Source organism: Salinimonas profundi (genome assembly GCF_014750655.1).
Classification (GTDB): Bacteria; Pseudomonadota; Gammaproteobacteria; order Enterobacterales; family Alteromonadaceae; genus Alteromonas; species Alteromonas profundi_A.
Genome location: NZ_JABBXD010000002.1, coordinates 474,978 through 637,313, shown reverse-complemented (window position 1 = coordinate 637,313; position 162,336 = coordinate 474,978). Strand labels below are relative to the sequence as shown.

At 47.9% G+C, this 162,336-nt stretch carries 151 protein-coding genes and 1 tRNA gene (1 of these 152 cut by a window edge); 83 read left to right on the top strand and 69 right to left on the bottom strand.

All coding sequences use genetic code 11. The features are described 5' to 3' along the window. Positions 1-185: 185 nt before the first annotated feature. Both HHX48_RS07325 and HHX48_RS07320 read left to right on the top strand, forming a co-directional pair. The gene (locus HHX48_RS07325; protein ID WP_191023649.1) at positions 186-365 is read left to right on the top strand and encodes a hypothetical protein; all 180 of its coding nucleotides are present in this window, start codon (positions 186-188) and stop codon (positions 363-365) included. Positions 366-515: 150 nt separating this feature from the next. Beyond that, a complete protein-coding gene (locus HHX48_RS07320; protein ID WP_191023647.1) occupies positions 516-1,073 on the top strand; it encodes a recombinase family protein in 558 nt (185 codons plus the stop codon). Positions 1,074-1,139: 66 nt separating this feature from the next. On the opposite strand, the gene HHX48_RS07315 is transcribed toward HHX48_RS07320, so the two are convergent. The 6 genes from HHX48_RS07315 to HHX48_RS07290 form a co-directional block, all read right to left on the bottom strand. Continuing rightward, positions 1,140-2,345 carry a hypothetical protein gene (locus HHX48_RS07315; protein WP_191023645.1) on the bottom strand — a complete coding sequence of 402 codons (1,206 nt, stop codon included), beginning with the start codon at positions 2,343-2,345 and terminating at the stop codon, positions 1,140-1,142. A 239-nt stretch (positions 2,346-2,584) separates the two neighbouring features. Then, the gene (locus HHX48_RS07310) at positions 2,585-3,313 is read right to left on the bottom strand and encodes a SapC family protein (protein WP_191023643.1); all 729 of its coding nucleotides are present in this window, start codon (positions 3,311-3,313) and stop codon (positions 2,585-2,587) included. Between the two features lie 153 nt (positions 3,314-3,466). Continuing rightward, the gene (locus HHX48_RS07305; protein ID WP_191023641.1) at positions 3,467-4,861 is read right to left on the bottom strand and encodes an O-antigen ligase family protein; all 1,395 of its coding nucleotides are present in this window, start codon (positions 4,859-4,861) and stop codon (positions 3,467-3,469) included. Then, positions 4,845-5,597, bottom strand: coding sequence for a hypothetical protein (locus tag HHX48_RS07300; RefSeq protein WP_191023639.1), 753 nt, complete (start codon positions 5,595-5,597; stop codon positions 4,845-4,847). Before HHX48_RS07300 ends, HHX48_RS07305 begins: the two co-directional genes overlap by 17 nt. Positions 5,598-5,697: 100 nt before the next feature. Continuing rightward, complete coding sequence (locus HHX48_RS07295) at positions 5,698-8,535, bottom strand: hybrid sensor histidine kinase/response regulator (protein WP_191023637.1); 2,838 nt, start codon at positions 8,533-8,535, stop codon at positions 5,698-5,700. 3 nt (positions 8,536-8,538) lie between these two features. Beyond that, the gene (locus tag HHX48_RS07290) at positions 8,539-9,729 is read right to left on the bottom strand and encodes an ABC transporter substrate-binding protein (RefSeq protein ID WP_191023635.1); all 1,191 of its coding nucleotides are present in this window, start codon (positions 9,727-9,729) and stop codon (positions 8,539-8,541) included. A 182-nt stretch (positions 9,730-9,911) separates the two neighbouring features. Between HHX48_RS07290 and HHX48_RS07285 the strand changes: the two genes are divergently transcribed. Both HHX48_RS07285 and HHX48_RS07280 read left to right on the top strand, forming a co-directional pair. Then, positions 9,912-10,406: a 3'-5' exonuclease gene (locus HHX48_RS07285; protein WP_191023633.1), complete on the top strand. Its 495-nt coding sequence runs from the start codon at positions 9,912-9,914 to the stop codon at positions 10,404-10,406. A gap of 33 nt (positions 10,407-10,439) precedes the next feature. Next, the gene (locus HHX48_RS07280; protein WP_223858098.1) at positions 10,440-11,147 is read left to right on the top strand and encodes an aspartate/glutamate racemase family protein; all 708 of its coding nucleotides are present in this window, start codon (positions 10,440-10,442) and stop codon (positions 11,145-11,147) included. Positions 11,148-11,167: 20 nt separating this feature from the next. Here HHX48_RS07280 and HHX48_RS07275 read toward each other — a convergent pair whose 3' ends face one another. Then, positions 11,168-11,668: a hypothetical protein gene (locus tag HHX48_RS07275; protein WP_191023630.1), complete on the bottom strand. Its 501-nt coding sequence runs from the start codon at positions 11,666-11,668 to the stop codon at positions 11,168-11,170. A 282-nt stretch (positions 11,669-11,950) separates the two neighbouring features. Next, on the bottom strand, positions 11,951-13,096 hold the full coding sequence (gene metK, locus HHX48_RS07270) for a methionine adenosyltransferase (protein ID WP_191023628.1): 1,146 nt from the start codon (positions 13,094-13,096) through the stop codon (positions 11,951-11,953). Positions 13,097-13,400: 304 nt separating this feature from the next. On the opposite strand from metK, the gene tkt reads away from it, so the two are divergent. From tkt to HHX48_RS19040, 5 genes are all read left to right on the top strand, one after another. Further along, positions 13,401-15,395, top strand: coding sequence for a transketolase (gene tkt / locus HHX48_RS07265; RefSeq protein WP_191023626.1), 1,995 nt, complete (start codon positions 13,401-13,403; stop codon positions 15,393-15,395). A gap of 12 nt (positions 15,396-15,407) precedes the next feature. Next, positions 15,408-16,427, top strand: a complete 1,020-nt coding sequence (epd, locus tag HHX48_RS07260; protein WP_191023625.1) for an erythrose-4-phosphate dehydrogenase — start codon at positions 15,408-15,410, stop codon at positions 16,425-16,427. A gap of 52 nt (positions 16,428-16,479) precedes the next feature. After that, entirely contained in the window at positions 16,480-17,655 is a 1,176-nt protein-coding gene (locus HHX48_RS07255) for a phosphoglycerate kinase (protein ID WP_191023624.1), read from the top strand. Between the two features lie 112 nt (positions 17,656-17,767). Beyond that, positions 17,768-18,667, top strand: coding sequence for a fructose bisphosphate aldolase (locus HHX48_RS07250; RefSeq protein ID WP_191023623.1), 900 nt, complete (start codon positions 17,768-17,770; stop codon positions 18,665-18,667). A 291-nt stretch (positions 18,668-18,958) separates the two neighbouring features. Then, entirely contained in the window at positions 18,959-20,158 is a 1,200-nt protein-coding gene (locus tag HHX48_RS19040; RefSeq protein WP_191023622.1) for a GGDEF domain-containing protein, read from the top strand. On the opposite strand, the gene ppx is transcribed toward HHX48_RS19040, so the two are convergent. The 3 genes from ppx to HHX48_RS07230 form a co-directional block, all read right to left on the bottom strand. After that, positions 20,119-21,648 carry an exopolyphosphatase gene (gene ppx / locus HHX48_RS07240; RefSeq protein WP_191023621.1) on the bottom strand — a complete coding sequence of 510 codons (1,530 nt, stop codon included), beginning with the start codon at positions 21,646-21,648 and terminating at the stop codon, positions 20,119-20,121. The two genes, HHX48_RS19040 and ppx, sit on opposite strands and share 40 nt — an antisense overlap. Positions 21,649-21,656: 8 nt before the next feature. Then, positions 21,657-23,723, bottom strand: a complete 2,067-nt coding sequence (gene ppk1, locus HHX48_RS07235) for a polyphosphate kinase 1 (protein WP_191023620.1) — start codon at positions 23,721-23,723, stop codon at positions 21,657-21,659. Between the two features lie 76 nt (positions 23,724-23,799). After that, positions 23,800-24,306: a glycine cleavage system protein R gene (locus HHX48_RS07230; protein ID WP_191023619.1), complete on the bottom strand. Its 507-nt coding sequence runs from the start codon at positions 24,304-24,306 to the stop codon at positions 23,800-23,802. Positions 24,307-24,499: 193 nt separating this feature from the next. Here HHX48_RS07230 and HHX48_RS07225 point away from each other — a divergent pair, with 193 nt between their 5' ends. From HHX48_RS07225 to HHX48_RS07205, 5 genes are all read left to right on the top strand, one after another. Then, positions 24,500-26,608, top strand: a complete 2,109-nt coding sequence (locus tag HHX48_RS07225) for an ABC transporter permease subunit (RefSeq protein WP_191023617.1) — start codon at positions 24,500-24,502, stop codon at positions 26,606-26,608. Then, positions 26,601-28,169, top strand: coding sequence for a phosphate ABC transporter permease PstA (pstA, locus tag HHX48_RS07220; RefSeq protein WP_191023615.1), 1,569 nt, complete (start codon positions 26,601-26,603; stop codon positions 28,167-28,169). Before HHX48_RS07225 ends, pstA begins: the two co-directional genes overlap by 8 nt. Before the next feature lie 2 nt (positions 28,170-28,171). Further along, positions 28,172-28,978 carry a phosphate ABC transporter ATP-binding protein PstB gene (pstB, locus tag HHX48_RS07215; RefSeq protein WP_191023613.1) on the top strand — a complete coding sequence of 269 codons (807 nt, stop codon included), beginning with the start codon at positions 28,172-28,174 and terminating at the stop codon, positions 28,976-28,978. An 11-nt stretch (positions 28,979-28,989) separates the two neighbouring features. Further along, positions 28,990-29,706, top strand: coding sequence for a phosphate signaling complex protein PhoU (gene phoU / locus HHX48_RS07210; protein ID WP_139757200.1), 717 nt, complete (start codon positions 28,990-28,992; stop codon positions 29,704-29,706). Between the two features lie 285 nt (positions 29,707-29,991). Continuing rightward, the gene (locus HHX48_RS07205; protein ID WP_191023610.1) at positions 29,992-31,263 is read left to right on the top strand and encodes an inorganic phosphate transporter; all 1,272 of its coding nucleotides are present in this window, start codon (positions 29,992-29,994) and stop codon (positions 31,261-31,263) included. Between the two features lie 65 nt (positions 31,264-31,328). On the opposite strand, the gene HHX48_RS07200 is transcribed toward HHX48_RS07205, so the two are convergent. Beyond that, entirely contained in the window at positions 31,329-32,303 is a 975-nt protein-coding gene (locus HHX48_RS07200) for a universal stress protein (RefSeq protein ID WP_191023608.1), read from the bottom strand. A gap of 230 nt (positions 32,304-32,533) precedes the next feature. On the opposite strand from HHX48_RS07200, the gene HHX48_RS07195 reads away from it, so the two are divergent. Continuing rightward, positions 32,534-33,442, top strand: a complete 909-nt coding sequence (locus HHX48_RS07195) for a hydrogen peroxide-inducible genes activator (protein WP_191023606.1) — start codon at positions 32,534-32,536, stop codon at positions 33,440-33,442. 171 nt (positions 33,443-33,613) lie between these two features. On the opposite strand, the gene HHX48_RS07190 is transcribed toward HHX48_RS07195, so the two are convergent. After that, positions 33,614-35,071 carry an undecaprenyl-phosphate glucose phosphotransferase gene (locus HHX48_RS07190; protein ID WP_223858096.1) on the bottom strand — a complete coding sequence of 486 codons (1,458 nt, stop codon included), beginning with the start codon at positions 35,069-35,071 and terminating at the stop codon, positions 33,614-33,616. 559 nt (positions 35,072-35,630) lie between these two features. Between HHX48_RS07190 and HHX48_RS07185 the strand changes: the two genes are divergently transcribed. Genes HHX48_RS07185 through HHX48_RS07170 form a run of 4 tightly spaced genes read left to right on the top strand, consistent with a single transcriptional unit; the run spans position 35,631 to position 40,398 of the window. Then, positions 35,631-36,854 carry an outer membrane beta-barrel protein gene (locus HHX48_RS07185; RefSeq protein WP_191023604.1) on the top strand — a complete coding sequence of 408 codons (1,224 nt, stop codon included), beginning with the start codon at positions 35,631-35,633 and terminating at the stop codon, positions 36,852-36,854. Beyond that, positions 36,854-37,399 carry a polysaccharide biosynthesis/export family protein gene (locus HHX48_RS07180; RefSeq protein WP_191023602.1) on the top strand — a complete coding sequence of 182 codons (546 nt, stop codon included), beginning with the start codon at positions 36,854-36,856 and terminating at the stop codon, positions 37,397-37,399. Before HHX48_RS07185 ends, HHX48_RS07180 begins: the two co-directional genes overlap by 1 nt. 40 nt (positions 37,400-37,439) lie before the next feature. Next, positions 37,440-39,656 (top strand): GumC family protein, encoded by a 2,217-nt coding sequence (locus tag HHX48_RS07175; RefSeq protein WP_191023600.1) that lies wholly within the window; start codon positions 37,440-37,442, stop codon positions 39,654-39,656. 19 nt (positions 39,657-39,675) lie between these two features. Next, positions 39,676-40,398, top strand: coding sequence for a tyrosine-protein phosphatase (locus tag HHX48_RS07170; protein ID WP_191023598.1), 723 nt, complete (start codon positions 39,676-39,678; stop codon positions 40,396-40,398). Between the two features lie 24 nt (positions 40,399-40,422). On the opposite strand, the gene HHX48_RS07165 is transcribed toward HHX48_RS07170, so the two are convergent. After that, positions 40,423-40,812 carry a 3-phosphoshikimate 1-carboxyvinyltransferase gene (locus HHX48_RS07165; protein WP_191023596.1) on the bottom strand — a complete coding sequence of 130 codons (390 nt, stop codon included), beginning with the start codon at positions 40,810-40,812 and terminating at the stop codon, positions 40,423-40,425. A gap of 1 nt (position 40,813) precedes the next feature. Further along, positions 40,814-42,175: a hypothetical protein gene (locus HHX48_RS07160; RefSeq protein ID WP_191023594.1), complete on the bottom strand. Its 1,362-nt coding sequence runs from the start codon at positions 42,173-42,175 to the stop codon at positions 40,814-40,816. A gap of 770 nt (positions 42,176-42,945) precedes the next feature. On the opposite strand from HHX48_RS07160, the gene HHX48_RS07155 reads away from it, so the two are divergent. From HHX48_RS07155 to HHX48_RS07140, 4 genes are read left to right on the top strand one after another with little or no spacing between them, the layout of a single operon-like run. Then, a complete protein-coding gene (locus HHX48_RS07155; protein ID WP_191023592.1) occupies positions 42,946-44,112 on the top strand; it encodes a glycosyltransferase in 1,167 nt (388 codons plus the stop codon). Next, complete coding sequence (locus HHX48_RS07150; protein ID WP_191023590.1) at positions 44,096-45,418, top strand: O-antigen ligase family protein; 1,323 nt, start codon at positions 44,096-44,098, stop codon at positions 45,416-45,418. The genes HHX48_RS07155 and HHX48_RS07150 overlap by 17 nt, the downstream gene beginning before the upstream one ends. A gap of 34 nt (positions 45,419-45,452) precedes the next feature. Continuing rightward, positions 45,453-46,580 carry a glycosyltransferase family 4 protein gene (locus tag HHX48_RS07145; protein ID WP_191023588.1) on the top strand — a complete coding sequence of 376 codons (1,128 nt, stop codon included), beginning with the start codon at positions 45,453-45,455 and terminating at the stop codon, positions 46,578-46,580. Beyond that, positions 46,580-47,563, top strand: coding sequence for a glycosyltransferase family protein (locus tag HHX48_RS07140; protein WP_191023586.1), 984 nt, complete (start codon positions 46,580-46,582; stop codon positions 47,561-47,563). The genes HHX48_RS07145 and HHX48_RS07140 overlap by 1 nt, the downstream gene beginning before the upstream one ends. Positions 47,564-47,607: 44 nt before the next feature. Here the strand turns inward: HHX48_RS07140 and HHX48_RS07135 are convergent, their stop codons facing one another. Continuing rightward, positions 47,608-48,393: a sulfotransferase family 2 domain-containing protein gene (locus tag HHX48_RS07135; protein WP_191023584.1), complete on the bottom strand. Its 786-nt coding sequence runs from the start codon at positions 48,391-48,393 to the stop codon at positions 47,608-47,610. Positions 48,394-48,482: 89 nt separating this feature from the next. Here HHX48_RS07135 and HHX48_RS07130 point away from each other — a divergent pair, with 89 nt between their 5' ends. The 3 genes from HHX48_RS07130 to HHX48_RS07120 are packed head-to-tail and all read left to right on the top strand — an operon-like array spanning position 48,483 to position 51,008. Then, the gene (locus tag HHX48_RS07130) at positions 48,483-49,343 is read left to right on the top strand and encodes a glycosyltransferase family 2 protein (RefSeq protein ID WP_191023582.1); all 861 of its coding nucleotides are present in this window, start codon (positions 48,483-48,485) and stop codon (positions 49,341-49,343) included. Between the two features lie 18 nt (positions 49,344-49,361). Then, complete coding sequence (locus HHX48_RS07125; protein ID WP_191023580.1) at positions 49,362-50,150, top strand: Stf0 family sulfotransferase; 789 nt, start codon at positions 49,362-49,364, stop codon at positions 50,148-50,150. Between the two features lie 54 nt (positions 50,151-50,204). Next, the gene (locus HHX48_RS07120; RefSeq protein ID WP_191023578.1) at positions 50,205-51,008 is read left to right on the top strand and encodes a polysaccharide pyruvyl transferase family protein; all 804 of its coding nucleotides are present in this window, start codon (positions 50,205-50,207) and stop codon (positions 51,006-51,008) included. 44 nt (positions 51,009-51,052) lie between these two features. Here the strand turns inward: HHX48_RS07120 and HHX48_RS07115 are convergent, their stop codons facing one another. The 7 genes from HHX48_RS07115 to HHX48_RS07085 form a co-directional block, all read right to left on the bottom strand. Next, on the bottom strand, positions 51,053-51,628 hold the full coding sequence (locus HHX48_RS07115) for a DUF1989 domain-containing protein (RefSeq protein WP_223858094.1): 576 nt from the start codon (positions 51,626-51,628) through the stop codon (positions 51,053-51,055). Beyond that, complete coding sequence (gntA, locus tag HHX48_RS07110) at positions 51,621-52,301, bottom strand: guanitoxin biosynthesis heme-dependent pre-guanitoxin N-hydroxylase GntA (protein ID WP_191023576.1); 681 nt, start codon at positions 52,299-52,301, stop codon at positions 51,621-51,623. Before gntA ends, HHX48_RS07115 begins: the two co-directional genes overlap by 8 nt. A gap of 407 nt (positions 52,302-52,708) precedes the next feature. After that, positions 52,709-54,202 (bottom strand): lipopolysaccharide biosynthesis protein, encoded by a 1,494-nt coding sequence (locus HHX48_RS07105; protein ID WP_191023574.1) that lies wholly within the window; start codon positions 54,200-54,202, stop codon positions 52,709-52,711. 57 nt (positions 54,203-54,259) lie between these two features. Continuing rightward, on the bottom strand, positions 54,260-56,314 hold the full coding sequence (locus HHX48_RS07100) for a right-handed parallel beta-helix repeat-containing protein (protein ID WP_191023572.1): 2,055 nt from the start codon (positions 56,312-56,314) through the stop codon (positions 54,260-54,262). A 202-nt stretch (positions 56,315-56,516) separates the two neighbouring features. Further along, complete coding sequence (locus HHX48_RS07095; RefSeq protein ID WP_191023570.1) at positions 56,517-57,041, bottom strand: protein-tyrosine phosphatase family protein; 525 nt, start codon at positions 57,039-57,041, stop codon at positions 56,517-56,519. A gap of 14 nt (positions 57,042-57,055) precedes the next feature. Continuing rightward, on the bottom strand, positions 57,056-57,691 hold the full coding sequence (trhA, locus tag HHX48_RS07090; protein WP_191023568.1) for a PAQR family membrane homeostasis protein TrhA: 636 nt from the start codon (positions 57,689-57,691) through the stop codon (positions 57,056-57,058). 83 nt (positions 57,692-57,774) lie between these two features. Continuing rightward, entirely contained in the window at positions 57,775-58,227 is a 453-nt protein-coding gene (locus HHX48_RS07085) for a MarR family winged helix-turn-helix transcriptional regulator (protein WP_191023566.1), read from the bottom strand. 102 nt (positions 58,228-58,329) lie between these two features. On the opposite strand from HHX48_RS07085, the gene HHX48_RS07080 reads away from it, so the two are divergent. After that, complete coding sequence (locus HHX48_RS07080; protein WP_191023564.1) at positions 58,330-58,758, top strand: organic hydroperoxide resistance protein; 429 nt, start codon at positions 58,330-58,332, stop codon at positions 58,756-58,758. A 13-nt stretch (positions 58,759-58,771) separates the two neighbouring features. Here HHX48_RS07080 and HHX48_RS07075 read toward each other — a convergent pair whose 3' ends face one another. From HHX48_RS07075 to HHX48_RS07060, 4 genes are all read right to left on the bottom strand, one after another. Beyond that, positions 58,772-59,368, bottom strand: coding sequence for a YigZ family protein (locus tag HHX48_RS07075; RefSeq protein WP_191023562.1), 597 nt, complete (start codon positions 59,366-59,368; stop codon positions 58,772-58,774). A gap of 51 nt (positions 59,369-59,419) precedes the next feature. Continuing rightward, positions 59,420-60,127, bottom strand: coding sequence for a DUF4886 domain-containing protein (locus HHX48_RS07070; protein WP_191023560.1), 708 nt, complete (start codon positions 60,125-60,127; stop codon positions 59,420-59,422). A gap of 96 nt (positions 60,128-60,223) precedes the next feature. Then, the gene (gene katG / locus HHX48_RS07065) at positions 60,224-62,449 is read right to left on the bottom strand and encodes a catalase/peroxidase HPI (RefSeq protein WP_191023558.1); all 2,226 of its coding nucleotides are present in this window, start codon (positions 62,447-62,449) and stop codon (positions 60,224-60,226) included. A 152-nt stretch (positions 62,450-62,601) separates the two neighbouring features. After that, on the bottom strand, positions 62,602-63,240 hold the full coding sequence (locus HHX48_RS07060) for a tetratricopeptide repeat protein (protein ID WP_191023555.1): 639 nt from the start codon (positions 63,238-63,240) through the stop codon (positions 62,602-62,604). 710 nt (positions 63,241-63,950) lie between these two features. On the opposite strand from HHX48_RS07060, the gene HHX48_RS07055 reads away from it, so the two are divergent. After that, the gene (locus tag HHX48_RS07055) at positions 63,951-64,130 is read left to right on the top strand and encodes a hypothetical protein (protein WP_191023553.1); all 180 of its coding nucleotides are present in this window, start codon (positions 63,951-63,953) and stop codon (positions 64,128-64,130) included. A 52-nt stretch (positions 64,131-64,182) separates the two neighbouring features. Further along, a complete protein-coding gene (locus HHX48_RS07050; RefSeq protein ID WP_191023551.1) occupies positions 64,183-64,410 on the top strand; it encodes a hypothetical protein in 228 nt (75 codons plus the stop codon). A 37-nt stretch (positions 64,411-64,447) separates the two neighbouring features. Here HHX48_RS07050 and HHX48_RS07045 read toward each other — a convergent pair whose 3' ends face one another. Next, positions 64,448-66,037, bottom strand: a complete 1,590-nt coding sequence (locus HHX48_RS07045; protein WP_191023715.1) for an ABC-F family ATPase — start codon at positions 66,035-66,037, stop codon at positions 64,448-64,450. Between the two features lie 223 nt (positions 66,038-66,260). On the opposite strand from HHX48_RS07045, the gene HHX48_RS07040 reads away from it, so the two are divergent. The 5 genes from HHX48_RS07040 (at position 66,261) to HHX48_RS07020 (ending at position 71,420) form a co-directional block, all read left to right on the top strand. Further along, complete coding sequence (locus HHX48_RS07040; protein WP_191023550.1) at positions 66,261-66,512, top strand: hypothetical protein; 252 nt, start codon at positions 66,261-66,263, stop codon at positions 66,510-66,512. 26 nt (positions 66,513-66,538) lie between these two features. Next, positions 66,539-67,633, top strand: a complete 1,095-nt coding sequence (locus tag HHX48_RS07035) for a threonine aldolase family protein (RefSeq protein WP_191023548.1) — start codon at positions 66,539-66,541, stop codon at positions 67,631-67,633. A gap of 142 nt (positions 67,634-67,775) precedes the next feature. Beyond that, positions 67,776-69,095, top strand: a complete 1,320-nt coding sequence (locus HHX48_RS07030; RefSeq protein ID WP_191023546.1) for a glycoside hydrolase family 2 TIM barrel-domain containing protein — start codon at positions 67,776-67,778, stop codon at positions 69,093-69,095. 156 nt (positions 69,096-69,251) lie between these two features. Then, on the top strand, positions 69,252-69,920 hold the full coding sequence (locus HHX48_RS07025; protein WP_191023544.1) for a glutathione S-transferase family protein: 669 nt from the start codon (positions 69,252-69,254) through the stop codon (positions 69,918-69,920). Positions 69,921-70,103: 183 nt separating this feature from the next. Further along, a complete protein-coding gene (locus HHX48_RS07020; protein WP_191023542.1) occupies positions 70,104-71,420 on the top strand; it encodes a M24 family metallopeptidase in 1,317 nt (438 codons plus the stop codon). Between the two features lie 43 nt (positions 71,421-71,463). Here HHX48_RS07020 and HHX48_RS07015 read toward each other — a convergent pair whose 3' ends face one another. The 3 genes from HHX48_RS07015 to HHX48_RS07005 form a co-directional block, all read right to left on the bottom strand. After that, positions 71,464-71,673 (bottom strand): hypothetical protein, encoded by a 210-nt coding sequence (locus HHX48_RS07015; protein ID WP_191023540.1) that lies wholly within the window; start codon positions 71,671-71,673, stop codon positions 71,464-71,466. Positions 71,674-71,725: 52 nt separating this feature from the next. After that, positions 71,726-71,863, bottom strand: a complete 138-nt coding sequence (locus tag HHX48_RS07010; RefSeq protein ID WP_191023538.1) for a hypothetical protein — start codon at positions 71,861-71,863, stop codon at positions 71,726-71,728. Between the two features lie 131 nt (positions 71,864-71,994). Beyond that, positions 71,995-73,170, bottom strand: a complete 1,176-nt coding sequence (locus HHX48_RS07005) for a DUF418 domain-containing protein (RefSeq protein ID WP_191023536.1) — start codon at positions 73,168-73,170, stop codon at positions 71,995-71,997. A 406-nt stretch (positions 73,171-73,576) separates the two neighbouring features. On the opposite strand from HHX48_RS07005, the gene HHX48_RS07000 reads away from it, so the two are divergent. The 4 genes from HHX48_RS07000 (at position 73,577) to HHX48_RS06985 (ending at position 78,015) form a co-directional block, all read left to right on the top strand. Beyond that, positions 73,577-73,984: a DUF6990 domain-containing protein gene (locus HHX48_RS07000; protein ID WP_397541069.1), complete on the top strand. Its 408-nt coding sequence runs from the start codon at positions 73,577-73,579 to the stop codon at positions 73,982-73,984. 297 nt (positions 73,985-74,281) lie between these two features. Continuing rightward, positions 74,282-76,414 carry a methyl-accepting chemotaxis protein gene (locus tag HHX48_RS06995; protein ID WP_191023532.1) on the top strand — a complete coding sequence of 711 codons (2,133 nt, stop codon included), beginning with the start codon at positions 74,282-74,284 and terminating at the stop codon, positions 76,412-76,414. 187 nt (positions 76,415-76,601) lie between these two features. Then, complete coding sequence (locus HHX48_RS06990; RefSeq protein ID WP_191023530.1) at positions 76,602-77,159, top strand: sugar O-acetyltransferase; 558 nt, start codon at positions 76,602-76,604, stop codon at positions 77,157-77,159. Between the two features lie 127 nt (positions 77,160-77,286). Continuing rightward, positions 77,287-78,015 (top strand): hypothetical protein, encoded by a 729-nt coding sequence (locus tag HHX48_RS06985; RefSeq protein ID WP_191023528.1) that lies wholly within the window; start codon positions 77,287-77,289, stop codon positions 78,013-78,015. A gap of 702 nt (positions 78,016-78,717) precedes the next feature. Here HHX48_RS06985 and HHX48_RS06980 read toward each other — a convergent pair. After that, the gene (locus HHX48_RS06980) at positions 78,718-79,854 is read right to left on the bottom strand and encodes an AI-2E family transporter (RefSeq protein WP_191023526.1); all 1,137 of its coding nucleotides are present in this window, start codon (positions 79,852-79,854) and stop codon (positions 78,718-78,720) included. 334 nt (positions 79,855-80,188) lie between these two features. After that, positions 80,189-80,265: transfer RNA gene (locus HHX48_RS06975), tRNA-Ile, on the bottom strand. A 252-nt stretch (positions 80,266-80,517) separates the two neighbouring features. On the opposite strand from HHX48_RS06975, the gene HHX48_RS06970 reads away from it, so the two are divergent. The 11 genes from HHX48_RS06970 to HHX48_RS06920 all read left to right on the top strand — a co-directional run bounded on the left by HHX48_RS06970 (position 80,518) and on the right by HHX48_RS06920 (position 89,312). Next, positions 80,518-81,339, top strand: coding sequence for an MbnP family protein (locus HHX48_RS06970; RefSeq protein WP_191023524.1), 822 nt, complete (start codon positions 80,518-80,520; stop codon positions 81,337-81,339). A gap of 97 nt (positions 81,340-81,436) precedes the next feature. Continuing rightward, a complete protein-coding gene (locus HHX48_RS06965; protein WP_191023522.1) occupies positions 81,437-81,766 on the top strand; it encodes a hypothetical protein in 330 nt (109 codons plus the stop codon). Between the two features lie 344 nt (positions 81,767-82,110). Beyond that, positions 82,111-82,401, top strand: a complete 291-nt coding sequence (locus tag HHX48_RS06960) for a DUF3718 domain-containing protein (RefSeq protein ID WP_191023520.1) — start codon at positions 82,111-82,113, stop codon at positions 82,399-82,401. Between the two features lie 2 nt (positions 82,402-82,403). Next, the gene (locus HHX48_RS06955; protein ID WP_191023518.1) at positions 82,404-83,294 is read left to right on the top strand and encodes a LytR/AlgR family response regulator transcription factor; all 891 of its coding nucleotides are present in this window, start codon (positions 82,404-82,406) and stop codon (positions 83,292-83,294) included. Positions 83,295-83,371: 77 nt separating this feature from the next. Next, positions 83,372-83,761: a CidA/LrgA family protein gene (locus tag HHX48_RS06950; protein WP_191023516.1), complete on the top strand. Its 390-nt coding sequence runs from the start codon at positions 83,372-83,374 to the stop codon at positions 83,759-83,761. After that, positions 83,754-84,488: an LrgB family protein gene (locus HHX48_RS06945; RefSeq protein WP_223858092.1), complete on the top strand. Its 735-nt coding sequence runs from the start codon at positions 83,754-83,756 to the stop codon at positions 84,486-84,488. The genes HHX48_RS06950 and HHX48_RS06945 overlap by 8 nt, the downstream gene beginning before the upstream one ends. 143 nt (positions 84,489-84,631) lie before the next feature. Continuing rightward, positions 84,632-85,627 (top strand): response regulator, encoded by a 996-nt coding sequence (locus HHX48_RS06940; RefSeq protein ID WP_191023711.1) that lies wholly within the window; start codon positions 84,632-84,634, stop codon positions 85,625-85,627. Then, on the top strand, positions 85,627-86,118 hold the full coding sequence (locus HHX48_RS06935) for a PAS domain-containing protein (protein WP_191023514.1): 492 nt from the start codon (positions 85,627-85,629) through the stop codon (positions 86,116-86,118). The genes HHX48_RS06940 and HHX48_RS06935 overlap by 1 nt, the downstream gene beginning before the upstream one ends. Before the next feature lie 29 nt (positions 86,119-86,147). Continuing rightward, the gene (locus tag HHX48_RS06930; protein WP_191023512.1) at positions 86,148-87,881 is read left to right on the top strand and encodes an Lcl C-terminal domain-containing protein; all 1,734 of its coding nucleotides are present in this window, start codon (positions 86,148-86,150) and stop codon (positions 87,879-87,881) included. Then, on the top strand, positions 87,881-88,390 hold the full coding sequence (locus HHX48_RS06925; protein WP_191023510.1) for an Lcl C-terminal domain-containing protein: 510 nt from the start codon (positions 87,881-87,883) through the stop codon (positions 88,388-88,390). Before HHX48_RS06930 ends, HHX48_RS06925 begins: the two co-directional genes overlap by 1 nt. Positions 88,391-88,493: 103 nt before the next feature. Continuing rightward, a complete protein-coding gene (locus tag HHX48_RS06920; RefSeq protein ID WP_223858090.1) occupies positions 88,494-89,312 on the top strand; it encodes a DUF2884 family protein in 819 nt (272 codons plus the stop codon). Here HHX48_RS06920 and hemW read toward each other — a convergent pair. The 4 genes from hemW to HHX48_RS06900 form a co-directional block, all read right to left on the bottom strand. Next, the gene (hemW, locus tag HHX48_RS06915) at positions 89,309-90,448 is read right to left on the bottom strand and encodes a radical SAM family heme chaperone HemW (RefSeq protein ID WP_191023508.1); all 1,140 of its coding nucleotides are present in this window, start codon (positions 90,446-90,448) and stop codon (positions 89,309-89,311) included. The genes HHX48_RS06920 and hemW overlap by 4 nt on opposite strands. Next, positions 90,441-91,043, bottom strand: coding sequence for an RdgB/HAM1 family non-canonical purine NTP pyrophosphatase (gene rdgB, locus HHX48_RS06910; RefSeq protein WP_191023506.1), 603 nt, complete (start codon positions 91,041-91,043; stop codon positions 90,441-90,443). The genes hemW and rdgB overlap by 8 nt, the downstream gene beginning before the upstream one ends. Positions 91,044-91,056: 13 nt before the next feature. Then, positions 91,057-92,271, bottom strand: a complete 1,215-nt coding sequence (gene srmB / locus HHX48_RS06905) for an ATP-dependent RNA helicase SrmB (RefSeq protein ID WP_191023504.1) — start codon at positions 92,269-92,271, stop codon at positions 91,057-91,059. A gap of 71 nt (positions 92,272-92,342) precedes the next feature. Next, entirely contained in the window at positions 92,343-93,440 is a 1,098-nt protein-coding gene (locus tag HHX48_RS06900) for a CCA tRNA nucleotidyltransferase (RefSeq protein ID WP_191023501.1), read from the bottom strand. 137 nt (positions 93,441-93,577) lie between these two features. On the opposite strand from HHX48_RS06900, the gene HHX48_RS06895 reads away from it, so the two are divergent. Both HHX48_RS06895 and HHX48_RS06890 read left to right on the top strand, forming a co-directional pair. Further along, positions 93,578-94,489, top strand: a complete 912-nt coding sequence (locus HHX48_RS06895) for an ExeA family protein (RefSeq protein ID WP_191023499.1) — start codon at positions 93,578-93,580, stop codon at positions 94,487-94,489. Then, on the top strand, positions 94,482-95,609 hold the full coding sequence (locus HHX48_RS06890) for a general secretion pathway protein GspB (RefSeq protein WP_191023497.1): 1,128 nt from the start codon (positions 94,482-94,484) through the stop codon (positions 95,607-95,609). Before HHX48_RS06895 ends, HHX48_RS06890 begins: the two co-directional genes overlap by 8 nt. 3 nt (positions 95,610-95,612) lie before the next feature. Here HHX48_RS06890 and HHX48_RS06885 read toward each other — a convergent pair whose 3' ends face one another. The 9 genes from HHX48_RS06885 to mutS form a co-directional block, all read right to left on the bottom strand. Next, positions 95,613-96,797 (bottom strand): HD-GYP domain-containing protein, encoded by a 1,185-nt coding sequence (locus HHX48_RS06885; RefSeq protein WP_191023495.1) that lies wholly within the window; start codon positions 96,795-96,797, stop codon positions 95,613-95,615. A 166-nt stretch (positions 96,798-96,963) separates the two neighbouring features. After that, a complete protein-coding gene (gene leuD, locus HHX48_RS06880) occupies positions 96,964-97,572 on the bottom strand; it encodes a 3-isopropylmalate dehydratase small subunit (protein WP_191023493.1) in 609 nt (202 codons plus the stop codon). After that, the gene (gene leuC, locus HHX48_RS06875) at positions 97,569-98,972 is read right to left on the bottom strand and encodes a 3-isopropylmalate dehydratase large subunit (RefSeq protein ID WP_191023492.1); all 1,404 of its coding nucleotides are present in this window, start codon (positions 98,970-98,972) and stop codon (positions 97,569-97,571) included. The genes leuD and leuC overlap by 4 nt, the downstream gene beginning before the upstream one ends. Before the next feature lie 3 nt (positions 98,973-98,975). Beyond that, positions 98,976-100,070, bottom strand: a complete 1,095-nt coding sequence (leuB, locus tag HHX48_RS06870; protein WP_191023490.1) for a 3-isopropylmalate dehydrogenase — start codon at positions 100,068-100,070, stop codon at positions 98,976-98,978. Beyond that, the gene (gene leuA / locus HHX48_RS06865; protein ID WP_191023488.1) at positions 100,071-101,630 is read right to left on the bottom strand and encodes a 2-isopropylmalate synthase; all 1,560 of its coding nucleotides are present in this window, start codon (positions 101,628-101,630) and stop codon (positions 100,071-100,073) included. A 274-nt stretch (positions 101,631-101,904) separates the two neighbouring features. Then, a complete protein-coding gene (locus HHX48_RS06860; RefSeq protein ID WP_191023486.1) occupies positions 101,905-102,579 on the bottom strand; it encodes a hypothetical protein in 675 nt (224 codons plus the stop codon). An 81-nt stretch (positions 102,580-102,660) separates the two neighbouring features. Further along, on the bottom strand, positions 102,661-103,953 hold the full coding sequence (eno, locus tag HHX48_RS06855) for a phosphopyruvate hydratase (protein ID WP_191023484.1): 1,293 nt from the start codon (positions 103,951-103,953) through the stop codon (positions 102,661-102,663). Positions 103,954-104,011: 58 nt separating this feature from the next. Further along, a complete protein-coding gene (locus HHX48_RS06850; RefSeq protein WP_191023482.1) occupies positions 104,012-105,643 on the bottom strand; it encodes a CTP synthase in 1,632 nt (543 codons plus the stop codon). A 175-nt stretch (positions 105,644-105,818) separates the two neighbouring features. Further along, positions 105,819-108,362 carry a DNA mismatch repair protein MutS gene (mutS, locus tag HHX48_RS06845; RefSeq protein ID WP_191023707.1) on the bottom strand — a complete coding sequence of 848 codons (2,544 nt, stop codon included), beginning with the start codon at positions 108,360-108,362 and terminating at the stop codon, positions 105,819-105,821. Between the two features lie 136 nt (positions 108,363-108,498). On the opposite strand from mutS, the gene HHX48_RS06840 reads away from it, so the two are divergent. Then, a complete protein-coding gene (locus HHX48_RS06840) occupies positions 108,499-109,020 on the top strand; it encodes a CinA family protein (protein ID WP_191023480.1) in 522 nt (173 codons plus the stop codon). 155 nt (positions 109,021-109,175) lie between these two features. Further along, positions 109,176-110,210, top strand: coding sequence for a recombinase RecA (gene recA, locus HHX48_RS06835; RefSeq protein ID WP_191023478.1), 1,035 nt, complete (start codon positions 109,176-109,178; stop codon positions 110,208-110,210). Between the two features lie 343 nt (positions 110,211-110,553). Here recA and HHX48_RS06830 read toward each other — a convergent pair whose 3' ends face one another. Further along, on the bottom strand, positions 110,554-110,859 hold the full coding sequence (locus HHX48_RS06830; protein WP_191023476.1) for an EscU/YscU/HrcU family type III secretion system export apparatus switch protein: 306 nt from the start codon (positions 110,857-110,859) through the stop codon (positions 110,554-110,556). Beyond that, positions 110,856-112,793: a flagellar hook-length control protein FliK gene (gene fliK, locus HHX48_RS06825; RefSeq protein ID WP_191023474.1), complete on the bottom strand. Its 1,938-nt coding sequence runs from the start codon at positions 112,791-112,793 to the stop codon at positions 110,856-110,858. The genes HHX48_RS06830 and fliK overlap by 4 nt, the downstream gene beginning before the upstream one ends. Before the next feature lie 131 nt (positions 112,794-112,924). Between fliK and ccmA the strand changes: the two genes are divergently transcribed. The 10 genes from ccmA to HHX48_RS06775 are packed head-to-tail and all read left to right on the top strand — an operon-like array spanning position 112,925 to position 120,697. Then, positions 112,925-113,512 (top strand): cytochrome c biogenesis heme-transporting ATPase CcmA, encoded by a 588-nt coding sequence (gene ccmA, locus HHX48_RS06820; RefSeq protein ID WP_397541065.1) that lies wholly within the window; start codon positions 112,925-112,927, stop codon positions 113,510-113,512. Beyond that, positions 113,509-114,177, top strand: coding sequence for a heme exporter protein CcmB (ccmB, locus tag HHX48_RS06815; RefSeq protein WP_191023470.1), 669 nt, complete (start codon positions 113,509-113,511; stop codon positions 114,175-114,177). The genes ccmA and ccmB overlap by 4 nt, the downstream gene beginning before the upstream one ends. Then, positions 114,177-114,935 (top strand): heme ABC transporter permease, encoded by a 759-nt coding sequence (locus tag HHX48_RS06810; RefSeq protein ID WP_191023468.1) that lies wholly within the window; start codon positions 114,177-114,179, stop codon positions 114,933-114,935. Before ccmB ends, HHX48_RS06810 begins: the two co-directional genes overlap by 1 nt. Continuing rightward, positions 114,925-115,137, top strand: coding sequence for a heme exporter protein CcmD (gene ccmD, locus HHX48_RS06805; protein ID WP_191023466.1), 213 nt, complete (start codon positions 114,925-114,927; stop codon positions 115,135-115,137). Before HHX48_RS06810 ends, ccmD begins: the two co-directional genes overlap by 11 nt. Positions 115,138-115,152: 15 nt before the next feature. Continuing rightward, a complete protein-coding gene (ccmE, locus tag HHX48_RS06800; RefSeq protein WP_191023464.1) occupies positions 115,153-115,620 on the top strand; it encodes a cytochrome c maturation protein CcmE in 468 nt (155 codons plus the stop codon). Further along, positions 115,617-117,611, top strand: a complete 1,995-nt coding sequence (locus tag HHX48_RS06795; protein ID WP_191023462.1) for a heme lyase CcmF/NrfE family subunit — start codon at positions 115,617-115,619, stop codon at positions 117,609-117,611. The genes ccmE and HHX48_RS06795 overlap by 4 nt, the downstream gene beginning before the upstream one ends. Further along, complete coding sequence (locus HHX48_RS06790; RefSeq protein WP_191023460.1) at positions 117,608-118,213, top strand: redoxin family protein; 606 nt, start codon at positions 117,608-117,610, stop codon at positions 118,211-118,213. The genes HHX48_RS06795 and HHX48_RS06790 overlap by 4 nt, the downstream gene beginning before the upstream one ends. After that, on the top strand, positions 118,210-118,653 hold the full coding sequence (locus HHX48_RS06785) for a cytochrome c-type biogenesis protein CcmH (protein ID WP_397541064.1): 444 nt from the start codon (positions 118,210-118,212) through the stop codon (positions 118,651-118,653). Before HHX48_RS06790 ends, HHX48_RS06785 begins: the two co-directional genes overlap by 4 nt. Further along, entirely contained in the window at positions 118,650-119,894 is a 1,245-nt protein-coding gene (gene ccmI / locus HHX48_RS06780) for a c-type cytochrome biogenesis protein CcmI (RefSeq protein WP_191023458.1), read from the top strand. The genes HHX48_RS06785 and ccmI overlap by 4 nt, the downstream gene beginning before the upstream one ends. Beyond that, positions 119,894-120,697, top strand: a complete 804-nt coding sequence (locus HHX48_RS06775) for an MlaA family lipoprotein (RefSeq protein WP_317983485.1) — start codon at positions 119,894-119,896, stop codon at positions 120,695-120,697. The genes ccmI and HHX48_RS06775 overlap by 1 nt, the downstream gene beginning before the upstream one ends. A gap of 87 nt (positions 120,698-120,784) precedes the next feature. Here the strand turns inward: HHX48_RS06775 and galE are convergent, their stop codons facing one another. The 8 genes from galE to HHX48_RS06735 all read right to left on the bottom strand — a co-directional run bounded on the left by galE (position 120,785) and on the right by HHX48_RS06735 (position 128,737). Beyond that, on the bottom strand, positions 120,785-121,804 hold the full coding sequence (galE, locus tag HHX48_RS06770) for a UDP-glucose 4-epimerase GalE (protein WP_191023457.1): 1,020 nt from the start codon (positions 121,802-121,804) through the stop codon (positions 120,785-120,787). A 2-nt stretch (positions 121,805-121,806) separates the two neighbouring features. Continuing rightward, positions 121,807-122,115 carry a DUF6170 family protein gene (locus HHX48_RS06765; protein WP_191023455.1) on the bottom strand — a complete coding sequence of 103 codons (309 nt, stop codon included), beginning with the start codon at positions 122,113-122,115 and terminating at the stop codon, positions 121,807-121,809. 88 nt (positions 122,116-122,203) lie between these two features. Continuing rightward, positions 122,204-123,730, bottom strand: a complete 1,527-nt coding sequence (locus tag HHX48_RS06760) for a peptide MFS transporter (protein ID WP_191023453.1) — start codon at positions 123,728-123,730, stop codon at positions 122,204-122,206. A 200-nt stretch (positions 123,731-123,930) separates the two neighbouring features. Further along, positions 123,931-125,049 (bottom strand): capsule biosynthesis protein, encoded by a 1,119-nt coding sequence (locus HHX48_RS06755; protein WP_191023451.1) that lies wholly within the window; start codon positions 125,047-125,049, stop codon positions 123,931-123,933. A gap of 3 nt (positions 125,050-125,052) precedes the next feature. Next, positions 125,053-125,721, bottom strand: coding sequence for an ABC transporter ATP-binding protein (locus HHX48_RS06750; protein WP_191023450.1), 669 nt, complete (start codon positions 125,719-125,721; stop codon positions 125,053-125,055). Beyond that, complete coding sequence (locus HHX48_RS06745; protein WP_191023448.1) at positions 125,718-126,497, bottom strand: ABC transporter permease; 780 nt, start codon at positions 126,495-126,497, stop codon at positions 125,718-125,720. Before HHX48_RS06745 ends, HHX48_RS06750 begins: the two co-directional genes overlap by 4 nt. A gap of 1 nt (position 126,498) precedes the next feature. Continuing rightward, positions 126,499-128,331 (bottom strand): polysaccharide biosynthesis/export family protein, encoded by a 1,833-nt coding sequence (locus HHX48_RS06740; RefSeq protein ID WP_191023446.1) that lies wholly within the window; start codon positions 128,329-128,331, stop codon positions 126,499-126,501. 19 nt (positions 128,332-128,350) lie between these two features. Next, the gene (locus HHX48_RS06735) at positions 128,351-128,737 is read right to left on the bottom strand and encodes a hypothetical protein (protein ID WP_191023444.1); all 387 of its coding nucleotides are present in this window, start codon (positions 128,735-128,737) and stop codon (positions 128,351-128,353) included. Between the two features lie 343 nt (positions 128,738-129,080). On the opposite strand from HHX48_RS06735, the gene wecA reads away from it, so the two are divergent. From wecA to galU, 5 genes are all read left to right on the top strand, one after another. Beyond that, complete coding sequence (gene wecA, locus HHX48_RS06730) at positions 129,081-130,139, top strand: UDP-N-acetylglucosamine--undecaprenyl-phosphate N-acetylglucosaminephosphotransferase (RefSeq protein ID WP_191023442.1); 1,059 nt, start codon at positions 129,081-129,083, stop codon at positions 130,137-130,139. A gap of 149 nt (positions 130,140-130,288) precedes the next feature. Continuing rightward, positions 130,289-131,113, top strand: coding sequence for a glycosyltransferase (locus HHX48_RS06725; protein ID WP_191023701.1), 825 nt, complete (start codon positions 130,289-130,291; stop codon positions 131,111-131,113). Next, complete coding sequence (locus HHX48_RS06720) at positions 131,110-131,970, top strand: glycosyltransferase family 2 protein (protein ID WP_191023440.1); 861 nt, start codon at positions 131,110-131,112, stop codon at positions 131,968-131,970. The genes HHX48_RS06725 and HHX48_RS06720 overlap by 4 nt, the downstream gene beginning before the upstream one ends. A gap of 108 nt (positions 131,971-132,078) precedes the next feature. Then, positions 132,079-133,422, top strand: a complete 1,344-nt coding sequence (locus HHX48_RS06715) for a UDP-glucose dehydrogenase family protein (protein ID WP_191023438.1) — start codon at positions 132,079-132,081, stop codon at positions 133,420-133,422. Between the two features lie 2 nt (positions 133,423-133,424). Beyond that, the gene (gene galU / locus HHX48_RS06710; protein WP_191023436.1) at positions 133,425-134,318 is read left to right on the top strand and encodes a UTP--glucose-1-phosphate uridylyltransferase GalU; all 894 of its coding nucleotides are present in this window, start codon (positions 133,425-133,427) and stop codon (positions 134,316-134,318) included. Between the two features lie 38 nt (positions 134,319-134,356). On the opposite strand, the gene HHX48_RS06705 is transcribed toward galU, so the two are convergent. The 7 genes from HHX48_RS06705 to queF form a co-directional block, all read right to left on the bottom strand. After that, positions 134,357-134,686 (bottom strand): ComEA family DNA-binding protein, encoded by a 330-nt coding sequence (locus HHX48_RS06705; RefSeq protein WP_317983484.1) that lies wholly within the window; start codon positions 134,684-134,686, stop codon positions 134,357-134,359. A 163-nt stretch (positions 134,687-134,849) separates the two neighbouring features. Next, the gene (locus HHX48_RS06700) at positions 134,850-135,860 is read right to left on the bottom strand and encodes an isocitrate dehydrogenase (RefSeq protein ID WP_191023434.1); all 1,011 of its coding nucleotides are present in this window, start codon (positions 135,858-135,860) and stop codon (positions 134,850-134,852) included. A gap of 213 nt (positions 135,861-136,073) precedes the next feature. Beyond that, the gene (locus HHX48_RS06695; RefSeq protein ID WP_191023432.1) at positions 136,074-137,726 is read right to left on the bottom strand and encodes an HDOD domain-containing protein; all 1,653 of its coding nucleotides are present in this window, start codon (positions 137,724-137,726) and stop codon (positions 136,074-136,076) included. A gap of 8 nt (positions 137,727-137,734) precedes the next feature. After that, a complete protein-coding gene (locus HHX48_RS06690) occupies positions 137,735-138,109 on the bottom strand; it encodes a DUF3192 domain-containing protein (protein ID WP_191023430.1) in 375 nt (124 codons plus the stop codon). Positions 138,110-138,197: 88 nt separating this feature from the next. Continuing rightward, on the bottom strand, positions 138,198-139,556 hold the full coding sequence (gene ppnN / locus HHX48_RS06685) for a nucleotide 5'-monophosphate nucleosidase PpnN (RefSeq protein WP_191023428.1): 1,359 nt from the start codon (positions 139,554-139,556) through the stop codon (positions 138,198-138,200). Beyond that, positions 139,556-141,079 carry a GGDEF domain-containing protein gene (locus HHX48_RS06680; RefSeq protein WP_191023426.1) on the bottom strand — a complete coding sequence of 508 codons (1,524 nt, stop codon included), beginning with the start codon at positions 141,077-141,079 and terminating at the stop codon, positions 139,556-139,558. Before HHX48_RS06680 ends, ppnN begins: the two co-directional genes overlap by 1 nt. A 71-nt stretch (positions 141,080-141,150) precedes the next feature. Then, on the bottom strand, positions 141,151-141,990 hold the full coding sequence (gene queF, locus HHX48_RS06675) for an NADPH-dependent 7-cyano-7-deazaguanine reductase QueF (RefSeq protein ID WP_191023424.1): 840 nt from the start codon (positions 141,988-141,990) through the stop codon (positions 141,151-141,153). A 90-nt stretch (positions 141,991-142,080) separates the two neighbouring features. On the opposite strand from queF, the gene syd reads away from it, so the two are divergent. Next, entirely contained in the window at positions 142,081-142,632 is a 552-nt protein-coding gene (gene syd / locus HHX48_RS06670; RefSeq protein ID WP_191023422.1) for a SecY-interacting protein, read from the top strand. Here syd and HHX48_RS06665 read toward each other — a convergent pair. Next, positions 142,629-142,904 carry a hypothetical protein gene (locus tag HHX48_RS06665; protein ID WP_191023420.1) on the bottom strand — a complete coding sequence of 92 codons (276 nt, stop codon included), beginning with the start codon at positions 142,902-142,904 and terminating at the stop codon, positions 142,629-142,631. The genes syd and HHX48_RS06665 overlap by 4 nt on opposite strands. A gap of 221 nt (positions 142,905-143,125) precedes the next feature. Between HHX48_RS06665 and HHX48_RS06660 the strand changes: the two genes are divergently transcribed. Together HHX48_RS06660 and HHX48_RS06655 are read left to right on the top strand one after the other, a co-directional pair. Beyond that, complete coding sequence (locus tag HHX48_RS06660; protein ID WP_191023418.1) at positions 143,126-143,485, top strand: DUF3192 domain-containing protein; 360 nt, start codon at positions 143,126-143,128, stop codon at positions 143,483-143,485. 115 nt (positions 143,486-143,600) lie between these two features. Then, positions 143,601-144,251, top strand: a complete 651-nt coding sequence (locus HHX48_RS06655; RefSeq protein WP_191023416.1) for a GNAT family N-acetyltransferase — start codon at positions 143,601-143,603, stop codon at positions 144,249-144,251. A 744-nt stretch (positions 144,252-144,995) separates the two neighbouring features. Here HHX48_RS06655 and HHX48_RS06650 read toward each other — a convergent pair. Together HHX48_RS06650 and HHX48_RS06645 are read right to left on the bottom strand one after the other, a co-directional pair. Next, positions 144,996-145,298 (bottom strand): DUF3301 domain-containing protein, encoded by a 303-nt coding sequence (locus HHX48_RS06650; RefSeq protein WP_191023414.1) that lies wholly within the window; start codon positions 145,296-145,298, stop codon positions 144,996-144,998. Positions 145,299-145,302: 4 nt separating this feature from the next. After that, complete coding sequence (locus tag HHX48_RS06645; RefSeq protein WP_191023412.1) at positions 145,303-146,349, bottom strand: DUF3549 family protein; 1,047 nt, start codon at positions 146,347-146,349, stop codon at positions 145,303-145,305. Positions 146,350-146,462: 113 nt separating this feature from the next. Here HHX48_RS06645 and HHX48_RS06640 point away from each other — a divergent pair, with 113 nt between their 5' ends. From HHX48_RS06640 to HHX48_RS06630, 3 genes are read left to right on the top strand one after another with little or no spacing between them, the layout of a single operon-like run. After that, a complete protein-coding gene (locus HHX48_RS06640; RefSeq protein ID WP_191023410.1) occupies positions 146,463-146,783 on the top strand; it encodes a YqcC family protein in 321 nt (106 codons plus the stop codon). Continuing rightward, on the top strand, positions 146,776-147,525 hold the full coding sequence (locus HHX48_RS06635; RefSeq protein ID WP_191023697.1) for a pseudouridine synthase: 750 nt from the start codon (positions 146,776-146,778) through the stop codon (positions 147,523-147,525). The genes HHX48_RS06640 and HHX48_RS06635 overlap by 8 nt, the downstream gene beginning before the upstream one ends. Before the next feature lie 18 nt (positions 147,526-147,543). Then, positions 147,544-147,993, top strand: a complete 450-nt coding sequence (locus tag HHX48_RS06630; RefSeq protein WP_191023408.1) for a flavodoxin — start codon at positions 147,544-147,546, stop codon at positions 147,991-147,993. An 83-nt stretch (positions 147,994-148,076) separates the two neighbouring features. Here HHX48_RS06630 and dapD read toward each other — a convergent pair whose 3' ends face one another. From dapD to map, 3 genes are all read right to left on the bottom strand, one after another. Further along, complete coding sequence (dapD, locus tag HHX48_RS06625) at positions 148,077-148,901, bottom strand: 2,3,4,5-tetrahydropyridine-2,6-dicarboxylate N-succinyltransferase (protein ID WP_191023406.1); 825 nt, start codon at positions 148,899-148,901, stop codon at positions 148,077-148,079. Continuing rightward, positions 148,898-151,546 carry a [protein-PII] uridylyltransferase gene (gene glnD, locus HHX48_RS06620; protein WP_191023404.1) on the bottom strand — a complete coding sequence of 883 codons (2,649 nt, stop codon included), beginning with the start codon at positions 151,544-151,546 and terminating at the stop codon, positions 148,898-148,900. Before glnD ends, dapD begins: the two co-directional genes overlap by 4 nt. A gap of 149 nt (positions 151,547-151,695) precedes the next feature. Then, a complete protein-coding gene (gene map, locus HHX48_RS06615) occupies positions 151,696-152,490 on the bottom strand; it encodes a type I methionyl aminopeptidase (protein WP_191023402.1) in 795 nt (264 codons plus the stop codon). Between the two features lie 348 nt (positions 152,491-152,838). On the opposite strand from map, the gene rpsB reads away from it, so the two are divergent. From rpsB to bamA, 9 genes are all read left to right on the top strand, one after another. Then, positions 152,839-153,570 (top strand): 30S ribosomal protein S2, encoded by a 732-nt coding sequence (gene rpsB, locus HHX48_RS06610; protein ID WP_191023400.1) that lies wholly within the window; start codon positions 152,839-152,841, stop codon positions 153,568-153,570. 116 nt (positions 153,571-153,686) lie between these two features. Further along, positions 153,687-154,559: a translation elongation factor Ts gene (gene tsf, locus HHX48_RS06605; RefSeq protein WP_191023398.1), complete on the top strand. Its 873-nt coding sequence runs from the start codon at positions 153,687-153,689 to the stop codon at positions 154,557-154,559. Between the two features lie 233 nt (positions 154,560-154,792). Further along, the gene (gene pyrH / locus HHX48_RS06600; RefSeq protein WP_139757060.1) at positions 154,793-155,530 is read left to right on the top strand and encodes a UMP kinase; all 738 of its coding nucleotides are present in this window, start codon (positions 154,793-154,795) and stop codon (positions 155,528-155,530) included. Between the two features lie 22 nt (positions 155,531-155,552). Beyond that, entirely contained in the window at positions 155,553-156,110 is a 558-nt protein-coding gene (frr, locus tag HHX48_RS06595; protein WP_191023396.1) for a ribosome recycling factor, read from the top strand. A gap of 8 nt (positions 156,111-156,118) precedes the next feature. Further along, positions 156,119-156,889 carry a polyprenyl diphosphate synthase gene (gene uppS, locus HHX48_RS06590; RefSeq protein ID WP_191023394.1) on the top strand — a complete coding sequence of 257 codons (771 nt, stop codon included), beginning with the start codon at positions 156,119-156,121 and terminating at the stop codon, positions 156,887-156,889. 54 nt (positions 156,890-156,943) lie between these two features. After that, the gene (locus tag HHX48_RS06585; protein ID WP_191023392.1) at positions 156,944-157,807 is read left to right on the top strand and encodes a phosphatidate cytidylyltransferase; all 864 of its coding nucleotides are present in this window, start codon (positions 156,944-156,946) and stop codon (positions 157,805-157,807) included. Further along, entirely contained in the window at positions 157,807-158,988 is a 1,182-nt protein-coding gene (ispC, locus tag HHX48_RS06580) for a 1-deoxy-D-xylulose-5-phosphate reductoisomerase (RefSeq protein WP_191023390.1), read from the top strand. Before HHX48_RS06585 ends, ispC begins: the two co-directional genes overlap by 1 nt. Then, positions 158,988-160,340, top strand: a complete 1,353-nt coding sequence (gene rseP / locus HHX48_RS06575) for a sigma E protease regulator RseP (protein WP_191023388.1) — start codon at positions 158,988-158,990, stop codon at positions 160,338-160,340. The genes ispC and rseP overlap by 1 nt, the downstream gene beginning before the upstream one ends. A gap of 64 nt (positions 160,341-160,404) precedes the next feature. After that, positions 160,405-162,336, top strand: partial view of an outer membrane protein assembly factor BamA gene (bamA, locus tag HHX48_RS06570; RefSeq protein ID WP_191023386.1) — the 5' portion only. The gene runs 549 nt beyond the window's last position; only the first 1,932 of its 2,481 coding nucleotides appear in the window; its start codon is at positions 160,405-160,407; its stop codon lies off the right edge, out of view.

Here is a 162,336-nt window from a genome sequence, read left to right as displayed (position 1 = left end):
TGGGTGTTCTCCTTTGTGGAAGAACACCATGCAGTAGCTATGTCAGGTTTTGAATGTGGGGATTACCGGACGCTTACAATAAACCTAGTTTAAGTCTAATTAAACCTGCCTTTTAGTACAGTTAATCTAGGTTTAATTAGGTATTAGTATACCCATCATCGTCAGATGACAAGTGGATAAAGCAAATGGAAGATGTACCTGCCTTAAGCATAGAAAAAGTAACTATGGAGCAGGCAGAGGTATTATTGTCAAACCTATTAGCTCTCGCCGATAGAGAGGAGGAGAAATTCCTGATTCCCTTCTTCGGTATAGTCGTAACATTGGAAGCTATAAAAAATTTACTAGCATCAAAAGGGTTTCAATAGGCATCTTTTTTTATTCCTAACAGGACATCTTAGTCATATGTACGAAATATATATCTGTTAATCGTACATGTCCTAAATTAAAATTTGTATATTTAGTACATGTGAGCGATACTCTGTCCGAATATCTTAAATTTCGTACAGGGTAGGTAAATGGAATACATCGGATATGCAAGAGTATCAACAGTAGGGCAAGACTTAGATAATCAGATCGCAGCATTAAGAGATGCTAAGTGTAATAAGATCTTTCACGGTAAACAGTCTGGGGCTTCAGAACAGAATGAACAGAAGCTGAAGGAGCTGGTGGATTATGTAAGGGATGGTGATATTGTTGTTGTTACTAAACTAGATAGGTTAGGGCGTAGTCTTAAAGCAATATTGGAAACCATTCAATCGCTTAAAGATAAAGGGGCAACCTTTAAAACCCTAGATGGGTCAATTGATACTACAAATGATTCTCCGTTCGCTACAGCACAGCTTTCCCTTATTGGTGTCTTTGCTCAACTTGAAAGAGATCTCATCGCACAGCGTACTACAGAGGGCAGAATAGCTGCTCAGTGTAAGGGAGTTAAGTTTGGTAGAAAATCAGCCCTTACTGAACATCAAAGGAAGGCAGTAAAGGCTGCAATTGAAGATGGACAAAGTATATCCAGTCTAGCTAGAAAGTTCGAAGTAAGTCGCCAGACTATTATGAGGGTAAGAAGCTCTTGATATTTTAAATTTATAAGCATCTTTCATCTATACAACTCTGTCTGCTTAACACTTACACACTAAATTTTAATGTTTTCTTTTAATTTCTGAAACGTCAGCGTTCGGTATGAGAGTGAAGGATTGATCTTTGTTTCTTATAATTACATATTTTTCAGTTGATTTTATTAGGTCGTAATACTTATTGTTGGATTTTCTTTTTATCTCAAAGCGAGAGTTACTGCTTTCCCTTACTATTCTTTTTATTTCGTATTGAGTCTTATTGTAAGTTGCAGATATAAATAAAATTAGAGTTAAGAATAGCATGTACGCTCTTCTTGGTTTCTCGAAGAAGTGAAACGGTGCTTTTTTCAAAAAGTATATTACAACTAATGTTATATTCAAAGGGAGTAATGTATCTAATGCGGTTTGAGCTTTTTCTAAGTCATGAAATAAAAGAAGCAGCGCACTACTATTTAAAAATATAATTACACTCGCAACAAGGCTTAACTCATTTTTTTGTTTGTCGCTTGTAAGTCCGAATGTTTCTTCTTTGATTTCGTTAGTTATCAGATTTTTTAACATCAAAATTATAAATATAGCTGATATTAAAAGTGAAAAGAATAAATAAATTATAAATGTAAAGCTGCTATATATATAATCTGACGGAGTTAATATGCCTTCGATAGGCAGATTTAGTGAGGAGAATAGTTCTTTATTGTAGTATAGGCTTGATGCGAGAATTAAAATAGTTGATACAGAGCTTACTAATGCTAAGTTTACTTTAGGTAACTTAATATTGCCATAGCGACTTATAGCTTCTTCTCTTACCTTTGTATCCCTGTGTTTTTTTATTTTTTTATTAATTCTTTTTTTTGTCTCTTTGCTACTTTCTCTTAAAGGTAGAGTCTGGTCCTTTTTCTTAGCTATCGATTTTGACTTCCTGTACTTCTTTAATAGGTATCTAATGGAGAAGATTGGTGTTCTTCCACCTAAGTCATTTAAGAGATATTGATAAAACGTTTTTTCTTTACATGCAATAAGAGAGTATATATACCCGTCAGATTTTAGCCAAGAAACAAGAGAGCTAGATTTAAAGTCAAGATTTTCTGTTTCTTCATTTCCTAGTTCTTTGTCAATAAAGTTAAATGCTTCGAGGCCTCTGGAATAATTTATATCAAAGTCGCTTTCTTTATCAAAGACTATGAGAGCCATGTAGTAGCAATAAAGGATGCAGTTTTGACGAGCTTCTTTTGCTATATTCTTATATTTCCTGTTGAATAATTTAATTAACATTTCCATATGCAGTTGAAATATTTTTGAGCTAATCCCAATAAAAGGTATTTTACTTAAATCAAGTAAGGTGGAGAAGACAGTTTACTTAGTAGTGAAAGAATGTATAGGTGTTACACAGATTGTCACACTCAGTTCTTGTAGAGAGCATACATGAAGCGGTAAGATTGAGCCATAGGATCAAACAACCCGGCTTACCGGCCGACTCCCACTCATTTTAATAAGCGGCAGTGCCGCTTATTTTACCCACCTTTGTTTTCAGAGAGTGTTTTGTTCTTGCGCTCAATCAGTGAATAGATATGCGCATGTGACGCCAGCATGGTATAGGCTGGCGCCAGAAACCCGCGCTCATGCAAAATCGCAACAGTTTCACCATACAGCCCCGCCAGTCGGTCCTCATCAATGGTATAAATGCCTTCTACCTTTTTCGATGAGCCATCAATAAAGGCAATATCCAGCGCGATAGGCGTTAATAACTCAAGCTCAACCAGTGCCTTGATAAACGCTTTGGTCTGCTGCTCACCTTCTAATAATAGTGCCAGCAATTCCTGCTTATCAGCCATGAGTGGCGTGGGTTTTCCATCTTCATTAAACAGGGGTTCGCCCTCACTGTCGCTGACCACATCGCTTTGGGTGTCCACGCACACCAGGTGATGATCACCGTCTTCATCGTGTTGCTGGCCGATATAAAAAGGGCGACGCTGAATTTGGGCAGGAATATACAGCCCTTCCCAGCGGCCATCGCGCCAATACAGATTTTCACCTTTTTCAAAACCCATCAGTGCGGAACACACAAACTGCCCTGAGTCAGGATCTTTGGTAAAGACGATTGGGTATTGCACAATCAAATCACTGAATTCACTGAGCACTACTGAGATAGTTTGATTCTGACTACCCGTCTGCGCCACTTTGTCCGTTATGACCTTAAGGTTCTGGTGCTGATGAGGATTGAGTGCAACAAAGTGTGACATCTTACTCTCCTGTTAAGCCTGATTTCTCTGGGCAAAAATAGAAATGATTGAATATGGGCTTACATACGGGCAAACGGGTACTTAATGTTCAAGTGATGGTGAAAAAAGTGTTAATTGTCACATGCCTGGGTGCAGTTCAGGGAGCAGGACGTATTACGCGCGGGTAGTGAAAGCCTGCTCGCTAAGAGACTGACTGGACAGTCGCCAGCCGATACTCAGTAGCAAAATAAAGGTAACAGGAAGGATAAACACACCGGCATTCACATCAAATGTGGCCTGAAAGAGGTATGCAAGTATGGCGGTTTGAGTGCCAATAAGCAGGCCAGCGTCGGATGCACATAATGACGTGCGCATCAGCGTAAAGCACATGAGTGCCAGTGGCATGGCTAACAAGATAAAACCAATCACACCCTGGGTAGCCAATGTTTCCAGATAATCATTGTGCGCACGTTTAGACATTTGGGAGTTCCCCAGCAATAACGGCTTGTACTGATGTTGTACGTACGGGTAGGTACCAGGGCCGGTACCCATCACAGGATAATCTGAAAAAACGTCAATGGCAGTCTGGCGCAGCATCGCGCGACCATTATCTTCCATTTTCTGACTGGTAAATCGATCGTAAATAGAAGATTGCGTAAAGCCAGCGCCTAGCACGGCCAGCGCTAACGCCGCTGATATCAATATTTTTTTGCTGAGAAGTCGTGTTGCCAGAAAGCGGTTTCTGGCGATAAGCAGTGACATCGTTACGAAGGAGGATAATATTATCGCCAGAAGCGCACCGCGTGAGCTGGTATTTAGCAACGTGACAATTAACAAAATAAACGCAACGACAAGCCAGGCTGTCCGTGCGGATAACCATCGCCCCGTAGCACGTCGCTGGCAGATAACGGTGTCTGCGATCAATCCTGCGACAACACAAATTGCCATAACCAGATACATCGCATACTGATTTTTATAACTGAACGTGCCTCTGATCCCTTCGTGCCAACTGAAATCCCACGGTGGAATAGCCGAAACCAGTTCAAATTCACCGCCGGTAATATAATTCACCTGGGAATAAATGGCGGTGGTTGCTGCACCCGTTACCAAAACCAGCGCCAGTTGGCGTAACTTCTTAATACTATTAAACAGCGTTATTACAATAATAAACAACGCAACCAGTGCCCCATACTTTAACAGCTCAATCAGAGAAGCTTGTCGGTACACCGATAAGTAACCGGCACTGGCCTTATCTACCTGAGTATGCCAATCGAACGTTGCCGGGCTGATGAACTGAATCACCCCCGCAGGAAGCGGGATGAGGTACAGCGTGCAGTAAGCCAGCCACAGGGCAAACAGACAGATAACAGGCATCGCCTGATTTAGTGAAACCAGGGGGATATGGCGCGAGGTCAGGATGAACAATAAAACAATGAATATACCTGCTGCAGTAAACAGCTGCTCCCACGCTTGCTCGGCACCGTGCAGCCACGGCGCTATAATAAGCAGAGCGTAGAGAAAAAATCGCGCAAGAGTATCAACAGGATGTTGGTTACTGGTAAGTGGCATTTGCCGCTTCGGCCTCCAGCATACGTAACTTCGCGGACGTTTCCTTATTAGGCGAGCAGCAGCTAAAAGGCGCTGCAATTTTGTAGCGGCGCATCGCCGATAACATTTGTTCTCTGGTTTCAGGTTCACGTAAGGCGCTGGTCATCAGCTTTTCGCCACTTTCTTTAAGCTTTGGAGGAAGTGTATACCAGCGCTTAATCAGAATGGGCCCCACTAACTGCTGCACATTTTTTTCGTATGGCGCAAGTTGTAGTAAGGTCGACATCGCCGCAAACGTATCCTTATCACTTTGGGATAAATAATCATCTAAAAACACCTGTAATGCCAACGCCTCGAAATGGCTGGGCTGCATCAGACGAGCGTCAGATATCGCTTTGCGGGCGGCTTCAAAATAAACGTCACTGGTTTCTGTTTGCGCGCGAACAATATAAAGCTTTGCCAGCGCTATTTTCACTGAAGCATCATCAAGCAGCGCAATATCCACACTTTCCAAATTTTTTTGTACCGATTGCAATTCACCGGCATCAGGTAAACTTTCGCCACTAAACCAGGATTCAACCTGCGCAGCAGAACGTGAGGCGGTAAAATAAGCTGTACCCGATTGCAAACAGATAAACCCCATTACCACAGCTATCAAAAGTGCGGCAATACGCAGAATATGCTCACTATTTGCCAGTTGTACCGCCTGTCGCTGGCCGGTCTTGACGGTCTGTTTGTCGGATGAGGAAGATGTCATGATCAGATTGGTTACCCGGATACATCATAAATAATATTCACATTACTAAGTGAAAGTTTAAGCGAATAGTGTGCCAGTAAAAGAAGTTTGTTCAGATTTCTCAGGCTGATATACGTCCCAACACCCTGGCCAGATCCTCAGCGGTAAACGGTTTGGAAATATAATCGGTCATGCCTGCTTCAAAACAGGCTTCTTTATCGCCTTTCATGGCGTTAGCGGTAAGCGCGATAACCGGCACAGTCTGATGTGTCTGACCGGCCTCTCCAGCGCGAATGCGCCGGGTGGCCTCGTAGCCATCCATTACAGGCATCTGACAATCCATCAGAACCAGATCAAATGGCGTTTTCACGTGTCTAAGCGCAGCCAACGCTGCTTCACCGGTTTCTGCCATCATCAGTTTATGGTTTTTTAAATTTTCTTTGGCAATGATTTGATTAATTTTATTATCTTCCACCAACAGAATGCGCAGCGACTGTGGTACTGAATCAATGGGGGCGGCGGCAGAATCGATTGCTTCAGCGGCCGGTAGCTCGTTAGCTGGCAAAAGATGAATCGTGAACTGGAACGTACTCCCCGTGCCCTTTTGACTATCGACCTCAATATCACCACCAAGTAACTGACATAGCTGGCGGGTGATGGCCAATCCCAGGCCGGTCCCACCGAACCGACGGGTGGTTGTGCTATCTTCCTGAGTGAATACTTCAAAAATCGATTCACATTTGTCTTTATCAATACCAATCCCTGAATCCGTTACACGCCCGGTCAGCGTGAGCTGGTGTTGGTTTTTATCTAACAGGAACTGCAATTTAATATGACCGCTTTCGGTAAACTTAACGGCATTGCTTAAAAGGTTACCCAGAATTTGACGCAAACGCACAGGGTCACCACAGACCATGGTTGCATCATTAAATGCTGTAGTGGTATGGAGGGTAACAGATTTTTTTTCACACTCTGGCTCATACTGCGCAGTTATTGTTTTAATAAGCAGAGGCAAATTGAAGTTAATACGTTCAATGTTCAGCTGACCCGCCTCAATCTTTGAAAAGTCGAGGATATCATCAACAATATGCTGAAGGTTTTGCAGGCTTTGGCGCGCCAGCGACAAATAGTACTGCTGCCTTTCGTCCAGCGGGGTGTTATCAATAAGCTGTAATGTACCAGAAACCCCGTGCAATGGCGTTCTGACTTCATGACTCATACTCGCCAGGAAGCTGGACTTCAAACGGGCTGACTCTTCAGCTTTGGCTTTTGCGTCGATCAGATAACGACGGGTTTGCTCCTGCTCAGTGATATCCTGACAAAACGCAACATAGTGGGTGACCGTTTTGTTGTATCTGACCGGCGTCAGTATCAGACGGGTGTGAAAAACACTGCCGTTTTGTTTATGCAGTACAATAGTTTCATCTACCGATTCGCCTGACTGTATCTGGGTATTGATGATTTCAATTTTTTGCAGCTCAGTCTGTTGTCCGGTAAGCGTGACCAGCGGTTTGCCTTTTACATCGTCCAGGGCGTAACCGGTGAGACGGGTGAAATACTCATTGACGTAGATAATGGAAAGGCGGCTTTCTGTAAACTCGGCTATACCGATGGCCACCGTAGCACTTTGCATCGCATGGCTCATCAGCCTGTTCATGCTTTCAAGCTTGCGTCTTTCTGTGACATTGTTACCAATCAGAATGCTGCCGATAATATTCTTATTCTGATCGCTAAACGGCAACAGCTCCCACTTTATCGTGACTTCCTGATGATATTTATTTACATACGACTTATCGATAGTACTGCTGCTTTCGCTGACCTCATTTTTTAAGCTGCTCAGCATGCGGTGATCGAAACCGAGCGTATGGGCACTATCGCTGTAGGGACGGTTGGCCATCAGGACATTGTCATTATTATCCAGAACGACCAGTAACTCCTCCAGAGAATCAATAACATTGGCAAACTGCCGGTTAGAAAGCGATATTGAAAGCAGGTTATCTTTCAACTCATCAAATGCATCACGGATAAGCGCGAGCTCGGCGGCTTCGTCGGGAGGCGCCACTGAGCGCGATGGCGTTTGGTTATACATGCTTTCAGCAATAGAGTTATGCAGTGACGAGAGGGTTTCTCCGGCAAGACTTGCCGAACGTCTGACGGCATAAACACTGATCAACACCGTGGCAATAATACAGCACAATAGCAATGACAATAACCAGAACAGCGATTGATAAACGGTGCTCAGCGGAGCCAGACTGTGTACGTTAAGGGTATTCCAATGCAGAGTCTGGCTGATCCAGTTAGCAAACTGACTATCGGAAAATGACTGACCGCGGGCAACCACTGTATCGTCACTGCTGTACAACACGACATTGTCGTTATCAGTGATTATCTGTACCGCTGTATTTTCCCGGGGATAAATCAAATCCTCAATGCGATCAACATATAACACCAGCGCCCCTTCGACACTGTCACCCAGCCTGACGGGGACCGCCAGCATCACGCCATCAGCAGTGACTTCTACTGTCTTTGAGCCCGCTTCGAGTGTGCGTGACTGCCACTGCTGCACAAAATCATCAGGCAGCGCAGAATTCCAGTTTTTTGTAATAATCGGCTGCGCGGCAAAATCATATAGTGCAAGCCTGAAGGCGTCGGAACGGGTTAGTCGTAATGTACGAAAGAAAAGCGGCAGATAGGTATCACGCTGCTCATAATCAATAAAGCTGTTCACGATGATGTCATTGTCTGCAACGCTTTGTAACAGGCGCAGCGCATCCTGCAAGCTGATTTGAATGTCATCCTGAAGAATTTTTGCGTGGTGCATTTGCCGGTCAGCAACCTGCTCCTGTGCGAAATACAACACGGCACCACAAATCAAAATGCTTACAACAAACAAGGCAGCAAGCAGCCGGGGAAAAAGAACCCGCTGAAGTTTTCCGGCCAGAGAGACGGGGTGTGACATCAGCTATCTCGTATAGGGAATAAGATTTCCCATGTTATCAAAACGTGACATAAAGTAATCATCCGACCATAGTGCATCATGTCGCGTGGAACTAAAAGCCGGACTATAGCGTTTTACTGCGCCCTGAATAGCAGGCAGGTTTTCCAGTGCATCGCGCACAACGTCAGTATTTTTACACTCAGCGCTCTTTACCGCGGTGGCCAGCAAGTGTACTAAATCGTAGGCATGGGCCAGGCCCACCACAGCCGGAACAGACTCAGGAGAAATAGCATTATCGTATCGGTTTTTGTACTGCGTGAATAAAGATTGCGCCTCAGGGTTGGATTGATGCAAAAAGCTGAATGTCTGAATTACACTGATATCCATTGTCGCCAGGACAGGAAGTGAAAGCATTGATACAAAGTCCCCGCCAGCCAGGCCCCAATGGGCAATAATTGGCATTGGCCCGGGAAATTGTTTTTTAACGGCGCGTGCGACTACCGCCGATTCTGGAGCATTAGCCACCAGAATAATAGCTTGTGCGTTGGTGTCAGCAATGGCGCCAGCATCCTGAGCAAATGTTGACTGCTGCCAGTTTATCCAGGTCACTTTAACAATGTCGATATCCAGTTTTGCGGCCGCCTCATGCAGTGAATCATGATTGGAGCGCCCCCAGCCTGTTCGCTCCAGCACTAATGCTACACGATGGAGTCCGCGGGATTTGGCATGCTGAAGTAATACACTGGCTGCCTCGCTGTCACGAATCGACACCCTGAAAACATTGTTGGGGGCATAGCCGTTATCAACAACTGGCGTGCCCGCCGCCCACGCGCCCAGATAAAGCAGATTATGCTTGTGTATTGCATCGAGCTGGGCCATAGCGACTGGCGTGTGTACACCGCCGATGACGGCTAGCAGATTTTCCGTCTCAGCCAATTGATTAATATTTGCGATACCACGGCCTGGATTGCCCCTGTGGTCAGAGCGAACCAGCTTGAGCGGATGGCCCAACAATCCGCCTTGTTCATTAATATTTTCCACCGCCAACCGGGCGCCACGATAAATCGCTTCACCGCCTTCTGCGGCTACAGTGCTGAAATCTGCGTCGACGGCGATAACCAGTGGTGCGTTTGATGGCGTCGCTGACTGCACCGATCCCACTACATAAAAAGACAGTAATAAGCAGATGAGAAACAAATAATTACGGACAGCCATCAATATAAATCTTTCAGACAAATAAGTTAGGTAGTAGAAGCATAGCGTCTTATTTGTGCGAGGCAATTATACTTATGGTGTGAATTTTTTTTAATATAACACTTTGATGCTTGAGATCTTAATGTCCGATCACGCCGCAGTGTGTGAATTTTTCAGTGAAAGCGCCAGGAGAATACGCACATATGTCGCAGTTACCCCCGACAATTATCGATATAGAGGCATCCGGATTTGGTGCGAAAAGCTATCCGGTTGAGGTAGGCGTCATTCGTGCGGACGGTGAGCGCTTCTGCAGTTTAATTAAACCCGCTGACGACTGGCATCACTGGGATGAGCAGGCACAGCAGCTTCACGGTATCAGTCGGGACGATCTATATACCTATGGTCAGGCGGCCACTGAGGTTTGTCAAAAGCTTAACGATTTTATTGATACGCCGATCGTATACTGTGATGGTTGGGTGGTAGACTATCCCTGGCTGATTAAGTTGTTTGATGCTGCAGGCGTGTCGATGAACTTCAGAGTATCGTCACTGGATTTTTTGCTCAAAGAGCAGCAAATGGATGTATGGGACAAAGTAAAAGAGCAACTGCTGACACAGTTCAATGACCGGCGTCATCGCGCCAGCTCTGATGCTGAGCTTATTCAGCTGACGTATATGCAGTCATTAAGTCATCGTTAACCCAAGGTTTTGACAACATCATCCATGACAGCAATGAAGCAACAACGTGTAGGGATAATTGGCGGGATGAGCTGGGAGTCCACCCTGCTTTACTATAAAAAAGCCAACCAGCAGATCGCTACGCGGCTGGGCGGTATGCACAGTGCTGACTTACTGATTCATAGCCTTGATTTTGCAAGTATTTGCGACTGGCAGCATCGCGGGCAGTGGGACAAGCTGGATAGGCTCATGGCTGATACCGCCTGTCGGCTGGAAGCTGCCGGCGCCTCAGCTGTCGCTATTGCCACCAATACCATGCATCGCTGTGCACCCGCGGTTACCTCAGCCATTTCTGTTCCTCTTATTAATCTGATATCAAATACTGCCAGTGCCTGCATAAACGCAAAGCATAAGCATGTTGGCCTGCTGGGGACCCGCTTTACAATGGAAGCGGATTTTTATCGTGGCGAATTGCAGAACAGGGGGCTAACGGTAACGGTGCCGGCAAAAAATGAGCGCGAGGACATTCACAGAATCATTTACGATGAGCTTTGTCAGGGGCAAGTTACCTCTATGGCAAAACAGCGCTTTTTAGCGATTATGCATTCGCTGGCCGCACAGGGAGTGACAGGATTCATCCTTGGCTGCACCGAAATTGGTTTGCTTATAAACAGTGATGATGTGCCTTTCAGGCTGTTTGATACCACCGATATTCACGTCGAGGCAATTGTCGGGCATTTAATCTCTTCATCAGGCAGTTAGAAACAAACGGCGGGTAAAGATTAAAAATGATACTTTACGCCCAGCTCAATACTTGAGATATCCAGCTCACCGACTGCGCGATACTCATATTCAACCGCCATATTGAAGCGGTTAGCATCACCCAGTTCCCAACCCAGACTTGCCGCCACACCGGCATTATCGGGGATGTAAACCTGTTGAACGGACTGGTAGTTTTGATTGTTACTGGTTTGCAGTGCAGCGAAAACACGCTGTGATTTTGCTGTAGGTAGCGCACGTCTTGCCAGTAGTCTTATTGAGTCTACTGGCCGATATGTTTCAATCGCGTCAATCCACAGGGGGTGATAAGGCATTTCGCGCTCGTATTTCAGCCCGAATGACCAGTTCGGCAAGCGATAATTTCTGTAGTATACATCCGCCTGATATTCCTGCTTCACAATATCTACCTGCGAAGATAACGGCTTGAAATTAAAGCCTTCTTCAGCAATAGCCGATGTACTTAAAGCGCTTGCTAGAGCAAATAAAAGATATTTACCTTTCATAAAGCGACATCCGAACGTTGAGTAAATGCCCTGACCGCATAATACGGCGTGTCTTTTTATAATAATGTGATACCCCAGATTCGCGAGGAAGTGGCGGTATATATTTTTATCATTTAGTACAAATTTCCTACGTTGAAATTTATTTAAGTGATCGTTTTTTCATCACTTTAAAGTTTAACAATTGAACAGTGCAGTGACAACGGGGGGCAGGGGGAAGGATAAAGAGGTGGTTGATGTGCAAACAAAAATACCGGCTCAGAATGCTGAGCCGGCAGCGTAATATTACAGGGCTGCTTTGAGTGCCTCTGCTTTATCTGTATTTTCCCAGGGAAAAGCATCACGACCGAAATGACCGTAAGCAGCAGTCTGACGAAAAATAGGGCGCTCTAAGTCCAGCATCTTAATAAGACCATAAGGGCGTAAGTCAAAATGCTCGCGCACCAGCGCCACCAGCGTCTGTTCATCCACTTTACCGGTACCGAAGGTTTCAATGCTGATGGATGTCGGCTCGGCGACACCTATGGCATAGGAGATTTGAATCTCGCACCGATCCGCCAGTCCCGCAGCCACAATATTTTTGGCTACGTAGCGTCCGGCATAGGCGGCAGAGCGGTCAACTTTGGACGGATCTTTACCTGAGAAAGCACCGCCGCCGTGACGCGCCATGCCGCCGTAAGTATCTACAATAATTTTGCGCCCCGTCAGGCCGCAGTCACCCATTGGTCCACCGATGACAAAACGGCCGGTGGGATTAATGTGAAAGCGGGTACGGTCAGTAAGCCACTGCTCTGGCAGCACTGGTTTGATGATTTCTTCCATCACCGCTTCGCGAACCTGTTCAGTGGTGACGCTATCGCAATGCTGGGTGGACAATACCACCGCATCAACGCCGACAGGTTGATTATTTTCGTAAACAAAGGTCACCTGACTTTTGGCATCCGGACGCAGAAAATCCAGTTTTCCTGACTTACGTACCTCGGCCTGTTTTTGTACTAATCGGTGTGCGTAGGTAATTGGCGCAGGCATTAGAACGTCAGTTTCGTTACTGGCATAACCAAACATCAGACCCTGATCACCGGCTCCCTGTTCTTCCGGAGCAGCGCGATCTACACCCTGATTAATATCCGGGGATTGCTTACCTATCGCATTGAGTATGGCACACGAGTCAGCATCGAAGCCCATATCAGAATGTGTATAGCCAATATCTTTGACGGTCTGACGGGTCAGTTCTTCAATATCAACCCATGCTGAGGTGGTAATTTCACCACCCACCAGTACCATGCCGGTTTTTACATAAGTTTCGCAGGCAACCCGCGCACGCGGATCCTGCTCTAAGATTGCATCTAGAACGGCATCAGAGATTTGATCTGCAATTTTATCCGGGTGGCCTTCTGAGACCGATTCGGAGGTAAATAACTGCGTTGCCATAACGTCTCCGTAAAATGTGACACTTTAAAGGTGTGGATTGTACGCGATTCAGTATAAATTACCAGTCTCTACTTCTGGACGTCTAAAAGTCCATTTGTTACGTTTGGTTGACATCTGTGATGTTTTTTATTCAATCGCTTATCAAATTTGCATAAACCAGCCTGCCTTAACGAAACACATTGCAGTGGGCAGGTGGTTAGGTAAAAATAGTTTTACTGTTAAAACAGCGGTCACAACATTTCTGTGAGCTAAAAAATACTGCTTACGTATGTTTTTGTCCGTAGGAACAAAATCAGGAGATAACATGCCCACTCGTCGAGAACTCGCCAATGCTGTTCGTGCCCTTAGTATGGACGCGGTACAAAAAGCTAAATCAGGCCACCCCGGTGCGCCTATGGGAATGGCCGATATTGCGCAGGTTCTGTGGTGTGATTACATGTCGCACAATCCTACTAATCCACAATGGGCAAACCGCGACCGGTTTGTGCTGTCAAATGGTCATGGCTCAATGCTGCTGTACTCACTGCTGCATCTTACCGGCTATGATCTGCCAATCGAAGAATTGAAAAACTTCCGCCAGTTGCATTCAAAAACACCGGGCCATCCTGAATATGGCTATACACCGGGCGTTGAAACCACTACCGGTCCGCTGGGCCAGGGTCTGAGTAATGCTGTTGGTATGGCGCTGGCGGAAAAAGTACTTGCCGCTCAGTTTAACCGCGACAACCACGCCATTGTTGATCACCACACGTATACCTTTTTAGGCGATGGCTGTCTGATGGAAGGTATCTCACATGAAAGCTGTTCGCTGGCAGGCACACTCGGCCTGGGTAAGCTGATTGCCTTTTATGATGACAACGGTATCTCTATTGACGGAGAAGTTGAGGGATGGTTTACCGATGACACAGCGGCTCGCTTTAAGTCCTACAACTGGCAGGTGATTGAGCACGTTGACGGTCACGATGCTGATCAGGTCAGAAAAGCTATAGAAGAGGCGCAGGCCAATACAACGCAGCCAACACTGATTATCTGTAAAACCATTATCGGTTTTGGCTCGCCAAACAAACAAGGTAAAGAAAGCTCACACGGTGCAGCGCTGGGTGAAGATGAAATTGAACTTACCCGTAAGGAGCTGGGCTGGACTGCTCCAGCCTTTGAAGTGCCGTCAGATGTCTATGCTGAATGGGATGCCAAGGAGCGCGGACAAAAAGCCCAATCTGACTGGGAAGCCGCCTTTGCAGACTATAAGAAAGCGTACCCTGAGCTGGCCGCCGAGTTTGAACGTCGTGTGGCGAATAAAGCGCCGGAAAATTTTGTTGAAGTTGCAGATGAATACATTGCTAAGTTACAGGCAAACCCTGAAACCGTGGCAACCCGTAAGGCCTCTCAGGCAACGCTGAATGCTTACGGCCCGGTACTGCCTGAACTGCTGGGTGGTTCAGCCGATTTGGCAGCATCTAACCTGACGCTATGGGATGACAGTAAAGGCGTGGAAACCGGTGATGCCAGCGGTAACTATATTTACTACGGGGTACGCGAATTTGCCATGTCGGCCATGATGAATGGTATTAGTCTGCACGGCGGCTTTAAAGCCTATGGTGCCACGTTCCTGATGTTCATGGAGTATGCCCGTAATGCCGTACGCATGGCCGCTTTGATGAAGTCGCCGGGCATTTTTGTTTATACGCACGATTCCATCGGACTGGGCGAAGATGGCCCGACACACCAGCCTGTCGAGCAAATGGTGGCATTACGTTCTACACCGAATCTGGATAACTGGCGTCCATGTGACCAGGTCGAGTCAGCGGTCGCCTGGAAGCAGGCAATACTGCGTGAAGACGGCCCCACAACGCTGGTCTTTACCCGTCAGGGCGTACCGCAACAGGAACGTACCGCTGAGCAGGTCAAGCTGATTGAAAAAGGCGGCTACATTCTGAAAGATTGTGAAGGTACGCCGGATGTCATTCTGATTGGTACGGGCTCTGAAGTTCAACTTGCTGTTGAGGCTGCGCAAACGCTGTCTGAGCAGGGAACCAAAGTACGCGTTGTGTCGATGCCATCTACCGATGTATTTGACAGTCAGTCTGCCGAATACCGCGAAAGTGTATTACCAGCTGCGGTCAGTCGTCGGGTAGCGGTAGAGGCCCTGTCAAAAGACAGCTGGTATAAATATGTGGGTTATACCGGTGCAATTGTTGGCATGGACACCTTTGGCGAGTCTGCGCCGGCAGGTGATTTATTTGCGCACTTCAATATCACGACTGACGCAGTGGTCGATGCTGCTAAATCGCTGCTGTAGGCCGAACGGTTAATGGTAAGAGTTGCCATCAACGGCTTTGGCCGCATTGGACGCAATGTGTTACGCGCCCTGTATGAAACAGGGCGCAATCAACACATACGTGTTGTTGCAATTAATGAGATAGCCAAGCCAGAGGGCGTGGCGCATTTGTTAAAATATGATACCGCCCACGGGCGGTTTCCTTTTGATGTGGCATTGAAAAATACAACGTTACAGGTGGCAGGCGATAGCATCGCGCTTACCGCTTGTGAGAATATTGATAACTTGCCATGGAAAGAGCTGGCGGTAGACATTGTACTTGAATGTACCGGCGTGTACGCCGATCGCGAAGCCGGCCAAAAGCATATTGCAGCCGGTGCAGGTAAGGTACTTTTTTCGCAGCCCGGCAGTAATGATTTAGATAACACCATCATTTTTGGTAGTAATGAAGATACATTATTGCCAGAGCATCGTCTGGTGTCGAACGGATCATGTACGACAAATTGTATCGTGCCGGTCATTCAGGTGCTTGATAAGCACTTCGGTGTACAAAGCGGCACCATCACAACCATTCATTCTTCCATGCACGACCAGATGGTCATTGATGCTTATCATGATGACTTGCGCAGAACCCGTGCTGCCAGTCAGTCGATTATTCCGGTAGATACGCGCCTTGCCCGCGGCATCGAGCGAATTTTGCCAAAGTTTGCCGGTAAATTCGAAGCCATTGCGGTTCGTGTGCCCACTATCAACGTCACCGCAATGGATTTAAGCGTCACACTGGCGCAAGATGTGTGTATTGATCAGGTGAATGCTGTATTTAAACAGGCCAGGCAAGGTCGCTTGTCCGGTATTTTGGATTACACCGAAGAACCGCTGGTTTCGGTAGATTTTAATCACGATCCGCACTCTTGTATTGTTGATGGAACACAAACGCGTGTCAGTCACGGACAGTTAACCAAGACATTGGTCTGGTGTGACAATGAGTGGGGATTCGCTAATCGTATGATTGATACTGCTCAGGCGATGTATCATGCGGGTAGTGCAGGATAAATTTTTGTTTGCTGTGACCAAAACAGCACTCTAACGCTATTAGGGAGACGTTATGGCTATACCAACTATGCAGGATTTCTCGTTGCAGGGGCAGCGGGTGTTAATCCGTCAGGATCTCAATGTGCCGGTAAAAAACGGCGCGGTGACCTCTGATGCACGAATTAAGGCATCAATGCCGACTATTCAGAAGGCGCTGGACGCCGGCGCGGCGGTGATGGTGATGTCGCATCTGGGACGTCCCACCGAAGGTGAGCCTGAATCTGAATTCTCGCTTCAGCCGGTCGTCGATTATCTGAATGACGCGCTTGATGTTGAAGTAAGACTGGTTAAAGACTATCTCGACGGTGTGGATGTTCAGCCGGGTGAGTTGGTTATTCTTGAAAATGTCCGGTTTAACAAGGGCGAGAAAAAAGATGACGACACGCTGGCGAAGCAGTATGCGTCATTGTGCGATATCTTCGTGATGGACGCATTTGGCACCGCGCACAGAGCCCAGGCCTCTACCCATGGTGTGGCAAAGTTTGCCCCTAAAGCCTGTGCCGGGCCGCTTCTGGCAGCAGAACTTGATGCGTTGGGCAAGGCTCTGGACAACCCCAAACGCCCGATGGTGGCTATCGTCGGCGGCTCTAAAGTGTCAACTAAACTGACGGTACTCAAGTCGCTGGCAGAAAAAGTGGACCAGCTTATTGTAGGTGGCGGTATTGCAAATACTTTCATTGCGGCAAACGGACACAATGTCGGCAAGTCGCTGGTGGAAATGGATTTGGTCGATGAAGCTAAATCATTGATAAAAGATGCACAGAGCAACGGCGGTGATATCCCGGTGCCGACAGATGTCGTCGTCGGAAAGCAGTTTTCTGAGGATGAACCTGCGCATCTGAAAACCGTTGCGGAAGTGGCTGATGATGACATGATCTTTGATATTGGTCCGGAGTCCACAGATGCATTAAAAGTTATTCTTAAAAATGCGGGTACGATTGTCTGGAACGGTCCGGTTGGCGTGTTTGAGTTTGACCAGTTCGGTGCCGGAACGAAAGGTATCGCAGAAGCGATCGCCCAAAGTGATGCGTTTTCAATTGCCGGTGGTGGCGATACGCTGGCAGCAGTAGATAAATATGAAATCGCTGATAAAATATCTTACATCTCAACCGGTGGTGGAGCCTTTCTGGAGTTTCTAGAGGGTAAAACATTACCGGCAGTCGCTGTTTTAGAAGAAAAAAATCAATAAATAAAACAACGACACACAGAGATTCTGTGTTCGGCGGACAGTGACGTTCGCCGATAAAAACTATAAACCCTACACCTGCTCTTTACAGCAGTCACAATAAGGAGTGTTGCTCATGGCATCACAAGCACAGCACGCTATGCTGGATAAAATTAAAACAGCTGATGGTTTTATCGCGGCATTGGATCAAAGTGGCGGTAGTACGCCCAAAGCACTTCGTCTATATGGGATTGAAGAATCCCAGTACAGTAATGATGACGAAATGTTTGATATGGTGCATCAGATGCGTACGCGCATTATCACGAGCCAGCCTTTTAACGGCGATCGCGTTCTGGGCGCAATTCTTTTCGAAAACACGCTGGATCGTGAGATAGAGGGTAAGTCGAGTGCGCGTTATCTGTGGGAAGAAAAGCAGGTTGTGCCTTTCCTCAAAGTCGACAAAGGTCTGAATGACGAAAAAGACGGTGTTCAGACAATGAAACCTATGCCTGAACTGGTTTCATTGTTGGAAAAAGCCACCGCTCAAAATGTATTTGGTACCAAGATGCGCTCAGTGATCAAACTGGGCAATGAAGCGGGTATCAAAGAAGTGGTTAAACAGCAGTTCGAGGTAGGTCGTCAAATCATCGCCGCAGGCCTTGTTCCTATCATTGAGCCTGAAGTGGACATCAATAGTGCTGAAAAATCACAGGCTGAAACCATCCTGAAAAAGGAGATTCTAACGCAGCTGGATGCGCTGGGCGATGGTGAATATGTCATGCTGAAACTGACATTACCTGATGAAGCAAATTTTTATCAAGACCTGATTAATCACCCCAAAGTGATTAAAGTAGTCGCACTTTCCGGTGGTTACAGCCGTGAAGACGCTAATAAAAAGCTGGCTGAAAATACAGGTATGATCGCGAGTTTCTCCCGTGCTCTGACAGAAGGAATCAGCGCACAGCAGTCACAGGAAGAATTTGAAAAGTCGCTGGATGACGCTATCGAGTCGATTTATCAGGCGTCTAAACGTTAATACCCGCTAGCGTAAAGGCCGACAGGCTTTCATAAACAATCATGCGCCCGGTTTTATTGCCGGGCGTTTTTATTTTACACACCAGTGTTTGGCGTCTTCCAGCGAAGACGTTTGTATTGACGCATATTCAGGTGCTTGAGCCTGCTTACCAGCCGCTTTCATCTACGACTAATTAACAATTATTAAAAAAATTAAAGGGGTCTACACTCAGTTTATCTTATACGCTATGACTTCGTTTTTGCTGTAAGGGCATTAATGGTGTGACTCGGGCTGATAACGGATAAAGATGACGTGGAAGAGGCAATTTTAATTACAATACTGACCGCAATGGTGGGTGCCTTTGCGCTTATCGGTATTGTATTTTCTTATGCTTTGCCTTCACCCTCACAACCAGATAAAGCCAGCGCGGCATATTACGCCCGCTTATTTTTATTTTTTCTGTGGCTGGGGTTTGTATTTTTATGTCTGCGTGCGCTGGAGATGCAAGCACTGCATGTTGCAGGCTGCAATATCAGTTTCACGCTTGCCGCCTATATGGTGTATTTCACGGTTGTAAAGCGGCATGGAAATCAACCGCGCCCGTCGCATATGGCATGGATTATTGGTCACCTCGTTACTGTCCAGCTACTCTCTGTACTGGCCTTTTGGCTGGCAACACCCTTCTGGTTTTCAGACACCTTACTGGCCATCAGTGTGTTTATTCCGCAGGTCCTGGCATTGCGTGCCAAATACCGTTCAATGGACCGGCGCAACCCCGGCGATCGCGTACTGTGTCATTTGCTGTGGGTTAATATTGTTGTGTGTATGATCAGTATTCCGGTATACCTGCTGGATGCGGTCACATCGGGCGCGCAGCAAATGTTGTTGGCAATGAATGTGGTGGTGATTCTAATGCTTAATGTCATGTTGGGATTTGCGGCGTCTGTTATTCACTCGCTGGTCGTCAGACTGCGAAAACAAATCTATCAGGATCCGCTTACCAAATGTCACAACCGACACTACCTGCAGGATTATGCGTCAACATTTGTCGACACTATGCAGGTACATCGTGAAAAAGTATGTGTTCTGGTTACCGATGTCGACCATTTTAAAAGCATAAATGATCGCTATGGTCATCTCACCGGTGACAATGCACTTAATCATTTTACGTATCAACTGCAGCAAGAACTGCGTGACAGTGATGTATTGATTCGCTGGGGCGGGGAAGAGTTTCTGGTGGTATTGCCCGGCTGCACTATTGAAGATGCCGCCAAACTTGCTGAACGGCTTAGACAGCGCGTTGCTCTGCAACCCCTGGTCATCGATACCCATTCGATCGCCCTGACAGCGTCTTTTGGTCTTGCCGATGTCGCCAGAGACTGCGATTTGTTTGCCGCTATTGATCGCGCGGATTCAGCGCTTTACGACGCAAAATCTTCGGGCCGTGATAAGGTTGTTGTGTTTGATCCCAACTATCGAACAGACAAAACCATGTCGATGGCTTTCCAGTAGTCCTGTTCCTGTTCCAGATCAGCCGAAAGAATAGGGCGCTGTGAGAGCCAGTATTCGGGAAAAACCAGGGCGAGGGAGGACTTGGTCACCTCAACATCAAAATCCGGTAAAAACATTTGCTGACGTTTAATATTCAGTAGAGCAGATAAACGCAGCAGCCCGATGAGGCGGCGCACGCTTTTAACATCGTATTGGTTAAACTCGGGAATTTCAGCGGTTTTGATTTTTTTGCGATAAAAACGAACCAGTGTTGCCAGAAGTTGTTGCTGTTCCTGCGTAAAGCCCGGCATATCGACGTTAGCCAGGATGTAAGCAGAGTGACGTTGCACGCCGTGAGAGTTAATCTGTAGACCGACTTCATGCAACGTGGCCGCCCAGCTGAGCATACTGCGAAAATCACGGTGCTTTAATTTCCACACCTTGGCGCAGCGTTCAAACAGGTAGCGTGAGGTGCCCAGTACCATGTTGGCTTGTGCCGTATCAATATCGTAGCGTGTCGCCAGACTGGCAGCAGTACGACTGCGAATATCAGCATTATGCAGCTCATCTTCCATCTGATATAACACGCCTTCCCGTAGCGCCGCGGATGAATAGTGTAACCCTTTAATCTTCAGCGCTTTAAACGCACCAAGTAATATCGCCAGTCCACCGGCAATGACATTGCGCCGGTCCTCACTGATTTCCGGCATCGTGAGATTATCGATATGGCCTGCCTCGACGAATGCTTTAACCAGTGACTTCAGGCTTTTTGCGGTAACCGGAACATCATGGCCATTCGTACGCTCACGCTGGGCCAGGCTATACAGCGTTTTGATGGTGCCGGAGGTACCGATGCAACCATCCCAGCCCAGCTTTAATAATCGGGTTTGAATTGGTTCCAGTTCTTGCTGCGCGGCCGTAATGGCTTTATTGAACGCACTTTGAGTCAGCGCGCCGTCTTTGAAAAATCGCTCGGTAAATGAGACACAGCCCATTTGCAGGCTGGCACATACGGCAGGGGTGAACGCCTCGCCGATGACAAATTCTGTTGAGCCGCCACCAATATCAATGACAAGACGGCGACCCTCATTGTGACTGGTGTGTGCCACACCAGAATAAATAAGCCGAGCCTCTTCCTCGCCGGTGATGATTTCGATGGGATAGGGAAATACCGCCATCGCTTTACGAATAAACGTACGGGAATTTCTGGCCCGTCGTAATGTGTGGGTGGCGACTACCCTGACCGAATCTGGTTCAAAGCCTTTCAGGCTTTCTGCAATCACCTGAAGTGTGGCCAGTCCCCGGTCAATCGCTTCATCACTTAATGTGCCATCATCACTGAGTCCACTGGCCAGTCTGACTTTTTGCTTCACCCGGTGAAGAATTTGTACTGACCCGGCATTAATGCGGGCCACCACCAGATGAAAACTGTTGGAACCGATATCCAGGGCGGCGACTTTACTCACTTCCCGGCTCTCAACATTCACCAGTGCAGACTCTTGTTGCGTCATCTAACTACTCACTGTTCCAGCTTCTTCAGATAATCGTAAATCTCTATCTGAGAGCGTAATTTTTTACGGTTACCCCGACGCACGTAATGGTTACGCTGATCTTTATCAATTTGCCGGGCTTTTAGTGTATCGCGAAACTGCAACTCAATAATATCAACAATACGCTGCTGCAGGCGTTTATCATAAATCGGACAACCCACCTCAATCCGATTATCCATATTGCGCGTCATCCAGTCGGCTGATGATATGAATACTTTTCGTTCATCCCCTTCGCCAAAAATCATTACCCTGGGATGCTCCAAAAAGCGATCAACAATAGAGATTAACGTAATATTATCGCTGATTCCTTTTAAACCGGGTACCAGAGAACACATTCCTCTCACCAGTCCGCGAATTTTCACACCCGCCTGGCTGGCGCGATATAAGTCATCTATAAGTTCCTTGTCGACCAGGTTGTTGAGTTTGAAGGTAATCTGGGCGTTCCGGCCTTCTTTCAGGTGCTGAATTTCCTGGCGGATGAGCGACTGGATTTTTGTCCGCGCATTCAAAGGTGAGATCTGTAAATGCTGAAACTTATATCGCCGATAAGGGTATTGAATCAAATCAAACACATTCACTGCTTCTTCCGCCAGTTCCTGATTACGGGTAAAGAGGCTGAAGTCGGTATATATTTTTGCGGTTTTCTCGTTAAAGTTACCGGTACCAAAATGCGCATAGTGAACCAGCGAGCCGCGCTCTTCCCGTGATACCAGACAAAGCTTGCTATGAATCTTCAGTGTAGGAACACCTAACACCACCCGAATCCCGGCATCCGTCATCCGCTTGGACCATTCAATATTAGCTTCTTCATCAAAGCGAGCCCGTAACTCCACCACCACCGTCACTTTTTTACCATTGTCCACGGCGTCAATCAGCGAGTTAACAATCCGTGAATTACTGGCCACCCGGTAAATATTAATGCGTATAGACTTTACGCTGGGGTCAAAGGCAGCCTGTCGAACAAATTCGGTAAAGTGCAAAAAGCGGTGATAAGGGTAATACAGCAATATGTCATGCGCTGTTATCGCATCGAACACCGTGTTAAAGCGGGAAAACTCAGAGGTATCAATGGCTGGTAGTGTCTGATGTTCAAGGTACTCACGACCAACATTGGGAAAGCCAATAAAATCTTTGAAATTACGATAGTGTCCCGCCGCATGCATGGTATCCAGTGATGTGATCTTCAGGCGTTTACGTAAATCCTTGACCATATCTGAAGGCATCTGATTGTCATGAATTACCCGGACAGGCTCAGCAATCAGTCGCTGTTTCATGCTCTCAGACATTTTTTCGACATAGCTTTCGTCAATTTCATCGTTAATTGAGTACTCGCTGTCGCGGGTCATTTTAAACGAGTAGGCTTCCAGCGAGTCATATTTTACAAAGCCGCGAAAAATATCTTCCAGACACAGCTGGATAATATCGTCGAGCAGCACAATATGCTTTTTCTTGCGACTTTTTTGTGGCGGTATCTGTACAAACCGCGACATCTCCTGGGTGGGCACTTGTAAGGCGGCGTAACGGGTGTTGCGGTCTTTACGACGGATAGCCACATACAAATACACCGCCGTGCCGTTAAGACGACTAAGCAGATCCGTTTTTTTGTCTATTAGGATAGGCGCGATATGGCGCAGGATTTTGTTGACGAAAAAATTGCGCACCCAGGTGCGCTGATAATCGTCCAGATCGTTCTTGCGTAAAATAAAAATATTGTAGCGAGCAAGTGTCTTCACCACATCTTTATGGATTTGGTTAAACTTCTCGGACAGTGACACCACTTTTTTCTGGATTTGCTCCATCAGCGCTGTTTTTTCCAGGGCTTCCTGCTCATTGCCGTCGTTTTGGGCGATGGTGATCTGGCGTTTTACATCTGCAGCACGAACCCGATAAAACTCATCCAGATTATTGGAGTAAATGCCCAGAAAGCGAATTCTTTCCACCGCCGGGTTGTTTTCGTCTGCAGCTTCCTGCAGGACCCGCTCATTAAATGCCAGCCAGCTCAGTTCTTTTGAGTAATAAAGCGTCTGCGATTCCATGTTGCTCTTCTGTTATTTGGTAAAAATGGGCCAAGCATGTCAGCTTTCCGTGACATGCCAGTGACACACCAAAGACTTACATCTGGGTAGAAATATCGACAACAAGATCATTGGCCAGCGCTTCTAGAGCTGACTGCAGACGGACCTCATCAAAATCTTCCGGCACCCGGACAACCGCTTTTGCTTTGAACATGAGACTGCCCCAGTTGGGCGCACTTTCACACCCTGAATCAAACGTAACGATGTTTAGATTGAACTGGTTAAGCGTAGAGGTCAGTTCCTGAACGATGCCCGGTTTATCATTACCCATTACCTCAACAGTCAGGGTATCGGATAAGCTATCCTGCGCGTTTTTCAGCGACACCGCCTGTACCGACAAATCTGCGATACCGTTAAGTGAGGCGACCAGTTCTTCATGTCGGTTTTCAGGCACCTGCACCTCGACAAACCCGGTAAACATGCCGGCCATGTGTGCAAAGCTACTGCTTTGCCAGTTACCACCATGCTGATATACATTTTTCGCAATGGTATCAACGATCCCTGCTTTGTCTTTTCCCATGATTGAAATCACGACTGGTTGCATAAACACTCCTGTTAATAACAGTGGGCAGGTATCCTGTTCGGACGCCTGACAGGTTGCGGTTGCTGACAGACAACTTTCACTTGATAATAGTAGCTAAAATACCACATCATGGGCGGCTAACCACCGTAATTTGCATCTTAAAAGTGCCGTTAACAGCATGAATTCCACGATAAAAATTAAAACCAGGCAACGCATGCGCAAAGATAAACGGATGCGAATTATGGTCACCGCATTTGGCGGCCTGGTGCTGCTGACGATGCTGATTCTGATTACCCATCTTATCAGCCAGGCACTACCTCTGGCGTTAACCCCCAAAATCTCTCATAAAATGACGTACAAAGCGGCTGCCGACACGCGTTTTATCGGTAGCGGCGATCTTGGTGAAGGTCAGCCTGCAATGCTCAGCACATCACAATGTGCCGTCACACTTGCATTGCCAGAGAAACAAAGTCTGAAAACGTCCAGAACCTTTCATCACCCCTGCGAGCACGAAGCGACCGTGGTGAACCTGGCCGGAGAACATTACCTGGTAACGGTTTCAGCCTCTGGACTGTTACGTGTGTCAGGCCTGAGAGGATTGAATAATCCAACACCGAAAAGCGCGTCGATTGAAAGCAGCAGCACAGGGCCTGACATGGGCTTTTCTTTCGCGTTGAATAAGGCTCGCTGGCAGAACCGTAAGAGCTGGGATGTTCAGTTATCTGAACGCTGGATCGTTGCCACTATTACTACCGATACGCATCAGTATGTTCGCTGGATTGACCAGAGCGATCCGACACGCGTATTTGATCAGGCATTCGACAAGGCGCAGCCAATACTGGTGCTGCCGAATGTCGGTCAACTGGTCACTCTGTCAAAAGAAAACTTGTCATTTTATGATGTTGAAGGCGTGATGCTGCGCACCGCAGCCATGCCACAGGACCTTGTGTGGTGGCAAAGTATCGCTAAAAACCGGACGTTTTTTACCGCATCAGAGCAGGGCAAAGTGACCCGCTGGGTGCTGTACAATGACGGTGGCACGTTAGCCTTTACGCCAACTTACGCGTTTTTTATTGATTCAGTTCCAATCGCTATTGCCGCGCATCCAAGCAGTAACGCGCTGGCAATGATTATTGAAAGTAAGCAATTACTTCTTTTTAATCGCTTGACTGGCGAGCAGGTATCGCAAATCCGAATGCCAGTGTCCGCTTCCGGAATCAGCTGGTACGCCGACCGTCTGTACCTGTTTTCAACTGAAACGCTGGCACGTTATCAGATTGATTATCTGTCGGGCGTCACAACCTGGGAATCGTTGTTCAGTCCCCAGCAATATGAAGGGTATGCCGAGCCCCGGCATGTGTGGCAAACATCTAGTGCGTCTGACTTTCAGGAGCAGAAGTACAGCCTGTCACCCTTGCTCATCGGTAGTCTGAAAGCCTCATTACTGGCGTTACTGGTTGCTATCCCGCTGTCGGTTGGCGCCGCTGTTTACACCGGCTTTTTTGCCCGCAGCCGGCTACGGCAGCTGGTGAAGCCAGGCATAGAAATGCTTGAGGCAATACCCTCCGTGTTAATCGGGTTTATTGCTGCAATCTGGCTCTCCCCACTGGCGACAAATATGTTGTTTGCGATTGCCTTTTTTCTGGTCACTGTGCCCTTTGTTCTTGTTATCGCAGCCTTGGCACAACAGTACCTTGCCCATCGCACAGGCGACTGGCCGCCGGGACTGGAACTACTGGTGGCAATTATCGCCATTCTTATTCTTGGTTATGCCAGTATGGTGTGGGCACCACCCTGGATTCTGAATCTTTTGGGTGAAACGCATATTGCGGCATTAACCACCCAAACGCAGAGCCCGGTGGGCAAGACTGCCGTAGTGGTGGCTATCGCCCTGGGTATTGCCATTTCTCCGAGCATTTACACGTTGACTGAAGATGCGATAGCCGGTGTGCCTGCCGATCTTAAACAGGCGTCTTTTGCATTAGGCGCCACCCGTTTGCAGACATTGCGACGTGTGGTACTGCATGTGGCAACACCGGGCATTTTGGCGGCTACGATGTTCGGGTTTGGGCGCGCCTTTGGTGAAACAATGATTGTGCTAATGGTAACCGGTAATACGCCCATCGCTTCCTGGGATCTGTTAGAAGGGTTACGGGCACTCACCGCCAACCTGACAATAGAATTGCCGGAAGCAGACGTAGGAAGTACTCACTATCAGATTTTATTTTTTACCGCATGTATACTTTTTGGCTTTACGTTCCTGGTAAATACTGTGGCAGAGTTGCTAAGGCAACGCTTACGCAGGCACTTACGCTATGAATAAAAGCAGACGTTTGTTTAGTCAGGGGCAGCGACAAGCCCTGTTTATTGGTGCCGGTGCTTTTTTTACCGGCCTGCTGCTACTGGCTATGATCAGTATCGTATTGCTGATAGCCGCCCGAGGTGGTGGGTATTTCTGGCCCCAGGATGTGCACCGGGTTAGCTTTTTATCGAGTGTTGATGATCAGCCTAAAACGGTTTTTGCGCAGATTCAGAGTGAATATATGCAGGACGGTCAGAAAATGCGCTGGCTGCAGTTATCTGATGCCCAGTCGCCCTATGGTCGCCAGATCTTACTTGAGAGTAACAGAACACTTTCTTTAGCGCGTGCACCCGAAGCTGCCCGCGTAGCGCTAAAAGATGGCCGCGTAGTATTAGCCGAACCGGTCAGTGTTGAGTCTCCTGAAAGTACCAGCATAGCGGTAGCGCGTATCGACGCTGTACGAGAAAACGTGGCGCAGATTGACGCGCGTATCACTGCTATTCGGGATGATGCGCTATCGCAGATTCATCTTCAGTTAACTGAGTTAGATCAGCGAAAGGTCAGCAAAAATGCGCCGGCGCGCAAAAAGCTCAACAAAGCATTTGACCGGTGGCATTCACAGGTTCTTGAGCTTGAACGTCAGCGGGATAGCTACCGGCTGAATCTTCAATTGGCGCAGGGCGACGACATCTCCATCCCGTTGATGGACGTTTACAGTCTTGAGCATACCGGGCAACTAACGGCTGTGGGCAAGCTGGGTGTGGCGCTCAATCGGGTGGGCCGCTTTTTAACCGAATCGCCCAAACAGGCCAATACTGCAGGGGGCGTATTTCCGGCGCTGTTCGGCACGGTGCTGATGGTGTTTTTAATGACCATCATCGTGACCCCGTTCGGGGTACTGGCGGCCGTGTACCTCAATGAATATGCGCCGGATAACGCCATGACTTCGATTATTCGGATTTGCGTCAGTAACATGGCAGGCGTGCCATCGATTGTCTATGGCGTCTTTGGTCTGGGTTTTTTCATCTATGGGGTAGGCGGGTCGCTGGATCAGCTTTTTTTTGAGCAATCACTGCCTGCGCCGACCATGGGGACTCCCGGTGTTTTCTGGGCAGCCCTGACTATGGCTATTCTTACACTGCCTGTGGTCATCGTAGCCACGGAGGAAGGTCTTCGCAATGTACCTCAGGGACTGAAAGCAGGTAGCTATGCATTGGGTGCCACTAAAGCTGAAACGGTGTGGCATACGATTTTGCCAATGGCCTCGCCGGGCATCATGACCGGGGTGATTCTGGCCATTGCCCGTGCTGCCGGTGAAGTCGCGCCACTCATGTTGGTCGGTGCGGTCAAATTTGCCCCGAACCTGCCGGTAGACGCAGAATTTCCGTATCTTCATCTGGAACGCCAGTTTATGCATCTGGGCGTGTTAATATACGATGGTGCTTTTCATAGTCAGACTGATGCAAAAAGTGCCTCAATGATGTTCGCCGCCTGCCTGCTGCTGCTGGTGGTCGTATTTATCCTAAACATTCTGGCTATTTTGCTACGGGCCAGGCTGCGTCGACGTTACGAAAGAAGGTAGGCATGCTTAAGCTATTTGATCACGAGCACCTTGATTTAGACAATCTCAGTGATGACCTGACAGCTATACGGGTGGAAGATTTGAGCCTGCAATTTGGTAATAAGCATGTGCTTGAAAATATTTCCATGCGTATTCCAAAACACCGCGTCACCGCGCTTATTGGACAAAGCGGTTGTGGTAAATCCACACTCATCAGCAGCTTTAACCGCATGAATGATCTCAACCCTCAGTGCCGGTATCAGGGACAGATTTATATCGGTGACAGAGATATTAATAATAAAAAACAAAATGTCTCTGAGCTTCGCACGCAGGTAGGCATGGTATTTCAGCGCCCGAATCCTTTTCCTATGAGTATTTATGAGAATGTGTGCTACGGATTAAAACTCCAGGGAATTAAAGTGCGTCGTCAGCTGGATGATGCTGTAGAGCGGGCGCTTAAAGATGCTGCGTTATGGAAAGAGGTTAAAGATCGTTTGTTTGAGTCTGCCTCTGTGCTGTCCGGTGGCCAGCAGCAACGTCTCGTGATTGCGCGGGCACTGGCGCTGAAACCCGATATCCTGCTACTTGATGAACCGACGTCAGCGCTGGATCCGCTGACCACATTATTTATCGAAGAGTTGATTGCTGAACTAAAACACCGGTGTACCATCATTATTGTCACACATAATATGCAACAGGCAGCGCGGGTGTCCGATTACACGGCGTTTTTACATCAGGGCCGGCTTATCGAGTACAGTGATAGTGACACCTTATTTACCACGCCTGAACAAAAGCAGACGGAAGATTACATCACCGGCCGTTATGGCTAGGAGCATCAGCAATGAGACAAATCGCCTTTAACACACACATATCCGGTAAATTTAATACCGAGCTTGAGGATTTACGAAATTCCGTACTGACGATGGGTGGTGAAGTCGAGCAACAGCTGATTGATACATTAAAAGCAATTCGTCTCAATCACAGTGGGCTGGCGGAAAAAGTCGCCCTTAACGACCTGCGCATCAACTCGATGGAAATTCAGATCGACAAGGAGTGCATGCGCATAATTGCCAAACGCCATCCCACCGCATCAGATTTACGGCTGGTTATGATTATCTCTAAGGCCATTACCGATATTGAGCGTATGGGCGACGAAATTGAACGGATGGCCAGATTGGTCACGAAGCAAAAAATTCCGAATTCGGAAAGTGTAAAGAGCAGCATGCTGTCAATCGGTGAAAAGGTGGTTGCGATGATGCGGGGCACTTTTGACGCATTCGCCAGGCAGGACGATAACTCTGCGCTGGAAGTCTATGATCAGGATAATCGTATCGATAGTGAATATAAGCGGTTGCTGGCGTATATCGTCAAAGAGATGGAAAGCAGTAATGAGTCCATGCAGGACTGGCTGGAAATACTATGGGCTCTGCGTTCATTAGAGCGGGTAGGAGACCGGTGTAAAAATATCTGTGAGTACGTTGTCACCCTGACCCGTGGTGAAGATATTCGCCATACCCCGCTGGAGAACCTCAGTCAGACGTTGGAAAATCTTGAGTAAAGCGTCGGCGAGATGTCATAAAACTGAAACAATTGCGTCTAAAATCGACAACTGGCGACACTTTTATCTCAAATTTACGATTAACCAGTTTTTAGACTATGGCAAAACGAATGATTACGTTATCATGCGCGCTGCCAAAACGAGATCAGTTTAAATATTGACCTATGCTGAGAAACGAAAATAACTCGCACGATAGCAATTTCGCCTGCCTGAGAAGGCAAACAATTTTCATCCTGCGCCACGAACAGTCTGGCGTCAGCCATAAATAATCAGGAGCACTTGCCTGTGGAACTTCTGCAAAATTATGGAACGACCCTAATCCTGCTGGCTGCCGCTGTAGGATTTATCATGGCGTGGGGAATAGGCGCCAACGACGTGGCAAACGCCATGGGAACCTCTGTTGGCTCTAAAGCGTTAACCATCAAGCAAGCCATCATCATTGCGATGATCTTTGAATTCGCCGGGGCATATCTGGCGGGTGGTGAAGTTACCTCGACCATACGAAAAGGAATTATTGATTCGGCGTTCTTTGTAGATAAGCCGGATTATCTGGTATTGGGCATGATTGCCTCCCTCTTCGCAGCCGGTATCTGGCTTGCGCTGGCATCATGGCTGGGCTGGCCTGTTTCAACCACGCATTCAATTATTGGCGCAATCATCGGCTTTACAGCGACGGGCGTCAGTATGGATGCCGTATCGTGGGGAAAAGTTGGCGGTATTGTAGGCAGCTGGGTAGTGACCCCTGCTATCTCCGGCATTATTGCCTATCTGATATTCATGAGTGCACAAAAGCTGATCTTCAGCACAGATAAACCGCTTGAAAACGCAAAGCGTTATGTACCGTTTTATATGGCGCTGGCTGGTTTTGTCATGTCACTGGTTACCATCAAAAAAGGCCTCAAGCACGTTGGTATGGAGCTATCTACGCTCAACGGCTATTTGCTGGCCATTGGCATTGGTATTCTTTTGGCTGTGCTGGGTAAAATGTGGATCAAGAGAGTGCATTACAGTGAATCTCACGATGCCGATCTGCAAACCGCTAACGTTGAAAAAGTGTTTGCGATTTTGATGGTCGTTACCGCGTGTTGTATGGCGTTTGCCCACGGCTCAAACGATGTGGCGAATGCGATTGGTCCATTGGCTGCGGTTGTCAGCGTGGTAAGTTCAGGTGGCGAAATCAATTCCAGCTCTACATTGGCACCCTGGATCCTGCCACTTGGCGGTCTGGGTATTGTGGCTGGTCTGGCACTGTTCGGACACCGGGTTATCAAAACCATCGGGCAGGGCATTACACACCTTACCCCAAGTCGCGGTTTTGCTGCGGAGCTTGCAGCTGCATGTACCGTCGTTATTGCATCAGGCACTGGTTTACCTATCTCTACTACGCAGACGCTGGTAGGTGCTGTATTAGGGGTTGGTATGGCCCGAGGTGTATCAGCACTGAACCTGGGTATCGTGCGTAACATCGTGGTGTCCTGGGTAATTACCTTACCTGCAGGTGCCATCTTATCGGTTATCTTTTTCTACTTACTTAAAGGGATTTTCAACGTTCCCTAAAGGTAGCGAAAATAAGAAAAAAGCCCCGCCTTGCGGGGCTTTTTTTGTGGTATTAAATCAGAGAGTTATTCATTTACGGGTGAGATAAATCCTTCAGGTTTAATCCCAAGCACTGCGCAATCTAACTGACTAATCGTTTCTTCGGCGGTGCCACCCATAATGAAGCCCGGAACGCCGATGCGAGCCACTGTACCCATCACTACCGCCTTTGCACCCAGAGAGCGCGCTGTAATGGCAATATCACGACGCGGATAGCCATGGATGATATGACGTTGTGGTGCCAGATATTCCAGTGCGCCTTCATCAAGTTCTTCGTCCAGATTTGAAAGAAGACGTTCAAGTTCAGCATCGCGCTCAGCGTAGATGTCCTGTAAATCGCTGGTAAGATTATTCTCATCCACCGAAATAAAGCCACCTCGCGCAATATTCTCCGGAACCGCATCATACACATGCACAATATGTAGCTGGGCAAACTCCATCAGCGCCACCTGAGAGGCATACCGCAGAATATCCATGTTCAGCTTTTTGCGGACAGAAACTTCATGCTCAGGGTAATGGTAGTTTAAATCCAGACAAGCAACGATGGTATCGTACTGACGACTGTTACCACGATGTACAACCCACACAGGACAGGGACACTTTCTTAGCAGGTTCATATCTTCGCTGCCGAACAAGCGCTCCAGAAAATCGGCTTCAGAAAGCTTTATTACCAGGTCAAAACCAGACTCAACAATGTATTTCAGAAAATCATTGTTGCTGTCGCCAACCCGGACGTCGGTTTCCAGTGGATATTTTTCCTGCCAGGTTTGTGCCTTTTCTTTTAGCCACACCTGCGCCGACGATTCGATACTGGTCTGTGTCTCCAGATAAGCGAACGATTGCATCACCATTTTAGCGTTAGGTGGCAAGGCATCCAGTTTGAGTACCACTGTCAATTTGGCCTGATGCCGCTTCGCGACGTGAACAGCCTGAGCAACAACCTCATCCTGTTTATGGGTGTCATTTAACACGCAGGCTATGTTGGTAAAATGTCCCTTCATAACATCCTCAAGACGAAACCTTTGAAATGAAACTACAAATTATTGATACGGCTTTTTAAAACCATTTAGACTTATTATAAGCTTTATTCGGGCAAAAATCGGGCTGTAAACATGAATAAATGATGAAGCCCTTACGTTGACGTCACGGCCACGGCAAATCTTATTGGATTTACCTTTCGGTAATACTTATGCTAGATTGAAACTATCATTTCTAATCTAAAAGTTGACTTATGAAGTGGCCGAACTTAAAGCATCTGCACTATTTAGTGACATTGCATCAGGAACAGCATTTTCACCGGGCAGCGCATCGTTGCAATGTGAGCCAGTCGACGCTCAGCACGGCAATACAAAATCTTGAAGAGCACTTCGGCTCACAACTGCTTGAACGAGAACATAAAACATTTGTGTTTACCTCACTGGGGCTGGACGTTGTAGAGCGAAGCAAACTAATACTCCAGGAAGCCGGTGAGTTAGTCGAATATGCGCAGAATGCGGGGAACTGGCAAAGCGGTAAGCTCAAACTGGGCGTGATTCCCACAATTGCGCCATTTCTGTTTGAAGGCCTTATCGGTGCATTCAATGCATTTTTGCCGGAAATTGGTCTTGAGCTACAGGAAGACACCACTGACAACCTGCTCCAGCAACTGAGTGACGGAGAGCTCGATTTGCTGGTGTTAGCGCTGCCAATGGAAACCCCGGGGTGCAAGCAAATGGTACTGGGACATGATCCGTTTCATCTGGTCGCCCATGAAGAGCTTAGTAAAACGCTACCGAATCCGCTGGATATTTCGTCATTGCCTAAGAAAAGCATATTTTTGCTACAGCAAGAGCATTGCATGACCGGACATGCCGTCAGTGCTTGTGGACTGCAGCATCAGGAACAAGTAAGTAGCCTGGCAGCCAGTAGCCTGTACACACTGGTACAGCTGGCAAACAGCAAACTGGGATATACATTTTTGCCAGAATTGGCGATTAATCAGAATATTCTCAAAAATACGTCGCTAACGGCAATGCCGGCCGAGGATGATGCATTTAGGGAAATCGGACTGGTATGGCGCTCTGGCACGACCAGAATGCGTTTATTCCGCCGCATCGGGGAGATCCTGGCGCCGCTGTTGCCCCAGCCAACGCTTAACTGAGCTACTCATTCTATTTTAGTAGCTCTAAAGGCGTAATTGTCGTTTATTTCCAACAAAGCAAAAGAAGCGCCTGGCATAGTGACACTATAACTTGGTATCAATCGTGAAACTTTGTCCCGGTGATCGAGAGGATGCCACGTACAAAAAAGGCCCGATAGACGGGCCTTTTTTTTAATAGACGTTGTTCCCGGAGAAACCGCCGACAACGGTCTTCAAAATAATCTTTAAATCAAACCATACAGACCAGCGGTGCATGTAATCAAGATCGTATTCTACCCGCTTGGCCATCTTGTTAACGGTTTCTGTTTCACCACGAAGACCATTAACCTGGGCCCAGCCTGTAATACCCGGACGTATTTTATGGCGTAGCATATAACCGGTAATAAGTTTTCGATACTGTTCATTGTGCGCAACTGCGTGAGGACGGGGGCCAACAATCGACATCCTACCCTGCAACACATTTATAAACTGTGGTAACTCATCCAGAGATGTCTTTCTCAAAAATGCGCCCAGCTTTGTTACACGCGGGTCGTTCTTCGTTGCCTGTTTCACTTCCGGGCCGTTATCTTGGGTCGACATTGACCGGAATTTATAAACAGTAATTTCTTTACCATCGAGGCCGTAACGCTTTTGCTTGAAGATAGCCGGACCAGGCGACGTCAGTTTAACCGCGGCAGCAATACACAGCATTGGAATGGCTAAAAACGCCAGAATAATACTGCTGACAACGACATCTTCAATACGTTTTAACACATCGTTGGCACCCTGGAAGGGCGTATCATAGATACTCAATGCCTGCACATTACCCACTGTCTGCCAGCGAGAGTTCAGCAGTGAATACATAAAGAAATTAGGAATCAGATAAACGTTGGCAGTGGTGTCACTGCATTTTTCAAGAATGTTCTTAATCCTGCCTTCTGCAGCAGTCGGCAGCGCAATATAAATATAGTCAACCTGATGAAGCCGGGCTAATTCAATCGCATCATCAATACTGCCTTTAATATCATGCTTTTGCTCAGCAGTTAATCGATCAGACGGACGGTCGTCATACATGCCTTTGAACTGAATACCCAAATGCTCGTTAGCAGCCATTTGCTGTGCCATGTCATAGCCAACTTCTGTTGCGCCAACAATGATGGCTGAACGTGTATTCATACCACTGCGACGAACCTTGAACAGAAACTGTCGCATGATGCCGCGCCATACCGTTAATGCCACAAACGAGGTCGCAAACCAGAACATCACCATCGAAGGAGAAAGTGTCACACTGTGGGAGAATAAAAAGCCCAGTGTCAGTGTCACAACGAAACTTAACAACCATGTGCCCGCCGCACTCTTAAGCATCGAGCTGGTGCGGCTGCTGCGCCAGGAACGGTAAAGGTCTAATGCCTCGGCCGCCAGTTGAAACGACACCACATTAATGAACAGTAAAATCATGCCCGTGGTGGTTAGCGTCAGTTCATAATAAAACACGGCAGCGTAAAAACAGACGGTAATCAGCGACAGATCGATCAGTCGATAGACCGTAGAAAAACTGCTCTGATAATGACCGGTAATACCACTTCTTCTCTCATCACGAGAATTACTGTTGCTATTTAGCGCCTGACTTTGCAGTAAGTTGAATTTCATAATTCATTCGCTCCGATAAGTGGTAAACCAGGAAAAACGAAGGCTCGACCGAATTCACACATCTTAAACTTCATTGAATACAAGATAACTGCCTTAACTAAATGCACAAAGTGTTCCAAATTTAAGTGAATGATTTTCACTAGATTGCCGCGTGCTAAAAATTAAAAACTGTAAATTTATTACAACATTTATAGCCTTTATTTCCGATCCTACTAAAAAGGAATGAAGTATCAGGATGCTTCATAGACAGCAGTGACGGAATAATTAGTTACAGACCTGGTTCTGTTCGTGACCACTTCCGAAGCATTTTTTTCGGCGTTTTTACTGATGGCACAGAATTCGCTTGTGACCACTCGATATCTTCATTTAGTGAAGTAAGCGTAATGAAGCCTGCTCCAATATTACCCGTGCAGGCACGTCAGGCTTTGTGCACCAAAGGCAACCAGGCGCTGAGTTTACAGAACAGCGCTGGCGACGAAGGATGATTTTACGCTTAAGGTTTTGGCGGCCAATGCATTGAAGCATTCGCCCCATTCAAAATATTTTAACCGGAGAGAACATGATAAAGCAGGCTTCCAGTGCGCTCGCACTGTCTTTGATTGCTGTTAGTATTAGTCACGCTCAGGAAGCGGGCAGGTACAAAATGGGCAGCGTCGACCTCATCCCTGTTCTGAATACGGATTTTCTGCATATTGATAATGTTACTTACGCCAGTGAGCAGGACGCGGAAATCACCAGTTGGGTCGGAGTCGTTTCACCTGAGTTGCGTGCTGTAACGGAGCTGAACGGCAATGAGATTGAATTAGGCTATCGCCTCGAGCGCGGTGAGTATTTCTCCAGTGCAGCGGATAACTACACTGATCACTTTTTGCATGCCGATGGCGACTTTGTGTTTTCTGAACGTAGCCGCTTTACAGCCAGAGCAAATTTTGAAGACGGTCACGATGATCGTGGCCGGGTTTACTCAAACGGGTTCGGCAACGCGCTCAGCGAGCCTGACACGTATAAAAACGCAAACCTCGATGGTGTGCTGTCATATGGCGGACTGTCATCAACAGGCCGGGTAGAGGTTTCAGCAGGCTACGAGGTGATGAATTACGATGACAGGCCTGAGGTGTTGGGCTTTCGCGACACCAACTTTTTGCGCTATCGTGACCGCGATTACTTCAGATATGGCGCCGCATTCTATTATCGTGTCGCACCCAGCACTAACCTCGTACTTGACGCAAACCGTCAGGAAATTACGTACGATGAGCAGCAGCAGGCCCAACAATCTCTGGACTCTATAGAAAACACAGTGTTAGCAGGGGTAACCTGGCAAACGAATAACTACACGCGCAGTTTCGCTAAAATCGGTTACACGCAGAAAAAGTTTGATGCTGTCGGGCGTGAGGACTTTTCCGGCGTGGCCTGGGAAGTCGGAATGGCCTATAAGCCAATGAGTTACTCGCAGATAAAATTTGCAACAAGTGCCGATACCCGGGAAACCAATAGTGAAGCCGACTATATTCGCAGCCGCGACTACAGTGTCAGTTGGGAGCATTCATGGCTTGAGCGCTTTTCTACCACTGCCCGGGTCGCGTTTGCCACGGATGATTATGAGGGACAGGCCTCCGACCTTCGCGAAGATGAAACGACAAAAATAACACTTGGCGCCGACTACGATTTCCGTCGCTGGCTACAATTAGGTGTTTTTTATCAAATAAATGAACGAGATAGTAACCGTGAGACTATAGATTATGATCGCGACGTAATCGGTCTGACCGCGAAGGTAACTTTATAATGGAGAAAAGCGTGAGGTATGTGCTGACTATCGTGTTGTTGTTGTTTGTTTGTAACGCAGTGGCACAAGAGGGCAACGTGAACATGAGTCAATACCGGCTGGGTGTCGGCGACAAAATCCTTATTAAGGTTTTTGGTCAAACTGACTTATCTATGGAAACCCGAATCCCCGATGTTGGCAAAATCAATTATCCGTTTCTGGGCGACCTGAAGCTGGTTGGCCTCACGCTTTCTGAAGTTGAAAGTCTGATCTACGATGGGCTGGAAGGTGATTACCTGGTAAACCCTTCCATCGCGGTATCCATTGTTGAATACCGCCCGTTTTTTATCGACGGTGAAGTGAAAAGCCCCGGGGGGTATCCCTACCAGCCAGGTTTGTCCGTCAATAAGGCTGCTGCGTTGGCCGGCGGCTATACCGAACGGGCCTCGCGCTCCGATATCCAGATAATTCGCGAAAAAGATGGGCAACAACGCACCATTGAAGTGGATGTTGGTCACCTGATCCGACCCGGCGATATTATTACCGTACCACAGCGCTTCTTCTGATGAAGCGTGTCAGTTATAGCCAGATTTCGAAGGAAAATCTATGTCTAGTAAAGTGAGGGATCAGCTACAAGCCAATATCCTCGATGATGAAACCATCGATTTTGCGCATTATTGGCAAGTATTTAAGCGTTACGCTGGTCGAATCATTCTGCTTGCCGTGTTGTTCACCGTATTGGTGGCGCTGATAGTCATGAAGATGACGCCGATTTATTCAGCCACAGCCAGCCTGTTAATTGAGTCGCAACCGGCTAATCTGATGTCTATCGAGGAGATCTACAAGTCAGATACTACCCGAAAAGACTATATGCAGACCCAGTATGAAATTATCCAGTCGCGTCAGGTTGCCTCACGCGCGGTGGACGAACTGGACTTGTCTAATGATCCGGTTTTCATGCCATCGTCATCGGGCGGATTTGATATCGTCAAAGATGTGAAGCAATGGATAAAATCAAAGCTTACATTCTTACCGGAAAAGAAAAAGAAAACGCTGACACAAACCCAGCGCGCAGAAAAGCGCCGTCAGGCCGCCATCAACAAATTGATGAATTCAATTTCGGTGAATCTGGTCAATAATACCCAGGTCATTGAGATTACCGCGGTGAGCGAATCGCCTGAGCTGGCTGCACGAATTGCAAATGCAATGGGTGATGTGTACGTCGAGAACTATCTGCAGGCTAAGGTTGATATGACCACCAAGGCGACGTCATTTCTGACCGAAAGTATGGAAGGTCTGAAAGATAAGCTGGAAGAAGCTGAGCGAAAACTGACAGATTTTTACGAAGAAAATCAGCTGGTCAACCTGAGTAACGGTGTGGTCGGTCTGGCAGCTGAAGAACTGGAACAGCTGAGCGACCAATTGTTAGACGCTCAGTCTACGTTAAAGCAGAACCGGACTATCTACGAGCAAACTCAGCGTAACGGCGCGGACATCAACGCGCTGTCAAGGTTGCCTGAAGTATTGAATCATCCCAGCATTCAAAGCGTGCGTCGTCAGCAGGCAGAGGCGCAGAGCAGGGTGAGTGAGCTCAGCAAGGTATTCGGGCCCAAACATCCTAAAATGGTTGCTGCTCAGGCTGAGCTAACCTCAGTGCGGGATACGTTGCAGACGCAAATCCGCGATTTGATTTCCAGCATCACGACACAATACCGGGCCTCTCAGGAACGTGTTGCTAACTTACAGGAAGAAGTGAGTCAGGCTAAATCTGAATATCGCAAGTTATCAGGCCTTGAGAATCAGCGTCGTGCTCTACAGCGCGAGGTTGATATTAATCAGCAGCTTTATAACTCCATGTTTACCCGTCTTAAGGAGACGAGCGAAATAGGCGGTTTTGAGTCGGCAAATGCGCGAATTCTGGATCCAGCCGTGGCGCCGAATAACCCATCCAAACCAAATCGTACCCTGTTAATCGGTGCGGCATTTGTCATCAGCTTCGGATTCGGCGTGTTCCTGGCCTTTGTGCTGGAAGCGCTCAACAGTGGTGTGCGTTCCGTCGAAGATGTGGAGAAGAAGCTCGGACAGCGTATGCTTGGACTTATTCCACTTATTCCTCAAAAGCGTAAAGAGTCGATGCCGCTGCGCGCATTTTTCGACAATAAGTATCATCAGTTCAGTGAGGCTGTGCGCACCTTGAGAACCAGTCTGTCCCTGACCAATCTGGAGAAGCAAAACCAGGCGATTCTGGTGACCTCCAGTGTGCCTAAAGAAGGTAAGTCCACTGTTTCAACTAATCTTGCCTTTGCACTGGGACAGCTGGACAAAACCATTCTTATTGATGCCGACCTGCGTCGGCCGTCCATCGGCAAGCGCTTTAATGTGCCTAATTATCAGCCTGGCTTATCAAACCTGACAATGAAAACTCACTCGCTGGATGAGTGTCTGGTGCATGATGAGCAGTCTGGTATCGATCTGATTTGTGCCGGCAGTATTCCATCTAATCCGCAGGAACTGCTGGCCGGTGAAGGATTTAATGCACTTATCACCTATCTTAAGAAGCATTACAAGTATGTGGTGGTGGATACCGCGCCGACGCAGGCTGTCAGTGATGCGATGGTGGTGTCGAAAGCCTGTGACTCAGTCATTTATGTAGTAAGGGCTGACAGCACCAGTGAGAAGATGATCCAAAATGGTCTGGGCCGCTTCCTGCAGGTTGGACACCGCGTGGATGGTGTTGTGCTTAATCAGGTTGACTTGCGACGCTCGGATGTTTCTGAGCGATACGGCGGTTTTTATGACCAGTACGGCTATAATGCTAACTAAATCTTAAGTGGGTGATGCTATGATCGATGTACACAGCCATATCATTCCCGGCATAGATGATGGTGCCAGAACAATGGAAATGGCCCTGGATATGGCCAGACAAACCGTTGATGCTGGTGTCACGCATTTAATCTGTACGCCGCACATGCACTGGGGCACGTTCGACAATACCAAACCGATTATTAAGCAAGGTTTTGATGCATTAGTCGAAGAAGTCGATAAGGCTGGCATTCAGCTGGATTTATCGTGGGCAGGTGAGATCCGCATCAATGAGATGGTGCCCATCTGGTTTAAAGAGGACAAGCTGCCCTATCTGGGCAGCCTGGACAATAAACAGGTATTACTGCTTGAAATGCCGCATAGTAATATGCCAGCCGGGCTGGATCAGCTTTTTCGCTGGCTTCGCAATGCCGGTGTTCAGCCATTGGTGCCGCACCCTGAGCGAAACAGAGATATCTGGAAGCAGCCACAAAAGATTCAGTGGCTCAGAAATCAGGGGTGCCTGTTGCAGGTTACTGCCGGGGCGTTTACTGGCCGGTTTGGTGACCATGTGCAACAAATCGCCGAGTCTATGCTAAAAAACAATCAAATCGATCTGGTCGCATCCGATACCCATGATACTAAACGCAGGCCAAACGAGATGGGTGACGCCTACAGACGGGTATCTGATCTACACTCCGTTGAAAAAGCTGAACAGTTGTTTGTGCACACACCGCGCAACATTGTGATGAGTGAGGCATAGCCTGGTTGCGATTCGCTGACGGTGTCAGCGCCAGATACCCAGTGAAAAGGCGTCGAAAAGGTCAATCCCCAGGGCCGACTTCAATACGTACAAACAGGTGAGCCCCAGCATCACTGACACGGTCAGAAAAATACAAATCATCAGCGCCAGCCAGGTTTTACTGATGGTTTGCTGCAAACGGGAAGGTTGGCGTCGATTACGACCAGCTAAAAACACAAGATAATATCTGTGTTGCCATAGCTTAATCGTGACACGCCAGTCTACCTTGTGAGTTTTCCAGCGCGTCGTACCAATGCTTTGTGCTAAGCCTTCAAGTTGATCTTCAGTAAAGCTGTCAGCAACGTCCTGTGGCATTTTTGCTAACAGCCGTTGCACAGCCGGTGATTGCGCACCGGAATGCTTAATCTTGTACACATCATGCCTTTTGATATTTACGACACTGCAAGCATACCAGTGAAACGGCCATCAGCACAGTGACGTATGCCATCACTGCCGGGGTTTGTAATGTTGTCGATACCATTGAAAGGTAGGCTGTGCCGGCAAGGACGCCAGTACAGCTTAGTGCAGTAGCTCGAAATACAAGATGGCGGCGGCGCGCCATCGCCATGATTGCACTAAATAGGCTGGTCAGGAATATTGCGACAAATACAAGGCTGGCAGGAACGCCGAATTCAGCCAGAAATTGCGTCACATCAGTTTCACCCACCGGTAGCACCCCAGAAACCGGCAACGGGAGATCCTCTGCGTCAATATCCTTTGCGGTGCCCGGTCCGGCGCCCAGTAAAAGGTGATCTTCAACGCCGGGGGTTGCAGGCGCCCATTGTTGGTCCTCCAGCGTGACCAGGGGGGGCTCATCAAGTGTCAGCGCTCGGTCGGCCAAATACGAAGCGGCCAGTATCATCAACAAATTCGCGCACAGCAGACTTAGCATAAAAGTACTGAACAGCTTGGGGCGTGGTGAAAACAGGATGAAACCTGCGACCACTGCGAACACAGTGGCAATGACGGTTGCCCAGATAACTTCAGCCTGAGCGGTCATTACCAGGCCGCCATACAGTAAGAGTGCTGCAATACGTAGCACGGCCTTTCGCCCAAAAAAATAGTTCACAATGCGCCGGATACGCTGACGCAAATTGCCGGTGGCAGATGGCTTGATGCGGATAATCAATAATCCCAGTACCGCGCATAAAGCAATTAACAGCAAATGTCCGTAAGCGATACAACGCAGTAGCGTACCACTTGCCCCGCTTTTGACGGGCAGGTCCAGAATGAGGCTGGTGTCCAGGGCCATGAAAATCGGCAGTGCGGCATACAGGGTTTGAAACAATCCCACGGCCAGCAGACACCGAAGCAGTATTTTCAGGCGTCGGGCTGAGCGAAACAACAACAGGGCCAGTGTAAATAAGGCGCTGTAGGTAACGACTCTTAACAGCGATATCAGCGTGTCCGTCGTGCTGTATGTCAGGGCTAACCAGTCGTTATACGCGCTGAATGCGAGAAAGGTACGCTGGGGACGGATGAAGTCAATCAAGCTCTCCGGTAAGGGGATCAGTAACAGCACATGCCAGATAATAAGAGTTAGCCAGCCAGCAAAGATTAGCCGATTCTGGCGAATCACAGGTAATGCCGTTGAAGCGAACTGGCGAATATACAAGGCAGTCAACGCCACCACGAACAGACACATTGCCAGCCATCCTGATGTGGTTGCGGAGCCCAGTGGAAGAGGCAGCCAAAAAAGAACCAACAAAAATACGGCCAGGTAATAACGACCCGGCATATGCAATGTCAGTGCTGCAAATAGGTGTGTTCTCGCCGTAATAGTTCTGACTCCCCGTTATTTTTGGCGATATATCCGGCTCGGTTGCCTCTGGCCCGTTAACTGAATATGCGTATGACTCGATGCGCCTGACGCGACACTGAGACTATGCCTGTATAGTACAGGCTCAATACTCTTTCAGTGTATACAAAGCGTTACCACGCTTGCTATAGGCAACGATTCCATAAGCAAAGATCCCGCCAGATTTCGTGGTTGCTGAGGATAGTCACATTCAAAATTGAGGTAGCGCCGGCTACTCGTGAGGTTTGCAACGGAAACAGCCTCTTGCCTCGGGCCTGTGTGAGTATAATATCAACAGAACTCTATGAAAAAGAAAGAAAATTACACACTGATTGAAAATGTTGCCTGATTGCTACAGTAAGTACGACTTAAGCATGGGCTTAAACACGCCTTCAACAGTATTGATTACCGACAGAGGCTGGCGAGTCACAAGGAGGGCGCAGAAAGGGAGAGTCTCCGTGCTGATTTTAAGACATTTATAAATTCATTAAGGGTTTGCGTGATTTCATGTAGCGCGAATTCGCCAGTTGGCATAAAAGATGAATTCATTAGCTCAATTATCACCAGCGCGATAAACACCACCCTTACGTACTCTGTACATTTGTGCCGCCTGAAAATTAAGAAGCGCCGCTGTAGGTAGTGATGAAACGCATACGGCAATCAAAACCGGCTTCGTATGCGTTTAAAGGTATTAGCTTGAGGAATCCACAATGAACCGACACAACAGCATCGCTTTTATTATCAATTCCCTTGAGGGCGGTGGTGCCGAGCGGGTAATGTGTAATCTGCTGAGCATTATGGAGTCGTTTTTCACGCAGCATCAGATTGATGTGTATCTTATTCTGCTTGATGCCGTACCGGAAGCGCATCAGTGCCCTGCCTACGTTAATAAAATTACGCTTAAAACCGATGGCAATCTGTTACAGGGCTATCGCCAGCTTAAACCGTTACTCAGGCAGTTATCTCCTTCGCTCAGTCTGAGCTTTCTAACCCGCAGTAATATGCTCAATGTTGTTTTGTCTCATCAGCTGGGCTATCAGGCAGTTATCAGCGAACGGGTCAACACCAGTAGCCACTTCCCGGGCGGACTGAAAGACACTATCAGCAAAGCAATGGTCAAAGCGACGTATCCGAAGGCGCATCGGGTTATGGCGGTTTCTGAAGGTGTAAAAGCCGACCTTATTCAGAATTTCAATGTCAAAGAAGACCGTGTGCAGACGGTATATAATCCTTATGATATCGAGGCGATTCATAAGCGCGCGGATGAGTCGGTAACTGATTTGCCCCAAAACGCATACATCATTGGCACCGGACGTCTTGTTAAAAATAAAAACTTCAGTCTTCTGATTGATGCCTATGCCAAAAGTGATGTGCCGGAAGACCTGGTCATTCTTGGTCAGGGCGACCAGGAAGGCGCGCTGAAAGAACAGGTTGCCAGACTCGGGTTAAACGAGCGGGTCCACTTTCTGGGGTTCAAGTCTAATCCTTATCCCTATATCAAACAGGCTCGGTATTTTGTTTCAACCTCCAATGCAGAAGGGTTTCCGAATGCTATTGTCGAGGCGATGTGTCTGGGCAAGGCCGTGGTTGCGACTAACTGTGAATCTGGTCCTGCCGAGATTCTATCAGGCGAGTACCCGCTTCACATTACGCAGTTTACACCCTCGAAATATGGATGCCTATGTCCGGTGAACGATGCTACTGCGGTTGCCAATGCCATGGATTTTCTTAACGCACCCACCGAACTGGCACGCTATTCGGCGAAAAGCACTGAGCGTGCGCAGGCTTTCAGTAACGAAATTTTCCGCCAAAAAATGATGGCCTGTTTAGAGTTAACCCCGGGCGCCGAGGATACAGCTTATGTTCCTGCTGGTTAAGCTGGTATTTGGCCTGATCAGTGGCTATCTGGTGTATCGCGCGATTTCACGGCGATGCAATAAGTATCTTGCGTTTGCAGTTGTTGCACTGTGGCTGCGGTTTTTCCTGTCGGCATTTCATGACATCACCTACGAACCGCTGATTGCCGGCTTCTCCATCAACGCGCTTTCCTCCATCGGTATTGCCGGTATGGGCTTGTTACTGTTGCCACGCAATTTTCTGACCCTGCAAAAGCTTGGGCTCATCTATCTGTTTTTTGCCAGTATCTTGCTAAGTGGTGTGCTCAATGGCGCTATGGTAGGACTTATTAATGTCATGGTGAAATGGATGTTCTTTCTTACCGTCACTGGTGCTATTTTCATGGCGGTTCGTAAAGTAGGCAAAGATGAGGTGCTCCGAAAGCTTTTGGTCGCTTTCTTTTTACCCGTCAGCCTACAGATCATGTCGATTCTTTTAGGCGAGGCAAAGGCCACAGAATCTGATGGCTCTACCAGTTATATCGGCGGTTACAACCATGAAGCCGCCTTTTCCATGATTATTGCCAGCTTTACGCTGGTGGTAGGGCTTATCTCCGCAGGCTATATCCGGTTCAGGACATTGTTATTCGGACTGGGCTGCATTTTGCTGGTTATTGCCAATTACCGTACTTCTGTATTGGCGATTCTGCCATTGGCTGCGATATTTGCATTTAATACAATGGAGGCTCGCGTCGCTCCACGTTACAAACCGGTATTCCTGATCGCCGCGTTTTTTGGGATGGGCCTGGCATTTTTACTGCTGTCTTATGCTATGCAGGACCGATTCGCCGATGTCTTCGTGTTTCTGGGGTCGCTGGACGAGCTCATGAAAGCCCCACAGTATTATTCAGAGGCTGAGAAAGATATCTTCTCGGCACGGGTCTATATATGGAGTCAGTATATTTACACCTACTGGCAGGGCGACTGGATCCATCAGCTTGTCGGGTGGGGGCCGGAATCCTGGAGCGGGCGTTTTCCCAAATATGCTCATAACACCTATGTATCCTTTCTGTTTGAATACGGTGCGTTCGGGCTGCTGTGCTTCCTGTTGGCTGTCGGCGCCTTTTTAAAACAGTCTTTGCGTATCAAGAATCGACGTTATTCGATGATGCTTTTCTCATCCATGGTGGGATTTCTGATCATGTGCTTTGCCACCATGCCATTATGGAATATCGAAGGGCTCATTTTGTACGCTATTTTGATTGGCAATACGCTGGCACCGGTACGCCTGCTCAACGCGGAAGAAACTCACGTTCCTGCCTTTTTAAATCGATTTGTAAAAGTATAACTGGCTGCATTGGTAGCTGTTACTGGAGAGAAATATGAAGCTTTGTGCTGTTGGACTTCGCGGTATCCCGAATGTCATGGGAGGGATAGAGTCACACTGTCAGCAGTTGTATCCACGAATGGTTAAAGAGGGGGCAGATATTACTGTTATTTGTCGCTCACCTTATGTGGATAGTCGCAATAAGGAGTTTGAAGGCGTCAAGCTTCGCAGTGTCTGGACACTTAAGCACAAATTTTTCGAAACCTTTTTGCATACCTTTCTTGCCATTATTTACGCCAGATTTGTGGTAAAGCCGGATGTGCTGCATCTGCACGCCATCGGTCCGGCCCTGTTTACACCGTTAGCCCGGTTATTGGGAATGAAGGTGCTGGTCACCCATCATGGCGCTGATTATGACAGACAAAAATGGAACGCGTTTGCCAAAAACCTGTTAAAAACCGGCGAGTCACTGGGAATTCGTTTTGCCAACAAAACCTTAGTGGTAGGCAAGTCGCTTACTGCTCGGCTGCAGCAGGCATATCCGCGTCATGCCGACAAAATTTGTTATGTGCCAAACGGCGCATTGACCGGTGTTGATGCTAATTTGTCTGCTGACAAACTGCCAGGGGATCTGGATGTAGAACCGGGTCAGTACATATTGACCGTAGGCAGGCTGGTACCGGAAAAAGGATTTCATGATCTGGTTGAGGCATATCGCAAAAGTCATTCTGACCTGAAGCTGGTGGTGGTGGGCAGTGCCGACCATGAGGATGATTATTCGCGGGCATTACTGGAGCAGGCGTCGGGGAACATCATGATTGCCGGACGCCGGAGCGGTGATGCGCTACATGCTCTGTATAAATTTGCACGGGTGTTCTGCCTGCCTTCTTATCATGAGGGGCTACCCATTGTTGCCCTTGAGGCCATTGCAGCCGGTACGCAGGTGGTGATTAGTGATATTACGCCCAATACGGATATCGGCTTGCCCGATGACTGTTATTTTCGGGTAGGGGATACAGATCACCTTGCAAACAAGTTCAACACACTTGAGTCACTGAATCTGCAGATAGATCAGGCACGCTTTCTTGAAACCTTTAACTGGGACAATATTGCCGTGGAAACTTATGACGTTGTAAGGGGTTTAGTCGGAACATCTGGCGTGACACCGCGAAGGGCGAACTAATGAGCACGTACCGATGGCTATATCTTTATCCGTTTGAACATAACAACGGTTTTATTGCGCGCACCAAAGCGGTTTATGCCAAGCAAGGTTTTCAGATTGAACCACTCAAAGCATTATTTTCAAAAGATAATTTCAGTAAACGAGAAAAAAATACGGTGGTGCTTAACTGGTACGAAGACCAGCCTTTCAGAAAGGGTTTAAAAGGCTCTCGCCGTTTGCTGTTTATCGTCAGTTTTTTCATCAGTATCTTAGCAATGCGTTTTTTCAGCCACCGTATCATTTGGCTAAGACATAATTTTAAACCGCACAACCTGCCACGGGAAACCACATTGTTCCGCGTCACGGTCTGGCTACTTGATAAGGTTGCGCACCAGACGGTGACACTCGAACCGGTAAGGGGCATACCCGGGCAGGTCGTCCGTCATCCGTTGTATCAACCGGATGCGGGACTAAAGACTGTTATCGAGCAGACCCGAGGGCGGGCGCGGCCAATCAATTATCTCTATTTTGGCGTCATCAAACCCTATAAACGGTTAGATGCGCTGCTCAGGGCATGGCCAGCATCTGAATCATTAACCATTATGGGCAAGTGCGCTGATGAAGAACATACCAGTTTGCTCAATCAGATAATTCGCGAACGCAATCTGGATGTGCCCTGGCACAATGCTTTCATCGAACAGGATGATTTGGAAGAGGCGGTAGCAAGTGCTCGGTATGTGATTATTCCTCACGAGGATGGGGCGATGATCTCTTCCGGTACCTTCTATATGGCCCTTAGCCTTGGGGCGAATGTGTTATGTTTTGATTCGGAGTTTGGCCGTGCAAAGGCAGCTGAGTTCGAATTTGTACAGGTTTTGGATGCACAGCACCTTGACACCCAGTTACCAGCGCTTAGCTACACGAGCGCTGATACCGTGATTGAACAGGCAATGCAGAAATACGGCGACCAGGAAGTTCAGCTTTCCTGGCGAAAAGTGCTGTAGATTGTAGCAGGCTGTCTCGCTGACGGCCTGCCTGATCCGCCTGATTATGCGGCAGGTTTTATGGCCTTTAACTGCTGATAAATCTGCAAGTCAATGTCACAAAGCCGGGCGATCTGATTCATAACCTGATCGTTTGCTGTAATATCAGAGGATGCATTCTGGTTCGGGCTTTTATTCTTGCTGTCGATATTAATTTTTGTATCAAAACGCTGATTAAACTGATTTATCCAAGACGGCATATCATCCAGTGTACCGGCTACAGCAAATCGTCTTAAATTGGCAACAGCTGCATCGATGGCGGCTTCCGGATTGGCCAGTATTTGCTGACTGTCATTTATTCCTGAGAAATATCTGGCATAAGTGAGTCCGGCACTAATCCCCTTTTCTGATTCAATATATTGCTCAATATCCTGATCGTGCTTGAGCCATTCTGACTCTTTGTATCGGTTATAAACAAATTCAGAAATAAAACGGTCCACCGGATCGCGCAGTATCGTAAGAAAGTGCCACTTCTGGGAATATTTACTGACTACGGATGGGCGCGCTATGCAGTGTCCGTTAGTGTAGAGCATATTAGGCGAGTCCAGATGCGAGATTAACTGGCACTCTCTGGCAGTCATCATATCAATATCCAGAAGATCAGCGCTGACCCTGCTACTTTTAAGATCTATATGAGCTGCAAACTTAGTGGCTTTAAGGACGCTGGGATAGACCGACGCATAAATCGCCTTGGATAATGATACGCCTGCGCACTTAGGCACATGGCAGAAAAATATCTTCGGATACCTCGATAAATACTTTTCCGATTGCTGCTTCAAAATTTCTTGCACGATTCTTGCTCCTGTTCATGTACATCAAAGAAATTCTTTGGAATTTCCTAAACCGTCTACGCATTATATTTTTACTTCACAGGGAATCTATGAGCTATACAGTCAGCGTTGTCATTACCACTTTTAATCGACCGAATGAACTGAAAGAAGCGCTGGATGGCGTTTATGCTCAAATTGTTAAGCCACTGGAAGTCATTGTGGTAAATGATGCATCTTCCTTGCCATATGAACAGGTAATTGAAGCATTTTCTCATCACGACAATTTTATCTACAAACCCCTCGACACGTCATCTGGTGCAAATAAGGCGCGCAATATCGGTGTTGATACCGCTCGTGGAGATATTATCGCATTTCTGGATGATGATGATATCTGGATGCCAGATTACCTGTTGGAACATGTTCGTGCTTACGAGGAAGGTGCTGATGCCGTAGTAAGCGGTTATCAGAATCTGGGTAAAGAAGAAGAGGTGTTTGTTCAGCCCGACGACGTGGTTCAGGCTGACATTCTGCGTACAGGCAATCAGTATTGTGGGATGAGCGGATTCAGTATACGTCGTGAACTGGCCATTAGTGAACGGTTTGACGAGTCGCTGCCGAACGGGCAGGACTGGGACATGTATGTCAGGCTGCTGCAAAAAAACTATAAACTTGTGAACATTCCACGGGCCATATTCATGTATCGCTTTATGAATATGGATGGCATTGGCGCAAAGGTTGCCAAAATGACACCCGAGCAGGCCATCGTCAGGTTACGCTCTGCAGATAAACATCGGGCGTTTTTGGGCGAAGAGAATTACCGTAAGCGCGTCGCCGCGCAGCTTCTTGTGTACCTGCCACTCAAGCAACAAAAAGCCCGCTGGATAATGCAGTCGATAAAATTAGCAGGTCTGCGTGTGACGATGGAGCATATCGCCGCCGTATCTCTTAAAAAAGTGCGTCAGCGCGTTTAACCAAGCAAAGAGCCAAACATGGAATTGTACGAAGATCAGTTTGCCGATGAGCACGATTATCCCAATCAGACAGAAACCCGAAAAACACTGATCATAGCCTCTACGGTGCGATCAGGCAGTCATATGCTGGGGCATGCGCTACACGAAACCGGCGCATTCGGGTTTCCGCTGGAATATGCAAATACCAAAAACCTGAATCAGTGGAAGCTAAAGTTCGGTATTTCTGATACCGCAGAAGTGATGCGAAAACTGATGCAGCGCCGGACGTCACCCAACGGTGTATTTGGGATCAAACTACATTACTGCCATCTCGAAACGCTGGGTGGCTTCAGCGGTATCAGCGCGTTATTTCCCAATCCGCACTTTGTGTTGCTGACCCGCCAGGATGTGATGTCGCAGGCGGTTTCGCTGGCGGTAGCAAAGCAGACAGGGGCGTGGATCTCAAAGCAGGAAAAACAAAAACAGCCTGAATACCGTTTTGAGGATATTGATAACGGTCTGCGCAGAATTTTGTTTGAAAACAGTTCCTGGAAATACACATTAAGTGCCAATGGCGCCAAATACATGGATTTGAATTTCAACGACGTGAAAAGTAATACCGCAAATACAATTTTGCGTATTGCGGACTTGATGGAAACAGAGGTCGATAGTCACCGCATTCCGACAGCGCCTGTTACCAAAAAACAAAGCGATACCATCAACAAGGCATGGACGGAGAAATTTATCCGTGAGTTTAATGTTGATGACGAATTGTTGCGATTCAACAAAGAAAGCATTATTCGCCGTTTAAAAAAGCGGTTTTTATAACGCGCTTAACGAAGCGTAGAGACGCCACCAGATATAAGTAACAAAGGACAACAGATGTTTTATAAATGGGCCGAAAAACAAAAGTATGCCAAAGAGAAGTCGCTAATTTTCTGGTGGCAGTCGAAAAAAGATCCGCGGCCGAATATCGGCGACTTTGTTGCCTACGATCTGGTTAACAGAATCATCGCAATGAAAGGTAAGATGATTACGCACAAACTCAGCCACGATAACAAGCTGGTCAGCGTGGGATCCGTACTGCATTTCGCCAATACCAATGACACTATCTGGGGTACCGGCCTGAACAAAAAGATGGACGACAAGGTCAATCGTTTCAAGCAGCTTGATGTCCGGGCAGTCAGAGGCCCGCTTACTCGTGAATATCTGATGAACCGTGGTATTGATGTGCCTAAAATTTTTGGCGATCCAGCTATTTTACTGCCTTATTTTTACCCTAAGTCGCTGATGCAGAAAGGCGAAGCCAGAGAGTACATTGTTATTAATCATATGAACGATGATATGTCTCATTATGAGGGACATGAGGATGCGCTGGTGACACCTATGCAATATCCGGGGTCGTTCATAGAGTCCATTGTTAATAGCAAACGCGTCATCTCAAGCTCATTGCACGGGGTGATCATTGCCGAAGCGTACGGCATACCGGCGGTATTTCTGGACTCAAACAGCGGCGAGTCTATGTTTAAGTACGAAGATTATTATCAGGGGACCGGAAGAAAGGACATCCCCAAGGTAAGCTCCGTTGAAGAAGGCCTGCAAGCCGATATTCCCAGACCCCCTGATTTTACTCCCATTGCCAGAAAGCTTTATCAGGCATTTCCTTTCGATTTGTGGGGTGTCTAAGCCACAAAAACAGAAAAGGGTGCTGATAGCACCCTTTTTATTTCCTATAAAATTTCGTAGCAAATAGGTTTATAACTGAAATTATTCGATTCGCCGGCAGAGCACGCAGTCAGACCAACAATCATATCCATCTTAGCTTCGAAAACAGTGTAGTCGCCGGCTTTACTTTTGGGCGGTAAAACTGACAACTTCCCCTTTTCATCAATGGCCACATTCATAAACGTATTGAAAGTCGTATTGATTAGATGCTCAGGGATGCCGTAGGCAGAAAATGCTTTCGCCAGATTTCCGTGACAGCCCGGTACAGGCTCCTCGTCAGGGTAAAAATGGCGGAAAGTCGCCTTACTACACGGGGTGAGCAGAAAGTCATGGTCCTCGACGGTATCTTCAACGATTTCAAACATTTCATGGCTGTCATTAGAATATAACTTTGAGCCTTTGCCAAAATTTACGCTTTCGTTGTAGTCCAGAGAACGTCCTGATGATAAATACTCATTGTGATTACTGCTGTTAAACGCATACAAATCAGCGACCTGCTCGCCTTCAGGATCGATCACTTTCAATTTTTGTCCTGCTTTTAACTCAAAGGCGGTGCCACTTCGCGGTGCGATTTTATCCATTATTACGTTGCTCCTGATTCGTGTGAAACGGGCATTGCCAGTTTTCTTCTAACTGACGCCCACTATATTGCTTTGCTTCAGAATCACTACCATGATTATCCAGCATCGGATTATCGCCGCCACTGAAAACCGAATCTCTTTTGCGGATATGATCACGAAAGCTTTCAAACTTTCCTTCGCTACGCAACTGATCAAATTGCTGGTGAAGATTAAAGACGATAGCGGGAGAGTCGTAGCGCCGACTTTTGCGGCGACTTGCCGGGTTTAGACAGACAATGAAAAAAGCATGACCGCCCAGACTAAAGCTAAAATCAGCGTGGTCGGGATTATTACTTACGTGACTGTCCCAGTTATGTAATTGGCTATCAATGTCATAAAGCTGCTGTAGCTTGTCCCATAGCAAGCGCTCGTAGTGTCGCTCACCGTGATCCCAGGGGCCCTCGAACGTACAGACAAGCGAAGAGAACATGTCACTTTGAATGTTGAAGCTTGCGATGAAGCGATATAGCGCGTCGAGTATATCCAGATTATCCGAACTGTCCTGTAGAGGACCAAAGTGATGAAGGTGAATTTGATCTTTGTGTAGGGCTGTTTTAGCACCGATGCAGGGAAAACCTTTTTGTGCAATAAATGCTTTGAGGTTTTCTTCCTGCTGAGGAAGATAAGTTTGCATAATGTCGTCTCTGGTAACGCCAGTAAGAAAGAAGAGTGAGATACAACATTAGACTGGAAATATGCTTATTAGACCGGTGCCCGCATTGCGATTCCGGCAAACTGTGTACGGCGAAGAATAAGAACGCACTGATAAGCAAAGGCAAGTGCACATAAGGTTTCCATTGTCTGTCTCCATGGACTGGCAATTCTAAAATATATACACTGATTAAGCAGCTATTGTGCCAGTATTTATATTTGTTTATGACGCTGAAATTTAAGGGTTTTTGTTGATTTTCTATGTGAGAGGAACACAGTTTTTGAAAATGTGCGTGGGCAACGTGAAGGCATTACCCGAAAATTGACGGCTTCATTTGTCAAAGATGAACCGCCCGGGAGTGTGGGCGGTTTATCGTGAGTCATCGAAAATCAGGGCTCTACTGTTCCGGTTGTATCGGTGGGTGGTTTCTTTTTAATCGTCTTCTGCTTTTTTGAGCGCTTAAGCTCTGCCATCACTTTGAAGCTTTTGCGGCGAAAGAAAAGCAGCAATATTATCGTGTAGATAGCCGCGCCAGTGGCTACTAATGCGGCAATATTGATAAATATATTATCCAGACCATAGATATTGAATCGCTCAAGGTACAAGACAACACCATACATAATCACCGACGCCATAGAAAACATCCACGTATTGGCAAGCGCATCTTTAATTCCAATACCAAGATGCTTTTTAACCAGTGCAAACTTCAGGAATAAGGTGATGTAATTGGCGACTACCAAAGCGATGATTACGCCGTACAACCCCCATGGCACAGCCATCAGAGGCAGAGCCATATTCACCACCAGGTTGATCATGTTTAGTTTAAAAGCCTGATGCGGCATGCCACGGGAAATTAAAAGATTAGGCAGATAGTAAGCCATCACCTGAGTGGGAGCCATGATTGCCAGAATAGAGAGCAGATATGCGCTGGTTGTCCACTTATCCCCAAACACCAGCTCTACGAAGGGGTGGGCGATGGCACCCACACCAAAATAGACCGGAGAGACGAAGATTGCGGTCATGCCCACCATACGCCCAAAGGTCTGACTGAGATTATCGGTGCTTACCCGCGACAGGCCAGCAAGGGCAATTCGATTCAGCGGCTGGAACGTCAGGTTGTTGATAACCGAAAAACCCTGTCTGGCGACAGAGGCAAACGCAAACGTCGATGCACCCAGGAAAAACGCAATAATTATATTCGACGCTTTTTGCGAGAAAAAGTTAACAAACGACATCGCAATTAACGGCTTGGCAAATGTGATAATTTCCGGCAGATGTGATTTGTCGGTGACTTTCTCGGGTTTGAAATCAGAGCGCACACAAGTCAGAATTGTCGAGACCACGGCCTGAACGATTTTGCCGAAGATGATAGCCCATGCGCCATAACCGTCCAGTGCGGTGACAACTGAAACCACGCCGCCTATTAGAACTCCGACGGTATCGTATACCGCCAGCTTCTTGTTTTCGAAGTCACGTTCCAGTTTCGCTTTGTGTACCAGCCTGAAACCATTGGCAATCGGCACGATAGCCAGGGCCGCAATAAGCTGCGCAGCAAGTTCAGAATAGGTGTACCAGGCAATAGGCACAGCCACCACAAAGATAAGGCTGGCAATAGCCGCAGAAACCCCCATCAGTACCCAGAATGAGAGGCTGGCGAACTGATTATCCCAGTGTTTACGTTGAATGAGGTTCTGGCTGATGCCTACGGTGACAAATAGATTACAAAACTCAACGACCATCAAACAGATGGCAACAAGCCCGAATTCCTCAACTTCAAGGATTCGGGCCATAATAGCGTAGACGACGAAGTTAACAATCTGGGCAAAGCCATTGGCTGACAGATTGAAGAACGCGCCCGCTAAAGATTTAGCTTTTAATGACATGTACTGCGTTACTTTCCATGTTTAAAATATGTGCCGAAGACAAGCACAAAGCCTGCCTTAATTTATCAGCCCGTTGATATACGCGCCCTGTTGAGCGTTTTTCAGACTAAAATTGGGAATGTAATACGCATCATTGGCAGGAAACATAGCCTGGTCTTCACTATTGACCCAGCTTTCTGCATTTTTTGTATTCACCTCAGAAGGATACGCATAAGGCACGGCGATGGTTCCTTCCACTTTGGGCTCGCCCTTTTTTGTATTGAAAAAATAGTTGTTCACGTACCGGGTTTGTTCGAACTGCCTGGGATCATATACATTCAGTCCTACCATATTGGCGTCTTTCTGTGTGATGACGATATTATTCTGGGCGTGGGTATAAAATGTATTGTCTTCCTGAAAACGCGATGCGGCGATACCGTTTCGACCTACGGTGATAAGGTTGTGGTAAATATGGCTCTTGCCAAACGCACCAGCGAACAACCCACCCAGCTTAACAGCGGCCCATTGCTTGCCTGTTTGATCGCCCAGGTCGTGAATGTAATTGTTGAAGATAAACGACGGTCCGACCCGTGTCGGGATGGCGCTGACACCCGTATAGCTATGCGCAATGTCGTTATTGTAAACCAGCACGTTATACTGACCACCGTCTATCTCAATACTGTCATCATTGGCATATCTGAGCGTATTACCATAAATTGCCGAGTCTCTGACAAAACCCCCTAAAGGCTCACCATTTTTACGGCCTTCTATGACATCATTGAAGCGGTGCTCTGGCTTACCCTCAAATATATTGTTTCTTAGGATCACCTGACCCTTGTACGCAGGGTTGGGATGATTGGCATGTGCAAAAAAGGCATTTGGTCCTTTGGGGTGGCCATATCGCCAGTCGTTAGCCAACGCATTGGGGTCATGAATATGACAGTTTTCAACCGTGACGACACCACTTTGGCGAAGATAGATGGCAGAGTCATAGTTAATGGGCTGTGCATCCTCTAATTCATAAGCAACACCATTTTTAAGAATGTTAGCTGAGCGACCCCAATCAGAAATATCACACTCGTTTATCCAAATATGATGCGCTTTTTCTGCAAAAACACTATGGGTTCTGCCGCCTTTAACGACGATATTCTCAAAATAAATATAACTGTTATTCCCAATATCGATCGCATGCTTATTGCCGTCAGGGGCAACAATGGGAAGATTGGGATCACCCACAATCTTAGCCCAGGCACCCGGTTTGCCTTCTATGCCTAACGCTTCCAGATCCAGCGTCCCGCCGTTATAAATATCAGCAAGTTGGTAAACCTTGTCGGGATCGACAGGTGGTGTTTCAGCGCGGGTTGCCGTCTGGCGCATCAGTGTTTGCGAACTTCCGTCCGCCTGTTCCAGTCTGATTTTCAGCTCATAAGCCGTATCCGGCTGCAGATAGACTAACGGGCCGGTAAGGTGTGCGGTCACCGGCTCCCATTGCAGATCGTTTGCGCGCTGCCAGTCGCCGTTCGACGCATTGGCGCGGCGAAAATATACAGATGCTTTGGTATCTGCGGTCTGCCCGGCAATACTGACACTGAGCGATTCCATTAATGGCTCAATGGCGATACCTGCGCTATCGAAGGCCTCATCTGCATATAATTGGCTGGTAAGCACACCGGTAGAAGACGCCCAGGATTTAACCTGGTTTTCAGATAATGTGCTTTCAGCTAACAGGGCATGATAGAGCGCGTAGCGGTCAGCCGGAAAAAGTAGCATTGCAGCACGCACTAATTTCTGTGCATCACCTGTCTTCTGCTGCACCAGCGTTGTCGTGGCATCATACAACGAGCCTGTGTCCTTTAAAGCGGCAAGGATTTCAGCCGCGGCCGATGTTTCATCCGCCTGCAATTTTTGTAGCATGCGTTTGTATTGTTTGTCGTTTTTTAACGACACTACCAGTGCTTCAATGTCGCTGAGCGACATCTGCTGGGTTATCTGCTCTAGCGCTGCAGTGCCTGGTTGACCAGCCACAAATGCCTGTTGTGTTGATGTTGCTGCAAAGGTGGATGCAGCCGGGGTGGCAAGGAGTGATAAACCGATAATCAGGCGTGACAACCGTTTCGCGCGATGTAACAACATAAGCCGATACCTATAAACTGAAGCGAAAAAATGCTGCGCGTAAATGCCGCAGGAATGAAATATTAAGATACGCACAATGCCAGTGACGTCGGTGTTAAAAACGACTGCAGACTATTCTGGCAAAACATGCGTTAGGCTAGGTAAAGCAAATACTATGCAAAAGCGCGACTGGCCAATGCGTAACATGGCTGGATTGGCGATATCAGGCCTGATATTTTACTGATGTACCTAAGTCAGCAGCCCAGTATAAATCTTCACGGGCAATACGGTTGGCGCCGTCCGCAGAGAAAGAGTGCATGGCCGGGTAAGCGCTGGAGGAGGGCATTTTAAGGTGGTGGCAAAGAGCATAAAACATCAATCGACAGCGGTAACGTGATTTATCGCAATGCAGGTAAACACTGCCACCCTGTGTAAGAATTTGTCGTAATTCTGCAAGATATTTTTGCAACATAGCGACTTCTGCTTTTGAGCTGTCACGTATTTTTTCTATCGGTAGCCACACCCAACGCGTATCGAATAACTCACAGAGAGCTTTTATAGCATCGGCCTGCTCATCCGAAGTTTGCACAGTAGCGATGTGGGAAACCCCTTCGGCTTTCAGTGTTTGCATTAATGCATCATCAGGTCGTGGACCAAGACAAATCCGGCCTACACTGGTTTGAAACCAGCGCAGTGTGTTTGCAGCATTCGTGCTTTGTGTATCCTGAGAGAGTTCAGGCTGCTCCATACCGCGTTAACCCTTCAAACAACATAGTAATAAATGGAAAAATAATGACAGCTACAGCCGCCGATCACAAACATGTGCCAGATGGCGTGGGTATATTTTACCTTTTTTGCGACATAGAAGATAACCCCAATACTAAAGCAGAGGCCACCAGCAACAATAAGCCATAGACCTGCACCGGGAAGTGCCAAATACAGGGGGTAAATAATGCCTAACGCTATCCAGCCCAGCAGTAAATATGTGGCTACCGAGATCCGGGGAAACCGGTGTTGAGCAATCAGCTTAAACATCACGCCACCCAGCGCCAGTATCCAGACCAGCGCAGTCATCGTTATGCCCAGCCAGCCGCCAACAGAAACAAGCAAAAGCGGTGTATAGGTGCCGGCAATAAGCAGGTAGATGGCGCTGTGATCAAACAGCTTCAGCCAGCCTTTGGCACGCTGATGAGCAATTGCATGATATAGCGTAGAGCTCAAAAACATCAGAATGAGTGTCGTGCCATAGATAGCAGATACAGTGATGGCCAGGGGATCCTGGGCGCGCAGCAGTATAAATACCAGGCCTACAACAGCGGCGACAAGGCCGATACCGTGACTAAGGCTGTTTATCCATTCTTCTTTTGCTGAGTAAGCCGGGGAGGGTACTGACGACATTTAACAGGCACCTTTTAGCGTACAAGTGTTCACTGAATAATATACGCTATTGGATTACAATTCGATGAGTTGGACAGCAAAATTTATTTATCAGCGGAACACAGTGTTTCATCCAGCTCACTGGTAAGTTTATCCAGCAAGCCGACCAGCATTCTGGCCTCCTCATCGGTGATATTTTGTAAGTTACAGCGCATCTGATGAGGGATCGACACTGCCTCATCTTTTTTTTCTCTGCCAAACGGCGTCAGTGTCACGATACGACTGCGGCGATCGTTGTCGTTGAATGTGAAGGTAATGAAACCTTTTTTCTCAAGTTTTTTCAAAATCAGGCTCATTGCACCGCTGTCAACACGGGTATGCTCAACCAGTCTGGAAATGGTTACGGCGTCTTCTTCCCATAAACTCAGCAGGACAACATATTGTGGATAAGTTACATCCAGCTTGCTCAGCAATGGACGGTAAGCGCGATTAAATGCGTTGGACAATGTATAAAACCGATGACACAACTGATTTTTCAACGCGAGTGGATTATTCATATTTCACCTCGATGAATATTTTGCATACAAAATACTTGAACAGCAAGCCACAATTCGCTATTTTAATTTGCATGCAAACTAAATTCACAGCAGGAGATAATCATGCATAAGTTAGACAGTGTAATATACACAGGTACAGCGACCGCGACAGGAGGAAGAGACGGTACCGCTGAATCAAGCGATGGTCGTCTGAAAACAGACTTATCAGTACCTAAGGCGCTGGGCGGTGATGATGGTGCTGGCACAAACCCTGAGCAACTGTTTGCCGCTGGCTATTCTGCATGCTTTATCGGTGCACTGAAACATGTTGCCGGGGCGCAGAAGATCAAGCTGGATGATAAAATTTCGGTTAAAGGCGATGTGGCCATCGGTCCTATCGAAAAAGGCTTTGCTATTGCAGTAACACTGACCATCGATTTGGGCGATATGCCGAAAGCCGATGCTGAAAAGCTGGTAGAACAGGCCCATGAAGTGTGCCCTTACTCAAATGCTACTCGCGGTAATATTGAAGTAGATCTTAAGCTGGCGTAAGCGTTGCGCTGACTTAGTCAGCGCGAACAGTAAATCCCATACTACCAGCCAGCGAGGATAGTTCGTGAATGCTTTCATCCGGCAATGAAAGTTCAATCATCACATGCTGCTGGTAGTCTGTTTGTAAAATTTCTCCGTGGTGTTGCTCAACAAAGTGACGCACAAACTGCTCATGCCGAAAGTCGGTTTCCACCATCAATTTGGTTTGTTTAACTAATTGCCGGGTGGGTAGCGATTCCAGCGTCATTTGCGCAGAAGCTGAATAGGCTCTGACCAGCCCACCGGCACCTAACTTGATCCCGCCGAAATAGCGCACCACGACAATAACAATGTCACCAACATTATTATGCTGCAACACGTTTAAAATCGGCTTTCCCGCCGTACCACTGGGCTCGCCATCATCGTTCATTGCTACACTGACAGGCGCAGCGGGGGGGCCGAGTAAATAGGCCCAGCAATGATGTCTGGCATCCGGATACTGCTGCCTTAGTAACGCAAGAAAATCCATAGCTTGCTCACGGCTGGATGCCGCAGCTGCATAACCAATGAACTGGCTTTTTTTTACTTCATACCGCGTATGATGAGTTGATTCTGGAATTAGGTAAGGCATAGCGGCTAATTATACCGTTCAACAGCGCTGGACGCACGTAAGGTTAGGCAATCATTTTTCACGAAATGCGTAGACCGTATCCTGCGCTACAGTTTGTAAGAATGCAGCCATGTCAGCCGGTAAGCCTGCACGATACTGACTTTGCGAGGCAGGCTGGTCAAACAACCATTGATAAACCACACATGCTGCCAGATAAGTTCCGGCCAGGTTGGGATGCTTATTATCACTGTACAGGTTGAGCGTGGGACGGCGGGCAAGTGCCAGCGCAAACGCCGGGCCTGCAGGTATGGCGTCACTGTTCAGATGGCGGCTTGCTTTCATATAGGCGTTTTTTAGCTTCTCAAACATGGCGGGTCTACCCCGGTAGGCCCAGGTAATCAAAAGATGCGTTTTGGCACCTTTTTCAGATGCCATTGTTTTGAGGGCTTTCGCAGCATCTACAAATCGTTGGTAATCAGTTAAAGGCTCATTGCTGTAACCCTGAATGATCACGTGATCCCATTCCAGCATGTCGATAATGTCGGGCGTATTTCGCTGAGCCAGGTGCCCTTTGAGGGTCTCACCGCCAAATGCATTACGAAACGCCAGAGGGTTTGAACTTTGCTTTGCATAGCGCGCAAGCTGACTGACGTGGTGATCGATGCCACCGTTAAAAAAGGTAAAGCTGTTTCCAATAAATAAAAGTTTTTCGGTTTTCTCAGAAGCCTGTGCACATACCGATAGTGTGAAAAACAACAGGAAGACAAGTAGATGGCGCATAATGATGATATCCGTATAAACAGTTTCTTACTGTAACCAAATACCTACCAAAGAAAAAGCCGCTCAAAAGAGCGGCCTTTATATGCTTATGACCTGTTACGATTTAAGGTCAAAACGGTCGTTGGTCATGACCTTTGTCCACGCATTGACAAAATCATCAACAAACTTTTGCTTCGCATTATCTGAAGCGTAAACCTCAGCTATTGCACGCAGCTCTGAGTTTGACCCGAAAATCAGATCCACCGGTGTTGCTGTCCATTTTTGCTCGCCGGACTTACGATCCTTACCAACATAAAGGGTTTCATCGTCCGACGACTTTTCCCACTGTGTTGACATATCCAGCAGGTTTACAAAAAACGCATTGTTAAGCTGTCCGGGAGTCGTGGTCAGTACACCATGCTGCACCTCGCCATGATTTGCATTTAAGCTGCGCATGCCGCCAAGCAGTACTGTCATTTCCGGCACCGTTAGTGACAACAGGTCAGCGCGTTCTACCATCATTTCAGCCGGTGATTTCCATGCGTCGTCAGAATAATAATTTCTGAATGCATCAGCTTTAGGCTCAAGATATGCAAACGATTCCTGATCGGTCATTGCGGCTGTTGCATCAGCGCGCCCTGGCTTGAATGGCACAGTTACATCATAACCGGCATCTTTCGCCGCTTTTTCAACGGCCGCAGCACCTGCCAGAACAATCGTGTCAGCCAGTGAAATCTGCGTGCCAGATGCCTTGTCATTGAAGTTCTTCTGAACCTTTTCCAGCTCGGCCAGCACCTTGCTCAGCTCATCCGGGTTATTGACCGGCCAGCTGTTTTGAGGTGCCAGTCTTACCCGTGCACCGTTGGCGCCACCGCGCATGTCGGTATCACGGTAACTGGCAGCAGATGCCCAGGCTGTTCTTACCAGCTCCGGAACCGTCAGGCCGGTATCCAGAATTTGCTGTTTAAGCTGAGAAATCTGCGAATCATTGACCAGCGTATAATCGACATCAGGGATAGGGTCCTGCCACTTAAGTACTTCATCAGGAACCTCATCGCCCAGATAGCGTGCACGGGGACCCAAGTCGCGATGGTTTAGCTTAAACCACGCCTTAGCAAAGGCTTTCTCAAACTCTTCAGGGTTGTCTTTAAAGCGCAGCGCAATTTTTCTGAACGCCGGATCCTCTTTTATGGCCAGGTCAGTGGTAAACATAATTGGCGCATGGCGCTTAGCTTTGTCGTGCGCATCAGGCACCATGTTCGCAGCAGATTCAGATTTAGGGATCCACTGTGTGGCACCTGCCGGGCTCTTGGTTTGTTTCCATTCAAACCCAAAAAGGTTTTCCAGATAGTTGGTTGTCCACTTGGTAGGGGTAACTGTCCAGGCGCCTTCAAGGCCACTGGTCATGGTATCTTCTGCATTACCTTTACCGCATTTATTCTTCCAGCCGAATCCTTGCTCTTCAACACCAGCGGCGGCAGGTTCTTTGTCCAGACAATCTGCCTTTTTAGCACCGTGGGCCTTACCAAAAGTATGACCGCCAGCAATCAGCGCAACGATTTCTTCATCATCCATTGCCATTCTTCCAAACGACATACGGATATCATTGGCTGCCGCTATCGGGTCGGGCTTGCCGTGCGGACCTTCCGGATTGACATAAATCAGCCCCATTTCAACTGCTGCGAGTGGACCTTTAAGCTTACCTTTTTTATCACGACGCTCGTCGGTTAAAAATTTGCTTTCCGGCCCCCAGTACACCAGATCAGGCTCCCAGTCATCAACACGGCCGCCGGCATACCCGAAGGTTTTAAAGCCCATGTCTTCAAGAGCCACGTTTCCGGTTAGCGCCATCAGGTCGGCCCAGGAAATACTGCGACCGTATTTTTGCTTGATCGGCCACAAAAGGCGTCGGGCTTTATCGAGGTTAGCGTTATCCGGCCAGCTATTGAGCGGATCAAAACGTTGCTGGCCACCGCCGGCACCGCCGCGACCATCATGAACCCGATAGGTACCTGCAGCGTGCCAGGCCATTCGAATGAAAAACGGACCATAATGGCCGTAGTCTGCGGGCCACCAGTCCTGAGATTCGGTCAGTACAGCGCGTATATCCTTTTTCACCGCTTGCAAATCGAGCTGATTAAAGGCTTCCGCGTAATTAAAATCTTCACCGTAGGGATTGGATTCAGGGCCATGGGCGCGGAGCGGCCCAAGGTTAAGTTGCTCGGGCCACCAAAAGGCATTACTTTTTACTTCCTTAGACTGCATTTGCTGTTCGGTGGCTATTGCTACCGGTGAAAGGGCAATAGAGACCGCGGCGGCCACGGTCAATGCGCGCTTTAACATAGTTTTATCCTCTTTATGCTACTTCATTAACATGTTTATGCTTATTAAGCATCGTAGAAAAAGCAGGAAAAAGGAAATAAGGAAATTAGATTATGTTAATCGGATTTTTAGAGAAAAATCAGAGAAGTGGAAAGCGAGCACTTGGAGCATGATCAACGCTTCTCTTTTATTTCTTTAAGTAACGCATCTATAGCCTGGCGTCGACCTTTATCAGCAAGGGGGCGCTCAGTACGGGGAGGAGCCTGTTGCGCTTTTGTCAGATAGTCGTAGGCGCGGCTGTATTCACCCTCGTCCACCAGAAACTCAGCATAAAAATAGTTAGCATCCATTCCTTCCGGACTCACTTTTAGCGCTCGCTTAAACAGCGACTCTGCCTCATCATCGTCACCAAAGCTGACCGGCCAGCCCGGGACTTTATGGTACAGGGCACCAAGACTAAATAGCGCTGCACCATCGAGTACCGCCGGATCAATCGCTATAGCTTTCTCAAAATTTTCTTTTGCATCCTCAGCATAATCAAGCGCACCAAGACCGCCCTTAGCCCGCGCCGCACTGGCTTGTGATATACCCAGCCAGGTCAGTGCAGCAGCGTCATCCGGGGATGCTGACACAAGCTCGCGAGCGTTTTCAACCAGAGACTCGAATTGGGTAAGCTGCTGGTCGGCATCATCGGTCTGATAGTTGATTGCTGCCCAGGTATGTTGGACGTCTAAAAGCGTTGGTGACTGAGCAAGCGCAGAAACCGAAAAGGACATTGCGGCCGTAAGCACCGCTGTTCGTAAAAGTTGCATAAATACTCCGTAGTTGTAACTGCAAATTATACGTCAATTACATCAACGGCTTAACCATCTTTTGACAGATATCTGCACGTTAGTACAGGTGAAGTTAACCTTTCATATTAATAGAATAATGAGGTGTCAACGCAGTTTGCGAATGGTCAGTTCGTAATATTGTGGTTCCTGGCATTTCTTCTTCAGCCTGCTTAATTAAGCGGGCTTTTTTCATTATCCCCAGGCGCGAATTCATTTGATAAAACGATACTTTGGCCAGTATTTCTATGGCACTAACTCAATACAATGACTGTGTCTGACCAAAGCAGAGATTCAAAATTAAGCCAATATTTTTAACGCTGGAAGAAGCTTAAGCTTGAAAGAGATGAGCATGGCTGAAATCGAAAGTGTAGCTGGCGGCGGTGTTGCAGAGTGGGATGAAACCCACACTATTGTTTAGGTGGAGTTATGCTAAAAAAAGTAGGTTTTTCAATATCGATATCAGTCATTTGTACAATACTTCTGATGTTCCTAGGGGTCATAGCACCTTCACACGTTTTAATAACATCAGTGCTTATGTCGTTCGCATGTTTGTTTTACGGCGTCGTTATTAACAAAGCAACTGTCCTTTGTGTAGTTAAATAGCGCTTGTGCATCACGGGTAAGCCGATTCCTTATTTAAAGCGCGGGTACGCTTTCAACCAAAAACGTAAATTATGTGAGAAATCGTGGTGTCTAAAACTGCAGCTTTCGATATTACCGTCATCTTATCTGCACTAACCTGTCTTTTCGTCGCAGTGTTAGACAGGGTAAAGGCAGGCGTTGCTATCTCATCAAACCCCTGGTTTATCAGTGCGATGGTAATTATCTTTTTAGGTTACCTGATAAGAAAAAAGCAGATTGAATGGTGATTTGTCTGCTGGCTGGTGGACAAAAAATTAAAGAAGCCAGGCTAACCTGGAGATGAAAATAATACAGTTGTCGTTATTTAAAAAAGTACTGCTAGGCAGCGTATTAGTATTCACATTTTGCGTGTTACTAAACCAGTTAATTATTTTAGGCGCTTTTATTGTTTCAATAACGCCAACAACGATTCGACAGTCACTGAGCAACGGGAAAGAGCGTCGTTACCGGTATATCGACTATCTGGCTGGTGGCTGCTCACTCACCCCACGGTACTCTTTCCCCTGATTTTTTTATTCTTTTTCAAATCAGCTAACGGCTTAATTTAAGCCGCCGAATGCGCCAGAAACTCCTCGTAGGTACCTTCAAAGTTATTAAGCTTTTTATCTTTTATCTCAATAACCTGTGTTGCCAGCGACGAGACAAACTCGCGGTCGTGACTGACAAATATGACGGTGCCATCAAAATTCAACAGAGCGTGGTTGAGTGCCTCAATAGATTCCATGTCCAGGTGGTTGGTGGGCTCATCCATCACCAGTACATTGATATCCTGCAACATGAGCTTGCCAAATAACAGGCGATTCTTTTCACCACCTGAGCACACATTGACCTTTTTGTTAAAATCATCGGATGAAAATAACAAGCGTCCCAGCATACCTTTGACCTGTAAGTCATCATGCTTTGGACCTCGCCACTGTGACATCCACTCAAACAATGTCAGGTCACTGGAAAAGTCTTTGGTGCTATCCTGAGGGATGTAACCTACGGACGCATTTTCTGCCCATTTCACTACACCTTCGTTCGCTTCAAGGTCATCAATAAGACATTTAAGTAATGTGGTTTTGCCGGCGCCGTTTTCGCCAATGATAGCAAGCCGAGAGCCAGCTTCCAGTAGCAGATTACCATTATTGAAAAGCGGCAGATCTTTATATCCGTGACCCAGCTCCTCCAGCGTTATCGCAAGACGGTGCAGTTTTTTATGCTGCTTAAACTGGATGAAGGGTTTACGGCGGCTCGACGCCTTGATGTCGGCCAGTTCTATTTTTTCCAGTCGACGAGCACGGGAAGTGGCTTGTTTTGCCTTTGAAGCGTTTGCAGAAAAGCGCGCCACAAAGCTTTGCAGTTCCTCTATCTCGGCCGACTTTTTGGCATTTTCCTGATGTAATTGCTCCTGGGCTAATGCAGCTGCCTCGGCAAATGCATCATAGTTGCCCGGGTAAATTCGCAGCTCGCCATAGTCGATATCGGCCATGTGAGTACACACAGAGTTCAGAAAGTGTCTGTCATGCGAGATAATGATCATGGTGGATTTACGTTTGGTTAGCTCTTCTGCCAGCCAGTGAATGGTATATATGTCGAGGTTGTTCGTCGGCTCGTCGAGTAGCAAAATATCAGGATCGGCGAACAACGCTTGCGCCAGCAGTACACGCACTTTTTTACCAGGTGCCACTTCCTTCATTAAACCGAAATGATACGTTTCCTCTATGCCTGCGGCACTAAGAATATCACCCGCTCTGGCCTCTGCGGTATACCCATCCATCTCGGCAAAGCGAGTCTCAAGATCAGCTACGCGCATACCGTCTTCTTCGCTCATCTCTGGCTTACTATAAATTTCATCCCGTTCCTGTTTAACGTCCCACAGTTCGCGATCACCCATAATGACCGTATCCACTACGCTCATTTCTTCAAAAGCAAACTGGTCCTGGCTCAGCACGCCTAACTTTGTTCCCGGTGCCATTGACACATTACCTGCTGAAGGTGTCAGCTTGCCGCTTAAAATTTTCATTAGCGTGGACTTACCGCAGCCATTGGCGCCGATTAGGCCATAGCGGTTTCCATTACCAAATTTAGCGGAGATGTTTTCAAATAATGGCTCAGAGCCAAACTGCATTGTGATATTGGCGGTAGTAATCAAATCAGGTGTCCAGCGGGTAAATAGAATGAAGAATAGATGGCTTCGCTTTGGAAGCTGCGGGCGCGCAATATAAAGAATCATGGCCACAGTGTCGAGGAAATTTTGACCTTTTTGCATATTGACCGGCGCATAGTGGTCGGTAAAGGCAGGCTGTTTGGCAGGGTGGTAATACGATGACGCAATGCTTACCATGAACATATGATTGTATTGGCAGGCAGGGGCGATGGCGAAACCCAATAAAAAAGGTCCTCGGCGCACTGTTCAAATATCCTGTTTACAGTGTAAAGCACCGATATTTAAGTACCGCAAGGGCGGTAAAGGCGCGCTGGTAAAGTGTTTTACCGAACGTATTGTTGAAGACTATACCAACACCGCCTGCATATGCCCGGGCTGCGGTCAGCAATTTGCGCGCGAAACCATGATTCGGGGCGCTCCTGCGCTGAAAATCGTCGGCGGCAAAGTGCATATGAAGTAGAGTAAAGTACATGTTCAGGACAAAATATGCCGGTAACCGCACAACAGAAAAAACGTTATTCGCAGCTATTACAAAAATGTGATGCTGTTATTCACCGCAGCCATCAGGCAAGCATCAAAGAAGAATTGCAGCGTCTGAGTGACTACGTACACCCAGATGACGCCCGGGATAGTTATGGCTATGGCGGTGTAGTGCATCAGTTTGAAACTCAACTCGCTGAATTGTTCAGCAAACCTGCTGCACTGTTTCTACCTACCGGCACCCTGGCACAAAATGTCGCTGTGAAGTGTTACAGCGAAACTGTCAACCGGCAATCTGTTGCGCTACATCCCACCTCGCATCTGATACTTCACGAACATAATGCAATTGAAACGTTGTGGCACTTGAAGGTAAAAATGGCAGGGCAGCCTGATATCATTCTTCGGGCAGAAGATATTACTCACCTGGATGCTACTGACATTTGTGCGCTTATCATCGAAACCCCCATGCGTGAGCTGGGCGGCGTCATGCCTGACTGGGACACGCTGGTTGCTATCCGGCAGTGGTGTGATGAAAATCAGGTGGCAATGCATATGGACGGGGCCCGGATCTGGCAAACCACTTCGTTTTACCAGCGTAGCCTGCAACAGATTGCCGGGATTTTCGATAGCGTCTATGTCAGCTTTTATAAAGACTTAAACGGTATTGCAGGTGCTGCATTACTGGGTGAAACATCTCTTATCGAGGATGCCCGAATTTGGGCAAGAAGGGCGGGTGGAAATCCTATTACGTTATACCCTGAGGTCCTTGCAGCGCAGTACGGGCTGGAAAGGCTCACAGATAAGATGCCCGAATTCATCAGCTATACGAAAACGCTGGCACAGGAATTGGTAAGTGCTGGCTTTACGACTGTCCCCGGCGCCGTGCAGGCCGCCATGTTTCATCTGAAACTAAACGAAGGCAGTCAGGTTCTTGCCGACAAAATTCTGGACTATGCGGCGCGTACCGGCGTCATGGTGTTGCCACTACCGCGTAGCGGCACTGAACGGTATTGTATTAGTGAAATCAGCATTGGTGATCAGGCTGTCAAACATCCGCCCGGTTTCTGGGTTGAACATCTCATAGCTTGTATAGCTAATTAATACTGCACAGCAGATAGTCGGGCAAAGCATCTGAGCATAGCTTTACGTCGTATCAGCTCATGTTTATGAAATGTTAAAAAGGTGAATCTTTTTCAGATACATGAAATGATAGCGCTTACAAAACGTAAGTCTAAGGAATGAAATGTTGAATTCTAAAATGTTGCTGGCAGGCGTTTGCGCGCTGTTAATAGCAGGGTGTACACATCCAGACGCGGTAGCGCAATCTGAAACATCAGCGCCGACTCAGTCCGTCATCAAAACCTCGTTAGCTCAAACAGATAATGGCTACACAATACTAAGAGACGGCGACCCCTATTTCATCAAAGGGGCCGGTGGCCGAACCCGTTTGGCGCTTCTTGCCGATAGCGGCGCAAATTCATTGCGTACCTGGGATACGGATAATGCAAAAGCGATTCTGGATGAGGCGCACAAACACGGCCTTTCCGTTATGCTGGGGTTGCGATTAGGTCATGAACGACACGGCTTTGATTATGGCGATAAAGACGCTGTTGCCAAGCAAAAAGCAGCGGTGCGCGAGCAGGTTTTAAAATATAAAGATCACCCGGCATTGCTCGCCTGGGGGATTGGCAATGAAGTCGATCTGTTTTATACCAACAAAGATGTGTGGTTTGCGGTACAGGATATTGCCGCCATGATAAAAGAGCTGGATCCTAACCATCTTATTACGACCGTTACAGCTGGCATTGATAAGGAAAAGCTGGAGCTGGTTTTAACCCGCGTACCGGATATTGATTATCTGAGTATCAACATCTACGGCGGTCTGGAGTCGTTGCCTCAGGATCTGTTGGATATGGGGTATGATGGCCCTTATGTGGTGACTGAGTGGGGCCCGACCGGTCACTGGCAGGTAGACCGTACCGACTGGGATGTACCCATTGAGCAGACCAGCACCCAAAAAGCCGCTTCCTACCGGAGCCGGTATGCAGGCGGCATCAAAGACGCACCAGGCCGTGCGCTGGGCTCCTATGCATTTTTATGGGGACAGAAGCAGGAAACAACCCCGACCTGGTATGGCGTATTTACTGAAGCCGGCTACCCCAATGAAGTGGTGGATTCGCTGTACTATAACTGGAATGGTGAGTGGCCTGAGGTAAGAGCACCGTCAATTCTGAACTTTACGATTAACGGTAAACAAGCCGTTGATAGTATCCATGTTCAGGCCGGTGAATCGATGACGGCCGAACTGAAACTGAAAGAACATCAGGATGATGGCACAACTATTCGCTGGGAAGTATTACCAGAAAGTACGGATATCAAGGCCGGTGGCGATCCGGAAGCCAGACCTAAACCGGTGGAAGGGTTGTTTGTAAAAGATAATGATGGAACGCTTACCCTTACAGCACCCACCACACCGGGCGGATATCGTTTATTTGCTTATGCGCTCAGCGGCAGTGGAAAAGTCGCTACTGCAAATATCCCGTTTTTCGTGGATGGGAAGTAGTTTGTAAAAGCAATTAAGAAAGGGTGAGTGGCCAGTATTGCCACTCACTATGCCAGCGATATTGATTAAGCGCTTTTTCGATTCAGCCCGTTTAGCAGATTAATACTGTATCAGCTAATCCTCGCGTTTTCAGTGGGATCAGAATCGAGCAAGTGTATGAGCCAATCAAAAGATATTCACCTCTATACTGCTTCCACCATGAATGGCTGGAAGCCTGTCGTATTTTTGGAAGAAGCGGGAATTGAATACGATGTAACCCACATCGATTTTTCACAGAAAGAACAAAAATCGGAAGACTATCTTAAGCTCAATCCCAACGGAAGAATTCCCACTATTGTGGATCGCTCGAACAATGACTTTGTGGTATTCGAGTCAGGCGCGATCCTTTGGTATCTGGCTGAAAAATACGACAGGTTTTTACCTCAGAGCGCTGAGGGCCGTTCAGAAACCCTGCAATGGCTGATGTTTCAGATGGCCGGCGTTGGGCCGATGATGGGGCAAGCCATGTATTTTCAACGCATCGCCGCTAAAAATGGTAATGAGGATCCGTTCGCCATTAAGCGCTACGTTGATGAAAGCCGGCGTTTACTGGAAGTTCTGAATACCCGCCTGACTGCGCGAACCTATTTAGTCGACGAGCAATACACTATTGCTGACATGGCTACCTACACCTGGGCCCGAGCTTATTACTGGGCAAAGGTAAGCGTGGCCGGTTTGCCTCACTTACAAAAATGGTTTGAGCGTATTGATGCTCGCCCGGCTACGCAAAGGGCGCTGGAAATTCCGGAACCATACTGGGCATTTTTCGAAAAAAGGAGATGTTAAAAGCCAGGAAGACCAGAATGCAGCAAGGTTCAAAGATAATGATTAGCGGACAGTGTAAGTCGCAACCGGTTTGATGGCTTAACAGATCATTACTTCAGCAGCGAAACCTTTGAGGTTGGTTTCAATTCGTGCCTATTATAAGCACTACCCATTGAAGCCCTTGGTAAGAAGGTATCACCTGCTATGCGAAGTATCCTGACGTCTTTGTTATTGTTTCTTTCATTGCCCGTGCTGGCTACAGAAATTGCCAGCATGAAAGAGCGGGCACAAATCGTTGATAACATATTAGAGCAGCGGTTTGATAATGTTTTGCCTCATCTTATGAACCGGACGGGTATCGACATGTGGGTAATCATGTCGCGTGAATACAACGAAGACCCGGTATTAAAAACCATGCTGCCTTCCACCTGGCTCTCTGCACGCAGGCATACCATGCTGGTTATTTATAATCCCGGCAAGAATCAACCACTGGAAAAACTGGCAGTAGCACGATACGCGATGGGCGACACGTTCGAAAAGGCGTGGGATAAAGACGCACAGCCTGACCAATGGGCGGCACTGGCAGAGATTATTAAATCTCGTGATCCTGACCGAATCGGTATCAATGTTTCAAAGTCATTTGCGCTGGCAGATGGTATGAGTAGTACCGAAAAAGCACAGTTCATGGCGGCCCTGCCTGACAAGCTGCATTCACGTGTCGTATCTGCAGAAAAGCTGGCCATCGCGTGGCTGGAGACACGCAGTGAGCTGGAAATGACCTATTACCCTCAATTAGCTGAAATTGGTCATCAACTTATTGCCAAAGCTTTTTCTAATGCAGTGGTTACGCCAGGTGAAACGCGTACAGATGATGTCGTTTGGTGGCTGCGGGACCAAAGTAAAGCCATGGGGCTTAAAAACTGGTTTCATCCTACCGTGTCGATTCAGCGCGCTGGGAAGGGGCAGGATGAACGTGACTTCAGTCAACGGCCTGAGGAAAATGTCATACGGCCCGGTGACTTGTTACACGTTGATTTTGGCATTACCTACCTACGATTAAATACAGATCAGCAACAACACGCGTACGTATTAAGACCTGGCGAAACAGAGCCACCGGCAGGGCTGGTAAAGGCGCTTGGCGTGGGGAACCAGCTTCAGAACATACTCACCGACAACTTTAAGCTGGGCAGAAGTGGAAACGAGGTCCTGCGTAAATCCAGACAACAGGCGGTTCAGGCCGGCATTTCACCGTCTATTTATACGCACCCTCTGGGTTTTCACGGCCACGCTGCCGGTCCTACCATTGGTATGTGGGATGCGCAGGAAGGTCTGCCCGTGGTAGGAGACTACCCGCTCTATCCAAATACGGCGTATTCCATCGAACTCAACGCCACTACTTACGTGCCTGAATGGGATAAAAAGATTCGCATCATGTTAGAAGAAGATGCATTTTTTGACGGTAAACAGGTTCGTTATCTGGATGGCAGACAGCGAAAGTTTCACCTTATATCGTCTGACTAACCAGGCGTAATTTAGCGTAGCGGAATGCCTAGCCGGTAAACCGTTATTTGCATTCATAACCTTTTGTAGACACGGCGCTAACCCTACCTTTGCCACAATGTGCCAATGCAAGCTTGGCATTGTTTTGCACCTGTTGCGCGGTAGCCGACAGGGGCGCATCGGTACTGGAAGCATGCTCCTTCGTTACGTTGGATGAGCATGCGGTCAGCATCGAAACGCACAGGCAAGCTAATAGTTTTTTGGTGCTGATCATCGCTTTATCCTCACTGAAAAGTCAGGCTGACACATCCATGTCAGCCTGTAATTTATTTACACTCAAAACCGGACGTAGACACGCTTTTTACGTTACCGGCACCACACGTATCTACCGCTATTTTGGCGTTTTCTTTTACTGAATTGCCGCCCGTTACCTTGCTCAGGTGTTCTTGTTTTAGTGTTTCCATACTTAATTTCCTTTTAATCATCGTTGTACCAGTTGCTAATGCCTCGGACTAACTACAAGACTAAATGGTTTAGAAAAAAAGCGAACTGTACAAAATAACCGTTTTCCCAGATACGTGATTTGTCATTATCGCTATTTTGCTGTTTCAGATTCACAGTGGGCGTTTTCACTGACTTTCTGGATATAGCCTTGTCTATAACGTTTTCGCCACACGAACTCGAAGGGGCCGTGAGAGAAATTTTTCACAATAGCGCGCGCAAGATAGATCTGAAAAATGGTAAAGAGCAGAGCGAAGGCCATCAGGTCTATTCGGGTTATGTACAGCTCAAAGTCGGGCCACACCGCCGGCAGTAACAGGCGAAATAACAGCGCCATGCTGATAGATTGAATGAGATAGAGTGACAAGGCTACCTGCCCGCAATAACAGAGGGCTCTGAACAAACGACTGTCATTATTGGCGTGTTTAATTAAAAAGTCGGCATAAAGTGGTGAGATGAAAATAGCGCACAAACCAAAAAGCGCCGAGGATATTTCTTCATCAACGCCAGGAAGTGAGAAACGCAGAGCGATACAAACAAGCGTGGTTATTATCGCGCCAGCTAGAAGCTTTTGTTGTGTACTTTTACCAAAGCCTGTAGAGAAAAAACGTGTTCGATACAGCCATGCTCCCAGCCCCATTAACCCAAGCACCAACCACAGTGTGTTAAGAAAAGAAAGCAACAGCATGCCCAACGCAATGCCACTTTGAACGGCCACCTGGATAAGATACCCGTCCTGCCAGATTGATAGCATGTCCGTATATTCCTGGGAACCTCGCGTAATCGGTTCCGTATTCCCAAAAAGTAGAGTGAGCAGGTTAACTATCACCATCAGGAGCGCGCCTAAAATAATGAGGAAGCGGCTTTTTTTAAACAGGCTTTCATTGTCCAGGTGCAAATAGTTTATAAACATAATGCCGGAGATTGCATACAGCATGAGTATGTCGCCGCCAAAAATAAATACAGCGTGAGCCAAGCCAAAAACGAATAACCAGTTCAATCTGGTCTGTAAGAATGTTTTTACCCGAACCGATTGCCTCTGCCCATTTTCGTAAAGTATGGCCATACCCGCCCCAAACAAAATGCAAAACAGGGTTCGGAATTTCCCGTCGGCAAAGATAAGCTGAACAAGAGAGATTATGCTGTCACTCACCAATGCATTATCAAATGGCACATACCCAGTGAGGATGTTCATATGATGTGCAATGTTCATAAAAAGAATACCGAGAACGGCGAAACCACGAATAGCATCGAGCGACTGTATACGCATGCAAATCCTTTTTGTGCGCAGTGTAAGCGGGCTTATAAGACTACAATGTTTAACCGAAAAGGGATATGCAAGATTGCTGGTGGCAGTGTAATAGCGCATCTTTTTTTACCCAGCCTGGGTCGCAGCCAGCTCGGCATTACCAGTAATGATAACAGATTCTGAATAGATACAGGTTATTGTGAGCTTTCATTTAATATAATGCAGGTTCAGGAGAATAAAATATGAAAAAAGCAGAAATGATAAAGTTTTACAAAGAGCGCTTTCCCGCACGGAATGCCGGTGGAGGGGGCTGTTTTTTACATTCAAAGATGATGAGGAGGGCTATCTCAAAGTTGATCTAGCTATTGGCTGTCCTCCAGACAATCAAAACGTAGGTGCATCAGCAGTGATGAATCCTCGCTAGTTTATTGATATCGCTAAACAGATATTTGGAAGGATGGGTGGATATATGTTTACCACGGGTAATGGGAATAACCGTATCTGTCCTGACGAGCCTTTAAATGAAACGCATTTAGACGCAATCACACAGCAAACTTTCGATTGGTTTTATGATTGTTTGAGCGAAGAAAAAATGGTGCCGCTGTTAAAACGTCATTATGAAATATACGAGCGCCCCGGTGGTTGGCAGTTTATCCATATCGTCTGCTGCGTAGTAAAAGGGGATGTTGAAAGGCTGCAATCTTACCTGGATGCATTCAAAGCTGGTGACAGGATGGAATTTATCCCGCTTATCAAGCAGGAATTTTTTGAAAAAGCTATCCCCATTGCCAAAGCGTATCGCGCTGGAACACTGACACTCCCTGTGCAGTTTTAAAAAAATTCGTTATACCTCCCCGTGGCAACATCAATGAAAATGCTACCACCAATTTATAACATCAGGATTTTACGAGCATTATTCTCATTGCTTTCACGCCTCTAAATTCCCCGCGATGATAATCGTCATACGCAATGCTTTTTTATTATAAGCGCGATGTTCAGAGAGCCCTATGCGTGCCGATACCGGGAAGATGTGAACGCCGTTACCTTTTGGTAGGCACACGTTTCGCCTGTTGGATTTCTGCAAGGTCCTGTTGTCCGTCAGCCTGTATATTTGCCGTTGTTGTGGTTACTCATGAAAAAAAATTCGTCACTCGCCTTCAAGCTCATCGTTGTGGTAGGTCTATTATTTGTTCTGCTGGCAGCTTTGTTTATTACTGTCAGTTATGTGCTGTTAAATGAGGCTGAGCGTGACATCAATGCACATGTAAGCGAGCAGTTTAAAGCACAGATCGCGTCAACAGTTTCCGCCAAAGCTGCGCGCTATGCCGCCCAGACGCAGGCGATGATTGACGCTGCTCACCAGCTTCCCAATACGCTGGCTGCGCAACTGGCTGCCAGTATAGAGGCCAGCGACGATCAGTCAATTTCGCGCGATCAGGCACAGCGCGCTGTTAAAAGCATACTGGCTACCGGGGTAACCTCAAGTATGTATGCACAGTTTGAGACCAACCTTTTTGATGGTCGGGCCGCGGACTATCGCGCCGGGCAAAGTCATTCGGTTCCGGGTACCGGCAGCTTCGAGGTGTACTTTATCCGTAATGCTGATGGCAGCGTCAGCCAGGTGCCAATCGATGATGCCAGCATGAAACACGACTCGACACTGGATGAGTTTGGCTTTCGCGCCGCAGAATGGTATCTGTGCAATCAGGAGCAAATGAAACCGTGTATCTCTAATCCTTATCAATACGAAATACGGGAGGGATACTCAGAGCTGATGACCAGCCTAACTGTACCTGTGATTGCCAACGACCGCTTTCGCGGTGTGGTGGGTGTCGATCTGAACCTGCCTGTTTTGCAACAGCGAGCCGATGCGCTGAAAGCATCGCTGTACGATGGGCAGGCCGAAGTCTATCTGGTCAGTCAAAACGGCATGACGGTCGCGGCCACTAATGCAGCTGATAAGCTGGCACGACCGTTTAGTGAGGTGTTTGCTCGCGATCAAAGTGAACAGATTCTGGCCGTTTCCGGCCAACCTGAATCTGTACTGATTGACGGTATGATGTATGTTACCCGTCCGGTAAATTTAACTTTATCCGATGCACAGTGGCAGTTAGTGGTCGGCGTTGACGTAAGCGCTGCCCTGGAGCCTGTTCGCACCGTCAATGAGCTCATATCCTCAGCTATCGATGCATTGTTAAGTACACAGTTAATGGTGGCATTGCTGGCTACGCTGGCAGCGGTTGCGCTGATTTACGTGTTTACCCGCAGTATAATCGAGCCGGTCAGGCAGGTTGCTGAACGCATGGAGGAACTGGCGGGCCAGGGTGGTGACCTCACTCAAGATATCCATATCAACTCGCACAAAGAACTGATTCAGCTGAGCCAGGCTTTTAACCTGTTTAAAGAAAAAGTGCGGGATCTGTTGGAGCAGGCCAAGGGATCGTGCGACCAGGTGCTTAGTCATAGCGAAAAAACCCAGTCTCATGCAAAACATACGAATGATCAGATTCAGGTTCAGCAATCAGAGATTGATAGTGTCGTTACCGCCATAACTGAAATGTCGCAAACTGCTCAGGATGTAGCGCGCACTGCGGCTGAAGCGGCAGATAATGCTGACAACGCTAATGATTCGGTTAAACACACTGAAGAAGAAATTGCCCGCTCGACAAAGACGGTGGCCGCGTTGTCTGAAGAAATGCATACAGCCTCCACCGCCGTTATTGCAGTGGTAGAACGCAGCGCAGACATTAAAAAGATATTGGATGTGATAGACGCTATTGCTGAGCAAACCAATTTACTGGCACTAAATGCCGCCATTGAGGCTGCGCGGGCCGGGGATAATGGTCGCGGGTTTAGCGTAGTTGCTGATGAGGTTCGTTCACTGGCTTCGAAAACTGCCGATTCTGTCGGCGAGATAGGCAAGGTCATAACCGGGTTACAGTCTGAGGTAGACAAAACCGTGGCGATTATCAAACGCGGTAATGACAAAGCAGAAGACGCGTCAAAAAGCTCACAGTCAGCGCTTCAAAAAATGCAGCTCACCGTGACGCAAATTGATGAAATTAGCCAGCGGATGACACAAATGGCGGCGGCTGCAGAAGAGCAAAGCCAGGTCAGCGAAGAGCTTAATCGCAATATGGTTGTAATCGGCAATGCCAGTTCCGAGGTTGCTAATCATTCTCATGCCTCAGAGCAAAGCTCCGTGCAAATTTTCAGCTCGGTGAGAACGTTGAGCCAATTACTGGATAAACTCAAAACGCGCTGAGAATGCGTTATTTGGGCGGCGGGTCTGCCGCCCTTTGATACTTTTCGACAGGATTATCATTGATTGCGACCAAAGTGACTTAATTGGCCTGCCGCATGAAGACTTTCAGGCTAAATAATGTGATTCTGGGTTATATAAATTAAACGCCACCTTCAAAAATCAAGCGCAGAAAATCTGGAAAAACACTATGACAGCACACGACAAAATGATAGCCGGTGAAAAGTATTGGATAAACGATCCTGATCTTGTAGAGATGCGCTATAAAACACGTGATCTGGTTGATAAAATCAACGCGCTGGGGCCGCGCGAAGTGAAGGCGCGCGAGGAATTACTCAATGAATTATTCGGGCAATGTGGTGAAGATATTCATATAGAAAAACCTGTACGCATCGACTATGGGCACAATATTCACCTGGGCAGTCACATTTTCATTAACTTCAACTGGACTGTGCTGGATTGCTGTAAGGTGACGATAGGTAATAACGTATTTATCGGACCCAATACATCATTTTATACAGCGCATCATCCAATCGACCCTGAACAGCGCGCACAACATATCGGTTTTGCAGAGCCAATCACAATTGGTAATGATGTCTGGATAGGGGGCGATGTCACCATCCTGCCCGGCGTGGTGATAGGCGACAGGTGCGTTATTGGCGCAGGCAGTGTGGTAACCAGAAGTATTGAGCCTGATACGGTTGCCGTGGGCAATCCCTGTCGACCCCAAAGACGTATTCATGACTAACCAGCGGTGATCATTAAGGCAGCAGGCCTGATTTTCGTCAGCCACAGGCTTTGCGTAATTCTTCTCAGATCAATATGCACAGTTCGACTGTAACAATTTAAAAAACGGCTGAACGATGAGCTGATTGATGAAGGGCATTTTCCAGATAATCGCTTGCACAATTTTGTTTGCGAGCGTAAGTGCCAGAGCTGATTATGCGAAGGGCTGTGACGATCCCGAATATCTGCAATTCATGCAAACAAGGTACGCCAGTTTCGAAGCGAAAAATCGGCGCCTGCTTGATGAAACCTGGCAGAATTACCAAAGAAGTCTGGCCTCGGGCGACAACGCTTTTCAGATAATAAGCGATTTAAGTCAGCATTTAAGATACAGCGCGCAGTTTGAACCTGTTTCTGAGGTTAAAGCCAAAATTGAAAAGGTTTTCAGTCATGTTGATGCTCTTAGTGTCAATCAACAAATTGCCGGGGATGTTTTTGACAGTTTTGGCAGTGAAAAGCACGCTGTAGGTATCGCTCAGGCCTGGCTGGCTTATCGGCAGGGCGAGCAGCAACGCGCATTCGAATTTCTTTTAAAATCAATTGAATCCGGTAGCTCGGCAGTGCTAAATAGCTTCGGTCCGGATTTTAGCTTCGTCAGGCAACTCTATCGCGATGGGCATACTGCGCCCGTCATTACCTATATCAACAAAACCAGGCAATTCTGGACAGGAACACGGCCTGACAATCTGCGCTATGTGTGGCTTCAAATGATAAAGGCAGGCTGTCCGGTGCAATTCGATTTTTACGATACCATCAAGGTAAAAGAGCTTGGGCTTAGCGTAAGGGATGTTAATCAGCGTGAAGCAGCTGACTATTGATCAGCGGCCCTCACTCGTCAAAGTGTCGTGCGTATTTGGCCGTAATACAGCTTTGTTTATGCAGGCGTACCACCGATGCCCTCCCTCCTGAAGCTGTCGCAAGCGGATTGGGAAACGCTATTTCATCAACATACATAAAATCGGCGTAAGCGAAGTTAACTAACTGTTCGTTCAGTTGCACGCCGTAAATAGTGTTTGCTACAAATGGTTCTGCAATAGGCGGAACCACGCTACAAGTTATTCGTGCCACTCTAAATAAATTATTAGTGTTGAGGGTTCGTTTGGAGTGCTCTTCTTAGCAGTCGGGTGATGAAACATGAAAAAGATATATTATAAATTTATCGCGTCACTTTTAGCGTTTTCTACACTAATGTTTGGCGTTTGGGCATTCATAGCAGGAATAGACAATGCTAGAGAGATGTTGTTTGTAATCACAGTTTTTGCAGCTTGTCTCTCTGTAAAAGGCACTATTCACGATACCTGCTTATACTGCAAAGACAATGGCCGCAATTGCATAGAGTAATCAGATAACCTAGTCCTAAAAAATGTCGAAATTTGCGACTGTCTGAGATCGCATTTGGCTACATCTGCATGTCTGAGTCGAGTGGTGGCAACTTCAAAAATAATTAACAGTTAAGTCAAACAACAAGCCGCCCAATAAGCAGGCGTCGAAGACCATCTATAGGTGAAAGCGACAACAGGCTACTTTGTTTCTATTAGTTTCACCCAATGCGATAATGCGCCCAGGTTCTTCAGGATAATTTTAAAGCTCATTAAAATGGGTACCGCTAGCAACACTCCGACTATTCCCCACAACCAGCCAGCTATCGATAACCAGAGTATGATGATAAGTGGGTTCAGTTGCATACTTCTGCCCAACACCGCTGGCGTAATTAACTGAGATTCAAGAATATTGATTCCAAGAAATACTGCGGCAGGCAGGAATGCTGTGCTGACAAGTCCGAACTGCACCATTCCTGCCACAAGCAGTATGCTGCAACTTGCTAATCCTCCCAGATAGGGGACAAAGTTCATCAGCGCAACCAATGCGCCCCACAATATCGCGTCGTCTATTTCAAGGTAAGTGAACACAACGGCTGTCGCGGTACCCAGTAGCGCGTTTATGATGCTAATGGTTACGATGTAGGCCGATAGCTCCCTTTGAATATGGTGCACAAGCACCAATGCGCGCCGCTTGTTCGTTACGATGGGAAAGTCGCGGATAAATACCTTAAATAAGCCCGGACCAAAGACCAGCAAAAAGAAGATAAAAATAAGGCAGGCAAAGATTTGGGCAAGCAAAAGGGGCGCGTTACTTAATACGGAAATTGCCATTTCAATGCTATTTTGCTTTAACTTGTCTGATACCGTGTTTTGCTCTTCCGGTGGCGGCTCAACTTGTTCAGCTTCGTCCTCTTCATCATCACCAAACCAGTCGAAGAATGAATCACTTTCTTCTTTCTTTGGCTCTGCAACCGGCTGGTCTGTTTCCTCTACCAGGCTATCGCTAATCTCATCAATTTCCTGTGTAATCTCTGCAGCCATCTTTGGCAGAGCCTGCATCCAACGTTCTGCCGGTTCGGCTAACTGCAATCCTAAAAATGTAAACGGGGTTAGCAGCAGCACCATCAACGCTGCCGCTGAGATTGTTCGTGGGATATAAATTTTTCGGGCAATCGCTACCAGCGGGCTTAGCAACAGAGCGACAAAAGCCGAGAAAAAAAGCGGTATGAGCAGAGATTTTGCGAGGTACAGCGTATAGATGACGGCCAGCAACAAAAGTATTTTCAGTACTTTTGTCTGCGGGCCTCCCTTTGAACCCGATGTCGAAACTGTCATGTGCTTTTTATTTTCCCGGTACTCGCTTTTCCGTTTCCACCCACCTCGGTGCTGCCTGAATGGCGTTTTCGTTGTGGGGATTAATTATGATTATACGCGCAGGAATTTTGGAAGTTCATTGCATAGTCAGTTACTTAAAACCTTACGCTACGTTTTATAGAAAGCAAAGTTGATAGCTTTTTGTCGCCAATGGGTTTGTTTTTATCAGCGATGTTAAGGCGTTTTACGGATACAACGAAGAAAGTGTCAGGCTTGAGGAAAAAGCACCGTATTCATAATACTGCTAAGCTATGCTGGAAAAGCAAACAAATGATCAGAAAACGAAGAGGAAAAATGGTGGCCCCACCCTGACTTGAACAGGGGACCTGCCGATTATGAGTCGGATGCTCTAACCAACTGAGCTATGGGGCCTGAGGAGATTCTGGTCGCGCGCGATTGCACCCATCCAGTGCCGCGAAGTATAAGCAGTTTTTTTTTGCTTGTCACCCGCTCAGGGCGGAATTTTATTGTTCGGGCGACTAACTGCTCATTTAATCATCAATCTCTAACAACCTGAAAGCAGGTTTGTTTTATCTACAAACACTGGTGAACGGGAAGGCTTTGCGCCGTTGACAGGTTAAAGATAAACTGCCAGGCAGAGTTAATTATTCAGCTGCAGGTTTTATGAAGCAATTGGTCGGGTTCGGCGCGCTTGTGCTTTCAACGCTTATCATTTCTGGCTGCGGGTTTTTCAGCCCCTCCAAATCGCCGGGCGACATACCTGTGCGATTTTCAGATTTACAGCCAACGGATAATTGCAGTCATCAGATTAAGCTTGATAATAAGTACTGGGATGTCGACTATCTGGCGATGTATCTTTCCGAGCCCAGAGTCAGAATCGATGGTCGCTGGCAGGCCCTTTCCTTTATTCCCAACGATCACCAGTCGCGTACAGTCTCGTTATTAGCGTTCTCCGATAGCTGTGAGACGCAAAAGCAGCCGGTTACTATTCAACTTGATGCCAACGAAAAGCTATTGCAAAGAGCATCATCTATTCGTTTCACCCTGGGCCTGCCATTTAGTGAAAATCACCTGCTGGAAGATAATGCCGCGCCGCCAGTTAACCATACTGCTATGTTTCAGTCTTTGCGTGTCGGGCATTCGTTTATGCGTATTGAATTGAAACAACGTCGTGATCCGTCTGCGCTGTGGTCGTTTATGCTGGCAAGCGGTCAGTGTGATGCGCCAACCGACGATGAAGCACCGACCTCGTGTGCAAAGCCTAACAGAGTGACAGTGGACCTGCCGTTAAAGGCCAATGTAGAGGACTTGCGATTATCGGCTTCTTTAAGAGAAATTGTGTTTCGCGCAATGCAGCGCGAGAAGACATCGTGCAACCTTGGGGATGATTCATCACAGGAATGCACAAAAGTACTGCGTAATTTAACCAGCCGTCAGTGGATAAGATGGGACGCTCCGCATCAGGAGTATCTGAAACAAAACTGATTATTTAATGATTGGGATAAGTGCAACGCCCTGGTTTCTTTGCTATCTTTGGATTTTTATACAACTAACCTGATTGCCAGCTTGTGCGGAGAAAAGAATGACAGAAAAGCCCTTTCTGGTAAGCGGTCGTAATACAATAATTCACAAGGTTAGAAAGTACGACTTGCTTATAATGAATGGTGACGAGAAGCCACCAATTTTAGTGACCTTTCGCGGTTTGAAAGAATACGAAGGCAAAGTGCCCGAAAATAAGCGCGACGCAAAAATGATGGACATGGAACTGGTAGATATCACCACTGGTGAAGTGTTCGGCGACGAGAAAACATTGTTGTTCATCCAAACCCTGAACGGAAAAGAATACAAAGTTGACTACAGTAAGGTCGGTACTCCTTCTTTTATAAAAATTCATCAGGACAGCTTTTTCTGATGTAAGCGGTCTGGGAAGTCAGGATTGTACTTCCCACCTTTCTTACTTTGTTTCATTACACATTTAACACAACCTGCAGCCCTGCCTGTACATTTCAGTCACTCAAATTTCAGTGGCTGTTACAAAGTATTTCATCGGTGCGATAAACAGCGCAGTGCTCCGACCGTTCATCCCCGAATTTTTTATTTTTATCGCACAATCTCAAATACTGTCGGTTGAACGAAACCTGCATAACCTTCTTCGAATTGTTCACTACTTTAACAGTACGCCCGGCGCGGTGTCGGGTTATCTGGAGAAGAGCGATGAAAAACGTAAAATCATGGGCAAGATCAGCAGCGACTATAATGTCAGTATGTGTAGTTGCAGGTGGTGTTTCATTCAGTGCTAATGCCAGCTATCCAAAACACCTTGAAACGGACCTGGTAAAAATCTGTACTGCTATCAAAGACAATAAATCGTTTCAGTTACACATGGCGATAAAGAAAAGCGGGCTGACTTACCGCGCAGTAGAAAAAGGGCTGGTTTGCGACGGCACGGATATCCATACCTTCGCGCAGGTGAATAACGCCGACGCTACTGGCGCATTGCTTGCCCGCAGACTAAAATTTGACCGTACCCTAACGGCTTCTCGTTAATTATGAAAACATCTTTGTCAGTGTGGGAGCAAAAGCTTGTTTCGTACCAACAAGTTATTGCTTCTGCTGGCCCTGGTGAGGCAGCGCTTTCTGATTATCCTTGCCAATCGGCGTCAACGCAGCTTATGGTTTTTGTATTACTGCGTTACGAAAGCGTAGCGGCTCAACTTTGTGAATTGTTGGCGTATCATCCTGATATAGAACAGGTGCAAACTGTAACTGATAAGCCGGCCATTCTGGCTGAACATCTTGCTGCAATTTGTTTTTGTGACTCCGGGAATGCGAGCAGTTTATCGACGCGATTTAAGGGCGCCGGACGACAGCTGGTGGTGATAGGGCGCAGTAATGCTGATGCGCTCAAAGCATTTGAAGCCGGCGCGGCCGCGTTTATTCAGCTTCCTTTACAGGAGCAGCGTGTGTTGTATGTTATCAGTGATCTTGCAACACGTATGCAGGAGCTTATCCAACAACAGCGTGTCACGCACTTACTGGACAGAATGATAAAAAAGCTGAATATTGCACCCGATGAGGCCGCTGCCTGGATCGCCTCGCGCATGTCCTCGCGTACACAACAACGGGTAACATTTCGAAGTGACAATGCCTGGTGTAGTCTGGCCTGTGATGACATCAACTGGGTTCAGGCCGCCGGCGACTATATGTGCATTTATACCGCTGGCGAGAACTATGTGGTCAGAACGACACTGGCAGACCTGAGCCGCAAGCTGAGCAGTAATACCTTTCAACATGTGAATCGTTCAGAGCTGGTCAACCGGCACTTTGTCAAAATGGTTGAGCAGTGCGCCAACCGCGTTGCCTACCTGGTTTTAAATGATGGTACCCGGCTAAAGATCAGCCGCCGTCACTTCGCGGCTTTTTGGCAGCATAATCAATAAAATCCCTTCGCTTGGACTGGCGCCGGCATTTCACCTTCAGTAGGATGTGAGCATCACTATCCGCTAGCAAGGACATTATGCCCGCCTTTTTAGTTAATGCCTGCAGGCAATGTTTCGGCCTGTTGATGCTATTTGTCTTCTACATTCTTGGTGAAGTGATTGTACAGTCGGCCAGCTTGCCCTTACCCGGCGCATTGGTTGGGTTGCTGCTGTTGCTGTTCATGCTGCTATTTTTAAAACGCACGCCGGCGACCATTGCCAGTGGTGCCAGGCCGCTACTTTCTCACATGACCGTGCTTTTCGTTCCCGCTGTATGTGCCGTCATGCTGATGTGGCAGGATATTGAGCCATACCTGATGAGTATCTCTGCTGCCATTTTTATCAGTACAGCCCTAAGTCTGGGCGCGACAGCCTGGGTGGCGGTCCGGATATTTTTAGCAGCCAAAGGAAGTCAGCATCATGATTGATATTCTGACTCAGGAAATAAACGGCTTGTGGATGGTGCTTAAGGATTCCGCCACATTGCCGGGTGTTGTGTGGTTATCTGTCACCCTGACGATTTATGCGTTAGCCATAAAAATAAACCGGCTGGCTGGGAATAATCCGCTGCTGCATCCGCTGGTGATTACCGCAGTAGGCGTCATGCTGTTAGCGGTGGTCACGGGCACGGCAATTGATGATTACCAGCAACATGCTGGCTTGCTGCACTGGTTACTTGGCCCTGCCACGGTGGCGCTGGCGCTGCCCATGTACGCGCAATGGCAGAAGGTCCGTGAACTGGGCTGGCAGCTGGTGCTGGCGATCGCGGTTGGCGGCATTATTGCGCCGGTGCTCGCCTGGTTATGCTTGTTTGTGGTCGATGCGCCATTGGCCCTTCAAATGACCATGCTGGCCAAATCGATCACCACACCCCTTGCCATGGAGACCAGCCGAGTCATCGGGGGGGTCCCTGAGTTGGCTGCAGTGTTTGTGATTATCACAGGTATTGCCGGTGCGATTGCCGCGCCACTGAGCTTTCGTCTGTTTCAGGTTGCCGATCGCCAGGCCCAGGGTATTGCGTTAGGATCTGTGGCACACGCTGTGGGAACCGCCAAAGCATTGAGTATGGGTGAAGACGTCGCGGCAATGGCCAGTCTGGGGTTGTGTCTGAACGGGATTATGACGGCCATTGTTTTGCCACTGGTTTTTAGTTAATTAGCAATTTAACCTTATGTCCTATAGACAACCTGCCGATAAGAGCTAAGGTTTAAGACTCTTGGTTTTTTAGCAGACCTATGCAGAGAAAATGCGTTCGCCGTATCTGTGCAGGTCAGGATATCGGAAGGGATAAAGCGCAGATGTTTTCAGTAGTAGTGTGTGACGACTCTCTGGTTGCGCGAAAGCAGGTGGCAAAAAGCTTGCCCCAGGACTGGCAGGTTTCCGTTCATTTTGCCAAACATGGGGGGGAAGCCCTCGCACTGATTCGACAGGGCAAAGGTCACTTGTTACTGCTTGACCTGAATATGCCCATTGTAGATGGCTATGAGACATTAACCGCCATTCGCGAGGAGCAACTTTCTGTTACCACCATTGTTGTTTCTGGTGACATACAGCCGGAAGCGCATGAGCGGGTCACGGCGATGGGCGCCACAGATTTTATTCAAAAGCCGGTCAATCCGGACATCCTGAAAAAAACGCTTATCGCGAATCGTATTCTGACTGAAGATGGCGAAACCCACCCTCAAAGTGCCTCGCTTGACCCGGCAATCCGCGACTGCTATCAGGAGATCACCAATATTGCAATGGGTCGGGCCGGAGATCATCTCGCGCGTATCATGAATGTTTTCGTACATTTGCCTATTCCCAACGTAAACCTCATCGAAGTCTCCGAGCTTCATATGATGCTTTCTGACATTGATAGTCATGAAGAGGTCAGTGCAGTCTGTCAGGGGTTTTTAGGGCCGGGCGTACGGGGGGAGGCATTGTGCATCCTGAGCGATTCAAGTTTTGAGGATGTTGCTCGCATTTTAAATGTGCAGGGGGAGGTGGACGATAGAATCCAGCTTGAGCTGCTGATGGATGCGGCCAGTATATTGATAGGTACGTGCCTGACCGGACTGGCAGAGCAACTGGATATCAATTTTAGTCAGGGTCACCCTGTTGTTCTGGGCCAGCATCGTGCTATCACCGACATTATCACTGCCAACAGCCTGAAGTGGCGCAGAACGCTGGCTATTGAGCTCAGCTATGGTCTTGAAGGCTACAACGTGCGCTGCGATCTTATTTTGCTGTTCACCGAAGACTCAATGGATACGATGAATGCCAAACTCGCCCATCTGCTGGAGGATATGTAATGTCTGAATCGTTAGAAGAATTACAGGCCTTTCACTGGATGATGGATATCCTGCAAACCGTGGATGTAGGTATTGTGGTGTTAGATCGTGAATTCAAAGTGAAAGTGTGGAACGGCTTCATGGAAAGTCACAGTGGCCTGCTACCCAGTGAAGTACGCGAAAAAACGCTGTTTGCCCTGTTTCCGGATATCACCGAATCGTGGTTTGCCCAGAAGGCGCGACCGGTCTTTGAGCTTAAAACCCGCGCGTTTATGACCTGGGAACAGCGCCCATATTTATTTAAGTTTCCCAACTACCGGCCGATTACAGGTAATGAACAGTACATGTATCAGAACATCACGCTGTCACCATTAGTTTCGGCCAACGGCCGCGTCGAAAATATCAGCATGATGATTTACGATGTGACCGACATTGCCGCTGGTAAAAAGCAGCTTGAGGCCATTCAGGTGGCGCAGAGTGAAGCGCTGGAACGACAGCAGGATATGTTCTGATACCTCGCTTATCCGGGAATACAGATGTTATGAAGTGGTGTGTTAAGCAAAGCCCAGGTATAAAAGCGTACCGGCGTCTTTTCGGCGTAGTGGCACTCAGTTTTTTGACAAGTGCCTGTGGGGGCGGGGGCGGCTCTGATAGCAGTGATACCTCAGCCGCTCAGACGCAGATTCTGGTTAATGCCGGGGCCGACGTACAGGCACCGGAGCAAAGCACGATTACCGTGAGTGCACAGACGCAGGATGCTGAACAGGCACTCACCTACCAGTGGTCAGCCAGCCCGTCTCTGGAAATTATTCAGGAAGATGAGAGCTCAGGCGAAGCGACAGTCACGCTGCCCGTACTCAAAGAACAGGCAACCTATACGCTTACCGTAAAGGTGACGGCAGAAAACGGTGGGACGGGTTCAGATACGTTGGTCATTACCGGGTTGCCTGAAAACAGCGAGCCACTTGCCGTGATTGATGTGAGACCGGCCGCCGATGATAATGACCGTTATGGGGCAGGGGTATCGCTTACTCTGAATGGTGCCAACAGTACCGATGCTGATGCGCAGGACCCGCAGGATCCCATCAGTGAGTGGCAGTGGGCACAGACAGAAGGGGTGGATGTAACAGGCGGTCTGGCAATGAATAAACCTCAACTGACCATTACCACGCCCATCGCATCTTCAGAACAGACGTTAGGCTTTAGTCTTACGGTCACCGATTACGAGGGCGCAACCCATACAGAATCACTGCAACTTGTGGTCAAAGCTGACTCAGATACCGCCCCGACTGTCAGCGCGGGCTATAATCAGGCCATTTTCAGTGGTGAGCCTATTGTCCTTGAGGGGGCCGCAGACTCAACGGTACCCGATGCGTTTCCGTTCAGCATTACCTGGGAGTCCTCAGGACTGGCGGGAATAACCGTTGAAGAGCCTGATGCGTTATCCACTTTCGCGGTGGCACCGGATGTTGACAGTGAAACCAGTGTTACCTTTGTTCTGAATGTCACTGATGCCAACGGTAATCTGTCCAGTGATACCATCAACGTGAAAGTGCGTCCGATGCCTGTTGCGCGTCTGAATGATACCGGCGTCACAGCGCAGGCGACTACTGACGTGGTTGTACAGACCCAGCAAAATGCGTTCGCCGGTCAGGATGGCCAGCGCGGGGCTGATGTGGTGGCGCGTGAGGGCCTGCTGGAAAAGGCCGGCGCGGGCGATGCAGGATTTGATTTTACCAAGGTCAACGATAACGGCGACGAGCAGGATGATAATGCCTCTGACTGGTCGTGCGTCAGAGATAACACCACCGGTTTAGTCTGGGAGGTTAAAAGTACACAGGGCGGGCTGCATGACGCCCAGCATACCTATGGCTGGTATCAGGAAGAAAATAACGGCGGCGTAAATGGTGCACTGAATCCGGCTGCAGCCAGTTGTTCGATTACAAACTGCAATACGAATGCACTGATTGGTGAGGTAAACCGCGAAGGTCTGTGTGGTTTTTATGACTGGCGCCTGCCTACCCATCAGGAGCTGATGAGTTTGCTGCACTTTGGTAAAGATAATACGCAGATGGTTGATGAGGTTTATTTCCCCAACACCGGGAGTATGACTGAAGCGCCGCTATGGTACTGGACATCACGCCCGGGTGCTGATGGCGTGACCAACGATGCGGCTCAAAACGCCGTCGCCATAGACTTTGCATCCGGTGTGGATAATTTTCTTAAAAAGGATCGTGCTATTCGTGTTCGTCTGGTCAGAGCGGGGAGAAACTAATGAAAGCCATCGCATTACTTGCTGCAATAATAATCAGCCCCGCCGCGCTGGCACAAATTTGCTTATCACAGGTGTCTGAAAGCACCCCCACCGACGATTTTATCGAAGTGGCTCAGGATGAGGTGTGGGATACGCAGACAAACCTGGTCTGGAAACGCTGTGCACAGGGCCAGACATGGGATGGTACTACCTGTAGCGGCGATGCTCAGCCTATGTCTTGGCAGGAAGCATTGCAATCTGCCCAGCAGCAGGACGATCAGGATCAGCAGGGCTGGCGGGTGCCAAATATCAAAGAGCTGGCATCGGTCACCGAGCGCCAGTGTGTACGCCCGGCGATTAACGAAACGGTTTTTCCGGCGACCCCGCAAGATGACTTCTGGACATCGACGCCTTCTGTCAGTAATCCGGATGGAGCCTGGGTGGTCGCGTTCTTTAACTCCAGCCACTCAGTAAAACGAAAAGACCGTTTTGTGTATGTTCGCCTGGTGCGCACTTACACCGGTTCATAGTCAGATAACACCCCTTTACGTTACCAGATTGCGTTCAACCTGAAATTATGCAGGTTGGACTCAACCCGCCTTTTTATTTATAGTTCTGCCGTCCAGAATAATAATGATGAAAATGCAGAGACTCTCCAACACCGTTTACGCGGGTATACTCTTTTTTCTGTGCTGCTCACAGGCAGTCGCAGATGAATTCACGTGTGATATCGATTTTGCGTATGGCCTTGTGGTAAACGATGAGCAGATAAGGGTGATGGAGAAGTCCCGCACTATTCTGCAAATCAACGATCGGGAGCAGTTATTTGTGGGCGGGCGCTGGGTCGTCCTCGATGAAGAGCATACAAACTGGCTTAAGGAGTATGCCGAGGGACTGCATTATGTAGTACCGCAAATGATCGTGCTGGCTACCGAAGGGGTGGACCTTGCGGTAGATACCATCGACCATGTGTATCAGGGGCTGGTAGGTACTGATCACGATAGCTACGAGCGTCTGCAGTCTGCGATGCTTCGGGTGAAAGAAAGAGTCAAAGAAAAGTTCCGCCATGCCAGTGATCACTATTTTATCGGGCCAGGATCGCTGGAGAGTGTGGACGAATTTGTTGATACAGAAATTGAAGCGCAGCTTGAGGGCGGCATTTCAACCTCGGTTGGCGGCATTTTATCAGCAATCAGTGGCATAAATTCCAACAACACGGATATCGACAGTGAGCGTGTCGCACGCTTATCCCGTCAACTTGAAGCTGTTGAGCTGCAATTAGGCAGGGAGATGGCGCCTAAGGCGCTCACACTGCGCAATAAAGCGCACTGGTTCTGTAATAAGCTCAAAGCGCTCAATACGCTGGAAGAGCAATTACGTCGTGATGTTCCCGAGATGGCAAGCTTTGACATTATTACCAATGAGCATCCTCACCGGCATATTGACGATTAAACAAACGCAGAAAGCAGACTGTTAAGATAGCGCCTGCCTTTGTCTGTGACCTGCCAGTAATCATCATCTGCAGTGAGCAGCTTTTGATCCCGCGCTTGCGCCAGACTGGCTTGTTGTACCGTCGTTAATGCTGTGCCGGTAAAGTCAGTGAATGCCTGTTTCGGGCATGGCTCCACCAGGCGAAAACGATTCATGAAAAATTCAAACGCTACATCTTCGCTTTTTACTGTTGTTTCCTGGTCAAGGTAGGGGCGAGCCATTTCCATATAGCCTCTGGGATGCTTAACTTTAACCGTGCGATATATGATATTGGCTGCGGTATCGGTAATTTTGCCATGTGCACCGCAACCAATGCCCAGGTAATCACCAAAGCGCCAGTAATTCAAATTATGCTGACATTCAAAGCCGGGCTGACAATAGCCGGAAATCTCATATTGATGATATCCGGCATCTTTAAGCAGCGCATGACCATGGGTCTGAATATCCCACAGAATATCATCATCAGGAAGCACGGGCGGTTTTGAGTAAAACGGCGTATTGGGCTCTATGGTAAGCTGATACCAGGATAAGTGAGCCGGATTTTGCGCGATAGCCTGCGTCAGGTCGCTTAAGGCATTATCCAGCGACTGATCGGGCAAACCGTGCATCAGGTCGACATTAAAGCTGTTGAGACCGGCATCGTGCGCCTGACAAATGGCAGACATCGCCTGCTCACTGTCGTGGATACGCCCCAGTGCAGATAAGTGCTGCGCCTGAAGACTCTGAATGCCGATAGAAATGCGATTTACGCCGGCCTGGACATAGCCACTGAAGCGGTCAGCCTCAAGTGTACCGGGGTTTGCTTCCAGTGTAATTTCAGCGTCAGGCGACAGATTTACCCGTTGTTTGACGCCATCCAGTAGCCTGGCGATGGCCGCCTCACTAAACAGACTCGGCGTGCCACCTCCAATAAAGATACTGGTGACTTCACGGGTGCCTATACGCTGTGCGTCCACCGCTAAATCATCCAGCAGATGCGCAATATACTCTGCTTCTGGCAGCGTGTTCTTCAAACCGTGAGAATTAAAGTCACAGTAAGGACATTTCTGTACACACCAGGGAATATGGATGTATAGGCCCAGGGGCGGATTACGCAAAGGTTTGCCTCATTTGTTGGATCAGAAAAGCCATAGCCTGACCGCGATGACTGATACTGTTTTTGGTTTTACTGTCTAGTTCGGCAGCGGTACATTCCTGAGAGGGTACGTGAAATACCGGGTCATACCCGAACCCGCCGTGGCCACAAACCTGTTGTGTGATGAGGCCATGCCAGTGGCCCTGGCTAATCAACGGGACAGGATCGTCTGCGTGACGCATAAAGACCAGCGTGCACATGAAATGCGCTCTGCGATCGGCCTCGTTGTGCATGCGGGAGAGCAGCAGTTCAACATTCTGTGCATCGGTGGCGTTCTCGCCTGCAAAACGCGCAGAATAGATACCCGGGGCACCGCCTAAGGCATTGACGACCAGTCCGGAATCATCCGCAATAGCAGGCAAGCCGGTTTCACGAGAAGCATGTCGCGCTTTAATGATCGCATTTTCAACAAACGTGGTGCCGGTTTCAGGCACATCACCAACGCCTAACTCTTTTTGGGGAACCACCTGTACTTCGTACTCAGCAAACAGTTTGGCAAACTCTTTTACCTTACCGCTGTTGCCTGATGCTAAGACTATTTTGTCGGGAAAGGACATAGGATTCTCGCTGTTACTTTTTGCCTTTGGTTTTTTTCTTTACTGCCGATTTTTTCGCCTTCTTTTTCTTCACAGGCGCTTTAGGGGTTTTGTGTTTCGGGCGAAGACTATCAATGACCCTGGGCTTCATTGGCTCATCGGTAAACCTGCCTACGCGCGCGACCATCTCAATATCATGGGCTTCAACCAGAGAAATCGCAGTACCTTTCGCGCCTGCACGTCCGGTGCGGCCAATACGGTGCACATAGATGTCAGCCTTACGCGGCATGTCATAATTAATGACATGAGATACATTCGGCACATCAATACCGCGTGCTGCCACGTCAGTCGCCAGTAACACGGGAACCTCACCGCTTTTAAACCGCGCCAGTGCCGCATTTCGCTTATCCTGCGGCATTTCACCCTGCAGCCAGCAGACCATGAGACCTTCTGCTGCGAGAAAGTCTTTTAAGGCCTGCAACCGATCGCGAGTCTTAACAAATACGATGGCATTGCTGATATCGTTTTTCAGAATGTGTGACAACAGCGCCTGTTTATGCGCAAGGTCATCGGCCAGGTGATACCACTGATGAATTTTGGCTTTTTCCTTACGTGAAGGCTGCGCCTCAAGTACCGCAGGGTCGTTAAGAATATTAGTCGCAAACTCTCTGACGCCCTTACCGGCCAGGGTCGCCGAAAACAGCATGTTTTGCTTACGCCAGCGTGCTTCTGCGGCAATTTGATTCACAATGCTGGCAAAGCCCATATCCAGCATCCGGTCTGCTTCATCCAGAATCAGGCATTCAATGTCGCGACAGTCAGCCGTTTCCTTTTCAATATGTTCAAACAGGCGACCTGGCGTAGCGACCAGAATATCCAGATTCTGGCTCAGCGTTTCTTTGTCAGTGCCGTAATTGATACCACCGGTGATAACGCCGCATACCAAATCGGTTTTTGCGGTGATAGCGCAGGCCTGCTCATAGACCTGGATCGCCAGTTCACGGGTGGGGGTTAAAATCAGCACCCGGGTGGCGCCAGGCTCCTGACGAGGATAATCGAGCAAAAACTGACAGGCGGGAAGCAAAAATGCAGCGGTTTTACCGGTACCGGTCGGCGCGCTGGCAAGAATATCCCTGCTGTCCATGGCCTCGGGAATTACCAGAGACTGAATCGATGTTGGTCTGGAAAACCCCATGTCAGCAACAGCGTGACACAAGGCATCGTCAAGCTCTAAGTCCTGAAATGTCATAGAAGTGTTATCAATAGGCATGAATGGCGGTAGTGTAACATGACACGCTTTCAGGCAATAACATTCAGATCCTAAAAATCCAGCTTTTCTCTGACGGTATTCAGGCGCGCCTGGTTTAATGCTGCTTTTATTTCCGGACCTTTAAAACCCTGTGCGATAATATGCTGCACATCGACACGTTGCGCAGCAGCAAGGGGCCTCTCAATTGATTCAGGCTGCCAGGCGTATTGCTCATTGCGTGCTTTTAACTGGCAAATCTGAAGTAACAGGGCAAAGCGTTCCGGTCTGCGCCATACATCACATTGATTAAAAATGGTCAGTAGCGCTTCAGCATCAGACACGTGAAGTAACTTATCGGCATAGCCTGCTGCCAGCAGGGCGAGTGCGCTGACGTCGTTCGGGCATTTCAGGGCGGTGGTAAGCGCTTTGACGTCCTGATGGCTTAAATAACTCATCAGGGCGGCAAACCGACAGGGCAGTGACATGTTCTGTCCGGCAGACGAGGTAAGTATGGTGCTGTAAGCGTGTTTAAATGGCGCAAGCGGCGCAAACCAGTCGCTAAGCGCACTGGCCTGTTCAAGGGTGGTGAAAAATACTGCCGGGTCACGCTCCATGAGGGCGCGGCGGGTTTCCTGCCATACGCGCTCAGCGGTTAATTCTTTGAGCATGTCACTGTGAGCCATTTCACGCATCAGCGTCATGGTTTCGTCTGCGACAGAAAACCCGAGATAGTGATAGCGCGCTGCAAAACGTGCTACACGCAGTACCCGCAGTGGGTCTTCAGAGAATGCAGCAGAGACATGACGTAAGCGTTTTTGCGCAAGATCGCGCTGACCGTTAAAAGGGTCGATGATTTCCCCGTTTTCATCCTGTGCCATCGCGTTGATGGTCAAATCCCGGCGCAGTAAATCCTCTTCCAGCGTGACATTGGGACCGGCATCACATACAAAGCCGGTATAGCCCTGTCCCGACTTACGTTCAAGCCGTGCCAGCGCATATTCTTCTTTGGTTTTTGGGTGCAGAAAAACCGGAAAGTCCTTACCAACCTGCGTAAAGCCTTTATCAAGCAATGTTTCAGGACGGGCACCGGTAACGACCCAGTCACGCTCGGTCACTGGCCGGTTCAGCATCTTGTCGCGCACAGCGCCGCCTACAAGGTATATTTTCATATCTCGAATTCGCTGATTGGATGATGACAGCATTATGCCTGAATACAGATTCAAATGCTTTTCACTGCGAAGATTTTGACATATCGCAAGGGGCTGGTTAGTTTAAAGATTGTCACGTTTTATAAATAAGAATCTTCATGTATCTGAATTACTTCGGCTTGAACGATAACCCGTTCTCGATTGCGCCGAATCCGGACTATCTCTATATGAGCCCGCGCCACAAAGAAGCGCTGGCGCATCTGACTTTCGGTCTGCGCGAAAGCGGCGGATTTGTCATGCTCACCGGCGAGGTGGGCACCGGTAAAACGACGGTGTCACGCAAGTTATTGCAGCAGCTGCCAGACAATACACAGGTTGCCATGATTCTTAATCCGACGTTATCGGCCATCGAGCTACTGGCAACAGTTTGTGATGAGCTGGGTATCAGTTATGACCCGGATAAAGCCAGCCTGAAATATTTCACCGACCAGATACTAAGCCGTTTGGCGCGTAATCATCAGTCGGGCATGAATACGGTATTGCTTATTGATGAAGCGCAGCACCTGATGCCAGAGGTGCTTGAGCAGCTTCGGTTATTAACCAATCTTGAGACTAACCGTGAAAAACTACTGAAAGTGGTTTTGATTGGTCAGCCGGAACTGCAAGAATTATTAAAGCGTAATGAGCTACGTCAATTAGCCCAGCGCATTACCGCACGCTATCACCTGCTACCCCTCACAGCACCCGAGGTGAGTGCATATATGGCCCATCGACTGGATGTCGCGCAGGGCGATATCAGTATTTTCAGTCCGGCAGCAGTCCGCACAGTCCATCGCATTACAGCGGGTATTCCCCGTGTTATTAATCTGCTGTGCGACAGAGCACTGACACTTTCATTTACCAAACAGCATGCCGTCGTGAAAAAATCGGTTCTGCTGGCTGCCGGTGAACAAATTCTTGGCGAAGACGTGGTTTCCCAGCGTCTGCGCGGTCAGCAAACCTTATGGATGATGGTGGTACTTATCGTCTCAGTGGCACTGGGTTTCATGGCCGGGAGGTGGTATGTCTAAGCTGGTAGGCATCGAAGCATTACGACCGGGAATGGTGATCACGCGGATCACACGACAAAATGGCCCGGTAAACATCAGAAAGTCTGGGCTGGTTTCCAGTCAGGCGATGGTAGAAGGCTTGGCTGAGATGGGCGTTCAGGAAGTGGAGATTGATCCTGAACAAACGGTGGAGATTGATGCGCGGCTTAATCAGCGCACGCATACTCAGCAATTACTCCGTGGCGATCATGATAAGCGCTCCGGCGTGGATAAAAATCTCACCGAACAGTTCAACCGAAGTTTATTCCTGCCCAGCGTACAGAGCTTACCCGGTGCCTGGCGCCGCTCTTCAAAGTTGATAGGCGCTTATCTTTTGCTGACTCTGTTAGGGGGGCTGATCGGTTTTGCCGGCGGTACCAGTCATATCTGGTGGCCACGTTTGATGCAGGATACGGCTGAAACAGTATCAGGCAGCGCACCGTCAGCAGACAAAACGCCGCCTGAGATTACCCGGGATACACCGGTAGCAAAAGATGCAACAGTTGCTAAGCAGAACAATGACACTGGCTCAGTGCCTGATGAAGACGCGACCACAGCACCTGAAAGTTCACAGACTGAGACACAGGCACAGCAGCAAGCGCAAAACGCGCCGCCGGTTGAAGATGGGGTGGACAATACCGTAGCCAATGAGCAAAACAATGATGAAGCTGCGCTGACCAATCAACAGGCAACCGAAGCTACCGACGATTATGAGGGCACTGTGCTTAATCAGCCTGACGTGCCTACACAGGGGCAGGTATCACAGGAGCTGTTGGATAAATTCAACAAAGCCATAGAAGATTTGGACAGTGATGAGGCCAGCGCCGAGCAACCTGCCGAGACACCGGTTACGGTCAGTCAGGATATCCAGCGCGTGGACCAGCTTCCGGTCAGAATGTTGACCCGCTTGCCGACCATGAAATTCAGTGCGCATATGTACGCATCTAATCCTGCCGATCGCTGGGTCAGGGTGAATGGAAATCAATTAGGTGAGGGCGACTGGATTGCAGATAAGGTGCAAATTGTCGCCATCCAGGGACAGCGTGTGGTGCTGGAATTTGAAAACGAACGTTTCACCATGGCAGCACTTACCGACTGGTAAGTGCTAGTCTGGCATCTGGTGAACAAATACGTCGCGAAAAAATTTAGGCAGGTTGATATTAAAGTCGTCCGGCCGCACGCCGCCGACGATTTCATCACTCGATGAGGATAAATCAACTCGCTTTATTTCACTGTAGTGACCGCCATTTACGCTGTAGAACACCATCACTACCGGTTTTAACATATCAGACGCATTGTTTTTAACGACAATGCCCAGTTTGCCACTGGCTAACTGGACCAGTGAACCCACCGGATGCACACCAATAAGCGTAACAAATTGCTTAACCAGGCTCTGATCCAGCCCCGGGTTTTTGGTCAGGCGCTTTAGCGCCACTGCCGGGGTGACAGACGGTTGATGCGGCCGGTTAGAGATCATGGCGTCATAGGTATCTACAATCGCGGCCATTCTGGCGAACTCGGAAATCTCTTCGCCCTGTAACTGCGCGGGGTAACCACTGCCGTCCACACGTTCATGATGCTGGGCTACAATGGTCAATGTTAAATCTGAAATATCTGCGTATTGTTCAACCAGCGCAAGTCCCTGTTCAACGTGAGATTCTACGACGGCTTTATCGTCTGCAGACAAAGGCGCATTTTGCTGACGCAACTCAGGCGGAAGCAGTGACATACCAATGTCCATCAACAAGGTGCCCATACAGATTGTGTCGATAGTATCCCGGTCAAATCCGCGCTCAGCAGCAAAGACGGCCATCAGAATGCTGCAGTTGATAGCATGCTCAAGGGTATATTCATCAGCATTTTTGATCATCGTCAGACAGGAAATGGCATCCTGATTATCAAAAACACTATCGATAATGCTCTGAGACAGCGAGTCTGCATCTTTAAGATCGTTAGCCGCGCCACTTTTCAAAGATTTCACCAGGCTGCTTTGCAGGCTGACCGCTTTTTGATAAAGCGCGTCCGCATGGACAATGGCCTGTGGTGTGGCAGTTGGCTTTTCAGGCTTAGTAGCCGGCGGCGTAGTGTCGCTGGCTATTGCTTCGGCGGGTAAAGTGCTGCGACTCAGATCAACGTCGATGCGGCGAATACCACGTTCACGCAATTGTTCAATAACGGCATCAGTTTTTACCAGCCCGCCAGAACGAACACGAATTTTTCCGGTTTGCTCTGTCACCTGGCTGACAAACATGCCTGGTTTTAACTCATCAATGGAAAGGTTTTTATGCATACATGCTCCTTTCACGCTCCTGTACAACATATCTCAAGATGTGAGGATGTGGATTAGCCGACATTCGATCTGATTACGGCGAAAGGGCAAAGTATACCCGCTTTGGAAACCGTACTGCAGAAACGAAAAACGGCGCGTAAAGCGCCGCCGGTTATTATAGTCGAAATCACAGCCACTGCGGCTGACTTTGTTCATATTTTTCAATGGCAGCCTGTTTTTCAAGCGTTTGCCCGATAGCATCCAGTCCTTTTAACAGATTATGCTTGTGATGTTCAGCAATCTCGAATTGCCATCTGGTGTCGCCCGCCGAGACCGTCTGTGCCTCAAGATCGATCGTTATCAATGTTTGTGGCGCTTGCTCAACCTGCTTAAACAGCGTGTCAATGGCTGGCTTTTCCAGGGTGACCGGTAATAACTGATTATTGATGCAGTTGCCATAAAAAATATCAGCAAAGCTGGTGGCAATAATCGCACGAAAGCCAAAGTCGGCCAGCGCCCAGGGCGCATGTTCACGGCTTGAGCCGCATCCGAAGTTTTCCCGGGTCAATAAAATACTGGCACCATGATAGTTTGCATTGTTAAGTACAAAATCAGGATTGGGTTGTTGCTCATGTAAATCCAGATATCGCCAGTCATGAAAAAGGTGCTTACCGTAGCCGGTGCGCGTCACGCCGGTCAGAAACTGCTTTGGAATGATTTGGTCGGTATCGACATTGGCCTGGTCGAGCGGGCAGGCGGTACCGCTGTGTGTAGTAAAACCTTGCTGTGAACTCATTGCTGCTCTCCAAACTCTCTGACGTCGGTAAAACGGCCCCGTAGTGCGGCAGCGGCAGCCATCGCCGGGCTGACCAGATGAGTGCGTGCACCACGGCCCTGTCTGCCTTCAAAGTTCCGGTTACTGGTAGAGGCGCACCGGTCCTGCGCGCCCAGAATATCATCGTTCATTCCCAGGCACATCGAGCAGCCCGGAAGACGCCACTCAAAGCCTGATTCGATAAAAATCTTATCAAGGCCTTCGGCCTCAGCCTGACGTTTAACCGCGGCAGAGCCCGGCACCACGATTGCCGTAACGCTTTTGTCTACTTTGCCGTGACGCGCGATGCTGGCTGCTGCGCGTAAATCTTCAATTCTGCCGTTGGTACATGAACCAATAAATACATGGCTGACGGCAACCGCATCCAGCGTTGCACCGGCCTGTAGCCCCATATATGCTAATGCTTTACGGGTGCTTTCCTGCGCTACGGCGTCGGTAAATGCGTCAGGTCCGGGAATGGGGTCACTCACCCCGATAACCTGGCCTGGATTCGTTCCCCAGGTAACCTGTGGCTGAATGTCATCAGCGTGCAGGCTGACAACCGCGTCAAAGTGCGCATCCGGGTCAGAGTGTAGTGAGCGCCAGTGTTCACAGGCGGCGTCAAAATCAGCATCCGGTGCATACTCGCGTCCTTTCAGGTAATCAAACGTGATTTGGTCAGGCGCAATCATGCCAGCCTTGGCACCCGCCTCGATACTCATGTTACAAATCGTCATGCGCGATTCCATCGACAGCGAATCAATAGCACTGCCCGCATACTCAATAACGTACCCGGTAGCACCGGCGTGGCCAATTTTGCCAATGATCGCAAGCACGATATCTTTAGCCGTGATGCCCTGACTTAATGTGCCATCGACCTGAATCAGCATGCTCTTCGCTTTGCTTTGTTTCAGCGTTTGAGTCGCTAGAACATGTTCTACCTGAGAGGTACCAATGCCAAATGCCAGTGCACCGAAGGCGCCGTGCGTTGCAGTATGTGAGTCACCACACACTACCGTCATTCCCGGCTGAATCAGTCCTAATTCCGGTCCCATCACGTGCACAATGCCCTGCTTCTGATGGCCCACCGGAAACAGCCGGATACCGTGCTCCTCACAGTTTTTTTGCAGGGTCTGCAATTGAAGCGCGTTTTGCGGACCGCAGGCATCCAGAGCCAGGGAGCGGGTGGAAATGCTGTGATCCATGGTGGCAATGGTGCGGTCTGGTCGTCTGACTTTGCGCTGCTTTTCTTCCAGCCCCGCAAAAGCCTGCGGTGAGGTCACTTCATGAATAAGGTGGCGATCGATATACAGCAGGCTGTCACCCTCGATGGTATCGATAACGTGCGCATCGAAAACTTTGTCATATAATGTTCTGGCCATCACTTACGCCTTTTGTTCGGTAATTAAGCGGGCGATCGCACCACCCACATCGCTGGTGGAGGCTGCCTTCTTGTCGCTGTCGACAAGCTCAGCGGTCAGAATACCCTGTTCAAGCACCTGGTAAACTGCGTTTTCAACGGCCTCAGCGGCGCTATCCAGGTTCAGGCTGTAGCGCAGCATCATGGCGGCAGAGAGTATCTGCGCGATAGGGTTAGCCAGGTTTTTACCTGCAATGTCCGGTGCTGATCCGCCGGCCGGTTCGTACAGGCCGAATCCTTCTTCGTTAATGCTGGCTGAGGGAAGCAGGCCCATCGAGCCGGTCATCATGGCGCATTCATCTGAAATAATATCGCCAAACAGATTGGAACAAAGCATGACATCGAACTGCGCCGGATTTTTCATTACCTGCATGGTGGCATTATCAATATAAATATGTTCCAACGACACATCCGGGTAGTCAGCGGCAACCTCTTCGGTGATTTCACGCCATAACCGGCTGGTAGTCAGCACGTTCGCCTTATCCACCGAGGTCATCTTTTTATTACGCTTTTGTGCTGCCTGAAATGCTGAATGCGCAATTCTTCTGATTTCTCTTTTTGAATAGCGCATGGTATCAAACGCATATTCATCTTCTCCCTCACCATCACGACCTTTGGGCTGGCCAAAGTAAATGCCACTGGTCAGTTCGCGCACCACCAGGATATCCACACCGCTTTTGGCAATATCTTCGCGCAGTGGTGACAAGTGCGCCAATTCCGGATAAATGCGGGCTGGTCTGAGGTTGCTGAATAAATCAAAGTGGCTTCGCAGAGTAAGTAGTGCGGCACGTTCAGGGCGCTTTTCCGGAGGTAGCGTATCCCATTTAGGCCCACCGATAGAGCCAAATAATATGGCATCGGCCTGTTCACAGCCCTGCAATGTTTTCGCCGGAAGCGCTTCACCCTCAGTATCAATCGCATAGCCACCCACCGGGTAATCAGTGCGATGGATATTTACTTCGAATCGTTGCTCAACAGCATCAAGGACTTTATTGGCCTGCTCCATGACTTCCGGGCCAATTCCGTCGCCGGCTAAGACGGCAATAGAAAATTGCTTCATTTACACTCCTGCTACCTGTTCCTGTTGGCTTTTATGATGATCAATCTGATCAGCAATATGGGTATTATTTAACACATAAATTAGCGCGTTTACGCCCGCCTCAACAATGTCAGTGGCAAGGCCTATACCATGAAATCGACGACCTTTGTATTCAGCGATGACACTTACCTGGGCCAGAGCATCCGCCCCTTCACCCTTTGAATCCAGGGTGAAATCAACGATGTCGATGTCCGGATTGCCCAGAATGTTCATAATTGCCTCGTACGCGGCATCAACCGGACCGTTTCCTGTTGCCGCCCGGGTGACTTCCTGATCGCCGACGGCAAGTTTCACCGTGGCACTGGGAATAATTTCACGACCGCTGTTTGCCTGTAAGTACAGCAGCTTATAGTAAGCAGCTTCATGCTTTTGTTGATCGAAGAACAGCAGCGCTTCCAGGTCATAATCGTAGACTGTGCCTTTGGCATCAGCCAGCTTCAAAAATGCGGTGTAGACTGCTTCCAGATCATAGTCACTGGTTTTATAGCCCAGCTCGGTTAAGCGGTGTTTGATAACGTGACGCCCTGAACGGGATGTCAGGTTCAGGTTATTTTTATTAATGCCGACACTTTCAGGTGTCATGATTTCGTAGGTGTTCTGCGCTTTTAGCACGCCATCCTGATGAATGCCTGATGAATGACTAAAAGCATTAGCGCCGACAATGGCTTTATTCGCCTGCACCGGCATGTTACACAACTGACTGACCAGCTTGGAGGTTCTGGAGATCTCGGTGGTATTGATGCCGGTGGTCAGCCCCAGCATGTCCTTGCGGGTTTGCAGAATCATGGCAATTTCTTCCAAAGAGCAATTTCCCGCACGCTCTCCGATACCGTTTACGGTGCACTCAACTTGTCTGGCACCGGCTTCTACAGCGGCCAGAGAGTTAGCAACGGCCAGACCAAGATCATTATGGCAGTGCACACTGATAATCGCTTTATCGATATTCGGTACACGGTTAAACAATTGATTAATGATGCCGCCAAACTCGGTGGGGGTGGTATAGCCCACCGTGTCAGGAATATTGACCGTGGTAGCGCCCGCGCTGATCGCAGCCTCTACCATTCTGCACAAATAGTCGATGTGTGTTCTGCCGGCATCTTCACAGGAAAATTCGACATCATCGGTGGCATTGCGGGCCAGCTTTACTGCCGCCACTGCCATATCGACCACTTCGTCCTGAGACTTTCTTAATTTTGCGCCTACATGAATATCGGAGGTGGCAATAAACGTATGAATGCGAAAATGCTCGGCTACACTCAACGCCTTTGCACATGCCTCTATATCAGCAGGAACGGCACGGGCCAGGCCGCACACTGTTGCATTTTTCACTTCCCGGGCAATGCTTCTGACAGATTCAAAATCGCCCGGTGACGACACCGGAAACCCTGCTTCAATGATATCTATGCCAAGACGCTCCAGAGCCAGCGCGATCCGAAGCTTTTCTTTGCCACTCAGGCTTGCCGGCAACGCTTGCTCACCGTCGCGAAGTGTCGTATCAAAGATTTTTACCTGATTCGTCATAGCACTGTCTCGCCTGTTAATTTAACCCAAAAAAAAACCCGCGCCTGTGGCACGGGTTTTTGTAGAATTCGCTGGTCGCTATCTACCCGTGCAGTCTTGCTGCCATAAGGAGTAGAAGAGTAATAAGACGTTGCATAATCATAATGTAACGGTATTGCCTGACCAGAATGTGTCCATCAATGTAACCAGTGAGCGGCGGTAGGTCAACCTTTGTTTACATCTCTTTTTTATTATTTCCAAGCAAGTCTTGAACGAGGTTGATTTTCATGGTTGGTCAGTCCAGTTGGAACTTAACCGGGTAACGAAAATGCTTCCAATCGAGGCTCGACGCCAGCAACAATTCACGCAATGATAACGTTCTTGGGCTGACTTTACCGCGCAGGTTCCAGCGATGGCCGCAACAGGCTGCCGAGACAGTGGCTTTTGTAGGCTTAAGCAGAGTCAGACGGGCATATTGGGAGCGAGATGCCTGCGCTTCGCCATTAAAAGAAAACCAGCGATATTTGTTGACATGCACTTGCTCCTGTTCAGAATCTATTCTGTCGATGGAGTCCAGCTCAATATGGCTTGCATCATAGTGCTCTACCAGTACACAAGCTACCAGGCCCGGCGCTGCATAACGTTGTAACCATTGGTGGGTAGCGTCCCCGGTTATTTTGTCCGCGGGACATTTGCCAGGCTGCTTTGCCAGCCAGGCGGCATTGTGACTGTCCAGTTTCAGCGGGGAAATTTGACGCGCCATAAAGTGTGCAGCATGCCGGATGTGGTGGGGCAGGCCACGAATTCGTTGTTGAATTAAAGACTTGTCGTCAGGCAAAGACGTCGCCAGCGTCATCAGTTCACGCTCATAAAGCGCGGTACATAGCTCGGCAAAGTGTGCAGGCGTTGTGTCCAGCTCGTTACGCTGAACGAAAAAATTTGTCTGATTCGGGTCCAAGCCTGATGCCATCGGTAAGCCGGTTATGATTAGTGGTTGCCATAACCTAACAGGAAGTTGGGCCGGTCGCTACTGCGCCGGCCCCAAAAAGCCTTACTGGCCTTTTATTTCAGAGCGGCCGCGATACGTAGCTGCGCTACCCAGTGCTTCTTCGATACGAAGCAGCTGGTTGTATTTTGCTACTCGGTCTGAACGGCACAGTGAGCCGGTTTTGATCTGACCTGCTGCAGTGCCTACAGCCAAATCAGCAATAGTGGCATCTTCAGTTTCACCGGAGCGGTGTGAAATTACCGCGGTGAATCCGGCATCTTTAGCCATTTTGATAGCGTTTAATGTCTCGGTCAGTGAGCCAATCTGATTAAACTTGATCAAAATTGAGTTGCCGATGTTGTTCTCAATACCACGCTGAAGGATCTTGGTGTTGGTAACAAATAAATCATCACCCACGAGCTGAACTTTGCTGCCAATTTTGTTTGTCAGACTCGCCCAACCATCCCAGTCACTTTCATCAAGGCCGTCTTCAATAGAGACAATAGGATACTGATTTGTCAAATCTGCCAGGTAATCGCCAAAGCCTTCGGCATCGAAGCTCTTGTCTTCACCGGACAGCACATATTGGCCATCTTTGTAAAATTCAGAGGCTGCACAATCTAATGCCAGCGTGACATCTTCATTCATTTTGTAGCCGGCTTTCTCAACCGCTTCAACGATAACCGCCAGGGCTTCAGCATTTGAGCTCAGATTCGGTGCAAATCCACCTTCATCACCAACCGCGGTATTCAAACCTTTGGCAGACAGAACTTTTTTCAGGTTATGGAAAATTTCTGCACCCATGCGAAGCGCTTCTTTAAAGCTTGATGCGCCTACCGGTTGTACCATAAATTCCTGAATGTCGACGTTATTGTCAGCATGCTCACCACCATTGATGATGTTCATCATTGGGACAGGCATTGAATATTCGCCCGGCGTGCCATTTAAATCAGCAATGTGTTCGTAAAGCGCAACGCCTTTTTCTTCGGCAGCGGCTTTGGCGACGGCCAGTGATACGGCCAGAATGGCGTTGGCACCCAGATTTTCTTTATTTTCTGTGCCATCCAGCTCAAGCATCAGTTCGTCAATTTCTTTTTGAACCAGTGGATCTTTGCCTGTTAGCGCAGGGGCGATAGTGTCATTGATTGCAGCAACCGCTTTGGTTACGCCTTTACCCATATAACGAGATTTATCGCCGTCGCGCAGCTCAAGTGCTTCGCGGGAGCCGGTAGAGGCACCAGAGGGTGCGGCAGCACGGCCCATTACACCGCTGTCTAAATAAACATCTGCTTCTACCGTGGGGTTACCGCGAGAATCCAGGATTTCGCGTCCAATAATGCGACTAATCTTCGCCATGATATTTCCTCAACGTTGTCGGTGTGCGCATGTTGCTATGGCACACCGTAATTAGAAATTAATGATTTTCTTTTTGGTATTTGCCAGCAGCCGCTACGAATCCCTTGAAAAGTGGGTGTCCGTCACGGGGCGTAGAAGTGAATTCCGGGTGAAACTGGCCAGCTACGAACCACGGATGGTCAGGGATTTCGATAACTTCTACAAGTCGTTTGTCAGTGGACAAACCACTGACTTTAAGTCCGGCCTGCTCGATTTTGTCCCGCAGATTATTGTTCACTTCGTAACGGTGTCTGTGACGTTCATAGATCGTTTCACTACCGTACAGATCATAAACCTTGGTATTGGGTATAAGATGACAAAGCTGACTGCCCAGGCGCATGGTACCGCCCAAATCGGATTCTTCGGTACGAATTTCAGTGCTGCCATCGGCATCGAGCCACTCTGTTATCAGGCCCACAACAGGGAATGGCGTGTCCTGATTAAATTCAGTGCTGTTTGCGTTTTCCATGCCGGCAACATTGCGCGCAAACTCAATAAGCGCAACCTGCATGCCCAGACAAATACCCAGATAAGGGACTTTGTTCTCACGGGCATATTTTGCCGCAGCAATTTTACCTTCGATACCGCGCTCGCCAAAACCACCGGGCACCAGAATCGCATCAAGCGGCTCTAATATCTGAACGCCCTTAGTTTCAACATCCTGAGAATCAATATGATGGATATTCACGGTTAGGCGGTTTTTCAGACCGGCATGCTTGAGGGCTTCATTCACTGACTTATATGCATCGGGCAGTTCAACGTACTTACCGATCATACCGATATTTACTTCACCGGTGGGGTTGGACTCGGCATAAAGTACCTGCTCCCATTCGGTCAGGTCAGCCTCTTTACAATCCAGTTTAAAACGGTCAACGACCAACTGATCCATACCCTGAGCTTTCAGTGCGGCCGGGATGCGATAAATGCTGTCGACATCTTTGAGCGAGATAACGGCTTTGTCTGCGACATTGGTAAACAACGCAATTTTAGAGCGCTCTGTTGCGGGTAATGCGCCAACGGAGCGACATACAAGGATATCCGGCTGAATACCGATAGAGCGTAGCTCTTTTACTGAGTGCTGAGTCGGCTTGGTTTTGACCTCGCCGGAGGCCGGCATGTAAGGGACCAGTGTCAGGTGCATAAACATCGCGCGTTCACGACCTACTTCCGTGCCTAACTGACGGATGGCCTCCAGAAACGGTTGTGATTCGATATCACCCACAGTACCGCCCACTTCAACAATGGCGACGTCATGCCCTTCCGCCCCTTCAATAACACGGCGTTTGATTTCGTTGGTGATGTGAGGGATAACCTGAATGGTTGCGCCCAGATAATCACCGCGTCGCTCACGACGAAGTACTTCTTCATACACCCGTCCGGTGGTGAAGTTGTTCCGTTTGGTCATGCGAGTACGAATAAAACGCTCGTAGTGACCTAAATCCAGATCGGTTTCCGCTCCGTCATCGGTAACAAAAACCTCACCGTGCTGAATCGGGCTCATTGTTCCTGGATCAACGTTGATGTACGGATCCAGTTTTAGCATTGTGACGGTAAGACCACGCGCTTCCAGGATAGCTGCCAGTGACGCGGCAGCAATACCTTTACCTAGCGATGATACAACACCACCTGTGACGAAAATATAGTTTGTCATGCGAAACCTAAGGCGTTGGATTGTATGGGTAATGAGTGTTTGCGGCGCAAATCCACAACACTTGGACGGCGCAATAGTATACCCAAAGAGTGGCTGGCAAACAATCAGTTTGCCAGCGTCAGCGGCGCTTTATTTAAATGAAACAAGCACAAAGCATTGATACTGCCTTGCAGGATCAATTGTCCTGCAGGCGTTTTAGCGTATAGATCAAATCAAGGGCCTGGCGAGGAGACAGATCGTCAGGATTAATGGCAGCCATTGCCTCGTCCAGTTTGCCGGGTTGGGCTGGTGGCGGCAAGTCCAGAGATGCCTGCACCGTCTTTGATTCAGACTGCGTTTGCGATGTGATATCGGCGCTGCTTTCAAGCTCATGCAGTTTGGATTTTGCAGCCTGGATGACCTGCCTGGGCACGCCTGCAAGCATAGCAACCTGCAAGCCGTAACTTTGGCTCGCTGCACCCTGTTCTACAGCGTGCATGAAGCGAATGGTTTCTTCATGCTCAATGGCGTCGAGGTGAACATTCACTACGCCGCTAAGATGTTCAGGGAGCTGCGTCAGCTCAAAATAGTGAGTGGCAAAAAGTGTGTAGGCATGCTGCTGGCTGGCAAGATGGTGCGCACACGCCCAGGCCAGTGACAGACCATCGTAGGTACTGGTACCGCGACCTATCTCGTCCATCAGCACCAGTGAATGCTCCGTGGCATTGTGCAGAATATTCGCTGTTTCGGTCATCTCTACCATAAAGGTGGATCGGCCGGACGCTAAATCATCAGATGCCCCAATGCGGGTGAAAATGCGGTCAACCTTGCCGATGACAGCATTGCGCGCCGGTACAAAACTGCCGATATAAGCCATAAGTACAATCAGAGCTGTCTGGCGCATGTAGGTTGATTTACCGCCCATATTCGGACCAGTGATGATCAGCATCTTGTGTTCATCATCCATTTGCAGCGGATTGGCAATAAACGGATCGCTCATGACATTCTCTACCACCGGATGACGGCCTTCCTGATAGGTAAGCTGTCGCTCATCGGTCAGGCTGGGGCGATGCAGATCAAGTGCTTCAGCACGTTCGGCCAGCGACTGGATAACATCAAGCTTCGCCAGCGCAGCAGCTGAATTAATCAATGCATTAAGCACCGGGTGGAAATGATCAAACAAGGCCTCATACAATTGTTTTTCCAGTGCCAGTGCACGACTTTGACTGGTAAGGACCTTATCTTCGTGTTCCTTAAGCTCTGGTGTGATGTAGCGCTCTGTATTTTTAAGCGTTTGTCTGCGGATATAGTCAGCAGGAGCCTGGGCGCTCTGTGCGCGGCTGATTTCGATAAAGAAACCGTGCACTTTATTGTAACCAACCTTTAGTGTGCTGATGCCGGTGCGTTCCCGCTCACGGGTTTCCAGTGCCTGAAGATAGTTGGTGGCGCCCTGGGATAAATCCCTCAACTCGTCCAGCTCTTCACTGTATCCCGGGGCAATCACCCCACCATCACGCAGTACTACGGGGGGATTATCGATGATTGCTCTGTTAAGCAGATCCTGAAGTTGAGGGTAGGTACCAATTTTATCACTTAAGGTATGCAGAAGCGGTGTATTAAATGGCGCCAGAGAGTCGCATAGCGCCGGTAGTGCGTTAAACGCATTACGTAGCCGTGCGAAATCGCGCGGCCGGGCTGAACGCAGTGCCAGACGCGCCATAATCCGCTCAATATCGCCAATTTGTTTTAGCTGATCAGCAATGTCATGGCCTGGTGCATCAAGCAGCGCGGCAATTGCATCCTGACGTGCGTTCAACTCATGTCTGTCGGTGATTGGCGAGTGTAAAAAACGCTGCAGCATGCGACTGCCCATAGCGGTAGCGGTGGTATCCAGTACACTGAACAGCGTATGTTCCTGGTTGCCGCCCATATTTTGTGTGATTTCAAGGTTGCGACGGGTGGCCGCATCCAGCTGCACGCGGGTTTCCTGCACATCTTTTTGAATAGCATTGATATGGGGCAGGGCAGTTCGCTGGGTATCCTTCACATACTGTAATACACAACCAGCGCTACTTAACCCCTGGTGCATGTCTTCAACACCAAAACCGGTCAGCGCGCGCGTATTGAACTGGTTATTCAGCTGTTCAACTGCGGTATCGTAGTCAAATTCCCACTCCGGGCGTCGACGGATGCCTTTGCGCTTTTCGATAAGCGCTATACCACTAAAGCCCTCCGGGTAAAGTAGCTCTGCCGGATTAACCCGCTGTAATTCAGCCAGTAAAGCCTCATCGCCTGTACATTCTGCAACTACAAACCTGCCACTGCTGACATCCAGAGTTGCCAGCCCGTACCGGTCGGTGGTGCCGCTGACCGCTGCCAGCACATTATCACGACGCTCTTCAAGCAATGCTTCATCAGTAACCGTGCCGGGCGTAACGATACGTTGTACCTTTCTTTCCACCGGGCCTTTGCTGGTCGCCGGGTCGCCTACCTGCTCGCAAATAGCCACGGATTCGCCCATTTTGACGAGTCGGGCCAGATAACTTTCAACAGCGTGGTAGGGAACGCCAGCCATCGGAATAGGATCGCCTCCGGATTTACCCCTAGCGGTCAGCGAAATATCCAGTAATTGTGCTGCACGTTTGGCATCATCATAGAACAATTCATAAAAATCGCCCATACGATAAAACAGAAGAATAGTGGGGTGCTGCGCCTTTATGTTCAGGTACTGGCGCATCATTGGCGTATGTGATTCCAAAAGTGCCTCGATGTATCGTTAACTTACGGTACCACTATTAAAGGCCAGTCAGAATGATGTGCTGCTGTCCGGGAAATGGTACACTGCGAAGAATAAAATTTTGCTACGTATTATTGATATGAGTCAGGCTTTTTCAACCGTTTCTGTGGCCGCGCAAAGCCAGCAGATGATAACACGAATCGGGCAGCTGTTAACTGACAACAAGCTGAGCATCAGCTGCGCTGAATCCTGCACAGGGGGCGGGTTAGCCTTTGCATTTACATCGGTAGCCGGCAGTTCGAACTGGTTTGAACAATCTTTTGTTACTTATTCTAACGATGCTAAGCAATCACTGTTGAATGTTGATCCCGATATTCTGACATCCTGCGGCGCGGTATCGCGTGAGTGTGTCGAAGCCATGGCTGTCGGCACTGCGCAGCGCGCTAACGCGCCACTTGCCATCAGTGTCAGTGGTATTGCTGGCCCTGGCGGGGGCAGCGACGATAAGCCAGTAGGCACAGTGTGGTTTGGTTTTTATTTGCAGGGCAAAACCGTTTCCAGCAAGCAGCATTTTTCCGGAGACCGGGATAGTGTGCGCGCAGCGGCGGTTAATTTTGCACTGCAATATCTGCACGATTGGCTAGTTGAAAACTACGCATAGACTTTGTAGCGTAAATAAAATCCAACGGGCACTTGAAACTGTATGGTTATACAGTATAAGATGCCTGCCATTAATTATTCATAGCGTGGTAGCGCAATTGCAAATTTTGCCTCTTGCGACGAAAAGGCCACTGCTACACTTCAGAGGAAGTTTTTGTGGACGATAATAAATCTAAAGCGCTTTCTGCGGCCGTTGGTCAGATTGAAAAGCAGTTTGGCAAAGGCGCAATCATGCGTTTGGGTGACAATCAGGCAATGGATATTGAGGCGGTTTCTACGGGATCGCTGAGCATTGATATCGCGCTGGGTATAGGCGGTTTACCCTGTGGCCGTGTTGTTGAAATTTACGGTCCGGAGTCATCGGGTAAAACGACGCTGACACTGCAGGTAATTGCTGAGGCACAGAAAAAAGGTAAAACCTGTGCTTTCGTTGATGCTGAACATGCACTGGATCCGGTCTATGCTGAAAAACTGGGTGTAAATATCGATGATCTGCTGGTATCACAGCCGGATACCGGTGAGCAGGCGCTGGAAATCTGCGACATGCTGGTACGCTCAGGTGCGGTGGATGTGGTTATTGTTGACTCGGTTGCTGCATTGACACCAAAAGCAGAAATTGAAGGCGAGATGGGAGATTCACACGTTGGTTTGCAAGCACGTCTGATGTCGCAAGCGCTGCGTAAGCTGACAGCCAATATCAAGCGTTCAAATACACTGTGTATTTTCATCAACCAGATCCGTATGAAAATTGGTGTAATGTTCGGGAATCCGGAAACCACAACCGGTGGTAACGCACTGAAGTTTTACTCTTCTGTTCGTCTGGATATTCGCCGGATTGGTGCGGTTAAAGAGGGCGACGAAGTCGTCGGTAATGAAACCCGCGTTAAAGTGGTTAAAAATAAGGTTGCTCCGCCGTTTAAGCAAGCGGAATTTATGATTCGCTATGGAGAAGGCATCAGTAAAGAAGCTGAGTTGATTGACCTTGGCGTTAAGCAGAAACTGGTAGATAAAGCCGGGGCCTGGTATAGCTACAAAGGCGATCGTATTGGTCAGGGTAAAGCGAATGTCATTAATTTCCTGAAAGAAAATAAGGATATTGCTAATGAAATTGAGCAAAAAATCCGGGAAGAGCTGCTAAGCAAAACGCCGAAAGTTGAAGCCACCGAAGGTGAGTCAGAAGACACCTTGTAAGCATAGCAAACGGCTGTCGGTCTGTTATAAAGATATAATCGTCGAGTAGCCGCTAAATATTTTATGACGATAAACCGCTGTCTGCATGTGCCGATGGCGGTTTTTTTATGTGTATTGATAAAAGGTGCAGAAAAATAAACGCATGACGCGTGTGATTGAATGTTGAAATGAGAAGTTGCAAGCGCAGTGTGAAAAGCTTAAGAGGCGCGCAACAGAGCGCTGCCCAGACACTCGCTCTGTATGGGAGTCAGATAAAAAAGCTCCGTCACCAAATCTTACCCGTTTTCAGCGTGCAAAACGGCCGGTGTCAGTAGCGTACAGCAGGAACCGATAAACCGGATTACTACACCCGGTGGGGAATACCAGGCTGCTCCCAATTATCAGGTACCTTGCCCTGTAACACGTAAGAATATGCAATGAACTCAGCAATCGTAAAATAAAGCGCTTCGGGAATATCCTGCCCTAAATCGAGCTGACCCAGCACTTCCATTAATGCGGGATCCTCATGAATCAGTATTCCATTGTCCTGTGCCAGAGCAAGAATTTGCTCAGCAATATCACCATGGCCCTTTGCTATCACTTTGGGCGCAGCTTTGCTATTGCCAGCGTCGTATTTCAGTCCTACGACCGATTTAAATGATTTCTTCATGCGGTAACCTCGAAAACCTGATAGGGAGATTGTTGAAGGCTGTCGGGAATCTTACCTTGCTGCGCATGCGCAGTTTCAACAATAAGTCCGGAAGCTGAGAAGCGATTTATCAGCATGGGAAGGGTTTGCCTGATTTTGTCTAAAAGTACCGGTGTTGAAGCATATAAATTCAGGTTGACGGTTTCGCCTGAAATTTTTGTTTTTGCCAGTACTTCTCCACTGTCTCCAGCTTCAAGTTTCATCGTGAGTGACCAGGTCTTTGCCGACCATCCGTCCGTGGAGTCGTTATCATCATCGGTTTCACGCTTGATTAAAATTTCCGGTGGCTTGGAGCAATACTCACTGCGAAATGGCAGACAGAAATACAAGTGATCGTTGCCCTGACTACGACTTTCAAGATTACTGAGAAACGCAGACTGATGATTGGCAAGCAATGTTTTAAGTGGATTCAGCAGGCCAGCTTGTTTGTCCAGCGAAGCAAGCTCGCTGGCAAAGCGCTGATAAGCTGCGCCAGTGCTGGCAGTGTTTTTAGGCTCTCCTGGTTCCGACAGCATGTGTGAATACGCTGCAGAAGATACATTTGACTGTGAAAGTGATGCACGCCCTGACAGTACTAACTGGAAAAGTGAGACCAAAGCACTGTTGAAGCTATTTGAAGGCGACGGTTGTGCAATCAGCGGCGGTGATATCGGTTGCAAAATTGCTTGTGCAAACTGACTAATCTGGCTTTGATTGGGTAGGTTAAGGCGCTGTTGAGCAATCCCGATACCGTTTCTGTTACTCTTCCCATCTGTCGGGCCGGTCTGGCTGTTGGCAGAGCAAAAACTTAGCTGTTCAAGCATGGTTTTCATAAGCGGCTTGCTTTCAACCGACACAGAAGCCTGACGTAGTATCGTCAATAACTCTTTAAGAGCCTGGTTTGTGGAGCCGGTATGTTGCAACAATTTTTGTGCAAGCTGTTTTATGCTTTCGGTAGTCAGCGCCGATTTATCCGTCGATTCTGATCTGACAGGCTCCACTGGATGGCTGTTGAAAACAGGCAGCGTAAGCGCAAAGAGGTTTCGCTTATCGGCTGTCTCGGTAACGGAGCTAATAATACTGACCGGCAACTTTACGCGGGCAAGGGGTTTTAACTGCTCTATCGTTATCAAGATATCGCTTCCTCTGGCCTGAACAAGTAGCGGTGATGCCTTCATCACAGGGTCGGGTAACGATGATTTGATGATGTCCAGCAACGGCGTCGGGGATTGCACCAACTGAATGCCTGAAGGCAAATTCTTTTTTATCAGTGCCGCTGATAACAATGATTGGTGTTGTTTGGAAATATTTAACGGCACTGGCGAGCCTGAAGGAGCGGTCAGCGTAATACTCTGCGTATTTCTTTTTACAGAAACCTGAACATCATTAACGCCGGCAAGTGTCGCTTTTAACGATGCAGGTATAGCAATATTCACAGGGGTGTCACGAAGGAGCAAGCGAAGGCTGCCATTATCTTCTTTAACCACAGACGCTGAGGCTGTCAGAGGACGGGCCAGAGACGACAAATTTTGTTTCAGAATCGAAACTAACGTTTTTACGTCTAATCCGGAAGTACTGACAGAGTTAATGCGCGCCGGCAGCGAAACGGTGCTGGAAAATGTTTCTAAAATAACCGCTGTTTGCGCAGCATCACGCACTAGCCTGACGCTACCTTCAGGCAAGCGTGAAAGTGTGCCTTTGTCAGGTGTCAGCATCAGGGGATGGCCTGACAGCGTCAATCGCGCTTTTCCGTCAACTATCGACAGATTAGCTTGCGTCATCTCTTTGCCGGAGACCTGCGGTGATGCCTCTGGCAGAACTGCAGATAATGCGTGTGAAACAGAATTGAGCAAAGTACCGGAAATCATACTGAGGTTATCGGCAATCACGATAAAAGTGTGAATATTTAGTGACATTTCTTAGTGTAAAGAGCAGATTTTAAACGTTTTCAGATGTTTCGGTTATGGTAGACTGGCTTTTATCGTTAGCTAAGTACTGAAAACGGAACATTTCTTTGGCAGAGTTGGTCGCATCGCAGCTGTCCTGCATGAAACGCGATAAAGTGTTATTTGAGTCGCTGTCGTTATCGTTGTCGCCCGGACAGTTGGTACATCTTCGTGGGCCTAACGGAGCGGGCAAAACCAGCCTGTTGAGAATATTAGCCGGCCTGAGTCAGCCCGATACCGGGACGGTTACATGGAATAATCGCGCTATCGACAATGAATTCCAACGACGCCTGGTTTACCTGGGACATAAAGCCGGATTAAGCGCAGGCTTAAGCGCTATAGAGAATCTGACGTTCTGGTGCGCGCAGCATCATATCAGGGTATCGGAAACGACACTTTTTGAAGTGCTTGAAGTGCTCAGCCTGGTAGGGCTTGAAGAAATCCCCGTGCGTTTATTATCGGCCGGACAGCAGCGACGCGTTGCGCTGGCCAGGCTGTGGCTGAAATCTTCAGATATTTGGATCCTTGATGAGCCATTTACCGCTCTTGATACTGATGGTGTGGCACTTATTCAGGCGCGTTGCGAGACGTTTGTCAGGCAGGGCGGGGCAGTGATAGTCACTTCGCATCAGCCATTGAGCATGAAGGATATGCCAGTCAGCGTTATCGAGCTGGAGGGGCAATTATGAACGCCTTGTATGCCGGTGTGTTTAAGCGCGATCTGTCCCTGGCTTTTCGACAAAAAGGTGAGCTGCTACAACCGCTTATGTTTTTGCTGATCGTTGTATGTCTTTTTCCAATCGGGGTTGGACCGGGCCCTGAAATTCTGCAGCGAATTAGCCCGGGCGTTATCTGGATTGCTGCGATTTTGTCAGGTTTGCTGGGGATGGAGCGGCTTTTTAAAGATGACTTCAACGATGGCACGCTTGAGCAGTTAATACTTAGTGGGCTCCCGCTATCAGGTATTGCACTGTCAAAAGTGTTCACGCACTGGCTGGTGAGCTTTTTACCGATTATTTGTTTGTCGCCCGTTCTGGCGATGTTTTTACATATGTCACTGCCTATGTATCAGGCGTTAATCATTACATTATTATTAGGAACACCGCTCCTTTCGCTTATCGGCGCGATAGCGACAGCCCTGACGGTTAGCCTTCACCGAGGCAGTTTACTGGTGTCGCTGTTATTATTGCCAGTATTCATACCGCTGTTGATTTTTGCTACCTCTGCGGTAGAGTCAGCAGCTATGCAGTTATCCTATGGCCCCCAGGTGGCAATCATATCTGCGATGACGTGCCTGGCACTGGCCAGTGCACCTTTTGCCATCTCGTATGCCTTGAAAGTGAGTCAACACTGATGTGGAAGTGGTTACACCCTTACGCAAAGACAGAAAAAGTGTATGCACTGTGCAGCAGACTACAGCCCTGGTTTGCGATTTCAGCAATCGCCCTTCTGATTACAGGCAGTGTGTGGGGCTTGCTTTATGCCCCTGCTGATTATCAGCAGGGCGACTCGTTCAGAATCATTTATTTTCACGTACCAGCTGCCATGCTGTCCATGAGTACTTATGTAGCAATGGCGATAGCGGCTCTGGTTGGGATTGTCTGGCAATGGCGAACCGCCTTTATGGCAATGGTGGCGATGGCACCAGTGGGTGCTGTGATGACATTTATTGCTCTGTTTACCGGTGCGGCCTGGGGTAAGCCGATGTGGGGGGCATGGTGGGTGTGGGACGCCAGACTGACATCAGAACTTATCCTGTTATTTTTGTATTGCGGTGTGATAGCCCTTTACAACGCGTTTGATGATAAACAGCAGGCAGGTAAAGCGGCCGGCGTAATGGCGCTGGTGGGCGTGGTGAATGTGCCAATTATTCATTTTTCCGTTGAATGGTGGAACACCCTGCATCAGGGGGCCACAATTACCAAATTTGATAAGCCGTCAATGGCTACAGAAATGCTCTGGCCATTACTGATAAATATTGTGGGGTTCGTGTGCTTTATCGCGTGGGTGACCACATTAAGGCTTAAAAACGAAATTCTTAAACGAGAAGGCGCGCGACCGTGGATGACGTCTATTGTCAGGCGCGGATCAGGGAATTCACATGCAGTTTGATTCTTTTAGCGAATTCCTGGCCATGGGGGGCTACGGATTTTATGTATGGTTGTCCATCGGGGTCTGTTTGCTTTGTATGGTGTTACTTGTCATCGCCAGTAAAATAGAAAAGCGCCGCTTGCTAAAGATAATCAGAAAAGAATCAGCACGCAAAGAACGAATGCGTAAAGCCAGGCAGGCAAAACGCACTACGGCAGGGTAAATACGGAAACGGCTTATGAATCCCCGAAGAAAACAACGACTGAAGGTGATAGGCGGGATCGTCATACTGATAGGAGCGGCGGTATCCCTGATGCTATATGCATTGAATGACAATATCGATTTGTTCTATACCCCTTCTGAGATTATCGATGGAAAAAACGGACAGGTACCGCAGGTAGGCCAGCGACTTCGCATTGGCGGCATGGTGGTGCCGGGGACCGTAGACAGGAATAGTCAGACGCTGCAGGTGGCCTTTGAGCTTGTCGATACGGGCCCCGCAGTGACTGTATTATATAACGGTATATTGCCGGACTTGTTTCGTGAAGGGCAGGGCATCGTGGCAACCGGGACACTGGTTAATCCCTCTACAATAGAAGCGCACGAAGTACTGGCCAAACATGATGAGGAATACATGCCCCCTGAGCTTGCCGAGAAAATGAAAGGCATCAAACACGTAAAGCCTGAATCAGGAGCGGTGCAGTGATACCAGAGCTGGGTAATATCGCGCTTACACTGGCACTGGTGAGTGCCATACTCCTTGCGGTATATCCGTTGTGGGGCGCACAAACTAATCAGTCAGGCCTGATTGCCACAGCCCGGCCACTCGCCCTGGGCATGTTTACATTCACTGTTGTTGCCTTTGTGTGCTTGTCTTACGCATTTGCTACTGACGATTTCTCACTGAGCTATGTTGCCCAGCACTCTAATTCACGCCTGCCTATCCATTATAAGCTAACCGCCGTTTGGGGCGGACATGAAGGCTCATTTCTGTTGTGGGTGTTAATGCTCTCTCTGTGGACGGTGGCAGTGGCTGCCTTTAGTGGCAGTATTCCTCAGCAGATGGTCGCCCGTGTACTGTCTGTACTTGGTATGGTGGCTGTGGGATTTTATTTGTTCATGCTGTTAACTTCTAACCCCTTTACCAGCATGCTGCCATTTATGCCTGTGGATGGCCGTGATCTGAATCCGCTTTTACAGGATTTTGGCATGATCATTCATCCGCCTATGTTGTATATGGGATACGTAGGCTTTTCTGTTGCGTTTGCATTTGCAGGTGCGGCGCTTATCGCCGGCAAGCTGGATTCTACCTGGGCACGCTGGTCACGCCCCTGGGTGCTGGCGGCCTGGTGCTTTCTCACTGTTGGCATTTGTCTGGGCAGCTGGTGGGCTTATTATGAGCTGGGCTGGGGCGGCTGGTGGTTCTGGGACCCGGTGGAAAATGCTTCGTTCATGCCCTGGCTTGTAGGCACTGCGCTAATGCATTCGCTGGCGGTAACAGAAAAAAGAAAAGTCTTTAAGTCCTGGACCGTATTATTAGCAATCGGTGCGTTCTCGCTGAGCTTGCTGGGCACGTTTTTGGTGCGCTCAGGTGTGATTGTCTCTGTCCACTCTTTTGCCAGCGACCCGACCCGGGGCTTATTCATTTTAGGCATTTTGATTGTTCTGGCCGGCGGCGCACTGTTGCTGTTTGCACTTAGAGCATCGTCGCTGGGCAGCGCCGGCCGTTATCAGCCGGTTTCCAGAGAAGTTATGCTGATGGGCAATAACATTCTGTTATGTGCTGCAACACTTGTCGTGTTATTGGGTACACTATTACCGCTGGTGCACAAGGAACTGGGGCTGGGATCTATCTCTATCGGCGCACCATTTTTTAATAAGATGTTTGTTTATCTTATTGTTCCTTTTGTATTTTTGTTGAGTATCGGCCCCCTTTCGCGCTGGAAAAATCAGCCGGTTTCCGCCTTATACCGCCAAACGCTGGTCGCGCTGGGGATAAGTCTGTCCGCAGCGTTACTCGTATTCTTTTCATACTCGCAAGCAGCCTACATGGCGGTATTAGGGTTGACGCTTTCTTTCTGGATCCTGATTGCATCAGTGATGGAAGTGACTCAGCGACTCAGCGCGATGGATCCGACGACAGGTTTGTTTACACGACTCAGGTTGCTGACCCGCAGTCATTGGGGAATGATTTTAGGCCATGTGGGATTTGCCGTTACGCTGATTGGTATTACGCTCGTATCTAACTATGAACAGGAACGCGATGTACGTATGCTTCCCGGTGAGCAGTTGACTCTCGGCGATTACACATTTGCATTTAAGGGAATTGAAAAGCGACAGGGGCCGAATTATGAGGCTGATGCCGGACAATTCATCGTTTATGAAAATGGTCAGATGCTGACACAACTTGAGCCGGAGAAGCGCATCTATACCGTTCAGCGCATGCCGATGACAGAAGCGGCTATTCATTCTACTCTCACCAGAGATCTCTTCATTGCGTTGGGCGAGCCACTGGACGATGGTGCCTGGGCTGTCAGGGTTTATATCAAGCCTTTTGTCGTCTGGATTTGGGGCGGTGGCGCAATAATGGCGCTCGGCGGTATCTGCGCAATGAGCGATAAGCGTTACCGGATGTCGGCGCTGGCCAAATTCAGAAAAAAACCTGGCCATGCTGATTTGACGGAGGAACATGCATGAAAAAAACGTGGCTCGTCGTTATTCCTGTCATGCTGTTTGTGTTGGTAGCGGCCTTTTTATACAGCGGTCTGTCTTCAGATCCGCGCCAACTTGACTCGCAAATCACCGGGCAACCTTTTCCTGAATTTTTGCTTCCTGATCTGATGGAGCCGGAGAAAAACTACACGCAAGCAGCGCTTAAGGGTGAGGTTACCATTGTAAATGTGTGGGGCGTGTGGTGTGTTACCTGCGCCGTGGAAATGCCGTATCTTACACACTTAAAAGAAACCGAGGGCGTTCGCTTCGTCGGGCTTTACTTTGATCAGGATCTGGATCCTGATAACGGCACAAAGACGCTAAACCGAGTGCAGCAGGAAGTTACCGAACTGCTCAGTCGTTACGGAAACCCTTACGCTTTCAATATTTTTGATGTGTACCGCGACACCTCGCTGGATCTTGGTGTAACAGGTGCACCTGAGCACTTTGTTATTGACCGCGAGGGAATAGTGCGGATGCATCATGTAGGCGATATCAATGAGAGAGTCTGGATGAATAAGATTGGGCCTTTGTACCAGCGGCTCACCGGCCGCGAAGAGCAAAATGCACAGGGAGCAGGGCGGTGATCAGAGCCTGGTTAGTTATGCTTTTGTTCGTATCCTCACTAAGCTGGGCAGCACAAAGCAGTTACGAGTTTGATAGTGATGCGCAACGAGAGTCCTTCAACAGATTGACGGCGGTATTGCGATGCCCCATGTGCCAGAATCAGAACATTGCTGATTCTGATGCTATGATTGCCCATGACATGCGCCGCAAAGTACATCAGTTACTGCAGGATGGCAAAACAGAAGATGAAGTGATCGCGTACATGAAGGCCCGCTATGGTGATTTTGTTTACTACGAGCCGCCTGTGACGATTGGCACCATCTGGTTGTGGCTCATACCGCTCATATTCATTGCCTGTGCCACCATTATTGTAGTGAAACGCCGTAAGCCTCAGGTATCGGCAGACATGGCCGAGCAGCTCGCCAAGGCAGATGAAATACTCAGGCAGGATAAATCGTGACCTGGTCCGTGTTTCACCTTTTTGTTGCCGCAATGATTACCTTTTTGGTGATGTTGGTAGTGTTGCCCATATGGTGGAAGCGGGTAGCTAAACGACAATTACAGGCCACCAATGTAGCGCTCATCCGCCAGCGCCTCAGCGAGTTATCGGTAGAAGCGGAGCAGGGGCTGATTACAGAACATGACCTGCGTCAGGCGAGTGATGAGCTTAAACTTGCGTTGGTGGAAGAGCATGATGCAGTGGAAAAAGATAATACTGCCATGCGCTATTCCTTCGCTGTGTTGATAGCCGCGATCGCGTTGACTATTGGCTTTTATGTTTACAGTAATGTGAATCAGTTAACCGGACTAAAACGTCAGCAGGAGGCCGTTGCGGCACTTCCTGCCTTGTCAGAAAAGCTAACCAGTACAAGCGCTGCAAACTTCAGCACCGAAGATGTACAACAGCTCGCTATTGCTATCCGGCATCGTCTTCGGGGCTCCCCTGAGGATGCGCAAGGGTGGATGTTCCTGGGCAGGCTTAATATGTCGCTCGGTAGACAGGATGAAGCGTTGAATGCGCTTGAGAAAGCATTCTCAATCAGTCAGGATCCACAAATAGCAACCAGCTATATTCAGGGGTTGTTAGCGACCGGTGAGCGCCCGCGGATCGCACAGGCACAGTCGTTACTCTCTGCGCTGATTGCAGATTCTCCTGAGAACACGAATTATTCACTGATGATGGCTGTAGCCTCAGCACAACTGGGTGATCTGGCAGCGACCGAACGTGCGTTTTCAAAGGTTGATAATTTGTTACCTGCTAATAATCCGCTTAAACAGGATTTGCAGTCCAGAATCGCCCAGATGCGAGGGGCGGGTTCATCTGGCGCAGGTGAGTCAGAGGCGCAAGCGACGCAGGTTGAACTTACCATTGGTGTCGATAATAACATCGATGTGAAGACATTTCCTTCGCAGGGATATCTTGTGGTATTTGCGCAGAGTACCAATAATGAAAACCGAATGCCGGCTGCGGTCGTAAAACTGCCTTTGCCTTCGTTCCCGGTCACGGTCACACTGTCCGGGAGTGATGCGATGGTCGCGGGTTATTCGCTTAACACCTTGTCAGAAGCCCGTATAGTCGCCCGCATTTCTGCTGACGAGGATGTCGCGATAGCCCCTGGCGAGTGGCAGGGTAGTATTCAGATTTCGCTTCGACAAGGACAGTCCGTCCAACACACATTAACAATTGATAAGGAATTGTAGTGAGAACAATAAAACATGCCATGGTTATCGGCCTTCTTATGGTCACCGGCATTATATCTGGTTGCGCATCAAATGGCGCCAGCGAACAGGCTCAGGAAGCGGATCCCGCCAATATTTCAGATCCGCGGGATCCACTGGAAAGCGTTAACAGGCTGACATGGACCTTCAACTGGGAGTATCTGGATAATTATTTGATTCGGCCCGTTACCGTCGGCTACGTCACCGTTATGCCGCAATTTATCCGTACCGGCCTGGTGAACGCGACCAACAATCTGGAAGAGCCTGCAAACTTTATGAATAACATGCTTCAGGGTGACCTGAATGAGGGCATGGATAGTCTGGGTCGATTCTTCATTAATAGTACTGTGGGCCTGCTTGGCACCATTGACGTTGCAACTAAAATGGGCATAGAGCGGCAACGGGAAAGCTTTGGAGAAACACTGGCGGTATGGGGAATAGATACCGGCCCTTATTTGATGTTGCCTGTCCTTGGGCCTTCTGATCCGCGCACTTTTGGCGGGCGTGTGGCTGATGGATACACTTATCCTAACACCATACTTAATACCAACTTTAATATCGCAACAATTGTCATATCGCTGTTAGAGGGCCGGGCCGCATTATTAGACCAGGAGCAGCAGTTAGAGCAATCCTTCGACCAGTACTCATTTGTGAAGAATGCCTACTTCCAGAACCTGAAATTCAGAGTGACAGACGGTGAAGTGGGTACAGATCAGATGGATACAGAAGAGCAGGAAGAGAATTTTGATGATTTTGAATCGCTGCTCGGTGAAGGGGATAACTGACAGGTGTTTCTGAGAGGTCTGATATAAGTCATTAACTTTGCGTATAATTTAAAAGCCCGGTTGTTGTACCGGGCTTTTTTCTTTCGACTATGCTTTGTAGCCTTGGGGGTTTGCAGATTGCCATTTCCAGACATCATTACACATGTCTGCCAGCCCTTTCTCGGCATGCCAGTTAAGCTCTTTTGCTGCCTTAGTGGGATCCGCATAGCAAGCAGCGACATCACCATCGCGCCGGGGCGCGATTTTATAATCGACAGATTGACCTGATGCTTTTTCAAATGCACTAATCATTTCCAGCACCGAATACCCCTGACCTGTACCAAGATTGTAAATATCCAGCCCCATATTGAGTTCAATGCGATCCAATGCTTTGAGGTGGCCATTGGCTAAATCTACTACATGAATATAGTCGCGGACGCCGGTGCCGTCTTTCGTGTCGTAATCATCACCAAAGACACTCAATTGCTCGAGTTTACCCGTTGCCACCTGCGAGATATAAGGCATCAGGTTGTTCGGAATGCCGTTAGGATCTTCACCTATCTGGCCGGATTCATGCGCGCCTACAGGGTTAAAGTAGCGTAGCAGGACGATATTCCAAGCGTCGTCTGACTGATATAAATCAGTAAGTACATGTTCTACCATTAATTTGGACATACCATAAGGGTTGGTAGGATGTCCGGTAGACATATCCTCTTTCAGAGGAAGGGCCGCAGGATCACCGTAGACCGTAGCTGAAGAGCTGAAGACCAGATTTTTAACGTTATGCTGGCGCATTGCTTTACACAGTGCCAGCGTGCCATACACGTTGTTTTCGTAATAATCTAACGGCTTTTGCACTGATTCGCCGACCGCCTTGAGTCCCGCAAAGTGAATAACAGCGTCAATATCATGCTGGCTGAACAGATCGTTTAGCAGGTCGCCCTCACGAATATCACCCTGAATAAAGGTAAGCGATTTTCCTGTCAGGCTCTCAACGCGCTTCAATGACTCTGCACTTGAATTGGCAAGATTATCCAGAACTACAACATTGAAACCGTTTTCCAGTAGTTGCAGCGACGTATGACTACCAATATAACCGGCGCCGCCGGTAACCAGAATGGTGTTCATCTTTACTCCTTAGGGGATGAAGTGTTATCAGGCAATTTAATGTATTTAGCGCTTAGTGAGTACTGAAGCGGTTTAACCACAATGGGATACAGTAAAAATACCAGAAAAGCCCACACTAATGATGTCCAGTCTGTGGCGGTGCGCAAAATAAGTACAAATACCGGCACAATGACTAAGAGCTTAAGGACATTCAGAAGCGTTTTCTCAGGTACGCTCATTCGCCTGCCGGCATCCTCAAGCAATGTCATACGCTGTTTAAGGCTCAATGCGCCTAATCCCGGAATATTTTTAGTGAAAAAATATAGCTTCATGGCTCACCTTTATAAGCAAAAAGCCGTCACAGGTGTGACGGCTTAAAATATTGATTAGCGTTAATCAGCAGAGCGAATCTGCTAAACATTAGCCTTGCTGTGATACAGGATGCGGTTCATCTTCATGCTTCTTATCTGCAAGCGCTTCCCAGTGACGGGTTTTAAGCGACAGAAGCAACACCACAATACCTATAGCGATACTGAACAGGCTGATTTGCATGAACAGATCTGGCATCGTATCGAGGCGATCAGGGTTAAAGTTACCAGCCAGCAACCCGGCAATCACATTCCCGATTGAATAAGTCAGTACGAAAACGCCCATCATCTGGCCGGCAAAACGTTTGGGAGACAGCTTACTTACCGCACTAAGCGCGACCGGACTAAGACAAAGTTCACCCACAGTGTGCAGGAAGTACGTCATGATCAACCAGTAGGGGGCGACTTTCAAACCGCTGGCAGCAAGCTGTGCAGCAAAAAACATCACAATAAAGCCGGTGGCCATGATAATCAGACCAACAGCACATTTTGCACCGTAGGATGGATCCAGCATTCGTTTACCCAGGTTCACCCAAAGTGCTGCGAAAAACGGCGACAGGATGATAATGAAAATAGAGTTTGCTGACTGGAACCAGGCCGGTGGAATAGAGAATGCGCCAATCATGCGATCAGTGTAGTCACGTCCGAAAAGATTAAGCGAAGAACCTGCCTGCTCAAAACCAGCCCAGAAACACGCAGATGCGACACAGATCAAAAAGAGTGCGCCCATGCGTTTTTTCTCCGGCTCGTTTAAGTTACCGAAAAAGAAGATGCCGCCGAAATAAATCAAAAAAATTACCGTAAAGGCGATAGCGACATATTTTGCCAACGCGACCGGATCAATGACCAGAACACCCATCGTGGTCGCTGCAGTCACGCCGATCAGAACCGCAAGAAATAAAACAATGCCAGTCCAGCCAGCTTTATGCACCTTTGGCGTCAGCTCTGTTGCCGGCTCTTCGCCGTTTCCTGCTAAACGGTTCTGCGTCACCTTATACTGAACAAGGCCGATGGCCATACCTACTGCTGCAGCACCGAAAGCCCAGTGATAGCCCATATTAGGTGCCAACCAGCCACATACGGCATAACCAATGAGTGAACCAATATTAATTCCCATGTAGTAAATGGTGAAACCACCATCCCTGCGGGCATCATTATCAGAATACAGGCCGCCCACCATTGCACTGATATTAGGTTTTAAAAGACCGGTACCCAGCACAACCAGAATCAACCCGATGAAAAAGGTACTATGACTTGGTATAGCCAGCACGATATGGCCGCACATAATGATGATGCCGCCATACCACACGGCTCGCTGGCTGCCAATCAGGCGGTCTGCAATCCAGCCGCCAGGCAAGCCCATGAAGTAAACTGCGCCGGTGTACAGTCCGTAAATAGCGGTGGCAGAGGCAACCGTAAATGCCAGCCCCTCTTCCTGTAGTGAAGCCGTCATGAAAAGAACCAGAAGCGCACGCATACCGTAGTAGCTCATGCGTTCCCACATTTCTGTAAAAAATAGCGTCTGCAGCCCCCCTGGATGGCCAAAGAAGCGCGTGTCGTTTGTTGATTTTGTTGTCACAATGAGATTCCGTATTATTGTATTTATAAGTTCGAAAACGAAACGTAAGCCGCTTTGCACGAATTACGTGACCTGAATGTTCTCAAAAGTACCGTCGTTATACTAAAGGCTGGACCGATACACAAGTTAAGACGGGGTGAAAAGCACCCTCACGCCGGCTCAATAGCGTGAGGATTCGTTGACATTAACCTGATTTGCGCTCAAAGCTCTCTAATGGTGGCTACAATAATTCTGCCGATTCCATAAACCATAAAAAGAATGACACCGAACAACGTCAGGTTGTACACAATCTTGGGATACTGGTTTGCATCGGGCTGCGTAGGATTCTCAATAGTTACGAGATGCTGAATTTTCTCGTATGCTTTCACCCGCGTACTTTCCAGCGTCATCAGTGAGGAGGAGTAAGCCTGAATCGCCAGTTGAAGCTGAATTTGCAAATTACTGTACTGTGCCATTAGCTCAGTCATGGAAATGTCGCTGTTTTCATCAACCGCAGCCTTATTTAAGTCGCTTTTTTGCTGACTAACAGCATCCTGAAGTGCAGAGATTTGTCGCTTCAGGTTTTTCATCTCCGGTGCCAGTTCGCTCATCATGCCTGACAGGGTTCGTAACTCAGCCTGTTTTTGGGCCAGGGTGGCTTCTAAAGAAAACGCGATTTGTTGTGAGGCTGCGCCTTCTGCAGTAGGATCCAGCACATTATATTGAGACTGAAATGCCAACAGTTCCTTTTTAGCGCTCTGTAGTTTTTCTTCAACCACATCGTGTTCATTTTTCGCAAATGTCAGCTTGGACTTGGCAAGGTCATTATTTATCTGGTTAATGAACGCTTCGGCATGTTCGATAATAGCGCGGTTAAGGGTGTGTGCGTATTCACGGTTGAATGCCTGCGTTTTAAGTGTAATCACTGCCGATTCCGAGTCGACAGTCACATCGATATGGTTAAGATAATACTGAAACATATCTTCTTTGGTACTGCCGAGCGCTAATTTACTAAAAAAATCCGCTTCGTCTGAGTTGTACTGCTCAATCAGATTATGGTGTTCGACAAGATAATCGAACATGTCTCTTGATAAAATAAATGACTCTACAAGAATGCTGTCAGTTGACAACGGGGCATCAGTTACCGTCGACATCAACATTGATGTCGGATCGAATGAGTTGCCACCATCCGATGTTTTAATAATCAACTGGCTCTGACTTTCATAGCGCGGTGCTGCCAGTAACACCAAATAAAGCGCGTATATTACCCAGGCTGCAAAAAATAGCTTAGCGACATTTTGGGTAATCACCTTAAGTTTTTTTTGTGTTTTCTTAAGCACGAATTAGTTACCTTTTTTCGGGGCGGGGTTGGTGTAAGCATCGATGCCTTCTTCAAGGTCGTCATAGTAGCTGAGCTTGCCTTCATCAATAAGCACCGCTGAATTACAGTACTCCCTGATCTGGTCCAGCTCATGACTTACCATGATGACGCCACTTGTCTGGCTTTTTTCTTTCAGCGTTGCTTTAGCTTTTTTTCTGAAAAGTGGGTCGCCAACCGATGTCGCTTCATCGATAAGATATACATCGAAATCAATATTCATGCAGCAGGCAAAAACCAGTTTTGCGCGCATTCCGGAGGAATAAGTCTTTACAGGCAAATCAAATTTTTTACCCAATTCGGCAAATTCCTGCACATACTCTTCATATTTCCCTAATGAACGTACATTGTTGATTCTGCCGATAAAACGGGTATTTTCCCTGCCGGTCATTTGCGGATGGATGCCCGTCTGCAGAGCAACAGGCCACGACATGGAGCGGTTAGTGATTATGCGCCCCCGATCGGGATACTCACTTTTCGCCAGTAAGCGAAATAAGGTTGATTTACCCGCCCCATTTTTACCCAGGATCGCAACATTCTTCTCGGTGGGGAACGAAAAGTTGAGATTCCTGAATATGTATTGAGGACCCAGGCGACTTGGGTAACTTTTGGTAAGCTTCTCAATTTTAATCATCGGGCCAGCACCTTCTTCCATGTCAGGTGATAAAGGGCCAGGCCAAAAAACAATAAGATGAGCGTAATGGATGTTACGAAGCCGATACTGACGCCGGCATGGCCGTAAGACGTAAACGCCGAATAGCGCGTCAACTCAATAAAGTGAACCATCGGATTCCAGGTCAGATAGGGCCAGTATTTCTCTGGTACGTCCTGCAAGCTGAAAAACACGCAGGAGATAAAGAACATTGGTCGCTGAACAAACATCTTAATCTTATCTATTTCAGGCAGATAAGTGGCGGCGATGCCAAATATCAGTGCAATTGCGCCACTGAATGCCCAAAGCAGCGCAAACAGGTAGATACATAAAAGCGGATTATCCACTCTGATATCAATACCAATCAGGTAAAGCGTCAACATCAATAATACCAGCGCACCGACTTTAATTAGAAATTCAGTTACCAGGGCAGTGATAACCGCAGATATAGGTTGCACCTGCCTGAAAGCAAACAGTGGCTTATTCTTTTTTATCGCGCCTGCCACAGGCCCCAGTGATGTGAGAAATGACTGGATGTACAACATACCTATCAGCATGAAAAACAGGATAGGCATCGAATGAACCGTTGAGCCGGATATCAGACTGCGTGCGTAGGACAAAGCAAAAATAAACAAGAAAGGCTGAAAAAATGCCCAGCCTAACCCGAGCTTATCGTTAAACTTACTTTGCAGTTCGCGCAGAAATAGCGCAAAGATAACGCGTCGCCACGCTAGCAGCTGTTCTTTGAAGGTGATCATTTTAGTCGAGTGCTACATTCGCTGCTACAGCAATCTGATAAATGATCTGCGTAATGTCTTTCACTGCCTGCAAAGACTTCACATCAATTGAAGGTAATACAATAACCTGATCGCCAGGTCTCAAATTGATTTCCCCTTCATCTTCATCAAAGACAGCACCATTGATCTGATCAAACTCTACCAGACCATTTTTGCGAATCACCAGGATGCGTTCATCATCGGCACGTTGCGTGAAGCCGCCTGACCAGGCAATGTAATCTGCGGCCGTAGCCTCAGGGTTGTAAACAACAGCCTGTGGCATCATGACTTCACCGCCTACCTGAATAAGATCTGTGACGGCTGGAATAACCACCGTATCATTCGGCTCAAGCAGTACGTTTGCCGTTTGATCGCCTTCTGATACAACAACCTTTCCTAATGGCTCCACTTCGCGGGCCCGGGCAATAAAATCAGAGACAAGTTGCGCTTCCTGAACCCGGATGCCACCTTCACCTGTAGAGCTGATAGGAGCCGTATAGATACTCCTTTCAAGCTGTTTCAAGGAGCGATCCAGAATTTCCTTCTGCTGCTGAGCGACGCTCTCTCTTAGCAGAAAAATATTGTCTACATCCGAGAGCTTCTGATTTACCTGTATATACGTCAATACTTCCTGTAAACGCGTGCCTTTATCCACCATTACCTGAGAGGGGCCGGTATGACTGCCCTGGATATTAATTCGATAAACTTTTTGTTCATGGTCATCGATATATTCCACAGTGTCGCCCGCTCTTAGCGGGAAATCTGAGAATGCATCCAGCGACAGATAGCGAGAGAACTGATTACCTTTACGTACTCCGGCTATAGAAACCTGATTGACAAAATCTCTGGGGGTTGCGTATTCAGTAAGGTTATTACCATCAAGCTCATTATCGGTAAATTCAAACGTGAAGCTGTTGCGCGCGCCCGTTTCAACCACGATTGTCGCGCCAACAGGACGTACCATAATGACATCACCGTCCTTGAACGAAATATCTGGCAGCGTTCCGTTTTTTATAAAGTCGTAAAGATCTGCTGTGGCAATGATTTCGCCTTGTCTTTTGATGTCAATTTTGCGAAAGCTACCACGCTGAAAATCGATACCGCCCGCTCTTTTCAGAAAGTACAGAACACTATCAGAGGCTTGACCAGCATACTGGCCAGGACGTAATACCGGACCCGTGATAAATACCGACACAGGCGTTGAGGTAAGTAAGTTTACATAGACACTCACGTCATTTGTATAAACCTGTTTGATTCGGCTGGTTACCCGACTGTTGACCGAGCCTGCAGGCGTATTTGCCACATGGATAGGCCCAATATTGGGAATAAAAATGTTGCCCTGATTATCAACAGTGACGACATCGGCAAAATTCACCGCTCCCCACATCCAGATAGAGATTTTATCACCCTGGGCAATCAGGTAATTATCATTTAGCCCGTCGGCCCGCTCTGACTCAAAACCACCAATAAACAAATTTGCAGCATAAGGCGGGTTTTCCATTGGCAGTTGTTCAGGAAACACAGAATCAATGGTCGGCTCGCCGGGCAGGGGCTGACCCTGTCTGGATTCATTATAATACTGCCCGTTTTGCGGCAAACCACCATTCATGCTTGTAATGGTGCGAGGCCCGGAAAGCGCCATAGGAGCAACATTCACAGGCGCTGTCTGTTGCCCCTGAGATTGACCGGGAGCAGAATTTTGACCAGATTGCTGCGCCTGCTGACGCAGTTGCTGTAAATCAGCCAGAGACTGGGCATTCACAGAGGTAGATAACAACAGCCACAGCGTAGTGGTTAAGAGAAAAAATGGTTTCATAGAATTACGGTTCTCTACTTTATCTGGATGCTGACTTACCGGTTATTGTGTTTGCAAGCACTGAGGGATAGAACATCCAGCTGGAGTCGCTTTTACATAATCTGGCTTCGTTTGCAGGAGGCTGATTGCTGACTGCTACATAATGCAACGCAAAGCAATGCTGGCGCGACGCTGAGAAGTACTGTCTGCCTATTTGCCATGAAGCATCGCCGACCGCAATGGTTTCTCCGGTCGAAAGTGTCTTCATCGGCGCGAAACTCACGACCTGCCCATGGTTTTTAAGCGCATAATTAGGATGAACAAGCGGTACATCAGCAACTACAGGACCGGGCGCGGAAGCACACCCGAAAAGCAGTAAACATCCTGTAAATATCAATGCTGAGTAGCAATTTTTCTTTGCAATCATGAAAGTTAATGCAAGCCCTGTTATAAATTGGGCGATAGAATAGCATATAAATTGTAAATTTCACCCTAGTCGAATGAATTCGAACGCTCTGAAAGGGCGGATTTTAAACGATGCGCGGCCTGATTTTTACTTTCGGTAATAATAAAAAAGGTGGTCAGATTAAAGAATGTTTATTATTATTGGCCTACCAAAGCCGCTTCTTCACTTCTGTGCGCTGACAATAATTGAGCTTTGGAGAAAAACGACAATGGCTTTTAAAGGATTTTTACACGCTAAATCAATATCTTGAAGCAGTAGCGTTGTGGTTTTTCTGGCACCTGAATGACAATGGATTTTTCTTAGCATGTTCGATTACCTTCAAATAGTTCCATTATTCACCGCATTCTTTGTGGCGTTGATTCTATTGGTAGTCATGACGCCGCTGGCCCATCAGTTCGGGCTCGTTGATCAACCAAATATACGCAAACGCCATCACGGTATGGTGCCACTGACCGGTGGTGTCGCTATTTTTATGGCGGTTGTGGTTGCCAGTATTGTTACTGATGTCTGGATGAAAAATAATCCTTTATTCTTTACTGCATCAGCCTTCATTGTACTGCTTGGCATGCTTGATGATCGTTTTGAGTTAAGCGCAAAAGGCCGCTTGATGTGTCAATTTGGCGTTGCTGCCATTATGGCCTGGAGTGCGCAGAATTATATTACGTCGCTGGGAAACCTGTTTGCCATAGGTGATATCGATCTTGGCCTTGCCGGATATTTCTTTACTATTGTTTGTGTTGTAGGTGTTATCAATGCATTTAATATGATCGATGGTATTGATGGTCTGGCCGGCGGCATGAGTCTGGTTGTACTGCTGGCGGTTGTGTGTCTCCTGTTACTGGCGGGTAATGGTGGGGCGATTATGGAGCCACTGATTATTATCGCTGCGATTGTGCCTTTTCTTGCCTTTAACCTGAGCTGGAAAGGGTTTCGTGGAAACAAAATATTTATGGGTGATGCCGGCAGTATGTTTGTAGGCTTAACCATCGTCTGGCTGCTGGTTGATCATGCGCAGGGCACAGAGGCGGCATTTCGGCCAATCACCGCTGTATGGCTAATCGGCCTGCCACTTATGGATATGGCCGCTATCATGTATCGTCGGGCTCGCAAGGGGCAATCTGTACTGCGCCCTGATCGTAAACATCTTCATAATATTTTCATGCGGGCCGGACTTTCGTCTAATCAAGCCCTTATAGCAATCCTGTTCATGGGGAGTATTTATTGCCTGATAGGTGTTGTAGGTGAGATTTTTGCCGTGCCGGAGTGGGCGATGTTTTTCGGGTTTATCGCACTACTCATGGTATACAGCTATATCATTCAGAATATCTGGCGCATGATTAGAAAGTTCAAAAAGTTAGCGTAAGACCTCCCGTTTCCATCTGCTCGTTCTCTCGTGTATTATTGCAGCCCTTTGTCAGCCAGTAACGTTATTTTGTGCCCGATTCAGTAAACAGAACCTTAAAGTTTGTCAGTGGTGAGCCATCTGCGTATGTCTCGCCTTTGCTTGTTGCTATGTCTACGTATAAAGCAGACAAACCTGAATGGGTGCGCCATGCAATAGAAAGCGTTTGTGGACAAACCTACAAAGATTTTATCTTCCTGATAATTGTCGATGGCAGTGTGCCTGCGGCGACAACAGCGATGCTGTTAGATTGTGCAAAACGTGATTCACGTTTGATCATTGCACAAAATAGTCAGAATATAGGATTGGCAGCGAGCATGAACCTCGCCATTGACTGGGCCGTTACGCAGCCGGCAATTAAATATTTCTTTCGCATGGACGCAGATGACGCATGTATGCCAGAGCGTCTGGAAAAACAGGTTGATTTTTTAGACAAGCATCAGGATGTGCACGTGCTCGGGACAGGGCTAACAGAAGTCAACGAGTCTGACACTCCTGTCGGCGCGAGGGTTATGCCTGCCTCACACGATATCATTGTTCGCATGCTGCCGCGCCGCTGCACTTTGAACCATCCCACTGTTGCAATTAGAATGAACGTCTTCCATGATGGCTTTCGATACGATGCAAGACGTCTAAACACACAGGATTATTTCCTTTGGATCGATCTTGCCGCGCAGGGCTATCAGTTCCGTAACCTTCGGGAAAAATTGCTCAGGTTTCGTCGTGTAAACGATTTTTACAAACGCCGGGGCTTAACCAAGTCTTTAAACGAGTTCAAGGCTCGTTTTGTTGCCATGCGCAAACTTCACCGATACTCTGTGCTTAACACCTTTTATGCGCTGGCAGTTTTGGGCTTGCGCCTGATGCCCTCGCGCATAGTAAAGTGGGCTTATAAATTTGACCGAATCTTATTGGAAAAGATTATAAAACATTGAACACTGCCGCAGTCATTATTCTCTACCATCCTGATGTAAAACACCTTGATTCAATGCTCAAGGCACTTCGTCAGGTTAACTGGCCTGTTTTGCTGATTGATAACTCGCCCGAACCACTCAGTGTTTTAGCTGATGAAGTCAGCCATTACATTCATAATCCAGACAATGCCGGCATTGCAGAGGCCCAAAACCAAGGTATCGATAAAGCCATCGCAGATGGCGCTGAGGCGGTCTTGTTACTGGATCAGGATAGTCAGTTATCTGCTGGGTTTCTGCATCAACTGTTTGACGCCTACAACACTGCTACCAAGCAGTTTGATAACGTGGCCTGTATTGGCCCACAGGTTCTGTGTGAGTTTGACAACAAACAGGTAAAAGCCAGAGCGAGTAAAGAGAAGCATCTTACACATAATCATATTCTCACGCGTCAAATCATTGCCTCAGGCATGATGATAAACACCCTGGCTTATAAAAAAATCGGTAAGAAAGAGAGTGCCTTATTTATCGATGGCGTTGACCATGAATGGTGTTGGAGGGCAAAACGACATGGCTACCTTGTTTTAAAAGCTGCTCAGGTTGTCATGCCCCACCGTCAGGGAGATGCAAGACATCGCTTATTTGGCATGAACTTTAAGCGTGGCGCACCAGTAAGACTTTATTACCAGGTACGAAATGTGCTTATCCTTTCACGAAGAGGCTATGTGCCTGTGTATTGGAAGTGTCGTCACCTGACTGCCTTGCCGCTTCGTTTTCTGGTTAACCGGTGGTATTTCCCGCAAGGGAAACTGCGCGGCGGTTATATGTGGCAGGGGCTGAAGGATGGCCTGACAGGGCGAACTGGTAAAATTCAGAAATAAATTACTATGCGAAAGGTTACTTCTACGATTTTATCTCTGTCTCGATAAAGTGACAGTCTTAGCGTTGAGGTCCGAAGCATTTAAAGTAAGAATGGTGAAGGAAAGGTTGTGAAAGTCACAGTATTTGGAATTGGATATGTTGGGTTGGTGCAGGCGGCTGTGCTGGCCGAAGTCGGACACGATGTGGTTTGTGTTGATGTGGATCAGCGCAAAGTCGACAACCTCGAGAAAGGCGAAATCCCTATTTATGAGCCAGGCCTGACCCCATTGGTAAAAAGTAATTTTGATGCGGGGCATCTGAAATTTACGACAGATGCAAAAGCAGGCGTGGAGCATGGTGAGCTTATCTTCATTGCGGTAGGAACCCCCCCGGATGAAGATGGTTCGGCCGATCTGAAGTATGTGTTGGCCGTTGCAGAGACGGTTGCGACGCACATGGGTAATCATAAGATTATCATTAATAAGTCGACCGTGCCGGTGGGTACAGCAGACAGAGTGCGCGCCAAGGTAAATGAGACGCTTGAAGCGCTCAACAAAACCTGTGGTTTTGATGTGGTTTCTAACCCTGAATTCTTAAAAGAAGGCGCTGCGGTTAGCGATTGCATGCGTCCTGATCGGATCATTTTGGGTACAGACAGTGAACATGCGGAGAAGAAACTGCGTGAATTGTACTCGCCGTTTAATCGTAATCATGACAAAGTTATTACGATGGACATCAGAAGTGCTGAGCTGACGAAGTACGCGGCGAACTGTATGCTCGCCACAAAAATCAGCTTTATGAACGAAATCGCCAACTTAGCTGAATTATTTGGCGCTGATATTGAGCATGTCCGTCATGGGATCGGTTCTGATCCCAGAATTGGTTATCAGTTTATCTACCCGGGTTGTGGATATGGCGGGTCCTGTTTCCCTAAAGATGTACAGGCTCTGGTTCGCAGTGCCAACGCTGTGGGATATACAGCGCGCATTTTAGAATCAGTTGAAGCGGTCAACTACGATCAGAAAGAAAAGCTGTTTGAATATATTATGCGTCATCATAATAATGACGTGAAAGGAAAAACCGTCGCGCTGTGGGGCTTATCCTTTAAGCCTAATACAGATGATATGCGTGAAGCGTCCAGTCGTGTATTAATGGAACGCTTGTGGGAGGCTGGCGCAGTTGTGCAGGCATATGATCCTGAGGCTATGGAAGAAACACAGCGTCTTTATGGTGACCGCGACGATTTACGTTTAATGGGAACCAAAGAGGCGACGTTAAATGGTGCTGACTTTATGGTCATTTGTACAGAGTGGCAAATGTTCCGGGCACCCGATTTTGAACTAATAAAGTCAAAACTCTCCGATGCGGTTATTTTTGACGGACGTAATCTTTTCGAACCGAAGCGCATGACTGAGTATGGTATTAAATATTATGCTATCGGTCGCGGATTATCAGTAAAAGGAACGCAATAGACATGAGTCAGGTACAAAAAGCAGTTATTCCGGTTGCAGGACTGGGAACACGTATGTTGCCAGCAACCAAAGCCATCCCGAAAGAGATGTTGCCGGTAGTCGACAAGCCACTTATCCAATACGTTGTAAATGAGTGCGTCAAAGCGGGTATCAAAGAAATTATTCTGGTGACTCATGCCAGTAAAAATAGTATCGAAAACCATTTTGATACGTCATTTGAGCTTGAAGCCACGTTGGAAAAACGGGTAAAGCGACAGTTACTTGAAGAAGTGCAATCGATTTGTCCCAAAGACGTAACCATTATGCATGTTCGTCAGGGGCATGCAGCAGGTCTTGGGCACGCAATTTTATGCGCCCGTCCGCTGGTAGGCGATTCTCCCTTCGCTGTCGTGCTGCCGGATGTCATCATTGATGATGTAGCCAGCGATTCCAGTAAAGATAACCTTGCGGATATGGTAGCTAAGTTCAACACCAGCCGGGTTAGCCAGGTAATGGTGGAGCAGGTTCCGAAGGAAGAAATTACCAAATTTGGTATTGTTGATTTGGACGGTATTGAAATTTCTCCGGGCGACTCCGCAAAAATCCATAAAATGGTGGAAAAACCCTCTTTGGAGGAAGCGCCGTCTGACCTGGCAATTGTTGGACGTTATGTGCTTTCAGAGAAAGTCTGGGACTTGCTTGAGTACACACCACCGGGTGCGGGCGGTGAGGTTCAGCTGACTGATGCTATCGATTCATTGATGCGCATAGAGCAAGTTGATGCGTATTATATGAAAGGCATGAGCCATGATTGTGGTAGCAAACTAGGCTATATGAAAGCCAATGTAGAGTATGCACTGCGCCATCCCGATCTTGCGGATGAGTTCAAAGAATATTTGTCATCTCTGAAATTTTAAAAAAAGCTCCCGTCAGGGAGCTTTTTTTTCATCCAAATTCATTGACTGACCTGTAATTTATTTTGAATTTTGGCTAGTAACTTGGGGCCAATACCCTTTACTTCAGTAAGCTGTTCAACTTCTAAGAATCGACCTTTTTCCTCACGGTACTGGATAATCGATTCTGCTTTTTTTATCCCTATTCCGGGCAAGGTAGCAAGTTCTTCTGCGGTTACCAGATTCAAGTCCAGACGTTCACCGGCATAGTCGGACTGTGTTGATGTTGCAGCATCAGCGTATGCCATGGTCACTGGTAATCCTGCAAGGGATGCTATAAAGAGAAGTGGAGCAAAATACTTGAGGGTGGCTGATTTGGTAAAGATATTCACGGTTTATTCCTTGTCTGTAATAGCCGAAATTGGCAGATAAAGAATAAATTGAATATCAGTGAAAATCGTCAGACTGATAGCCAGTTTACGTACAGGTAAAAAAAAGACGCCGGTCAGGCGTCTTTTTCATCAGCATATCTTTATTGTATGAGCGCTCAGATACTTAGTTTAAGCGGTCCAGAACAGCCTGAGTAAACTCAGTTGTTCCATCCTGACCACCCAGGTCACGGGTAGTGCGATCGCCAGACTCAATAACATCTTTTAGCGCTGAGCGAACTTTTTCAGCTTTGTCACCCATATTCAGGTATTCAAGCATTTGAACAGCAGCCAGGATGACAGAGGTCGGATTGGCCAGGTTTTTACCGGCGATATCCGGTGCAGAGCCGTGGACTGCTTCAAAAATCGCGCAATCTTCACCGATATTAGCACCAGGGGCCATGCCCAAACCGCCAACCAAACCGGCACAAAGATCAGAAATGATATCACCGAACAGGTTTGTGGTAACAATCACATCAAACTGATGCGGGTTCATCACCAGTTGCATGCATGTGTTATCGACGATCATTTCGCTGCTTTCAATGTCAGGATAACGCTCGCCAACTTCACGTGCTACTTTTAAAAACAGACCTGAAGTCGATTTCAGGATGTTCGCCTTGTGAACAGCCGTGACTTTTTTACGACCTTCACGACGTGCCATCTCATAAGCAAAAGTAACAATCTTCTCCGCACCATCGCGCGTAATTTTACTCATTGCTTCTGCTTCGTTGCCATCTTCTGAAACGGTCTGTCCCAACCCAGAATACATACCCTGCGTGTTTTCACGTACAGTGATGATATCAATATCTTCGTAACGGGCTTTGGTGCCTTTGAATGACATAACCGGACGAAGGTTAGCGTAAAGTTTGAATTGCTTACGCAGGCTGACATTGATTGATGTAAAGCCTTCGCCAACAGGCGTAGTAAGCGGGCCTTTCAGCGCAATTTTATTTTTTGCAATCAGGTCCAGAGTTTCCTGTGGTAAAAGTTCGCCATGCTTTTCTAATGCGACCAGGCCGGCATCGGCGTAGTCATAGGCAAAATCACAGCCTACTTTGTCCAGAATTTTGGTGGTGGCATCAATGATATCAGGGCCGATACCGTCGCCGCGAATGACCGTAATGCGTTGCTGAGTCATGTGGGGGGATCCTCTGGTAAATTGTCGTTTCTGTTTTAAAAAGGTTTCAGCTAATGGCTATATTCAACCATTATGATGGCGAATCACTAAGCGATGTGAGTACGTGCTACAGACGTGTTACGCCAAGGAACTAAATCGCGCGTATTTTATAGCAACATGGCTTCTGGCACTAGTGATGATTGTCCTAATCTAACAACCAATATCCTGACAGGTCTATCTCGTGACAGTTGAGTATAGCAAATGGGATAGCTTTTCCTGATATTCTGTTTTTTGTTCAGAATTAATAGACAGAAGGTGGAAGCATTGACGTTCTGCTTCCTGACTGGATTCATCAGGTAAGTGCGGGCAGAATAGCCACTGCCTGGTCCAGATAAGGCTCAGCATGATGACAGCAATATCTGGTTGTTGACTTGCTTTGCTTTGTGTTGGAAAACGGCCCAGTTGTAAAATGAGGGCGCGATGCGAAGTTGGTAGATGCCAGTTAGACGCCAGCTCGGCAGCAAAATCCAAAAACGGATGGGCGGTTTTAAGTCCGACTAAGTCATTCACATTATGCAGATTATGGTTGTTGTGAACAAAGCGGGGTAACACCTTAAGCGCAGGCAAACTAAACAGTGGGGCGAGGACAAAGCTACTGATCAAGCCCGCCGCCTGGGGAGTCAGCGATATGTTGGTTTCTGCTGCCAGCAGCGATGACAAATTTGCGCTGACATCCAAGATATTCTGACACATCTGACTAAGCGGAAAGTAATTTTGTGTCAGACGCTGAACCAGCGCCTCCCGAATCAGCATGTCGCCAACCCGCTCCAGCCCGAATGTCAGAATCGCCTGTTTTACATCATGTACAGGCAACTGAAGCCGGTTGTCATTGCTGGCTGCGGCTTTAAGCGCACTGGCAAAGGCTGCTTCGCTTTCTATTCGTTGGCTCAACACGTCCACCTCAAGGTCCGGACGTTGGAGTAAATCGATAATAGCCAATAATGATGAAGGGGGATGATTAAGCGGATAAACACGCCCACCAGGTTGATACGCAACAAGCGACTCTGTCTCCATTTCAAAGCGCTGCATCAATTCATGCCACTGATCAAAGCCCAGATATCGGATAGCAGGATGGGTAACCTGTTCACGGATAACAAATTTCCGCTCACCCTGCTTTTGTTTCACCATGCCGCACTGTTGATTGGTTTTGGCCAGCAAAATCAGGCTTTCAGGACTAATTGCTACCTGGGCGCCAGGCCAAATATCACCCGGAAACCCCACCCAGCTTCGCATAATATGTTCATGCTGCAAGGGGGAGTGAAGCGCAAGCTGTCGCAATACGGGGAAAAAACTATCAGTAAACCGGGTAGAGATAAACGCACTGACCAGTGTCCACCACTGTGTTTCTCGCAGTGCTGCGCTTTTCAGGTATTTGATAAAATTAGCACGACCTAATACCGGGTAAGTGGCAAAGATATCCTGCCAGATTTTTAAGTGCCGTTTCGCTAATTGCTTTTTCAGCCCCTGTACAAGCGTCTTTTCAAAGTGAAGTGTTTGGGTATCTTTATGATAACTGCCTGTACAAAAAAGCATGTAATGTGCTGCTACTAGGTGTTGCAGGTAGTGATCATTAAGTTTGCTACGCTGACCAAGCACGGTGGTGATTAATGCTGTGCGCAAAGGCAGTGGCGAGGACAACCCCGACTCCTGGCGTAGCGAATTGACGGCAACCAGTGCAGCCTGTGGGTGGTGTCGGCTGAAATGGATAAGCCGTTTAGCGATATTTAAAGCGGCGTTTACGCCATCATGACTTTTAGCCTGCCTGACAATCGCCTTGCTGGCAATTTGGCTTTGCTGAATAAGTTGATGGTATTCGACTTTAGCCAAATCCGTCCTTAGCTTCTCAAATAACTTTGATACGCGCCATCACCCCAGGCGACCAGAAGATCATTTTCAAACAGCAGGGGCGTACATTCATCCTGTGTCGTCAGCCCGTCAGCCCGAACATGCTGCGTACGATAGAACATCACCTGTATAGAATTCTCACTGTCCATTTTGGCTTCGGTAATATCGGGTGAGCCAAGCAAGGCCAATACCTCCTCACGGGTTGCACCAAGAGAAAGTTTAGTAATCTGTACCTTGTTGTATTCTTCGCGATCCTGCCAGTCCATGTTTTCGGGTTTGTCGGGATAAAGAAAAATCACCATAAACACGAACGTTACATAGGCGGCGGCACCTAAAAGAATCAGTCGAATTACCTTACTGTTCATCCTTCTTCACTTGTTAGTAAGCACGCCGCACAGTTTACCTTAAAAAGTACTATTTAAGAAAATGTAAATCGTAACTGAATGCGTCTGGTCAGATTTGCGTGATGGTGTAACACGGTACATATTCTGAGCCCGGTAACTTCATCCTTTGCTGCTCCACAAAAGAGCGCAGTAATGTGTCTACGCGCTTCATCAACCCCGCATCACCATTTAACTGGAACGGGCCTTTTTCCTTGATCTGCCGTACGCCTTCGGCTTTCACATTTCCTGCAACAATGCCGGAAAAAGCCTGACGCAGAACCACCGCTAATTCCGCCACACTTTGGTCCTGGTGAAGCGCCAGATCTGACATGCTTTCATGGGTTGGAATAAAAGGCGTCTGGAATGGCTCATCAATTTTGAGTGACCAGTTAAAACTGAAAGAATCACCAACAGCCCGTCGGTACTGTTCAGTCTTGCTTTTGCTTTCACTCAGAACCCGCGCAACTTCCACAGGATCATCAATGATTATCTGGTATTTGCTTTGGGCCTGCGGCCCAAGCGTCGCACCGATAAAGTCATCAATTGCAGTGAAGTAAGCCTGAGAACCCGCCGGTCCGGTAAGAATCACAGGCAACGGCTGTTGTGCATTACGTTCATTGGTAAGAATGCCAAGCAGATAAAGGAGCTCTTCTGCGGTACCGACGCCGCCCGGAAAGATTACAATGCCATGGGCAAACCGCACAAACGCTTCCAGACGCTTTTCTATATCTGGCATGATGATAAGTTCATTAACGATGGCGTTGGGCGGCTCGGCAGCAATAATGCTTGGCTCGGATATACCAATGTAGCGTCCGTTTTTATAACGCTGTTTTGCATGGCCGATAGCTGCGCCTTTCATCGGCCCTTTCATTGCGCCGGGACCGCACCCGGTGCAAATATTCATTTCGCGCAGGCCAAGCTGATAACCCACTTCTTTGGTGTACTTGTACTCGTGCTCCTTGATGGAGTGTCCACCCCAGCAAACGATGGTGCTTAAATCATCATTTCCTTCTAACGCCTGGGCATGGCGAAGCATATCAAACACCATGTCGGTGGTACTAAGCGTATCGGCTGCAGCATCATGCGCGCGGGCGTACTTGTTACCCATAAAGAGCATATCGCGCATAACGGCAAAAAGATGCTCATGGACGCCGCGCACTAATTTACCATCAACAAATGCAACTTCCGGAGGATCGATCAGCTCAATTTTTACGCCTCTTTCCCGACGTACCAGTTTTACATCAAAATTATCGTAGGGTGCGAAAAGTACTTCATAGTCATCTTCATCCACGCCGCTGTTCAGCACTGCGAGGCAGCAGTTTCTGAACACGTCATAAAGTTCACTGTGAGTGGTATCCTGAAGCTGGGAAACTTCAAGCTGCGAAAGCTGGCTCATCCAGCCAAGAGGGTTTAACTGCACTTTTTTCATTACACGTCGTCCTTATCGGTGACAACACAATTCCGGCCGGCGCGCTTCGCCTGATACAACAAACTGTCGGCCCGCTCAAAAACAGCGTCGGGATCCTCGCCATGACGAATACAGGTGCCACCAAAAGAGGCAGTGACTGTCAAGCGATCTTGTTTGAACTTAAACGGCAATTCGGTCAGTCTGGTTCTCAGTCGTTCCAATTTTTGTTTCAACGACTTAGCGTTCAGACCCGGCAAAATTAATACGAATTCTTCTCCACTCCAACGGGCAATAAAGTCGTTTTTATCTAAAGCCTGACGCAGATGGCTCCCAATAACCTGAAGTGTTTTGTCGCCCGCAGCGTGTCCGAACTTATCATTAATTGACTTGAAATGATCGACATCCACCACGGCAAGACACAGAGATTGCTCAGCGATACCCTTGTCATTCAGTAATCTGCGCAAATGTTCGTTATAGGCCTGACGGTTTGGTAATTTGGTTAACGGATCGGTCTGGCTTGTCGCAACTTGTCTGGCTAATCGATTGCGATAATAGCGGGTTTTGGATTCAAGCTCTGCAACCTGGGCCTTTAACTGCTCCAGCTGTTCGGTAAGGGCATGTTGTTCACGACGATCTTTTTCCTCACGTTTTTGCAGCGCATTATCAACCTGCTTAAGCTGCTGTTGTGTCTGCGTTTTTAACGCAGAAAATGAGTCAGAACCGGCAACCTCTCGCTCCAGCTTAATCAGTGCCTTTCGCACGGTCCGGCTATCCTCTTCTCGGGAAGAAAACGACAAGTGCGCCTGTTCAATACTTTGGCTCAGACCCTGATGAAGATTCCCTAAAGAGTGATGCAGGCTTTGAATCACTTTGCCCGATATGATCGCTTCCTGCATGGAATCTTTTACAATTAGCCGTAGCAGCGTAAGACAAACATTCAGCAGTTCTTCATTACTCAGTCCCTGCGTCACTTTTTGTTTTAACTTACCCAGTTCAAGGTTATCGGGTTGGCGGTTTTGATAGCTATCCAGTAACTGAATCAACTCTTCTTGTAGGGCTAACAACAACTTTTGCGGTGATGGCAATTGATTCGGCTGATGATTTTTCACCGCTACGCCAACCGGTGCGGACAAGGTGTTCGTTGCTTGCGAATATAAAGTGATGGTCTGAACGCAAAGTTGGGTGACATCATACAGTGACTCAGCAGGCTTCCGGGCCTGGCTGATGGTATTAATGAGCAGAGGATTGGCGCTGTCCTGCCCGGTAAAAGCCAGTAACGCTTTAGCGGCACCTTCAACTGACTGTAACGTGTCAGCTTTAAAGCGCCTCAATACGCCGCCATCTTCCTGAAGCATTGTGTTGAGTTTGTTAATACTGACTTGGGCAAGTGCAAAGTTAGCAGCCCCACCTAAATGGCTGCGAAGCGTTTGTAATTCTTCATCAATTGCTCTGGAATATCCCTGGTAGAACACTGATAGTCGAATAATAAATTGCGCCAATAATGCATGTTGCTGCTTTAGCACCTGGAGCTGTTTGTTAATCATTGTACCCGCTGATTCCTGGTTGCGGTGCTACACATAATTTAAGTGTGACACAAATCCCTGATTTTTCCTGTTTACTGTCTGGCAGTGCGACGGTTTGGATAAGGCGATTCGAAGTTTGAGCGAAATGGATTGATATCCAGCCCGCCCCGGCGGGTATACCGCGCCAGTACCGTTAGCTTTTCCATACCCGGCAAATTGATCAGGTCACAAAAAATACGTTCAACACACTGTTCATGAAATTCGTTATGTTGACGGTATCCAATAAGATATTTTAATAGCGGGCCTTGATCCAGCGCATTACCCTCGTATTTAATCAGAATGCTTGCCCAGTCAGGCTGACTGGTAATAAGACAATTGGATTTTAACAAATCGCTGGTAAGTGTTTCACTTACTCTTTCGTCTGAAGTTTGCAGTATCGACGCATCTGGCGAGTAGGAATTAACGTCAATATCGATCTCATCGATGTTTTTGCCAGCCAGAGGTGTCACCGCAAAATTATCAAATTCAGCCGGCAGAAAAATAGTGACCTTGACTGGTTCACCGGCGCACTGGCTTAAATCTTTTTCCAGCGTTTTCTCGACATCGCCGCGGTTTGCAAATTGTGTTTGATTAAAGCTATTCAGGTACAACTTGAAGGATTTGGATTCGATTAAAAACTTAGAGGTTACCGGCACCTCACACTGCAAAATGCCAACCTGAGGTTTGCCTTTTAATGTTAGCCAGGAAAGTTCGTAGCCTGTCCAGGTATCCACACCGGAAAAAGGCAGATTTTGCGCTGATATGCCCTGTAAATCCCTGCTTAACGCGCGGGGCACGCCCTGTAACAGGGTAGGGTTATAGTGCGCTTCGTAAGTGACCTCCCGGCCAAGTGACAAGCCTTCTGGCAATCTTGCTTCAGTTTTGTTTGTCATCGCTGTTATATACCACGTAAACTTAATCTTTATGTGCGAATAATACCGCAAGCCGCTCGAAAAATTCAGTAAGAGAGGAACTTTTTAACCATGGCCAACAGCATTGAAGCATCACTTGATGCCCTGATGAGCACACTGAACAGTGCATCAACCGGTCAGTCACTGACTACTGCGTATGAACCGGCGTGGCCATCACCCTGTTACCAGCTACCAGACACTGCGTCTTTAAAGGAAGGAGATCAAGTAAGCTGGGTACCTGTTCGACAGGACTCTGGTAACAACTTTTCCCAGCTTGAGGATGCACTTGAGATAACTCTGGATAATCAGTTTAAAACATTTTTTACCCGCTATTTTGCGTTCAATATAGCAGCGTCCGCCCCCCAGGGACCATGTGAATTACTTCAGGTCATCAGTGATGATGACTTTGCCCGATTACAGGAAAACCTCATCGGACACATTTTGATGAAACGTCGCCTGCGTCAGCCAGAAACCCTTTTCTTTGGCCTGACCGACGATGACAACCTCATCCTTTGTGTGAAAAACGAAACCGGCGAAGTTGTGTTGGAAAGAGTGGGCAAAAAAGGCGAAGAAATAGTAGCAGACGATCTTTGCACTTTCTTGTCTGCACTAAACGTCGATTAATCTGACATGAGTGAGTCCAGTCTTTTCTCCAGCAAGGCGACGGCATTTTCCAGCTCCTGAACACGCTTTTCAAGCGACGCCTGAGAGGCCGGCAAACTGGCAGGGCGTGAAGTCTGTTTCGTCGTATTAAAAGATTTTATTGCACTGATTGCATCAGTCACACTGACTTTATAAGGCGCCTTCGCCCGGAGCCTTGCTACTGAAGGTGTATGCCCTTCTTCTACGATTTGCTGGCACAGCACCGTTAACGGTATTTCAGACGATTCAGACATTTTCATTCTCCACAGTAAAAGCAGCATTTTACGTGCTCAATCGAATGATGAAAATTCGTAATATTGACTAAATTGTAGTGGAAACGGTTAAAAGTTAAGAATGTCAAAAGGCGGGTTATAAATATTATCTATAAAAATCAATAGGTTAATTTTGGCAAGCAAATTGATAATATTGATATATCGAAATATTTAAGCACATAAAAATTCAAAAAAGGGATAATATGAAACACTTAGCTTTGCTTTTTGCACTTAGCGCGCCTGTATTGTTGTCTGGTTGTGTTATTTCAGTGGATGGTGACGATCACGGTTACTCATCTGACTGGGAAGATCGTGAATATAACAACCGCAAGCATATATCAAACCTTAACCTTGGTACATCTTATGAGCGCGTAGTCGGAAAGATGGGCGTTGCTGATTTCAGTGAACTCGACCAGCGTGAAGATGGCACCTATCGTATTCTTTACTATCGCACCCAGCGAACTATGGACGATGGGATAACAACTAAAGGTGAGTGCACGCCTTTAGTATTTAAAAATGGCGAGCTCATCGGATGGGGCAGCAAAGCATCTCCCCACCTTTAATTGTGTATACGTTATCAATGTGATGCCGGTCAGACGACCGGCGTTTTTTACTTGTTATCTGTTTAGATATTGTACAATGTGTAACTATGGCATCCCAATTACACAGAAAGTACCTATGCGTCAATTCCCTACATCTGCACTCGATCTCTCTGCACTGAAAGCCATTCATCTTGATATCGATGATTTAAACGTTGCTGCATCTATCCTCTACAATGCCTATTTCGATGATCCCGTTTTAAGTCAGATTTTTCATTCTGAGACTGAGGGCTATGACAGCCGTCTTCGCAGCGCGATACGCGAAGAGCTTCATGCTTTCTGGGATAGCGGACAAACGCTGATAGGGTTGTTCGACGATAACAGAATGCTGGCGGTGACATGCGTGGCTGAACCAGGCGCTGGATTTACGCCTGGCAAAATGTGGCATTGGCGCGTCAAAATGATGCTTACAGCTGGCTTGTTCAGCACCAGGCAACTTATTGAGAAAGAGGAAAAGGTGTTGGCAGCAATGCCGGCCAACCATTTTCATATGATTGTGTTGATTGGTGTCCATCCTGATTGTCAGCATGCAGGGCTTGGTCACATCCTGACAGGCGCTGTCGATAGTATTGTGGAAAATCACCCAGACAGTGAAGGAGTAGGCGTGTTTGCCACAATCCCTGCTTATGAAGCATTTTTTCTGTCGTGTGACTTTAAGCCGGTTAAATCTTTGGAGATTGCTTCTATATCAGGCACTATTTTGTTTAAAAACCGACAAGCTGATAGTTAGTTGCGATTAATAACATTTATCCCATGTCGGATATCGCCCTTAAGTTTGTAAGAGATTTCGCACAATTTTGTAAGTATTCGGAAGTGATTTTGTGAGGATAATTTTATACGAAAGTCTAAAGCGTATGTTTTACATAAGGTTTTCGAAAAAACGTCAGTTTGGCCGGCGTTGTTAATCTAACATTTTTGTAATTACGTATAGCGAAGAACTACCAAAGCAGTACTATATTTAACGTCACAAGGATACACGACGAGTCTGGATGACATACATTTTGGAAGCTAGGGAAGCACATCTACATGGATTAGTAGAAACAGGGACTTTCAGGAAATAGCAACCGGATTGCTTTAAAGGAGCGCTTCGCGCTGTCGTAGGAAACGACACACATGGACAGGGACCCCCCAGGGATTGGGAAGTGGACATGCAGGTATGCAGGCGTACATGGAGTATGCTTTCTCATGGATTGGGACCTCAGGATAATCGCAGGATGCGACAAGGATGACATCATCAGGACGATGAGTGCTGCACTGGGACGTGTAGTATAAAAGGGAGAAAGGAAATAAGGGATTAAGGACCTGCCTTCTGTAGGCAGTCAATACAGGATGTATTGGATGGTAATGGAACAGGGATCAATCTGTGCGCTAGGGAGTAGCTCACGGGCTATGGATGGCTGAGAAGGAACTTCAAAATTCAAAAAGAGCGGCAGCCACGACCTGCCGCTTTTTTATGTCCGTCAGACAATACCCGCTATACCTTATAGGGTGGCAGGTGCGTTCTTATCACACGTTTTCCGATCATATCGACATGACCGGTATAGCGGTCCTCGCCATTGCCGGAAAATTCAAAAACAAATGACGATAGCCAGTCTATTTTGCCATATTTGAACGAAAGTCGAGTACGCTGTCTTGCTACAGACAGAAGCTGAAGGTGATGTGTTTCACAATAACGCCCTATTTGCTGATAGGCCTGCTCACTAATACTTCTGATGCGCCAGAATTGTAGTCCGGTAAGAATCAGCAGAAAAAATAAAACCAGTTCACCCAGTGTCATTTCGCTATCCTTTAGTCTGGGCAAATAGTTGTCCGATAGCCCGAGACAACGCTGCACTTCTATCTGGCAGGCGTAGCAGTCCCAGCACCCGCTCTCGCGTAGCCGGGACCTGAACCAAGTCGGCAAAAAAACCTTTGAACAGCGCGCCCTCAAAGCCTTTAGCTTCATCACATTTGGCTACCTGTTCGAAAAACAATTTTATGAGTAAATCGTTTAGCTGGGAGTAGTGACGCGCAGCAATTACACTGAGTGTGTCAATATCCAACGACGCATTGTCATTCATTAATCCTTCGAGCATGCGTTGAATTCTTGAGGTTTCTGACTGGGTCGTAAGTGCGCGTAGAATAGCCTGATCGCGCTTAATTTTAGCGTCTCCTGCTTCAATCACCTGACACAGACTGTCTATCAGTTCATTGTCCAGACTGACAGGCTCACACCCGCTAAGCAATGCCACCTGAAAATCCTCAGCGTACATATCCAGACAAGCTTTTATTGCCTTTTTTTTCTCAGGTTGATTTATCAGAAGTGCAGTGTCAGCAATCGCCTGCACGGGAAGTTGGGTCCAGTCAACGATAGCCGGATGACTCAGATAACGGTTAACGTCATCGACGCCCTGTGCTAGCGGCTTATCAAGCAGTTGTCGGGCATAGGCGTTAAAGAGGGTCATTTGTTGTTGGTTAGGCACGAAATTATAGGGATTATCCGGTAACGTTTGTTTCTCTTCACTATCTTCAGTCAAGCTTGTACCCAGCGCATCAACAATAATTTGCAAAAAATGATTGCGACTTGCCGGCACCAACAAACCCTGTTCATCAACGGGGAGCTTTAAAAACCAGATATACTCATTTTGTTTTTGCTGGGTATTCCAGAAAATAATACCAAACCAGGCGTGTTGCTGACGGGGGCGGGGAACCGGGGTTACTGCATTTTCTATATCTAAAAAAGTCTGTGCGTCGATAGCGGTAATTTCCCTACCCATATCGACGATCTGGAAGTTAGTACCAGCATGCAATAAAAACTCGCTGATTGACTCAATAGTCTGCGCACCCATGAATGCCCCCGAACTGCGGTAAAAACCGGTAGTGTACCTTTGCCTTTGCCCGATGACCAGCCAGCCTTCCATTGTTATACTATGCGGCTCATTACCATCAGGCGATATTTTGCGTGTCAGACAGAGCGTTTATACAACACCAACTCATTCGGATTGAACAGTATCTGAAACAAGAAGAACTTTGGTCAGACAAAGCACCCGAAGAGGCGGCACTGATGTCTGAAACACCTTTCGCCGCAGATGCAATGCCTTTTGAACAGTGGTTGCAGTTTATCTATCTTCCAAAAATGCAGCAGTATCTTGAGCAGAATCACGGCGTTCCTGCTCGAATGCAGGTCGCACCGATGGCACATGAAGTTTTTGCACCAAAGCATCTTGCGCTGACACATCTTCTGATGGCGCTGGATAACCTGAGTGAGACCGAAAATGGTTGATGATGCGGGGCAAGATCAGCCACTGAAGATTCTGTATCAGGATGATACGTTAGTTGCCATCGATAAGCCCGGCGGATTACTGGTGCATCGAAGTCCTATTGATAAACGGGAAACTCGCTTTGCAGTGCAACAACTGCGGGATCAGATCGGCCAACACGTTTTTCCGGTTCACCGTTTAGACAGACCGACATCGGGCGTTTTACTTTTTGCATATGATGGCAGTACGGCCAGCGAACTAGGCATGCAGATGATGGCCAGGACGGTACAAAAAGAGTATTTTGCCATCGTTAGGGGGTTTATTCATGGCTGCGGGCTGATTGATTATGATCTTAAGTTTCGCCCTGATAAAATCGCCGATAAACATCGCGGAGACATTCCGCCTCAACCGGCAACCACCGAATACCATCCACTGGCGCGTTACGAATTGCCTATTGCTTCTGGTCGATATGAAACTTCACGGTATACTGCGGTCAAATTAAAGCCCACCACAGGTCGCAAGCATCAGCTTCGACGGCATATGGTGCATCTGCGTCATCCTATTGTCGGTGATACGACCCATGGCGATGGTAAACAGAATAAATTTTTAAAAACACGGTTTGGTTTTAATAATTTGGCCTTAACTTGTACCAGGATTGTGATAAAACACCCGGTAAGTGGCGAATCGCTGGAAATCAAAACCGGTCCCCGAACTGAGATGCTCGACCTGCTGACGGCGTGGGCTGAGTATCTGACAATTAATTGATGAGAGGAAAGAAGAGATATGGCGAAACTGGGAATATTCTGCGGCAGTGTATATGGCAACGCCCAGCATGTCGCAGAGCAAGTGGAAGAAAACCTGTCTACGCAGGGCTACGACTGCGAGTTATTTCAGGATGCGGCAGTGACTGATTTTACTGAATCCGATGCAATACTGGTTATCACATCAACGACCGGGCAGGGCGATATTCCACCAAACCTTGAGTTTACCTATATGGATCTTAAGGATGAGTTTCCGCTGATGACAAATAAGCCCTTCGCTGTTGCTGCATTAGGTGACAGTAGCTATGAAAATTTTTGTGGTGGCGGCCGCCATTTTCAGGAATTGCTGACTGAGCTTCAGGCTAACGCTGTTGCTGACATGCTGGAGGTTGACGCAATCGAAACGCTGGAACCTGAACAGGATGTGGTTGATTGGGTAAACGGCATCAAAGACAAATTATTTGCCGAATAGCCTGTTTCCCCCACAATAAAAAGCCTCGCTGTTTGCGAGGCTTTTTATCATTAAACGGCTGTGTTCACTAACACAACTATGCCTTACTCGGCACTTCTTAACAACGCGTTGATTCCCACTTTAGCACGGGTTTTCGCATCGACTTTTTTCACGATAATCGCTGCGTAGAGGCTATAGCCACCTTCTTTTCCTGGCAAACTGCCCGGCACTACCACTGAGCCAGCAGGCACGCGACCATAGTGAATCTCGCCGGTTTCACGGTCGTAAATTCGCGTGCTTTGACCGATGTATACGCCCATTGAAATTACTGCGCCTTCTTCAACAATCACGCCTTCTACAATCTCAGATCGCGCGCCAATGAAGCAGTTGTCTTCAATAATCGTCGGGTTGGCCTGAAGCGGCTCGAGTACACCACCGATGCCTACTCCCCCGGAAAGATGCACATTTTTTCCGATTTGTGCACATGAGCCGACCGTCGCCCAGGTATCAACCATCGTACCTTCACCGACATATGCACCAATGTTCACGTAGGAAGGCATCACTACCACATTATTGCCAACAAAAGAGCCGGTTCTCACCGCCGCTGGTGGCACAATGCGTACACCATCACTGGCAAACTGCTCGGCAGTGTAATCACGGTATTTCAGCGGAACTTTGTCAAAGTAGCGGCTTTCAGCGCCATCAATTACATCGTTATTATGCAAACGAAAATACAGTAATACGGCTTTTTTTAACCACTGATGAACCGTCCATTCACCATCAATTTTTTCAGCGACACGCGCCTGACCACTATTGAGCAGGTCGATTGCCTGGCTCACTGCGTGACGAATTTCTTCAGGGGCCGAGGAGGGAGAAAGGGCATCGCGCTCTTCAAAAGCCTGTTCGATAATAGATTGTAATTCACTCATGGTATGTTGATATCTTCAAGTTGGTCGAGTTTAAATAAAATACGTTTTTTCAGTTTTACCTGCTGTTCCTGAGTCAGTGCCTGGCCCTGCTCATTACTGACAATGAAAATGTCTTCCGCGCGTTCGCCGATTGTGGCGATCTTTGCCAGTTTCAGTGTGACATTGCAGTCTACAAAGGCGTGGCCTACTTTAGCCAGAATACCGGGAGCGTCAAGCGCCTCCAGCTCGATAAGCGTACTGTCTTCCAAAGAGAAAAATCTCACTTTGGTGGGAACATCCAGCTGACGCATCTGGCGTGGTAACTTTCGTTTATTGCTGTGAGAGAAGCCCGGTCTGGTCAGCTGCGCCAATATAGCCGCTTCCAGATCCCGGGTCCGATCATCCGACGTCAGTCGGCTTCCGTCGTTCTCCAGTACCAACATACTGTCGAAACAAAAACCATCCCGGGTCACTGTGATATGTGCATCATGAATAGAACAGTTACGGCTATCCAGTACCGATGCCACCTGAGCAAATAACGCCTGACGATCTTTACCGTAAATCAGGATCTCGGTGCCGCCTTTGGCAATTCTGTCATTTGCGCGGATAAGCAGGGTGTCCGGATCGTCAATGAACAAAGTGGTCTCGGCGTTGATAATTTCCAGCGTATGCCAGGCAATCTGCGCCGGCTTGAATCGGACAAAATAATCATCGTCCATGCGTGACCAGAAAACATCGACTTTCATCTGATCAGCGCCGCTTTCAGCCAACAGGCGGCGGGCAAGCTGTTTATGGGTTTCAATTCGCTCATCCAGTGTCGCCTGACACTGTAAACCGTTATCCAGCGCTTTTTGCGTCATCAGATAAAGCTCACGTAACAGTGAGGCTTTCCAGTCATTCCAAAGATTATCATTGGTGGCCCTGATATCCGCCAACGTCAGGGCATACAGCTGGTTCAGATGATTCTGACTACGAATGGTGGTAGCAAATTCATTAATCACTTCAGGATCATAAATGTCACGGCGCTGGGCGACGACCGACATGAGCAGATGATTTTCGACCAGCCAGGCAATTAACTTACTGTCGTTTTCCTCAATGCCATGCTGGACACAGAACTTTTTGACATCCAGTGCACCAAGTTGCGAATGATCGCCATCGCGTCCTTTTGCGATATCGTGAAAAATCGCCGCTATGTATAGCAACTCTGGTTTATCCAGATTTCTGACGATACGGCTGCAGCGCGGAAAAGCCTGATTGTCACGACTGAAATACTGATTAATGAACTTTACTAACCGGTGAGTGTGTTCATCAACGGTGTAGGCGTGAAACAGGTCAAACTGCATCATGCCGACAATCTTGTCCCACTCGGGTAAATAGGCCTGCAAAATCCCATATTCATGCATGATATTCCATGCAAAGTCGAAAAAACGGGGGTGGCGGAGCAAATCCATCAGCCTGTCACGGCATGCTGCTCGTTCGACAAAATATTCATTTTCAAATGCCCGGCGCGTATTTCGCAACTGGCGAATCGCATCGGTATCCAGGCCTTCAACTTCCGGGGTGTCTGCGACAACGCGCAGAAAATCGAGCATCGCTTCAGGCGAGTTAATGACATCCTCATGGCGCGGCGCAATCATTTTATCCAGCAACCAGTAGTCGTCATTGATAATGATTTGCTCTTTGACATTCTGATTGAGCATGTCGTAGCGAAACCGTTGTAAAAGCATCTTATTAAGCTCGCTGACGCGGCGAACTGTTCTGAAAAAATCACGCATCATGCGCTCAACAGATCGCTTTGCATCGTCACCATAGCCCAGACGCATCGCCACATCCGGCTGATAATCAAACAGCAAACGGTTTTCACTGCGCCCTGCCACAAGATGTAAGGCGCAGCGCATACGCCACAGATGCATCCGGCAACGAATTAATTCACTGTGTTCATCTTCGGTGAAGTAACCATGACCCACCAGATTCCAGCCGTCATATTCTTTGAAATGCTTTTTAGCGACCCAGCCGATTGACTGAATGTCGCGCAGACAGCCCGGGTTTTCTTTAATATTGGGCTCTAAATTATAAGAGGTACCGTGAAATTTGGCGTGCCGCGCCTTCTGCTCATCATATTTGGCAGTAAAAAAGTCTTTGCTGGACCAGTAAGAACGGCTGTTGAGTTCGTCCAGCAGGCTTTCAAAAACATGCTCGTTGCCGATTAGAAGCCGACTTTCCACCAGGTTTGTCGCAATGGAAATATCTTCTTTTGCGAGCTTTACCGTTTCTTTTATGGTGCGTACAGCTTGCCCGACATCCAGTTTAATGTCCCACAACAGTGTGATGAAACGGCTGACCTTTTCCTGTTCATCCTCACCAAGCTGTTTACGACTGAGGATAAGCAAGTCTATATCAGAATAGGGCTGCAAGTGGCCCCGGCCATACCCGCCTACCGCACATAGCGTTATGTCGCTAACCTCATCAAGTCGAAGCAGATGCCACAGGTGTAACAGCAGGGCATCAACAAACTGCGCACGCCCGGTGACAAGCTGATTAACAGCGCTTTGGTCGAACGCGTCGTCCAGCCATTCGTAGGAATGCTTCACACATTGCTTGATTGCTATAAGGTCATCGACAGACCCGATGCTTTCAACTTGCGCGATGAGTTTCTGCAGACTCAAGCTATACCCTCACTAAATATTCAATCAGCCGCACCTTAGCATGAAATGTCCGCATTCGCAGTATCGCGTAAGCGCATAGTTGAAGACGAAAAGTGCATACTTATATAAAAATGGAATAAAAAAAGCCGCGTCAGGCGCGGCGTGTAAACTCAGTCGTGGTTAATCACTCTGGGAAGGTCTTCTTCTTCTCGCAGAGTCAGCACCTCCACGCCGGTTTCCGTTACCAGAAGCGTATGTTCCCACTGCGCGCTCAGGCTGCGATCTTTGGTAACAACCGTCCATTGATCAGGCAGAATTTTAGAATACCGTTTTCCCGCGTTTACCATCGGTTCAATGGTAAAGCACATTCCCGGTACCAGTTCCTCACCCGTGCCGGGCTTACCGTAGTGCACAATTTGTGGGTCTTCATGAAAGTGCTTGCCGATACCATGCCCGCAATATTCACGAACGATTGAATAATTATGCGCCTCGGCGTGAGTCTGACAAAGATGGCCTATATCACCCAGGCGCATCCCGGGCTTTACCTCTTTGATTGCGTTGTACAAGCATTCCTGTGTGACGCGCACCAGGCGCTCGGCAAGAATGGAGGGCTTGCCCACAATAAACATTTTCGATGTGTCGCCGTGATAACCATCTTTTATTACCGTGACATCAATATTGATGATATCGCCGTCTTTAAGCTTCTTGTCAGACGGAATGCCGTGGCAGATACAATGATTAACAGAGGTGCAAATTGACTTGGGAAACGGTGGCTCACCATAATTAAGCGGAGCCGGTGTGGCACCTTGTTCATTGACAATATAATCATGGCAGATTGTATTTAGCTCATCAGTGGTTACTCCCTTTTTCACATAAGGAGTAATCATTGTGAGTACCTCAGAGGCCAGCTTGCCGGCCACGCGCATTTTTTCAATTTCTTCAGCGGTTTTAATTGTTGCTGCCACCAGAATCCCCGATCAGTCGTTAGTCATAATGAATAGCCAGATATGAACGGCCACTGCCATTATCAAGCGTAAAGTCTGCCTATATTAACGATTAAGGGCTGCGCTGTATAGTTAGGGCGCTGTCAGACGGCACGTAAAACGCACCTTTTTCTTGAGCTGATGTCTCAGGCATGGTATAAAGCGCCCGCCTGTTTCACTGCCCGGGTAAAAATTGAACTTGTGTGGCTGCTTCAGGTACGAATCTTAATTAATAACACACATATACCGACACTTGATATCGGGGTGTCCAGTTCGCTGGATCGATACAAGGGGTGTATGGAGGCCTAACCCCAATATAGAGGAAAAATCATGGCTAATGTTTCAATGCGTGACATGCTAAAAGCAGGTGTTCACTTCGGTCACCAAACTCGTTACTGGAACCCAAAGATGAAGCCTTTCATCTTCGGTGCGCGTAACAAAGTTCATATCATCAACCTTGAAAAAACAGTTCCGCTTTTCAACGAAGCGATGAACTACCTGTCAGGTGTTGCGGGTAAAAAAGGAAAAATCCTTTTCGTCGGAACTAAGCGTGCTGCTGGCGACGCAGTAAAAGAAGCAGCGTTGAAATGCGACCAGTACTACGTAAATAAGCGTTGGCTGGGCGGCATGCTGACTAACTGGAAAACAGTTCGTCAGTCAATCAAGCGTCTTAAAGACCTTGAGCAAAAGAGCCAGGACGGTACGTTTGAAAAGCTGACCAAAAAAGAAGCGTTGATGCTTCAGCGTGAAATGGACAAGCTTGAAAACAGCCTTGGCGGTATCAAAAACATGGGCGGTCTGCCTGACGCAATTTTTGTAATCGATGCTGACCACGAGCACATCGCAGTCACTGAAGCACGCAACCTGGGTATTCCGGTAGTTGGTGTTGTAGATACTAACTCAAACCCAGACGGTGTTGACTACGTTATTCCTGGTAACGACGATGCAATCCGTGCGATTCAACTTTACCTTGAAGCGGCTGCTAATGCAGTGAATTCAGGTCGCGACAGCAACCTGGAAGTTCAGGCAGAACAAGACGACTTCGTCGAAGCGGCTGAGTAATCGCATGACTGTAACGGTGTCATAATATTATGGCACCGTTACAGATACTAAAGAATATCTTTGAGAGGCGATCGCCTCTTATACCTAATTAAATATTAATGCTGAGGAATTGAAAAATGGCAGTGACTGCAGCACTAGTTAAAGAACTACGTGAGCGCACAGGCGCGGGCATGATGGATTGTAAAAAAGCGCTGGTGGAAACCGATGGTGACATCGAGCTGGCAATCGAAAACATGCGTAAGTCTGGTCAGGCTAAAGCTGCGAAAAAAGCTGGTCGTATCGCCGCTGAAGGTGTGATTCTGACTAAAGTTGACGGTAACCGTGCAACAATGCTTGAACTGAACTGTGAAACTGACTTCGTAGCACGAGATGAAGGTTTCCTTAAGTTCGGTAATGAAATTCTGAACGTTGCTCATGCAAATAGCATCAACGATATCGACGCGCTGAATGACGCTGAATTAAATGGCGAAAAAGTTAGCACTGTCCGTGACAATCTGGTTGCTAAAATCGGTGAGAACATCTCTCCTCGTCGCGTTATCACTGTTGAAGGTGATACGCTGGGTGGATACGTTCACGGTGGTCGTATCGGTGTTATCACTATCCTTGAAGGTGGTGATGAAGAGTTGGCGAAAGACGTTGCTATGCACGTTGCTGCAGCCAGCCCACAATTCACTAAGCCAGAAGATGTACCTGCTGAAGTGGTAGAAAAAGAAAAGTCTATCCAAATCGAAATCGCAATGCAGTCTGGCAAGCCAGCTGATATTGCTGAGAAAATGGTTGCAGGCCGCATGAAGAAGTTCACTGGCGAAATCAGCCTGACGGGTCAGCCTTTCGTTAAAGATCCTTCAAGCACTGTTGGTGAGTTGCTGAAAAGCAACAATGCTGATGCAGTAAACTTCATCCGCTTTGAAGTGGGCGAAGGTATCGAGAAGAAATCTGAAGACTTTGCCGCTGAAGTAGCAGCGCAAATGGAAGCCGCTAAGAAATAATTAGGGCCTTTCACTTTTGCCAGGCGCAATAGTCAGATACACTACGGGCACCTCTTCGGAGGTGCTTTTTTATAAGTGAAGGCAGTCTTTTTAACGCATTTAAGGTGCAAAAGTTTCTGTCCCACTGTTTAAAGAAAGTCGTTTTGTCCTATTTCTTGCATCCGCACAGGGCTGTACCGTGTCAGGTATAGCGAGAAATCCGACAAGCCGAGTTCATGAGGACATATCACATAATGAGTATCACACCAAAATCAGCCTATCGTCGAATTTTGTTAAAACTCAGCGGAGAGGCCCTCATGGGGTCAGAGGGATTCGGCATTGATCCGAAGGTTCTCGACCGAATGGCGCAGGAAATTAAAGAACTGGTAGAGCTGGGCGTGCAGGTTGGCCTGGTGATCGGTGGCGGCAATTTGTTTCGTGGTGAAGGCCTGGCTAAAGCGGGAATGAATCGCGTTGTTGGCGATCACATGGGCATGCTGGCTACCGTAATGAATGGCCTGGCGATGCGTGATGCATTGCATCGTGCGTTTGTTAATGCACGTTTGATGTCTGCTATCCCATTGAATGGCGTGTGCGATGCGTATAACTGGGCAGAAGCAATCAGTTTGCTTAAATCCGGACGCGTGGTTATTTTTTCTGCCGGTACCGGAAACCCGTTTTTTACCACTGATTCTGCAGCCTGCTTACGCGGTATCGAAATCGAAGCGGATGCGGTCCTAAAAGCAACCAAGGTGGATGGTGTGTATAGCGACGATCCGGTAAAAAATCCGGATGCGGAGTTGTATAGCAAGCTTACGCATCAGGAAGTGCTTGAAAAAGAATTAAAAGTAATGGACTTGTCAGCATTTACCCTGGCCCGTGATCACGGACTGCCTATCCGGGTATTTAATATGAACAAGCCTGGTTGTCTCAAAGCTGTGGTAATGGGCGAGCCTGAAGGGACACTCATTGACCACGCAGATAAACTGTAAAAAGTAAAAATAGGAACGAAACGTGATTGATGAAATTGAAAAAGATGCGCGTGAGCGTATGGAGAAAAGCATCAGTGCGCTTAAAAGCCAGTTAAGTAAAATTCGCACCGGCCGCGCGCATCCGGCACTACTGGACGGTATTGTCGTGCCTTACTATGGTGCCGATACACCGTTAAAGCAAATTGCAAACGTCGTGGCTGAAGATAGCCGCACGCTGGCGCTGACAGTGTTTGATAAAAGCGCGACACAGGCCGTAGAGAAAGCCATTATGCAGTCCGACCTGGGACTGAACCCGATGAGCGCTGGAACCACTATCCGTATTCCTATGCCAGCGTTAACCGAAGAGCGCCGTAAAGATCTTATTAAAGTTGTACGCAACGAAGCTGAGCAGGGACGGGTGGCTATCCGCAACATTCGCCGCGATGCCAATAGCGATATCAAAGAATTGCTGAAAGAAAAAGAAATCAGCGAAGATGAAAGTCGCGCAGCAGAAGAAAACATTCAGTCTCTTACCAATGACTTTGTAAAAAAGGTCGATGAGATGCTGGCGGATAAAGAAAAAGAGCTAATGGAAGTCTAAACGCTGTCATGTTATCTAAGCGGTCTAAAACCGCCCAGACAGCGGCGGCCCAGCCTGATGTGGCAGGGCCGCGACATGTCGCTATCATTATGGATGGCAACGGTCGCTGGGCACAGAAAAAAGGAAAGATTCGTACCTTTGGCCATAAGGCTGGGGTGGAATCTGTTCGTTCGGTAGTACGCTTCGCTCGCGAATCGGGTGTTGAGTCTCTAACACTTTTTGCGTTTAGCAGTGAGAACTGGAAGCGGCCGGAAGAGGAAGTTAGTGTGCTGATGGAGTTGTTTAATTTTGTATTAAACAACGAAGTGAAGCGATTACATAAAAATGATGTGCGCCTGAAAGTTATTGGTGATACCTCAGCATTTGATGAGAAGCTGCGCACGAAAATTCAAAAGGCAGAAGCCCTGACTGAGCAAAACAGCGCGCTTGTTCTGAATATTGCCGCCAATTACGGTGGCCGCTGGGATATAACCCATGCGGCTAAACTGATGGCGCAGGATGTTCTTGATGGTAAGCAGCAGCTGGACGCAATTGATGAGTCTCACTTTGGTCAGTATATCTGCACAGCAGGCTTACCAGAGCTGGACCTGCTCATACGCACCGGTGGTGAACGTCGTATTAGTAACTTTCTGCTTTGGCAATGTGCTTACGCAGAACTTTATTTTACTGATACATTATGGCCGGATTTTGACGAGAAGGTGTTTCAGACTGCCGTGGATGATTTCAAAGCCCGGCAACGACGGTTTGGTCTGACCGGCGAACAGGTAAGCGTTCCTTAACGATGATAGATTGATCGGAGGAAAGGCTGACATCAAGGAGCTTAAAAGCCACTCATGCTTAAACAACGAATAATTACTGCATTAATACTGGCGCCACTGGCACTCTATGCCATTGTCTATCTTCCTATCTGGGGTTTTCAGATTGCCATCGCGGCAGTGATCGGTCTTGGCGCCTATGAGTGGGCAAATATGTCCGGAATTTGTGCGCGACCTAAAAAAGTGGCGCTGATGCTTGCGGCATTTGTTGTTTGCGTATTGCTTTCCCTGATTGTTGATGAGCAGGAGATATGGCACCAGGGTAAGCTGCACGGTTTGTATCATTTCATTCTGGGAATCGCGGCGCTGTGGTGGGTGGTATCGCTGGCGATGATCATCGCCTATCCCCGATACTCTGCATTCTGGCGAAACAGTCGCAGTATTCGGGTTGCTTTTGGCGCATTGACGCTGATTCCCACTTGGGTAGCAGTCATTAGCCTTCGTACAAGTTTGCATGATGTTGACGAATTTTATGGCTCCTCGTTAATTTTTTACGTTTTGGGTATCGTCTGGGCCGCTGACATTGGTGCATTCTTTGTTGGTGTGAAGTTCGGCCGACACAAGCTCAGACCGAATGTATCGCCGGGCAAAACGCTGGAAGGCCTGTTGGGTGGTGTTACTGCGTCATTCGCCATCATAGCATTTGCTGCATTGCATTATCAGGTAGAGCCTTCCCGTATCTGGTTACATGTGCTTATTGGATGTATTACGGTAAGCGTCTCTGCGCTTGGCGATTTGAATGAAAGCATGCTGAAACGCTGTGCCGGTATTAAGGACAGCGGAAAACTACTCCCCGGTCACGGCGGTGTTTTGGATCGCATTGACAGTCTCACCGCAGCATTTCCGGTTTTCGCATTCTGTTATGTAACCTGGATGGCGTAATGCAAACCTTAACAGTACTTGGTGCTACGGGATCAATAGGGTGTAGCACGCTGGATGTGGTTGCCCGCCATCCTGATAAATACAGAATATTTGCACTCACCGGGAATAGTCAGCTGGAACGCCTATTCAGCCAGGCCAAAGCGTGCTCTGCCCGTTATGTCGTGATTGCTGACGAGAGCCGCTATGTGCGTGCGCAGGAACTGGCCAGAGCAATGGGTGTGCAGTCCGAAATTCTTTGCGGCCCTCAGGCGTTAGAGGATGTCGCCAGCGCCCCTGAGGTTGATGCTGTTATGGCTGCAATCGTAGGCGCCGCAGGTTTACTGCCCACTCTGGCAGCCGTCAAAGCCGGTAAGCGAGTTTTACTGGCAAACAAAGAAGCTCTGGTAATGTCGGGCGCATTATTCATTGATGCCGCAAGACAGTCCAAAGCGACAATCCTGCCCATCGACAGCGAACATAATGCGATTTTTCAATGTCTGCCCCGTGACTTTGAGTATGGCAATCTGGCCCGATCAGGTATCAGCAGCATTTTGCTGACCGGCTCCGGCGGGCCGTTCAGAGAGCGCGCGTTAGACAGCTTTTCATCCATTACGGTCGAAGAGGCCTGCCATCATCCGAACTGGAGCATGGGACGCAAAATTACCGTAGACTCGGCCACCATGATGAATAAGGGCTTGGAGTTTATTGAAGCTTGCTGGCTATTCGGTGCCAGTGCAAAGCAAATCAACGTTGTACTTCACCCGCAAAGTACCATCCATTCGATGGTGCAATACGTTGACGGTTCGGTGATCGCGCAGATGGGGAACCCCGATATGCGAACGCCGATAGCCTATGGCCTGGCCTTTCCTGAACGCATTGATGCCGGCGTTGCGCCGCTGGACTTCATGAAGGCTGGTACATTTACTTTTGATACGCCCTGTCATGCACGCTATCCGAACTTGCAGTTGGCCATTGATGCCTGTGCCGAAGGCCAGGCAGCAACCACACGCCTGAATGCCGCCAATGAAGTTGCTGTTGACGCATTTCTGAATAAGCAGATTGCGTTTACGGATATCGCACGGGTCAATGCGCAGACCCTGAATCAGTTGGAACCAATTACGGTTTCTACACTCCAACAAATTCTCGAGCAGGACAGGCTTGCCCGGGTAACAGCTACAACACTAATCAGAGGTTTACGCTAGTGTTTTCGTTTTTCTGGAGCCTCGGTGCCTTCATCGTTGCGCTCGGTATCTTAGTTGCCGTGCATGAATGGGGACACTTTTTCGTTGCACGTCGTTGTGGTGTCAAAGTGGAGCGTTTTTCCATTGGTTTTGGTAAGCCATTGTGGCGGCGAGTGGATAAGCACGGCACTGAATTTGTGGTCGCTGCGATTCCGCTAGGTGGCTACGTTCGGATGCTTGATGAACGTATTGATACGGTTGCGCCAGGCCAAAAAGATAAAGCCTTTAATAACAAACCGGTACTGCAAAGAATCGCCATTATCGCGGCCGGTCCGGGGGTTAACTTTATTTTTGCCCTGTTCGCGTTGTTTGTTATGTACCTGATTGGATTGCAGACGGTAAAACCTGTCATTGGACAGATTGAACCTGACTCAATAGCCGCGCAGGCGAACCTGCCGGAGCAGGCCGAAATTGTTACTGTGGGCAGTCGCACTACGCCAGACTGGGAGTCGGTTAATTTTGAGCTGGTTTCCTATATTGGTAAGCAGCAGGTGCCGATATCGCTGAAAACGTCGAGCCATGGCACGATTAATACCACGCTGAACACGACTGACTGGAACTTTGACCCTGAAAAGGAGTCTGCATTAGGCAGCTTGGGTATTACGCCTTTCCGGCCCGATGCAACACTGACCCTTGCGGTGGTGGCACCGGACAGTCCGGCAGCGCAAGCCGGATTACAAGTCGGTGATACGTTAACCATGTTTAACGGTGATCCGATTGATGACTGGGCAGCGCTGGTAGAGGCAATCAGCGATAAGCCCGGCGAAAATATTGTCCTTACCGTGAATCGGGATGGACAAGCGCGTACAATTAATGCCACGATCGCCCGCCGTGATACAGAGCAGGGACAATCAGGGTATTTGGGCGTGAGTCCGCAGTTTACTGACTGGCCGGAAGGATATGTGTTCGTTCATCAGTATGGCCCTGTCGAGGCGCTGGTAAAAGCGGGTGACAAAACCTGGCGGTTGATCACATTAAGTCTTTCGATGATTGGAAAGTTACTTACCGGTGATGTATCGCTGAACAATTTAAGCGGACCGATATCCATTGCTCAGGGCGCTGGTGTAAGCGCTGGTTACGGTTTGGTATATTTTCTGAGCTTTTTAGCGTTGATCAGTGTCAACTTAGGCATTATCAACTTGCTTCCTCTTCCAATGCTTGATGGTGGTCATTTAATGTATTTCGCCATCGAATGGGTAACAGGTAAGCCTGTTTCAGAAGTAGCCCAGGAGTGGGGATTCAGAATCGGAGGGGTGATCCTGTTTATGATAATGGGCATTGCCATCTTTAACGATATTAGCCGCATCGCTTGATAAGATGTAGCGCTAAACACGACATAAAACATCGAAGTAACGCGGCGCAGGATAAAAAGAATAGATGAAGTTAAGACAGTTAGTAGCAGCCGGAGCGATTGCCTCCAGTGCTAGCTTAGCCAACGCGGCAACATCAGAACAAACCCAATTCGTCGTTGAAGACATTCGTGTCGAAGGTCTTCAGCGTGTCGCATTGGGTGCGGCGCTGACTTATCTACCCGTGGAAGTCGGCGACAGATTAAATTCATTTCGGGTTTCTCAGGCTATTCGCTCTCTTTATTCATCTACGCACTTTGAAAGTGTTGAAGTGCTTCGTGATGGAAATACACTGGTCATCAAAGTCGCAGAACGTCCGACTATCAGTAATATCATTTTTGAAGGCAATGATGATATTAAAGACGAACAATTGCAGGAAAGTCTGGATGGCAACGGCATCCGTGTCGGTGAGCCCCTCGATCGTACGGTGCTTACCTCTATCGAAAACGGATTGAAGGACTTTTTCTACAGTATCGGTAAATATAACGCAGACGTCTCTGCGATTATCACACCGCTACCCCGCAACCGGGTCGACCTGAAACTGTTGTTCGAAGAAGGCGATGCAGCAGAAATCAGGCAAATCAATATCGTGGGCAATCAGGAGTTTTCCGACTCAGAGTTGATGGAAGATCTTGAACTGCAATTTGATACGCCCTGGTGGGATTTTCTGTCCGAAACCCGTTATCAGCAACAAACGCTGCAGGGTGATATGGAAACGGTGAAAAATCATTATATGGACCGCGGTTACCTGCGCTTCAATATTGATTCCACGCAGGTTTCTATGACGCCGGAAAAAGACGGTATTTATATCGCGCTCAATGTGTCAGAGGGTGAGCAATATACGATCTCCGGCGTAGAGCTGGTGGGCGATTTACTGGGTAATGAAGAGTATATTGAAAAAGTACTGCCGCTGACCAAAGGCGAGCTTTATAACCAGGCCGAAGTTACCTATACCGAAGAGTTTATCGCCAAATTTTTAGGTCGCTTTGGTTATGCTTATCCTGAAGTAACTACGGTTCCTGAGATAAACGATGAAGATAAGACCGTAAAACTGACGTTGTCGGTGGATCCTGGTAAACGTATCTATGTTCGTCGGATTAATTTTAATGGCAACACTGTCACTGCTGATGATGTGTTACGTCAGAATGTTAATCAGATGGAAGGTGCCTGGCTGTCTAACAACTTGCTTGAGTCATCGAAAAGTCAGCTGTCTCGTTTGACGTATATGAAAGAAGTTGAGTTTGAGACGACTCGTATACCAGGCCAGGAAGACAAAGTCGACGTTGACTTTAACGTGGAAGAGCAGCCATCAGGCTCGTTTAATGCTGGTATTGGTTATGGTGACAGAACCAAGCTGAGCCTGCAGGCAGGTATCCAGCAGGACAATTTCCTGGGCACCGGTAAGCGCGTGGGCGTTAATCTGAGCACGGTCTCTTACCAACAGTCTGCACAGATTACGTATAACGACCCCTTCTTTACGATTGATGGGATCAGCCTGGGTGGCTCTATTGGCTACAGCGAATTTGACGGCTCAGACTTTAACGTTATCCAGTATAACTCCAAGCGGTTATCCGTAGGTGCCAACGTAGGTTACCCGATTGATGAGATTAACCGGATTAACTTTGGCATGACGTACTCGAATGTTGAGCTTTACAACACCGGGTACTACGAGCAAACCGAACAGTTTTATAATCAGTTCCGTGGTGGCGATCCTGAAGCGCCTATCAAGTACGACAGCTATCTGGCAAGCGTAAGCTGGAGTCGTAATACGTTGAACCGGGGGCTGTTCCCGACAGCGGGGTCATCACAGCGTGCGACGTTCAGTATCACTACGCCAAACTCTGATGTGAATTACTTCAAAACGGTTTTTGATACGAAGTTTTACTTCCCGCTGTCACGTGATAATAAGTGGTCGGTGCTGGCCAGATTGAGACTGGGTTATGGTAACGGTTATGGTGAT

Bases quoted from the DNA above. Each gene is read 5' to 3' on its own strand.
- ispC (WP_191023390.1), top strand. From the start codon at position 157,807: ATGCAAACCTTAACAGTACTTGGTGCTACGGGATCAATAGGGTGTAGC.
- eno (WP_191023484.1), bottom strand. From the start codon at position 103,953: ATGGCGAAGATTAGTCGCATTATTGGACGCGAAATCCTGGATTCTCGC.
- pstA (WP_191023615.1), top strand. From the start codon at position 26,601: ATGAATAAAAGCAGACGTTTGTTTAGTCAGGGGCAGCGACAAGCCCTG.
- HHX48_RS06740 (WP_191023446.1), bottom strand. From the start codon at position 128,331: ATGAAACCATTTTTTCTCTTAACCACTACGCTGTGGCTGTTGTTATCT.
- HHX48_RS07015 (WP_191023540.1), bottom strand. From the start codon at position 71,673: ATGATCAGCACCAAAAAACTATTAGCTTGCCTGTGCGTTTCGATGCTG.
- leuB (WP_191023490.1), bottom strand. From the start codon at position 100,070: ATGAAGCAATTTTCTATTGCCGTCTTAGCCGGCGACGGAATTGGCCCG.
- HHX48_RS06680 (WP_191023426.1), bottom strand. From the start codon at position 141,079: ATGATTAACAAACAGCTCCAGGTGCTAAAGCAGCAACATGCATTATTG.
- HHX48_RS07080 (WP_191023564.1), top strand. From the start codon at position 58,330: ATGCATAAGTTAGACAGTGTAATATACACAGGTACAGCGACCGCGACA.
- HHX48_RS07160 (WP_191023594.1), bottom strand. From the start codon at position 42,175: ATGCCGGGTCGTTATTACCTGGCCGTATTTTTGTTGGTTCTTTTTTGG.
- ppk1 (WP_191023620.1), bottom strand. From the start codon at position 23,723: ATGGAATCGCAGACGCTTTATTACTCAAAAGAACTGAGCTGGCTGGCA.
- HHX48_RS06635 (WP_191023697.1), top strand. From the start codon at position 146,776: ATGGTTGATGATGCGGGGCAAGATCAGCCACTGAAGATTCTGTATCAG.
- trhA (WP_191023568.1), bottom strand. From the start codon at position 57,691: ATGTCGTCAGTACCCTCCCCGGCTTACTCAGCAAAAGAAGAATGGATA.
- HHX48_RS07095 (WP_191023570.1), bottom strand. From the start codon at position 57,041: ATGGAGCAGCCTGAACTCTCTCAGGATACACAAAGCACGAATGCTGCA.
- HHX48_RS06665 (WP_191023420.1), bottom strand. From the start codon at position 142,904: ATGTCTGAATCGTCTGAAATACCGTTAACGGTGCTGTGCCAGCAAATC.
- HHX48_RS07325 (WP_191023649.1), top strand. From the start codon at position 186: ATGGAAGATGTACCTGCCTTAAGCATAGAAAAAGTAACTATGGAGCAG.
- HHX48_RS06745 (WP_191023448.1), bottom strand. From the start codon at position 126,497: ATGATCACCTTCAAAGAACAGCTGCTAGCGTGGCGACGCGTTATCTTT.
- HHX48_RS07075 (WP_191023562.1), bottom strand. From the start codon at position 59,368: ATGCCTTACCTAATTCCAGAATCAACTCATCATACGCGGTATGAAGTA.
- HHX48_RS06810 (WP_191023468.1), top strand. From the start codon at position 114,177: ATGTGGAAGTGGTTACACCCTTACGCAAAGACAGAAAAAGTGTATGCA.
- HHX48_RS07070 (WP_191023560.1), bottom strand. From the start codon at position 60,127: ATGCGCCATCTACTTGTCTTCCTGTTGTTTTTCACACTATCGGTATGT.
- HHX48_RS07085 (WP_191023566.1), bottom strand. From the start codon at position 58,227: ATGAATAATCCACTCGCGTTGAAAAATCAGTTGTGTCATCGGTTTTAT.
- HHX48_RS07150 (WP_191023590.1), top strand. From the start codon at position 44,096: ATGTTCCTGCTGGTTAAGCTGGTATTTGGCCTGATCAGTGGCTATCTG.
- HHX48_RS06655 (WP_191023416.1), top strand. From the start codon at position 143,601: ATGCGTCAATTCCCTACATCTGCACTCGATCTCTCTGCACTGAAAGCC.
- HHX48_RS07025 (WP_191023544.1), top strand. From the start codon at position 69,252: ATGAGCCAATCAAAAGATATTCACCTCTATACTGCTTCCACCATGAAT.
- HHX48_RS07305 (WP_191023641.1), bottom strand. From the start codon at position 4,861: ATGCCACTTACCAGTAACCAACATCCTGTTGATACTCTTGCGCGATTT.
- ppx (WP_191023621.1), bottom strand. From the start codon at position 21,648: ATGACGCAACAAGAGTCTGCACTGGTGAATGTTGAGAGCCGGGAAGTG.
- HHX48_RS06950 (WP_191023516.1), top strand. From the start codon at position 83,372: ATGCCCGCCTTTTTAGTTAATGCCTGCAGGCAATGTTTCGGCCTGTTG.
- HHX48_RS07005 (WP_191023536.1), bottom strand. From the start codon at position 73,170: ATGCGTATACAGTCGCTCGATGCTATTCGTGGTTTCGCCGTTCTCGGT.
- HHX48_RS07100 (WP_191023572.1), bottom strand. From the start codon at position 56,314: ATGTTGTTACATCGCGCGAAACGGTTGTCACGCCTGATTATCGGTTTA.
- ccmA (WP_397541065.1), top strand. From the start codon at position 112,925: ATGAAACGCGATAAAGTGTTATTTGAGTCGCTGTCGTTATCGTTGTCG.
- dapD (WP_191023406.1), bottom strand. From the start codon at position 148,901: ATGAGTGAATTACAATCTATTATCGAACAGGCTTTTGAAGAGCGCGAT.
- epd (WP_191023625.1), top strand. From the start codon at position 15,408: ATGGTAAGAGTTGCCATCAACGGCTTTGGCCGCATTGGACGCAATGTG.
- galU (WP_191023436.1), top strand. From the start codon at position 133,425: ATGAGTCAGGTACAAAAAGCAGTTATTCCGGTTGCAGGACTGGGAACA.
- HHX48_RS07195 (WP_191023606.1), top strand. From the start codon at position 32,534: ATGAAGTGGCCGAACTTAAAGCATCTGCACTATTTAGTGACATTGCAT.
- tsf (WP_191023398.1), top strand. From the start codon at position 153,687: ATGGCAGTGACTGCAGCACTAGTTAAAGAACTACGTGAGCGCACAGGC.
- HHX48_RS06850 (WP_191023482.1), bottom strand. From the start codon at position 105,643: ATGACAAACTATATTTTCGTCACAGGTGGTGTTGTATCATCGCTAGGT.
- leuD (WP_191023493.1), bottom strand. From the start codon at position 97,572: ATGAGTTCACAGCAAGGTTTTACTACACACAGCGGTACCGCCTGCCCG.
- HHX48_RS07060 (WP_191023555.1), bottom strand. From the start codon at position 63,240: ATGCAACTTTTACGAACAGCGGTGCTTACGGCCGCAATGTCCTTTTCG.
- HHX48_RS06985 (WP_191023528.1), top strand. From the start codon at position 77,287: ATGAAGGGCATTTTCCAGATAATCGCTTGCACAATTTTGTTTGCGAGC.
- katG (WP_191023558.1), bottom strand. From the start codon at position 62,449: ATGTTAAAGCGCGCATTGACCGTGGCCGCCGCGGTCTCTATTGCCCTT.
- HHX48_RS06725 (WP_191023701.1), top strand. From the start codon at position 130,289: ATGTCTACGTATAAAGCAGACAAACCTGAATGGGTGCGCCATGCAATA.
- HHX48_RS07120 (WP_191023578.1), top strand. From the start codon at position 50,205: ATGTTTTATAAATGGGCCGAAAAACAAAAGTATGCCAAAGAGAAGTCG.
- HHX48_RS07255 (WP_191023624.1), top strand. From the start codon at position 16,480: ATGGCTATACCAACTATGCAGGATTTCTCGTTGCAGGGGCAGCGGGTG.
- HHX48_RS07170 (WP_191023598.1), top strand. From the start codon at position 39,676: ATGATCGATGTACACAGCCATATCATTCCCGGCATAGATGATGGTGCC.
- HHX48_RS07295 (WP_191023637.1), bottom strand. From the start codon at position 8,535: ATGTCACACCCCGTCTCTCTGGCCGGAAAACTTCAGCGGGTTCTTTTT.
- HHX48_RS06840 (WP_191023480.1), top strand. From the start codon at position 108,499: ATGAGTCAGGCTTTTTCAACCGTTTCTGTGGCCGCGCAAAGCCAGCAG.
- HHX48_RS07180 (WP_191023602.1), top strand. From the start codon at position 36,854: ATGGAGAAAAGCGTGAGGTATGTGCTGACTATCGTGTTGTTGTTGTTT.
- gntA (WP_191023576.1), bottom strand. From the start codon at position 52,301: ATGCAAACTTATCTTCCTCAGCAGGAAGAAAACCTCAAAGCATTTATT.
- HHX48_RS06690 (WP_191023430.1), bottom strand. From the start codon at position 138,109: ATGAACAGTAAGGTAATTCGACTGATTCTTTTAGGTGCCGCCGCCTAT.
- HHX48_RS07140 (WP_191023586.1), top strand. From the start codon at position 46,580: ATGAGCACGTACCGATGGCTATATCTTTATCCGTTTGAACATAACAAC.
- HHX48_RS07020 (WP_191023542.1), top strand. From the start codon at position 70,104: ATGCGAAGTATCCTGACGTCTTTGTTATTGTTTCTTTCATTGCCCGTG.
- HHX48_RS07315 (WP_191023645.1), bottom strand. From the start codon at position 2,345: ATGTTAATTAAATTATTCAACAGGAAATATAAGAATATAGCAAAAGAA.
- syd (WP_191023422.1), top strand. From the start codon at position 142,081: ATGGCCAACAGCATTGAAGCATCACTTGATGCCCTGATGAGCACACTG.
- HHX48_RS07130 (WP_191023582.1), top strand. From the start codon at position 48,483: ATGAGCTATACAGTCAGCGTTGTCATTACCACTTTTAATCGACCGAAT.
- HHX48_RS07225 (WP_191023617.1), top strand. From the start codon at position 24,500: ATGCGCAAAGATAAACGGATGCGAATTATGGTCACCGCATTTGGCGGC.
- ccmE (WP_191023464.1), top strand. From the start codon at position 115,153: ATGAATCCCCGAAGAAAACAACGACTGAAGGTGATAGGCGGGATCGTC.
- HHX48_RS07310 (WP_191023643.1), bottom strand. From the start codon at position 3,313: ATGTCACACTTTGTTGCACTCAATCCTCATCAGCACCAGAACCTTAAG.
- HHX48_RS07115 (WP_223858094.1), bottom strand. From the start codon at position 51,628: ATGGATAAAATCGCACCGCGAAGTGGCACCGCCTTTGAGTTAAAAGCA.
- leuA (WP_191023488.1), bottom strand. From the start codon at position 101,630: ATGACGAATCAGGTAAAAATCTTTGATACGACACTTCGCGACGGTGAG.
- HHX48_RS07280 (WP_223858098.1), top strand. From the start codon at position 10,440: ATGAAGCAACAACGTGTAGGGATAATTGGCGGGATGAGCTGGGAGTCC.
- leuC (WP_191023492.1), bottom strand. From the start codon at position 98,972: ATGGCCAGAACATTATATGACAAAGTTTTCGATGCGCACGTTATCGAT.
- HHX48_RS07125 (WP_191023580.1), top strand. From the start codon at position 49,362: ATGGAATTGTACGAAGATCAGTTTGCCGATGAGCACGATTATCCCAAT.
- HHX48_RS06980 (WP_191023526.1), bottom strand. From the start codon at position 79,854: ATGACAGTTTCGACATCGGGTTCAAAGGGAGGCCCGCAGACAAAAGTA.
- HHX48_RS06940 (WP_191023711.1), top strand. From the start codon at position 84,632: ATGTTTTCAGTAGTAGTGTGTGACGACTCTCTGGTTGCGCGAAAGCAG.
- HHX48_RS06935 (WP_191023514.1), top strand. From the start codon at position 85,627: ATGTCTGAATCGTTAGAAGAATTACAGGCCTTTCACTGGATGATGGAT.
- pstB (WP_191023613.1), top strand. From the start codon at position 28,172: ATGCTTAAGCTATTTGATCACGAGCACCTTGATTTAGACAATCTCAGT.
- HHX48_RS07200 (WP_191023608.1), bottom strand. From the start codon at position 32,303: ATGAAGGGACATTTTACCAACATAGCCTGCGTGTTAAATGACACCCAT.
- HHX48_RS07155 (WP_191023592.1), top strand. From the start codon at position 42,946: ATGAACCGACACAACAGCATCGCTTTTATTATCAATTCCCTTGAGGGC.
- tkt (WP_191023626.1), top strand. From the start codon at position 13,401: ATGCCCACTCGTCGAGAACTCGCCAATGCTGTTCGTGCCCTTAGTATG.
- HHX48_RS07230 (WP_191023619.1), bottom strand. From the start codon at position 24,306: ATGCAACCAGTCGTGATTTCAATCATGGGAAAAGACAAAGCAGGGATC.
- HHX48_RS07320 (WP_191023647.1), top strand. From the start codon at position 516: ATGGAATACATCGGATATGCAAGAGTATCAACAGTAGGGCAAGACTTA.
- HHX48_RS07285 (WP_191023633.1), top strand. From the start codon at position 9,912: ATGTCGCAGTTACCCCCGACAATTATCGATATAGAGGCATCCGGATTT.
- HHX48_RS06630 (WP_191023408.1), top strand. From the start codon at position 147,544: ATGGCGAAACTGGGAATATTCTGCGGCAGTGTATATGGCAACGCCCAG.
- ccmD (WP_191023466.1), top strand. From the start codon at position 114,925: ATGCAGTTTGATTCTTTTAGCGAATTCCTGGCCATGGGGGGCTACGGA.
- wecA (WP_191023442.1), top strand. From the start codon at position 129,081: ATGTTCGATTACCTTCAAATAGTTCCATTATTCACCGCATTCTTTGTG.
- HHX48_RS07035 (WP_191023548.1), top strand. From the start codon at position 66,539: ATGCCGGTAACCGCACAACAGAAAAAACGTTATTCGCAGCTATTACAA.
- HHX48_RS06895 (WP_191023499.1), top strand. From the start codon at position 93,578: ATGTATCTGAATTACTTCGGCTTGAACGATAACCCGTTCTCGATTGCG.
- HHX48_RS07290 (WP_191023635.1), bottom strand. From the start codon at position 9,729: ATGGCTGTCCGTAATTATTTGTTTCTCATCTGCTTATTACTGTCTTTT.
- HHX48_RS06750 (WP_191023450.1), bottom strand. From the start codon at position 125,721: ATGATTAAAATTGAGAAGCTTACCAAAAGTTACCCAAGTCGCCTGGGT.
- fliK (WP_191023474.1), bottom strand. From the start codon at position 112,793: ATGTCACTAAATATTCACACTTTTATCGTGATTGCCGATAACCTCAGT.
- HHX48_RS07300 (WP_191023639.1), bottom strand. From the start codon at position 5,597: ATGACATCTTCCTCATCCGACAAACAGACCGTCAAGACCGGCCAGCGA.
- HHX48_RS06765 (WP_191023455.1), bottom strand. From the start codon at position 122,115: ATGAAGCTATATTTTTTCACTAAAAATATTCCGGGATTAGGCGCATTG.
- HHX48_RS06700 (WP_191023434.1), bottom strand. From the start codon at position 135,860: ATGACTCAGCAACGCATTACGGTCATTCGCGGCGACGGTATCGGCCCT.
- HHX48_RS06965 (WP_191023522.1), top strand. From the start codon at position 81,437: ATGACAGAAAAGCCCTTTCTGGTAAGCGGTCGTAATACAATAATTCAC.
- HHX48_RS06900 (WP_191023501.1), bottom strand. From the start codon at position 93,440: ATGAAAATATACCTTGTAGGCGGCGCTGTGCGCGACAAGATGCTGAAC.
- HHX48_RS06645 (WP_191023412.1), bottom strand. From the start codon at position 146,349: ATGGGTGCGCAGACTATTGAGTCAATCAGCGAGTTTTTATTGCATGCT.
- HHX48_RS07185 (WP_191023604.1), top strand. From the start codon at position 35,631: ATGATAAAGCAGGCTTCCAGTGCGCTCGCACTGTCTTTGATTGCTGTT.
- HHX48_RS06585 (WP_191023392.1), top strand. From the start codon at position 156,944: ATGCTTAAACAACGAATAATTACTGCATTAATACTGGCGCCACTGGCA.
- queF (WP_191023424.1), bottom strand. From the start codon at position 141,990: ATGACAAACAAAACTGAAGCAAGATTGCCAGAAGGCTTGTCACTTGGC.
- HHX48_RS07030 (WP_191023546.1), top strand. From the start codon at position 67,776: ATGTTGAATTCTAAAATGTTGCTGGCAGGCGTTTGCGCGCTGTTAATA.
- HHX48_RS06890 (WP_191023497.1), top strand. From the start codon at position 94,482: ATGTCTAAGCTGGTAGGCATCGAAGCATTACGACCGGGAATGGTGATC.
- phoU (WP_139757200.1), top strand. From the start codon at position 28,990: ATGAGACAAATCGCCTTTAACACACACATATCCGGTAAATTTAATACC.
- HHX48_RS07190 (WP_223858096.1), bottom strand. From the start codon at position 35,071: ATGAAATTCAACTTACTGCAAAGTCAGGCGCTAAATAGCAACAGTAAT.
- rpsB (WP_191023400.1), top strand. From the start codon at position 152,839: ATGGCTAATGTTTCAATGCGTGACATGCTAAAAGCAGGTGTTCACTTC.
- HHX48_RS06830 (WP_191023476.1), bottom strand. From the start codon at position 110,859: ATGAAGAAATCATTTAAATCGGTCGTAGGACTGAAATACGACGCTGGC.
- HHX48_RS06955 (WP_191023518.1), top strand. From the start codon at position 82,404: ATGAAAACATCTTTGTCAGTGTGGGAGCAAAAGCTTGTTTCGTACCAA.
- HHX48_RS06925 (WP_191023510.1), top strand. From the start codon at position 87,881: ATGAAAGCCATCGCATTACTTGCTGCAATAATAATCAGCCCCGCCGCG.
- HHX48_RS06945 (WP_223858092.1), top strand. From the start codon at position 83,754: ATGATTGATATTCTGACTCAGGAAATAAACGGCTTGTGGATGGTGCTT.
- HHX48_RS06660 (WP_191023418.1), top strand. From the start codon at position 143,126: ATGAAACACTTAGCTTTGCTTTTTGCACTTAGCGCGCCTGTATTGTTG.
- HHX48_RS06860 (WP_191023486.1), bottom strand. From the start codon at position 102,579: ATGGCATCAGGCTTGGACCCGAATCAGACAAATTTTTTCGTTCAGCGT.
- HHX48_RS06970 (WP_191023524.1), top strand. From the start codon at position 80,518: ATGAAGCAATTGGTCGGGTTCGGCGCGCTTGTGCTTTCAACGCTTATC.
- rdgB (WP_191023506.1), bottom strand. From the start codon at position 91,043: ATGTCCTTTCCCGACAAAATAGTCTTAGCATCAGGCAACAGCGGTAAG.
- HHX48_RS07145 (WP_191023588.1), top strand. From the start codon at position 45,453: ATGAAGCTTTGTGCTGTTGGACTTCGCGGTATCCCGAATGTCATGGGA.
- HHX48_RS06885 (WP_191023495.1), bottom strand. From the start codon at position 96,797: ATGCATAAAAACCTTTCCATTGATGAGTTAAAACCAGGCATGTTTGTC.
- HHX48_RS07250 (WP_191023623.1), top strand. From the start codon at position 17,768: ATGGCATCACAAGCACAGCACGCTATGCTGGATAAAATTAAAACAGCT.
- HHX48_RS07175 (WP_191023600.1), top strand. From the start codon at position 37,440: ATGTCTAGTAAAGTGAGGGATCAGCTACAAGCCAATATCCTCGATGAT.
- HHX48_RS07040 (WP_191023550.1), top strand. From the start codon at position 66,261: ATGGCGAAACCCAATAAAAAAGGTCCTCGGCGCACTGTTCAAATATCC.
- uppS (WP_191023394.1), top strand. From the start codon at position 156,119: ATGTTATCTAAGCGGTCTAAAACCGCCCAGACAGCGGCGGCCCAGCCT.
- HHX48_RS06920 (WP_223858090.1), top strand. From the start codon at position 88,494: ATGATGAAAATGCAGAGACTCTCCAACACCGTTTACGCGGGTATACTC.
- HHX48_RS06735 (WP_191023444.1), bottom strand. From the start codon at position 128,737: ATGATTGCAAAGAAAAATTGCTACTCAGCATTGATATTTACAGGATGT.
- srmB (WP_191023504.1), bottom strand. From the start codon at position 92,271: ATGACATTTCAGGACTTAGAGCTTGACGATGCCTTGTGTCACGCTGTT.
- HHX48_RS06930 (WP_191023512.1), top strand. From the start codon at position 86,148: ATGAAGTGGTGTGTTAAGCAAAGCCCAGGTATAAAAGCGTACCGGCGT.
- pyrH (WP_139757060.1), top strand. From the start codon at position 154,793: ATGAGTATCACACCAAAATCAGCCTATCGTCGAATTTTGTTAAAACTC.
- HHX48_RS06650 (WP_191023414.1), bottom strand. From the start codon at position 145,298: ATGACACTGGGTGAACTGGTTTTATTTTTTCTGCTGATTCTTACCGGA.
- HHX48_RS07275 (WP_191023630.1), bottom strand. From the start codon at position 11,668: ATGAAAGGTAAATATCTTTTATTTGCTCTAGCAAGCGCTTTAAGTACA.
- HHX48_RS06790 (WP_191023460.1), top strand. From the start codon at position 117,608: ATGAAAAAAACGTGGCTCGTCGTTATTCCTGTCATGCTGTTTGTGTTG.
- mutS (WP_191023707.1), bottom strand. From the start codon at position 108,362: ATGATGCGCCAGTACCTGAACATAAAGGCGCAGCACCCCACTATTCTT.
- ccmB (WP_191023470.1), top strand. From the start codon at position 113,509: ATGAACGCCTTGTATGCCGGTGTGTTTAAGCGCGATCTGTCCCTGGCT.
- HHX48_RS07105 (WP_191023574.1), bottom strand. From the start codon at position 54,202: ATGTCATTAAAAGCTAAATCTTTAGCGGGCGCGTTCTTCAATCTGTCA.
- HHX48_RS07010 (WP_191023538.1), bottom strand. From the start codon at position 71,863: ATGGAAACACTAAAACAAGAACACCTGAGCAAGGTAACGGGCGGCAAT.
- HHX48_RS06990 (WP_191023530.1), top strand. From the start codon at position 76,602: ATGACAGCACACGACAAAATGATAGCCGGTGAAAAGTATTGGATAAAC.
- HHX48_RS06960 (WP_191023520.1), top strand. From the start codon at position 82,111: ATGTCAGTATGTGTAGTTGCAGGTGGTGTTTCATTCAGTGCTAATGCC.
- HHX48_RS07050 (WP_191023551.1), top strand. From the start codon at position 64,183: ATGAAAATAATACAGTTGTCGTTATTTAAAAAAGTACTGCTAGGCAGC.
- ppnN (WP_191023428.1), bottom strand. From the start codon at position 139,556: ATGAAAAAAGTGCAGTTAAACCCTCTTGGCTGGATGAGCCAGCTTTCG.
- metK (WP_191023628.1), bottom strand. From the start codon at position 13,096: ATGGCAACGCAGTTATTTACCTCCGAATCGGTCTCAGAAGGCCACCCG.
- HHX48_RS06995 (WP_191023532.1), top strand. From the start codon at position 74,282: ATGAAAAAAAATTCGTCACTCGCCTTCAAGCTCATCGTTGTGGTAGGT.
- galE (WP_191023457.1), bottom strand. From the start codon at position 121,804: ATGAACACCATTCTGGTTACCGGCGGCGCCGGTTATATTGGTAGTCAT.